This window comes from Bradyrhizobium sp. CCBAU 45394, assembly GCF_028128655.1.
Lineage (GTDB): Bacteria > Pseudomonadota > Alphaproteobacteria > Rhizobiales > Xanthobacteraceae > Bradyrhizobium > Bradyrhizobium diazoefficiens.
Genome location: NZ_LBIX01000172.1, coordinates 114,236 through 343,544, shown reverse-complemented (window position 1 = coordinate 343,544; position 229,309 = coordinate 114,236). Strand labels below are relative to the sequence as shown.

The following is a 229,309-nucleotide window of genomic DNA, read 5'->3' as shown; positions in this document are numbered from 1 at the left end:
TGGCTGCCTCATGCCAGCAACCCGGTCCTGATCGATCGCGCGAGTACGCGACCGGCCGGGAATTTCGTCACCATCAACGAAAGACTGTGGCGCCCGGTCCAGAATTGTGCCGACGGATACGGCGCGGCGCTCGCCCTGGCGGAGGTCATCGAACTGTCGCCCACGACATTCAAGCAGATCGTCCGCCACTCTCTGAAGCCGGGACCCGCATGGCCCGGCCGAAAGCTGCACACCCTGAACCGCTGCGGCCGGCTGGAGGTGATCGACGGATCGCGTGTTCAGCCGAAGACGAGCGCCTTTGCGCGTCAATTTCCGTCGCCGGCTTTGCCGCCCCGGACCCGTCCCTCCACAGCCAGTTGAAACAAGTTCCGCGAACGGCGCATCCCTCGTCTGAGCACGAGCGATCTGCAATTCGAGCGGGATTCGTGGCAGACAGGAGCGAGCGACGCCGGTCATTGCCACGACCGGCCGCTCGGAGACTCCATGGTCAACAACACAAGCTCGACACATCGGCCGTTCGATCCCCGCAGCAAATGGGCCGAACTGTCCCAGGCGGAACGCAGCGCCGCCTATGACAACAATGCGGCGGTCAAGAACAGCCCTGCCCTGATCGCGGAGCGCAACGAAGCTTCCAGCCGGCTGCGCGGTACGCTGAAGTCCCATCTCGATTTGCCTTACGGCGAGCGGGCGAACAACAAGCTCGATCTTTACCCCGCCGCAAAGCCCGATGCGCCCTGCCTGGTGTTCGTGCACGGCGGCTATTGGCAGCGCAATTCGCGCGAGCTTTTCGCCATGCTGGTCGAAGGCGTTGCCGCACATGGCTGGGCGGTTGCGATTCCCGGCTATTCGCTGGCGCCTGAAGTGTCCCTCACCGACATCGTCGCCGAAATCCCGCGCGCGCTCGACTGGCTCGCCGCGCATGGCGCATCCTATGGCATCGGCGGGCCGATCGTGCTGTCGGGCTGGTCCGCCGGCGCCCATCTCGTGGCGATGGCGCTGGACCATCCGCGCGTCCATGCGGGGCTTGCGATATCAGGCGTCTACGATCTGGCGCCGATCCGCGATACCGGCCTCAACAGCGCGCTGAAGCTGACGGACGAAGAAATCGCCAAGCTCTCGCCGCTTCGCCTCCCCGTGACACAGAAGCGGCTCGACATCGCCTATGGCAGCAACGAACTCCCCGCCCTGGTGCTGGATTCAATCAACCTTCATGAGAAGCGAGCGGCCGCGCAGGCGCCCGGCAAGCTCATTCCGGTCGCAGGCGCCGACCATTTCACCATCCTCGAGGCGCTGCGTCGGCCGGACGGCGCTCTGGTGGAGGCTGCACGCCGGTTGCTGGACTAAAAACGCGAAAACAACCCCATGCACAGTAGAACGCCGTTGTTTCCAAAGGCAAAATCTACGACGCGGATCGTTTTGACTCGTCGGGCAAAACAGGGGCATGATGCCATCATCGCCCCGATCGCCGCTCAGGCTCTTCAACCCAGATTTGCTCTCCCGTGACCTTGACCGGATAGAGCCGCAATGGCGGACTTGGCCAGCCCGCTGTAATCGCCCCGTCGCGCAAATCGAATGATGCGGCATGGCGCGGGCACTGCAGCCGCCCCGCTGTCACCTGTCCAAGACCAAGATCGGCCTGTTCGTGGGGGCAGGCACGGTCGCACGCGACGACATCGCCCTCGCTCCAGATCACAAGCATATCGCGCCCGGCAACGCGGACGATCGTCTCTGCCTTCAGGCGACCGAGGTCACAGACCGGAATCCATCCGGGCTCGTCCGAACGGACAACCGGATCAACCACCGAGATAGGCCTTCCGCACATGCTCGTTCTCGATCAGCTCGGTGCCGGCTCCGGACAGAACGATGCGGCCGTTCTCGAGCAGATAGGCGTGGTCGCACATCTCGAGCGCGGCGAACGCGTTCTGCTCGACCAGCAGTACCGTGGTGCCGGCATCGCGAATGCCACGGATGATCGCAAAGGTGCGCTCGACGATGTTGGGGGCAAGGCCGAGCGAAGGCTCGTCGAACATGATCAGCCGCGGCCGCGACATCAGCGCACGCCCGATCGCGAGCATCTGCTGCTCGCCACCGGACAGCGTGCCCGCCGCCTGCCGGCGCCGCTCGGCGAGCCGCGGAAATTCCGTATAGATGCGATCGCGATCGGCCGCGATCTCGCCTGAACCACGACGGAGGTAAGCCCCCATGTCGAGGTTTTCCTCGACGCTCATGTGCGGAAACACGCGCCGCCCTTCCGGACAATGCGCGATCCCGCTCGCCAGCACGCGCGGGGGCCTCGCCCCGGTGATGTCGATGCCCTCGAACCGCATTTGGCCTGCGCGCGGCGGCACGAGGCCGGAAATCGCGCGCAGCGTCGTGCTCTTGCCGGCGCCGTTGGCCCCGATCAGCGCCACCAGTTGCCCGGCCTTCACGTCGAGCGAAATGCCGCGCAGCGCGGTGACGCCGCCATAGCCGCACACCATGTCGCGGATCTCAAGCACGCGCCGCTCCATGTCCGAGATAGGCCTCGATCACGGCGGGATCGTTGCGGATCACGTCCGGCGTCCCCTCGGCGATGATGCGGCCGTAGTTGAGCACCACGATGCGGTCCGAGACGGTCATCACCATAGGCATGTCGTGCTCGACCAGAAGGATCGTGATGCCGCGACCGCGGATGTCGCGAATGAGCTCGACGAACCGGTGGGTTTCCGAGGCATTCATGCCCGAGACGGGTTCGTCGAGCAGCAGCATCGAGGGTTCCGCCGCGAGCGCCAGCGCAACGCCGACCAGGCGCTGCTCGCCGTAGGAGAGCGAGCCGGCCGCATCGTGGGCACGGCGTTCGAGACCGACCCATTCGATCAGCTCGCTTGCCCGCTGCCGCAGCCTGCGCTCCGAGGCGCGCGCGCCCGGCAGCCCGAGGATGGCGTCGAGCAGCCGGACCCGGCCCTGACGATGCAGGCCGATCAGGAGATTGTCGTAGACGGTGTCATTGGGAAACACGCTGGTGCGCTGGAAGGTGCGGATCAGGCCGAGATCGGCGATCTCGTGCGGCTTCAATCCGGTGAGCGTCGTGCCCTGATAGGTGACACGGCCCGCGCTCGGCGTCAGGAAACCGGTCATGACGTTGAAGGCGGTGGTCTTGCCGGCGCCGTTCGGCCCGATCAGGCTGACGATCTCGCCCTCGCCAACGGTGAAGCTCATGTCGGAGATCGCGACGAGCCCGCCGAAACGGACAGCGACCTGCTCGATCGTCATGGCAACGCTGCGTGCCGTCATCACGCCCGCTCCTTGACAGCTGTCTCGGCGAGGGCCACCGGCGCCAGTGCCGTCGTGCCGCTCCGTCTCCTGCGAAATCGCTGCGCGAGCGAGGGCACGATGCCGCGCGGCAGCACGAACAGGATGGCGATCAGCACGCCGCCATAGGCGATCCATTGCGCCTCCGGCGCCATGATCGGACGCAGCGCAACCGGCAACAGCCCGAAGATCAGGCCGCCGACGACGGGCCCCGCCAGCGAGCCCTTGCCGCCGCTGATGACCATGATCACCATGGTGACGGTGTTGATGAAGGCAAACACTTCAGGATCGATGATCCGGATATAGTGCGCATAGAGGCTGCCGGCGGCGCCAGCGATCGCGGCGGAAATCACCGCCGCCAGCGTCAGCGTCTTGGTCACGTCGATGCCGACGGAGACCGCCAGCGTCTCATTCTCCATCAATCCGCGCATGGCGCGGCCGAAATGGGAATGAACGAGACGCGTGATCAGAAGATAGGCGGTGAGAGCCACGACCAGCACGAGATAGTAGTTCTGCATCTTGGTGCGCAGCGTCAGCTCACCGAAGCCGGGCAACGGCAGTGCGATGGAGGGAATATTGGTCAGCGCCAGCGGGCCTTGCGTCAGTTCGACCCAGTTCAACGCGACCAGCCGGACGACTTCGGCGAAGGAGATCGTGACAATGACGAAATAGGCGCCGCGAACGCGGAACGAGAGCAGCCCGACGAAATAACCGCACAGCCCGGCGATGAGGATCGCGAGCACGAAGCCCACAATGGGCGGCCACGGCGTGTGAACAAGGCGCAGGTCTCCGGGCAGCCCGATGTCGAAACCGAGCGATGTCAGCGCGCTGACATAGGCGCCGATGCCGAAGAAGGCGATGTGGCCGAGGCTGAGCTGCCCGGTGAAGCCGAGCAGGAGATTGAGGCTCATCGCGCCGATGACGAAGATTCCGGTCGTGATCAGCGCGTTGAGGAGATAGGGATCGCGCAGCCAGAGCGGCACCGAGGCAAGGGCCGCGACGGCGAGAATGGTGAGGGCTATTCTCATCCGACGCGCTCCGCGCGCGCGAACAGGCCGGTCGGCTTGAAGATGAGAACCGCGATGATGATCACGAAGCCCATCGCGTCGCGATAGCCTGATGAGACGTAGCCCGCGCCGAGCTCCTCGGCGAGCGCCAGGATGAAGCCGCCGATCACCGCACCCGTGATGTTGCCGAGACCGCCGAGGATGACGATGGCGAAGGCCTTGACGGCGGCAAGATCCCCCATTTGCGGGAAGATCACGTAGACCGGGCCGAGCAGAGCCCCCGCCGCGGCGGCAAGGCTGGAGCCGATCGCGAAGGTCGAGGTGTAGATCATGTCGACATTGACGCCCATCAGCGAGGCCGTGTCGTGGTCCTGGAACGTCGCCCGCATCGCGCGGCCGAGGCTCGTCCTGTTGATCAGGAGATACGTCACCAGGATCAGCAGTGCCGCGGCGGCAAGCACGAACAGCCGCAGCCAGGACACGGAGACAGGTCCGAGCACCAGGGGCGCCTCGGGAAACGGCGTCGCCACCGATTTGGCGACCCCGCCCCAGATCCACAGCGTGCCCGACTGCATCGCGATCCAGGCTCCGATCATGACCAGCATCGTGGTGTCGATGTCGGAGCCGCGCAGGGGCCGCAGCAATGTCAGCTCGATAGCTGCCCCCAACAGCCATCCGGCCAGCACGGCGACGGGCAGCGCAAGGAAGAAGTTCAGCCCGAGCTGCTGCACCACGATAAACATGATGTAGGCGCCGAACGTGTAGAGCACGCCGTGCGTGAAATTCACGACGTTCATGATGCCGAAGATCAACGTCAGCCCGATCCCGAGCAGCGCATAGGTGCCGCCGAGCACAAGCATGTTGACCAGATGCTGGAGAAACTCGCTCAAAGCCGTTTCCGTATGACCCGCAATGCGGCGAGAGCGGCGGTGCGCCGCCCTCGCCCGCGAAGAAACGCGTTAGAGCGTCTTCATCCTGACCTTGCCGTCGTTGATCTCGATGAGATAGACGTTCGGCTGGCTCTGCCCGCTCTCCTTGCCCTCGGGGCCGGACTTGCGGAACACGATGTCGCCGTTCAGCCCCTTGATGTTGATATCCCAGAGCGCCGCCTTGATCGCGGCCGGCTCGGCCTTGCCCGCCTTCTCGATCGCGGCCGCCGCGGTGCGGATGCCGTCATAGCCGCGGAAGCTCTCGGTGCAGCCGGCGAACTCGAAGCCGCGCTTCTTCCATTCCGTGATGAAGTAGTTGGTCGCTTCCGGGTTCGGCGTCTTGTCCGGGAACCAGGGCAGGAAGGTGGTCAGATGCATGGTGCCGTTGGCGGCTGCCCCGGCTTGCGCGATGATCTGGTCCGGGTTCTGCGAGCCGCCGGTGGTGATGATGCGCTTCTTCAGGCCCAGCGCAGCAGCCTGCTTGAAGATCAGCGTCAACTGGTCGACGGCGGTCGTGACGATGACCGTCTCGGACTCCGAGCTCTTGATTTTGGACAGCTGCGCGCTCATGTCCTGCGCGCCCTGGTCCATCGTCTCGACGAGGCCGATGCTGATGCCCTTGTCCTTCATCATCTTGCTGAAGTCCTCGGCGGTGCCGCGGCCCCAGTCATTGTTGATGACGAGGAAGTCGACCTTCTTCAGGGCGAGCTTGTCGACGATGCCCTTGAACGCCGCGGCCTCGACCGCCGAGGGCGGCGAGATGCGGAAGATGAAGGGATTTCCGGTCGTCGTGATCTTGCCCGAGGACGAGGTCTCCACCACCATCGGCGTCTCGTATTCCATCAGCTTCGGCATCACCGCGAGCGTCAGGCTCGAGCCCCAGGCGCCCATCAGCACCGGCACCTTGTCGCTGGTGATGAGCTTCTCCGCGACGGCGGCGGCTTCCGTCGGGTTGCTCTTGTTGTCCTCGATCACCAGTTCGATCTTCTTGCCCAAAATGCCGCCCTTGGCGTTGATCTCGTCGGCGGCGATCTTGGCGCCGTTGACGACGTAGGTGCCGGAGGCCGCGAACGCGCCGGTGAGCGGTTCGTTGACGCCGATCTTGATGGTCTGCGCCTGTACGGCGCCGCCGACCAGGGCCGTCGCCAGCGCGATTGTCCCGACCAGTCCGAGTGCTCGTGTCATGTTGTCTCTCCAAATCCAACGCTGTTGATCGTTATGCCAGTCCAGGCTTCGTCACTCCGCGGCGCGAGCGCGCCGATCATTCCGCGCCACCTTTTCCGGTGAAGACGCGGCCAAACATGCGCGCGAGCCGAGCGCGCAAAACGTCTGATGCAAGCGACCAGAAGCTGAGCTCCGCGGGGGCGGCCTGCCCCGACGGCGCGCCCGACATGTGGCGGTCGAGATTTCCCGCGAACTCAGCGACCAGGCGTCTGGCGAGATCGCGCACGAGGCCCGGCCGGCCGACCTGCGCCAGCATGCCCGTGAGCGTGTAGCCGATCGACAGGTCGACGGAGGTCGCCGCGCCGCCATCGAGCGGGATCAGGCGATAGCGGATTTCGCCTTGCGTCGCCGAATGGCTGCGCTGGTCGGTGCCGATGCCGACAATGCGGCCGGAGAGCGTCGCGGGATCGCGTTCGACGCGCGCGGCCCCCTCGAAGCTTGCTGCGATCGGCCCGAGCCTGACGCGAATCACGCCTTCGACACGCTCGGGCCTTGGCGGCGCCGTGAGCGATACGCCGGGAAGGCAGGCTGCAATACCCGCGATATCATCGAACATCGCGAACACTTTCGCCGGTAGATACGGCAGCGAGAAGCGCTGATCGAGAACGGTCGCTGGCGTGAAGTCGGGAATTCTGCCCGGTGCAGCACTCTCTGACACCGGCGCTAACGCCTGTCGCGTAGGCTGCAGCGACTGCCGATCTTGATCGGGTGCGGCTCGCCCCGATCCGGCGGGGCCGAGACTGGTCCGGCCACCGTCGGCCTGCGGCGCAATGTTGCGCGCACGCCTCGCCCCGATCACGGACTGCACGGCGCGCACGATGCCGACATAGCCGGTGCAGCGGCAGAGATTGCCGCTGAGGCCGACGCGAATGCGCCGTTCGTCGGCGTCAGGCAGGCGCAACACCAGGTCGCGCGCGGAGACCAGCATGCCGGGCGTGCAATAGCCGCATTGCAGCGCGTGCTCCCGGGTGAAGGCGGCGCGCAACTCGGTCGTGACCTCGTCCTCGTCGAGGCCCTCGATCGTGGTGATGTCGGCGCCTTCGCAGGCCACCGCATAGGTGATGCAGGAGCGCGCCGGCACGCCGTCGAGCAGCACGGTGCAGGCGCCGCAGACGCCATGCTCGCAGCCGAGATGGGTGCCGGTGAGATCGAGCTTTTCGCGCACGAAATCGGCAAGGCTGGTGCGCGGCTCGGCCGAGACCTCCACCGCACGCCGGTTGACCTGAAGCGAGACCGTGTTCATGCCGCGGCCTCCAGGACGGCGCGCTTCAACACGCTGACATGGATATGGCGCTGCGCGGCATCGTCGATGCCGGCCTTCATCAGAAGAGCGTCGACGACGCGGATGTCGAAACGCTGCTTGTAGTCGGCCGCAATCCGGCCGCCGAACAACCCGGCGGCATCGGTCACGACGATCGGCGCCGTATCGATCGCACCGATCACGATGCGCGCGGTGGCGGTGGCCGGGTCGACCAGGACCGCACCAATGGCATGGGCGAACTCGCCGGTCTTGCGGCAGCTCTTGGCATAGCCCCAATGCGCGGAGGCCGCGCGGGCCGGCACGTGAATCGCCTCGACGATTTCGCCGGCGTGCAACGCCGATTCCAGCGCACCGACGACAAACGCCTCGATCGCCATCGTGCGCGCACCGGCAAGACTGCGCAGTGTCACCTGCGCACCTAGGGCCGCGAGCGCGGAAATCCAGTCCGCGGCGGGATCGGCATGGCTGAGCGAGCCGCCGATCGTGCCGCGGTTGCGCACGGCGCGATACGCGATGTTGGCCGCGACGCCGCGCATCGCGCCACGCGTCACGTCGGCGGTGCGGCCGTCCTCGATATCGGCATGGGTGACCAGGGCACCCAGCACGAGCTCGCCGCCGGACACCACCGCGCGCTTGAGCTCGGCAAGCCCGGAGATGTCGACGATCAGCTCCGGCTGCACCAACCGCAGATTGAGCATGGGCCCAAGCGACTGGCCGCCGGCGATGATCTTCGCCGATCCGCCTGCCGCTGCCAGCATCGACAGCGCCGAATTGAGATCGCGCGGGCGTTCGTAAGCGAAGGGCGCCGGTTTCATGCCGCGCTCCTCTCAGTCGCGCGAGCGGCCAGTACGGCCGCGACGACGCGATGCGGCGTGATCGGCGACTGCATCAGCTCGACACCGAGTGGCCGCAGCGCGTCGTTGACGGCATTGGCGATCGCGGCCGGCGGCGCGATGGCACCGCCCTCGCCGATGCCCTTCACGCCGAACTGCGTATAGGGCGACGGCGTCTCCATGTGATCGAGGCGCGCCGCCGGAACCTCGGTCGCGCCGGGAAGCAGATAGTCGGCCAGCGTCGTCGCTAGCGGCTGGCCGGAGGCGTCGAACGGCATCTCCTCGTAGAGCGCGGTGCCGATGCCCTGCGCGAGACCGCCATAGATCTGGCCGTCGACCACCAGCGGATTGACCAGCACGCCGCCGTCCTCGACGATCACGTAGTCGAGGATTTCCACCTCGCCCAGATCAGGATCGACCGCGACGACGGCCGCATGCGCGGCGTAGCTGAACGTCCCGCTGTCGCGCACGGGCTTGTAGCCCTGCGTCACCTCGAGCCCGCCGGGATCGACATCGGCCGGCAGATCCTGCGGGCGGCGATACCAGGTGTGGGCGATCGCCCGGAGGCTGACGCTGCCATTGACGCCGCGCACCTCGCCATTCTGCAACACGACCGATGCCGGATCATGCTGCAACAGTTTGGCACCGATGCGCCTCGCACGTTCGCCGAGCTCGCGGCAGGCGGTTGCCACCGCGCCGCCCGCCATCACCATCGAGCGCGAGCCCCAGGTGCCGGTCGAATAGGGCGTCATCGCGGTGTCGCCGAGGATGATGCGGATCTTTGCGACGTCTATTCCCAGCATTTCATGCGCGACCTGGGCGAGCGTCGTCTCCATGCCCTGCCCATGCGAATGCACGCCGACACGCAGCTCGAGACCGCCATCCGGCGTCAGCCGTGCCGATGCCTGCTCGTGGCCCGGCACCATCGGGATGCCCCAGCCGGAATAGACGGAGGTGCCGTGCGCCGCCTGCTCGCAATAGATGGAGACGCCGACGCCGATGCGGCGGCTATCTGCCCCGCCCTGCTTTTGCTTCGCGCGGATGGCGTCGACATCGATCGCGGCGAGCGCGCGGCGCATCGCTTCCGGATAATCGCCGCTGTCAAAATGCTTCCTGGTGATGTTGTCGAACGGCATCTGTTCGGGGCGCACCAGATTGCGCAGTCGCACCTCGCCGGGCTCGAGCCCGGCCTCCACCGCGACGAGGTCGAGCATCAATTCCAGCGCAAAGCAGACGCCGGTGCGCGCGACGCCCCGGTAGGGCAGGATCGGACATTTGTTGGTGGCAACCGAAAAGGTGCGGCAGCGATAGGCCGGCATCTTGTACGGACCGGGCAGGATACTCGCGACCTGCGCGGCCTCGAGACAGGCGGAGAACGGATAGGACGAGTAGGCGCCGGAATCGACCGTCGCCTCGCAATCGATGCCGCGCAAGGTCCCGTCGCTGTTAGCATAGACCGTGATCTTGTAATGATGCTCGCGGCAATTGGAGCTGGCGACGAGATGCTCGCGGCGATCCTCGGTCCAGCGCACGGGGTGGCCGCGTTGCATGGTCAGCCAGGACAGGCAGACCTCTTCAGGCAGCAGAATGCCCTTGTGGCCAAAACCGCCGCCGACATCGGGCGAGATGACGCGGATCTGGCCCTCCTCCATGCCCAAGCATTCGGCAAGGCCGCTGCGCGTGATGTGCGGCATCTGAGCCGCCGAATGCAGCGTGAGCTGGTCGAGCCGGCGGTCGAAGGTCGCGACCACGCCGCGGCCTTCCAGCGGCGACATGCATTGCCGCGCGGTCGAGATCTCGCGCGTCACCTTGATCGGCGCATCGAGCGCGGCGGAGATATCGACCTCAAAGTTGGTCTCGAGGAAAACGTTGTCGCCCCAATGCTCGTGCACCAGCCCCGAACCGGGCTCGCGCGCCTTCAGCATGTCATAGACCGCGGGCAGCTCCTCCAGATCCAGCGTCACGGAGGCCGCGATGTCCTCGGCCTCAGCCCGCGTCGGCGCAAGACACATGGCGACGAGCTCGCCGACCTGGCGCACCTTGCCGGTGGCGAGCACCGGCTGCTCCGAGATCTTGAAGCCCGGCAATCCAGATACCGCGCGGATTGGCTTGATGCCGACGAGGTCCGCCGCCGTGAAGACGCTGCCACGATGGCGCTCGGGCACGTGGATGGCGCGGATGCGTGCGTGCGCCAGCGGGCTGCGCACGAAGGCGACGTCCTGAAGGCCGCTAAGCCTGATGTCCGCGACGAACTGGCCGCGGCCGCGCATCAGGCGGTCGTCCTCCTTCCGCGGCAGGCGCACGCCGACGCCCTGCCCGGACCTTCCAGAAGGAAACTCTCGCTCGTTGCGCAACTCCGCGCCCTCCTTCACCGCCCGGCCTTACGCCGCGACGGCCTGCGGCAGGATCGGGGCGACCGCGTCGAAGCGCGTGCCGGCACGCAGGCAGAAGGCCGGCTGCAGCAGGCGCTCGGCGATCACCTCGTTGTTCTCGTTGTCCTTCAGGATGAAGCGCCCCTTCTTCTCCGAGAGCACGGAGACGTCGGCATCCATGCCGACCTTGAGCGCGCCGATCTCCGCGCTGCGGCCGAGCATCTTGGCCGGATTGGCGGTGACCATCGGCACCACCTGCTCGAGCGACAGGCCGAGCGCCATCATCGAGCTCATCGCCTGGACCAGGCTGAACTTGGCCTGCCCCGCGAAGGGATGGTTCTCCTCGTCCTCGTGCTCGTCGGGCGTTCCGGCCGGCGCGGGCACATGGGTGTTGTAGCCGTGGATGTCGGCGCCGAGCGTGGTCGGAATGATGCCGGCGGCGATCGCCTTCTTCGCAAGCCGGTACGAGAAATGGCTGCCGTGGCCGACATCGACCTTCAGGCCGCGATCGAGCGCCGCCTGGATCACCGGATGCACCTCGCCCTCGCGGTTGACGAAGCCGCCGGGGTGGCGCGTGAACGGATGAGCGAGAACGTCGCCTTCGCGCAAGAGCGGGATCACACGCGTGAGGATGGTGTCGGCATCTTCGCCATTGGCGCCGCTCTCGGGCAGGCCCCAGAGCTGGCCGAAATGGACATAGACAGGCAGATCGGCGCGCTTGCCGATCTCCGCCGCCATCTCGATGACGCGGATGCCCCAGCGCGCGAAGCCGCCGATCTCGGCATGGGCCTTGATGCCGCGCACGATGTCGAGATTGGCCGTCGCCGCCTTGACGGTCGCATCGATGTCGACGCCGTCGGGGCTATAGAGCTGCGGATAATAATGTCCTTCCAGTCCGCCGACGAGATAGGCCGACAAGAAGGCGTAGACGCGCGAGGCCGAGGGCTCGGCGATGAAATGACGAAAGCCGGGCAGCGTCATGCAGGACGGGCCGCCCTGATCGACCAACGTCGTCACGCCCGACTGCACGCCGACCATGTCGGGGTTCATGCCGAAGCGGCCGGAGACATATTGATAGACATGGGCGTGGGTGTCGATTAGCCCCGGCAGCACCAGCTTGCCGCCGACGTCGACGACCTCCTTGGCGCTGGTCGGCAGGATATCCGCCGCGACCGCTGCGATCTTGCCGCCCCGGATGGCGACGTCCTTGATGCCGTCCACGCCCGAGGCCGGACAGATCACGCGACCGCCTCGCAGCAGAAGGTCGAAGCTGGCAGTAACTGACATGACGCTCTCCTCGGTCCCGCGCAGGCGGTTGCTCCGCCCCGGATTACGAAGCATGCTTCGCATTTTAATACGAAGTATGCTTCGTATTTTGACAAAAGCAAGCATCATGCCATGATCAGGCGGTGGCAGCCGCGTTCGAATCGAGCTAAGCGCGAGGGAGTTTTTGGGTTGGGAGAGCGTGCATTGCGGCAAGCACAGAAGCGTCGCAGCGGGGGCAAGCACCGCCCCTGGCCATTGTCGCAACGTCCCGGCTATCTGATCCGGCGGCTGCACCAGATTCACGTCGCGCTGTTTCAGGAAGCGTGCGGCGCGTTCGAGGTCACGCCGCTGCAATACAGCCTGCTCTCGGCGCTAGCCGTGCGCGAAACCGCCGATCAGACCACTTTGGCGGCCGATATCGCCCTCGATCGGACCACGACGACCGGTGCGCTGAAGCGGCTCGCTGCACGGAACCTGGTCGAGCGCGCCATCAACAAGGACGATCGCCGCGCGCGCCTGTGCCGATTGACGCCTGAAGGCGCCGCGCTTCTGGTCAAGATCGAAGGCGCGGCGCGACGGGCGCACCGTGCGACGCTCGGCGATTTGAGCGAGCGGGAACAGGCGCTCTTCATCGAAATGATGCAGCGCATCGTGGCCGGCAACCCAAGTCGCGACAGCGCCGCTTCCCTATTCGATTAGAAGCGGCTGCTGCGCTTTTGGGTGGGGCTGCTTAATTTATCATCGTACCGCTGCACGACCGTGCAACGTCTTTTGCCTCCCGCCCGCAAGCGCGCGGAGGAGATCAGCGTCTCGCGGGCACGGTGGCGAACCCGCGCGTGAGTTCAGGGCACGCTTGAATTTCCAATGACAATCCGGCGCAAACCTCATTGCATCCGGCATCGGCGCACGCCCTGCTCCGGCGGTTGCGCAACCGATGGCACGATTTATGCTGCAACGATGCGAAGCGTGCTTCGTATTGGGGGATGTCATGACGGATTCCGAACTTCGCGCTGATATTCACAGCATCGAGCCAATTCCCGATGCGGACCGGGACTCGACCGGACCGCAGCAGATGTGGATCTGGGCCGGCGCCAACATCGCGCCGGTCAACTGGGCGCTCGGCGCGCTCGGGATCATCCTGAAGCTTGGGCTGATGGAGACGATCGCGGTCATCGTGCTCGGGAACATCGTCGGCTGCGCGATCTTCGCAACCTTCACCGTGATGGGGCACAAGACCGGCGTCAACCAGATGGTGCTGAGCCGGTCCGCGTTCGGCGTCCGCGGCGCCTACCTGCCCAGCATCCTGATGTTCGTGATGACGCTCGGCTGGATCGGCGTGAACACCTACTTCCCGGTGAAGGTTTCGATCGGAATCCTTGGCCAGTTCGGCGTGCCCGACACCTGGCTGATCGAGATCGTCATCATCACGCTGGTGATGGCGGCGCAGGTCCTGATCGGCGTGTACGGTTTCTACGCGATCCGCACCTTCGAGAAATACACGGTGCCGCCCACCATCGCCATCATGGTGCTGATGAGCGTGCTGGCCTGGACGCGCCCCGGCGTCGTCAACTGGAGCCTCACGACCTCGCTGCCGCCGGGCGCGCATCTGGCGATGCTGACGCTGCTGATGACCGCGATCGGCGTCGGCTGGGGCATTTCCTGGGTCACCTGGGCCTCCGACTATTCGCGCTTCGTGCCGAAAAGCGTGCCGTCGAAATCCGTCTTCTGGTACAGCTATGTCGGCATGTTCGTGCCGACGGTCTGGCTCGGCATCCTCGGCGCGACCATCGCCTCGACCACGCTGGACACCGATCCCGCAAAAATGGTCAGCGCGGTGTTCGGCGGGCCGGTCAGCATCCTCGTTTTGCTGATGGTGCTGCACGGCCCGATCGCGACCAACATCCTCAACGTCTACTCGGCGACGCTGGCGGCGCTGAGCGCGGGGCTGAAGTTCTCGCGCTTCTGGCTCACCGTCATCGTTGGCGTCGCCGGCTATCTGGTCACGCTGTACTTCATCTTCGCGCCGTCCTTCGCCAAGGCGTTCGACAACTGGATGATCAGCCTCTTGTTGTGGATGAGCCCGTGGGCCGGCGTGGTGCTCGCGGACTTCTTCCTCAAGCGGAAGGGCAAGATCGACGTCGCCGAGCTCTATCGCTCGCCGGAGACCAGCGCCTATGGCGACATCAACTGGGCCGGCATGATCGCGTTCTTCGCCGGCCTTGTCGCCGGATGGCTGGTGGAAGACGGCCTGGTCGGCGCGCTTCAGGGGCCGGTCTCGATCAACCTCCTGGGCGGAGCCGATCTGAGCTGGCTTTTCGGGATCGGGGTCTCGGGGCTGGTCTATCTGGCGCTGGGCAAGCACGTCACGTCGCCCTCCTCGATCGTTGCGAGCAGCGCAGGCCGGTGAAGGCATGGACCACATTCTGCGATCCACTCCTGGAAACGTCCAGTGGGGACTCTGGGACGGACGGCTGAAGCCGGTGCTCCGGATCGCATCCGGAGACCGCGTGACCATCGAGACGCTCTCGGGCGAGCCGGACGACCTGCCCGATCCGTCGCTCGGTTTTGATGTCGTGCCCGGACATGCGGAGGTGCTCGCAAGCGCCTTCCGCGGTCCGGGGCCGCACCTTCTCACCGGGCCTGTCTACATCGAGGGCGCCGAGCCCGGCGACGTCCTCGAAGTGCGCGTGCTGAGCATCGAGCTGCGCTGCAATTGGGGCTGGAATCTCCAGGTCCCGACGCTCGGCACTCTCCCTGAGGATTTCCCCGAGTTCCGCCGCATCCACATTCCGCTGGACCGCGCGCGCAACGTCGCAAAGCTCCCCTGGGGCCAGGAGCTGCCGCTCGCCCCCTTCTTCGGCAATTTCGGCGTCGCGCCGCCGCTCGCCTGGGGCCGGCTGTCCTCGAAGGAGCCGCGGGCCTTCGGCGGCAACATGGACAACAAGGAGTTAGGTGCCGGCAGCACGCTCTATTTTCCGGTCTTCGTGCCGGGCGCGCTGTTCTCCGCCGGCGACGGCCACGCGCTCCAGGGCGACGGCGAAGTCTGCCTGACCGCGATCGAGGCGGCGCTCACCGGCACCTTCGAATTCCACGTCCGCCGCGATCTCCGCCTCACCTCGCCCCGCGCCGAGACGGCGTCCGACTGGATCACCATGGGCTTTGACGAGGATCTCGACGACGCGGCCAAGGCCGCGCTGCGCGACATGATCGCGCTGATCCGCGAGCACAGCGGCCTCGGCGCACAGGATGCCTATACGCTCTGCTCGATCGCCGCGGACCTGCGGGTCACGCAGATGGTCGACGGCAACAAGGGCATTCACTGCGTGTTGGCGAAATCCCGCATGCCATGCCTCTAAACTTATGGTGCCTCTAGTGCCTCGTCGAGGTGGCACGCCACCCACTGCTCGGGTCCAGTCGTCCGAAGCACCGGCTCTTCCGTGCGACAACGGTCGAACACGTATGGACAACGGGTGTGGAAGCGGCATCCGCTCGGCGGATTGATCGGGCTCGGCACGTCGCCGCCGAGGATGATCGGGTTGCGCTGGGCGCCCGGCTCGGGCAGCGGCACCGCTGAGAGCAGCGCCTTGGTGTAGGGATGCCTCGGCGCGGCAAAGATCTCCCGGCGCGGCGCGACCTCGACGATCTTGCCGAGATACATCACCGCGACGCGATGGGTCATGTGCTCGACGATGGCGAGGTCATGGCTGATGAACAGCAGCGCGAGGCCGAATTTCTGCTGGAGGTCCTGGAGCAGATTGACGATCTGCGCCTTGACCGAGACGTCGAGCGCGGAGACCGCCTCGTCGCAGACGATCAGCTCTGGCTCGGCCGCCAGCGCCCGCGCGATCCCGATGCGCTGGCGCTGACCGCCGGAGAATTCGTGCGGCCGGCGGTTCAGCGCCTCGCGCGGCAGGCGCACGGTGTCCATCAGAGACGTGACGCGCACCTCGAGATCTTCCGCGGATTTGGCGAGGCCGAAATTGCGGATCGGCTCCGCGAGAATGTCGCGCACGCGCATGCGCGGATTGAGGCTGGAGAACGGATCCTGGAACACGACCTGCACGCGCCGGCGCATCTGGCGCATCGTGGCCGGCGCGGCATCGTCGATGCGCTGGCCGTCGAGGATCACCTGCCCCGAAGTGATGTCGAACAGCCGCAGGATGGCGCGGCCGACCGTCGATTTGCCGCAGCCGGACTCCCCGACCAGCGACAGCGTCTCGCCGCGCGCGATCTCGAATGACACGCCGTCGACCGCATACACCCATTCGGACTTGCGGACGAACAGGCCCTTGTTGACCGGAAAATGCTTCTTGAGGTCGTTGACCTGGAGCAGAGGAGGACTCATGCCGCGACCGCTCCCTTCGCCGCGTAGTGACAGGCCGCAACATGGCGCGGGCCCTTCTCCTCGAGCCCCGGCGCATATTGGCGGCAGAGATCGGTCGCGAGCGCGCAGCGTCCGGCGAAGACGCAGCCGGTGATCGGCTTGCGCAGGTCGGGGACCTGCCCGGGAATCTCGGCCAGCCGTCTCGCGGTGCCCGTCAGCGACGAACCAAGCCGCGGCACGGCGCCGAGCAAACCTTGCGTATAGGGATGCCGGGGCGAGCGAAACAGCTCGGCGACCGGCGCCTCCTCGACCTTGCGGCCAGCATACATGACCATGACGCGCTCGGCGATCTCGGCAACGACGCCAAGATCGTGCGTGATCAGGATGATCGCAGCACCGACCCGGCTCTTGAGGTCGAGCATCAGCTTGAGGATTTGCGCCTGGATGGTCACGTCGAGCGCCGTGGTCGGCTCGTCCGCGATCAGAAGTTTTGGATTGCACGCCAGCGCAACGGCGATCATCACGCGCTGGCGCATGCCGCCGGAGAGCTGGTGCGGATATTCGCGCACGCGCCGCTTCGGCTCGGGAATGCCGACCAGCGTCAGCATCTCGATCGCGTGCGCCTCGGCGGCCTGCTTGTCCAGGCCCTGGTGGATCATCAGCGTCTCGCGGATCTGGCGGCCGACGGTCAGGACCGGATTGAGGCTCGTCATCGGTTCCTGGAAGATCATCGAGATGTCGTTGCCGCGGATGGCGCGCATCTCGCGGTCGGACAGCTTGAGGAGGTCCCTGCCCGCAAAGCGGATGCTGCCTGCGATCTTGCCCGGCGGCTCCGGGATCAGCCGCATCAGCGACATCGAGGTCACCGACTTGCCGCAGCCGGATTCGCCGACGATGGCGAGCGTCTCGCCCTCGTTGACATGGAAGGACACGCCGTCGACCGCGCGGTTGATGCCGCTGGGCGTACGGAAGTGGGCCTGAAGGTCTTCGACTTCGAGCAGCGCCATCGTGATCAGCCTCGCAACATCAGAGGCTCTTGGCCATGCGCGGATCGAGCGCATCGCGAAGGCCGTCGCCGAGCAGATTCACGGCGAGCACGGTGACGGACAGGAAGGCCGCCGGAAAGAACACGATATAGGGCTTGACTTGCCACAGCGCGCGGCCCTCGGCCATGATGTTGCCCCAAGACGGAATGGTGGGCGGCGTACCCGCACCGATGAAGGACAGGATCGCCTCCGTGATCATGGCGCTGGCGCAAATGTAGGTCGCCTGGACCAGCATGGGCGCGAGCGTGTTGGGAAGGATATGGCGCAGGATGATCATCGGCGTGCGCGTGCCGCAGGCCACCGCCGCATCCACATAGGGCTGCTCGCGCAGCGACAGCACCACGCTGCGGACGAGGCGCGAGACGCGCGGGATCTCGGCGATGGTGATGGCCAGGATGACGTTGCCGACGCTGCCGCGGGTCAAGGCCATCAGCGCGATCGCCAGCAGGATCGGCGGGATCGACATCAAGCCGTCCATGAAGCGCATTAGGATGCCGTCGGCCCAGCGGATGAAGCCGGAGACGATGCCGATGGCAAGGCCCACCGCAGACGCGAACATCGCAACCGACAGGCCGACCGTGAGCGAGACCCGCGCGCCGAAGAGCACGCGCGAATAGATGTCGCGGCCGAGCACGTCGGTGCCGAACCAGTAGTCCGCCGACGGCGCGCGCGTGCGCTTGGCTGGCGCGAGCGCGGTCGGATCGACCGTTCCGAGATAAGGCGCGAAGATCGCGATCAGGACCAGCGTCAGCAGCAGCGCACCGCCGATGGCGACCGTCGGATGACCGCGCAGGAAGCCGATGAAGCCGCGCCGGATCTTGACCGGCCGAAGGATCTCCGGCAGTTGCGGCGCGAGGACTAGACCGGCCGGGAGCGATTGCGGGTTGACGGTGGTGTCGGTCAATAGCGAATCCTCGGGTCAACGAGCGTATAGATGACGTCGATCATCAAATTGACGAGGACGTAGACGAAGCTGAACAGCAGCACGATCCCCTGGATGACGGGATAGTCGCGGCGCAGGATCGCATCGATCGTGAGCCGGCCGAGGCCGGGAATCGCAAACACGCTTTCCGTGACGACGGCACCGCCGATCAGGAGCGCGATGCCGATCCCGATCACGGTGACGATCGGCACCGCCGCGTTCTTCAGCGCGTGAACAAACAGGATGCCGCCCTGCCCGAGGCCCTTGGCCCGCGCGGTGCGGATATAGTCCTGCTGCAGCACTTCGAGCATGGTGGCGCGGGTGATGCGCGCGATCAGCGCGATGTAGACACAGCCCAGCGCGACCGCCGGCAAGATCAAGTTCTCCAGCCAGGGCCAAAAGCCCTGGGCAAGCGGCGTGTAGCCCTGCACCGGCAGCCATTCCAGTTCGAGCGCGAAGATGTAGGCAAGCATGTAGCCGACCACGAAGACGGGCAGCGAGAAGCCGAACACGGCAAAGCCCATGATGACGCGGTCGATCAGGCTGCCGGCTTTCCACGCCGCCACCACGCCGAGCGGCACCGCGACCACGATGGTGAGCAGCAGCGTGACGATCATCAGCGACAGCGTCGGTCCGAGACGCTGCCCGATCATCGTCGAGACCGGCAGATTGGTGAAGATCGAGGTGCCGAGATCGCCGTGCAGGATGCGCCAGACCCAGCTTCCGAACTGGATCAGGAACGGCCGGTCGAGACCGAGGCTCTGGCGGATTCGCTCCACATCCTCCGGGCTCGCCTGATCGCCCGCGATCACCACGGCCGGATCACCCGGCGCGATGTAAAGCAGGCTGAACACGAACAGCGCGACGATTGCCATCACCGGCAAGGTCGCGACGATGCGACGGAGGATGTAGGAGAGCATCTGGCCTCAGCGCGCGATCATGCGGATTTCGACACGCCCCAGAAGAACGGCAGCGGCCCCTTGGTAATGCCGGAGACGTTCTTGCGCCACGCGGTGTAGCTCAGGAAGAAGCCGGTCGGCGCGTAGACGACGTCATCGAGCGCCGCCTTGTTGAGGCGGCCGATGGCGGCTTTCTCCTCATCGAGGTTCTTGGCCTCGAACCAGGACGCGACCTCCTTTTCGGTGCCGGGGCTGGTGGGCCAGCCGAACCAGGCCTTGTCGCCGTTGGCGCGAATGGCGGTGTACGGCGCAGGGTTGATGCAGTCCGCGCCCGCATGCCAGGTGTGGAACATGTTCCAGCCGCCCTGTCCCGGCGGCGTCTTCTGTGCACGGCGCGAGCCGACCGTGCCCCAGTCGGTCGCGACGAAATCGACATTCATGCCGAGCTTCTTCAGGAGGTCCGCGGTCACGTCGCCCTGCGCCTTGGTGATCGGCTGGTCCTGCGCCACGAGGCACGTCACGGGCTGGCCGGAATAACCGCTCTCGGCGAGCAGCTTCTTGGCTGCGTCGAGATCGCGCTTGCCCTTCAGGATCTCGCCGCCCGCCTCGGAATAGAGCGGCGTATCCGGCGTGAAATAGCCGGGCAGCGGCTTCCACAACGCGGTGTCGTCGCCGACGATCGCGCGCATGTAGTCTTCCTGACTCATTGCCATCAGCACCGCGCGCCGCGCCCGCACGTCGTTGAAGGGCGGATACAGGAAGTTCATGCGGAACGAGCCGACATTGCCGAGGGGATCGCCAATGTCGACGCTGATGTTCTTGTTCTTCTTCAGGACCGGAACGAGGTCGGCGATCGGGCTTTCCCACCAGTCGACCTCGCCGTTCTGCAAGGCGGCGGCCGCGGTCGCCGGATCCGGCATCACGATCCATTCGATGCGGTCAACCATGATCTGCTTGCCGCCGGCCAGCCACGACGCTTTCTCCTGCCGCGGCGCGTAGTCGGCGAACTTCTCGAACACCGCCTTCGCGCCGGGCACCCATTCGCCCTTGGCGAACTTCATCGGCCCGGAGCCGACATAGTCGGTGATCTGCTTGAACGGATCGGTCTGCGCGATGCGCTCCGGCATGATGAAGGCGCACGGCGAGTTGTTCTTGGCCAGCGCGTAGAGCAGCTTCGGGAAGGGCTGCTTGAGCACCCATTTGAAGGTGCGATCGTCGACGGCCGTCAGCTCCTGCTGAAGCGCCTTGATCATGAGCCCCATCGGATCTCGCGCCGACCAGCGCGTAAGGCTCGCGACGACGTCCTTGCTCAGCACCGGCTCGCCGTCATGGAACTTGAGCCCCGGCCGCAATTTGAACGTCCAGGTCGTACCGTCGTCGGTGACTTCCTCGGACTCCACCATCTGGCGTTGCGGCTGGAGCGAGGAATCGATGCCGTAAAGCGTGTCCCAGACCAGCGCCGCAGCGTTGCGCACGACATATTGCGTGCCCCAGATCGGATCGAAATTGGCGAGATTGGCCTGCGGCACGAAGCGCAGGGTGCGCGCCGCGGCACCCTGGGCGATCGCCGGGGCCGAAAGGCCGCCCGTCAATGCCAGGCCGCTTGCGCCAGCCAGTCCCTTCAATACGGTCCTGCGATCCATGAAGTCCTCCCAGTAATGCCGTGATGCCGGCCAATCATTGGCCAAGAGCAGTGAAACCGAAGCCCATTGGCGTGCAAATGGTATGCCAGTAACCAGGCCTTCGCCAGCGGGATCTCATCGTCACTTTTGGTCGATCGAGACCTCAAAGCGCCGCCGCCAGCGTCGGCCCGATCTCGATATGCGGGATCGCCTCGACCAGCTTGCGCGTGTAGTCGGTCTTCGGATTGTCGAACAGCGCCCGGCTCTCGCCCTGTTCGACGATGCCGCCATTGCGCAGCACGATGGTGCGATCACAGAGCATGCGCACCACGTTGAGATCGTGGCTGACGAACAGCAGCGCGATGTCGTTCTCGCGGCGCAAGCGATCGAGCAATTGCAGCACCACCGCCTGCACGGAGACGTCGAGTGCGGCGGTCGGCTCGTCCAGCACCAGAAGCCGGGGCCGGCAGGCGATGGCGCGGGCGATGCCGACGCGGGCCTTCTGGCCGCCGGAGAGCTGGTGCGGGAAGCGCGGCAAGAGATCGAGCGGCAGCCCCACGCGCTCCGCGCATTCCTCGACCCGCGCGCGTAGCGCGTCGCCCGCCCGCATGCCGTCGAGCCGCATCAGCGGATGGGCGATGCAGTCGAAGGCGGTGAAGCGCGGGTTGAGGCTCTCGTTCGGGTCCTGGAAGACCATCTGAATGTCTTTGCGCAAGGACGAGCGGTGAAAATCACGCGATGCCACATGACCGATCGACTGCCCGTCGAACACGATGTCGCCTTCGCTCGGATCGATCAGGCGGCAGATCATCCGCGACGTCGTGCTCTTGCCCGAGCCGGACTCGCCGACGAGACCGACGCTCTCGCCGCCGGCCATCGTCATCGAGAAATCCGCGACCGCCGCGGAGCCCTGATCGAAACGCTTGGCAAGCTTGCGCACTTCCAGCAGCGGCGGCGTACCGTGCGCGGGCTCCTGCCTCGGCATGTTGACAACCGCCGCGTAGCCTTCCCGCTCCTCCTCCGTCACGAGATCCTCGATCCGGGACGTCGCGGTCGGCGATGCCGCAACGAGGCGCCTGGTGTAGGCGTGCTGCGGCGTGGTGAAGAGAGTCCTGGGACTGGCCTCCTCGACGATGCGTCCGCGCTCCATCACCGCGATGCGACGGCAGTAGCGCGCCGCGAGCCCGAGATCGTGCGTGATCAGGATCGTCGCCATGCCGCGCGCGGCGGCGATGTCCGCCAGAAGATCCATCACCACCTTCTGCGTGGTGACGTCGAGGCCGGTGGTCGGCTCGTCGGCAATCAGCAGTGCGGGATTGCAGGAGATCGCGATCGCGATCATCACGCGCTGGCACATGCCGCCGGAGAGCTCGTGCGGATAGGCGTTCATCCGCACCTCGGGGTCGCGGATCTGGACCGCGCGCAGCAGCTCCAGCGCCTCGGCGCGCGCGGCGTCCTTCGAGATGCGCTTGTGGGTGAGGATCGCGTCTGCGATCTGCAAGCCGATCGCCCGGATCGGATTGAGCGCCGCACGCGGGTTCTGGAAGATCATGGACATCGCGGCGCCCTGGAGCTGACGGAGATCGTCGCCCCGGAGTTTTGTCACATCCTGCCCGCGAAACAGGATCTTGCCGCCGGTGACGCGGCCGGCGGCATCGAGCAGCCTTGTCGTTGCGAACCCCGTAACCGACTTGCCCGAGCCGCTCTCGCCGACGAGGCCGAGCATCTCGCCGGCTTCGACGGTGAGCGTGACCCCGCGCACGGCCTCGACCATGCCGCGCCGCGTCGAGAACGAGACGTGGAGGTCGTCGATCCTGAGCAGTTCCTTGCTCATGTGCGCATGCGGGGATCGAGAATGTCCCGCATCCCGTCACCGAGGAGATTGAAGCAGAGCACGGCCAGCATCAGCGCAAGGCCGGGGAAGGCCACCAGCCACCACCGTCCGGTCGAGATGAAGCGCGCGCCTTCCGCGACCATGATGCCCCATTCCGGCGTCGGCGGCTTGACACCAAGGCCGATGAAGGACAGGCCCGCCGCATTCAGAATGGCCCAGCCGAGATTGAGCGAGATCTGCACCGCCATCGCCGGCAGGATATTCGGCAACAAAAACCGCAGCACCACCGAAAAGTGGCTCTCGCCGCAGGCGCGCGCGGCCTCGACCCAGCCGACATTGCGCCGGACGTTGACCTCGGCCCGCGCGAAGCGAATGTAAAAGGGAAGATTGATGATCGCGGTTGCAATCACGATGTTCTCGATCCGGTTGCCGAGCGCCGCGACCATCGCCATCGCCAGCACGAACAGCGGAAAGGCCATCATCACGTCGACGAAGCGGCCGACGCCCCGGTCGAGCCTGCCGCCGGCATAACCGCAGAACGAGCCGACAACGGCACCGATCACGAAGGAGATGCCGACCGCGGAGACCGCGATAGCAAGGTCGAGCCGCGCCGCGATCACGAGGCGGCTGAACACGTCGCGCCCGAGCTGGTCGGTGCCGGCAATGTGCGCCGCGCTTGGCGGCAGCAGCGCTTCCGAGACATTGGAGACCACGGGATCATAGGGCACGATCCAGGGGCCGAAGATCGCGAGGAGGACGAACAGAAGGACGCCGGCCGCGGCGACGGCCGTAAGCGGATTGCCGCGCAGGATCCAGACCGAATGGCGGAGGGTTGCGCTGGTCATTCGATCGACACCCTGGGATCGGCGATGCCGTAGCAGACATCGACCACGAGATTGACCAGCACAAAGAGGCTGGCCATCAGGAGCACGAAGCCCTGCACCGGCGCATAGTCGGAGGACAAGAGCGCATCGAGCGCGTAGGAAGCAACGCCCGGCCAGGAGAACACCTTCTCCACCAGGACATTGGCGCCCAGCATGGTCGAGAATACGATGCCGGCGATGGTGATGACGGGGAGAATCGCATTGCGCAGCGCATAGGTGACGACCACCTTGCGCCACGACAGCCCGACAGAGCGCGCGGTGCGCACGAAATCGCTGCCGAGCGAAACCAGCATCGAGGCGCGCGTGATCCGCGCCAGCGGCGCGATCACGAACAGGGCCATGCTCACCGCCGGCAGGACCAGCTGCTTGCAAGCTGCCCACCAGCCTTCAAAATCTCCTGCGAGCAGGAAATCGATCGAGAGGAAGCCGGTGCGCTGCGGCGGCAGCGAGGTGAAGACGTCAATCCGGCCCGTGGGATCGGGCGCGAGCCCGAGCAGGTAGTAGAAGACGTAGATCAGCAGCAGGCCCGACACGAAGGTCGGCACGCAGACGCCGAGCGCGCAGAACAGCCGCACGCCGTGATCGACGATCGACCCCGGCCGCAGCGCCGCGACGACGCCGAGCGGCACCGCCGCGATCAGCGCGATCAGCAGCGCGGTGAAGGTGAGCTCGAGCGAGGCCGGCAGCCGCTCGCGCAGATCCTTCAGCACCGGCTGCCCCGTCATCATGGAGCGGCCGAGATTGCCGTGGCCGATGTCGGAGAGATAGAACACGAGCTGCTCCGGCACCGACCTGTTGAGCCCCATCTGCTTGCGGATCTGCTCGATCTCCTCCTTGCCGGCGTTGGGCCCCGAGGCAAAGAACACCGCGGGGTCGCCGGGCAGGACGCGCATTAGAAGAAAGGTGAAGACCAGCACGCCGAACAGCGCCGGCAGCGACGACAGAAGCCGCCTGCCCGCCCGGATCATCGTTGCGCCAAGACCGGTCATCACCTTTCAGAGCCTCCCTTGTTTGCCGATCTCACTTGCGGCTGACGTCGCGGTAATCCACCTGGCGGTGGAACTCGTAGGTATAGCCCTCGATCGACGACGCCATCACCGCGTCCTGGTTCGGCTGCCACAGCGGAATCTGCGGCATCTCGCTGAAATGGATCGCGTTGAGCTTGCGGCCGTCGTCGTCGTACTTGGCCTTGTCCGGCTCGAAGCGGGCTTCCTGCGCGATCGCGGCGAGCTCGGGATTGTTGATGGAGCTGTAGTTCCAGCGCTGATTGCCGGTATAGAAGTTGCGGTAGAAATAATCGGTCGACGGCAGCCAGGCGACGATGCCTTCGGTGAAGAACGGCAGCTTCTTCTCGTTGATCTGCGTCGACATCTGCGCATCCGGCAGCTTCTGAATGTCGACCTTGATCCCGATCTTCGCAAGCGATTCCTTCACCAGCGACGCCATCGGCTCGGCCGTCGAGGCCTGGCCGACATTGAAGCTGAAGGTGGTCGAAAAACCTTCGGGAAGGCCGGCGGCCTTGAGATACTCGCGGGCCTTGTCGAGATCGGTCTTCACCGGCGCCTGGAACGGATAGATGCCGTTCACAGGCTTGCCGTCCGGCCAGCTCGCGCCGAACAGCGGCGCGCCGCGGCCGAACAGCGCAGCCTTGAACATGTCGTCATAGGGCAGCGCGAAGGCAATGGCGCGGCGGACGTTGACGTTGTCGAAGGGCGGGATCTGGTTGTTCATCGAGACGAAGGTGATCGCATTGTACTGCGGCGTCGAGATCACCTTGAGCTTGCCCTTGGCCTCGAGCGACTGCACGTCGCTCGCCTGGAGATCGACGACGATGTCGGCATCGCCGCGCTCGACCAGGTTGGCGCGGGTCGCCGGCTCCGGCACCGACTGCACGATCACACGCTTGAAGAAGGCGGGCTTGTTGGCCGAGCCGCGGTTCCAGGACTCGTCACGCTTGAGGATCACCTGCTCACCCGGCTTGAAAGTCTCGACCACGTAGGCACCGCTGCCGGCGGTGTGCTCCTTCAGCCAGGCGGTGGCCCAGGGATCATCCGCGGTCGCGTGCTCCTTGGCGACCTTCGAGTTGATGATCATGGGATAGACGGTCGCCAAATTCGGCAGCGCGAGCTTGTCGGGCTTTGGCAGCGTCACCTCGATGGTGAGGGGATCGATCACCTTGAACTGATCGGCCGACGTCAAGGAGCCGGTCAGGAGCTGCGCCTTGCCGAGGATCGGCGCGGTGACGCAGCGATCGAGCGACCATTTCACATCGTCGGCCGTAACAGGCGAGCCGTCCTGGAACTTGGCGTCCTTGCGCAGGCGGAAGGTGAGCTTCAGCCCGTCGGGACTGACGTCGTAGGATTCGGCGAGCTCGCCGGTGATCGTGTCGAGATCGAACACCCATTTGCCGTTGAGCTGCTTGCGGCCGAACGCCACCAGCCGGTCGTAAGTGCTCATGCTCAGCGCGAAGGACTCGCGCGTCGAGCCGGGGATGTTGGGATCGAGCGTGTTGACGGATGCGCCGGTCACATAGCGCAGCGTTTCCGCCCTGGTTTGGGCCTGCGAGGGCGCGCTCGCGATGAGCAGAAGCGCGACAGTAGCAAGCATCGAGGACGCCGGCCTGAAAGACACAAAACGCATTCGTTTTTCCCTGAATTTCGACAAGAACGCCAGCAAGGCAGGTTAAGAAACAAGCAAGTTGCGCGCCAGTCTCACGGGTCGCGCGTGGGGACGCTTCGTCGCGGCGGCGCATGGATGATCATCGCGATTCCCCCGTCTTTCGCGCCGGCCGCGTGACCACGGCCTGCGGCACGTCATAGGCGCTGAGCGAAGCCCAGTGCCGCGCGATATCGGCACGAAACAGGCCGCGCGTCAGGCCGTGGACCAGCTTCGGGACGGCCGTCGTCATCGCGTTGATCGACGATCCCGACGGACCGAAGCTCATGGTGGAGGCGATGGCGAAGAGATGGATGTCGGAAATCCAGGGCGTCTCGCCTGCCACACGCTCGGTGAAGGCGTAATCGTCGGCGAGATAGGGAAAGCGGCCGAGCCGTTCGTTGCGCTCGCTCGAAGGCGGCTGATAGCGGTCGGCCCAGGTCGCGATGTTGCCGGCGAATGCAGCGAGCTCGCCGCGCCCGGCAAAGCTCATGTCGATGCCGGTGCCGCAGATGACGAAATCAGCACGGATGGCGCCGCGCGGCGTCTGCAATTCGATGCCTTTGCCCGTCTCCCGGGCCGCCTCGACCGGCGCGCCCTCGTGCAGTGTGAAATTGGCATGACGCGCGCAGCGATCATAGGTTGCTTGCGGAAAGCCTTCCCGCATTTCGAGGATGGTGCGCATGAAGCGCCAGCGCCAGGCATCGTCGAGATCGCTGAGATGACGCAGGAAGCCGCGAAAGGTCAGCCACCGATAGGGCTGGATCACCTGGATCTGCGTACGGCGGCACAGCAGATGCACCTCGGCGGCGCCAGCCTCCAGCGCGGTCGCCGCATTGTCGAAGGCGGACGCACCGGCGCCGATTACGGCGACGCGCTTGCCGCGCAGCTTTTCGAAGTCGATGTCGTCGGCGACGGTCGCGACCGAACCTGACGGCAGATGGCGGAGCGGTTCCGGGATCATCCAGCCGCCCATCCCCTCCTGCCCCGTCGCCAGCACGATCTTGCGGGCGTAGAGCGTCTCGACCTCTCCTGCCCGTTTTACTCGCGCGGTGAGCAAGCCGTCAGACGCAGGCGCGATCTCCAGGAGTTCGCAAGCGTTGCGCACCGGCAAGCCGACCGTGCGGCGCAGCCACAGCAGATACTCAGCCCAATGCCCGCGTTCGATCAGGCCGAGTTCTTGCCAGCTCTGCTTGCCGAAGCGGGCTTCGTGCCAGGACTGGTAGGTCAGGCTCGGAATGTCGAGGTCGGGACCGGTGTAGTCCTTGGGGCTGCGCAGCGTCGGCATGCGGGCGTAAGTGAGCCACGGACCCTCCTTCCCCTCCTCGGCCTTGTCGAGCAGCAGGATGTTGCTGACGCGGGAGCGCATGAGGCCGAAGCCGATGGCGATGCCGGATTGGCCGGCGCCGACGACGAGCACGTCCAGCGCCGGTTTGCCATCAGGCCCGATCTTCGGCTCAAGCCATGCCGCGCCCGGATGCGCGATCATGGCGAGATCAGCGCGAACGTCAGCTTCGAGCTCTCCCAGCGCGTCGGTCATGCCGCGAGCCAGCCTCCGTCAACCACCATTACGGTTCCGGTCGTGAAGGACGACGCGTCGCTGGCGAGATGCAGCGCGGTCTGCGCGATCTCTTCCGCCGTGCCAAACCGCTTCATGGCGTGGCGGTTGCGCGAAGCTTCGCGCACCTCGTCCGAATTGGCGTGACGGGCAAAGCTGCGGCGAAGCATCGGCGTGTCGATCGCGCCGGGCGCGATGGCGTTGACGCGAATGCCGTCGGTGGCGAAATCCACCGCCATCGTCCGCGTGAGACTCACGATCGCGCCCTTGGCGGCGATATAGGCGCTGTTGCCCTTGCCGCCGGCGATGGCGAGCTGCGATGCCAGCGTGATGATCGAGCCGCTCTGCTGCCGCTGCATGTGAGGCACCGCGGCTCGCGCCCACAGCCAGGTGCCGCCGACATTGGCGCGGAACACCGCGTCCCAGTCGTCCGGGCTCGTCGTCAGCACCGTGCCGCCGCAGGAGAAGCCGGCAGCGGTCATGAGGATATCGAGCCGGCCGTGGCGCGCCACGACATCGCCGGCAACAGTCTCGGCCAATGCGGCATCGCCGACGTCCCCGACATGCACCGTTGCCTCTCTCACGAGGCCCAGCGTTTCCTGAAGACCCGCGGCATCGCGATCGACCAGCGCGAGACGCGCGCCCTCCGCCGCGAACAGCTTTGCGCTGGCCCGGCCGATGCCCGAGCCCGCTCCGGTGATGATGGCCGTGCGCCCCTGCAGCCGCATGTCAGATCCCTTCCTTGTGCTGCATCCACCAGGCGCTCATCGCTGCGGCCGACTCCACGCAGCCGAACCGGGCGCGCCAGCCGAACTCATCGGCCATCCGCTTGACCGACATCGGCGCACGATCCCCGCCGTGGAGCTTGATGAAGGTCTTCTCTCCGGGTGACGCGAGCCGGCACTCCAGCCCGGGATGAAGGGCTGCGAACGCCTCACCCCATTGCAGCGCGGACCAGGCTGCGCCGCTTGAGATGTTGTAGAGCCGGTGGCGTGGCCGCTCGGCTTCGATCAGCACCGCCACCGCTTCGGCGGCGTCGGGCGCGTAGGTCCAATCCTTGATGCCTGGCGCAGGGAGAAGGGCCGGTTCGCCGCGGGCGAACGCAGCAAGGATCTGGAACTGGAGGCTGGGCGTATCGCGCACCTTCCCGATCTGCTCCCACGGACCGAACACGGCGCTTAACCGCACACTCAGAAAATCGCCTCCCCACAACTCGGCAAGCCGCGCCACGGATCTCTCTGACGTGAATTTGCTGATCGCGTAAAATGAGACGGGATCGCACGGCGTCTCCTCGTCCAGTACCGGATAGCGTTGCCCCGCGGCACCATAGGCCGACGCAGAGGAGAGATTGATCACGCGCCGAACGCCACGGCGGATCGCAACGCTCAGGATCGGCATCTGAGCCATCACATTGATCTCGAGGATGCTCGAGGTCGTGGTCCGCTCGAGCTGGTCCCCGGCGGTTATGGCAGCGCCAAGGATGATCGCATCAAAGCCTTGCTTTACCAGCGCGTCGATCCTCTCGATGTCCGTGATCTCGCCCTGAATAATCGAGAGCCGCTCCCGGTGGTCAGCAAAGAACCGCTCCGCGCCAGCCGGAAGTTGCTTACGATCATACAGCGTCACCTCATGGCCGCGCGCAAGCAGCACCTCGGCAACATTGAGGCCGACAAAGCCGGTGCCGCCGAAGATGACGATCTTCATCGCGCGCGATCCACCGTCACAGCAGTTTTGCTCCGAAATTCCGTTCCGGATCCATGTCCGCGACCAGCCGGCCCGTCGGCTTCGCTGCCTCGCCGCCGCTGCGCGCCAGGAACTTTCCGCTGCCGGCGCTTGCGAGGCACTTGTTGCCCTCGACGATCACGCGGCCGCGCGAGAGCACCGACACCGGCCAGCCCTTCAGCTTCCGCCCGGCAAACGGCGTGTAACCGGCGAGGTCGTGCATCATCTCGTCGGCGATCACGGTCTCGCGATTGGGATCCCAGATCGCGATATCGGCGTCAGCGCCGACCGCGATCGAGCCCTTGCGCGGATGCAGATTGTAGATCTTGGCCGGCGCCGTCGCAGTCAGCTCGACGAACTTTTCCAAGCCGAGCCGGCCCTTCGAGACCATCGCGTCGAACAAGAGCGGCAGCCGCAGCTCCAGCCCCGGCAGGCCGTTGGCGACCTGCTTGAAGTTTGGATTGGGGCCGGCGCGCAGCTTGCCGGTCTCGTCAAAGCGATACGGCGCGTGATCCGACGAGATGGTCTGGAGATCGCCGAGCGACAGCGCCTGCCACAGCGCCTCCTGGTCGGCATGCGTGCGCGGCGGCGGGCTGCACATCCATTTGGCGCCGTCCGCACCGGGCTTGTCGAGATCGGCAGCGGTGAGGAACAGATATTGCGGGCAAGTCTCGGCAAAGACCTTGAGCCCCTGCCCGCGCGAGTCGCGGATGACCTTGGCGCCTTCGGCGGTGGAGACATGGAAGATCATGATCGGCTGGTCGATCAGCGCCGCCATTCCGATCAGCCGGGTGAACGCCTCGGCCTCCGACACACGGGCGTGGCTGACGGCGTGGTATTTCGGCAGCGTGTAGCCGCGCGCGAGCAGGCGCTTCACCATCCAGGCGATGATGCCGTGGTTTTCGGCGTGCGCGCACAGCATCGCGCCGGACTGGCGCGCGGCAAGGAGGATGTCGAGCAGCGGCTCGTCGTCGACCTTGAGCCGGTCGTAGGTCATGAAGATCTTGATCGACGCATGCCCCTGCTTTACCAGCGCCGGGATGTGCTCCTCGACCGTCTCCCTGGTCGCGTCCGCAATGATCATGTGGAAGGCGTAGTCGATCACCGCGCCCTTCTTCGCCAGCGCGTGATAGTCCTCGACCACCTGCGGCAGCTTCATGCCGACATGCTGGGCGGCGAACGGGATCACCGTGGTGGTGCCGCCGAACGCCGCGGACACGGTCGCGCTCTCGAACGTATCGGCATTCATGATGCCGGCCGCGGACAATTGCTCGATATGGGCGTGGCTGTCGACGCCGCCGGGCAGCACCAGCTTGCCGCGCGCGTCGATCTCGCGCTTGGCGGCCGGAAGGCCGCGGCCGACGGCTGCGATGGTTTCGCCGGAGATGGCGACGTCGGCCTCGAAGACGTCAGTCGTGGTCGCGACGCGGCCGCCGCGAATGATCAGGTCGTAGGTGGGTTCAGTCATGAGGCACTCCGTGATAGGCTCAACGCACGTGATCGCAATTTCTTGGAAAGACCATCATGCCCCGGCCGCGCATTCTCGTCATCAATCCGAACTCCAACCCCACCGTCACGCAGGGGCTGGAGGACGCCTTGAAGCCGCTCGATTTCGAGGGCGGACCGGAAGTGGTTTGTCGGACGCTGGCCGAGGGTCCGTTCGGCATTGAAAGCCAGGCCGACGTCGACAGCGTCGCGATGCCGCTGCGCCGGCTGGTGGAAAGCGACAACAGTTTTGCCGCCTTCGTCATCGCCTGCTATAGCGATCCCGGGCTTCAGGTCTGCCGCGAGGGCACCGACCGGCCCGTGTTCGGGATCGCGGAGTGCGGCGTGCTGACGGCGCTGGCGCGCGCCGAAACCTTTGGCGTCATCGCCATCGCCCAGCGCTCGATCCCGCGGCACATGCGCTATCTCAGGCAGATCGGACTGACCGACCGCCTCGCCGGCGAGCGGCCGCTCAACATGAGTGTTGCAGAGACCGCGTCCGGCGAAGGCACGCTGGCCAAGATGATCGACATCGGCCGTGCGCTGCGCGACGAGGACGGCGCCCGCGCCATCGTGATGGGCTGCGCCGGCATGGCGCGCCATCGCCGCCCGCTGGAAGACGCGCTGCGTATTCCCGTGATCGACCCGACACAGGCGGCCGTCACCATGGCGCTCGGAGCGGTGCAGTTCTCGGCTCACTAGGCGTCCTTCAGCTCTTTGGCGTCCTGCCGCGCGCGCCATTGCGCGTGGCTCTCGCGGACCAGTGCGAACGTGTCCCGCTGCGTCGTGTAGAGATTGCCGAACATGCGGCCGATCGGCCGGTAGGCGTCGAGATCGACATACATGTTGGCCTCGTCGACGAGGCCCTCGCGGGCGTGAACCCTGAGCACCTCGCCGACCAGCAGCTCGCGATCGGGCGAGAACGTCATCACGACATGGCGCCGGCATTCCAGCGCAAAGGGTGCCGCAGCGAGACGCGGCACCTTCACGTCGACCGAGGGAAGCGTGGCGAGCCCGGTCGCAGCGACCTCGCTGTCGCCGGAAGGAAAATCGACCGCGCAGTCGTTCATCGCCACCGACAGCGCCTCGTCCACCATGTGAACCACGAACTCGCCGTCGCGATGGATGTTGCGGGTCGTGTCCTTCGGGCTGTGATCCGGCTTGTGCTGAAGCCCCAGCACGATCAGCGCGGGACTCTCGGAGAAGACGTTGAAGAAGCTGAACGGCGCGGCATTGACCGCCCCGTTCTCGTCCAGCGTCGTCACCAGCGCGATCGGCCGCGGCACCACCACGCCGCAGAGCAGCTTGTAGCGGTCGCGCGGATCGAGCTCGGCTAAGGGAATGCCTGATGTGCCCTTGTCGGCCATCGGCGTCACTTTTCCGGCGGCGGCACCGCGCCGGTTTGGCTGGTGATCAGGCCGTAATGCTCGATGCGGCGATGCCGCGCGAAATCGAAGATCGTGGTCTTGCCGAAGGTGGTGGCATCGAGGTCGCAGGCGTGAACCAGAACCTCGTCGTCCTCAGTCCTGGCCTCGGCGACGATCTCGCCGTTGGGGTCGACGATCAGGCTGCCGCCAAACAGCGGGTGGCCATCCTCATTGCCGGCCTTGGCCACTGCGACGACCCAGGTTGCATTCTGATAGGCGCCGGCCTGCACCGAAAGGCGATTGTGAAACAGGCGCTTCTCGACGCCCTCCTCGCTCTTCTCCGCATTGACGGACGGCGTGTTGTAGCCGATCAGCACCATCTCGACGCCCTGCAAGCCCATGACGCGATAGGTCTCGGGCCAGCGCCGGTCGTTGCAGATGGCCATGCCGATGATGCCGCCGAGCTCACGCCAGACCTTGAAGCCGAGATCACCCGGCTCGAAATAGCGCTTCTCCAGGTGCTGGTGCGAGCGCTTGGTGTCGTATTCCACATGGCCCGGCAGATGGATCTTGCGATATTTGCCGACGATCCTGCCGGACTTGTCGGTGAGGATGGCGGTATTGAAGTGATGGCCGTCCGGCGTCAGCTCCGCATAGCCGAAATTCATCGCCATCTGATGCTGCGCCGCGCGCTCGAACAGCGGTTTCGTCGCCACACTCGGCATCTCGCGCTCGAACCAGTTGTCGAACTCGGCCCGGTCCTCCACGTACCAGCGCGGAAAAAACGTCGTCAGCGCCAGCTCCGGATAGACGATCAGATCGGCGCCTTTTGCTTTCGCCTCGTCCATCAGCGCGATCATGCGCTTGACCACGGCCTCGCGGCTGTCGGCTTTCTGAATCGGGCCCATCTGGGCGGCGGCAACATTGACGATACGCATAAGCGGGTTCCTGGTGACCTCTTGGACGAAGCTGAACATCGCAGCCTCAACGATTTGCCGGCGCCGGCAGCATAGCGCAGCCGCGTCCGGAATTTCCAGCCGGGCGCCTTCTCATGCGGTCCGCCCCCATTCGGCGTCTTGCAGCAGTCGCCAGTTGATCTTGTTGCTCGCGGTCCGCGGCAAATGATCGACGAAGATAACGGCGCGCGGCGCCTTGTAGCTCGCCATGACGCCGCGCGCCCAGCCGATGATATCGTCCGCCGACGTCGTCGCGCGCATCGCCTCGTCCAGCACCACCAGCGCCTTGACGGTCTCGCCGCGATAATCGTCCGGCGCCGAGACGATACAACACTCCCGGATGGCGCGGTTCTGGTACATGGCCGCCTCCACCTCGGCCGGCCACACCTTGAAGCCGCTGACGTTGATCATCCGCTTGAGGCGGTCCACCGCAAAGAAATAGCCGTCGGCATCGCGATAACCGAGATCGCCCGTGCGCAGGAACCGTTTGCCTGAGAGTTCGATGAAGGATTCAGCATTGGCCTGGGCGCGGTTCCAGTAGCCTTGCAGCACCTGCGGCCCGTGCACGACGATCTCACCGACGACGTTGTCGTCCAACTCGATCAGGCTCTCGGGATCGACGATCCGCGCGTCGGTCTCCTGCACGGCGATGCCGAGACACTGCCGCTTCGGCGCCGCCATCGGATTGAGGTGCGTCGGCGACATGGTCTCGGTCATGCCGTAGCCCTCGACGAAATCGAGACCGAAGCGTCCCTTCAGCCGTTCGGCCACCGCCGTCGGCATCGCGGCGCCGCCGCCGGTCAGCACCTTCAGCTTCGCAAAACACCGGTCGCGGAACCGCGCGCTTGCGAGCACGTCCACGATCATGGTCGGGGCCGCGTTCCAGAACGTCACGCCATAGGTTTCGAACAGGTCCGGCAGCAGATCCTTGTCCCAGCGCGCCATCAACAGCAGCGTGGCGCCGGCGACGATCGCAGCATTCATCGAACCCTGCATGCCCGCGACGTGGAACAGCGGCATGAATCCAGTCATCACGTCGCCGCCGTTGATCCCGTACCAGCGCGCCTGCAAGGCCGCGGTGAACAGCGCGCTGCGATGACTGTGCATGCAGGCCTTGGGCTTGCCTGTCGTCCCCGACGTGTAGGGCAGGATCATGAGGTCGTCCGGCCCGGCGGCCATCGCACCCGGCCGCAAGTCTTGCGCGATCGCGGACGACCAAAAGTGCCAGCCCGGCGACGACGGCATCTCCGACGGCGCTTCGGTCACGCAGGACGGCAGCGTATAGGGCGTGGCGACCGGAACCTCGTCGCGATACTGCGCGACGATTGCATACGCAATGGCATCCCCGACCAGCGGAGCAAACACATCGCTCAGTTCGCTGCCGATGATCGCGACCTCCGCGCCGCTGTCCGCGGCGAGATACGCCATCTCGGCGGTCTTGTTCATGGGATTGACCGGCACGATCACGGCGTCCGCCCGCATCACCGCATAATAGGCGATGACATATTGCGGCGAGTTCTGCAGCGCGATCATGACGCGGTCGCCGCGCTTGATGCCGCAAGCACCTTGCAGGAAACCCGCCAACGCGTCGACACGCTCACGCAGCTCGGCGTAGCTCAGGCTCGCACCGTAGAACACCGTCGCCGGATGCGACGGCCGGTCGTTCGCCGCGCGTGCCAGCGCGTCGTACAGCGTCCCTTCCGGCATCGCGAGATGCCAGGGCTCATCCACCGGCCAGGCCGGCGAACGACGGGATGCTGCGTGATCTATACTCACCCGTGCTCCTCGTCCGCGACGTCGAGACCGTGGTCGAGCGCATCCAGAAGCTGCTCAGCTTCGCGCTCGGAGATCACGAGTGGCGGCGCCAGGAACAGCGAAGTCTGCTCGCCGCTGGTGCCGATCACCGCGCCGGCTTCCAGCGCCCGCTCCGCCACGCGCGAGGCGATCGGCACCTCCGTGGTGTCGGCATGCCAGGTGCGCCAGTCCGGGCCGTGCAGCTCCACCGTCCAGTGCAGTCCCTGCCCCGCCACGCGCTGCACGCTCGGATGTTTCTGCGCGATCGCGAGCAGGCGGCGGGTGAACAGCCTTTCGAGCTCTTGGACATGCTCCAGAATCTTGTCGTCGCTGACGACCTTCAGATAGGCGCTGACGGCCGCCATGCTGATCGGATGGCCGCGCAGCGTGCCATAGTTCTGCCAGCTCGTGCCCTTGAGCCGCTCGACGATGTCCTTGGACACCACGACCGCGGCCACCGCCGCCGCACCGCCGCCGAGCGACTTTCCGAGCGTCACGATATCGGGGCGGCTCTCCGCGCCCTGAAACGCGAACCAGCGGCCCGCGCGACCTGCGCCGGTGACGACCTCGTCCGCGATCCAGTACGATCCCACCTGCCGCGCGCGGCGCGCCACCTCGTCCTGATAGGCGCCGTCGTAGTAGATGCCGCCTTGGGTGTAGTCGATGATCGTCGCCGCCGTGTCGGAGAGCAGACGCGCGGCATCCGCCAGATATTCGCTCGGCGGCGTATTATTGGCCGGTGCGCCGTAGATCGCGCCATTCGGTGCCGGCAAAATCCGTACTGGCGCCATCGGTGCCGGCAGCTGCGAACCGCCTGAGTGCACCGCGAGCCCGCCATGCCATTGCGGCTGCACCGTCATGCTGCGCGACAGGCCGGTGATGCCATGATAGGCGCGCTCGCGCGTCGCCAATGCAGAGCGCTGCGTCAGCGCCTGGCAGAGCGAAAGTGCCATGTCGTTGGCCTCGCTGCCGCTGATGCAGAAGCGGACCGCACCGACCCAATCCTCTTCGCCCCCGAACGCGGTGGCCATCAGGTCGTCCGCGGCCTGCTCGCGACCGACCCAGGTCCACCCCTCATTCACGACCGGCGTATCGGCCGCACGGCGGATCGCCTCCACCATCGCGGGATGACGATGCCCGAGGCCGCCGCCGGTGTTGCTGCCGTCGATGAGGCGGCGGCCGTCGGACAGGTGGAAGTAGACGCCCTCGCCGCCGACGACGGCCATCGGCGCGGCCTCGCCCGCATTCAGTCCGGTTCGCAACAATCTGCTCATCGCGGGTCCCCTCACTCCGCAGCCGCGGCGCCGTAGCCACCGCCGCCGCACATCTCGATCGTGACGAGATCGTCTTGCTGCAGCACCAGATTTGATTTGCCGTCGATCGCAACATGCGCCCCCTGCCGGATCAGCGAGATACGGCAGGTCTTGCCGGCCTCGCCGCCCTGCATGCCGAATGGCGGAATCACCATGCGCTCGATGCAGGTGGTCAGGTGCATCGACGGCGCCAGGATGCGATAGGTGCGGACGGAGCCGTCACCGCCGCGATGAGCCCCCGCGCCGCCGGAATGCCGGCGAATGGCCTGCTGCTCCAGGCGGATCGCGTAGCTCGCCTCGATGACCTCGACCGGCGTGTTCGAGGTGTTGGAGAGATGCACCCGGGTTGCCGACATGCCGGCGCGATTGTGCCGGGCGCCCTCGCCGCCGCCATGGACCTCGTAGAGCATCTTCCATGAACCGTTCGGTCGCGGTTCGGCAAAGAACAGGACGCCCGCGGTGGTGGCGCCACCGGCCGACAGCCGCTCGGGAATGGTGTCCTGCATCGCACGGAAGATCGCATCGACGATGCGCATGGACGTCTCGTGGTTGCCGGCAGCGACCGAAGCCATCCAGCCCGGCTCCAGGATCGAGCCCGGGCGCGTGATGATGGTCAGGGGCCGGAGTGCACCCGCATTCTGGTTCATGTCGCGTCCGCTCATGATGCGCGCGGCATAGGCGACGGCCGAGCGGGCCATGAACGGCGTCGTGTTGCAGAAGTTCGAGACGCGGTCGCAGCTTCCGGAGAGGTCGAAGGTCGCCTCGTCGCCGCGAATAGTGATCTTGACGTGGATGCGCGCGGGCGCGTTGTTCGCGCTGCCGTCGTCGAGATAATCCTCGCCTTCGTAGACGCCATCCGGCAGCGCGCGCAGCGCCTCGCGCATCTCGATCTCGGAGAGATCGTGCAGGCGGGACTGCGTTGCCGTGAACACCGCCTTGCCGTGCTCGCGGCAGAGCTCGACGATGCGCTTCTCGCCGGCCTTGGTCGCCGCGATCTGGGCCAAAAGATCGCCCTCGCAGGACTCGGGGTCGCGGACGTTGGCCTTGAGCAGTTGCACGATCGGCGTATTGACGCCGGCTGAGGTTGCGATCAGCACCGGCGGAATCTGCATCGCCTCCTGGAAGGTGTCGATGGCCTTTGCGAAATAGCTGCCCGGCCAGGTGCCGCCGATGTCGGGCCAGTGCGCGAGGCTGACCGCGAAGGCGACGATCTCGCCCTCGACGAAGACGGGACGCACGACCTTCACGTCGTTGAGATGGTTGCCGCCGAGCGCGCCGACATTGTAGATCACCACGTCGCCGTCGTTCAGGCTGTCGCGCGGCATCACCTTCAGCAGCTCGGGAATCGTGTAGGCCATCGCGCCGAGATGGATCGGGATGTCGCGGCCCTGCCCGACCAGGCCGCCGCGACCGTCGGTGATCGCGGACGACAGGTCCCCGGCCTCGCGCAGCAGCGGCGAGCGCGCCGAGCGCGTCATCACCAGGCTCATCTCTTCGGCGGCGGCGGACAACCCGTGCCTGATGACTTCGACGACGAACGGATCGAGCTTCATGCCGCCCTCCGCGTCAGGAACAGATTGCCGGCGGCGTCTGGCCTCGCTTGCCAGCCGGGCGGAACCACCACTGTTGACCACGCGTCTTCGATGATGGCCGGACCGCTGACGATTTCGGTCAGTGCAGCGCGGTCGATGATCGCGGTTGCGATCTCGTGGAAGCCGTCGAACGAGCAGATGCGCGTACCTGAGGACACGGCCCTCACCGCTGTCGCCGGCCGACTGACGACGGTCGTCGACGGGCGGCGCGCCTGCACCCGCACGGATTCGATGACGCAGCTCTCCTTCGTCGCATAGCCGAAGAGCTCGTGATGCCGCGCCAGAAAATCCTTCTTGAGCCCAGCCACGTCGAGCGGCAGTGCGAACGGCACCGGAATGGCGTCGTTCTGCGCCGCATAGCGCATCAAGGCCACCAGCTCGACCTGGATCTCTGCCCTGGCGACACCGTTGGCAATCAGCGGCGCCGAGGCATCATCAATCAACGTCCCGATCCGCTCCGACACGCGCGCCAAGTCGATCCCTTCAAGCGCCGCGCGAAGAGTCTGCTGTTGGAGGAAGCTGAAATCGGCGGTGAGACAGCCCAGCGCTGAGAACGCACTCGATGCGCTCGGCACGACGACCGCTGCAATCCCGTAGAGATCGGCAAGACCCGCAGCATGCATCGGTCCGCCGCCGCCGAAGGCGAGCAGCGTGCAATCGCGCCCGTCGATGCCACGCTCGACCGTGACGCGGCGGAGCGCGCGCGCCATCGTCGCGTTCGCAACCTTGATGATGCCGAGCGCCGTTTCGGTCAGGCTCATCCCCAACGCACGCGCGATCGGCGCGATGACATCAGCGGCCGCCTTGATATCGATCCCGATGCGGTCGCCAAGCTTGGTCTCGGGATTGAGATAGCTGAGCACGGCGTTGGCGTCGGTGATGGTGGGCTCGGCTCCGCCGCGGCCGTAGCAGGCCGGCCCCGGCTCGGAGCCGGCGCTCTCCGGCCCGACCGTCAGGCCACCGGGACCGTTGCGCACGATCGATCCGCCGCCGGCACCGATGGAATGAACCGCGAGCATCGGCTGGCGCAGCGGCTTGTCGCCGAGCATGCGGCCGTCGGTCATCTCGGCCTGGCCATCCACGATCAGGCACACGTCGGTCGTGGTGCCGCCCATGTCGAAGGTCAGCATGCGCGACGTGCCAAGCTGGCGCGCGATACTGACCGAGGCCGAGACGCCGGCCGCAGGACCCGACATCGCCATCACCAGCGGCCGCCGCTTCACCGCCGAAATCGGGATCATGGCGCCGGCCGAATGAAACACCTGCAGGCCGGCTCCGATCGGCAGCCGCTGCTCCAGCTCGCTGAGATATTCCACCGCGATCGGCATCGCGGCCGCGTTGAACACGGTTGCCGAGGTCCGCTCATATTCGCGCGCCTCGGGATTGACCTCGTGCGACAGCGAGACGTGGGCGACGACGTCCTTGAGCCGCTCGCCGAGAATCTTTTCATGCACCGGATTGGCGTAGGCGTGCAGCAAGGCCACCGCGACGCTCTGAACGCCGGTCTGCTTGAGCCAGGCCACCAGACGCTCGATCTCGGCGTCCTCAAGCGCCTTCAGCACCCTGCCTTCGTGATCGAGGCGCTCGGCGAGTCCAAAGCATCGTTCGGGCGGCACCAGAGGCGGCGATTTCGGGGGAATGTCGAGCCGATAGAGATCGCGGCGGCGATAGCGCGCGATCTCGAGCACATCGGCAAAGCCTTCGGTCGCGACCAGCGCAACCTTCGGCAGCCGGCCCTCGACGATGGCGTTGGTCACGCGGGTGGTGCCGTGGACGAAGCGCTTGACCTCGCTCTTGCGCAGGCCGACGGCCTCGATGGCCTCAAGCATCGCCTGAACGGGCGCCTGCGGGCGCGACGGCACCTTCGCAATCCGCGCCTCCGCGGAGTCGCGCCGGATCGCGATGATATCGGTGAAGGTGCCGCCGATATCGGTGCCGACTTCCCAGTGATGTTCGGAAGAGCTCATGTGCAGGGATCAGCTACGCGTGACGTCCGAACCGGACGCCGGGTCCTTGCCGTTCATCGCAACGTCCAATGCCGAAACCAGAGCGCTCATCATGCATCCCTTGTCATGCCACCGACCGAGAGCGTGCGACAGAGCGATGGGCACGGGATAGGGCCAGAGTTGTCGCAAACCACTAGACCAGCGCGCGACCGGCGCCGTGCGCCGCGCCACCTGTTGCACGTTTTGGTGCAGTCGTGCCCGCAGAGAGTGCACGCGAACACGAGCGGGTTCACGCGAAAAACGTGCAGCGCACCACGGAATTCTCCGGGCAAATCGCAACTCCTGCTGCGCTGCAATCCGAACGTCTGAAATCGTCTGTCTAATTTGCAGGCGATCGAACGGCGCTGCGGGATCGTCGGGTGCCTATGAGCTATGCACCACGATCGGCTCTGCCTCTCTTTATTGTACGAACAGTACGAGACGATATTGCCGGATCGGATGATGCATTGCGGGAGCCGCTGCCGATGCAAGCCGCGATTCTCGCAAGCAGCGGAGATGCATCCTCGACGCGCAGCCGCCCGTATCCGAACACCAGGCCTTGCAACGTCGGCTGCTCCAGAAAATTCTGCGACAGCGGCTGCACATGGATGCCAGCCTGCTTCAGGCTTGCAGCCGCTTCGCGGTCGCTCATCCGCGCCCGCATCGCCTCGGTGAACAGCGCCACCAGATGCAGTCCCGTCACCGCCGCGGACACAGTCAGATCGTCAGGCATCAGCGTGGCGATCGCATCGATCAGCGCCTTGCGCCTGGTGGCATAGGCCCGGCGCATCCCGCGCAGGTGCCGCAGCAGATGCCCCTCCCGCATGAATTCGGCGAGCGCGAGCTGACCGACGCCGGAGGTGTGAACGTCGATCCGCGCGCGGCCCTTGGAGAAGCCCTCGATGAAACGCCTGTTGGCGACGATGTAGCCGAGCCGCAGGTTCGGCATCATGATCTTCGAGAAGGTGCCGAAATAGATCACCCGCCCCTCGCGATCGAGCGAACGCAAGGAGGCGATCATGCTGTCCTGGTGCCTGAACTCCGAATTGTAGTCGTCCTCGATCACCCAGACATCGTTCTTGTTGGCCCAGTCGAGCAGCTCGAGACGCCGCTCCAGGCCCATGCTGACGCCGAGGGGATATTGATGCGACGGCGTGACCACGATCAGTCGGGCACCCGGCGCGCGTCGAATCCCTTCCGAGACCACCAGCCCCTTGTCGTCGACCGGAACCGGAACGAGCTTTGCGCCGGCCGCCGTGAGCGCCCACCGGGCCTCGACAAAGCCGGGCTCCTCGACCCAGACCTCGTCGCCGGGATCGAGGATCATCCGGCTACAGAAATCGAGCGCCCCCGATGTGCCTGACGTGACGACGACCTCCTCCGGCGAGCAGACCAGCCCGCGCACCGAGCCGAGGAAATTTGCGATCTCGCTGCGCAGGCGCGGATGGCCTTCGGGAGGGAGATCGAGGCACTCCTGCTCCCTCGGATTTTGCCAGGTCTGGCGCAGCAGGCGCGACCAGTCCTTGAAGGGGAACGTCGAGATATCAGGTGCGCCGGGACTGAACTCCGACGGCCAGTTGGTCTCGTAATCGAACGCCAGCAGTGATTGCCAGCGCTTCGACATATGGGCGGGCACGGCCGCGGGCGACGCCACCGACGGCGGCTCCGCGTGCGGTGTTGCGACTGACGCCACCATGACGCTGCCGCGCGGGGTCGATTCAAGATAGCCCTCGGCGTAGAGCAGATCCCACGCGGTCAACACCACCGTGCGCGAGCAGCCCAGCTCCCGCGCGATCTCCCGCGAACCCAGAAATTGCGTTCCGGCCGGAAAGACGCCGCGCAGAATGCAGCCCCGGATGTGGGCCGCGATCTGCAAGTGCAGCGGCACAGCCGACGCCCGGTCGATGTGCATCCCGGCGAGAGATACGCGCTTGTTCGGTTGACGGCTCTTGTCCATCGCGCAGAGGTGATTGTTGGAACGGCCGGCGATCGCCAGCCTCACCTCAGGATGCGTCAAGAGCGGATTCGGGTCCAGCCTCGGCTGGATCGGTCACCCCGACCGTGTGGTAGGCGCGGCCGAAATAGATCAGATTGTCGGTGCAACCGAATCTCTGCAGGGCCACGACGCGGCAGAACAGCACGTCATGCGTACCGACATTGACGGTATCGGCAATCCGGCAGTCGAACGCGGCGGAACAGTCGGCCAGCACCGGCGCACCGGTTGCGAGTGTCGACCACGCGGCCGCGGCAAACCGTTCGTCGGCGGGCACCTTGCCGCCGAACAGCCGGGACAGCGGCTCATGCCGGGCCGAGAGCACGTTGACGCACACCACCTCGTTGCGCGTCACGCTGGAGTAGGCAGAGGAGCCGCGGTTGATGCAGACCAGAAGCGTCGGCGGATCGTCGGTAACGCTGCAAATGGCGGATGCGGTAAATCCGGCGCGCCCCGCGCTGCCGTCTGTGGTCACGATGTTGACGGCCGCGCCGAGACAGGCCATCGCATCGCGGTAGTCCTGTGGGGCCACATCCTGCATCCGCATCCTCACACCGCAATGCCAGGCGCAAACGCCAGCTCGCGCAGCACCTGGGCCAGCACGGAGGCGCCGGCGGCAACATGATCGGGCTCAGCCCATTCGTGCTCGACATGGCTTGCGCCGTCGCGGCACGGGATGAAGATCATCGCGGCGGGACAGATCTTGGCAAGATGGCGGGCGTCGTGACCGGCGGCGGAGAGGATCTCCATGGCGGAAAGCCCCTGCGCGCGCGCGGCTTCCGCAATGCTCGCCCGCAGGCACGGATCGAAGGCGTTTGACGGCGCATCGACGAGCGGTGTCACCGTGACCGCGCACGGTGCGGCGTTCTGCTGGCAAAGAGCCGCGATGCGCGCGCCCGCGGCATCGAGCACCGCATTATCAGGATGACGCAGATCGATGCTGAAGCTGACGCGCGAAGGCACCACCGACGGCGCGTTCGGAACCACGGCAACACGGCCGATGGTGAACTTGATGTCGGCATCGACCGCGCCGATCTCGCCATGGAGCGCCGACGCCATCCGGGCAAAGGCCGCGAGCGCATCCCGCCTCTCCTGCTGCGCCAGCGTGCCGGCGTGTCCTTCGGCGCCCTCGACCACCACCTGAAACGTCTTCTTGCCCTGGATGCCCGTGACGACCCCAATCGCGCAGTCGGCTGCCTCGAGCAATGGTCCCTGCTCGATGTGCAATTCGAGATACGCTCCGGCCGCGAAGCCGAGTGGCCTGCGCGGCACATCAGGGAAAGCCTGGTGGAGGCGGTCGAGCGCTTCGCCGACGCTGATGCCGTCGGCATCGCGCGCGGCGCGGATCGCATCCATGTTGCGTTCGCCGGTAAAGGCCTCCGAACCCATCATGCCCGGGGCGAAGCGCGAGCCTTCCTCGTTCATCCAGGCGACGACGATGACATCGCGTGCCAGCCTGTCACTTTGCTCGGCGAGCGAGACCGCCGCCTCTAACGCCGCCATGACACCGGCCGCGCCGTCGAATTTCCCGCCGGTCGGCTGGCTGTCGAGATGACTGCCGAGCAGAACCGGCGACGCGGCGCGATCGCGCCCGGCCAGCGTCAGGAACAGGTTTCCCGCGGCATCCGTCGACGGCGTCAAGCTCGCCTCGCGCGCCCAGCCGATAGCACGGCGCCAGGCGGCAATCTCGCCGTCACTCAGTGCCTGACGGTTCACCCCGCCGGCGGGCGTCGCGCCGATCTCGGCGAGCGCCATCAGGCGCGTCCAGAGCCGATCGGCGTTGATCAAGGTGCTCGATCCCATCGACCTACTTCGTGCGCATGATCTGGCCCGGCAGCGCGCGCGGATCGCGCGGCAGCCAGCGCCCGGCCTCGACCTGGGCGATGAACTCGGCAAGCAGCGCGTTGAACGCCGCCGGCTCCTCGAGATTGAGCGTGTGGCCGGTCTTGGGGAAGACCGAGAGACCGCAGGCCGGAATGGTCTTCTTCAGGAAGATGCCGGGCTGGAGACAATGATCGTCCTCGTCACCGACGACGACCAGCGTCGGCACCATCATCTTCTTCAGGCCGTCTTCGAGATCGTAGAAGGACGGCCGCCGTGCCTGGACCCCGCGCATGGTGTTGGCGGCGCCGCGGTCGGAATGGGTGGCAAGGCGATCGGCGAATTCCTTCCAGCCGCGCGGATCCTTGTTCTGGAACTGCACCCGGCTCGCGCCGAGCGCGTAGATCTTCGAAAATTCCTTGGCGCCCTGCTTCTCGAAATTGTCGGCAACTTCGAGCGAGACGCCGCGAAAATATTCTTCGAACTCCTTCTCGCAGCCATAGCCGGCGCCGGCCACCGTGAGCGACAAGGCACGCTCCGGCGTGCGCAGGCCGAAATGCACCGTACAGAAGCCGCCCATCGACAGGCCGACGATGTGCGCCTTCTCGATTCGGAGCGCGTCGAGCACGGCGACCGCATCGTCAGCGGCGATCGCCTGCGAATAGGCCTCCACGCTGTCGGGCACATCCGACGGCGGATAGCCACGTGCGGCGTAAGTGATGCAGCGATGGCGCCGGCTGAAATAGCGCAGCTGCGGCTCCCAGCTTTCGTGATTGCCGCCGAATTCATGGATGAAGAGGATCGGCGTGCCCGCGCCCGCCTCTTCCACATGGAGCTTCACACCGTCTTTGGTGGTGATCATCGTCATCGACATATTCCCTAGAATTGCGGCGGCAGGTCGTTGAGCGTGCGCGCCTGCGCAACCATGTCCGGCAGCAGCGTGCAGAGCTTTTCGACCCACGCCTGCGGCACGGAGGTGCTGATCTTGACGAAGCGGTCGCCGAAGCGCTGCGTATGATACGTGCCCTGGCGGATCATGATGCCCTGGCGGCGATAGCACTCGACCAGCGCCTCGGGACGGATGCCCGCTGCGATGGTCTCCAGCACCAGAAAGTTTCCGTGCGAGGGCATGATCGGCAGCGCCAGCCCTTCGATCGCGGCCGCCGCCTCCTGGATCATCGCCTTGTTGGCCCGGTCGGTGCTGCGGACCTTCTTCATCCATTCGGCCTTGACGGAAAGTCCCGCCTGCGCCGCACGCTGGGCGATGACGCTCGCACCAAGCACGCTCGTGGATGTCAGCGCCAGTTCCTCGAACAGGTCGGGCGCTGCGACCAGAGCGCCGATCCGCAGGCCGGCAAGCCCGAGCCATTTCGAAAAGCTGGTCGAGACCACCGAGCCTTGCGGCGCCACGTGGAGCGCCGGGGTGTGGCCGTCGGCGAAATCGCGGTAGGTGCAGTCGTGCACCAGCAGCGCGCCGCAATCGCGCGCAATCGCCGCGAAGCTCTCGATCTCCTCGCGGGTGTAGCGAATGCCGAGCGGATTGTTGGGATCGACGAGATAAATGATCGCCGTGCGCTCATCGACATTCGCCTTCAACGCCTCGGGCGTCAGGCGGTAGTTGCAGGCCGGATCGTAGATCGGAATCTCGATCACCTCGGCGCCCTGCTGGCGCGCGAACAGGCACGGCCATTTCCAGGTCGGATCGGTCGTCACCAGCGTCGTGCCGGGCTTGCAGCGCGCGCGACAGATCATCGCCAGCGCGTTGACGCCGCCCTCGGTCACCAGCGCTTCCGCGCCGGGCACACCGAGGTCGGCGACGATCGCGGCACGCAGCGCCTCGAAGCCGAGCGGCGGGGCATAGGCATTGAACTCGCCAGCCTCGATCGAGCGCAGCATCGCCTCGCGCACGGCGGGGTGGCTCTCGATATGGTTGGTGTTCTGCCCGAGCCAGTAGAGCCCGGGCGTCGCCGAGAGCTCATCGAAATAGCGGTTGCGGAGCAGTGCCGCGGATTGAGGCTTCGACATCGAGGCCTCAGATCACCGAGCCGCGTGCGGCGATGCCGCCGTCGATCGTCACCACGGTGCCAGTGATGTAGCCGGACCTTGGCGAGGACAGGAAGGCGACGAGATCGGCGACCTCCTCCGACGTCGCGGGGCGCTTGCCGGGATATTTGTCGAACAGCTCCTCCCAGCGGCTTTCGTCGCCTAGCATGTCGATCGCCTTGCGCTTCATGATCTTGAGCATGCGGTCGGTGGCAACCGGCCCCGGATTGACCGCGACGACGCGCACGCCGTGATCGAGGCTGCGGCCGCCGAGCGCCTTGGTGAAGGACATCAGCGCCGCGTTGCCGGTCGAGCCGGCGATGTAGCTCGCGTCCCAGTTCTCACCGGAATTGCCGATGATGTTGATGATGACGCCGTCCTTGCCCTTCATGCGCGGATAATAAAGACGCGACAGCGTGATGTAGCCGAACACCTTGAGATCGAAGCCGCGCCGCCAGGCGGCATCATCGAGGATTTCCAGCGAGCCGGCCGGGATGTCGCCGGCATTGTTGACGAGGATGTCGATGTCGCCGACCTCGGCCGCGAGCTTCTCCATCGCGGCCGTGCTCGACAGGTCGAGCGCGTGGATGGTGATCTTCACGCCAAAGCGGGCTTCCAGATCACGCTTGGCCTGGAGCATCGCCTCGCCATTGCGGGCGGCCAGATGCAGGTGACAGCCCTCCGCGGCGAAGAGCTCGGCCACCGCAAGTCCAATTCCTTTCGACGCGCCGGTGATCAGGGCGGTCTTGTTCGTCAGCTTCAGGTCCACTCCGGGTCTCCAGGATGCAAACTAGATATACAAGGTCTAGCAATTTGCATACCAAGCGACCCGAGGGGTCATTCGAAGGCGGCGAGGAAGTCCAGAAGGTTGTCGCCGAGCAGGTTGACGTGGTCCCGCATGGCGCTGTGCGCCCGCTCGGGATCGTGGGCCAGGATCGCCTGCATGATCGCCTCATGCTCGCGAACGGTGTCGGCAATCCGGTTCGGCATGCGCGTCACCCGGCGGCGATACGCCGCCACCTGGTTGCGCAGCTTGCGGGTCTGCTCGGCCAGGAAGGCGTTGCGCGAGGCCTCATAGATCGCCTCGTGAAATTCCTGGTTGATGTCGTAGAAGACATCGATGTCGCCGGTTTCACCTGCCGCCACAAGCCGCTGGTGAATCTCGCCAATTTCAGTCCCCCAGGCCTGGGAGACGCGCCGCGCGGCGAGCCGCGCGCAGAGCCCTTCCAGCTCCGCCATGACCTGGAACATCTCGATCAGCGCCTGCGCCTTGATGCTGCGGACCGTCGCCCCTTGCCGGCCGCGCAGTTCGACCAGATTGTTGGCGGCCATCAGACGGAATGCCTCCCGCACCGGCGTGCGCGAGACGCCGAAGCGCTGGGCGATCTCCTGCTCGTCGAGCCGGCTGCCCGGCTCGAGATGCCCCGCCGCGATCGCCCCTTCGAGCTTCTGGCGCAGGCTCTCGGCGAGCGTCATGCCGGGGCCTGCCGCCAGGGTTTCGTGCCCATTTTTCACGCGCCTGCCTCCGGCATGTGCACCAATATCCGCCATCATGTTTCTCCGATATCTATATACGTATACAAAATGGCACCAATCTTCCAGTGAACCGGCCGATTTTCTGGCGGAGACGCGCGCATCTCCGGGATATCCACCTGCCAACTCGCAAATCTTATGCCTGATTTGCCGCGAAATCGCACTGGCACACGAGTTGCTAAGAGATTTCGACGCGGTCCGCTTTCGTATGCGAATGGCCGCCGCCATTATACAAGGACATCCCGGTGCAGGCTGCCCGCCTCCCCGATCCCGGACCGACCATCGAGGCCCCTCAGGCTCACCCGAAGCCTGGGCCGCTGCTCGAGCTGCGCGCGATCGACAAGACCTTCGGCTCCGTTGCGGCACTGTCCGGACTTCAGGCGAGCGTCGCCCCCGGCGAGTTCGTCACCGTCGTTGGCCCAAGCGGCTGCGGCAAGAGCACCCTCTTTAATATTGTCGCCGGCCTGGAAGAGCCCGACGCCGGCGGCATCCTGCGCTTCGAGGGCAAGAGCTGCCACGCCGCCGACCTGCTCGGCCGCGTCTCCTTCATGCCGCAGCGCGATTTGCTGTTTCCCTGGCGCAATGTCGTCGACAACGCCATCCTCGCGCTCGAGGTCGAGGGCATGCCGCGCGAGCAGGCGCGCGCCAAGGCGCTGAAGATGCTGCCCGAGTTCGGGCTCGCCGGCTTCGAGAAGCAATATCCCAACCAATTGTCCGGCGGCATGCGCCAGCGCGTCGCCCTGATGCGCACCTTCCTGTTCGAACGCGACCTGATGCTGCTGGACGAGCCGTTCGGCGCGCTCGATGCGCTGACGCGGGCGATGATGCAGCGCTGGCTGCTCGACGTGTGGCAGAAATACCGCCGCACCATTCTCTTCATCACCCATGACGTCGACGAGGCGATCTTCCTCGGCGACCGCGTGCTGGTGATGACCGCGCGTCCCGGCTCGGTGAAGCTCGAACAGGTCGTCGACCTGCCCCGCCCGCGCCGGCCCGAAATCGTCACCTCCCCCGAATTCGTGCGCCTCAAGCGCACGCTGCTCGATGCGATCGAGGAGGAAAGCATGAAGTCGTTCCAATCCTCCATCGCGCAGGAGAAGACGCCGTGAACGCGATGTCAGCGAGAGAGCCCCAAGCCGCACCGCGCGGCATCGAACCGGCCGAGTGGGATGCCCGGGTCAAGCTCGCGGCCTGCTATCGCATGGTCGCCAAGCTCGAGATGGACGACCTGATCTACAACCACATCTCCTTGCGCGTGCCCGGCCACGAGGACCAGTTCCTCATCAATCCCTACGGCCTGCTGTTCGACGAGATCACGGCATCCAGCCTGGTGAAGATCGACACCAAGGGCAACAAGCTCGACGAAACGCCGCATGGCGTCAACGTCGCGGCCTTCGTCATCCATGCCGCGATCCACACCGCGAACCACGACGCGGCCTGCGTGCTGCACACCCATTCCGACGCGAGCGTCGCCGTCTCAGGACAAGAGAAAGGCCTGTTGCCGCTCAGCCAGTTCGCGATGCGCTTCTACGACCGCCAGGCCTTCCACGACTACGAAGGCGTCGCCATCGACCTCGACGAGCAGGTTCGCCTGGTGCGCGACCTCGGCCCGCACAAGGTGATGCTGATGCGCAACCACGGCATCCTCACCGTCGGCCGGACGCCCGGCGAGGCCTTCATGCTGCTGTATTATTTCGAACGCGCCGCGCGGATCCAGCTCCAGATGCAGGCGGCGGCCGCAGCCGGCGCTAAGCTGGTGATGCCGCCGCACGAGGTCTGCGAGAAAGCCGCGCGCCAGTTCTGGGAATTGCAGGGCGACATCCTCGTGCCCGGCGAACGCGAGTGGCCGGCGCTGATGCGCCAGCTCGACCGCACCGATCCGTCCTACCGCAATTGATTTCACCGCCTGGAGTTTGACCATGTTGAGCCGACGCCACGCCTTCTCCGCCCTCTCCGCCATCGCACTGGCGACCGGCTCGCTTGTCACGGCCGCGCCCGCAGCCGAATTGCAGAAGGCGAGCCTGCGCTTGAAATGGCTGCCGCAGGCGCAGTTCGCCGGCTTCTACGTTGCGGCGGCCAAGGGCTACTACAAGGCCGAGGGCATCGACCTCACCATCAATCCCGGCGGACCCAACCTGCTCACCGAGAACCTGGTCGCGACCGGCGCCGACACGTTCGGCCTCTCCGGCGGCACCGACAGCGTGTTCGCGGCGCGTGACAAGGGACTGCCGATCGTCTGCATCGGCGTGTCGCACCAGATCACGCCCTTCATCTTCGTCACCCGCAAGGACGGGCCGGTGAAGACGATCCAGGATTTCAAGGGCAAGACCGTCACCACCTGGTTTACCGGCGCCAACCATGTGCTGAACGGCATGCTGGCCAAGGAAGGCATCAAGCCGGATGAGCTGAAGATCCAGCCGCAGCAGGTTTCGGTGACACCCTTCGTCGACGGCAGCGTCGATGTGGTCACCGCGACCTATTACAACGAGTTCTACACCATCCAGTCGCGCATGCCGAAGGACAGCCTGAAGACCTTCGTCGCCGAGGACTACGGCATCACCTTCCCGCGCGACACGCTGATCGTGGCCGAGGCGACCGCCAAGGAGAAGCCTGAGCTGGTCAAGGCGTTCCTGCGCGCTTCTCTCAAAGGCTGGAAGGACGCCTTCGCAGATCCCAGGGGTGCCGTCGATACCGTGATGGCCGCGGCTCCGACGCTCGACCGCGCGCAGCAGGAGTTCATGCTCACCGAGGTAAAGCGCCTGATGACCGCTGGCGCCGCGGCGAAGAACGGCATGTTCTGGATCGATGCCGACGCGGTCAAGACCGCCCACGACTTCTTCCTGAAGTACGGCGTCATCTCCAAGCCGCTCGATCTTGCTACCGCGTATGATGCCAGCTTCATCCAGAGCATCCCGGCGACGGACCGGCTGCCGTGAGCAGCCCTTCGGCGGCATCGCTTGGCAAGAGCGGGGTTGCTGCGCAGCGCATCGCGATGCCGGCTTCGCTGCGCAAGCTGGTCCGGCTCCTGCTGGGCCTTGCGATTGCGGCGGTGATCTGGGAAGGCTCGGTGCAGCTGTTCGGCATCCGGCCTTATTACCTGCCGCGCCTCAGCACGATCCTGATGGCGATCGCGGCGACGCCTCGCGCCTATGTCGATGGCTTCCTGCGCACCCTGGCGGAGACGCTGATCGGCTTTGCCTCCGGCGGCGCGTTCGGCGTGCTCATGGGTGTCGTGTTCTTCCGCGTCCGCGCGCTGCGCGAGATGGTGTTTCCGATCTTCGTGGTGTCGCAGACCATTCCAGTCATCGCCTTCGGGGCGCTCGTGGTGCTGTGGTTCGGCAACACGCTGCTCGCCAAGGCGATCATTGCGTTCTATCTGACCTTCTTTCCGGTGACGGTGAACACGCTGCTGGGCCTCGAAACCGTCGATCCCAAGCAGATCGCCCTGATGCGCAGCTTTGGCGCCTCCAACCGCCAGCTGCTGCTCCGCTTGCAGCTTCCAACCGCACTGCCGCAGATCTTCGTCGCGCTGCGGCTCGCCGCATCGCTGAGCCTCGTCGGGGCCATCGTCGGCGAATGGTTCGGCGACACCACCGGGCTCGGCGTGCTGCTGCTCCAGGCCATGTTCACCGAGAATGTCGTCGCGATCTGGGCCGCCCTGCTCGCCGCCGCGCTGCTCGGCACCGGTTTCTATGCCGTGGTCGCGGCGGCCGAGCGACGGCTGGTGTTCTGGAGCGCCGAGCAATGAGCCGCGCGCTTGCCTCACCTTCGCTCGCCGTCCAGCGCGGCATCCTGGGCGCCGTCCTCCTGGTCGCGTGCTGGGAAGGCGCAGCGCGCGGACTGCATCTGCCGGCCTATGTCCTGCCCGCCGTCACCGACATCCTCGCCGGCCTCTGGTCCAAGCGCGCGACGCTCATCGACGCTGCCGGTTACACCCTGCTCGAAGCGCTGGTCGGCTACGGACTCGGATGCCTGATCGGTATCGGCCTCGCCGTCGCAATCGCATTAGTTCCGGCGCTTCGCAGTGCGATCCTGCCGCTGGCCACCGCGATCAATTCGGTGCCCGTGGTCGGCTATTCGCCGCTGATCCTGCTCTGGTTCGGCATCGGCGTCAGCTCGAAGATCGTGATGGTGGCGATGGCGGTGAGCTTCACCATCCTGCTCTCGATGCTGGCCGGGCTCGACCGTGTCGACCGCCGCGCCGTCGATCTCATGAAGAGTTTTGGCGCAAGCCGCTTCGGTGTGCTGTGGCGCCTGCGCCTGCCGACTGCCCTGCCACTGCTGCTCGCGGGCATGCGCGTCTCGACGGTGCGCAGCGTGATCGTCGCGATCGTCACCGAGATGCTCGGCGCACATGGCGGGCTCGGCTGGGTGATCTACCAGGCCGTGCTCCAGATCGACTTCGTCCAGGTCTGGGCGGCGATCTTCGTCGCATCGGCGGCGAGCCTCGCCTTCTTCGGCCTGATCGGTTTCCTCGAACGCAAGATCCTGTTCTGGACATGACGCCATGAAACGACAGATGCATCTCGGCCTGTTTATCCTGGGAACCGGCAGCCACGTCGCCGGCTGGCGCTATCCAGGCGCGGTCGACAGCTTCCAGGACTTTGCGGCGATCCAGCAGATCGGCCGCACCGCCGAGCGCGGCAAGTTCGACCTGATCTTCATGGGCGACAATCTCTATGCCGATGCCGCCGCCCATCCCTCCTACACGCTGCGGCTCGAGCCGCTGACGATGCTGGCTGCGCTCGCGACTTCGACCAGCCATATCGGGCTGGGCGCCACCGTCTCGACCACCTACAGTGATCCGTTCTCGGTCGCGCGCGTGTTCGCCTCGCTCGACCACATCTCCAGGGGCCGCGCGGCGTGGAATGCGGTGACGACGGCCAATCCGGCGACCGCTGCGAATTTCGGCACCACGCATCCCGACCACGCCCGCCGCTACGAGATGGCCGGCGAATTCCTCGACGTGGTCAAGGGCCTGTGGGACGGCTGGGCGGATGACGCCATCGTCGCCGACCGCGCCAGCGGCCTCTACATCGATCCGGCAAAACTCCGCCCGATCGACCATGACGGCGCGTTCTTCAAGGTGAAGGGCCCGCTCAACATCGGCCGCAGCCCGCAAGGTCGCCCCGTTGTGCTCCAGGCCGGCGGCTCCGAGGCCGGACAGGCGCTCGCCGCGCGCACCGCCGATATCGTGTTCTCGGTGGTGCAGGATATCGAGGAGGCCAAGGCCGGCTACACGTCGCTGAAGACGCGACTGCCGGCCTTCGGCCGCAAGGCCGACGACGTCACGGTGCTGCCGGGCGTGATGCCCGTCGTCGGCCGCACCGATAAGGAGGCGTTCGAGAAGCTCAACGTGCTCCAGAGCTTTGTCAGCGGCAGCAATGCGCTCGCGATCCTGTCCGATCGCTTCGGCCGGGACATGTCGGCCTACGATCTCGACGGGCCGATCCCGGACATCGCACCGTCCGACAGCTATCACAGTTTCGCCAGCGTCATGCTCGCCAAGGGCCGCCGCGAGAACATGACGCTGCGCGATCTCTACAACCTCACCGCCGCCGCCCGCGGCCATTGGGTGCTGTGCGGCTCGGCCGAGCGCATCGCCGACACGCTCGAGCAATGGTTCGAGCAGCACGCCGCCGACGGCTTCAACGTCATGCCGCCTTATTTCCACGAAGGGTTCGAGGATTTCGTCGAGCTCGTCGTACCCATCCTGCAGGAGCGCGGGCTGTTCCGCGCGGACTATGAGGGGACGACGCTGCGGGATCACCTCGGCCTTGCGCGGCCGGCCAATCCGTTCTTCGCGGCTTAGAAGATGATGAAGTCAAGTCTGACTGCGAGCCGCGAGGCAGGTACGCTCCCTCTCCCGTTTGCGGGAGAGGGTGTCTCCGCGGTAGGATTCCCCAAGAGGATAGAACCCTCACCCGGCGCAAGTGCGCCGACCTCTCCCGCAAGCGGGAGAGGTGACCGATCCCGCCGCGAGATCGAGTCAACCAAAAGCCATCAGGCTTCAGAGCGCGCCGGCGCTCCGCAGCGCTTGCTCGAGTGCCCGCAACTCATTTGAAGTTGCCCGCGGCTGCGGCGGCCGTGCCGCGTCGCATGCGAGACGCCCAAGCAATTTCAGGCAGGCCTTGAGCCGCACCGTCGCGCGTCCTCCCGGCGCATCGCGATAGATCGCGACCGCAAGCGGATAGAGCTTCTCGTGCGCGGCCCGCGCCTGCTCCCAATCACCGGCTTCAGCCGCATTCCAGAGGCTGACGACAAGCTCCGGCACGACGCAGGCAAGGCTGACCTGGCTGCCGGCCGAGCCGACGAGATAGCTCGTCAGCAGGTGCTCATCTCCCGAGCCGAGCACGACGAACTCCGCCCGCAGCTTGTGGATCAGTCGCAGATTCTGTTCGTAAGTCGCGACCTCCCAGCTGCCCTCCTTGATCGCAACGAAGCGAGGGTCGGCAACCAGTTGCTCCAGCAGCGGCGGTGCATAAGCCATGGCACCCGCACCGACCGGCGCGGCGTAGAGCATCAGCGGCACGGTGGTGGCATCGCGGATATGGCGGTGATGTGCGATGACACAATCATCGGCGTGTGCGAGCGCCCAGCTGTTGGGAGGAAACACCAGAAGCCCGTCCGCGCCCGCCCGCTCCAGCACAGCCGCCTCGCGCGCGGCCTCCAGGCTCGATTCGTGATTGGCGCCAGAGACGATCAGGCAGTCTTTCGGTGCGTACTCGCGCGCCAGCTCCACCACGCGCTGTTTTTCGGCGAGCGACAGCACAAAATTCTCACCGGCATGGCCGTTGACCAGGAGCCCATTGATGCCCGGCGTGGACGCGACCGCGGCGAGATGCGCCGCCAGACTTGTCTCATCGATCTCGAACTCAGGCGTCATCGGCACGATCGTGGCGGCATGAATGCCGCGAAGGCGATCGCTGAATGACCGCATCCCGCTCGACATCGGCTAGTGAATGATCTGGTCGAGGAACGTCCGCGCCCGTTCGGACTTCGGATGCTGGAAGAACTCTTCCGGTACGGCCTGCTCCACAACCTTGCCCTCGTTCATGAACACGATGCGGTCGGCGACCTCGCGGGCGAAGCCCATCTCGTGGGTCACGCACAGCATGGTCATGCCCTCCTCCGCGAGCTTCTTCATGGTCTCCAGCACCTCCTTGACCATCTCGGGGTCCAGCGCGGAGGTCGGCTCGTCGAACAGCATGATCTTCGGCCGCATGCACAGCGCGCGTGCGATCGCGACGCGCTGCTGCTGGCCGCCCGAGAGCTGCCCGGGAAATTTTTCGGCCTGGTCCGGAATCCGGACTTTTGTCAGGAAATGCATGGCGAGGTCCTTGGCTTCTGCCTCGCTCATGCTGTTCACGGTCATCGGGGCCAGGATGCAGTTCTCCAGCACGGTCATGTGCGGAAACAGATTAAAACTCTGGAACACCATGCCGGTGTCGCGCCTGACCGCGTCGATGTTCTTGCGCTGGCGATCGAGCTCGACGCCGTTGACGTAGATCAGGCCCTCGTCGTGCTTCTCGATGTGATTGATGCAGCGGATCAGCGTCGATTTGCCCGAGCCTGAGGGACCGCAGACCACGATCTTCTCGCCCTTGGCGACCTTGAGGTCGACCTGGTTCAACGCGGTGAAGTCGCCATAGTGCTTGTAGACGGCCTCCATGCGAACCGCAGGCACATCGCGGAGCTGCGTTGCACCTTCGACGCTGCTAGCCGCATTCATCGATATCTCGCTCATGCCCGGGCCTCCACGCTCGCCTGCGTAACCGGCGCCCTCGCCGCGACGCGCCTCGACTTCGCAGCGCTCGATCGACCAAAGTGCTTCTCCAGCCGGCGTTGAACCGCATCCCAGACCGAGGTGAGGATCAGGTAATAGGCCGTGGCCGCCGCATAGACTTCAAGGATCTGGAAATGCTCCTGCATCAGCATGTCGCTGCGGCGCATGAGCTCCTCGACCGAGATCACCGAGGCGAGCGAGGTCGCCTTCAAGAGCGAGTTGATGGAGTTGCCGAGCGGCGGGATCATCAGCCGGAACGCCTGCGGCAGGGTCACCCGGCGGAACGTCACCCAGGGCGACAGGCTGAGCGCCCAGGCGGCTTCGCGCTGTCCCGCCGAAACGGCCATGAAGCCGCTGCGCACGATCTCGGCGAGGTAGGCCGCCTCGTTGAGGATCAGGCCGACCAGCGCGCAGGTGATCACGGAGAACTTGATCCCGAGCTGCGGCAAGCCGCTGTAGATCACCACGAGCTGGATCAGCAGCGGCGTGCCGCGGAAGAACCAGATGTAGAAGCGCGACGCGCCCGACAGCACCGGGTTGGACGACATGCGCATCAACGCGATGCCCATGCCGAGGATCAATCCGCCGATGACCGCCGCCACCGTCAGGCCGATGGTGACGAGCACCCCCTTCATCAGGAAGTAGTTGAAGAAGTAGTTGACGGCGGCCGTCGGACTGAAATGGCTCATCGGCTCGTCTCCGTAGGTATCAGGCCGGACCCGGGCCGGCGATCGCAAGCGGCTGATCGGCCGGCATGCTGGTCAGGCCGAACTTGTCGAACAGCGCCTGGTAGCTGCCGTCGGCACGCATGGCGTTCAGCGCCTTGACGACGGCATCGACCACCGTCTTGTTGCGGAAACCGAGCGTGGTACGCGCCGTGCCGAGCCCGCTCAGCACTTCCTTGACGCGACCGCGGCCGGTGAGATCGCGCGCCACGCTATCGACGAGCAGCGCGTTGTCCACCTGGCCGGCCAGCAGCGCGCTGACGACGTTGGTGGCGGTGGGGAAGGTCCGCATCTCGACGGCTGCGCCGCCCTTCGCCACGCTCGCATCGCTGAGCTTCTTGAGCCAATTCATCTGGTAGGTGCTGACCTCGACGGCGGATGTTTTTCCGATCAGATCATTTTCGGTAGCAATTTTTGTGCCGCTGTCGGGCGCAACCACGACCGAAATCGCCTGAATGGCGTACGGCACCATGTACATCAGCTTCGAACGTTCCTCGGTCCAGAACATGCCGGTGTCGATGCCGTCGATGCGGCCCGCGGCCATGGCCGGTATCATCGCCGGAAAATCCATCCGGACGAGTTCGACCGGAAGACACAACCGCTTGCCGAGCTCGGCGGCGAGTTCCACGTTGAGGCCCTGCAACTGGCCGTCCTTGTCGACGAATTGCTGCGGCGGGTTTGTCGGATTGATCGAGAGCTGCAACTTCCCGGGCGCAATCAGATTGTCGTCGGTGATCCCAGGCGTACAGGCCGCATGCGCAGCCGTGGATGCGAAAGCTAGTGCGGCAGCCGCACTCAGGCGAAGCAGTGTCGAGAGCATGTGATACCTCCAGTAAGACGCCAATGACCGATGCAGTCCCTCGCCCGGGATTCCCCTCAATGTTTGTTGGATGCGGCCGGCCGGATCTCACGACACGACAGGCAGCATCGTCTTCGCCCCCTCAAGCCGGTCCCGACATCGGCTTGAGCTGGATTCGCATGAAGTTCTTCACCAGGGATTCGAACGGACCGAAGCCCTTCACCTTCAGGAACTCCGGCGTTTCGAACGCCCATCGTCCCGCGACTTCGTACATCGCCGCGTATTTCGGTCCGTCGCCGATCGAGACGAAGCGCTTTGCGGACAGCCAGCCGGGACAGGCGAGCAAATCGGGGAAATGCCTCTGCTCGTACCAGGCGTCGAACGCGGCCTCGTGCTCGGGATCGATGTCGACCCGCACGATGTGAATGAAGGCTTCGTCGGCCATGGGTTCGTCCCTCACCCCAGACGAATGTCGCCGGTCGCGCGCGCCGCACCGAGCGTCGTTGCGATGGCGTCGCACAACGCCGGAACGACCGGCAGCAGCGGCGGCCGCGGATCGGCGTTACCGATCAAGCCGAGCGCCTTGAGCCCGACTTTCATGCGCGTGTGCATGTCCATGATCGGCGCTGGGCCATAGATCGCGCGGACGATTGGATAGAGCCGCTCGTTGACCGCGCGCAGCGCGGCGAGATCGTCGGCGAGCGCCGCCTGCCAAAGCGCGACGAACAGATCCGGCGCGAGGCTGACGAGGCCCGAGAGAATGCCGTCGCCGCCGATGGCGAGCTGCGGCAGGAACCAGTTGAAGTTCGACGGCAGGATCGCGACGGAGGGATCGGCCTGCTTCACCGCCCGGCGGTTCTCGTCATAGGCGAAGATGCTGTCGCTGCCCTCCTTGATGGCGATGACGCCGTCGAGCGCTGCGATCTTCGCCAGCGTCTCCGGTGAGTAGCCAAATCCGGACGCCAGTGGATATTGGAAGATCGACACTGGAATGCCGATGGCGGAACTGACCGCCTGAACGAAGGCCACCGGTGCGCGCGAGGTCGCCGATGCACCGCCACCAAGCGGCGCCGGCGGGAACAACACGGCGCAATCGGCGCCGGCAGCTTCCGCGAGCTGCGCCTGATGGATCGCTTCCGCGGTGGAATGCGCGATGATGCCTGAAAGCAGCGGCTTGCCGCCGATGTGCTTGCGCGTCCGCTCGATCACCGCCTGCCGCTCGTCGTCCGAGAGCGACCCGCCCTCGCCGGCATGTCCGTTGACGAACACGGCCGCGATTCCGTCCGGACAGGCGCAATAGTCGAGCACGCGGGCGTAGCCGTCCCAGTCGATCGAGCTGTCGTCCTTGAAGGGCAGCACGGTCGCGACCGTGACGCCGCGCAGGTCAGGTTTCTTCATCGGCTTGCTCATGACGGTTTCCGCCGAGGAAATTTCAGGCTCGCGCGCGCCTTCAGCACTTCGAGGCCGCCCTCGTTGCGGGCGCTCGCCTCCCAGATGATGGTGCGGGTCTCGTCGTGCTGCTCGGCGATCCAGACGTCGAAGGTGAGCGTGTCGCCGTAGAACACCGGGCCGGTGAACCAGAACCGGTCCTCGACAGAGACGCCGATCGTGCCGACCAGCTCGCTGGTGAGGATGCTGGTGCAGAGCCCCGCGACCATGATCCCCGGCGCCAGCCTGCGGCCGAAGCGCGTTGCGCCCGCGTAGACCTCGTCGACATGAACAGGGCCGAAATCGCCGGTCGCAGCAATATAGAGCGCACCATCCGCCTCGGTGATGGTCTTGCTGAGGCTGACCCTGTCGTTCACCTTCAGATCGTCGAAGGATTTCGACTCGTACATGGCTCAGCCCTTCGCGAACGGAACCAGCGTCGCGGTGCCGTCCACCACGGTCGCCCCCGAGGGCGACAGCGTGCAGGTGACGCGGCAGACCGCGTCATCACCGGCAACCGAGACGATCTCGGCCTTGGCCTCGACGGACTCGCCGACAATCACCGGCGCAGCGAAGTTCAGCGCGATGCTGCCGATCCGCCGCGTCGGTCCGCCGAGCTGGCTGAGGCAGGTCGTGGCAAGGCCGCCGACCGCGAGCTCGAAGGCGACCATGTTGGAGGCGCCGGCCTTCCTGGCGCGGACGGCGTCCACATAGAGACCGCCGAGATTGCCGCTGATGCCGGTGAACATCGCCTGCTCCGCGACCGTCATGGTCTTGCGGAAGGCGAAGACGGCGCCGGGCTTGAGAGGTGCGTGAGACATCGGTCGTTTCCCTAGAGCTGCAAGCCATTCTTGATGGTGCTGCGCGCGACCAGCATGCGGTGGATTTCGGAGGTGCCGTCATAGATGCGGGTGACGCGCGCGTCGCGATACATGCGCTCCAGCGGCAGGTCCTTGCTGAAGCCCATGCCGCCGAACACCTGGATGGCGCGGTCCACGACGCGGCCCTGCATCTCGGAGGCCGCGACCTTGATCATCGAGACCTTGTCCCGCGCATCCTTGCCCTGATCGATGTCCCAGGCGGCGTTCATCACCATCATCTTGACGCCGAAGATCTCGGTGGCGGAATCGGCGATCAGTTTCTGCACCATCTGGAAGTCACCGATGAGCTGGCCGAACTGACGCCGCTCGCCGGCATGCTTGCGCATCATCTCGAGCGCACGCTGCGCCATGCCGACGGCACGCGCCCCGATATGGGCGAGACGGATCTGGAGCACGCTCTGCATGATCAGCTTGAACCCGCCGCCAACCTCGCCCAGCACGGCCGCTTTCGGAATGCGGCAGTCCTCGAAGGCCAGCTCAGCGTGGCCATAGCCGCGGTGGCCCATCATCGGCTGCGTGCGTGCGACCTTGAAGCCGGGTGTGGTACGATCGACCAGAAACAGCGTGATGCCGCCCCGCGCGCGCTTTTCCTTGTCGGTCAGCGCCATCAGGATCACGTAATCGGCGATGTCGCCGTCACTGATGAAATGCTTGGTGCCGTTGAGCACCCACTGGTCGCCGTCGAGATGAGCGGTCGTGCTGATCGAGGCGGCGTCGGAGCCGGCGCCCGGCTCGGTGATCGCCATGGCGCAGATCTTGTCGCCCTTCACCGTCGGCAGCAGATAACGCTCGACCTGATCGCCCTTGCAGGCCATCAGCATCGGATAGACCTGGCCGAACACGCGGCGGATCAACGCATCGGAGGTCTTGCCGAACTCCTCCTCGACGAGACAATGCTCGACGCAGGACAGCCCGCCACCACCGACATCGGCCGGCATGTTCATCGCATACAGGCCGAGCTTCTGGGCCTTGGCCTTGGTCACCGCCAGCGCATCGGGCGGCACCTTGGCCGTCTGCTCCACGACGTCTTCGAGCGGCTGCACCTCCGTCTCGACGAAGCGGCGGACGGTATCGACCAGCAGGCGCGTATCCTCAGGGATTGAAAAGTCGATCATCGCGCCACTCCCACCGCCTTGCCGGCGATCATCGCGTCGATGTCGGCAGCGCCGTAGCCGATCTCGCCGAGCACCTCGCGCGTCTGTGCACCTAGCCGCTGCGGCACCAGCCGCACCTCCGGCGTCCGGCCGTCATAGCGAGCGGGATGCGCCACCATCCGGATTTGCGCGCCGCCGGCACTCTCGGCGCTCTTGAACACGCCGAGATGCTTGAGCTGGGGATCGGCCTCGAGGTCGCGATAATCCTGTACCGGCGCGTGCCAGATCCGCGCCGCCTCGAGCGAGGGCAGCCAATCGGCCGTCGACTTCTGCTTCAGACGCGTCGCGACGATCCGCGTGATCTCCTCGCGCTTCGAGAAACTGTCGGCCTCGCCGAACCGCTTCAACTCTTCGCAGTCAAGCCCTGCCGCGAGCGCCTTGGGCGCCGCCATGGAGATCGCGAGATGGCCGTCGGCCGTCGCATGAATGCCGTAAGGCCCGGGGCTGAACCAGGCGGCAATTCCGGCCGGACCGCGTGGCGTCGGCGACGGCGCGCCATTGAGCCAGGCGGTCAGCGGCTCGACCTGGAGATCGAGGGCGGCCTGATAGAGGTTGACCTCGACGAGTTGCCCCGTCCCCGTCTTGGTCCTGGCAAACAGTGCGGCGAGAATGCTCATGGCATAGAGCGAGGCCGCATGCTGATCGACGATCACCGCACCGACAGCGGTCGGCTCGCCGTCGGCACGTCCGGTCCGCATCACAAGGCCCGACATCGCCTGAAGCAGCAGATCCTGGCCGGGACGATCCTTGTAGGGCCCTTCCGATCCGAACCCGGTCGCCACCGCATAGATCAGGCCGGGGTTGATCGCCTTGAGCGTGTCGTAGCCGAGGCCGAGCTTGGCCATGGTGCCCGGCCGGAAGTTTTCCATCACGACGTCGGCGGTCGCGACCAGCTTCTTCACCGCGGCGATGCCGTCGGGATGCTTGAGATCGACCGCGAGACTGCGCTTGTTGCGCCCGGTCGCCAGGTGATTGACGCTATCACCCGCGACGAAATGATTGGCCACCGCCCAGTTGCGCTGAAACGCGCCCTCGATCGGCTCGACCGCGATGACGTCGGCGCCGAGATCGGCGAGCGTCTGCGCGGCCAGCGGGCCAGCGAGGTAATGATTGAAGCTGAGGATTTTGACGCCATCGAGCAGGTTCATCGATCACACCAGGTCTAAGCGGCTGCAATGGACGCGCCGCGCCACGCGAGACCGAACGTCTTCACCAGCGCCAGCGCGGCCGCGTCCTGCGCGGCCGGCAACGGCAGTCGCGGCGGGCGCGGGCCGCCGACCGCAAGGCCCATATGGCCGAGCAGCGCCTTGCTGCCGGCGACATAGGCCTGGCCGCCGACGAACTCGATCACCGGCAGATATTTCAGATAGAGCTCGCGCGCCTCCTTGATGGCGCCCTCGTCTGCGACGAGGCTGAAGATGCGCGCCATCTCGGACGGCACCACATTGGAGGCCACCGCGACCCAGCCTTGCGCGCCCTCGACGAAGGATTCGAAGCCGAGGATGCCGCCGAACACGGTCATCCTGTCGCCGCAGAGCCGGATGATGTCGCGCACCCGCGTCACCTCCAGCGTCGACTCCTTGATATAGAGACAGTTGTCAATCTCGGCGATGCGCGCCACGAGCTGTGGCTTGAGATCGACATTGGCGGTCGCCGGGTTGTTGTAGACCATGATCGGCAGCGCGATCGCGTCGGCCACCGTCTTGTAGTGATGGACGAGCTCATCGTCGGTCGGCGTCGAATAGAACGGCGGAATGATCATGACGCCGTCGGCGCCCAGCTTTTCGGCACGGCGGCTGAGGCGCACGACCTCGCGGGTATCCTCAGCACCGGTGCCGATCAGCACGGGCACACGCCCCGCGGCCTGGCCGATGACGACCTCCGCCACCAGCGCCTTCTCGTCGTCGTCGAGAGACAGGAATTCGCCGGTCGAGCCGAGCGGGATCAGCCCATGAATGCCTTCCGCGATCTGCCAGTCGACGAAGGCGCGCAAGGCTGCGACATCGACCTCGCCCGCTGCCGTGAACGGGGTGATCATGACGGTGTAGGTGCCGCGGAACGTCTTCATCAGGGAACTGCCGGGTGCTCGGGTGAATTCAGGCGATGGGTGCCGCCTGCGGAATATCCGCACGCCTTATGCAATCGTTTGCATAAATGGCTCTGCATTGGGCAACACCATCCATTTTTTGAGCTTGATCCGCGTGGAATAAGCTCATAGCGTTTCTGCAATCGATTGCAGTCTATCGGCAGGTTTGATGACCGTCACGCTCAAAGATGTGGCACAGGCGGCCCGCGTTTCGGTCAGTACCGCCTCGCGCGCACTGACTGGAACCGGCTTGACCAGCGAGCGCACGCAGCAGCGCCTGACGCGCATCGCGCGTGAGCTAGGCTATCGGCCGAACCCCATCGCGCGCGGACTGAAGACCGGACAATCGCGGCTCGTCGCGCTTCTGGTTCACAACCTCACCAACGCCTCGTTCCAGGTGATGGCCGAAGTGGTGCAGGCGCGCCTGAAGGCGCTGGGTTATCAGATGCTTCTGTGCATCGGCGGCGACGATCCGCAGCAGGAGAGCGACACCCTCACCACGCTGGTCGACCATCGCATCGACGGGCTGATCGTGGTGCCCACCGGCAAGAACGGCCCGCAGCTCAAGGCGTTGGCGAAGGACGTCCCGATCGTCTGCCTGGTGCGGCGCGACGACGCAACCGATCTCGAGACCGTGCTCGCCGACGATCCGCAGGGCGCCTATCTCGGCACGCGCCACCTGATCGAGCTCGGCCACAAGCGCATCGGGTTGATCGTCGGCCGCCAGGACACGACGTCCGGCCGCGAGCGGCTGTCCGGCTATGTCCGCGCGCTACGCGAGGCCGGTATCGCCAGGGACGACACATTGATTCATGCCGGCCATTTCGTCCCCGAGACCGGTGCGACGGGCTGCCGCAAGCTGCTGGACCTCCCGCGCCCGCCGAGCGCGATCTTCGTGGCCAACCACGAGGCAACGCTCGGCGTGCTGCGCGTGACGGCGGAGCGGAACATCGCGATCCCCGACGACCTCTCGCTGCTCTGCTACGAGGACATGCCGTGGTTCGAATGGCATCGCCCCGCCATCAGCATCGTCGACAACGGCGCGCGCGATCTCGCCAATCTCGCCGTCGACCGGTTGCTGCAACGCATGGATGCGAAGGGCAACGGCAATAACGGCGTTCGCGAATATCGCGTCGGCGCCCGGCTGATCAAGCGCGACTCCTGCCGCCAGTTCGATGCCCCGCCCCCTGCGAGATCCGCGAAGTCCAAATCATCTTCATCCAAATCATCTGCGGCCAAATCCGCGAAGGTCTGATCGATGCCCTATGTCGAAGTGCTCGCCCCGCAAGCCCCAAACCAGCGCAAGGCCGCGCTGGCGAGGTCCGTGACCGACGGCCTGATGTCGGCATTCGGCGTCACCGCTGATACGGTCACGCTCTATTTCCTGAACATTGCGCCCGATGACTACGCCCATGCCGGCACGTTCGGCGCGCAGGCCACCGGCCAGCGCATCCTGCTCAAAGTGCACGCGTTCCGCCGCAGCGAGGCCGAGCGCCGCGCCGCCGCCATCGCGCTGACCCGCGGCGTATGCAGCGCCTATGGCGTGCCCGGCGATGACGTCGCGGTCTATTTCCTCGATCGCGACCGCAGCGAGGTCTCCCACGATTCCAAGCTCGCCAGCGACTGACGGGAGCACACCATGGACCGCTTTTACAGCCAAGACCAGAAAGCCCTGCGCGAGACCGCCCGTCGCTTCGCCGAAGCGGAGATTTTGCCGCGCGCCGCCACGATCGACCGCGAGGACCGCTTCGACCGCACGCTCTACAAGGGCATGGCCGATCTCGGCCTGTTCGGCATCTGCCTGCGCGAAGGCGCCGGAGGCGCCGGCCTGGATGCAGTCGCGGCCTGCATCGCGATGGAGGAGCTGGCGCGATGCTCCGGCGCAGTCGCCAATGCCTTCGCGATCCCCGTCGAGGCGGTGCTGTTCTTCGACCATCACGGCACCGACGCGCACAAGGCACTGATCCCGAAAATTCTCAGCGGCGACATTATTCCTGCGACCGCCGTCTCGGAGCCCGACCATGGCTCCGACGTCGCCGGCATCCGCACCCATGCGGTGCGCGAGAGCAACGGCTGGCGGCTCAACGGCACCAAGGCCTGGGTGACGCTCGGCGGTGTCGCCGACCGCATCATGGTGTTCGCGCGCACCGGCAGCGAGGCGGGCCACCGTTCCATCTCCTGCCTGCTGGTCGACGGCGCCCTGCCCGGCATCGCCCGCGGCAAGAACGAGGAGCTGCTCGGCATGCACGGCCTCGACGACTGCCAGATCACCTTCTCCGACGTGCGCCTGCCGGCCGACAGTGTGATGGGGCCGGAGAACCAGGCCTTCAAGATGGCCATGAGCAATTTCAACTTCAGCCGGCTGATGATGGCCTCGATGGCGCTCGGCATGGCGCAGGCCGCGTTCGAGGACGCCACCGCCTATGCCCGCGACCGCAAGCAGTTCGGCCAGGCCATCATCGGCTTCCAGGCGGTTCAGTTCATGCTCGCGGACATGTCGACCGACATCGCCGCCGCGCGGCTTCTGATCCACCACGCCGCGCGCCTGCACGATGCCGGCGAGCCAATCGCCAAGGAGGCGGCGCAGGCAAAGCTGTTCACCACCGACATGGCGATGAAGCACGTCTCCAACGCGCTGCAGATCCACGGCGGCAACGGCTATTCGCGCGAGTACCGCATCGAGCGGATCTTTCGCGACGTCCGCCTCGCCCAGATCTACGAGGGCACCAACCAGATCCAGCGGCTGATCATCGCCCGCCAGGTCGAGAAGGAGGCCGCGTGATGCGGGGCGTGCAATCATGCTGAGCATCATCACGGCGGCAGAGGCCGCCGGCCTCATCCGCGATGCCGATTCGCTGATCGTCGGCGGTAATGGCGGCACGGGCGCGGCCGAAGCCATTCTCGACGCGCTGGAGCGGCGTTTCCTCGGCGGCCAGGGCCCGCACAATCTGACGCTGATCAACATCACCGGCGTCGGCGCCGTGACCGAGAAAGGCCTCTGCCATCTCGCCCATGAGGGCCTGATCGCGCGCGTGATCGGCGGCAATTTCGGCTTGCAAGTGCCGTTCATGCGCCTCGTTCGCGACGAGCTGATCGACGCCTACAATTTCCCGCAAGGGGTGATGAGCCAGCTCTGCCGTGCCATGGCGGCGAAACATCCTGGCGTGCTCACCCATGTCGGCCTCAACACCTATATGGACCCGCGCCAGGACGGCGGCCGCATGAACAAGCGCACCACCGCGCCGCTGGTCGACCTGCTCGAACTGCACGGCCAGTCGTGGCTGCTCTACCGCGTCCCCGCCCCGCCCGATGTCGCCATCATCCGCGGCACCTCCGCCGACGAAGACGGCTATGTCAGCATGGAGCACGAGGGCACGACGCGCGAGGATCTCTCGATCGCGCAGGCCGTGCACAATGCCGGCGGCACCGTGATCTGCCAGGTCAAGCGCATCGTGAAGCGCGGCTCGATCCATCCGCAGATGGTCAAGATCCCCGGCTTCCTGATCGACCACATCGTGCTCGAGCCCGATCAGATGCAGACCTACGGCACCGCCTACGATCCGGCGCGCTGCGGTGAAACGCGTGTGCCCGAGGCGATGATCACGCCAGATCCGCTGACCGAGCGTCGCGTGATCGCCCGCCGCGCCGCCTTCGAGCTGCGCCCGCGCGACGTCGTCAATCTCGGGGTCGGCATCTCCGCGATGATCCCCAATGTCGCGGCTGAGGAAGGCATCTCCGACCTGATCACGCTGACGGTGGAATCCGGCGTGGTCGGCGGCGTGCCCGGGCACGCGCGCGAGTTCGGCACCGCGATCAATCCGCGTGTCATTCTCGACCAGGCCTATCAGTTCGACTTCTACGACGGCGGCGGGCTGTCTTGCGCCTTCCTCTCCTTCGCGGAGGTGGACGCGGCTGGCAACGTCAACGTCACCCGCTTCGGCGATCGCCGCGATGGCTCCGGCGGCTTCATCGACATCACGCAGAACGCCAAGCGATTGATCTTCAGCGGCACCATGACCGGTGGCAAGTTCGATATCGGCGTCGAGAACGGGCGCCTCGCGATCCGGCGCGACGGCGCCTTCCGCAAGTTTGTGCCGCAGGTTGGCCAGATCAGCTTCAGTGCCTCGCTCGCCGCGCAGCGCGGCCAGCACGTCAGCTATGTCACCGAGCGCGCCGTGTTCGAACTGGAGAACGGCAGCGTGACCTTGACCGAGATCGCGCCGGGCGCTCGCCTGGAGGAGGACATCCTCGCGCATATGGGCTTTCGGCCGCGCATCAGCCCGCAACTGAAGGACATGGATCCGCGCATCTTCCGCTCCGGGCCCATGGGCATCGCGCAGAGCTTCAAGGCCTTGCCGGCGCGGCCGCGCAAGGTCGCCTGAGGATTGGGCATGGACACCAGCGCCCCGATCAATCTCCGTTACGAGGACATCGCGCTCGGCACGGAGTTCGAGACCGCCGCGCACACCGTGACGGAGGCCGATATTGCTGTCTTCGCCGACGTCACGCGCGACCATCATCCGCTCCACCTCGATGCCGGCTATGCGAAGTCGCGCGGTTTTCCCGCGGTGATCGGCCACGGACTGTTCGGCCTGTCGCTGATGGAAGGGCTGAAGTCGGAGTTGAAGCTGTACGAAGAGACCTCGGTCGCCTCGCTTGGCTGGGACGAAGTCAAATTCAAAGGTCCTATCGTCGCCGGCGATAGCTTGCGCGTGCGTTTCCGTTTCGTCGAGAAGCGGCCGACCAAAAATCCCGCGCGCGGCATCGTCATCGAGACGCTCGACCTTCTCAACCAGCGCGATGAGGTGGTGACCACCGCCCGCCACACCTCGCTGATCCTGACCCGGCAGGCCGATCGCGACGCGACGGCGGCCATTTGACGAGACAATGAAGAAGACGTCGGACCGGAGAACGGCTCCTCTGCCACCCACGATTTGATCGGAGTATTCAGATGCGATTTCTCAAGATCTTCTCCGCCTTCGCCCTGCTGGTCGGCCTGTCCCAGGCCGCCGGCGCCCAGACCTGCACGCCGAAGGTGCCGGCCTCGAGCCTGATCGAAGCGCCGAAGTGGCAGATGTCGATCAACCCGACGCTGCCGCCGCAGCAATTCGTCGACGACAAGGGCGAGTTGCAGGGCCTCAATGTCGAGCTCGCCCGCGAGATCGCCAAGCGCATCTGCGTCGAGCCGGTGTTTCTGCGCATGGACTTCCCGCCGATGATCCCGGCGCTGCGCTCGGGCCGCTTCGATGCCATCAACACCGGCCTGTTCTGGACCGAGGAGCGGTCCAAGATGCTCTACCTCGTGCCCTACGCGCAGCAGGCGATCAGCATCTACACCGATCCCTCCTCCAGCCTGAAGCTGGAGAAGTTCGAGGATCTCGCCGGCCGCGTCGTGGGCGTGGAATCGGCGACCTACACCGAGCGCAAGGCGCGCGAGTTCAGCACCGCGATGGAGGCCAAGGGCCTGAAGCCGATCGAGCTGCGCACCTTCACCACTGTCACCGCCACCTCAGCGGCGCTGCGTGCCGGTCAGCTCGAGGCCGCGCTCAACATCAACGAGACCGCCAACTCGCTCGAACAGAAGGGCATCGCAAAGATCTGGGTCCGCGACATCGCCGGCACCGACATCACCCTCGCCTTCCGCGACAAGCTGCTGGCCCAGGCCGTTGCCGATGCGCTCACCGCGATCCGCGCTGACGGCACCTATGACAAGCTGTTCGACAAGTTCGGCATGACCAAGCTGAAAACCACGACATTCGCCATCCGCGGCGACGGACCGACGAACTGACGGCGGAGATCGCCGACCCGATGTGATCCTCACATCGTGTGAGGATCACACCAGGCTGGACTTGCCGCGGCTCAGCACCTCGCCCGCGCCCTTGTCGCCGACGATCCTGCCGTGCTCGTACACCACGCGGCCCCGGGCAACGGTCGTGACGGGCCAGCCGGTGACGTCAAAGCCCTCCCACGGCGTGTAGTCTGCGCCGTGATGCAGATCGGCCTGCTGGATCGGCTTCTTCAATTTGGGGTCCCACAGCACGATATCGGCATCGAAGCCGACACCGATCGAGCCCTTGCGCGGATAGAGGCCGTAGATGCGCGCATGGTTGGTCGCGGTCAGCTCGACGAATTTTTGTAGGCTGATCCTTCCCTTCGACACGCCCTCGGAGAACAGGATCGGCAGTCGCGTCTCGACACCGGGGATGCCGTTTGGCACCCAGCGGAACGAGGTGCGCGAATTCGGTGTCAGCTTGCCCTTCGGGTCGTCGTAGCGGAACGGGCAGTGGTCGGACGAGAAGGTCTGGAACACGCCTGATGTAATGCCCTCCCAGATCGCCTGCTGGCTTTCGGCATCGCGCGGCGGCGGCGAACAGACGTATTTCGCGCCCGTAATGTCCATGTTCAGGCCCTTCATGTCGTCGGCCGTCAGCGTGATGTATTGCGGACAGGTCTCCGCATGAACAGGCAATCCGCGCTGCTGAGCCCAACGCACCTGCTCCATCGCCTCGCGGCCGGAGACATGGACGATCATGATGGGGACGCCGACGATTTCGGCATGGCTGATGGCGCGATGGGTCGCCTCGCGCTCGACCGCCTGCGGCCGCGAGACGCCGTGATAATAGGGCGCGATATGGCCCTCGCGCTCCAGCTTGGTGGTCAGGAAGCGGATGGCGTCGTAGCCCTCGCAATGGACCATGACCAGCGCCTCCTCGCGGCGCGCGACGTCGAAGACCTCGAGCAACTGCTTGTCGCTGAGCACGAGGTCGTCATAGGTCATGAACACCTTGAACGAGGTGTAGCCGTCCTTGACGAGGGCCGGCAGTTCCTGCCCGAGCACGACCGCGGTCGGATCGGAGATAATGAGATGGAAGGCGGTGTCGATGTAGCACTCGCCCTCGGCGAGCTTGCGGTAGTTCTCGACGCAGGTCCGCAGCGAGGTGCCCTTCTCCTGAAGCGCAAAGGGCAGCACCATGGTGTTGCCGCCGGCGGCCGCCGCGCGCGTCGCCGAGGCGAAGTCGTCGGCCATCACCACGTCGGGGCCGGAAGCTTGCGAGATGTGCACGTGGCTGTCGATGCCGCCCGGCAGTGCCAGCAGGCCCGTCGCGTCGATCTCGCGCGCCGCACCCTCGAGATGATCGGCGATGCTGACGATGCGGCCGTCACGGATGCCGATATCCGCACGAAACTCGTCGCTGGCCGTCACGATGGTGCCGCCGCGAATGGCGAGATCGAGCTGCGTCACTGATGTCTCCGTCACTTGATGGCTGGCATTGTCTGGAATATCCGGCCCCATTCCGCAAGAGCCGCAATGTCGCCGCCGGCAAGGCTCAGGGTCCGCCACAGCGTGACCGCGACCGAATCGAGCACGGCGATATCCAGTTCCCGCTCCAGCGAGGCGGCCAGCGCGGCCCCGTCGAGATTGGTGCAGAGGATGACGATCGCATCCGATCCTTCCGCCGCCACCGCGCGGATCATACCCGCAATCGTCGCCGGCGCGACCTCGCCGAAGGAAAAATTGTCGCGCAGTCCAAGATGCCGCTCGGCACGCGGGGCGATCCCCTCCTCGGCCCAGACCTCTGCGATCCGCCGCTGCACGTCGTCCGTATAGGGCGAGACCAGGCCGACGCGTTTGGCACCGAGCGCCCGGGCGGCATCGATGCAGGCGAGCGTCGACGTCGTCGCGGGCACGCCTGTGCGCGCCGTGATCGCCTCACAAAGGTTCCTGTCGCGGCCGATGCCGAGCCAGCTTGCGGACGTGCCGTTCCAGGCGATCGCGTCGACTTTCGCATCCGCCAGCAGGTCCGCCGCCGGCAGCATCACCGAGGCGTCGAACTGGCTCAGCGCGGCGGCGTCCAGCGCAATCTCGGTGACGCGGAAGCGTGAGAAATGCGCGGTGACATCGGCCACGCCACGCAGCATGGCGCTGGTGACGGGCTCGAGCACCGAGTTGGACGATGGCGTGATCATGCCGAGACGCTTGCGCATGACCATACTCTACGACGCCTGCGCGAGGCGCGTCGACTCCTCCCGGATCAGAGCCAGGATGTGGCGCTTGGCGTCGTTGAATTCGGGGCTGGTGATGTCGCGCGGACGCGGCAGGTCGAAATTGACGGCCTCGCGGATCCGACCGGGCCGCTTGGTCATCACCACGATCTTGTTGCCGAGCACCAGCGCCTCGTCGACACTGTGGGTGACGAACACGATGGTGCAGCGGCGCTTCTGCCAGATCGCGACCAGTTCCTCCTGCATTTCGAGCTTGGTCTGGGCGTCGAGCGCCGCGAACGGCTCGTCCATCAGGATGACGCTCGGGTTCATCAGCAGCGCGCGGGCTATCCCGACCCGCTGGTTCATGCCGCCGGACATCTCGGACGGATGATGGTGCTCGAAGCCACGCAGGCCGACGAGATCGATGAACTCCATGGCGCGGTGATGCCGTTCGGCCTTGCCGACGCCCTTGAGCTTGAGATGGAACGCAATGTTGTCGATCGCCGTCAGCCACGGCATCAGGGTCGGCTGCTGGAACACCACGCCGCGGTCCGAGCCGGGCCGCTCCACCTGCTTGCCGCCGACCAGCGTGCGGCCGCTCGTCGCCTGCTCGAAGCCGGCGATGATGTTGAGCAAGGTTGACTTGCCGCAGCCGGACGGGCCGAGCAGGCAGACGAAGTCATTGGCCTCGATGTCGAGATTGATGTTGTCCAGCGTCAGGAGATCGCGGCCGCGCCGCTTGTCGGAGAATACCTTGACGATGTTGCGAAGCTCGATTGCCGCCATCAGCCTGCCCTGCCCTGCACGGTGGTCGTCTGCTGCCAGCGCAGCGTGCGCGCCATGATCGCCTTGAGGCCGAGGTCGGAGAGATAGCCTAGCAGCCCGATCGAGATCATCGCGGCAAGCACGATGTCGTAGCGCAGGAAGTAGTAGGAATCCCACAGGACGTAGCCGAGGCCGCTCTTCACCGCGACCATCTCGGCCGTGACCGTCAGCATCCAGGCCGATCCGACCGCGATGCGCAGGCCTGCGAAGATCGAGGGCAGCGCCGCCGGCAGCACGATATCGGTCAACATCTGCCGCTGGCTTGCGCCCATCATCGCGCCGGCACGCACGAGATTGTGGTCCACGGTCTTCACCCCGTGAATGCTGTTCATCAGCACGGGAAAGAAGGCGCCGAGGAAGACGAGGAAGATCGCGGGCTTGTCGGCGATGCCGAACCAGATGATCGCCAGCGGAATCCAGGACACCGGCGGGATCGGCCGCAGCATCTGCAGCGTCGGCTCCAGCGTCTTCTCGAACAGGCGCGACCAGCCGATGGCGACGCCGGCGAGAATGCCGAGCGCGCTTGCCAGCGCAAAGCCGCCGAAGACGCGAAGAGCGCTGGCGAGCGCATCGCGCAGCCAGTGCCCCGAATAGGTCTGCGTGGTCTCGTCGAAGCCGAACACCCAGTCGCCGAGCGCATGCAGCACCGCGCTCGGCGCCGGCAGCAGCGCCGGCGGCAGCATGCCGCTGCGGGCAAAGGCTTCCCAGCCCGCGATCAGCAGCGCGGGGACGACGACGCGTTCGAGCCCCTGAAACGCCCGTGTCAGCCGGAACGCCGGCTTGGCCGGCGCGGCATCAATAACCGAGGTCATTCTTGGCTTTTCCCGTGGCCTGCTCCAGGAACGAATAGTCCATGTTCTTCTCCGCTTCCGCGGAGACGTCCTTCGCAATGTATTTGAGGTCGCGCATCATCGCGGCGATCGCGAGCGTCTGCGAGCGATGGATCGCGGGATCCGGCGAAGCGTTCTTCAGCGCCTCGGTCGCCACCGTCTTGTCGAGGCCGGTGAGCTTGTTGATGACCTCGATCCATGGCCCCTTGTCGGCGATCAGCTTGTTGTCGAGCTCGACCACGGCGCTGACGACGCCCTGGACACCGGCGCGCTGGCTCGCGATCACGTCGGAACGGGTGACGATCAGGTTGGTGAGATTCCCCGCGGCCTGGTCGTAGGGCAGCACGAAGTGCTTGCCGGCGCCGGCGAGCCGGATCTGCGAGGCAAACGGCTCGACCGAGCAAATCATGTCGACCTCGCCGCGCTGGAGCGCCGCGAGATGGTCCGACGGATTCGGAATGTTGATGAACTGGATGTCCTTGTTCGGATCGACGCCCTGCTTGAGGAACGCGCCGCGCATGTGGATGTCCTGCGCATTGCCGCGGGACGCTGCGACCTTCAGCGGCTGGCCGTCGCTCTTCGCCTTCAGAGCGGTCGTCTTGAAAGTGGTCCAATCCTCAGGGGGAAGGTTCAGTTTCGCGGAGGAGAGACATTCCGAGCCGCCATTGATCTGGCCTGATACGGCGACGACGTCAAAGCCTTTGTCGAGCGCGGTGATGTAGTGGAGGTAAGTGACCTGCGCGACGTCGATGCTCTTCGACACCAGCGCGGTGAGCACGTCATTGCCCGAGTTGAAGCCGGTGGCCTCGACCTCGACACCCTTCGCCATGCCTGCAATCAGCGACATCGGCAGGCAGTGCGCGCATTTGGCGTAACCGAGCTTGATCTTGGCGGTCTGCGCGGAGGCGAGATCGCTGCCACCGAACATCGCCGCCATCACCACGAGGCCCCATCGCAAACTCGTCCGCATCGCTCACTCCGTTTCGAAGGCGCGAGGTCTCGCGCGTCACCAGAGATCATCGGCCGGCCTTTGCGGCAGCGCAACGGGGATTCTGCATGCTGCATACAATTTGCGCGTTGTGCCATTGTTTTCAGCGAGATGCGTCGGTATTTTGGGCAAGTCAAAGGGCTGGAAACGGCTAAGATGAGCGGAAGCAGTGAGGCACGCGTGCAGCAGAAATCGGAAGCGCCGAAGGGACGAAAGTCGCCCAAACTCAAGCGGATGGGCCTGCATGAGCGCGCCGCCGCGCGGATGCGGACGATGATCATCCGCGGCGAGCTGCCGCCGGGATCGCAGACCCAGGAGACCAGGCTGTCGAAAGAGCTGGGCGTGTCGCGCACGCCCTTGCGCGAGGCGATGAAGGTGCTCGCGGCCGAAGGGTTGATCGAGCTACGCCCCAATCGAAGCCCTCGCATCGCCGACATCGCGGTCGATGGCATCTCGGAGCTGTTCGAGGCACTGTCCGGGATCGAACGGCTGGCCGCCGAGCTTGCCGCGGAGCGCGCCACCGAGCGCGATCTCGCCCGCCTGCGCACGCTTCAGACCCGCATGGAGGGTCATCACCGCAACGGCAAGCTCGACGATTACTTCGCCATCAACGGCGAGATCCACAACACCATCGTCCGCATGGCGCGCAACACGCCGCTGCGCGAGGCGCACGAGACGCTGATCTCCCGCGCCGAACGCGCGCGTTACCTCGCGCTCGGCGCCGACCGCCGCTGGAGCAATTCGGTCGACGAGCACGCCGATATCCTGGCAGCGCTCGAGGCGCGCGACAGCGAAGCGGCCGGCCGCCTGCTCGGCGCCCATGTCCGGCGCACCGGCACTGCCCTGCTCGAAGTGATCGCCGCCTCTCAAGCCAAGCAGACGGCGGCGTGACCATGAAGCTGCTGCTGCTCAATCCGAACACCAGCACCGAAGTCACGCACCTGATGATGGGGGTCGGGCAGCGCGCGGCCTCATCAGGCACCGAGCTGATCCCATGCACCGCGACCCGCGGCGTGCCCTACATCGCGACGCGGACCGAGGCGCAGATCGGCGGCGCCATTGCGCTGGAGATGCTGGCCGAGCAGCACCGGAACGTCGATGCCGCGATCATCGCCGCCTTCGGCGATCCCGGCCTGTTCGCGGCGCGCGAAACCTTCGACATTCCCGTGGTCGGCATGGCGGAAGCCGCGATGCTGACGGCTTGCATGGCGGGCCGCCGCTTCGCCATCGTCACCTTCGCCCAGGCATTGGGCCCCTGGTACGAGGAATGCGTCCGCGCCCACGGGCTATGGGAGCGCTGCGCCGGCATCCGCATGCTCGACACGCCGTTCCAGGCGATCTCCGAGGTCGGCACCGAGAAGGAGGATGTGCTGGTCGATCTCGCCCGGCGCGCCATCGTCGAGGATGACGCCGACGTGCTGATCTTCGCCGGTGCGCCGCTCTCGGGCCTCGCCGAACGCGTGGCCGACCGGATTCCCGTCCCCGTCGTCGATCAAGTCGTCGCCTCGGTGAAGCAGGCCGAAGCGCTTCATGCGCTGCGCCTGCGCAAGGCAACGGCAGGCACGTTCCGCCGGCCCGCCGCCAAGCCGACCATCGGTCTTGCCGAGGCGCTCGCCGCCCGGCTCGAGCATCGCGACAGCTGATCAGAGAGGCGGCCGGCGATGCGAAAACCCCAATTCGTTCTCGATGGCACGGCCGAAGGCAAACAAGCGGGATTCGCCGCCGGGCGGCGCGATGATCTGGATGCCGAACGGCAGCTCGTTCACATCCCTGGGTGCCGGCAAGGTCAGGACCGGAAACCCGACCAGCGACACAATGAAGGTGACGGCGAGATAGTCGATCGGCGTCTCCAGCGCGGCGCCGTCGACTGCGGTGACGTCGCTGATCTCGTTCGGCCAGGGCAAGACCGATGCCGCCGGCGCGACCAGGAAGTCGGCGCGCGTGAACAGCTCGCGAAAGCTGCGGTAGATCGCCGTACGGCGCCGCTCGGCGGTGAGATAGTCCTCGGCGGAGAGTTTTGCGCCCGCCTCGATATTCCAGATCACGGTGGGCGTGAGCTCGGCGCGGCGGGTCCTCAGCAACTCGCCATAGCTGTTGGCAATGTGCGCCGCGCGCAAGGTGCGGAAGGTTTCGATCGCTCCGCCGCAATCGGGCGAGGACGGCACGACATCGACAACACGCGCGAGCGCCTCGCAAGCCGCTGCGAAACGCGCACGAACCTCGCGTGCAACCGGCGCGACGCCGAAGTCAAGCGTGACGGCGATCCGGGGACGTCCTGCGATCGCTCGATCGTCACTGACTACGCGGGCCGAGAGCGGATCGTGCGCGTCGCTTCCCCCGCATACCGACAGCGCAAGCGCGAGATCGTCGACGCCGCGGGCGAGGAAGCCGTGGCTGGCCAGCATATCCCAGCCGAGCGGACGGCGCGGCGACGGGATGCGGCCTGGCGTCGGTCGGATCGAGGCGACGTTACAGAAGCTGGCGGGCGTGCGCACCGAGCCGCCGAAATCGGTGCCGTGCGCCAGCGGCACCATGCCGGCCGCGACCGCAACGGCAGAGCCGCCGGACGATCCGCCGGAGGTCAGCGCGGGATCGAAGGGATTGCGCGTCGGCCCGCGCAACCGGTTGGTGCAGACCGCACCGAAGCCGAATTCCGGCGTGTTGGTCTTGCCCAGAATGATCGCGCCGGCGCGCCGCAGCCGCGCGACCACGAGATCGTCCTCGGCCGGGACGTGATCGCGGAACAGAGCCGATCCGTAGGTGGTGATCAGCCCGCCGGTATCGGTGAGGTCCTTGATCCCCATCGGCACGCCATGCAGCGGTCCGATCGGCGCGGGCGCCGCATCGCAGATTTCCGCCGCGCGGCGGGCGCCCTCCGCATCCACCGTGACGAACGCCGCCAATTGGGCGTCGAGGCTCTCAATCCGTGCGAGGTGCGCCTCGACGGCGTCACGCGAGGACAGCTCGCCCCTGGCGATAGCGCGCGCAAGCTCCGTAGCGGTGAGATCACAGATCGATGGCTCGGGTATCATCGGACCACCATGCCAAAACTCACGCTGAAATGCGACCGGCGCGGGCACGAGACTTGCTTTCTTTTCCGGGGCAACGGGAGGCAACACCATGGCTGATGCGCCAAGCGGACGTTCGCTCGTCGTCGATGCGGTCACGCACCGCTATCCGAGCGGCGCACTCGCGGTCGAGAACATCAATCTCGACATCAAGGGCGGCGAGATCATCGCCCTGCTCGGTCCGTCAGGCTGCGGCAAGACCACCCTGCTGCGGATCATCGCCGGCTTCATCGCGCAGACGCAGGGGCGCATCATCATCGGCGACGACATCGTCGATTCGCTGCCGCCGAACCGCCGCGCGGTCGGCATCGTGTTCCAGAACTACGCGCTGTTTCCGCACCTGTCGATCAGCGAGAACGTTGCCTACGGGCTCGCCGCGCGCGGCATCGACAAGGCGAGCCGCCAGCGCGAGGCGCAGCGCCTGCTGGAGCTGGTGCAACTACCGACCATGGCAGAACGATTGCCGCGGCAGCTCTCCGGCGGCCAGCAGCAGCGCGTTGCGCTCGCCCGCGCGCTCGCGATCAAGCCGTCGATCCTGCTGCTCGACGAGCCCTTTGCCGCGCTCGACAAGAATTTGCGGCTCGACATGCAGATCGAGGTCAAGCGGCTGCAACGCGTCTCCGGCATCACCACGCTGATCGTGACGCACGACCAGGAAGAGGCGCTGTCGATGGCCGACCGCGTCGCCGTGCTGAGCCATGGCAAGCTCGAGCAGTTCGGCTCGCCGTCCGACGTCTACGACCGTCCGCAGACGCTGTTCGTCAATACCTTTGTCGGCTCGACCAATCGCATGCCCGGTGTCGTGGTCTCGGCGGACCGCACCGCCGCAAAGGTCCGCCTCGATGCCGGCGCGGAGATCATCGCACGGCCCGCGGGCGGCGCGCTCGCCGAAGGTGGCCGCGTCACCGTGTGCATCCGGCCCGAGCATCTGCAATTCGTCGGCGACGAAACCGGCTTTGCCGGCGTCGTCGGCATGTCGCTGCCGCTTGGCGCCACCGTCGTGCACGAAGTCACGACCGCCGACGGCTCCGGCGTCAAGGTCTCGCAGGCGCGCATCGGCGAGACGCGCGCGCTGGAGAACGGCGCGGCGGTGCGCCTCGCACCGCTCGCCCCATCGCTCGCCAACGCCTTTCCCGCAACGCTTTAGATCCAGTTCTTGTCCAGAGGGAGTTCCACATGATCATGAACCGCCGAAGCCTGATGACGACCGCACTCACACTCGGCGCCATGAAGGCGTTTCCCGGCCTGAGCTTCGCCCAGGCCCGCCCGCTGGTGTTCGCGACCTTCACCGGAAGCTGGGAGGAGGCGCACAAGGCCGTGCTGGTTCCCGCGTTCCGCAAAGCCAACGCGGACGCCGCGATCGTGCTCGATCCCATGCTCTCGGTCGACCAGATCGCGAAGGTCAATGCCGCCAAGGCCAATCCGCCGATCGACGTCATGCTGCACGATCCCGGCCCCGCCCTCGTCGCGATCGGCCAGGACCTGGTCGAGCCCTATCCGGTCGAGAAGAGCGCCTCTTACAAGGACCTGATCGCCGAGGCGCAGGAGCCGATGGGCCCCGCCCCGTTCTTCCAGGTCGTCGGCCTCACCTACAATCCGGAAGCCGTCAAGACGCCGCCGACCTCCTGGGCCGATCTCTGGAAGCCGGAGTTCAAGGGGCGCGTCGGCATCACCAATCTCAACTCGACGCTCGGCACCGGCTGGCTGGTCGAGATCGCCAAGATGCGCGGCGGCTCGGAAGCCAATGTCGATCCCGGCTTCAAGGCGCTGGAGGAGTTGAAGCCCAATCTCGCCGCGGTCGCCGCCAATCCCGGCGCGCTCGCCACCCTGTTCCAGCAAGGCCAGATCGACATCTCGCCCGGCAATTTCAACGCCATCCAGATCCTGAAGGCGCGCGGCGTGCCGGTCGAGTTCGTGGCCCCGAAGGAAGGCGCCATCGCCTTCAAGACCACGATCCACATCGTCAAGAACTCGCCCAACCGCGAGCTCGCCTTCAAGCTGATCGAGGCGGCGCTGACGCCCGAGGTGCAGACCACACTGATGAACCCGCCCTACCTGATCGTGCCCACCAACACCAAGGTGACGATGGGCGGTGAGATCGCGCGCGTGCTCGCCAAGGACACGGCCGAGCTGAAGCAGAAGTTCGTGTTCCAGGACTGGAAGAAGATCAACGAGCAGCGCTCGGCCTGGATCGAGCGCTTCAACCGCGAGATCAAGATCTAAGAGCTCCAAGGACCTGACGATGGGCGCAGCACCGGCATCACGGGACGTGACCTCCTACGGGATGGGATTGGCAGTGCCGCTGGCGCTGTTCTTCCTGGTCTTCTTCGTGGCGCCGCTGCTGCAACTGCTCTGGCTCTCGCTGCACAACGACACGGCCGGGCTCCATTGGGGGCTCGGCCAGTACCTGCACTTCCTCACCGATCCCTTCAGCCTCGGGGTGCTCGGCTCGACGCTGCTGCTAGGCGCGGAGGTGACGGCCGTCTGCCTCGTGCTCGGCTTTCCCATCGCCTGGCTCTATCAGCGGGTCGGGCCAAAGCTCCAGACCATCATCATCCTGATCGTGCTGCTGCCGCTGCTGACCAGCGTCGTGGTCCGCACCTTCGCCTGGATTGTCATCCTTGGCCGCCAGGGCATCATCAACGCGACGCTGCAATCGCTCGGCATCATCAATACGCCCTTGAAGCTGCTCTACACCCAGTTCGGCGTCGTGATCGCGCTGGCGCAGGTGCAGATGCCGCTGATGACGTTGCCGCTGATCACCGCGCTCGGCCGCATCGATCCCAATCTCGACGATGCCTCCTGCTCCCTCGGCGCCGGGAGCTGGCGCACCTTCTTCAGGATCGTGCTGCCGCTGTCCTTGCCGGGCGTCATCGCCGGCTGCACGCTGACCTATGCCGCCGCGATCACGGCGTTCATCACCCAGTCGCTGATCGGCGGCGGACAGATGCTGTTCATGCCGATGTATCTTTATCAGCAGGCTTCCACGCTGCAGAACTGGCCCTTTGCATCCGCGATCTCGATCATCTTCCTGCTCGCCGTGCTCGCGGTCGTCTCCGTCTTCACCACGCTCGGCCGCCTGTCGCGCGGCTATGGAGGCGCGTGATGAGCGGTCGCAAGCGCACCCTGGAGGCGATCAGCTTCGAGTTGGCCATGACCGTGATCGCTGTCATCGCGCTGATCATCATCATCGCGCCGTCGCTGGTGGTGCTGATCGTCTCCTTCACCAGCGGCTTCTCGCTGCGCTTCCCGCCGCCGGGTTACTCGCTGCGCTGGTACGCCGAACTGTGGGAGGCCTGGCAGCTTCACTTCGCGGCGAAGAACAGCCTCATCGTCGCGCTGTGGGCGACGGGCCTGTCCGTCGTCCTCGGCGTTGCCGCCGCGCTTGCGATCTCGCGCTCGCGGACGCTGTCGGCACGACTGCTCGATTCCCTGTTCATGTCGCCGCTGGTGCTGCCGGCGCTTGCCTTCGGGCTTGCCGCCCTGATGCTGTTCTCACTGGTCGGCCTGCCGGTCTCGCCCCTGACGCTGGTGATCGGCCACACCGTGGTGTGCGTGCCCTACGTCGTGCGCAATACGGTCGCAGCGCTCGCCCAGCTCGAGCCGACCTTGCTGGAGAGCTCGGCGGTGCTGGGGGCGAGCCGGCTCTACACGTTCCGCCGGATCGTGCTGCCGCTGATCCGGCCGGGCATCATCGCGGGTGCCTTCATCGCCTTCATGTCGTCGTTCGACAATGTGCCGGTGTCGCTGTTCCTGCGCGACGCCGCCACCGACATGCTGCCGATCCGGATGTGGCAAGACCTCGAGGGCAAGCTGGATGTGACCATCGCTGCCCTGTCGGGCGTGCTGATCATTGCGACCGTCGCGCTGGTTGCCGTCATGGAGCGCGTCACGGGCCTGTCGCGGCGGCTGACGAATTGATCAGGCGCCGCGGAACAGCGAATACCCCCAGCGCGTGAATTTCAGCGGCAGGTGAAAATGCTCGTCAACGTTCTTGATGCGGAAGCGGAACGGCGTCACCGTGAGAAAACCGTCGCTGTCCGCAAAGAACTCGCCGAGATGAAACAGGACCTCGTACTCGCCGGCCGTCACACCGGCGCCTTGCACTATGGGGTGATCGAGCACGCCATTGGCGCCGAGCCGCCCGTCGGCGATGCGCGAGGAGTCGGGATCGATCCGCCAGATCTCGACGCGCAGCCCCTGCGCGGGCCGTCCGCTCGCCACATCGACCGCGTGAATGGAAATACCGCCTGCCATCATGTCCCTCCCCTGAGCGTGCCGCCATGGTAGACGGAAACGCCGCCGCTCGGCCAGCACTGCTGCCAGCCCTGGGCGCGATGACCTGGCTCCAGGCGCTGGTCGCGCTCGCCTTGTTCGCGCCCGGCGTGGTCGCGCCGCGCGCCCATATCGAGGTCTGGCAGCTCTCGATGTTCTCATGCGCGGTGTTCGCCGTCGGTATCCCCGCCTCGTTCTGGGGCGGCGGCTTCATCGCGCGGGTTGGCTCGCTGCGGATCGCGAGCCTGTGCGCGGCGGCCATCGTCGTCAGCATGGCACTGGCTTCGCTCGGATCGAGCGCCGCCCTGCTCGCCGCGGGCCTCTGCCTCGGCCTTGCCATGGGCCCCGAGACGCCGGCAAGCGCAGCGCTGCTGGCGCGGCTGGTGACCGCCGAGCGCCGCGCCTTCGTCTTCTCGGTGCGCCAGACCGGCAACCAGATCGGCGCGGTCTGCGGCTCGCTGGCCCTGCCCGCGATCGCCATCGCGTTCGGGCCGGCCTGGTGCTATGCGGCCGTTGCTGCCCTGGCGCTGTTCGCGATCGCGCTGTTCGAGTGGCTGCGGCCGGCCTACGCCGGCAAGCTCGTCCCGCCCCCAAAGCTCGATCTGCGCGCGCGGCTGGCACTGGTGACCGCGGACCGGCGGATCGCGATGCTGGCGCTGGCATCGATGCCGTTCAGCGCGATGCAGGTGTCGCTCAACACCGTCTTCGTCACGCTCGGCACCCGCGAGCTTGGTCTCAGCCATATCGAGGCCGGCATGGCGCTCGCCTGCGCGCAAGCCGGCGGCCTCGTCGGCCGGCTCGGCTGGGGCTACGTCGCCATGCGCCTCGACGCCCCCCGCGCCGTGCTCATCGTCATCGGCCTCGGCATGGCCTTCTGCGCCGCGCTGCTCGGCCTCGACGGCGGATCGCTCAGCCGCACCTGGCAGTTCGCAGTTGCGGCGCTGTTCGGCCTGACGGCGTCGGGCTGGAACGGCGTCTTCATCGCCGAGATCGCGCGCCTCGCCCCGCAGGACCGGATCGGCGAGACCACCGGCGCGGTGCTGACCGCGTCCTATGCGGGCCTACTGGCGGCGCCGGCCGTGGTGTCGATCCTGGACGGTGTGGCCGGCCTTGGCGCGGCGTTCTTCGCCTTGGCCTGTCTTGCCCTCTGCGGCACATTGGCGCTGATGTGGGGAGGCCATGACAAAACCGACGCATAGTGCGCGCGAGATCGCAGCCGCCGTCACCGCCGGGCGGATGACCGCCGTCGACACGGCGAAGGCCGCCCTTGGCCGCATAGACGCCGCCAAGGCCTTGAACGCAGTGGTCACGACCGATCCCGCACGCACGCTGGCCGACGCGGCGGCGGTCGACGATCGCCTGCGTGCCGGCAAGACAATGCCGCTGGCCGGCGTCCCCATCCTCGTCAAGGACAACATCTGGGCCAGCGGCTGGCGCATCACGCAGGGCTCGCGCCTGTTCGCCGATTTCATCGCGCCACAGGATGCAATTGCGATCGAGCGCCTGCGCAAGGCCGGCGCGGTCATCGTCGGCATTGGTGCAACCTCCGAATTCGCCAGCAAGGGCGTCACGACATCGCCGCTGTTCGGCCCGACGCGACATCCCCTCGATCCCGCGTTGACGCCGGGCGGCTCTTCGGGTGGACCCGCCACCGCCGTCGCAGCCGGCCTCGTGCCCCTCGCGATCGGCACCGATGCGGGCGGCTCCAGCCGCAGGCCGCCGGCCCATGTGGGCGTCGCCGGCTTCAAGCCGTCCTATGGCGCGATCCCCTACGGGCCCGGTTTCGCCGAGCCGTTCTTCGGCCTGTCGGTCATCGCGCCGATCGCCGCCGATGTTGCCGATATCGCGCTGGCGTTCGAAGCCATGGCCGGCGCCGATCCGCGCGATCCGGATGCAGCCGGCATTGCGCAAGAAGCCGAGGACATCGCCGGCCTTCGCATCGCCTTCTCACCGCGGCTCGGGCTCGACGTTGCGGTCGATGACGTTGTCGCCAACGGGCTCGTTTCCGCAGTCGCGCGTCTCTCCGCCGCAGGCCTCAGCATCGCGCTGCGCGATCCCACCTGGCCGGCGGGTGCGACGGAAGAGGCCCTCATGCCGCTTCAGCACGCTGGCCTTGCCGCGCTCCATGGAGACGCTTTTCGCAAGGACCCGACTGTCTTCGACCCTGACATCGCCAGGCAGATCGAGCGAGGGCTGTCCTGGTCAGGCGCGGACGTCGCGGGTGCGCTGGTCGCGAGCGCCGCGATCGCCAATGCATTCGCGGCCTTCTTCGCCGAGGTCGATCTGCTGCTGACGCCGACCGTCCCCTGTGTCGCCTGGCCGTTCACCCAGCTCGGACCCGACATGATCGGCGGCCGCGCGGCGAGCCCGCGCGCGCATGCGGTGTTCACGCCGTTCGTCAATCACGCCCGCCTGCCGGCGATTTCACTTCCCTGCGGCACCGACGCCCGCGGGCTTCCGTTCGGTCTCCAGATCATCGCCCGGCGCGGCCAGGACCGCACGCTGCTGCGCGCCGCGCGACATATCGAGGCGCAGTTGCAGGCGTAACTTTGCGAGATCGCGACGATTTCGGAATAGTCGCAATATACCCCTGTTTTGCCCGACGGGTCAAATCGCGCCGATGCCTGCGTAAGCCGTTGATTCCACTATCCCCGGGTACTGTGCATGGGGTTGTTTTCGCACTTTTTGTTTTATCGGGCGTCCTAGCTGGCGAAAGACAGACGCAACCGCCGCCAGCCGATGGCGATGCCGGTGATGGAGAACACCAGTCCGAGCGCGCATAGGCCCACGATCAGGACATCGCGCAAACGCGGATGCGCCAGCAGGACTGGAAAGTCGAGCGTGTGGAGCGCGCCGTAGAACCAGCGATAGGCTCGCCGCGACGCATCCAGCCTTTGCAGCACGCGGCCATCGGCGCTGTCGATGTCGAACCACAGGCCGCCGCAGCGGGAACGGTAGACGGGTCCACCGGGAACGACGGACTGCGCGGGATAATCGTCGCTATCCGCGAGAATGGACGGCGCATTGCAGGCCGTCGCAAGCCTCGTCACCATGCTCCCGATCACCCGCGCACTGACGACCGGCGCCTCCTCACTGTCGGGCCCAACCACAACCTGTTTCTCGAGACCAATCCGCTCGCGTCGATAGAGGCTGCCGTCAACGGCAAACCATTCGACCTCTCGGGCCGAGGGCGATATTCGCTTCCGTTCCGCCGATGGGGCGGTCGTCCAGTCCGGCGATGCATCGATCACGCCGGCTTCGGCCGGGGTCAGCAGCCCTCGCGAGAACAGCCGGCCGTGATCCATGGAGAGCCATCCACTGAAGATCCACGTCAGCACGAAGACGGTCGCCACGAGGCCGATGATATGATGAAGGGCGTGCCAGCCGCGATAAGGCGAGGAGATCCGGTATCCTCGCATCCTGGACCGCACGATTCCGAGCACTGCACCCAGCATGGCTGCAATCAGCGCCAACAGCGACAGCGTCCAGACCACGCCGTCCCACAGCGCCCAGTTGCTTCTCAGGACCGTCGGATAAATCCAGTGCAGGACGCTGCCGACGAGGTTCCAGCCGCGCTCGCTTCGCGTCGTATCCAGCACAACCTCGCCGGTGCGCGACGAGACGTAGAGCTCCGTTCCGGCCGCGTCGCCGAGCGTTGCGCGAAACAAGGGCCGGTGACGATCAAAGCCGTTCGGCACGCTCCACTGGTCGTAGTCCGCCTGCGCAACGACAGCCGCATGCGCGGCATCGAGCCCGCGTTGGCGCGCATGCACCTGCGCGATGGCGAGCGCGGCCTCGGGCGACCGCACCGATGCATCCTGCCCGTCTGTCGCGCGAACCGCGCGAAGGTGCGAGGACCCCGACACGACATAGACCGGCCCATCGCTCCGCTGAATCAGGCGCAGGCGCGTAGCATCGGCGATGCCGCTCGCGGCCACGGCATCGGCAACGCCGATCCTCACCTCCGTACGATCCATCGGCGCGAGACCGGCAATCCGCTCCGCTTCCGTCAGCGATGGAAACGGAACGAAGTGCATCACGATTCCCGTCGCGAACCACATCGCGAACAGCAGGCAGAACGCGATCCCGAGCCAGCGATGCAGCAGGACGATCGCACCCATCATGTGGTCAGCGCCCTACCATTTGAATGCGGCCGAGAGTTCATAGGTTCGCGGCGCGCCCAGCAGGATCTGGTCGGGATAGAACGGATCGCCCCATATCGCGTAGCGCTTGTCGGCGATGTTGCGCACGCGGAAGGTCAGGCGAGCCTGATCGACCGCGTTGAATACCGTCTTGGGAATGTCGACGAAGGCATAGACGTCGGCGACGGTATACGCCTTCATCGTCACCGTGTTGGCATCGGTATTGTAGCGGTCGCCGACATGACGGCCGGTGATGCCGACTTCAACCGGCCACGGCGTGAAGAAGCGGTACGAGGCGCCAGCATTGGCAACGATGCGCGGCACGTTCGGCGGCGTGTTGCCCGAGAACGATCCGCCGACGAAATTGTAGTCGGCATAGCGCGCATCGACATAAGCGATGTTGCCCCACAGTCGAAGGGGCTCGATCGGCCGCACCGAGGCGGCGAGCTCGACGCCCTTCGACTCCTGCCGTCCCGCAATATTGAGCGCCTGCCCGCCGGCCGCCGCATAGACGTTCTTGCGCAGGATGTCGTAGGCCGAGAACGACCACTCCGCCCGGTTGTCCCAGAACAGGTGCTTGACGCCGGTCTCGTAGGTCCGCGCGGTCGTGAGGTCCAGCGGCTGGGTCGGCAGCAGCAGGAAGATGTTGTTGGCGGAGATATCAGCGCCGGTCGCGTACTGGCTGAAGAAGGTGAGGCCCGGAACGGCCTCCCAGGTGTAGCCGATGCGTCCCGTCACCGGCGCCCAGTCCTTGGTGAACGGAAAGCCCGCGTTCACCAGACCGTTCTCGTCGGTCGAGTTGCGGTCGAGCCCGATATGCTCGACGCGCAGCCCGCCGATCAGCGCGAAGGTCCGCGTCAGCTTCAGCCGGTCCTCGAACGACAGCGCCTCGTTGTCGATGCGCGCGGTCTGCTGCTTGGTCGCGAGCAGTCCGTAATAGCCACGATCGAAATCGACCAGCGGAACATAGTCGTTCGGGAATTTCGCCGCGCCTGGCCTGACGAAGTCGAGATAGCTCGACGACAGCGTCGTGACCAGCCGGTTGTCGAAGCCTGCGATGTTCGTGTCCCAGATCAGGTCGGTGATATTGCCGACAAGGCGCTGGCTGTGCGCGACATAGAAGCGCTCGCGATACACTTGGTTTTTCGTGGAATCGAACGCCTCGATCTCGTTGTTGAACCACGACCGCTCCGCGCCGTAACCATAGGCCTGGCTCTTCAGCGTCAGGTCCGGCGCCAGTTTCAGCTCGAAGCCGCCGCGCAACCAGACCTCTTGCGCTACGTTTCGGTTGTCGAGAACGTTGTAGTTGGTGTTGAAGGTGCGGTCGTCGATCGTGACGGCCCCGAGGTCGGTCCTGTTGAAGTAGGTGCCGGAAACAATCCCCGTCGTCGCATGCGAGCCGCTGAAAGCGATCGGCACCAGCGGCGCGCCCCAATAGGCCTTCCCGCGATCCTCGCGGTACTCGATCGCACCCCAGACCTTGAGGCTGTCGGAGATGCGGTAGTTGAGCTGGCCGGACACGTCGAGCGTCTTGGTGTTGGTGTCGTCGACAAAGCCGTTGAGCGAGGAGCGGCTGATGTCGAAGCGGTAGTCGAGGCCCTGAACGTTGGTGCTGCCGCCCGAGCCGTAATGCGCGCGGAACGAGTTCAGGGAGTCGTACGAGAAGTCTGCCTCGTTGCGGATCGCTCCGGTGTGCGGCTGCTTGGTGACGAGGTTGATCGAGCCGCCGGCGGCGCCCTCGCCCGAGATCAGCGAGGCCGGGCCCTTCAGGAATTCGACGGCCTCCAGATTGGCGGTGTCCATGATCCGCGAGGTCATGTTCTGCGGGCCGATCTTGATGCCGTTGTAGAGCGTGTTGATCTGGCTGTTGGTGAAGCCGCGCATCGAGAAGCCCGCCGGCTCCCCCGGCGCGTCGCCGGAGGTGACGCCGACTGCGCCCTGCGCCACCTCGGACACGATGCGATAGCCCTGCTCGCGCATGGTCTCGGCCGAGATCACCTCGACGGTCGCGGGCGTCTCGCGCACGGTGAGGCCGAGACGCGAGGCGCTCTCGGCCACCGCATTGCTGTTGAGCGGCGTTGGCGCCGCTTCGCCTGGCACGGCGGGCTTGGGCGCCGCCGATGCGGCCGCTGGCCTCCGCGGCGTCGCGCGGCGCGCGCTCTGCGCGTCCCGGCCAGCCGGCTTGGCCTGCTTACGGGACTGGGCGGGCGACACCTCGACAGGCGGCAGCGGTTCGCGGACCTGCTGCGCCAGCGCGGCGGGCAGATCGGCGACTGTAAACGACGTGAGAGCAGCAGAGGCGAGCAGGAAACGCGACCGTACAATACGGATAGAAGACACAGCGGGACCTCGGTATGACGTCAGTGGCACGTCACAGCGAACGAGGTCTCACCTTTGGCCTTTCAGCCGTCCGATGAAGCCGAATGTCTGTACTCCCCGACCGACATCTTCGCGTGTGACCACGGCTGACGGCAGGTCTCCTGGCTCGCGGGTCGTCACCACTTCGTCGCCTTCCCGGGACCGAGGACCCAGTGGCTTCTGACGAAGGATTATCCGCTTACAGTTGCGGGGGCAGCCGCGGCATTGGGGAAACATCCCCGCACCGCATTCCCTTTTCATCCCCTCTCGGGGGAAACCGTCGCGAGCATCTAGGATTACGATCGAGACAGAGTCAATGTGGCAGTTGCGGCGTTATTGCCACAGCGACCAACTTCCTTGGAGATAAGCATGGAAGGCGAGACCTTCCTCTGGCTGATACGCCATGCACCCGTCGACGGCGTCGCGGGGACGATTCACGCGCCGGACGCGCCCGCCGATCTCGGCGATCGCGCGCAACTGCAGGCGTTGCGGCAGCGCCTGCCGCGGGACTCTGCGAGCTATGCCAGCCCGTCGCGGCGCACGGTCGAGACGGCGCGCGCGCTGGGGCTCGAACCGGATCTGGTGGGCAACTTCAGCGAACAGGATTTCGGCGACTGGACCGGCCGGCGACATGACGAACTCGCCGCGAGCGGCGGCGAAGCCTACGCGCAATTCTGGAGCGACCCTGCGCACCTGAGACCACCGGGCGGCGAAAGCTTCGAAGATCAGGTCGCGCGCGTCCACCTGGGCCTGTCACGGATCGGAGCCGGGCCAGCTACGCTCGTCGTGCATTCCGGCACAATCCGCGCCGCACTGTGCATCGCGCTGGATCTTGCGCCGCAAGCCGCCCTGCGCTTCGTGATCGATCCGCTGTCGCTCACCAGGATCGACCGGCTCGCGATCGGCTGGCGCGTCGTGTCGGTCAATCAGCGCGTGGTGTGAGCCCGATCAGGCCGGGCGATCCGGCACATTGGCCTGCGCGAACGTCGCCATGCCGTTGTGAAGCGCACAGGCCGATCGCACCAGCGGCAGCGCGATGGCGGCGCCCGATCCCTCGCCGAGCCTGAGATCGAGGCTGATCAGCGGCTGCACGTTCAGTGCCCGGAGCACCAGCCGATGCCCCTGCTCCGCCGATTGATGCGAGGGCAGCAGGAAAGGCTGGCACGACGGATTGAGGCGCACGGCCGCCAGCGCCGCGACCGACACGATGAAGCCGTCGATCAATACGGGAATGCGGCGCTGCGCGGCCGCGATGATGGCCCCGCAGATGGCCGCGATCTCGAGGCCGCCGACGGCGCACAGGATTTTTTCGGGCGATGCAGCCGCAACGCCATGACGCGCAATCGCGGCATCGATCACGCGCACCTTGTGCGCACGGCCGGCGGCATCGACGCCGGTGCCGCTGCCCGCGATCTCCTCGGCGCTCACGCCGAGCAGACTCGCCGCGATCGCCGCCGAGGTCGTGGTGTTGCCGATGCCCATCTCGCCGAAGATCAGAAGATCGGGCTGGCCGGCTGCCGCGCGCGCAACCGCACGCTCGCCGGCCTCGAAGGCGAAGGCCAGCTCTGCAGGCGTGAGCGCAGCCTCGACGCTGAAATCGCGCGTGCCGCTGCGCGGCTTGTCGGTGACGATGCCTATCATCTCGTCTTGCGCCAGCGTGCCGGCGTCAACGACTTCCAGGTGCGAACCCAACTCACGCGCCAGCACCGAGATCGCGGCGCCGCCCGAGGCGAAGTTCGCCATCATCGCGATGGTCACGGCTTGCGGATAGGCCGACACGCCTTGCGCAACGATGCCGTGGTCGCCCGCGAAGATGATGATCGGCACGCGTGCCGCGCGTGGCTGCTCGGTCGCTTGCAGGCCCGCGAGCTCGATCGCGAGCTGCTCGAGCCGGCCGAGCGCGCCGGTCGGCTTCGTCAGTTGCGCCTGCCGCACGATCGCCGCCTCGCGATGGACCGCGGAGATTTCGGGGCACTTATGGTAGACCCATTCGGGGAGCATGCTGCCTCGCTTACGGCCTGCGCTTGAGAATGTAGCAGTCCATGATCCAGCCGTGCCGCTCGCGCGCCTCCTGCCGCAGCGCGGCGATGCGCGGGCCCACCTCGGCCAGCGCGCCGGACATGATGATCTGATCGGGCATGCCGAGATAGGCACCCCACCAGATCTGGAGCCCGGCCGGATCGAGCGACTGAAACGCCGTGCCGCCATCGAGCATCACGACCACGGTGTCTGCGCTTACCGGCCAGCCGCCTTCACGCAAGCGGCGGCCTGTCGTGACCAGAAAGGGCTCGCCGATGTCGTTGAGCGGCAGCGCATGCGCCGCGCACAACGCCTGGATCGACGTGATACCGGGGATGACCTCGATTGTCGGCAAGGGATCGAGCCGGCGCGCAATACGCAGCGAGGAATCGTAGAGCGACGGATCGCCCCAGATTAGCAGCGCGACCCTGCCATCCCCTTCGAGATGGCTCGTGATGGTCTGCGACCATTTCGCGGCGACCGCATCGTGCCAATCGTCGACGCCCTTGCGGTAGTCCGCCTCGCCTGCGTCGCGCACGGGAAGATCGAACTCGGCGATGCGCGTCTTGTCGCTGGTCAGCACATCCGCGCAGATCGTCCGCCTGAGATCGGCGAGATCGGACTTTGCGCTCCCCTTGCGCGGGATCAGGACGAGATCGGCCGCGTTGATGGCGCGGGTCGCGGCGTGCGTGAGCTGCTCGGGATCGCCGCAACCGATGCCTATCAGGGAGAGCGTGAGCATCGCGTTCGCGAAGGGCGGCCATCACGGCCGCCCTTTCGCTTGTCTCTCAGGCCGCGTTGTGCAGGCGCGGGGTGACGAGGCCGGGCGCGGTGACGCCGCGCAGCGACTTCGCCAGCGCCAGCACGGCGAGATCGGCCAGCGGCTCGATCACGATGACGAGCGCATAGGAGGCCGCGAAGGTCGCGATGTTGACGAGGTTGGTCATAGCAAAACCGGAGCCATAGAGCGCCCAGAACGCCACCCAGCCGATGACGCCGGCCTGATAGGTCGTCGAAAGCGCCAGCGCCTGGCGATACCTGAGATCGACATAGGCGGTGTTGCGGGCAATGATCCGCGTGGCGATCGCCTGGATCGCGAACAGCGGCACCAGCAGCGTGGTGACGTTCATGCCGTATTGCGGCAGGTCGGCCGGCTCGAAGAGCACGCCCTGGAACAGCAGGCCGAGCGCGAGGCCGAAGGCCGCGGGGGCAGCACCGAACAGCAGGAACAAGGTCGAGCCGAGGATGAAGTGCACCTCGGACACGCCGACCGGGAAGTGCGGCAAGATCTCGAAGAAGGTGAAGACGAGGCCGGTGGTGGCGAGGGTCCGCGCCGCGAACGACGTGATGCCCTGTTCGCGCACGGTCTCGGCCGCGAGCTTCAGCGCAACGCCGCCTGCGGCGATGCCGGTTGCGTAACTCAACACGAGCTTGGCGCCCGTCACGATCCCGGGTTCGATATGCATGGCTCAGTCCTTTCCTGCCGTCACACCCGACGGCCTTGGCCTCAAAACATGCACGGCCGGTCTCCTGGCTCGCGGTTCACTGGGGATCTCCGGCCTTCCCGGACCTTGCGATCCAGTGGCGGTTCGGAGCCCCTCACCGCTTACAGTCGCGGGGGCGGCTGGGGTTTTGGGCGCCGCAACTGGGTCCGCCCATCCCCATTCCCGATTATGCTCCGGCGCTTTGCGCCACCTCGAGCACCATGCTTGTCCTGTGTGCCCCTTTCACGCAGCCTGCGTCAAGGGCCGAACGGCGGCGGTCGCCGTCATGACGGGTATTCTCCCGCCAGTGCGCCGAACAGGATCACGGCGGCCGTCGAGGCAGCCCCGCCCCGCGCAAGCTGCTCGGCAAGCTCGGCAATCGTGGTGCGGACCAGCCGCTCGTCGGGGCGGCCGAGGGATTCGGCGAACAGCGCCGGGGTGGTCGGCGCGAGGCCGTGCGCGATCAATTTTGCGGCAAGCGCCGGAAAGGTGCGGCGGCCCATATAGACCACGGTGGTCGCCTCCGGATCGGCCAGCGCCGCCCAGTTCAGGTTTTGCGGCAGCTCGCCGGTGACGTCGGCTCCGGTCACGAACTGCACCCGGCGCGAGGTGTGGCGCCGCGTCAGGGGCATGCCGGCTTGCGCAGCGGCCACGCAGGCCGAAGTGACGCCGGGAACGATCTCGTAGCCGATGCCGGCCGCGCGCAGCGTTTCGAGCTCCTCCTCGAGCCGTCCGAAGATGCCGGCGTCGCCCGACTTCAACCGCACCACGCGCGCGCCAGTCGCGGCATAATCGACCAGCAGGCGGTTGACGTGATGCTGCTTGGTCGAGGGCCGCCCGGCCCGTTTCCCGACCGCAACGAGATTGGCGCCGGGACGGGCGAGATCGAGAATCGCGCCGGACGCGAGGTCGTCATAAAGCACGACATCGGCCTCGCGCAGCCGCGCGGCACCCTTGAGCGTGAGAAGCTCGGGGTCGCCGGGACCGGCGGAGATGAAGGAGACAAAACCGCTCACCGGTCCTCCGCGATCAGATGGAAGAACGTGCCGGTGGCATTGCCTCGGCGCGAACCGGTCTCGGCGATGACCGCACCGGTCGCGTCGTGCACCACCGCGAGCGGCATGTCGGGCTGGGCGGCAATCGTCGAATAGTGGAATTCGTGGCCGCGCAGGCGCGCGCCGGGGCTATGTCCCGGCATCGGTGCGGCGAGTTCGGCGAGACGATAGCCCAGATGCATGCGGCGTTTGGCAAAGCTCGTCTCCAGGCCGAGCAGGCCCGCCATCTCATGGCGGACACCGTCGGCGTCGGTCAAAGCGGTTCCGAGCACCATATAGCCTCCGCATTCACCGTGCACCGGTCGTGTCTCGGCGAAGGCGCGCAAGCCGCTGCGAAAGCGCGCGTTGGCGGCGATCTTCCCGGCATGAAGCTCGGGATAGCCGCCGGGCAGCCAGCAGACATCGGCGCTCGCGTCGGGCGCCTCATCGGCAAGCGGCGAGAAGGTCGAGATGTCGGCACCAGCCGCGCGCCAGGCTTCCAGCATATGCGGATAGACGAATGAGAATGCCGCATCGCGGGCAAGCGCAATGCGCTGCCCGGGCGGCGTCACGTTCAGGCCGTTCGCAGCCGGTTGCAGCGCCCAGGCGGCCGCCGATTGCAGCACCGCATCGAGATCGACATGCTCGGCGACGAAACGCGCGGCCTCGTCGATCAGTTTTCCGATCTCCGCCTGCTCCTCGGCCTGCACCAGGCCGAGATGCCGCTTCGGCAGGCTGATCTCGGCATGGCGCGGCAGCGCGCCGAACACGGCGATGCCGGCGTCGTTAAGCGCGCGCCGTACGAGGTCTTCATGGCGCGGGCTGGCAACACGATTGAGCACGACACCGGCAAGGCGCACACCCGGTCGGTAGTCGCGAAGACCCGCAGCGATCGCCGCCGCCGTCTGCGCCTGTCCCGAGGGATCGATCACCAGCAGCACCGGCCAGCCCAGCATCTCCGCAATGTCGGCGGTGGCGCCTGTGCCGGAGACGCCACGCGCGGCGACGCCGTCGAACAGACCCATCGAGCCCTCGGCAAGCACGACATCGGCGTCGGCGCCGCGGCCGACGAGATGCGCGATTCCCCCGCGATCCATCGCCCAGCTATCGACGTTGACGGAAGCGCGGCCCGTCGCAGCGGCATGGAAGGCGGGATCAATATAGTCGGGCCCGCTCTTGAAGCACTGCACGTTCAGTCCGCGATTGCGCCAGGCGCGCGCGAGCGCCAGCGTCAGCGTCGTCTTGCCGACGCCGGAGGCGGGCGCGGAGATGACGAGCCCTGCCGGCATCAGGAGGCCTCCGGAAAGCGTGGCTCGGCGCCGACCGGCCGATAGCGGCGGTCGTAGTCGGCGGCATAGAGGCGGCTCTCGTCGAAATCCGCGGCGCCAAGCGTCTTGCCGACCAGAATGAGCGCGGTGCGTTCCATCTCGGCGCCGACGGCGGCATCGAGCGTCGCAAGCGTGGCGCGGACGATGCGCTGGTCCGGCCAGCTCGCGCGCCAGACGATGGCGACCGGGCAATCCGCGCCGTAGTGAGGCAGCAGCTCCGCAATCACCTGGTCGAGCAGATGGATCGACAGATGGATGGCGAGTGTCGCACCGGTCGCAGCGAAAGCGGCGAGCTTCTCCCCTTCGGGCATCGCACTGGCGCGGCCCGGCGTACGCGTCAGCACCACGGTCTGAGCGAGCCCCGGCAAAGTCAGCTCCACCTCGAGTGCCGCGGCGGCGGCCGAGAAAGACGGAACGCCGGGCGTCACGGTGAAGGGAATGTCAAGCGTACGGAGACGGCGGAGCTGCTCGCCCATCGCCGACCAGATCGAGAGATCGCCGGAATGCAGCCGCGCGATGTCCTTGCCGTCCGCATGCGCGGCGGCGATCTCCGCGATGATCTCGTCAAGCGACAACGGCGCGGTGTTGACGATCCGCGCGCCCGGCGGGCAATGCGCCAGCACGCCCTCAGGCACCAGCGAGCCGGCATAGAGGCAGACCGGACAGGCGGCGATCAGATTGCGCCCGCGCAAAGTCAGCAGATCGGGAGCGCCCGGCCCGGCACCGATGAAATGCACCGTCATGCGCCGTCTCCTTCCGCGATCGCGGCCGTCGCGGTGCGGTCCTGCGAGACCACCCGCGTCGCAATCAATCGCGCACGAGGGCCGGCCGCGGCGAGCGCCGCGGCCTCGGCGACCGATCCGGTCCCGAACTTTTCCGCGATGAGCCTGGACTGCGTCGGCGTGTCGATGCCGGCCAGCACCTCGGGCGATACCGCCTTGATCGGCACACCGCATTCGCGCGCGAGCTGCTGCAGCGCTTCTGCATCGGCCTTGTCGCTGACGGTCGCCACCGCCGCAAGGCCTTCTGCGCCGCCCGCTGCCAGCAGCGCCTCTCGCAACGAGGCCAGCGTGACATCCTCCCTGAATCCGAGCCCGGCGACCTTCATCGGACCGCACTCCACTGCAACACGGGACGCGCCGCCTCCCAGGACCGGTAGCGGCCGAGCGGGCCGGCATGGGCGATCTCGACCCGCATCAACTCGCCGCCGTGGCGTTGGTGCAGTTCGCCAAGCAGCGCTTCCGTCTCCAGCGTCACGGCATGTGCAACGAGCCGTGTGCCTGCCCCGATGCGCGACCAGATAGCGTCGAACATCGCGCTATCGAGACCACCGCCGATGAAGACAGCATTCGGCGCGTCCAGCCCGGCGAGAGCTTCGGGCGCACGGCCCGTGACAACAGCGATCCGATGCGCCAATCCGAACGCCGCCGCATTGCTGCGGATATTCGCGGCGCGAGCCTCGCGCATCTCGATTGCCGTCGCCGTCCCGCCGCAAAGCGCCCACTCGACCGAGATCGAACCCGATCCGGCGCCGATATCCCACAACCGTTCGCCCGGGCGTGGTGCCAGCGCCGAAATCGCGAGCGCACGCACCGGCCGCTTGGTGATCTGGCCGTCATGAGCGAAGAGATCGTCGGGAAGTCCCGCGCTGCGAGGAATGCCCTGAGCTCCCTTCGCCTCCACGGCCACCGCGACCAGGTTTCCGGCGAGATCGCCAGTAAAACCATCGGCACGATGTTCCGCAATGCTTTCGCGTGGCCCGCCGAGCGCGGCGAGAGTCCAGAATTCCGAGGCGCCCCATCCGCGCTCGCCCATCCACTTTGCAAGGTCGCCTGCGGCCTTGCCGTCGCGCACGAGGCAAATGATGCGCGCGCCAGGCGCAAGGTGTGGCACGAGGCGCTCGAAGGGCGCGGCGTGGAGACCGAGGCAGACGACGGATTCAAGACGCCAGCCGAGCCGCGCAGCGGCGAGCGAGAATGTCGACGGCGCCGAATGTGCGACCCACTCACCCGCCTCAAGCTTCTCGGCAAGGCTTGCGCCGGCGCCGTGCCAGAACGGATCGCCGGAGGCCAGCACCGCGGTCGGCCGGCCGCGGCGGCTGAGCACGACCTCCGCATCGAACGGCACCGGCCACGGGTGGCCGCGCCCGGTCACACCGGCAAGCGCGAGATGACGCTCGCCGCCGAAGACGGTTTCGGCCTCACGCAGCGCCTTTCGGCTTGCGTCCGACAGCCCGGCAAGGCCATCTTCGCCGATACCGATGATGGTCAGCCAGGGATCAGCCATGACACGCGCCCTCATTCTGGGCGGAACGAGCGATGCGAGCCAGCTCGCGGCGGAGATCGCGCGCACCGGCATGGATGCCGTCTATTCCTATGGCGGCCGCACCCGTGCGCCTGCCGACCAGCCGCTGCCGACCCGCATCGGCGGCTTCGGCGGCCTGAGCGGCCTTGCCGATTACATTCGCCGTGAAGGCATCACGCATGTGATCGACGCGACGCATCCTTTCGCTGCCGAGATGAGCCGCAACGCCGTCGCGGCATGCGCGGAAACCGGCACGCCGTTGATCGCGCTCGAACGCACCCCCTGGGCTAAAACACCCGGTGACAACTGGATCGAGGTCGGCGACGTCGATGCAGCGGTCGCCGCTCTGCCCGAGTCGCCGGCAAACGTGTTCCTCGCCATCGGCCGCCAGCACATCGCGCCGTTCGGGAATAAACCGCAGCACGCCTACACACTGCGCTTCGTCGATCCGCCCGAAGCGCCGCTGCCCTTCCCGGCTGACGTGATCGTGTCGCGCGGACCGTTCACGCTTGATGGCGAGCTGGAGATGCTGCGTACGCGCGGCGTCATATGGATCGTCGCCCGCAATTCCGGCGGCGATGGCGCGCGCGCCAAGATCGACGCGGCCCGCACGCTCGGCCTGCCCGTGATCATGATCGCGCGGCCGGAGTTGCCCGAGCGCCAGCGGGTCGAGAGCGTGGCCGAGATCATGCAGTGGCTTGGTCATCGCACCTGCCTCGGCGCATAGATCCAGCGGCCGACACGGCGCGTCTGCGAGTTGCCGACGATCACCAGCGTTCGCATGTCGGCCATCTCGGGCCGCGCCGCGTTGAGCGTGACGGTCTCGATCGTCTCGTCGGATGCGCTGATCGCGCGCGCGAAGATCACGAGCCGCTCGCCGCAGCCGGCGTCCTTCAGCACGGCCAGCGCGCGGCCAAATCCTTCCGGCCGGCTCGCCGAACGCGGATTGTACAGAGCGATCGCGAAATCCGCTTCCGCGGCCAGCCGCAGGCGCTTCTCGATCAGCGCCCATGGCTTGAGATTGTCGGAGAGATTGATCGCGCAGAAATCATGGCCGAGCGGCGCGCCGGCACGCGCGGCCGCCGCCAGCATCGCAGTGATGCCGGGCAGCACGCGGATCGGGAGCTCGCGATATTGCGGCGCCTGCTCGAGCGCCTCGAACACGGCCGATGCCATCGCGAAGACGCCAGGATCGCCGGAGGAGACGACGACGACCTGCCCGCCTTCGGCGGCCAGGCGCAGCGCCTCGCTCGCTCGCGCGAGCTCCTCGCGGTTGTCGGATGGATGCAGCGTGAGCCCCGGTCGCGGCGGCACGCGCGCGACATAGGGCGCATAGCCCAGAATATCGGTGGCGGAGCCCAGCGCGGCGGAGACCTCGGGCGTCACCAGCGCGTCACTGCCCGGGCCGAGGCCCGCGATGGTCAGCGTGCCCGTCATTCGGCGGCGTCCAGATGCCGGCCCTTGCCGTGCACGAGCACGATCGCAAAATAGGGACAGTCGGCGGCATCGATCTCGGCGAGCCGCGCGACGCGCTCGCCCGGCATGGTGCCGCGCTCGACCAGCCAGGCATCGTCCAGCCTTCCGGCGGCGGCAAGCGCGCGGCGCACTTTCGCAAGATTGCGGCCGGTCTTCATGACGACCAGCGCATCGGAGTCCCGCATGCGGCGCTCGAGCTCGTCCTCCGCGAGCGTGCCCATCAGCACCGTCGTCACGTCGTCGCCGAGCGCGATCGGCTGGCCGACGGCATGCCAGCAGCCGACCATGCCGGGAATGCCCGCGATCACCTCGATCTCGACGCGTCCCTGCAAGCGCGTGTGCAGATGCATGAAAGAGCCGTAGAAATAGGGGTCGCCCTCGCAGAGCACGACCACGTCGACCGCGCGCGCCAGCCGCGCCAGGCGCTCGGCCCATTCGTCGTAGAAGCCGGCGAGCAACTGGACGTATTCCGCGCTGTCGAAAGCGATCTCGGTCGTAACAGGGTATTCCATGGGATATTCGGTGACATCGCGGGCGAGCATGCCCTCGACGATACGACGCGCCTGGCCCGGCCTGCCCTTCTTGCGGAAATAGGCCACGTGCTGTGCGCCGCGCACGGTACGATCGGCGCGCACGCTCATCATGTCAGGATCACCCGGGCCGAGACCGCAGCAGATGATGCGTCCCATGACTATTCGCTCCGGCTCGCCAGCGCATTCACGGCCGCAACGGTGATCGCGGAACCGCCAAGGCGGCCCTCGACCGTCAACGCCGGCACCGGCGGATCGGCCATCAGCGCGGCCTTGGATTCGGCCGCGCCGACGAAGCCGACCGGACAACCGATGATCGCCGCCGGCCGCGGGCAGTCGCGGTCCTCCAGCATGTTGAGGAGATGAAACAGCGCGGTCGGCGCGTTGCCGATCGCGACGATCGCGCCGGCGAGATGCGGCCGCCACAGCTCCAGCGCCGCGGCCGAGCGGGTGTTGCGCATGGATTGCGCTAGCGCGGGAACGGCGGCGTCGCCGAGGGTGCAGATGACGGCATTGGCCGCCGGAAGTCTAGCGCGCGTAATGCCCTCGGAGACCATGCGCGCATCGCACAGGATCGGCGCCCCCTTCTGCAACGCTACGCGCGCGGCGGTCGCCATGCCTGATGTGAAGCGGATATGCGCTTCCAGGCCCACCATGCCGGCGGCATGGATCATCCGCACGACGACCGGTTCCTCATCGGGCGTGAAGCGGGCAAGATCGGCCTCGGCGCGGATGGTCGCAAAGGATTGCCGGTAGATCGCCGCGCCGTCGGTCTCGTAGGCATGCGGCATCAGTGCCCTCCCATCAGGATGGAGGGATTGCCGACGATGTCGTCGCGGTTCAAGCCGCGCAGGATGGGCTCGTCGCGCGTCGAACCGCCGCGCACGAGATCGAAGCCGGCGCCGGTCGCGACCAGCGTGATCGCGGCCGCACCAGAATGAGCGCAGCCCTTGGCGCAGCCGGAGACGTGAAGTCGCGCGGCCGCGCCGATGTTCGGCGCGAGCGCTGCCGCCAGCGCGCGGGTATCGGCATGCGCCTCGCGGCAACGCGGCGCGCCGCTGCAGGCGATGACACGCAGCGCCGGATCGTAGGCCTCGGTGATGAGACCGGCCGTGGACGGCATCGTCCGCTTGCCTTCGCTCAGAACCATCCGCCACGGCGTCATGCGCAGGGCATGTCCGCAGCCGGCGAACTGGCTGAGCGTCGCATGCGGCATTTGCCCGAAGGCGACGCCGACCATCGCGCCCTGCGGATAGAGACCGGGGCGCGCCGCAGCCATGATCGGCACCGGCTCGGCCTCGCCGCGCAACGCGCCAGGCAGGGCTGCGCCGGCGGCAAGATGCGCCGCCATCCGCCCTCGCCCGTCCCGGGCACCGCCTGATGTCACGAACCAGGTTGCGAGCGCGAGGGCGGCGGTCACAGCCTCGCCGCGTCCGACGGAACGGCCGAGGCTGGCGCCATTGGCCCGCACCAGCAGTCCGCCGGCGCCATCACGCTCGATCCGCACATCCGCGGAATCGCCGGCGAGCACGCGCGAAGTGCCGTCATCGATGGCAAAGCCGAATTTCGTCGGAAGCGCGAGCACGCTATTCTCGAGCGCCTCCTCGAGCTCGGCGGCAAGCGCCTGGGTCTCGTCGCCCGCGCGCCAGAACGGCGTCACCAGGATGTTGCGCCGGGATTCGGTGTCGGCGTCGGGATCGAGCAGCGCCAGTTGCGAAAGACCGTCGAGCAGCAGCCGGTGGCTGCCTTCGCTGACGCCTCTGATCTGGAGATTGGCGCGGCTGGTGACATCGATCAGGCCGTTGCCATGGCGTTCGGCCAGATGCGCCAGTCCCGAGATCTGCGCCGCATCGAGCCGGCCGCCGAACGGGCGCACGCGAACCACGAGCCCGTCACCCGATTGCATCGGCCGCAGCGCGCCGGGGCACCAGCCCTTGACCATGGCCGCGCTCATGACGCCTCCCGCAACGCTGCCGCGATCGAATTGCGACGCGTTCGCCAGAGTGAGGCCTCATGCAGACGGGTGAAGCACGTCTCCATCGCGGCGAGCGCCGCGGAATTCTCGCGGGCCATGAAGGCGCGGACGTCGTCGTTGCCGAGCGTCGCATCGTAGTAGAGATCGAACAGATGCGGCGGCACGGCGCCGGCCAGATGGGCGAAGGCGGCCATGTGCTCGAGTGTCGCGGTGATCTCGGCGGCGCCGCGAAAACCATGGCGCATCATGCCGGCGATCCAGGCCGGATTGGCCGCGCGCGCGCGGACCACGCGTGAGATCTCCTCCGTCAGCGTGCGCGCATGCGGCTGATCGGGACGCGTCGCGTCGAGATGATAGAGCGATGGTCCCGCCGCGCCGAGATGTGCTGCGGCCGCGGCAACGCCGGCTTCATGCGCGGCATAGTCGGCGGCGAGCAGAAGATCGGTTTCCGGCAAGTCTTGGACGTGAACGAAAGCATCGGCCGACGCGAGCCGTTTCTCGATGCCGGCGCGATCGGGCTTGATCTCGCCGTCGGCGGAGAACGCCCAGGACGACGCCGACAGCCAGGCCTCGCCGGCCGCATCGCGCGTCTCCGCCGTGAAGGCATCAGGGATCGCCGAGAGGCCGACGCCGTATTGCCCGGGACGCGGCGCGAACACGCGGGACGCACGGTGTCGGTACGGATTCTCGTCGCCCTCCTCCTCGCGCGCGGCGAGCGCCTCGGCCGCCGCCTCGAACAACTGGGCGAGGCCGGAGAAGACATCGCGGAACAGGCCCGACAGCCGCAGCGTGACGTCGATGCGGGGACGGCCGAGCTCGGCCGGCGCGATGATGTCATAGCCGGTGACGCGGCCGGAGGCGTGATCCCAGCGCGGCGCAAGTCCCGCCAGATGCAGCGCCATCGCGAATTCCTCGCCGGCGGTGCGCATCGTCGCCGAGCCCCAGAGATCAACCACGAGGCCTTTCGGCCAGTCGCCGTGATCCTGCAAGTGGCGGCGAAGCAGCTCTTCCGCGAGCTTGATGCCTTGCGCATGCGCCGACGGCGTCGGCACGGCGCGCGGATCGACGGCAAACAGATTGCGTCCCGTCGGCAGCACGTCCTGGCGCCCGCGATAGGGCGAGCCCGACGGCCCCGGCGCGATGCGCCGGCCCGCAAGTGCGGCACGCAGCGCGTCCCGCTCCGCTTCGCCGCAGGCGCCGCGGCCGAACACGTGCAGGCCGTCGCCGAACTGGCTTTCCTTGAGATCGCAGACGAAGCGGTCGATCCGCGGGATCGCTTCGGCTGGCGCTGCCGATGCATCGAGGCCGAGATCGTCCTCCAGTCCGGCCACGCGGGCTTCGTCCCGGATCGCGGCGATCAGCCGCTGGCGGCGGGCGGGATCGAGACCATCGGCCGTCGAATATTCGTCGAGGAGCTGTTCGAGCCTGCGCAGGCCATCCGGCACGGCGGACTTTTCGAGCGGCGGCGGCAGGTGGCCGATGGTGACGGCACCGATGCGCCGCTTGGCCTGCGCGGCCTCGCCGGGATCGTTGACGATGAAGGGATAGATGACAGGCAGATCACCGATCAGGGCTTCCGGCCAGCAGCTCGATGACAGCGCCACGGATTTTCCCGGCAGCCATTCCAGCGTGCCATGCGCGCCCATGTGCACGACAGCATCGCAGCCCTGCTCGCGGAGCCAGAGATAGAACGCGACATAGGCATGCCGCGGCGTGCGGGCGAGATCGTGATAGTCGGCGTCGCGCGTGGTTGCATCGCCGCGTTCCGGCTGAACCGCGATGATCGACTTGCCGCATTGGATCGCGGCGAAGTGGAACGCGCCGTCGCGGCAGCTCGGGTCGCTCTCCGGCGCGCCCCAGGCTTGCGCGAGATCATCCTGCAAGGATTGCGGAAGACGCGAGAGCGCCGCGCTGTATTCGGCGACGCTCCAGGTGAGTTGCCGCCTCAGCAGCGTCTCACCGAGAGCCTGGACCGGCACGACATCGAGGCCGGTCCCCGCAAGATCGGACATCAAGGCTTCGACCGAGGCCAACGCGTCAAGACCCACTGCGTGCGCGATCTGGTGCGGGCGGCCCGGATAGTTCGACAGCACGACCGCCAGCCGCTTCTCGCCGGCCGGCTTCACCGCGAGCTTCTGCCAGGCCGCGACGCGCGCGGCGATGGCCTTCACGCGCTCCGGATCCGGGCGATGGGCAAGATGCGAGAATTGCAGGTCGGGATCACGTTCCGCAGCCGACTTGAAACTCACCACGCCCGCAAACAGGCGGCCGTCGACTTCGGGCAGCACCACATGCATCGCGAGGTCGCCGGGCGACAGGCCGCGCAGCGATTCCGCCCAGTCCTCGCGCCGCGCGGTGGAAAGCGCGACCTGGAACACGGGACACGATGCCGCATCGAACGGTGTCGTGCCGTCGTCGCCGATCGCGGAGAACGCGGTCGCATTGACGATCGCGGCCGGAGGATTTTCCACGAGCTGGAGCCGCAGCCAGTCCGCGACGCCCGCGGCCTTCAGCGAGGTGACGAACACGCCATAGGCGTCAAATCCCTTCTCGCGCAGCGTCGCAATCAGCGCATCGACCGGACCGGTGTCCGCGGCGGTCAGGTACGACCGATAAAACGTCACCAGCGCGCGAGGCTTGCCCTCGCCGGCGGTCGGCACGGCGATGACACCGCGCGCGGGCTCGTAAAAGCCCATCTCGGGCACGGTCGTCTCGCCGACGACCGGACCGGCATAGAGTCCCGAGGCCAGCGCAAGTTGCGCAATCGCGGCCTGCGCTGCGACCGGACCGCCGGTGTCGCAGAGCACCTTGAGCCGGCGCAGCGTCGAGACAGGCAGCGTTGAGTATGCATCGAGCCGCGTGTCGTCGCGGCCGTCGGCCGGCAGCACGGCGAGCACGATACCGCGCGCCTGCGCGAGTTGCTGGAGAGCCGCGAGACCGTAGGGCCAATAGGACTCGCCGCCGATCAGGCGGACCAGAATGCCGCGTGCCTGGGCCAGCGTGCGCTCGATGTAGGTGTCGATCGAAAGCGGATGACGCAGTTCGGCGAGATTGGCGAGCCGCAGCGACGGCAGGCTGTCGCGGCCACGCCGCCAGCCGGCCGCGAACGCGGCAAGATCGGAATCCGAATACGAGAGCACCACGAGATCGGCCGGGTCCTGGCCGATGTCCCTTGGCGTCGCGGTCTCCTCGAGACCGCGGCTCTCGCGGAAGACGACGTGCATCAGATGCCAGATCCTGAAAGACCAAGTCCCGCTCTTATCGCGGCCTCGTCGATATCGCCGTGCTCGCCGATCACGACGAGCTTTGACTGCCGCGCGAGCGCGCCCCAGGGCTTGTCGAACTGGTGACGCACGCGCTCGCCGACGGCCTGGAGCAGCAGGCGCATCGGCTTGCCCGCGACCGCGATGTAACCCTTGGCACGCAGCACGTTCTGCTCGCGCGCCAGGCGCTGAACCGAGGCGACCAGCGCATCGACGTCGCCGACTTCCGGAAGATCGATCACGACGGACGCAAAATCGTCGTGCTCATGCTCCTCCTCGCCGTCGTGATGCGACGGGCGCGCGGCAAGATCATTCTCGGCGGCGGCACCGAGACCGAGGATGACGCGCGCATCGATCGCGCCGTCGGTAACGGCAAGCATCGGCACGCGGCGCGGCATCTCGGCGGTGATGGCAGCCTTGGCCGCTTCGAGTCCCGCCGGGCCGGCAAGATCGGCCTTGGTCAGCAGCACGATGTCGGCGCAGGCGATCTGGTCCTCGAACACTTCCGACAGCGGCGTCTCGTGATCGAGATTTTCGTCCGCCGCCCGCTGCGCTTCCACTGCGGCCGGGTCCGGCGCGAAACGGCCGGCGGCGACGGCCTCGGCATCGGCCAGCGCGATCACACCGTCAACGGTGATGCGCGAACGGATCTCCGGCCAGTCGAACGCCCTAAGCAAGGGCTTGGGCAGCGCCAGGCCCGAGGTCTCGATCAGGATGTGATCGGGCCTCACCGGCCGCGCCAGCAACAGCTCCATGGTCGGGATGAAATCGTCGGCAACGGTGCAGCAGATGCAGCCATTGGCGAGCTCGACGATGTTTTCCTCCGGGCAATTGGCATCGGCGCAGGACTTCAGAATCTGGCCGTCGACGCCCTCGCTGCCGAACTCGTTGACGAGCACCGCGAGCTTCTTGCCGTTGGGGTTGGCGAGCAAATGCTGGATCAGCGTCGTCTTGCCGGAGCCGAGAAAGCCGGTGACCACCGTGACCGGGACTTTTGCGAGCGAGTTCATTCGGCGGCCTCCGGCACGACGGCAATGGGGGGAATGCGCGCAAGCGACTGCTTGCGGAAGATCTCGGGACGGCTGCGCCAGGGCACAAGGCCGTCGGGCGCGGCCGCATAGGCGGCGGCGCCTGCGATCACGTCGCGCGCGTTGGCGTCCGACAGGCGGCCATAGACATAGGACCAGCGGCCGGGCGCACTGAGCGCCACCGAGCAGCCCTGGCTGCATGCCGACAGGCATTCGACCGGAACCACAGTGACACCATCGGGCACGCCGGCGTCGACAATCGCACCGTGAAGGCGCTTGCCCGGCGTGACTTCGCCCTCGCCAAGCGTCTCGCCGGCACGGCAGGTAATGCAGACGTGAAGTGTGACGCTCATCGCCTCTTCCAGAATAAACAGCGGGAGGCGAAGAGGCCCACGAACCGGTCTTGCGAGGGTCCGCTTCCCCGTCGCGGAACACCCCGTCCGCCGGTCCAAAATCGTCCGCGCTGGCAGGTCTCCCGGCTTGCGGAGCAGGGTTTTGCCCTTCGATCCCCGCCTTCCCGATCCCGTCAGGGATCAGTGGCCTCGGGCATCTCTCCGGTCACGGTCGCGGGGGCGGCTGCATTTTGGACCCAAATCTTGCCGATTCGGACCCTATCGCATTCCCTCTTCGCCTGTCATAGGACAGGAACCAACGCCGGGCCACCATTTGCCCCTGGCCGCCTCTTGTCAAGCCGAAGGACCCCGTCCGATGACGCCTGAACCGGATACCCAAACGGCCGAGGAAACCGATGCCCGCCACGCCGCGAAAATGGCGAAGAAGAAGGCCGCCCGCGACAAGATCATGGCGACCAAGAGCGGCGAGAAGGGCCTCATCATCGTCCATACCGGCGCCGGAAAGGGCAAGTCCTCCTCCGCCTTCGGCATGATCGTGCGCTGCGTCGCCCATGGCTTCCCCTGCGCGGTCGTGCAGTTCATCAAGGGCGCCTGGGATACAGGCGAGCGGCGCCTCCTCACCGGCCATTTCGGCGATCTCTGCCAGTTCCACGCGATGGGCGAAGGTTTCACCTGGGAGACGCAGGACCGCGCCCGCGACATCGCCGCTGCGCGCGCCGGCTGGGAGAAGGCCAAGGAGCTGATTCTCGATCCCAGCTTGCGCATGGTCGTGCTCGACGAGATCAACATCGCGCTGCGCTACGACTACCTCGATATCGCTGAGGTCGTCGAGTTCCTGACGACGCAAAAGCCTGCGATGACACATGTCGTGCTCACCGGGCGCAATGCCAAGGACGAGCTGATCGAGATCGCCGACCTCGTCACCGAGATGACGCTGGTCAAGCATCCGTTCCGCTCCGGCATCAAGGCGCAAGCCGGCGTCGAGTTCTGAAGACACACGCGATGGCGCGCGCATTGATGATCCAGGGGGCCGGCTCGGACGTGGGCAAGTCGCTCATCGTCGCCGGCCTTGCGCGCGCCTTCACGCGGCGTGGGCTGCGCGTGCTTCCCTTCAAGCCGCAGAACATGTCGAACAATGCCGCCGTGACCGTCGACGGCGGCGAGATCGGCCGCGCCCAAGCACTGCAAGCCCTCGCCGCCGGCGTCGAGCCGCACACCGACATGAACCCGGTGCTCCTGAAGCCCGAGACCGATGTCGGCGCGCAGGTCGTTGTCCACGGCAAACGCATCGCGACCGCGCGGGCGCGCGAATACGCGGCGATGAAACCGTCATTGATGGGCGCGGTGCTGGAGAGCTTTGAGCGGTTGAAGGCGCGCGCCGATCTCGTGCTGGTCGAAGGCGCCGGCAGCCCCGCCGAGGTCAATTTGCGCAAGGCCGACATCGCCAACATGGGTTTTGCGCGCAAGGCCGACGTGCCCGTCGTGCTGATCGGCGATATCGACCGTGGCGGCGTCATCGCCCAGCTCGTCGGCATCAAGACGGTGATCGACCCCGACGATGCCGCGATGATCCAGGGTTTTGTCATCAACAAATTTCGCGGCGATCCCACGCTGTTCGATGACGGCTACAAGCTGATCGAAGCAAAGACCGCCTGGCGCGGTTTTGGTGTGCTGCCCTGGTTTGCGCGCGCCGGCGAGCTGCCCGCCGAGGACGCGCTGGGCCTGAGTGATGCGCGAAAGCCGGGCCAATGCAAGATCGCTTGCCTTGCGCTGTCGCGGATCGCCAATTTCGACGATCTCGATCCGCTCAAGCTCGAGGCGGGCGTCGATCTCGTCATGGTGCGGCCGGGTGAAGCGATCCCCGGCGATGTGCGTCTCGTCATCATCCCCGGCTCCAAATCCACCCGCGGCGACCTCGCCTTCCTGCGCGCGCAGGGCTGGGACATTGATCTCCTGGCGCATTATCGCCGCGGCGGCCACGTGCTCGGCCTCTGCGGCGGCTATCAGATGCTCGGACGCAGCGTTGCCGACCCCGACGGGATCGAAGGCCCTGCCGGCGACACACCGGGCCTCGGGCTCTTGGATGTGCAAACGGTGATGAGCCCGCAGAAAACACTGACACGGGTCACGGCCGTGCATGCGGCAACCAACCAGCCGATCCAGGCTTACGAAATCCACAGCGGCCGCACCGACGGGCCCGATCGCGCCCGTCCGTTCGCCAAACTGAATGGCGAGCCTGAAGGCGCAATCTCCAGCGATGGCCGCGTACAGGGTAGCTATTTGCACGGCCTGTTCACGTCGGATGATTTCCGGAAAGCGTTTTTGACCAAGCTCGACATCCCGGCAGGCGACGAGCCCTATCACAGCAGGGTCGAGAGCGCGCTCGATGCGCTCGCCGATCACATCGAAAAGCATCTCGACGTCGAAGGCCTGCTTTCGCTAGCGCGCTAGGACCTCGGCGAGGCGCGTCCATTCGGGCTCGCTGCCCGGAAGTCCGAGCCGCAGCCATGTCGGCTTCTGCGCGAAGACGCGCGACCAGATCTGGCCGCGCGCGAGCTTCTCCTGCGCGGCCAGCGCATCCGGCGTCTCGTAGAGACGAAACAGCGGCGTGCCGCCAACGAACCGCCAGCCCTGCGCTCGCGCCATGTCGTCGAGACGGGCACAGTCGCGCACAAGCCGCGCTGACGTGGACTCCGCCCAGGCATCATCACGCAATGCGCGGCAGCCGATTGCGATCGCAGCCCCCGAGACCGGCCATGGCCCCGACATCGCCGCAATCCTGGCGATGTCCGCCGCGCTACCGAGTGCAAACCCAAGCCGCAGGCCGGCCAGACCATAAAACTTCCCGAAGGAGCGCAGGATCAGCAGCCCCGGATGATCCGCTTCCGGCGCAAGCGACAGCTGCGGAACGGCGTCGACAAAGCTCTCGTCGATGACGAGACGGCCGACGCGCGGCAGCAGTGCCAGCAAATCCTGCGGCGTATGGCACCGGCCATCGGGGTTGTTGGGGTTGACGACGATGGCGAGATCCGCGCCCACCAGTGCCTCGAGATCGCCGACCTCCAGGACATCCCAGCCCGCAGCCGACAGGACTCCGGCATATTCGTTATAGGTCGGCGCGAGGATGCGGGCGCGGCCGCGCGGCCCAAGCTGCGGCAGCAATTGAATTGCGGCTTGCGCGCCGCCCATCGCGACGAGCGCCGCGCTCGTGCGGTAGGCGTGCTGCGCCGCCTGATGCAAGGCATCGATCTCGGCACGCGACGGCAGCGCGCTCCACGCGCGCATGCTCACCTCGCCCGCCGGATAAGGCAGCCGGTTGATCCCCGTCGAGAGATCGATCCAGTCCTCCGCGCGTCCGCCAAAACGCTGCTGGGCCAGATCGAGATTTCCGCCGTGCTCACGCATGTCCCGTTCTTTCACGCGAAAGCCAGGATCGCAAGGACGCCGGCCAGCAGCAGCATGGCGCGGCGGTAGATCGTCAACCCCCGCGTGATATCGGCGGCGAGCGGATCGCGCGCACCTTCGTTCAGCCAGGGCTCGTTCGTGACGCTGCCGTGGTAGATCCGGGGACCGCTGAGCCGCACGCCGAGCGCGCCCGCCATCGCCGCTTCCGGCCAGCCGGCGTTGGGCGAGCGATGCCGGCGCGCATCGCGCGTCGTGCACGACAATGCTTCCGCCCTGTGCGGCGCCAGCAGCACGAACAGAAACCCGGTCAGCCGCGCCGGAATGAAATTGGCGACGTCGTCGATCCGCGCCGCCGCCCAGCCAAAGGCTTCGTGTCGCTCGCTGCGATGGCCGATCATGGAGTCCAGCGTGTTGATAGCCTTGTAACCCAAAATGCCGGGCAGGCCGAACAGCGCGCCCCAGAACACGGGCGCCACGATGCCGTCGGAGGCGTTTTCCGCAAGACTCTCGATCGCCGCGCGCGCGATGCCGGCTTCATCGAGCGCCGCAGGATCGCGGCCGACGATGCGCGAGACCGCGTCGCGCGCGCCGGCGATGTCGCCGGCCTGCAAAGGTGCGGCAACGGCGGCAACATGATCATGCAGCGAGCGCAGCGCGACCAGCGGCCAGGCCAGGACCCCCGCCAGCACGATCTGGATCCAGCCCGAGGGGAGCAACGACTGAAGCGCCCAGCCGAGTGCGGCCGAGACCGCGATCACAAGGAACGCTCCGGCAATGCCCGCGGCACGGCGCAGCGCCGGCGGATCGGACCCGCGATTCCAGGCGGTGTCGATGGCCGCGATCAGGCGGCCGAGCCAGGTCACGGGATGGCCGATCCGTGCGAACAGCGGGGCCGGCCAGCCCAACAGGGCATCCACCGCCATCGCCACCGCCATCGCACCCGCAAAGCCCACACAAATCTCCCGTCTCGCTCCGCCCCTGTTGCGCAAGACGGCGGCCGAGCGCAAGCCCCTGGCCGCCTGATTTCGGCTTTGTCTTTGGCCCCGTTTGGTGATTAGTGCTGGCCGACAGGAGACTTTTATGGCCGTCATCTTGATCACGGGCGGAGCGCGATCGGGCAAGAGCCGGCGTGCGGAGACGCGCACGCAGGCCTTTCCCGGGCGGCCTGTGTACATTGCCACAGCCGAGGCGCTCGACGCCGAAATGGAGGACCGCATCGCAAAGCACCGCGCGCGACGCGGAGCCGACTGGATCGAGCGCGAGGTGCCGCTCGACCTTGTGCAGGCCCTGGTCGAGACCGAGGGCGGCGGCGCGAGACTGGTCGATTGCCTGACGCTCTGGCTGTCCAACCTGCTGCATTCCGAGCGCGATTGGTCGCGCGAGGTCACGCATCTCGCTGAGGTTCTCCCTCGCTTGCGCAGTCCGGTCATCATGGTCACCAATGAGGTCGGCCTCGGAATCGTGCCCGACAACGCGCTGGCGCGCGCCTATCGCGATGCTGCCGGAATCATGAACCAGACGTTCGCCGGCGTTGCCGACGAGGTCGAGTTCGTGGTCGCCGGACTGCCGATGAAGCTGAAATGATCCCTCGCACCGAAACGATCCGGGACGTCATCGCCGATCTCAGGATGGCGGCGTCGTTCGTCACGCTCCTGCCGGTCGGATCGTCAAAGCCTGCGGCCGACGGCGCCATCGCGCGCGCGACCTGGGCGCTGCCCGTCGCGGGACTGCTGGTCGGACTTGCCGGCGCCTTGGTCTACAAGATCGCCAGCCGGCTCGGACTGACGCCGAACCTTGCCGCCCTGCTCGCACTGGCCACGACCGCCCTCATCACCGGCGCGCTGCACGAGGACGGGCTTGCCGATACCGCCGACGGGCTCGGCGGCGGCCGCACGCGCGAGCGCAAGCTCGAGATCATGCGCGACAGCCGCATCGGGACCTATGGCGCCTGCGCACTGATCCTGTCGTTCGGCCTGCGTTGGAGCGCGCTCGCGGCGATCGCCAATCCGTGGCTGGTGACGCTGGCGCTGTGCGCTGCGCATTGCGCAGCCCGCGCGGGCGTGCCGGCGTTGATGTCGCTGGTACCGCCGGCGCGGCCTGACGGACTGTCGGCAAGCGCCGGAGCGCCGCCGGGCCGCAGCGTCGCCATCGCCTTTGCCGTTGGAACTCTCGCTCTCACCCTCGCACTTGGACCGGGCAAGGCACTGGTCGGCCTGATCCTGCTGTCGCTCGCAGGCCTGATCCTGGCACGGCTTGCCATCCGCCAGATCGGCGGGCAGACCGGCGACCTTCTCGGCGCCTTCGAGCAGACCGGCGAAATCGTGATCCTGCTCGTTGCCGCGGCCTTCCAGATGGGACGATGACCTCATGGTCGAGTTCGACGACACCTTCCGCCAACACTTGCGCGAGCTGTTCGTATGGCGCCGTGACGTGCGCCGCTTTCGCACCGATCCCTTGCCGGACGGCGCGGTGGAACGCCTGATTGAGACGGCCTGTCTTTCCCCGTCGGTCGGCCTCAGCCAACCCTGGCGCTTCGTCATCGTCGACGATGCCGCACGGCGCACTGCCGTGATCGACGATTTCAGGACTTGCAACGGCGACGCGCTGAATGCGTATGCCGGTGAACGCGCCGCGCGCTATGCCACCCTAAAGCTGTCGGGCCTCGAACAGGCCCCCGGCCACCTCGCCGTGTTCGCGGACAAGGCCAGCGACACCGGGCACGGCCTCGGGCGCGCGACCATGCCGGAGACGACGGAGTATTCTGTCGTCGCGGCGATCACCGCAATGTGGCTCGCCGCGCGTGCGGAAGGCATCGGTCTCGGCTGGGTGTCGATCCTGCATCCCGATCGCATCCACACCATTCTCGACGTGCCTGATACCTGGAAATTCATCGCCTATCTCTGCATCGGCTATCCGGAAGTCGAATGCGACCAGCCCGAGCTGGAGCAGGCGAAATGGGAGCACCGGCGAAGCGCGAACGAATTCACGCTGCGGCGCTAGGGCCGCGCCCTCCTCCGTCATTGCGAGCGCAGCGAAGCAATCCAGAATCTTGCCGCGGAGGTAGTCTGGATTGCTTCGTCGCAAGAGCTTCTCGCAATGACGACTGAGAGAGGCAACCTGCCACTACGACTTGCTGCCAGCAACCGCCGCCACAGGCGCGACGCTTTCCTGTTTCTGGAACATCAACAGCGGCCGGAAGATGATGCGGCCATAGGCCTCGTAGTGGTTCTGGGTCGAGACCGCCATCTTCAGCGGCGTCGCGTAGTTTGCCTCAAAGGTCATGAACGGCGCGTAGGTCCAGGAGAAGCCGACGCCGACCGAGCCCAGTTCGGTGACGCCGGGGAATGTCGAATATACTGCACCCCAGTCGGTGAAGATGTAGGTGTCAAAGCCCTTGAGCCATGACGACCAATTGTAGTGCAGCTCGGCGTTGAAATAATAGCCGCTGTCGCCGGACGCCGAGTTGGAGGGATAACCACGCACGGTGGTCGGACCGCCGATCGAGAAGATCTGGTCGCCCGGCAGCAGCTTCTCCTGCGTGTACTGCCAGCTCGCAAGCACGTTGGCGCTGAAATTCGCCGGACCCGCCGCGCTGGTCGCGATCAACGAGCCGGTATAGGTGTTGAACGCGCGGTTGTTGCCGAGCACGTGGTCCTGCCACGCGATGTAGTTCACCGCCGGCGAGACCGTGATCGAATAGCTGTTGCCGGAATTGGTTACCGAAAATCCGGCCGTAGCCTTGTCGTAATGATCGTCGGTGACGGCGACCGTGGCGAAGCGGCTCACCGTCTTGCCCTCGGTCTCGGCGGCGTTGAACAGCACCAGCCAGTTCTGTGTCACCCAGATCGGCTGGCTGAAATTGATCGCGGCCTGGCTGGAGCGTCCGGTGACGTCGAGCGCGACGAACGGTCCCTGGATGATCTTGATCTTGCCTTCGGTGTAGCTGACGCCGACGCGGCCGCCCCAGGGATTGACCGGAATGCTGTAGGCGGCGTTGCCGTTGAGATTGCCGTCGGAGCGCACGCCATAGAAGGTCAGGCGGTCGTCGACGCCGAACAGGCCGTGGCGCTTGTAGAACGCCCCGCCCTCCCAGCGCCCGGTGTTCTCGACGCCCTGGTTGTCGGTGAAGAGCTGCAAGGTGTCGATCGGCGGCTCGATCACCGCGAATTGGAGGTCGGTCAGACCAAAACTCGTGCCGGGCTGGAGCAGCGCCTTGATCTGCACATCGTTGGTGCGGTTGAACCAGATCACGTCGCGATTGAGCTTTGGAACGTCGAGGACCTCGCCTTCCGGCTCCTTGACGCGCTGAAGGATGTAGTCGGTGCGAGTCTGCTTGTTGCCTTCGATGGTCGTCTTCTGGAGCCGGCCTTCGGTCAGCTTGATCTTGACCACCCCGCCCTTGGCATCCTGATCGGGCAGCGTCGCGATGCCGGTGACGATGCCGCGCGCGGTGTAGACGGCATTGATGTCGGCGACGAGCTGCAACAGCGAGGCGATGTCGACATCCTTGCCGACATATTTCTTCGCGATCTCGTCGAGCTCCGCGGGCGTGATGAACTTCGACGCGTCAAACTCCACCTTGCGCAGGCGGAATTTCGGCCCGCCCGGTTTCAACAGCTGGGACTTCTCCCGCTCGCCGCCAATCACCGCCGGCCCGTTGAGCTTGGGCGGCGCGCTCTGCTGTTCGAGCTGCCGGCGCTGCCGGTCGACGTCGTTCTGGATCACGCCGGGATTGATCGACTGGGAGCGCGCGGAGACAATGCAGCAAGCTGCCAGCCCGACCCCCAATGCTGCCCCCAGAATCCGCATCCCGCTACCACGCTTCCGCGAGGCGACCAATGGCCGGCTTCGCTGTTTCAATCGCGGCGTCCTTCCAGCCCTGACGTCCCGTACGCTGCCCCTGGCGGCGCAGCTTGCGCATGTCGCTCAGCCCCTCGATATTGACGGCGGGACCGGAACCGATGGTTTCGACCGGTCGCGGCGTCAGCAGCGCATCGAGACGCGCCTGGCCGGAGAGGCCGAGCAGGTAGAACGTTCCTCCGTCCTTCTTCGCGAGCCAGGTTTCGATGCTCTCGCTACCCTCGCCGTCGACGGAAATGTTGCGCACCATGCTAGCGCCGGTGAAGTTGCTGCAGCAGATGTGGTTCGGACCGTAATTGGTGACGGTTGCCGAGATGTCGCCGGTGTAGAACACCACATAGGCATTGCTGACATTGGCGTTGCCGACCTGGCTCATCGTGAACACGCCGTCCGGCTGGTACAGCTGGATCGTCGGCCCGTTGGACGGCGCCAGCGTGCGGTTGTTGAGCAACACCTGCTGCGTGGCGGTGGTGAGCAGGAGCTGGCCCGGGACATAGCCGTTCAGGATCGTCACGGCGTGCGCATCGGTGAAGAAGTTCGCGTCCACCACCTTGAACTGGTTGACGATGATGCTGTCCGGATCGATCGAGATGTTGGCGGACTTCGCAACGCCGCCGTTGTAGCCGGTGATGTTCATGATCAGCGGGACCGCTGGGTTCGAGCGGATCTGCTCGCCCCTGACGTTGATCGTGTCTGCCGCAAGATCGAGCTCCCTGACGACGCTGACCCAGCCGATCGTCAGGTCACCCGACGAGGTCATCTTGACGGTGTCGCCGCTGATCCGGTCGAACGAGACCGATCCGGCCACCTCGAAATGTGTATCGCCGTGCGCTGAGATTGATCCGCCGCGGAGCGAGCCCGTGTCGGACTTGACGTCGAGGTCACCGGCATCGCCCGGGATACCCGTCGTGGTAAGCTGGCTGAAGACAATGTCGTTCACGGCGTGCACGGTCTGCGTGCCGCCGCTGGTGGCGGTGCCAACAGTGATCCCTCCGGCGGTCGCGGTGATGCCGAGCGTGCCGCCCACGTTGAGATTATCCCAATGAACGACCGTTCCGCCCAGGACCGCGTTGCCGGTCGAGGCCGTGAGGTTATGACCGGTGTTGGTGCCCGCCGCGATCAGCCGCGCCGAGCCGTTGGCCGTGACCGAGCCCAGCGTCGGCATGCCACCGGCCATCACCGTCTGCGCCAGGATGAAGCCGTTGTCGGCGGTAACGTTGATGCTGCCGGCATCGCCGTTGATGCCCGTCGCCGTCAGCGCGTTAAACGTCACGCTGTCGTGGGCGCGGATAGTTTGCGTGCCGCCGCTCTGCGCGGTCTGGAGCGCAATGCTGCCCTGGCCTGCGGTCATGCCCAGCGTTGTGCCGACATTGAGGACGTTCCAGTTGATCGGGCCGCCGCCGGCCGTCAGCAGCCCCGAGCCGGTCGTGGCGGCGAACGTGTTGCCGGTGATGGTCGTGGCGGCAACCAGGCTCGCCGAGCCGTTGGCGGAGACCGAGCCCTGCGTTGTCACACCGCCCGAGGTCACCGTCTGGGCCAGGATGAAGCCGTTGTCGGCGGTGACATTGATATTGCCGGCATCGCCATTGATGCCCGTCGTGGTCAGCGCGTTAAAGGTCGCGTTATCGCGGGCATGGATGGTCTGGGTGCCGCCGCTCTGCGCGGTCTGGAGCGTGATGCTGCCCTGGCTCGCGGTCGCGCCCAGCGTCGTGCCGACATTGAGGGCGTTCCAGTTGATCGGGCCGCCGGTGGCCGTCAGCAGGCCCGATCCGGTCGTCGCAGCGAGCGTGTTGCCGGTGATGGTTGTGGCGGCAACCAGACTCGCCGAGCCGTGGGCGGAGACCGAGCCCTGCGTTGTCACACCGCCCGAGGTCACCGTCTGGGCCAGGATGAAGCCGTTGTCGGCGGTGACATTGATGTTGCCGACGTCACCGCTGTTGCCGGTGGTCGCGAGCGACTTGAACGTCACATTCTGGCCGGCATGGACCGTCTGCGAGCCGCTGCTGTCGGCGGTGCCGATGACGATGCTGCCGTTGTTGGCGACCGCGCTGAAGCTGCCGCTCGCGCCGGTCGCGGTGCCCGCCAGCACTTGGTCGAGCGTTAGCCCACCGGCGCCGATGATGTCCACGTTGCCTTTCACCGCGGAGAGCAGGCTCGCCTCGGTGTCGGTCAGCGCCTTCAGGTAGATGCCCCCGGCGCTCGCGCTCGCCGACAGCCGTACCGCGTTGAGCGTGAACCGACTCGTCGCGTTGCCGATGCCGTTCGACGCGTTCAGCGACACCCCGGCGCCCGCGCCGGATGCCACAAACTTGGTCTGGCCGTCGCCGTTGTCGATGATCGCTCCGAGCGAGGCGACGCCGCCTGCGGTAACGATGATCGAGGGCGCGTTCGAGGCCGCCGCGTAAGACAGCAACGAATTCAGCTGGCCGATCGTCGCATCCCCCGTGGTGGTCACCGAGATCACACCAGCCGCGTTGATGGCCGAATAGGCGCCCATCGACAGCGTCGCGGCGACCAGCGTCACGCCGCCCGAGCTGCTGGTCGCAACCACCGGCGCCGCGCTGGTGCCGGCCGCGAAGGTCATGCCGCGGTTGGCGAGCAGTTGCATCAGGCCAGCGCTGGTGATGCTGGTATTGATGGTGAGCGCGCCGCGCGGCACGTTCAGCGTCAGTACGCCGCCGGCCGTCAGCGCCCCATAGGCGCCGCTCGTGCCGACCATCAGATCGCCGGCGACCGCGAGGATGCTGAGGTCGCCGACCGCCGAGCCGGTCACCGCGCCCGAGATGTTCACCTGCAGCGGCTGGAAGGTCGAACCGTTGAAGCCAATGTTGCCGCCGGCGCGCAGATCGAGGTCGGTGCCAAGGATGTGGATCGCCGTGCGATCCGTGAAGTCGGATTCGGCGTAGATGCTGCCCGTCGCGGCGAGCTGGATCGCATTGCCGGCGGCGATATTGCCGAGGACGAGATCGCCGGTGGTCTGCTTCACGTAGATGCCCTGCGCCGACGAAACCTGGTCGAGCTGGTCGTTGCTCGGATCGGCGAACGCGATCTGAAGCGCGTTCGTGTTGGTCGCGGGATTGCTTCCGGCGGCCCCGGCTGCACCGACATTGCCGCGCTCCGCGATCAGGGTCAGGTTGCCGATATCACCTGATATGACCGGCCCGCTCACATTGGCGAAGATGCTGGTCACGGCGTCGAGCTTGACGTCGCCGCGGCCGGTCACCTGGATGCCGCCAGCCTGCGCGGCCGCGATCGGGCCGTAATTCGCGGTGACGCCGCCGAGCGCGAGGCTGTTCTTGCTGCCGAGGTAGATGTTGGTCAGCGCCTTGGCCGAGATCGCGATCGGGTTGTCGACCACGACGAGGTTCTGCTGCGACAGGCTGACCGTATAGGTCGTGACATGGGTCGTGGGATCGGTGACCGCACCGACGGTGAGCTGGCCCGGACCGGCGGTGGCCAGCAATCCCCTCTGCTCCGGCGTCAGCGAGGAGGCATCGACGCTGGTGAAGGTGAACGTCTGGGGCGCCGCCGAATTGCCGACCGAGCCGCGCGGCGCGTAGAGCATGATCTGGTTCGCACTGACATTGGCGACCACGTTGTCGTCGATCGGCGGCGGCGCCGCGCCGACGGCCGACGACGACACCGTGTAGGCGAGCTGGCTCTGCGTCCACTGCGAGCCCGCCGTGATGATGCCGTAGACCCGCTCGGTCGAGGCCAGCGTGTAGCTGTAGGTCGCATTATAGGCGTTCAGCGCCGTCTGCAGCGCCGTATTGGTCGGCATGCGCTGATTGGCCGTCGAGACGCCGTCGAACAACTTGGTGAACAGGGTCGACGACAGCGAGCTGCCGAACAACGTCGCCAGCGGATCCGCGGGTGCGGTGCCGAGCAATGTCGTCAGCGAGCTCTTGAGTTCGTCGGTGGTGATCTTGCCGAGCAGGAACTGATCCCTCAGGAACCGCGTCGTGGCCTCGTTCTTCATCTGCGTCGTCGAGACGTTGGCGGGATCGATGCCGAGCTTGGCAGCCACCTGCGCCCGCAGCACCGTCAGCCCCACCGAGGTCGGGTTGTAGGTGCTGCCGTTCGTGAACGCGATGTTCTTGAGCTGGAAGTAGTCGTTGTAGGCCGACGTCACCATCGACTGGTAGCTGTTGACGGCGTTGGTCGCCGCATTGCCGCTCAGCAGGTCGAGGCTGGCCCAGACGTCCTGCAGATGCTGGCTCTGCGCCTGCGTGAGACCAACCACCGCCCGGCCGTTCAGGATGTTGGCCGGATTGTTGTCGGAACCCGCTGCTTCCAGGAAGACCGGGCCGCCGCTCGACTGCACCGTGCCGAGGCGCAGATCGCCCTTGGACTGGACGATATAGGTGCCGGTCGCCGAAGAGCTGTCGAGCACGCCGCCATCGACGGCGCCGCTCGCCTGAACCGTCCCCGTCGCCTGGATCACCAGCGGATTGATATTGGTCAGGGTGGAGGCGTTGTTGACGACGGCGCTCGTCGCGCCGATCGCACCGGACGTGGAGTTGATCTCGATATTCTTGCCGATCACGACCGGGTTGGCGACGTTGTAGGCGGAAGCCGAGTTGATGTCGCCGGTCGCCGACAGGAAGACGTTGCCCTGCGGCGTGGCGCCCGCGGCATTCACCTTCACCTGGTTGATCGACAGCGCCCCGATGGCCGAGATCGCGATGTCGCGGTCGATCGAGCTCGCGGTCAGGCTGCCGCCATAGAGCTGCACCTGGACGGGCGCCTTGGTGGTGCCGAGCGTGCCGATACCGCCGTCACCCCGAAGCGTCACGCTCGTCCCCGAGATCACCGGGTTGTTGGCATTGGCGCCGACGGTGATCGACGAGTTGGTGCCGGTGGCGGCAAGCGTCGTCGTGCCCTGCTGGTTGTTGATCGACCCGTTGATGACGATGCCGGAGGTCGAATTGACCACGACGTCGCTGCTACTGCCGCCGATGAACTTGATGTTGATCGGGTTCGACGCCTTGACCGTGTTGGTCAGCGTGAGCGTCAGGTGATCATAGATCGCCTGGTACCAGTTGTACTGGGCGTCCGCGCCGCAGCACGCGTTGGAATGGGTGTTGAGTCCAACGGGGCTCCCATCCGGATTCACGCCTCCCGCCCAGTGATAGCTGCCTGTGGCGGTGGTGACTTTCTGATAGTTGCTGCTCTGCGTGCCTGAAACCAGGTTGGTCGAGCGGGTCCAGTTCTCGCCGGTGACCTGATTGGGCGTGAAGCTCCAGCCATAGTCGAACTGCGTGCTGGTGGGTAGACGATCCAGCGTCGCGGTGTCGACCCATTGATAGAGCATGTTCTCCTGCGTCGCGTACTGGACGCCCGCCGTACCGGTCCTGGCCGTAAGCATCGACGGGTCGATCGCGGCCGCAGTGACACTGTTGGTCTCGTACCGCGACACCTGCTGGCTGCTTGCAGCCTTGGGATCGTAAACCCACCACGTCGTCTTCCCCTTGAGCTGGTCGACGATCTCGACCACGCTCTGGGCAGTGACGCTGGTATTGATGGTGTTGGTGACGAGCTGGAGCCCGCTGGTGTTGTTGACGGTGACCGTGCCGGCGCCGCCTTTGATCTCGATGTTACCCTGGGTCTGGGTGTTGTCGGTCGAGGTCGAGATGATCTTGCCGTTGAGGTAGACGTAGCCGCCGGCGCCCTGCGCCACGCCATTCAGGATGAGCTGGTCGGTGAGAGCGTTGTACCTGACCCCGATCTTGGCGTCGCCGCTGGCCGACGCCGTCACGGAGCCCGAGATGTCGTAATAGACGCCGTTCCGCGCATTGGCCTGGGCCGCGGCAAAATCCGCGCCGCCGTTGCGATTCTTGAGGCCGTTGCTGCCATAGATGGCATCGTACGCAGCGGCGCCGATGTTGACCGAGTAGTTGCTGCTCGAGCCGGCCTGGATGATGCCGTTGATGTTGATCACCGACGCCGAGATGATGACCGCCTGGCCGCTGATGGTCCGGGTGGCTGTCGCGGTGGCCGGCGAATCCGCGGTCTTCGGCGTGATCGCATCCGGCTGGATGTTGATCACCTGGAAGAAGCCCGAGCTGTCGCAGGCTGACGCACAGTTGAACGGCGTCTTGTACGGACCGCTATCGGTGTAGACGTTGCGGCCGTCATAAGTCGTTTTCTTCCACTGCGCGAGCACGACATTGGCCGAGTCCTGCGACTGCCCCTCGATGATCTTGAGGGTCGCGATGTCAGGCACGCTGCCGGCATCGGGAGTGCTGGTGTTCCCAGGCGTACCCCTGCCCACCGGCAGGAAGATCGATGAATAGAGCGAGGTGCCGTCGTAATACGTCATCAGCATGCGCGCGGTGAAGATCGTGCTGGCGTCGGCGTTGCCGACGGGTTGATACACTCCGTGGCTGCCGTCGGTGCAGCAGTAATAGAAATAGGGGTGATCGGTTCCCGAAGCGATATGCGGAGCGGTATAGTAGTCGCCGTAGGCGCCGAGATAGGTCGCCGCCGTCATCACCGCGGTCAGCGTGTCTTCCGGCCTGTTTTCAGTGGTGGCCCATTGCGAGGTGACCGCGCTGCCGCTGTCGTAGAAGCTCCCGATACCGCCGAGGAAGGTGAAGGTGCCTTTGGGCACCACGATCTGGACGGTCGCGGCGCTGAGCGACTGCGATGCGACGACGCTGCCGAGATTGTTGATGATCTTGAGCAGGCCGTTCGCGTTGTTGACGGCGCCATTGAAATAGATGTCGGGCGTGCGGGTCAGCACGTTGCCGTTCTGGTCAATGCCCTGACCGGAGTCGGGATCCAGGCGGTTGTAGGTGGCGGAGACGTCGATGACCGGCGTCGCGCTCGGCATCGCGGTGAAGGTCACATTGGAATGCGAATCCGGGTCGACATGGTCGATCTGGCGATAGGTGATGTTACCTCCGGTCACATCGGTGACCGTGAGGTTGCCCAGGCTCATGAAGTCGAGGCCCTTGTTCTCGATCTTGATCAATGGCGAGCTGCGCGCGATGACCGCGGGCGCGGCAGGATTCGTGCCGCTGTTTCCGGTGAGCTTCTGCGCCAGGATCGAGACGTTGCCGGCGGACACCAGGATGTCACCGAACGCAAAGGCGTTGCCGGGCGCGTCGGAGGTGAACGGCGCCTGCTTGATCAGCGTGTCGATCTGCCGCTGGATGTCGCCGGTCGGATCGGTGCCGGACGGCGACATGATGGCGGGCGCCGTCGGAGTCGCCGCCGCGAGCTGCGCGCGGACCTGCGTCGCGGTCAGGCCGGTCAGCGTCGCCAGCTGGCTGACGACCAGATCGTAAGGATTGAAGTTGCCGACGATAGTGTACTGAACCGTCTGGTGGTTCCAGCTCATCACCGGACTGAAGTGGTTGACGTCGGAGACGGACTCGAGGACCGACGAGGAGCCGTTGGTCAGCGTCGAGTCCGGACTGGTCGTGCTCAATGTCGGCGTGGATGCGCCCAGATTGATCGTGATCGTCAAATCGTTGTTGACGCCAGCAACCACCCGGCCGTTGAGCGCGACGTCGCCGGTTCCACTGGTGTGGCTGTGGTTGTCGCTGTTCTTGGCGCTGAAGATGTCGAGATACGGATTGTAGTTGCTGCCGTTGCCGGTGGCCGTGACCTGCCCCTGCGTGGCGCCGAGATAGATGTCGCGCGCGCCGAGAATGCTCGAGGTCGGAGCGAGCGTCAGGCTCGTGGTGTCGTCGGCATTGGCCGTGCCGCGATAGAGCGCCGAGATCGGAATGGCGGTGTTGTTGTAGACCACCGTCGTCGCCGTCGCCTGCACGCTGCTGAAGACGGTGCCATCGCCGGACAGGCCGGCATACATGGTGATGTCACGCCAGGCCACGATCTTCGCGTTGTCGCCGACATTGACGGACTGGTTGGCATGGACCCAACTGTTGGTGCTGGCGCCGACGCCCGCGATCGCGCCGTAGAGGCTGGCATTGGCGTTGTTCGCCGCCGCCATCTTCGCGGCCGTGCCGACATAGATCTTGCCGGCGCTGAACAGCTCGCGGGCGTTGATCTTGACCGCGAGCGTGGCATTCGCCGTCATGTTGGATTCGGCGCCGCCGCCGGCGAAGAAGCTGGCGGTGGCGAGGCTCGCGGTATCGTTGGTGCTCAGCGTGTTGTAGGCCTCGATGTTGATCACCGCGGTCGAGGTCCTGGGATCGTCGTTGAGGCTCAGCACCGTGCCGGCGCCGATATTGGTATTGACGCGCTGGGTCACGAAGGACTCGCTCAGCGCCGCCGCTCCCGAGAATGAGCCGCCCGAGCCCGATCGCGCGCCGCCGCCGGCTTGGTTGACGATGTCGTTGGCGATGACGACCATGTCGCCGGCCGCCGAGTTGATGATCAGATGCGTCCCGATCTCGGCTGTCGTGGTGGAGTCGACGTCGTTCCTGGTCTTGCCGGCGGACACGCCCGCCGTGGACGCCTGATAGGCGTCGCCGCTCGCGGCGTAATTCGTGGTGTGCGTCGCCTTGATCGTGAGGCCGCCGAGATAGAGCGTGTCGTCCGTCGAGCCGCCGTCGAACCGCGCATTGGTTACGGCGGTCGAGCTGGTGGTGGCGACCGCCGCCGCACCGGCATAGGTACCGCCCGCGCCGACTATCGCGTTGGAGAAATTCGTGTCCCTGCCGTCCGCCTGGATCGTGAGCTTGCCGGTGTAGGCGGCGCGGTTCAGGGCGTCCATATCTGCGGGCGCGCCCAGATAGGCGTAGGTTTTCGCGTCCGACGACGTTTGGGCCACGGTGGCGCCGAGGGCCAGGAAGCCGCTCGAAAGACCGGTCCCCTCGGCATATTGCGAGCTGTCGTTTTCAGCCGTGATGGACACGTCGGCATTGGGGAGCCGGATTCCCGCCCCGCCATAGGCCTTGACCGTCGCGTTTTCGGAGGCCCTTGCGAAACTGCCCTGCGCGCCGATCAGCGAGCCGCCGCCGCCGGCGAGCGCCTTGGCCCAGGTCGTCGTGCCATAGATCGGCGTGGTCGTGGTTCCGTTCGTTTGCGTGCCGATGATGGGGACGAGCGCCATGGCGGTCACGGCGAGCTTGCCACCCGAGAAGCTGGTGTTGTCACCGACATCGGCCGTGACCGTGGCTCCGACGGTCGATTGGGCGATGGCGACGCCGACCGCGCCGCCGCCGACCGACACGCCGATCGCCTCGCTCAACAGATTCGGCTTGATCGCGGCTCCCACCAGCGTGCCGTCGCCGGTCGCAGACGTGGTGATGACTGCGCCGGATCCGATCTCGGCGAGCACGCCCGAGTTTTCGTGGGCCTCTGCATCCGCGCCGGCGCCGGCGACGATACCGCCCGAGAGCGCCGTTGCCGTCGTCGTCAAGGTGCCAGCGCCCGAGGCCCCGACACCCAATGTCGAAGTGTTGACGGTAGCGTCGTCCAGGACCCGCGCTGTGACGGAGCTGTTTCGGCTTGCCGTTGCGACCGAAGCGCCGGCGGCCACGGCGCCGGCACTTGCGCCGCCGGTGAAGACGACCTGGCTCGTTGAATCCTGCGCCAGGACGGCGACGCCGTTGCCCCCCGTGCCGGTGATCTGGCCGCCAAGCAAGGCCACCACGGTGTTGCTGACATTGCCGACCGCCACCGAGGCCTGAGCGCCGAAGTAAAGCGCCGCACCGCCGGCGATCGCCTCGGTATCGATGGTCTTGCCGGCATAAGGTCCGTCGGTCGCATCCTTGACGACCGCCAGGACGTTGACGGCGGGCGCCGCGACGGCCAAAGGCGTATCCGCGGCCACCAGCACGCCGGCGCCGTTGCGTCCGTAGTCGCTGAGGTTGGCGACCACGGTGCTGTTGACGCTGGTGTAGCCGATGCCGGCGCCAATGCCGAGATTCTTGGCAAAGCCCGCGCCGAGCAGATACATCTTGGCCGCGTTGGCGCTGGTGGCCGAGACGTTGACTTGCGTGCCCGTGACGTTGCCGCCCGCGATCTGGGCGATGACCGCGTCATTGCCGCCGCTCAGGATATTGCTGACGTCGTAGGTCGAGCTGACATTGGCACTGTTCGGATTGCCGGCCGTGCCGCTCGCGACGGCACCACTGCCATGCGTGTTGCTGGTGCCGCTGTTGACGGACGCGATGGTGCCGTTGCCACCTTGGTTGAGCTGGCCGGTCTGCTGGCCCTGCGTGTCGGCGTCCGCGGTGTTGGTGCCGATGATGATGACGCCGACGGTCGCGCCGATGCCGGCGCTGCCGCCGATGCCGGCGGTGACCGCGTAGGACAGCACCTCCTTGGTGCTGAGCGCGTTGACGTTGATCGCGCCTGACGAGTTCAGATTGCTGTTCCAGCTCTCGGCAACGGTCCGGCTCTTGAACACGATGACGTTGGCCGCAGCGCCGACGCCGACCCCTCCTCCGCTGGCGCCGACCGCGAGCGCGCCCGCGATCTCCTTGATCGCGACGTCCTCGTTGGCGTTAACCGTGACCGCGCCGGCCGCACCGCCCGTCACCCCCTGCAGCGTGGTGTCGTAGACGCCGGCGATGGTGGTGTTGTTGGCGACCTCGATGTTCGCCATGCCGGCGATCGCGGCGGTGCCCGTCGAGAGCGCGCCACCGATTGCATAGGCCTCGAAGCGGTTCTTGGTCTTGGCTTCGACGTCGAGCGCACCGCTCAAATTGAGCGCGGTGGTGTGCGCGGCGCCATTGCCCTGATAGCGGAACTCATCGCCGACATAGGCCAGCGTCCGGTTCGAGGAGACCTGGACCAGGAACGCCGCGCCGATCGCGGCCTGGCTGCCATAGGCACCAGAGCCGTTCGCGGAGAAGATGCCGGTGTTGTTGTTGGCGTTGACCGTCAGCGACGAAGCGGTCAGCGCGCCGCCGTCGACATAGGCTTCCGTGGTCGCCTGGAAGACGTTCAGGCCGACCGAGCCGCTGTTGAAGCCGATCGCAATCGAGGACGCATCCTGCTCCGCATTGGCCTTCACGGTCACGGCGCCCAACGTCGCGCTCGACGACTGGACGCCGCCGACCGTGGCATTGGTGATATAGGCGAAGGTCTCGCGCGACATCGTCGTCGAGACAATCGTCGCGCCACCGCCGCCGCTGCTGCCGTAGGCGATGCCTGCGCCGAATGCGCCGGAATAGGAGAAGCTCGATGCGGCCACCTCGATCTGCGGCTTGAGCGTCGACGAGGTCAGGCGCGTGTCGATGGACGCGCTGTCGATATAGGCTCGTGTCGCCCCGCTCATCACGTTAGTGATCGGGTTGATCATGATCGAGATGCCGCCACTCGCGGCGACCGACGCGACGTTGGTCACGACAGCCTGGTGCGAGCTCGCGACCACGGCGAGGCCGCGCAGGACGTCCTGGTTCTCGGTGAGGTCGGGCGTGGTGTCGGTCGGCGCGTGGGCCGTGCCGAGATCGAAGGCATGGACGAGGGTGCCGTTGTTGACCGACAGCGTATCGGTGGTGCTGGTTCCCAGCGCGTCGACCTTGGTGTTCACCCCGCGGATATAGGCGGCCGTGGTTCCGGTGATCTGGTTGGTCACCAGCGAACCAGCGCCGCCAGCCGCGCCCTTGCTGATCGACAGGGCGCCGGCGAACACGGCCGCCTTGTCGTTGTTGCCCGCGACCACGCCGACATTGTTGGTGGCCGTGACATCGGCCCCGTTGATGCCGTTGGTGCCGGCGGCAGTGATGTTGGCGGTGACGTTGGTCCCCATCAGATTGGTGGCGACCGAACCGGCGAGGCCAACCTGCGAGGACATCGCAACGCCAACGGCAACGGTCGAAATGGCGGCATTCGAATTCGCACCGACGGCGACACTGCCGGATGCGGTCAGCTTGGAGCCGGTGACGCCGGCGCTGACGTTGTTGGCGATGCTGCTGTAGACGAGCGCCAGACCCGCGGCGCTTCCTTGCGTCGACGCCCCCGCGATGGCGGCGGTTCCGGTGATGCTGGAATTGTCGGTCGCGTTGACGGAAATGTTCTTGGCCGTGACGCTCGATTGCGTCGTGCTGGACAAATTGTTGCCGATGGCCGCCGAGACGGTGTTGCCGATCGAGCTGATCGTCGTGCCGCCGACGCCCGCGAACTGTCCGGTCGCAAGGCCGAAGCCGATCGTGACAGCCTGGATCTTGGAGGAATCGATCGCGCTCACGCTGACATTGCCGTTGCTGCCGGCCGTCATCAGGACGTTGGCGATATAGGCCGAGTGCGTCGTCGCAACGGTGTTGTAGACGATCGAGGCGCCGACATTGTTCTTGCCGGCCTGGACGAGGCCGGCAACGGAGACGATGCTGGCGCCCGGACCGTTACCCGTGCCCCCGTTGAGCGCTGCCGCGCCGAAGTCGATGCAGTTCTGCCCGCCCGTGCCGCCGGCGACCGTGCAGGTGTCCTCGGCGAGATGATTATTGTTCGACTTCTTGACGAGGTTTCCGAGAGCCGTATCCAGCGCCGACACTGCGCCGCTGTCCGCCAGCACCGTTACGCGGCCAACGTCGATGTTCACCGTGGCGCCGCTGCTGATATAGGCCGTCGTGGTCGGCGAGATCTCGCTGACGACGATCGCGCCGGCAAGCCCGTTGGACCCTGCCCCGCCCGAGGCCGCACCGGCCGCGATCACGCTGGCGCTGTCGGCCATCACCAGCAGGGTGTCGTAGTTCGAGATCGAGGTGCTGCGGATATGCGCGTCGGTCGCGTTCCCACCCGTGGGATCGGCGATCGACGCGTAGGTCAGCCCGATGCCGACGCCGGCCTGGCCACCGGCTATATAGAGCGACCCGCCGCCGATCGCGATGTTCGTGGTCTGGTAGGCGTCGACCTCGAGCGCGCGATTGACGCCGGTCGCTTGCCCCGTGATCGTCGAGCTCTCGATATAGGCGTTGGCGCTGTCCGTGATGATGCCGACGGAGGCCGACAGCGACGCCGCATTGGATTTCGATCCCGCCACGCCGATGGCGACGACGGTCTCCGAGCCGCCGTTGAGCGCCTGCACCGTCACCGAACTCTGGTTGTTCACGGTGGTGCCGTAGATATAGGCGAGTGTCGCGTTGTTCGACATCGCCGCCGCGATCGCACCGCCGATCGCAGCCCCCGTGGCGGACCCGCCGGCCAGATTGAGCGCCGCCGAGCCCGAACCGTTGTTGAGCATGGTGTCGTTGAGCGCCTGAACGATCGTGTTGGTCAGCACGGCGCCGCTCGTGGTGTACTTGTTGACCGTCGTATTCCTGATGTAGGCGCTGGTGCCGAGCGAGACGTCGCTCACCGACGAGCTGCCGGCGAGATCGAGACTGAAGCCGCTGGTGCTCGATCCCGAGGTCGAACCGATCTTGCTTGCGGCCGTCGCGACGCCACCGGCCCCGCCGGTCGAGGCCGCGCCCGCGGCGTCCGCCTTGTCGGAGAAGCTGGACGACGCCGGATCGGAGACCGATGCCGCGACGGCGGCCGCGGTGATGCGCCCCGAGGTTGTCGCGCTGAGTGTCAGATTGTCGACATTGACCGCCCCGCTTCCGCCGCTGGTGCCAGCGAACGGATCGTTGGCGCTGAACACGCCGGGCCGGATGTCGGAATGGTTGTCGCCGATATAGGCGGAGGTGTCGGTATTTGCGCCGAGATAGGCGACCGACAAGCCGACCGCCGAACCGCCGCTCCCGTTATAGCTCATCGCGCCGGACAGCGTCACGACCGACAGATCCTGCTGCGCCAGGATGCCGACCGTCGGTGCATAGACGGTGGCCTGGCTCGATATCGACGCGTGCGTCGTGTTGTTCAGGAAACCGAGCGAAGTGATGCCATTCAGCGCCAGCGTGCCGGCAGCCTTGCCGGACGACGGTGCGACAGCGACGAACCGGTCTGAAGTGATCGCGTTGACGGCGATGTCGTCCGCCGCACGCAGCGTCGCGCGATCCGAAACGCCGGCGATGGTATTGGTGTTGAACTGGACGAGATTGAGCGCGCCGCCGACGGAGGAGCCGCCCGAGGTGTTGCCGAACAGGAAGCCGAGCGTGCCGACATTGCCGGCGGCGTCGATCGACGCCGTGGTCGTGGTGGCCGCGATTTGGATGCTGGCGTTGTAGGTATGGACGTCGCCATTGTCCATCCCGACCGACCAGCCGGTGCCACTGCCGCAGGCCGCGGTCGCGCAGGTCGCCGTCAGGCTCGCGCTTCCGGCCACCCACGCCGTCGTGTTGTTGTTCACAACGAAATGATTCAGCGAACCGGCGATGCCGATCGTGTCGCCGGCGTCCGCGGTGGCATTGGCGTAGCTGGTCAGGATGTTGCCGCCGACGCCGAGATTGCCGTTGAGGTGGCTCAGCACCGCGCCCAAACCATCCCACTTCAGCCAGGAATTGGTGATCGGCAGTTCGGTGGTGGCATCGACGGCGATGTTCGCTGCGTTGATCAGTGTGCCATTGCCGACATAGGCGTTCGAATTATGCGTGAAATTGCCCCAGGCGACGGCCGCGCTGATCGCGGTGCTCTCGCCGGACACCGGATCCTTCGTGATCGCGCTGGACGTCGCATTGCTGCGAACGCCGCGATCGATGACATTGCTGGCAACGGCAACGTTGCCGCTGGCATAGATGCTCGGCGCGCCGCCGCTCGGATTTTGCGCGATCGCAGCGGTCGCGCTCTGGCTGCTGTTGGCCAGCGACAGCGCGCCTGCGACCTTGAAATCGAAGCTCAACGGCATCAGCGAGCCCATATGGTCCCTGATGATCGACGTCGGCGAGGTGACGGCGCGCAGTCCTCGTTCGATCGCCGCGATCAGCGCCGGCAGGCCGGCGATGGACGAGGCCATCGTGGAATTGCTCGTCGTGTCCGACGTCGCTTCAACGAGAACGGAGCCGTTCATCCGGTTGGCGGTATCGGTTCCGAGCGATGCGCCGAGCGTCGCGGTCACGGACGTCGTGATGTCGCTGATGGCGAACGCCCCGCCGACGGCGCCGCTCGCCCCTAGTCCGGGTGCCGCAACCGACGTTGCGCTGGTCGAGAACGAATTGTTGTTGATCGCGCGCACCTTCAGCGTGCTGCCGCTCGTGTTCACCAGGCCCGCCGCAATATGCGCGCCGGTCGCGACGTTGGCGGTCGTCGACACTGATCCCTTGGAATAGGCCACCGTCGGGACGATCTGCGCGCTCGTCGATGCCGCGAGGGCAGAGACGGCGATGGTCGCATCGTTGAGCGCCTTGATCTCGAGGTTGCCGCCGGCGTTGACCGTCGCGCCCGAGGCCACGTTGGTCGTGGCAGTGCCGTCGATCTTGCCGACGACCACGCCCGCCGCGACCGGCGTGAGGCTGCCGAGCAAGGTGGAGGCGACCGCCGGATCCGAGGCGGTCTCCGTGGCATGCGCGGAAATGGTGACATCGCCGCGGCCGTTGATGTCGGCATGGCTGTTGATGTTGATGGTCGCCGTGGCGCTTGCCGCGACATAGCCGCCATTGAGCCCGAGCAGCGAGGCGGCCAGCGTCGAGCCGACAAGCGCGAAATCACCGGCCACAGAACCGTTCAGGAAACTTGACACGGCGGTCGAGGTTGCGGTGATCGAGATGATGCCGCCGGTGATCTTGCCGTCGACCGTGATCGCCGTCGCGGCGGTGGCCTGGCCGGACAGCTTGATGTCGCTCGCCGTCGCCCTCAGCGTCACGTTACCATCGGCGTAGGTGGTCCCGCCGAAATTGACCGACTGGGCCAGGATCTGCGCGCCATTCATGATCTCGATGTTGGGCGCGTCGATGATGACGTTGTTGGCGTTGCCGGTCGAATGGCCGGAGCCATCGAGACGGCGGGTATCGATCATCGCATGCGCGGCGAGCGTGATGGAATGATCCGCCTGGATGAGGTAGTCGGCACCCGCGCTGAGCCCGGCGAGCGCATTAGCGATGGAGCTGTTCGACAGCGTCACGCCGGAGTCGCCCTGGGCGGCATCGCCCACGACCACGTCGGTGGGGTCGATCAGCAGCGTGCCGGCCTTGCCGTTGTCCGCACTGAGATCGACCTTGATGCCTTTCCCGATGTCGATGATCCCGTTCGCGCTGAAGTCGACGAGACCGGCATTGCCCGTCTTCGCGCTGGCATCGAACCTGGCGCCGCCCGCGACGGTCAGGTTCTGCGCCGCCTTCAGGCGGATCTCTCCGGCATTGCCGTTTGCGCTTGCGATGTTGAGATTGGCGTTCTTGCCGACATCGATGTTGTTGCCGGCCTGAACGGTAATGTTGCTCGGCGTTGCGGTCTTGCTCTGCGCGGTCAGACGCCCGTTGACCCTGGCATTGTTGACGGCGCCGATATGGATCGAGCCGTTGCTGACGGTGATCGCGCTGGCGCTGCGCAGGCCCTTGGAGTTGACGGAGGCCGCGAATTTCGCGGCGTGATCGAGATTGGCGATATCGCGCTGGGTGGCGCCGCCGACATAGACGTTCTGCCCGGTCAGCCGCACGCCGTCCTGGGCATTGACCCGGCCGTAGATGCGGATGTTGCCGTCGGGCGAGACCGGGAACGAGCCGGCCATCAGGTTGCCGACCGCCGACTGGTTGATCGCCCCGCCCGCGCCGATCAGGCTGTCGGTGAACTCGCGCGTCGGCGTCGAGACGTTGAGGCTGCCGACATTCACCGTGCCGGAACGGCCGACCACGAACCCCTTGGGATCGGCGAAATAGACGTTACCGCCGATCGCACCGTTCATGTAGGAGTTCAGCGTGCCATTGACGTAGACCGGCGCGTCGCGAACGATGTTGACGAGGTTTTGCGTGCCGGTCGGCAGTTGCAGGTTGACGGTGTTGCCCTGCCCGACGCTGAACTGCGAGAACGAGTTGAAGGCGTTGTTGCCGGAGACCGTCGACGTCGTGATGTTGGTGACGCCGCCGGAGGTCTGCAAGGACGTCCCGGTGCGTCCGTCCGGAACGATGACGTTCGCCGTCTGCGCCTGAACGCGGACGCTGAACACCGGCAGGAAGACCATCTGCATCGCGCAGAGCAGCGACATCGAGCGGAAGCGCGCAAGCCCCCGCAGCGTCGTCAGCTCATCGTTGTTTCGCGTCGCAGATGGTCCGCGCATTTCATATCCTCTTCATCGGCATTGGCGCCGATCCACGACCGGGTGGGAGAATGTCGTCGAAGGCGTCCGGCATCAGAACTGGCCGGGCGGCAGCTTGAAGATGTCGGGGCTCTTGGCGTCGGCCACGTAGAACAGCAGCAGGCTGGTCGGGGTCAGCACACGCTGGTTGTTCTCCTTGTTCTCGAACGTGCCTTGGAGCAGCAGGATCACCGAGCGGTCCTTGGCGTCGCTGCCGCGGAACATCACGATGCCGCCGGCAACCGGCATGTTGACCGCGATGGAATCAGGCTTGAAGCCTTCGCCCATGAAATGGGCGCGCAGGATGTTGGCGTTGGAGAACAGCTTTTCCGGCGTTATCGCCGCGTCGGTCCCCTTCGACCAGACGGCGCCCACCTGGATCAGCGACTTGGACTTGTAGCCGAACACGTAGGAGAGCTCGGCGGTACCGCCGTTCGGCAGCAGCTCGGGAACCGACATGAGGATGCTATGCGTCAGCTCGGACGCGTTGTCCTGCGCCTTGATGGCGTCGGGCTTGGCGTTGAAGTCCTTGATCATCGCCGCGCGCACGTCGGCTTCGCCCATGCCGAACTTGGCGGAGCGGAAGCCGTCGATTGACTTTGCCTTGTCGTCCGCGCCGGCGCTCGGCGCCTCGGTCGTGGCCGCCGCCGGGGCGCCGGCCGCCGGAGCAGCCCCAGCCGCAGCAGCCTTCGGGGCTTGCGCCGCCTTCTGCTTTGGAACGGCGCCCTGAGCCGCCACCGGACCTGTAGCCACAAAGGTGAGAAGGCCGACGAGGGCCGGAACGAGATAGATTTTGCGCATCGAGAACCTTCGAAACAACTTGAAAGAACGCTTCAAAAATCGGCAGTCACGAAATCGGCTTCTCCGAACCGCCGTCGCAACCGAGACGGAAAATGTTGCAATGCCATAAGGCGCTACAAAACATCACGGAGCAGACAAGGCTCGAAACAGCGACTCCTCAGCGGCGTAGGAATACGGTATCGGGTTGCCAAACGCTGCGAATGAACATTCACAAGCGCATTTTTTCATCAATTGTGGATGCCGGCGGTTCGCGCTAAGCATCCGCCTTGGGGCAATCATCATGCAAAGAATTTCATGACCGAACGGCCTTCCGCTTTCGCGGTCGATCGCCGCGGGTTCATTCGCCTTGCGGGGACAAGCGCTGCGGGATGGCTCGCGCTCGGCGCAACATCTGATCGCATGCGGATCGTCGCCTCGCTGACGGGATTACCGCTCGACGACGAATTGACCAGAAGGAGCATGACCGACAGCCCGACCTCCCGCCTCGGCGGCCTCATCGTGGGTTTGAGGCAGCGAGGCTGGGTCGAAGGCGTCAACTTCCGCCTCGAACTCCGTTCGACTTTCGGCAGCTCCGATAGACTGAAGACCGCGGTCCAGGAATTGCTGGAGCTGAAGCCGGACGTGATCCTGACCGGCTCGACGATCGAAACCGCGGCAGTCCTGGCAGCCACCAAAACCATCCCGATCGTCTTCGCGACGGCCAACGATCCCGTCGGCAATGGCTTCGTCGAGAGCCTCGCGCATCCCGGCGGCAACGTCACCGGCTTCACCAACAGCTCCGCCGAGATGGGCGGCAAATGGCTTCAGCTCATCCGGGAGGCCGTGCCTGACGTTGCGCGCGTCGGTGTGCTGTTCAACCCGGCGACCACGCCGCGCGGCGGGCGCTTCTTCCTCGACTCCATCGAGCAAGAGGCCGCAGCATGCGGCGTCTCCGTGGTCCCCGCCCCCGTCAACGCGCCAACGGAAATTGACGAGGTCATCAGGCGCCTCTCCGAGCCGCCCAAAGCGGCGATGGTTGCGCTGGTCGACAGCTTCCTCGTGATCCACCGGCAGGCGGTCGTGGCGACAGCGGCCAAATATCGCGTCCCCACGATCTATCCGTTCCATTATTTCATGGATGCGGGCGGGCTGATGAGCTACGGGCCGACGCTCGAAGTGCGCTCGGCCGACTATGTCGATCTGATCCTGCGCGGCACCAAGGCTGGCGATCTCCCGGTGCAATCGCCACGCAAATACGAGCTGCTGATCAACCGCACGGTCGCCCGTACGCTGGATTTGACCATACCGTTCACGCTGCTGGCACGCGCCGACGAGATCCGCGAGTGAACGAGCAGGTCGACCAGGAACATTTGCGGACGCCTCCCGGCCGGCTGTTCCGCAAATATCTCTACTCGATCGTCGCCCTCGCCTTTGCCGCGCTCGCCATCAACACCGGCTTCGACGTCTGGTTCTCCTATCGCGAGCAGAAGCAGCTCCTCGCGGCAACCCAGCGCGAGCAGGCAGCGTCTGCGGCGATTCAGATCGGCCAGTTCATCGGCCAGATCGAAAACCAGATCAGATGGCTTTCCCGCCTGCCCCCGGAGCTGTCGACGAACGAGGACGAGCGCTTGAACGCGATCCGCCTCCTGCGCCTCTCGCCTGCGATCGCGGAGATTGCTGAGCTCGACGCGCAGGGCCGCGAGCAGGTGCGCGTGTCGCGCCGTGTCGCGGACAGGGTCGGCAGCAAGATCGACCTGTCCGCTTCGCCCGCCTTCCGCGGCGCCAACGAAAGCCGGACCTATTACGGGCCGGTCTACTTCATCGGCGACACCGAGCCGTTCATGACCCTCGCCGCGCGCGGGGTCGGCCGCGGTCCCAATGTGATCGTCGCCGAGGTCAATCTGCGCTTCATCTGGGACCTCGTCGCGGGGATCAGGGTCGGCAACACCGGCAAGGCCTATGTGGTCGACCGCATGGGGCTGTTGATCGCACATCCCGATTTGTGGCCGGCGCTACGCCGCAGCGATCTTTCGGGACATGCCGACGTTCGAGCCGCACTCGATGGCGTCGGGCCGCCGTCAGGCGGCCTGGTCAAGGAAGATCTGTCCGGTCAACGCGTGCTGTCGACCTATGCGACGGTGCCCTCGCTCGGCTGGTTGGTATTCGTCGAGCTTCCGCTCACCGAAGCCTATGCGCCGATCTACGCGTCGATCGGCCGCTCGACGTTTCTCCTGGTCGCTCTGCTCGCCTGCGCGGTGCTGGTCTCGCTCTTTCTCAGCCGGCGCATGACCGTGCCGATCCAGATCCTGACACAGGGTGCGCGCCGGATCGGCAGCGGCGATCTCGGCCTGCGGCTCGCGATCAAGACCGGCGACGAGCTGGAGGCGCTCGGCGACCAGTTCAACCGGATGGCCGCGCACTTGCGCGAATCCTACGCGACGCTCGAGCGCAAGGTCATCGAGCGGACCTCCGAGCTCGAGAAGGCGCGCGACCACGCCCTCGCCGAGCATGACGCGGCCGAACGTGCGCGCAGCATTGCCGTGCAGGCCAACGAGACCAAGTCGCGCTTCCTCGCCGTCGTCAGCCACGAGCTGCGCACGCCGCTGAACGGCGTCATGGGCGTGCTGCAACTGCTGGACGACGGCAGCCTCGGCGAAGCGCAGCGACGCCATCTCGCCACAGCCGCCGCATCGGGCGAGACGCTAATCGCGCTGGTCGATGCCATCCTGGAATATGCGCGTCTGGAGGCCAGCGCCGAAACGCTGGAGAGGCGCGACTTCCGTCTCGATCAGCTCATCGAGGCCGCCGCCGATCTGATGCGCCCACAGGCCTTCGGCAAGGGACTGACCTTCGATCTCGCCAGCGACGTGACGGTCAACACGTCCGTGCACGGCGATCCTGTCAGGCTCAATCGCATCCTGCTCAATTTGATCGGCAATGCCATCAAATTCACTCCGCGCGGCGGGATCGGCCTGAAGGCGTCAGCGGAGCAGCACGAGGATCACATCCTGCTGAGCATTACGGTTCGCGATACCGGCATCGGCATCGCGCCGGACATGCACGAGCGGATCTTCGAGGATTTCGTGCAGGCGGACGATAGCATCGCACGGCGGTTCGGCGGCACCGGCCTTGGCCTTGCGATCGCGCGGCGGCTGACGCGCCTGATGCGCGGCGAGCTGACGGTGGAGAGCACGCCGGGCGCAGGCAGCACGTTCGCGCTTGAAGTACCGCTCGGCCTTGCCGCGAGCGGCATCGCGCAAGGTGCGCTTCCGCCGCCGTCGCGGCGGCTTCGCGTGCTGCTGGTCGACGACGATCCGGTCAATTGCCAGGTCGGCGAAGCCATCCTGAACCGACTCGGCCATCATCCCACCATCGCCAGAAACGGCGCGTCGGCCGTCGCACTCGCCCGCGATCAGGCGTTCGACATCATCCTGATGGATCTGCACATGCCCGACATGGACGGCGTGGAGGCGGCCTCGCAGATCGGCAAGCTCGGTCTGCCGAGCATGCCGCGCATCATCGCCGTGACCGCCGACGTGTCGCGCAGCGCACGCGAGCGGCTCGCCAGTGCAGGGATCTCCAAGGTTGTCGGCAAGCCGATCCTGATCAATGCCCTGCGCGAGGCGATCGAGGACGATCCGCCGGACCAGCCGGCAGAAGTGCGGCTCGCCGCAGGCGCGTTGATCGACCGGCATTTCCTCGACGACCAGAAAGAACTGCTGGGAGCCACGCAGATCGCCAAGCTCCACCAGCTTTTGCGGCAAACGAGCCAACAACTGATCGAGGACATCGCCGAGGCTGCGGCGATCGGCGATCACCTGCAGCTGGCGCGATCCGCACACCAGCTTGGCAGCGCGGCGAGCGCGCTCGGCCTCGTTCGCCTGTTCGAACGCTGCCGCGAGGTTGAGCTGGCGGTAGCCACGATGTCCGCATCCGAATGCCACGGTGCCGCCCGCGAACTTGCCGCCCTTCAGAAAGCTTCGATGAGCGCGCTGGACGAATTGCTTCTGCCCGTCGAACAGCGTTCGGTCAGCTAGCCGCGGCGCGGCTGCGTACGCCCGCCTCATCCTCCCGTCCAAACCGCTCGACCAGAAAATCAATGAACAGCCGTACCTTCACCGACAAATGCCGCGTCGGCGGATAGACCGCATAGAGCGCGAGCGGCGGCGCCGAATAATCATCCAGCACCGTCAGCAACTCGCCCTTCCGCAAAGCGTCGGCGGCGATGAACTCCGGGAGCAGCGCGAGCCCCCTGCCCTTGATCGCGACGTCGCGCAGCACTTCGGCGTTGTTGACGCAGAGCGACCAGGTCGGCTGGATCCAGTGATCGCCATCCGCGCCGGTAAGCTTCCACTGATTGCCGGTGAGCAGGAAGCCGTAGGTCAGCGACGCATGCTCGCGCAGATCCTGCGGATGCTTTGGCGTGCCGTGCCGCGCGAGATAATCGGGCGAGGCGCAGATCATGCGCGCCACCGGCGTGATCTTGCGCGCGATCAGGCTGGAGGATTCCAGTTCGGCGATCCGCAGCGTCACGTCAAAGCCGTCCTGGACCGGATCGAGCAGATCGTCGCTCAGCACGATCTGGAGCTGAAGCTCGCCATAGCGCGCCATGAAATCGGCGAGCACCGGCCCGAGCCGCATGGTGCCGAACGACATCGGCGCGTTGACGCGCAGCAGCCCGCGCGGCGCGGACTGGGCTTGCGCCACCGCCTGGTCCGCGGCCTCGATCTCCGAGAGGATCACGACTGCGCGCTCGAAATAACGCTGGCCGTTCTCGGTCGGGCTCGCGTGGCGGGTGGTCCGGTTCAGGAGCTGGACGCCGAGGCTCTCCTCGAGGTCGGCGATGTATTTGCTGATCGCCGACCGCGACAGCCGTAGCTGACGGCCCGCCTCGGCAAAACTGCCGCTTTCGACCACCTTCACGAAGGCCCGGAGGCTAGCGACCTTATCCAAGCTGCCGCTCCAGCGATTGTTTCCAAATCGTAGACATAGACGTCATATTTGCATGGATTGTCTCCAATCCAAAGCGGAACGATATTTCCGGCCAGAGCAAGACTGCTCCCCGAATTTGGAGGACGACAATGTCTGGACTGCACCACGTCACCGCGATCGCCGGCGATCCCATCAGGAATTTCGGCTTTTACACCAGGGATCTCGGCCTGCGCTTCGTCAAGAAGACGGTCAATTTCGATGATCCCGGCACCTATCACTTCTATTATGGCGACGAGACCGGCCGCCCCGGCACCATCCTGACCTTCTTCCCCTGGGCCGGCGTGCCGGCTGGGCGCCGCGGCGTCGGCGAAACCCATCAGACCGCCTTCCGCGTGCCTCAGCGTTCGCTCGGCTACTGGACGCAGCGCTTCACCGAGAAGGGCATCGCCTATGAAGCCCTGGAGAAGCGCTTCGGCGAGTCCGTGCTGCCGTTCACCGACCCCGATGGCATGGCGCTCGCGCTCGTCGGCGTTCCCGGTGCCGAGAACGAGCCCGGCTGGAGCAATGGCGACGTGCCGGCCGAGCATGCGATCCGCGGCTTCCACGGCGTGACCTTGCTGCTCGACAGCGCGGCGAAGACGGCCGCCGTCCTCACCGACGTATTCGGCTTCAAGGAGACGGGACGCGAGGGCTCGGTGATCCGCTTCAAGGCGCCGGGCGATGCCGAGGGCAGCGTCGTCGACATCTACGAGGCCAAGGGCTTCTTGCGCGGCCATCAGGGCGGCGGCTCGGTGCACCACATCGCCTTCCGTGCGGCCGATGACGCCGAGCAGGGAGCGATGGCGCAAAAGCTCGTCAGCAATCACGGCCTGCACCCGACCGAGCAGAGGGACCGCAACTACTTCCGCTCGATCTACTTCCGCGAGCCCGGCGGCGTGCTGTTCGAGATCGCGACCGATATTCCCGGCTTCGCCGTCGACGAACCCGTTGCGACGCTGGGACGCGACCTGAAGCTGCCGGCCTTCCTCGAAGCGCATCGCAAGCAGATCGAGGGTGTGTTGCCGAGCCTGGAAGAGAGCGTGTCATGACCGAGAGTGCATTCATCCATCGTTTCGAGCCCGCGCGCGACGCGGGCTCGGCCCCGCTCCTGCTGCTGCACGGCACCGGTGGCGACGAGAACGACCTGCTCGGGCTCGGCAAGATGATCTCGCCCGGTGCCGCCCTGCTCTCGCCGCGCGGCCGCGTGCTCGAGCACGGCATGCCGCGCTTCTTCCGCCGCCTTGCCGAGGGCGTGTTCGACGAGGACGATGTGCGCCGGCGTGCGCGCGAGCTCGGCGATTTCGTTGGCGAGGCGCGGCAGCGCTACGGCATCGCCGCGCCGGTTGCTGTCGGCTTCTCCAACGGCGCCAACATCGCAGCCGCGCTGTTGCTGCTGCAGCCGGGCGTGCTGGCAGGCGCGATCCTGCTGCGCGCCATGGTGCCACTGTCAGATCCGCCCAAGGCCGAGCTCGGCGGCAAGCCCGTCCTGCTCCTGTCCGGACAGGCTGATCCGATCGTGCCGGCGAGCAACTCGGCCCGGCTCGCTACGCTGCTGTCGGAAGCGGGTGCGCGTGTCGATCACAGGGTCCTGCCAGCGGGCCATCAATTGTCGCAAGCCGACGTGACGCTCGCCCGCGACTGGATCGGCAACGTCGCCGTGGAGGCGGCCTGATCCCAAAGCGGCGTACCGCCTGACCGCGGTGCGCCGCTTCGTTATATCCGAGCGACCTTCCGCCGCATCTGCGCAATCGGGCACCACCCTGCCGGAAATTTCCGCTTGCTCGTTTACGCGCCAGGCTTAGAATTTGGGACAAGGTTCCGAAATATGGAACTACCTTGGACCGACCTGCATGAGCGCCCTCACCAACGCGATCGAGATCCTGCGCTGCTTTTCCAGCGCGCGGCCGGATCTGTCGTTCGCGGACGTGATGGCGCTGACGGGCAAACCGAAGAGCTCGACCTCGCGGCTGCTGCGCTCCTTGCGCGACTGCGGTCTGCTCGAGCAGGACCCGCACACCCGCCGCTACCGCCCCGGCCTCCTCACCTTCGAGCTCGGCCGGCTGCACCGCGCCCATGACGATCTCATCAGCATGGCCGAGCGCGAGCTGCGCGAGGTCTGCGCGCGCACCGGCCACACCGGCTACATCGCCGTGCTCGACGGCTACGAGCAGGTCGTGCTCCGGATCGTTCCGGGCTCGAATCCCCTGCGTGTCGTCAATCCGCCCGGCCAGCGCACGCCGGCGCTCGCCACCTCGAACGGCCGCGCCATGCTCGCCCGCCTCGCCGACGAGGACGTCCGCGCGCGGGTGCCTGCGACCTATCCAAAGCTGCCGCGCAACTCGCCGCAGAACTTCAAGCAGCTGATGGCCCGCCTCGACGAGATCCGCCGCACCGGCGTGTCCGAGGCAGCCGATGAATCGATCGAGGGCGTCGGCTCCCAAGGCTTTGCGCTGAAAAGCGGCGAGACCGGCGAGATGATCGGGATCGCGGTGTCCTATTCGGTGCAGGCGACCACTGCCGCCGAGCGCGCCAATGTCCGCCGCGAGCTGGCGGCGATGGCCGCAAAATTGCGGCGCATGACCGGCGATCCGCTCGACCAGGATACAGCGCGCGTTCAGACGGGGACGCGATGAGCAGCGCCACCACCCAGCGCCCCAACGGCCTTGCGCTCTTCATTCTGCCGAGCGCGCTGCTGTTCGCCCTCTTCTTCTTCCTGCCGATCGGGCTGATGGCGCTGATGAGCGTGCTCACCGGCAATCCGGTGGTGGCGCCGAAGGTCGCCTTCACCACGCGCCACTACGCCCGCATGATCGACGATCCCTTTTATCTCGAGGTGATCTGGACCACGATCCGGATCGGGCTCGTGACCACGCTGGTCGCGCTCGCGATCGGCTATCCGCTGGCGCACTGGATGGCGCGCATCAAGAGCCGCACCGGGCACGCGCTGCTGCTGATGGCGGTGCTGGCGCCGATGCTGACCGGCATCGTGGTGCGCACCTTCGCCTGGATGACGCTGCTCTCCGACAAGGGAGTCGTCAATCAGACCCTGATGTCGCTCGGCGTGATCAGCCAGCCGCTCAAGCTGATGTACACCGAGACTGGCATCGTGGTCGGTCTCGTCCACATCTACGTTCCGTTCATGGTGCTGACGCTGACCGGCGTGATCGGCCGCATCGACGAGCGGCTGGAGCAGGCCGCGGAAAACCTCGGCGCGAGCCCCTTGCGTGCGTTCCTCGAGGTGACGCTGCCGCTCAGCCTGCCCGGCATCCTCGCCGGCTCGCTGCTGGTGTTTGCGCTGGCGATCAGCGCCTATGTCACGCCGATCCTGCTCGGCGGCTTCCAGATCATGACGCTGCCGATCCTGATCTACCAGCAGATCTCGGCGAACTTCAACGTCGGCTTCGCCGCCGCGCTCGGTATCGTCCTGCTGATGATCTCGCTCGGGCTCGTCGTCGCCTATAACCGCGCGCTCGGCCTCGTTTCCGGCCAGCGCGAATTGCAGTGAGGCCGACGATGCAAACCACCGCCTCGCACAGCCCATCGCTCGCCGCGGCCCGGCAGGCAGCTCCCGCACGGACGACGGGAAGCGTCAGGCACTACGGCCGCTATCTCTATCTCGCCGTCAACATCGCGATCCTGATCTTCCTGCTGGCACCGATCGCGATCGTCGTCGTGTTCGCCCTGAACCCGACGCCGTTCATCCAGTTTCCGCCGGTCGGCGTGTCGCTGCGCTGGTTCGAGAAATTCTTCGCCTCGCGCGACTTCATGCATGCGCTCGGCTTCAGCCTCGAAGTCGCGGTCCTCACCACCATATCGGCAACGATCCTCGGCGCTTCCGCGGCGCTCGCGCTCGCGCGCGGCAATCTGCCGGGCACGCGTCTGATCGTCGCGACGATGCTCTCGCCGTTGATGCTGCCGGCGATCCTGACGGGCCTTGCACTGTTCCAGACCTATGTGCTGCTCGATGTCGGACGTCCGACCTGGGGCCTCGTTGCCGGCCACACGCTGGTGACGCTGCCTTACGTGGTGCGCACGACGCTTGCCGTGTTGCATAATTTCGACCTGCGCCTCGAGGAAGCCGCGCGCAATCTCGGCGCAAGTCCCTTGCGCACCTTCTTCGAGGTGACGCTGCCCCTGATCAAGCCGGGCGTGCTGGCGGGGGCGATCTTCGCCTTCATCGTCTCGTTCGACCAGTTTCCGGTGTCGCTATTCCTGGTCAGTCCGGGCAACGAGACGCTGCCGGTCACGCTGTTCAACTATCTCAAGTTCGATCTGGACGGCACCATCGGCGCCGCCTCGGTGGTCTCCATCGTCCTCGCCTTTGTCGTCGTCATCGGGCTCGACCGCACGGTTGGCCTGCGCTCCTACGTCAAATTGTAACCGCTCATTGCACCGAAGGAATCGAGACATGATGAAAGCTCTGGGATCCTCACGGCTCAGCCGCCGCCGCTTTCTGACCGCGAGCGCCTCGCTCGGCATCGGCACGATCGCCGCGCCCTATGTCGCGCGCGCCGACGATCCGACGCTGCGCATCACCGGCTGGGGCGGCAAGTGGGGCGAGATCATGAAGGCCGAGATCGGCCCCGCCTTCGAGAGCGAGTTCAAGTGCAAGCTCCAGACCGACTCCGCCTTCCCCTATCTGCCGAAGCTCCAGGCAAGCTCGCGCTCGGCGCCGATCTACGACGTGCTGCACACCAATTCCAACGAGCAGTGGGCGGCGGCCGAGATGGGCCTGGTCGAGCCGAAGATCGATCCCAAGCTCGTCCCGAACCTTGCCGACGTCTACCCCTACGCGATCAGCGACAAGATCGTCGGCGTCTCGATCTTCACCAGCGCCATCGGCCTTGGACTTCGCACCGACAAGGGCTACGGCAACATCACCTCGTGGAAGGAGCTGTGGGACGCGAAATACAACGGCGTCCGCGGCGGCTACGTCATTCCCGTCAACAGCCTCGGCCAGGCCTTCCTGATGATGTGCGGCACCCTGTTCGGCAAGGGCCAGACCGATCTCGACGCGGCCTATGCCGCGCTGGAGAAGCTCAAGCCGATCAAGATCGTCGATTTCACCGGCGCGATGGAGAAGATGCTGCTGTCCGGCGAAGTCGGCCTCTGCGTCATCCACGATTCCGGCATCTACCGCTATGACGGCCAGAACCAGCCGACCGATTTCGTCTCGCCGAGCGAAGGCGTCTTGTCGCTCGAGCAGGTCCTGACCATCACGCCCGGCAGCAAGATGAAGGAGCTTGCCAACGCCTACGTGAACTACATGCTGCGCCCGGAGGTGCAGAAGCGCCTTGCGGAGACCGTGTGGTATTCGCCGGCCAACAGGAAGGTGAAGCTCGACGCCAAGTATGATGCCAAGCTGCTCACCACGCCCGAGAAGGTCTCGAAGCTGATCCAGGTCGACTGGAAGTGGTACAACGAGCGCAAGGACGAGATCGACCAGCGCGTCAACCGGATCTTCCGCGCATGAGCGCGTCGATCGAGATCGCCAGCGTCAGCAAGGTCTATGACGGCGGCGTGCGCGCGGTGGACGCGGTCGCGATGGACATCAGGCAGGGCGAGTTCTTCTCCCTGCTCGGCCCGTCCGGCTGCGGCAAGACCACGACGCTGCGCATGATTGCCGGCTTCGAGACGCCGAGCGCCGGCGCGATCCGCGTCGACGGCGCCGACATCACCCATGTGCCCGCGCACAAGCGCGACATGGGCATGGTGTTCCAGAACTACGCACTGTTCCCGCATCGCACCGTCGCCGAGAACGTCGCCTTCGGCCTGCGCATGCGCGGGCTCGACAAGGCGAGCATCGCAGCCAAGGTGAAGGCGGCGCTCGCCATGGTCGAGCTGTCCGGCCTCGAGGACCGCCGCCCAGCCCAGCTCTCCGGCGGCCAGCAGCAGCGCGTCGCGCTTGCCCGCGCCATCGTGATCGCACCGCGCGTCCTGCTCTGCGACGAGCCGCTCGGCGCGCTGGACAAGAAACTGCGCCAGCAGATGCAATTCGAGCTCAAGCAGCTCCAGAAGAAGCTCGGCCTGACCCTGGTCTTCGTCACCCACGACCAGGAGGAGGCCCTCGCAATGTCCGACCGCATCGCCGTGATGAACGGCGGCCGCGTCGAACAGGTCGGCACGCCGACCGAGATCTACAACCAGCCCACGACGCGCTTCGTCGCCGACTTCATCGGCGATACCAACATCTTTCGTGGCGAGCGCACCACGACGAGCGCGGGCGGCCCGGCGCTCGACGTCGGCAGAGGCTTGATCCTGGCGCTGCCGTCCTCCGAAGCGCAGGGCACCGGCGTTCTCTCGGTCGCTCTGCGCCCCGAAAAGATTCGCCTCATCCCGCGCGCTGACGCCACCGCAGCCGGCAGCTCCGCCCACGGCATCGTCGAGAACACCAACTTCCTCGGCGGCGCGGTGCTCTACCGGATCACGCTCGAGGGCGGCCATCGTGTCCTCGTGCAACAGCCCAATGCAGGCACGAGCCGCCTGTTTGTTCCCGGCAACGGTGTCAAGCTCGACTGGACGCCGGCCGATCTCGTCGTCTTGAAGGACTAGACATGAACATGCCATTGAAGCACCAGCGCATCGGGGTGGTCGTGATCGGCCAGAGCCCGCGCCCCACCGTCGCCTCCGAGATCGCTGCCGTGCTGTCGCCGGGCATCGAGATCGAGCTGCGCGGCGCGCTCGACGGCATGAGCCGCGCGGAGATCGACGCCATTCCGCCGATGGACGGCTACGACACGCTGTTCACGCTGCTGCCGAACGGCGACGGCGTCACCATCAGCAAGAAGGAAGTCGAGCGCCGCGCAAGCCAGCAGATCACCCGCTTCAAGCACGAGGGCGTCGGCGTGACGCTGATGGCCTGCACCGGCAAGTTTCCCAACCTCGCGGCGGATGGCCTCGTCATCCTGCCCTCGGCCATCCTGCACAATCTCGTCGAGGCCGTGCTGCCGAAAGGCCGGCTCGGCGTGTTCTCGCCGCTGCCCGAGCAGACCGTACTGATCGACAAGAAATGGCAGCGCGACGGCGTCGAGGTCGTCGGCATCACGCTGCGTCCCGGTTCGAGCGACGCCGTCGTCGACGAAGCCGCACGCACGATGGCGGACCTCGAGCCCGATCTCGTGGTGATGGATTGCATCAGCTACACCAGCGCCAACAAGGCGCGCGTGCGCACGGCCTATCCGGGTCCCGTGATCCTCGGCATTGCCGCCGCGGCCCGCATCGTCGAGGAGCTGGTGTCGTGAGCAAGGTGGAATTGAAGACGATCAGCCTCGAGGAGATCGAGGCGCTCGCGGTCGGCGCCTGGATTCTCGGCACCGGCGGCGGCGGCAGTCCCTATCTCGGCCTGCTCAATCTGCGCCGGCTCTACGCCGAAGGGCACTGCGTGCAATTGATGTCGCCGCTCGACCTCGACGACGCGGACTGGGTCGCGGTGGTCTCCAACATGGGCGCGCCACTGGTCGGACAGGAGCGCCTCGCCGACAGCCGCAACATCGCGCGCGCCGTGCGGATGCAGGAGGAAATCAACGGCATCAAGTTCCGCGCCGTGATGTCGGTCGAGATCGGCGGCGGCAACGGCGTGCAGGCGCTGATGGCGGCCGCGCATCTCGGCATCCCCGTGGTCGACGCCGACTGCATGGGCCGCGCCTTCCCCGAAGCGCAGATGACCTCGGTCGCGATCGGGGACCTGCGTCCCTATCCCTGCACCCTCTACGATCCCCGCGGCATCGAGGCCGTCGTGACGAAGGTACCGAGCTGGAAGTGGATGGAGCGGGCGAGCCGCAAGATCTGCGTCGAGATGGGCTCGATCGCCTCCACCAGCAAGGCGCCGCGCACCGGACGCGAGGTGAAGGACTGGGGCATCCACTTCACGACCACCAAGGCGATTCGCATCGGCCGCGCCGTGCAGGAGGCAAATCGTCGTCACGAGGATCCGATCGCCGCGCTGCTTAAGACCGAAGGCGGCAAGAAGCTGTTCACCGGCAAGATCATCGACGTCGCCCGACGCACGACGGAAGGATTTTTGCGCGGCACGGCGATGGTCGACGGCAGCGATGCAGATCGCGGCGCGAAGCTCAAGCTCTCGTTCCAGAACGAATGGATCGTGGCCTGGCGTGACGAGCAAGCGATCGCGACCTCGCCCGATCTGATCTGCGTGCTCGACAGCGTCAACGGCCACGGCATCGGCACCGAGACTATCCGCTATGGCCAGCGCGTCACCGTCGTGGCCCTGCCCGCGCCGGCCGTGCTGACGAGTCCCCGGGGTCTCGAATTCGTCGGCCCCCGCGCCTTCGGCTACGACCTCGACTACCGTTCCCTCTTCGCGCCCGCTGAGGCAGGAGCTTAAGATCCCATGAAGCGTATTGGCATCGATGTCGGCGGCACCAACACGGACGCCGTGCTGATCGTCGACGAGAAGGTCGTCCATTCCGTCAAGCGTCCGACCACCGCCGACGTGACCTCGGGCATCCTCGACGCCCTCAAGGCGCTGCGCGCCGAGCCCGCCGCCGCGGTGAAGGTCGACGCGGTCGTGATCGGCACCACGCATTTCATCAATGCGGTGGTGCAGCGCCGCCATGTACAGAAGATCGGCGCGATCCGCATCGGCATGCCCGCAAGCGCCTCACTGCCGCCGTTCTGCGACTGGCCGGCGGATCTCGCGACACTCGTCAACGGCGAAATCTTCATGCTGGAAGGCGGCCACGATTACGACGGCCGTCCGTTCATGCCGCTCGACACCGCCGGGCTGAAGGAGGCCGCGCGAAAAATCAGGGACAAGGGCCTGCGCTCGGTCGCGGTGTGCTCGAGCTTCTCCCCGCTCGATCCCTCCTGCGAGACCACCGCGCGCGAAATCCTCGCGGATATCTGTCCCGATGTTGCGGTGACGCTGTCGCACGATCTCGGCCGCATCGGTCTTCTGGAGCGCGAGAATGCCGCGCTGCTCAATGCCTCCCTGCACGACCTCGCGGTCACCACCGTTGCGGCCTTCCGCAAGGCGATCGCCGACAGCGGGATCGATGCGCCGCTGTTCCTGACCCAGAACGACGGCACGGTGATGCAGGCCGAGATCGCCACCGCCTTCCCGGTGATGAGCTTTGCCTCCGGCGCCACCAATTCGATGCGCGGCGCCGCCCATCTGTCCGGCCTCGACGATGCCATGGTCGTGGATGTCGGCGGCACCACCTCCGACATCGGCCAGCTTCGTCACGGCTTCCCGCGCGAGGCCAATGCCGTGGTCGAGGTCGGCGGCGTGCGCACGCTGTTCCGGATGCCCGACCTGCTCTCGATCGGGCTCGGCGGCGGCAGCCATGTCGACGAGGACCCGGTTCGCGTCGGCCCGCTCAGCGTCGGCTACCGGCTGACGACGGATGCGCTGGTGTTCGGCGGATCGCGTCTGACCGCCACCGACATTGCGGTGGCCGCAGGCCTGATCGACATCGGCGACCGCTCGCGCGTCGCCAGGCTGCCGAAACGCCTGATCGATGCCGCGCTGCGCGACGCCTGGCGCAAGCTCGAGGAGGACATCGACCGCATGAAGACCGAAGCCGGCGACGTGCCGCTGCTCGCGGTCGGCGGCGGCGCCTTCCTGGTGCCGGATCGCCTGCCCGGCATCTCCGAGATCGTGCGCGTGCCGCATGGCGACTGCGCCAACGCGGTCGGTGCCGCGATCGCACAGGTCAGCGGCGAGGCCGACCAGGTGTTCCGCGATCTCACCCGCGAGGACGCGATCGCCGCCGCGCGCGATATCGCGGCCGACCGTGCGGTGCAGGCGGGAGCAGCGCGCGACAGCCTCAAGACCGTCGATGTCGAGGACATGCCGATCGCCTATCTGCCCGGCAACGCGCTGCGCGTGCGTGTCCGTGTCGCCGGCGCGATCGCCGATCCGGATCTGCCGGCGGCGGCGTAGCGGATGCGGGCCGGGAGCCCGGCACGACGACCTCGCGTGTCGGCCTCCACCCCTGTCAAAATAAAACTCGAAAACAACCCCATGCACAGTAGCCGGGGATAGCGAGATCAATGGCTTACGCGGATAGAGCTGCTTAGGACTGAGAGAGGTGCATCCGCGGAGACAGACCCCTCACCCAAGTGTCTACCGGAGTCGCGGCCCTCTCCCGCAAGGGGAAAGAGCACCGCAACGGTCATCGCCGCCGTTTGACCCGTCGGGCAAAACAGGGGTATCTTGCCAACATCGGAAAATCCGTAAATCCATGCTACCCCCGTCAATCCTGACAGGGACAGGCTGCTTCATTTGTCCCTGGGGCGCTGCGGCTTTTCCCTTCTCGCCGCCTGCGAGGTTCGGCTTGCGGGGACCTCAAAGACCGCAATACGGCGATCGAGTTGCCATAGCTCGACGTCGTTGACATCAACCAGTTGCGCAGCACGTTCTCGTGCTTCCTGCTCGTCGGCACACTGCAATTTGGCTACGCTTATCACGTGGCGGTGCTGATCCAAAAGGTAAGCCCTGTAGTGAGCCATCCCCACACCTCCCAACGCCCGCGTTTATCGGATCATCACCTCAATCCATCAATCAGCGTTCTCCAGCCGAACGCATCGTTCGCCGTCAGCAGCAAAGCGCCAAGCGTTGCCAAGTAGGATGGCAGTTCGCGATCAGGACGCGCGTTGATATTGGCGACAAACGAGGCGACCGCGTTCTTGAGATCGCGTCGGTCCAGATGATCGAAGGCCCGTTGCTTGCAACGCTCGACATATTTATCGCGCGCCAGCTCAATGAGCAGGGAACGTACCATTTCGTCTCCCCCAACCGATGACTGTTTTCAATCGTTGGGGAATTGGAACGGACCAGGCTTTTTCCGTCTGTTCGAAAAGCGACAAACGGATCTCTTTTGCTCGCAAGTGTGGGAATTGAGATACAGGCCGCTCGTTGATGGCAACGCAGCGGTGCGGCCTGAGCGGCCGGATCGGAGATGAAGCGGATCGTCACCTTCGACAGCTTGATCGCCGAGGCGTTGCGGTAGTCGGCCCATTGTTGAGCGTGATCGAGGAGCCCTTGGCCCAAGCGCCGAGCTGGTACGGCCCTGTCCCGACCGGCTGCGTGACGTTGGTCGCCGCGCCCCTCGCTCGCGACACACCCTCGCGGGACTATTTGCGCAACATTGACCCCGACGACATCGAGACAAACAGCGGGAAGCCGAGAACTTGAAATAAAAAGTGAAAAGAAGAGCGGGGATATTCCTCAAAGCTGACTTGATTTCTCTCTCCGCTCGCTTTCCTGGCGCAACTAATTGATGAGTAAGCAGTGATGACTGATCAGCAATTAGCCCTGGAAGCGATTAGCGACGCGCAACTCATACTGGAAGAATACCTTCAGCCCTGCCCCAAGGATAATGCGCTTATCCTTGAAAAGTTGGTGGAAGTCCTCGAACGGCCTGCCTTGATCGTTGCCGTAAGTCGATTGCAGCAACAGGGCAATTGAGCGCGTCCATGAGCAAACCCCTTCGATCGTTTGCTTTAACCGTTTGCATTGCTGCGCTCTCATTGCTCGAAATGACCAGCGTGCATGCCAAGCAACAATGCAGCACCGCAATGCCGCCAAATCCGCAAGGGCAATGGTGGTCTTATCGTCTCATTGACGGACGAAAATGCTGGTACGCGGGTAAGCCCATGCTGTCGAAAGCATTGCTGGAATGGCCTATGGAGCGGTCCCCCCAACTCGGTGCTCGCGGAGAAGCGACAGGCATTGTCATAGCTAGCAAGCCCGGCAATCCCCTGGATGCACGAGCGTTGGCACTGAAAGAGGGCCCTGACACTTTTGAAGAGCGATGGCGTGCCAGGATCATCTCCAGCTCAAACACAGGGCATGACTGACCGATACTAACGACCTAAGCGATCCTGCATACCGCTTATCGCGGGCGAGGACTTTCGACTGCCTGTTCGCGGCCGTGCGCTTGGTTACATCATGCAATCACGCGCCTGAGTTCGTCCAGAACAACGCCCCTCCGCAACTCGTGCGCAGCAGCCGTCAAATGAGAGCCTACGATCAGACCGAGCCGCCTTAAAGTCAGGAGAGCAACGGGGTCACACAGCTCGATAGAAAGTCCGGCTCCCAAGGTCGCAAGGGCGCGTTGCTCATCCGCGTCGAGATCAGTCCACAAGATGCCTTCCATCAAAGCACCTAAAAATTGTTCCCAAGGGTATCTCAAAACCCAAACGCGTGCCTGATCTGCCGCAGCATGGCCATGGCCGCGTCGGTGTACCGACCGTTGGTTAGGTATCGATCCACTTGCGCTGTGCTAATCAGCGCCACAACTGCCACCGTAAAGCCCTTAAACATTGGGCCTCTCCTGAAAGAGACCGCCAACCGGGCGTGTCGAAATATCCAACCGTTCTTAGAATACGCTGCCGCGCATGGCGACGAGCTATATGCAAATGGTGACAGTGACGGGTAACCAGTTCCTTAACGAGCGCGATGTCTGGATCGGCGCGCCGTGGGCTGAGGCCAGGGCTCTAGAGACCGCCACCGGATGGTCGGCTTAAAATCGCGCTCTCCGCGAATTCATCTCGCGAGATTCGTGTGCGGAGACAGACCCCTCACCTTGCGAGTCAGTGTCTACCGGCGTCGCCGCCCTCTCCCACAAGGGGAGAGGGCACAGCAACGGGCAGGGCGCGCCTCGAACGACGAGGGTGCCCCCTACTCCCAATACCAGGTCGAGAAATCGTTCTCGTATTGCGGGACGTCCTTCCAGACGCCTTTCAGCTTCTTGGCTGTGATGGTGATGAGCTGCGGCTGGTACATGTAGGCGGAGACGGCGTCGGTGGCCAGCATGCGCTGGGCGTCGCCGAGCAGCTTGGCGCGGGCGGCTTCATCCGGCGTGGACACGATCTGCTTGTAGAGCGCGTTGAACGCCTCGTTGTTGTAGCCGAGATAGTAGTCCGGCTCGGTGATCTTCACGAGGTCGAACGGCTCAACATGGCTGACGATGGTGAGGTCGAAATTGTGCGGACCATTGCCGGCGAATACCTGCGACAGCCATTGCGCCCATTCGACGTTCTCGATCTTGGCGATGATGCCGACCTTGGCGAGCTGGGCTGCGACGATCTCGCCGCCCTGCCGCGCATAGGACGGCGGCGGCAGCTTCAGCGACAATTCGAGCGGCGTGGTGACGCCGGCCTCGGCGAGCAGCTTCTTGGCCTTCTCGGGGTCGTAGGGGTTGATGCCTGTCGTGTCGACATAGCCGAGCGATCCCGGCACGTAGAAGCTGCCGATCGGCGTGCCGAAGCCGTCGACGGCACCGTCGATCATGGCCTTGCGGTCGATCGCGGCGAGGATGGCGCGGCGGACGCGGACGTCATCGAGCGGCTTCTTGCGCTCGTTGATCGCGACGATGGTCTTGGCCTTGGAGCCGCCGACCAGAACCGTGAAACGCGGATCGGCCTTGAACTGGGCAATGGTGCGCTGGGCCGCGACGCGCGGGAAGGCATCGACGTCGCCGGAGAGCAGCGCCGCGGTTTGCGCCGCCGGATCGGAGATGAAGCGGATCGTCACCTTCGACAGCTTGATCGCCGCGGCGTTGCGATAGTCGGCCCATTTGGTCAGGGTCATCGAGGAACCCTTGGCCCAGGCGCCGAGCTGATACGGCCCGGTGCCGACCGGCTGCGTGACATTGGTCGGCGCGCTCTTCGGCTCGACGATCGAGCCGCTCGCCTGCCCCAGCAGGAACGGCAGGTTCGGCTCGGAATTCTTCAGGGTGATCACGACCGTGTCGGCGTCGGGCGCGGCAACGGACTCGAAGCTCTGGAACAGGCTCTTGTCCTTGTTGGTGCTGGTCGGCACCGCGTTGCGCTCGAACGAGAACTTCACCGCGGCGGAGTCGAACGGCTCGCCGTTGTGGAACTTGACGCCCTTGCGCAGCTTGAAGGTGTAGGTCTTCAGGTCAGGCGAAGCGGTCCAGCTCTCCGCCAGCAGCGGCGAGGTGGTGCCGTCCTCGTTGATCTTGGTCAGGGTCTCGTAGATGTTGTAGAGCGCGACTTCGGCGATTGCGGCAGCGGCCGCGTTGGTGGGATCGAGACCCGGCGGCTCCAGCGCCATCGCCATGACGACGCTGTCCTTCTTGCTTTGTGCCAGCACCGGCAGCGGCGCCGCGACAAACGCGGCAGTGAGTGCGACGATGGATAGTTTCCTGAACATGCGTAACTCCCCTGCCTTCTCAATTCCCAGTCTACGCCAATCCTGCGCCCGAGACTAACCCTCCGCAGCGGGCGGCGGCAACGCCATCACGGCCTCCGCCTTGTGACAGGCGGCAAGGTGTCCCTCGCCCACCTTGCGTAGCTCAGGCAGGGCCTCGCGGCAATGCTGGTCGGCGAGCGCGCAACGCGCGACATAGGGACACCCCGTGGCGGCCGCCGATTGCGAGGCGATCGCCTGGGCCCCGCGCCGGCGCCGGCCGCCGCCCGCGCGCGCCCGCGGCACGGCATCCAGGAGCGCCCGCGTATAGGGATGGGCGCAGCGCTCGAACAGATCCTCCGGCCGCCCCTGCTCGACGATCCGGCCGAGATACATCACCGCGACCTCATCGCAGAGATAGTCGACGACGGCGAGGTCATGGCTGATCAGGACATAGCTCAGGCCGAACTGGTCCTGAAGGTCCTGCATCAGGTTCAGGACCTGGGCCTGCACGGAAACGTCAAGCGCCGAGACCGGCTCGTCGGCGACGATCAGCTTAGGCTGGGTGATCAGGGCGCGCGCGATCGCGATGCGCTGGCGCTGGCCGCCGGAGAATTCGTGCGGATATTTGTCCATGTCGGCATCGCGCAAGCCGACCTGGCGCAGCACCGCGGCGACGCGTTCCCGGAACGTGGTGCGATCAGCGCCGTCCAGCGCGGTCAATGGCTCGGCAACGATGCGCGCGATGGTCTGGCGCGGATCGAGCGAGCCGTAAGGGTCCTGGAACACCATCTGGAAATCGCGACGCGCACGGCGCAGCTCGTCGGCCGGGAGGCGGTTGAGGTCGCGGCCGAGCAGCGCGACCTGCCCCGACGTCGGCCGCTCCAGCGCCATCACGACGCGCGCGAAGGTCGACTTGCCCGAACCGGACTCGCCGACGATGCCGAGGCTCTTGCCGGGCAGGACCTGCACGCTCACGCCGTTGAGCGCGCGCACCTGCCCGGGCGGACGGAACAGGCTCTCGCGCGGCAGCATGTAGCGCTGCTCCAGATCCCTGACGTCGAGAAGAGGCGCGGTGCTCATGCGGACAGCGCTCCGACATTCTCGGCCATCGAGACATCGGTGCGCACGCAGCGCACGACATGACCGGGTCCGACCTCGACCATCGCCGGCAGCGCGGCGCGGCACCGATCGATCACGAGCGGACATCGCGCGGAGAAGGTGCAGCCGGCCGGAAGATCCGCGAGCTCCGGCACGGTGCCCGAGATCGTCTTCAGCCGCGTCCCCTTGCGCGCGCCGAGCTTCGGACGGGCGCGGAACAGGCCTTGCGTATAGGGATGGCCCATGCGGCGGAACACCTCGTCGGTCGGCCCGCTCTCGACCACGGTGCCGCCATACATCACCATCATGCGCTGCACGTTCTCGGCGATGACGCCAAGATCGTGCGAGATCAGGATCATCGACATGCCGCGCTCCTCGACGAGATCGGCGATGAGGTCGAGGATCTGGCCCTGGATGGTGACGTCGAGCGCCGTGGTCGGCTCGTCCGCGATCAACAGGTCGGGCTCGCAGGCGAGCGCCATCGCAATGGTGATGCGCTGGCGCTGGCCACCGGAGAACTGGTGCGGATAGGCATCGACGCGCCGCGCCGGATCGGGCAGCCCGACGCGGTCGAGCAAGGCGATCGTCTCCTTCCGCGCCTGCGACGCCGAGTAGTTCTTGTGACGCCGCAGCGGCTCGGCGACCTGGTGGCCGATCGTGTGCATCGGATTGAGCGCGGTCATCGGCTCCTGGAAGATCATGCTGATGCGGTTGCCGCGCAGGCGGCAGTAATCCGCGTCCGCAAGCCCGGCGAGCTCGCTGCCATCGAGCTTGATGCTGCCGGTGACGACGGCGCTGTCCGGCAACAGGCCCATCAGGGACATCGCGGTCACCGACTTGCCGCAGCCGGATTCGCCGACGAGCCCGAGCGTCTCGCCGCGCTTGAGCGAGAAGCTGACGCCGCGCACGGCCTGCGCAGGCCCGCGGCTGGTGTTGAGACGAACGCCGAGATTATCAACCTCGATCAGCGGCATGGTGGAGCGCTCAGCCATCCTCATCGCTCCCGCGCCAGTCGTGGATCGAGCAGATCGCGCAAGCCGTCGCCGAGGAGATTGAGGCCGAGCACGGCGACCGCGATGGCGGCCCCCGGATAGACCGCGAGCATCGGCGACTGGAACAGCAGGGTCTGCGCATCGTTCAGCATGCGGCCCCAGGATGGCTGCGGCGGCTGCGTGCCGAGGCCGAGATAGGATAGTGCGGCTTCCGCGAGAATCGCGAGCGCGAACTGGATCGTCGCCTGCACGATCAGGATCGACAGGATGTTGGGCAGCACGTGCTCGATGGTGATGCGGAATTTTCCCTTCCCCGACGCTCGCGCGGCCAGCACGAATTCGCGCGCCCAGATCGCGTTGGCCGAGCCGCGCGTCAGCCGGGTCAATGTCGGGATCTGGAAGATGCCGATCGCGACGATCGAGGTCACCATGCCCGGCCCCACGACCGCGGCGAGCATGATCGCGGAGAGCACGGCCGGAAAGGCGAAGGTGAAGTCGGAGAAGCGCATGATGATCTCTTCGGTCCAGCCGCGCCGCGCCGAGGCGATCAGGCCGAGACAAACGCCGAAGGTGAGACCTATGCTGACCGCGATGATGCCGACCATGATGGTGGAGCGGGCGCCGGCGAGCAGCAGCGAGACGATGTCGCGGCCGAAGGAATCGGTGCCGAGCCAGTGCGCCGCCGATGGCGGCCGGAGCTTCGAGGCGATGTCGATCTCGTAGGGCGACCAGGGCGTCCAGACCAGCGACAGCAGCGCCGAGGCGAGCACCAGCAGGCTCAGCGCGCCGCCGAGGACAAAGCTGCGATGGCGCAGCGCACGGCGCCAGAACGTGCGCGCGGGCAGCGGACGCGTGGCGACTGCTGCGTCAATCGGGGTGGTCAGCGGCGCGCTCACAGGTCGTGAACCTTGATGCGGGGATCGATGAAGGCATAGAGCACGTCGACCACGAAATTGACGATAACGACCATGGTTGCCAGCAGCATCACGCAATTGCGCACCACGATCAGGTCGCGGTTGGCGATCGACTGGAAGATCAGGCGGCCGAGGCCCGGCAGGTAGAACACGTTCTCGATCACGATTGTGCCGGCGAGCAGATTGGCGAATTGCAGGCCCATCACCGTCATCACGGGGATCATGGCGTTGCGCAGCACGTGGCGCCACAGCACCTCGCGTTTGCCGAGCCCCTTCGCCCGCGCCGTCCGCACGAAATCCTCGCGCAGCACTTCGAGCACGGCCGAGCGCGTGACGCGGGCGAGGATCGCGGCCTGCACCACCGCGAGCGAGATCGCCGGAAGCAGCAGCGACTTGACCCCCAGCCAGATGCCGTCCTCCCAGCCGGCGAAGCCGCCCGCCGAGAGCCATTGCAGCCGCACCGAGAACAACAGGACCAGCAGGATCGCGAACCAGAAGTTCGGCAGCGCGATGCCGACCTGAGTCAGCGACATCACGCCGACATCGCCGAGCTTGTTGTGGTTGGCGGCGGTGTAGATGCCGGCCGAGAGCGCCAGCGTCACCGTGATCGACATGGCCATGATCGCGAGCGGAATGGTCAGCACCAGCCGCTCCGCGATCAGGCTGGCGACCGGCGTGCCGTAGACATAGGAGTTGCCGAGATCGCCGACGAGCAGGCCCTTGATCCATTGCAGGTAGCGAACCGCCAGCGGCTGGTCGAGCCCGAGCTTGACGGTGAGCGCGCGGACCGCGTCGGCCGAGGCATCGGCGCCCATCAGCATCTGCGCGGCGTTGCCGGGAAGCGCATCCAGCACCAGGAAGATGATCAGCGACGCGCCGACCAGCGTCGCCAGCAAGGTCAAGACACGTCGGAGGACAAATACGCTCATGCGCGCCCGGTTTCGAAGCTCATCCGCGGCACGATCAACATGTCCGGACGGCGGACGCAAGTCCTTTGCGCGCAGTGCTTTGCTGCATGCGCATGTCGTTATTCCGGCCAGCGGGACAGAAGGTCGACGGAGGCCTCGAACAGCGTGCTGACGCGGAGCAATTCCGCATCAGCCCGGAAGCGGCCGACGAGCTGAAGCGCGATCGGCAGGCCGTCGCGGCCGAAGCCTGAGGGAAGGCTGACGGCGGGATGCCCGGTCATGTTGAACGGCATGGTCCAGGGGAACCAGTGCGGCCGGACGCTGTCGAAATGCCGACCGTCGATCTCGATGGTGCCGAACAGATCCTGCTTGATCGGCAGCGCGGAGCGCGTGAGCGTCGGCATCGCCAGGAAGTGGCCGCGCGCAAGCAGGGATTGCACGCGGCGGAACAGCGCGGTGCGCGCGAACATCGCCTCCTGGTAGTCAACGCCGCTGACCTCGGTGGCAAGCGCGAGCTGCTTGAGGAAGGCCTCGCTCAGCTCGTCCTTGTGCTCGGCCGCGAGTTTTGCAAAGCGCGTGCGCCAGACGGTGTGGTTGATGGCGCGCCAGATCGGCTCGATGTCGAAACCCTCGCCGGAGAATTCCTCGAGCTCGGCGCCGAGCCCGGCCAGCCGGTCGAGGCTCGCCCTGAAGCTGGCCGCGACCTCGGCGGACACCGGACGGCCCGGCGGCGTCAGGCAGTACAGGATCCTCAGCCCGCGCAGATCGCCGCGCGGGGCGGCGGTGCCGACGAAGTCGGATACGGGAACGCCGATCGACCAGGGATCGCAGGGGTCCTCGCCCGCCATCGCCTGCATCATCAGCGCGGTATCGGCGACGGTGCGCGTCGTCGGCGTGACATAGGTCTGGTTGCCGAACACATCCAGCGCCTGGCTGTGCGGGATGATTCCGTTGCTCTGCTTCAGGCCGACCACGCCGTTGCAGGCGGCGGGGATCCGCGTCGAGCCGCCACCGTCGGTCGCGACCGCGAGCGGCGCGATGCCGCTGGCCACAGCAACCGCCGCGCCGCCGCTGGAGCCGCCGGAGGAGCGGCAGGCATCCCACGCATTGCGGGTGCGGCCGAACAGCGGCGAATCCGTCAGGCACTTGCTCCCGAATTCCGGCGTCGTGGTCTTGCCGATCAGGATCGCACCCTCGCTGCGCAGCCGCGCGACCGCCACCGCGTCCTCAACAGGCACATTGTCCTTGTAGGGAACGGCGCCGAAGGTGGTCTTCACCCCCTTGGTGTTGACGATGTCCTTGACGGTGTAGGGGATGCCGTGCAGCAGGCCGAGCGGCTCGCCGGCCATGACCCTGCGCTCGGCGGCGCGCGCGGCCGCCATCGCCTCGTCGCCGCAGATCGTGATGAAGCAGTTCAACTGGGGCTGGAGCGCCTCGGCGCGCGCGAGCACGGCCCGGGTGATCTCGACGGGCGAGATCCGCTTGTCGGCGATGAGGCCGCGCAGTTCGGTTGCGGACAGCAGGCAGGGATCGCCGTTCATCGTCACATCACGCTCCGAAGCCGGCCACCGTTGGCCAAGGCATTAGACAAGCCATTGACAGCCAGAATGACAGTTTTGTTAACTCGCCGTCCAATACGATTTTGGTCGCCAACCCATACGTTTTCGGTATGCCAATGGATCTTCGTCGGCTCCGCTATTTCGTCGCCGTCGCCGAGGCACGCAGCGTCGGCAAGGCCGCCGAGCGGCTGCGCATGGCGCAGCCGCCGCTCTCGGTCCAGATCCGCAAGCTGGAGGCCGAGGTCGGCGCGCCGCTGTTCCGCCGCGGCACCCGCGGCATGGACCTGACCGAGGCGGGCCAGGCGCTGCTGGTGCGCGCCAGCGAGGCGCTGGCGCTGGCGTCCGACGGCATCGAGGCCGCCCGCGCGGTCGCATCCGGCAAGCGCGGGCGGCTGTCGGTCGGCTACATGTTCGTGCTGGCCAATGCGATCCTGCCGCGGCTGATCCCCGAGCTGCGCCGCTCGGTTCCCGGTGTCGACCTCGACTTCGCCGAGCTCAGCGCATCGACACGCGAGGCGCGGGTGCTCGATCGCAGCGTCACGGTCGCGCTGTGCATGCCGGCCATCAACCATCCCGAGATCCAGGTGGCGCGGATCGGTGCACAGCGCTTCATGCTGGCGATGCCGACCAGCTCGCCGCTCGCCCGCCTGGGCTCCGTGCCGATGGCCCGGTTGCACGGACGTCCGCTGATCGCGCTGCCGCATCCGGACCATGGTCCCGCATCGTCCGCCGTGGTCCCCCTGCTGCGCCGGCACCAGGTGGTGATGCCGATCGCGAGCCGCGTGGAGACGGTGCATTCGGCGATGAGCCTGGTGCTGGCGGGCGAAGGCCTCGCGATCCTGCCGGCCTGCGCGCAGCTCGGCGCCCCGCGCGGCATCGTGTTCAGGCCGCTCCGCGATGCCACCGACTCCCTCGACATCGCGGTGTGCTGGCGGCGGGATTCGCAGAGCCCGCTGATCGGAACCTTCATCAAATGCGCCGAGAAGGCCGTCGCGCGGATGTGACGCGGCGCTACGGGCTCCAGGTGATCTCGTGGCTCCAGGGCGGATCGGCGCCCGGGCGGGTGCAGGTCAGGCCGGCGCAATTGGCGGCAAAGGACAGCGCGCGGCGGAGCTCGTCGGCATTGATGACTTTCAGCTGCTGCCGCGCCAGACGTCCCTGCTTGTGCAGGGCGAACAGCAGCGCCGCCTGAAAACTATCGCCGGCGCCGATGGTGTCGGCGACCGCGACCTTGGGCGCGGTGACCTCGATCTGCCCTGCTCCCGCGTGCCACGCGATCGCGCCGTTGTTGCCACGGGTGATGACGACGAGGCTCGTGCCCTGCCCGAGCAGCGTGCTCGCGCGCTGTTGATAGGGCTCGTCGCCGAAGAGATAGGCGAAGTCGACGTCCGACATCTTGATGAGATCGGCGCTATGCGCGAACTCGGCCATGCGGGCGAGATAGGCCGGCTTGTCCTTGACGAGGTTGGGGCGGCAGTTCGGATCGAACGAGATGGTCGACGACATCCGCGCGTCCGCGATCAGGGCTTTCGTTTCGGCGGCGCCCGGGTCGTTGACCAGCGTGGTCGAGCCGACATGGAGGACTTCGACCGTATCGAAGGGAATGGACCCGCGCCGGTAGGTCCAGTTCCGTGTCGCCGTCTCGGCATCGTAGAAGGCGTAATGCGACTCGCCCGCGACGATGCGCACGAAAGCGAGCGTGGTCTGGTGATCGCTGCGGGTGGCAAGGCCGAGCTCGACATGCGAGGCGGTTGCGTGATCGGCGATCATGCGGCCGAACAGGTCGGTCGAGATGCCGCCGACGAAGCCGGTCGGTGCGCCCAGCCGCGCCATGCCGATCGCGACGTTGAGGCAGGAGCCGCCGACCGCGGGCATCACCGCCTCGCGTCCATCGGCGTTTCGCGTCGGCACGAAATCGATCAGCGCATCGCCGCTAGCAATCAGCATTCGTTTCAACCCCGAATTCAGTCCTTTGCGATGTCGCGCATCGCGGCACGGCTGCCGCGATCGACCTCGCGCAGCAACTTGTACACCTCGCGCTTGCGGGCGTGAAACGCGGCCATATCAGGCGCGGTCGGCTCGCTCTTGCGTCCCAGCGCCGACATCTTTGCCATGGTCTCGCCGATCGAGGCACAGGCGCCGCCGGCCACCGCCCCGAGCATCGCGGCGCCGAGCAGCACCGGCTCCCTGGTCTGCGGCAGCGCGACGGTGAGGCCTGTGGTGTCGGCCATGATCTGGCGCACCAGCGGACTGCGGCTGGCGCCGCCGCCCATGATCATGATGCTGGAGCGGACGCCATGCGCGGCAAAGGCCTCGATCACCTCGGCAAGCCCGTAAGCGAGCCCGCAAAGGCCGGCGACGAACAGCCGCTCCATAGAGGCGACATCGGTGTCGAGATCGAGGCCCGCGATCACCGCGCGCGTATCGGGGTCAGCGTAAGGCGAGCGGTTGCCGATGAATTCGGGCAGGACGTGGACATCGCGGGCGAGCAGCGCGGCGCGGCTGGCATCGCCGGCGCGCGCGATGATGCGGCGCTCGAGGAAGTCGATGAGGTCGAGGCCCTTGTTGCGCGCAGCCGCGCTCGCCTCGGCAAAGCCCGGATGCGATTTGAGGAGGTGGTCGATCGCCGCGCCCGCCGCCGACTGCCCGCCCTCGTTCAGCCAGAAGTCCGGCACCATGCCGGAATAATAAGGCCCCCACACGCCCGGCACGAAGCACGGCTCCTTCGTCGTCGCCATGATGCAGGCCGACGTTCCCATGATGTAGGCGAGGCGGTCGCTGACATCGGTCGTTCCGCCCGAGCCGTCGCGACCGCCGATCGCGCCGATGCCGCCGGCATGCGCGTCGATCAGGGATGCGCCGACCGGCGTTCCTGGCGACAGGCCGAGCTCAGCGGCGGCCGTGCGGGTGAGGCCTGCGCCGAGCCGGGTGCCCGGCGCGACGATCTCGGTGCCGATGCGGGCGTATTTCTCGCTGACGAAGTCGGACAGCCCGATGCGCTTGAAGAATTGCGCGCTCCAGCCGCCACCGTCATGGGCGAGATAGTTCCACTTGCAGGTGACGGTGCAGGTCGAGCGTTGCAGCGAGCCGGTCGCGCGCCAGGTCAGGTAGTCTGCCAGATCGAAGAAGTGGCCTGCGGCATCGAAGCTCGCGCGCAGATGGCGCTTCAGCCACAACAGTTTTGGCATCTCCATCTCGGGCGAGATCGAGCCGCCGACATAGCGCAGCACCGCATCCTCGGTCTCGTTGATCAGCCGCGCCTCGGCGGTGGCGCGATGGTCCATCCAGACGATGACGTTGCGCTGCGCCTCGCCTGAGGCGCTGACGGTGAGCGGCTCGCCCTGGCGGTCGAGCACCACGAGGGAACAGGTGGCGTCGAAGCCGATGCCGCCGACGCTGTCGGGCGCAATGGCAGCTTCCGCCATCGCCGCCCGCACGGATTTTGCGCAGGCCTCCCAGATGTCCCGGGATGACTGCTCGACGATATCGCCGGCCTCATGCCAGATCCTGATCGGGTGCCGCGCCGTCGCCAGCAGCGTGCCGGCCTCGTCGAACACCCCTGCCCGCGTGCTGGTGGTCCCCACGTCGACGCCGATATACGCTCGCGGCATTGTCGCTCCTGGTCGCTCTCGTCAGTTTTGACGGCAAGCCTACCAGCAAGTGTAGCCGCCATCCACCAGCACGATGCTGCCGGTCATCAGGCTCGCGGCTTCCGAGGAGAGGAACAGCACGACGGAGGCGATCTCCTCGACCTGCCCCATCCGCGCCATCGGGGTTCCGCCGATCCAGGCGTCGTACATTTTGGGATTGCTCTTCACGAAGGCGTTGAGCGGCGTCTCGATATAGGTCGGCGCCACCGCGTTGACGCGGATGCCGCGCGCGCCCCATTCGGCGGCGAGCGACTTGGTCAGATGGTGCACACCGGCCTTCGACGCATTGTAGAAGCACTGCTCCTGCGGCTTGTTGACGATGAAGCCTGACATCGAGCCGACATTGACGATGGCGCCGCTTTGCGCCTTCAGCATGTGCTTGCCGAACTCGCGGCAGCACCAGAAGGTGCCGTTGAGGTTGACGTCGATGACGTTGAGCCAATGCTCGTCGGTCACGGTCTCCGCCGGCGTCTCGCTGCGGGCGATGCCGGCATTGTTGACGAGGATGTCGACCCTGCCGTGGCGGGCGACGAGGTCATTAGCGACCTCGGCGACGCGCCTGGTATCGGTCACGTCCATGATCGCGGTCTCGGCGTCAAACCCCTTGGCTTTCAAGCTGGCCTTGGCGCTGTCGGCGACCTTGCTGTCGCGGTCGCCGATGACGACCCTGGCGCCGGCTTCGGCGAGCGCCTCGGCGCAGGCCAGCCCAATGCCCTGCCCGCCGCCGGTGATGAACGCGGTCTTGCCGTTCAGCTTGAATTTTTCCAGGTACATGTTGGTCTTTCCGTTCTTTGCCGTTTCTTGTCAGCCGCGAAGCGCGTTGCCGCTCGCATCGAAGCGGTGGATCCGCGCGGGGTCCGGCACCAGCGACACGTGATCGCCGGCATGCAGGCTCAATTCGCCGATGTAGCGCGCGGTCAGCATGCCGAGCGGACCGGCATCGACGTAGAGAAAGGTGTCGCTGCCGAGATGCTCGGCGACCGCGATCGTCCCCTGCCAGCCGCCGGCGCCGTCGCGCTCGATCCTGAGGTGCTCCGGCCGCACGCCGATCGTGGCCGCGCCCTGCTGCCTGGCGAGTTCGCCGGTGACGAAGTTCATCTTGGGCGAGCCGATGAAGCCGGCGACGAAGAGATTGGCAGGCTTCTCGTAAAGCTCCAGCGGCGAGCCGTATTGCTCGATCTTGCCGCCGTTGAGCACGACGATCTTGTCGGCCATGGTCATGGCCTCGACCTGGTCATGGGTGACGTAGATCGCGGTGGTGCCGAGCTGCTTCTGGAGCCGCGTCACCTCGATGCGCATCTGCACGCGGAGCGCGGCATCCAGGTTCGACAGCGGCTCGTCGAACAGGAACGCCTTGGGCTCGCGCACGATGGCGCGGCCGATCGCGACGCGCTGGCGCTGGCCGCCGGAAAGCTCGCGCGGCTTGCGGTCGAGGTAGGGCGTGAGGTTCAGCGTCGCGGCGGCGGCCTCGACCTTGCGGTTGATCTCGTCCTTGGGGAGCCCCGCCATCTTCAGGCCGAAGCCGATATTGCCGCGCACGCTCATGTGCGGATAGAGCGCGTAGGACTGGAACACCATGGATAACCCGCGCTTGGCGGGCGGCGTGTCGACGACGTTCTTGCCGTCGATCAGGATCTTGCCGCCGGAGACGTCCTCGAGGCCGGCGATCAGCCGCAACAGCGTGGTCTTGCCGCAGCCGGAGGGACCGACGAACACCACGAAGGAGCCGTCGGCAATGTCGAGATCTGCGCCCTTGATGATGTGCACGGGGCCGAAGGATTTCTGCACGTCCTGAAGTGTGATCTGACCCATGATCCGGCAGCCCCTCTACTTCACCGCGCCGAAGGTCAGCCCGCGCACGAGCTGCTTCTGGCTGAACCAACCGAGGACGAGAATGGGCGCGATCGCCAGCGTCGAGGCCGCCGACAGCTTTGCCCAGAACAGCCCTTCCGGGCTCGAATAGGAGGCGATGAACGTGGTGAGCGGCGCGGCGTTCGAGGTCGACAGGTTCAGCGTCCAGAACGCCTCGTTCCAGGCCAGAATCAGATTGAGCAGCAGGGTCGATGCCAGACCCGGGATCGCCATCGGCGTCAGCACGTAGACCAGCTCGCGGCCGATGGTGGCGCCATCCATGCGCGCGGCTTCGAGGATGTCGCGCGGGATCTCCTTGAAATAGGTGAACAGCATCCAGATCACGATCGGCAGATTGCCGAGGCACAGGATGAAGACGAGGCCGATGCGGGAATCGAGCAGGCCGAAGGTCTTGTAGATCAGGTAGATCGGCACCAGCACGCCGACCGGCGGCATCATCTTGGTCGAGAGCATCCAGAGCAGGATGTCCTTGGTGCGCTTGGTCGGCGCGAACGCCATCGACCAGGCCGCCGGGATGGCGATCAAGAGCGCAATGAGCGTCGAGCCGCCGGCGATGATGACCGAGTTCATGGCGTGGTGCAGATAGTCGCTCCGCTCCTGCACGGTCGCGTAATTTTCCGTGGTCCAGTGGAAGAACAGGAAGGACGGCGGAATGGCGAAGGCCTCGAGCTCGGTCTTGAAGCTTGCCAGCACCATCCAGAGGATCGGGAAGAAGATCAGGAAGCCGAAGAACCACGCCCCGATCGTCGAGATCACCACCCGCTGCGTCGTTGCCATCCGCGCCATGCTTCAAGCCTCCAAATTGCGGCCGACGATGCGGACGAGGAAGAAGGCGACGACATTGGCGATCACCACCGCGACGAGGCCGCCGGCGGAGGCGCTGCCGACGTCGAACTGGATCAGTGCCTGCGAGTAGATCAGGAAAGCGATGTTGGTGGTCTGCAGGCCCGGCCCGCCGCCGGTGGTGACGAAGATCTCGGCGAACACCGTGAGCAGGAAAATGGTCTCGATCAGGATCACCACGGTGATGGGACGCGCCAGATGCGGCAGCGTGATGTAGATGAAGGCCGAGACGGCGCTCGCGCCATCCATTTCGGCGGCCTCCTTCTGCTCCTCGTCGAGCGATTGCAGCGCGGTCAGCAGGATGAGCGTCGCGAACGGCAGCCATTGCCAGGCGACGATCAGGATCACCGCGAACAGCGGCACGTCGTTGAACCAGTCGATCGGCGTCAATCCGACCAGCTTGGCGAGCCAGGCGAACAGCCCGGAGACCGGGTGCATCAACAGGTTCTTCCAGACCAGCGCGCTCACCGTCGGCATCACGAAGAACGGCGCGATCACCATCAACCGCACGATGTTGCGGCCGATCACGGGCTGGTCCATCAGCAACGCCAGCGGAATGCCGAGCATAATGGTCATGGCCAGCACCGAGCCGACCAGCACCAGCGTGTTCTGGAGCGACGCGAGGAAAGCGGGATCGGTGAGGAAGTAGCGGAAGTTTTCCAGCCCGACAAACTCTTCCGAGCCGGGATCGAGCAGGCTGTAGTGCAGCGTCGAGAAATAGATCGTCAGCGCGAGCGGGACGATCATCCAGATGAAGAGCAGCCCGACGGCCGGGGTCAGGAGCGCGCGCGCCAGAAACTGCGTCTGCCGGGTTGCCATCCCTGACTTCTCCGCTTGCCGAAAGAAGGCGGCCATCCATCCGGGGCTGGACTGGAGGATGGCCGCCAGTTTGAGCTCAGGAGGGAGAGCTCGGGTTCACTTGATGTAACCGGCGCGCTTCATCTCGCGCTCGGTCACGGATTGCGCCGCGGTGAGCGCGGCATCGACCGTCATCGAGCCCGAAAGCGCCGCCGAGAACTGCTGGCCCACCTGGGTGCCGATGCCCTGGAACTCGGGGATCGCGGCATATTGCACGCCCACGTAAGGCACCGGCTTCACCGTCGGCTTGTTCGGATCGGCGGCGTCGATCGAGGCCAGCGTCAATTTGGCGAAGGGCGCGACCTTCAGGTATTCAGGGTTCTGGTAGAGCGAGGTGCGGGTGCCCGGCGGCACGTTCGCCCAGCCCTCCTTCGAGGCCACAAGTTTCGTGTAGTCCTTGCTCGTTGCCCAGGCGATGAACTTTTCGGCCGCTTCCGCCTTCTTCGAGCCGGCGGGGATCGCCAGATTCCAGGCCCACAGCCAGTTGGCGTTCTTGCCGAGCCCGGTGTTGGGCGCGAGCGCAAAGCCGACCTTGTCGGCGACCTTGGAGTCCTTGGGATTGGTGACGAAGGACGCCGCCACCGTCGCGTCGATCCACATCGCGCATTTGCCGGCGTTGAACAGTGCCAGGTTCTCGTTGAAGCCGTTGGAGCTCGCGCCGGGAGGGCCGGCGTCCTTCATCAGGTTCACATAGGTCGTGAGCGTCGTCTTCCATTCCGGCGTATTGAACTGCGGCACCCACTTCTCGTCGAACCAGCGCGCACCGTAGGAATTGGCCATCGCGGAGAGGAACGCCATGTTCTCGCCCCAGCCGGCTTTGCCGCGCAGGCAGATGCCATAGACGCCCGCGTTCTTGTCGGTCAGCTTCTTGGCGGCGTCGATCACGAAATCCCAGGTCGGCTTCTCCGGCATCTTCAGGCCGGCCTTGTCGAACAGGTCGGTGCGGTACATCACCATCGAGCTCTCGCCGTAGAACGGCGCGGCATAGAGCTTGCCGTCGGTGGAGACCGCGTCCTTGATCCTGGGCAGCAGGTCGGCGACGTCGTAATCGGCACCGAGATTGGCGAGCGGCACCAGCCAGCCCTTCTTGGCCCAGATCGGCACCTCATAGGTGCCGATGGTGAGCACGTCGAACTGACCGCCCTTGGTGGCGATGTCGGTGGTGACGCGCTGGCGCAGCACGTTCTCCTCCAGCGTCACCCATTTCACAGTGATATCGGGGTTCTTCTTGGTGAATTCACCGGTCAGCCCCTGCATGCGGATCATGTCGCCGTTGTTGACGGTGGCGATCGTCAGGGTGGTTTCGGCCATCGCGGGGATGGCCAGCAGGACGGACGCGCCGCAGACGGCGCCGAGGACGTGTTTCACGGTGACCTCCCTCAAACTCGCGTTTTGAGCATATGCCCACGCGTTGGGCGTATGTTCGGATGAGGGATACCGCTTGTCAAGCAGGCGCGCGGGTGTTTCGGCAACTTATGAGTGCTGCGATGCGGGAGGGCGGGCTGTTGCGCACCCTCCCCTGTCATGCCCCGCGCAGGCGGGGCATCCAGTACGCCGTGCTGTCTGTTGGTTTGCCCCAAGTGAGGCCGCGGCGTACTGGATCATCCGCCTCCGCGGATGATGACAGTGTTGTGCGGGGAAAGACCTTCCGCCTCGCAAGGATGCTGACGTGCTGGCTCGCCTCAGCGCTCCAGGATCGCCCTTGCCGTCGCCTCGTCGGTGATCAGGCCGTTGATCAGCCCTCCGCTCAAGGCCGCCGCGATCGCCGGGACCTTGGCGGCGCCGACCGCGGCGCCAATGGTCGTGGTCTTCGCCGGAACTTCCGGCGGAATGCTGGTGAGGCGCTTGTTGGTGCCGGCCTTGAGCAGGCGGCCCTTGGCGTCATAGGCCCAGCCGGTGATCTCGCCGATCGCCCCCTGCCGCATCATCTCGAACAGTTCGTCGCGGGTGACGAAGCCGTCGATATGGACCTGCGCCTTCTGGTCCATCTGACCGATGCCGACGAGGCGCAGATCCGCCTTGGCCGCGACCGCCTTCACCTTGGCGATCGGCTCGATGCGCACCATCCTGTTGCGCTCGTCCTCCGACGACATGAGGAACGGCAGCGGCATCGGGTAGTGCCGCGCCCCGGTGCGGTCGGCGAGCCGCCCGACGGTGTCGTAGAAGCTCGCCGAACCGTCGGCGGAGATGTTGCCGACCAGCGAAACGATCTGGTGATTGGGCCGGTCGATCGGCGTGACGCGCTCGACCGCGGCGCGCACCGCCCGCCCGGTGCCGAGCGCGACGATGACGGGCGTTTCGGAGCGCAGCGTGGAATCGAGCAGGTTGGCGCAGCGCTCGGCAATGCCGGCGGTCGCCTGCGGCGCGGCGGGATCTTCTGGCACCACCTCGCAATGGACGAGATCGAACCGCTCCTTCAGACGCGCCGCCAATTCCATGCAGGCGGCGATGGGATGTTCGAGCCGGAAGGTGATCAGCCGCTCGGCAAGGCAGAGCGAGACCAGCCGCTGCGCCGAGGCGCGCGAGACCTGGAGCATTTTTGCGATCTCGTCCTGGGTGTGGCCGGCAATGAAATAGAGCCAGCCGGCCCGCGCGGCGTCGTCGAGTCTCGACTTGTCGTTCTCGGCGGCCATGCGGGCTCACATCTCCCAGAAATCGCTCATGCGCGCGAAGACCCGATCGGCCCCGGCGGCGGACAATATAGCCCGGCCGTCGCGGGCGCGATAATGGCTGCCGCCGACAAATCCCCATACGGTCATGCCGGCCGCCCTGCCGGCCTGCACACCGCTGACGCTGTCCTCGATCACCAGCGTGCGCGCGGGCTCCGCGCCCATCTGCGCCGCCGCGTGAAGAAAGAGATCCGGCGCCGGCTTGCCGTGCCTGACCATCTGCGCTGTGTAGAGCCGCGCGCCGAAATGCGCCCGAAGGCCGGTGACATCGAGCGAGAGCGAGACACGGTCGATGTCGCTGGACGAGGCCACGCAGAACGGCGCGGCGAGCCCGGAGATCACCGCCCCTACCCCGGGGATCGGCTCGAGCGAAGCAGAGAACGTCTCCAGCACACGCGACTTCAATCGCGGCAGGAAGCCATCCGGCACGACCTGCCCGAGATCACGGTAGTGCTGCTCGATCGCCCTGGTGCTGCGCCCGAGAAACAGCTCGAGCGCCTGCTCCTCGCTGAGCGCGAGGCCGAATTCGGCCAGCACCTCCGACAAGCACCGGCAGCTCAAGAGCTCGCTATCGACGAGCACGCCGTCACAATCGAAGATGATGAGATCGGGTTTTGGCCGGCCTTGGTCCATTCGGACATTCGATCATATACTCACCGCATGAGCAATAGCTCAGGCAAGAACGCGGTGCCGCGGCGTTCCCGCCTCAATGCGCCACCTGCCGGTAGATCGCCGGCAGCGCCGCAGGCAATCGCTTGATGTTGCCGACGATCGCATAGCCGCCGCGCCCGAACAGCGTTGGAAAATAGGATTGCGCGGTCGCGTCGACCGTCACGCCGAAGACGGCGATGCCGAGCCGGCGCGCTTCCTGCACGGACTTCCTGGTGTCCTCGACCGCAAAGCGCCCCTCGTAGTGATCGACGTCGTTCGGCTTGCCGTCGGTGAGGACGAGCAGCAGCTTCTTGCGCTGCGGCTGGCGCGCCAGCTCGGCCGAGGCGTGGCGCACTGCGGCGCCGATCCGCGTATAATAACCGGGCTTGAGCGCGCCGATCCGGCGCTCGACCAGTCCGCTCATCGGCTCGCCGAACGCCTTGATCGTTTCGAGCCGCACCCAGGACCGCCGGCGCGAGGTGAAGGTCAGGATGCTGTGGTGGTCGCCGCAGGCCGACAGCCCGTGTGCGAGCACGAGCAACGCCTCCTTCTCGACGTCGAGCACGCGGTAGCCGTCAACCCAGGCATCCGTCGAGAGTGAGACGTCCGCGAGCAGCGTGACGGCGAGATCGTGCCCCTGCGGCCGCATTGCCATGTGGACGCGATCAAGACCCGCGCCATTGCCGCCGGCGCGAAGATCGCACCGCGCGCGCACGAGCGCATCAAGATCGAGATCGTGTCCGTCGGCCTGCGCACGCATCAATTCGTGGCGCGGCCGCAGGATCTCGAAGCGGCGGCGCACCTGGCGGATGTGGCGGCGCATGGTCTCGTCCGGCGTCCAGCTCTCACCTCGCTCGGAGGCCGCGCCGGCGAGCACGCGGCAATGATCGGACAGATAGGAGCTGCTGCGATAATCCCATTCGGGATAGGTCAAATCCGCGTTCAGGCGCGAGGCGTCGAGGGCTTCCGGCGGCAGGTCGAGATCGAATTTGAAGCGGCTCGCCGGCTTGCCGCTGCGGCGGCTGAGCGTGATCTCCTCGAGATCGTCGGCCGCCTTCTGTGCGTCTTCGTCATCGCTGTCGTCGGCCGGGCGATCGACATTGACCATTTCGGCCATCGCGAGGATCTTTTCGAAGCGGTTGAGCACGAAGGGATCGCTGCGATTGGCGCCGTCCTCGCGCTCGCGGACGGCGAAACGCTTGCGATTGTCCTGGGCTGCGGGCTCCGCGCCATCAGCGCACTCGTCCTCGCCGGCATGCGCGGGCGACAGCTCGCGCGTCCAGCAATCGCCCCAGAGCGGGCACGGCAGGTTCGAATGATAGCCCGGCGGCGCCTTGTCCGGCAGCGGCTCCGTTCCCATCATCGCCGGCCATAATTTGCCCGCGGGCGCAGGTCCCGCTCCGAGCAGGGCGAGAACGATCTGCTCGATCTCCTGCTCGATGCGCGGTAACGGACGCCGCGGCCGGGCCGCGGCGGTTGCCGCGGCAAGCTGCGCGTAATCGGCGACGAGCCCGGGAAACTGCGTGAGCACAAAGACCGCCGTTTCGGCGGCGCGGCGCAGCACCAGCAGATCGCGCCTAAGCGGATCGGCCTCCACAATCGTCTCGATCGGCGCGACCGCGAACCATGCCGCGAGCCAGCGATAGAGGCATGCGTTGAGCTCGCGGTCGGGAAAGATCGCGATGCGATCGGGCAGGAAGATGGTTGCGGCGTCGCGGCCCGGCTGCTCGAGACGCTCGTCGCCGAGGCCGATGCGTTGCCGCCAGCCGAGCCGGTGCCCGGACTTGCGGGCGCCGGCGCTTGCGATCTGCACGCCGGCCTCGCCGCCGAGCGCGCGGAACATCACCGCGATCCGGTCCCTCACCTCGGTGAGCGACACCGCGTGATCGGCGTGAACCGGATAGCTCGCGGTGCCGCCGACCATCCGGTGCCAGGCACGGCCGACCGTTTCCTCCAGTTCGAGGAAGTCGAGCATGGGCCCGTCCTCACCCGATCACGGCGCGCGCGACGTCGAGCAGCGCGGCCTTGACGTCGGAATCGTCGGTCAAGGGCTCGATCATGCCGGCCAGCACGGCGTCGGCGATCGGCGTGCCCGCGGCGATCAGGGTCGCGCAATAGACGACGAGGCGCGTCGAGACGCCCTCCTCCAGATCGTGCCCCCTAAGTGCGCGCAGCCGCCCGGCCAGCGCAACCAGCGGCCGCACGCGATCCGGCGGCAGCCCGCTCTCGGCGGACACCACCGCGACCTCCTGCTCTGGGGCTAAGAAGCCGAACTCGATGGCGACGAAGCGCTGCCGCGTCGAGGGCTTCAGTGCCTTGAGCAGCGTCTGGTAACCGGGATTGTAGGACACGACGAGCATGAAGCTCTTCGGTGCCGCCAGCTCCTCGCCGGTGCGCTCCAGCGGCAGGATGCGGCGATCGTCGGTGAGCGGATGCAGCACCACGGTGACGTCCTTGCGCGCTTCCACCACCTCGTCGAGATAGCAGATGCCGCCCTCGCGCACCGCGCGCGTCAGCGGACCGTCGGTCCATACGGTGTCGCCGCCCTTCAATAGATAGCGGCCGGTGAGATCGGCGGCGGTGAGATCGTCGTGGCAGGCCACGGTGTGGAGCGGCAGTCCGAGCCGTGCCGCCATATGCGCGACGAAGCGCGTCTTGCCGCAACCGGTCGGCCCCTTGAGCAGGACCGGAAGCTGATGACGCCAGGCGTGCTCGAACAGCGCGCATTCATTGCCGGTTGCGACATAGGCCGGCAACGCGGGCGCCGAGGTCACCGTGTGAAGGGCAGGTTTCATGATGTCTCTCCGGACTTTCCAGGAAGCAGGCGGCCGCGGCGAACCGCGGCCGCCATTTGCGTTTACTCAGCCGGCTGCAGCGCGGCGGGCACGGTCGCCTGCTTCTCGCGGCCCGGCACCAGCACCGCCCAGACGAACATCAGCGCGGAGATCGCGACGAACACGCCGGAACCGAGCCGGACCCAGTAGAACATCGCGAGCTGGTCCTGCACGTCCATGTAGCTCTGGCCGAGCACGCGCTGGAGGTGGACCTGGACCACGCCGGCGAAGGTCAGCGCAAAGGTCATGGTCATCATGGCCGTGCACATGATCCAGAAGCTCGTCATGCTGAGCCACTGGTTGTATGGCGCGCGTCCCTTCAGCTGCGGGATCGCATAGGCCATCACCGACAGGTTCAGCATCACATAGGCGCCGAAGAAGGCGAGATGGCCGTGCGCGGCGGTGACCTGGGTGCCGTGGGTGTAGTAGTTCACCGAGGACAGCGTGTGCAGGAAGCCCCAGACGCCGGCACCGAGGAACGCCATCACCGAGCAGCCGACCGACCACAGCAGCGCGGCGCGGTTCGGATGCTTGCGGCCGGCCTTCCAGGTCATCTGCACGGTGAAGATCACCATGGTGAAGAACGGCGCGACCTCGAGCGTCGAGAACAGCGAGCCGATCCACTGCCAGTAGCCGGGCGCGCCGATCCAGTAGAAGTGATGGCCGGTGCCGAGGATGCCCGAGAACAGGGCAAGGCCGATGATGACGTAGAGCCACTTCTCGACCACCTCGCGGTCGATGCCGTTGAGCTTGATCATCAGGTAGGCGAGCACGGAGGCCATGATCAGCTCCCAGACGCCTTCGACCCAGAGATGGACGACGTACCACCAGTACATCTTGTCGACGGCGAGGTTCGCCGGATTGTAGAACGCGAACAGGAAGAAGATCGCAACGCCCCACAGGCCGAACAGCAGGATGTTGGTCACCGTGGTCTTGCGGCCCTTGAGCGCCGTCATGGTCACGTTGAACAGGAACATCAGGCAGACCACGACGATGCCGACCTTGATGATGAAGGGTTGCTCGAGGAATTCGCGGCCCTCGTGGTAGTGGAAGAGATAGCCGACCACGGCGACGCCGGCCGCGCCGAAGAACATCCAGAACTGGATCTTCGCCAGCAGCGGGCTGTACAGCTCGGTCTCGGTCTCCTCCGGGAGCAGGAAGTAGGTCGCACCCATGAAGCCGATCAGCGACCATACGATCAGCGCGTTGGTATGGATCATCCTGACGATGTTGAACGGCAGGAGGGTCGACAGGGTGTTGGGCAGGACGTAGATGGTTCCGGCGAGCAGGCCGAACAGGACCTGGGCCAGGAACAGCGTCAGCGCGCCGTAGAAATACAGCATCGCGACTTTCTGGGTCTGATATTTCATCTCGGTTCTCTCTGTCTTGAAAGAGGATTAGCGGCGCTCAACCGGCCTTGTTCGGCGGCCAGTCCTGGCGCTTGATCGTGCTCACCCATTGCAGGAAGTCGGCAAGATCGTTGAGCTCCTGGTCGGTCAGGTTGAACTGCGGCATCTGCCGCCGGCCCTCGGCGCCCGACGGCTGCGACTGCATCCAGGCCTTCAGCGTCTCGCGCGCAGCGGCCGGATCTTCCTTGCCGCCCCAGCGATCCCAGACGTTGCCGACCTCGGGGGCGAAATAGGCGCCCTCACCGAGCAAGGTGTGGCAGTTGATGCAGGAGTTCTTCTCCCAGACATGCTTGCCGCGGGCGACCGACGACGTCAGCGTCGAAGCGTCGGTCGAGGTCGTGGCCATGTAGTAATGGCTGTGCGCCGTCAGCCCTATGAAGATGGCGAAGAAAAAAGCCGAGCCGCCGTAGAAGACGTTTCGAGCGGCCGACTTGGTCAGGCGTTCAGCCATTGCCAATCCTTTCCGGTTGATTCCTGTCGAGGTCCGATGCTGCGATTTATTGCCGCTTCGCGCGGCCGGTTCTTTGTCAGGGCGCAATGAGCGCGTCAGATCAGGGCGACGACGGCCGACACGGACCAGGCAAACAGCACGACGATGACGACCCAGGCGCTCACGAGGCCGCGCCAGAGCGCCGGCGCGGCGCGGAGATCGAGGAAATCGAGCACGATCCGGCGCCCCTTGAGCGCGGCGAAGGCCAGCAGCAGGGCGTTGCCGAGCAGCGGACGCGTCACAAGGGATGGCACCAGGACGGTCGCGAGCGCGAGGCCGATCAGCACGATCCATGTGAGGTCGAGACGATCCGGCATCATCAGCGCACCAGATACAGGATCGGAAACATGACGATCCAGAGCAGGTCGACCATGTGCCAGAAGGCGGCCCCCGTCTCGACGCCGATCACCTCTGCCCTCCGGGAAACCACGGCCAGGATCACGATGCCGAGGCCGACATGCAGGAGATGAAAGCCGGTGAGAAGGAAGTACAGCGTGAAGAACGGGCTGGTCTCCAGCCCGTTTCCCTGCGCGATCTCGCCGGCATATTCGAGCAGCTTGATCGCGATGAAGACGCCGCCAAGGGCCATGGCACCGAACAGCCAGCCGCGCGCGGCCTGCTTGCGTCGTGCCCGTGCGGCAGCCGTGCCGCGGGCCGCGGCCCAGCCGCTGGTCACCAGGACGATTGTGTTGAGCCCGGCGAGATGCGCATCGAGCGTGGCCTGTCCGGCCGCGAACATCGCGGGATGAATGGCGCGGGCGACGATGAAGGCGCCGAGGAACAGGCCGAACGCGGCCAGCTCGCTGAAGATCAGCACCCAGATCATGGGATCGCCGGGGAGATCCTCGAGGATGCCCCAGCCGGTTCCCTGTTGTTCGCAATCGGTTGCCGACATCTGCCTTCCGGATCAGGACACCGGACAGACTTAGCTGACCCGCCCCGATCCGAGTTTGTCGGCGGACAAACTGGTGGATTGCGCCGGCTTGTTTGCGCCGACGCAACGTCCACCCGCCCGGATCACGGTAGGAACCACCTCAGGATTTCAGGGAGCGGCGAGCAACGATATGAGCGACGCACAAATCGGGCTGATGACCGCGACCCCCATCATCATCGCGTTCGCCATCGCGCTCAGGCGCATGGGGGTACTGTCAACCGTGGCGACCGTCTCCGCGGTCAGCCTCTCCGTCGCCATCGCGGCGGTGCTGTTCACCACGCAGTAGCGGCTGCCGTAGGGTGGACGCGTGCCCACCACTTCTCGCGCGATCGTGGAAGGGTGGTAGGCACGGCGCTTACGCGCCTTTGCCGACCCTACAACAGTCCACTCACCGCCGCTGATTATACACGTCGATGCACACCGCTCCCAGCAGCACCAGGCCCTTGATGACCTGCTGATAGTCGATGCCGATGCCGAGGATGGACATGCCGTTGTTCATCACGCCCATGATCATGGCGCCGACCACGGCGCCGCCGACGCGGCCCACGCCGCCATAGGCCGAGGCGCCGCCGATGAAGCAGGCAGCGATGACGTCGAGCTCGAAGCCCAAGCCCGCCTTCGGCGTTGCGGTGTTGAGGCGCGCGGCGAAGACGAGGCCGGCGAGCGCGGCCAGCACGCCCATGTTGACGAAGGTGAGGAAGGTCAGCCGCTCGGTCTTGATGCCCGACAGGCTTGCCGCCTTGGCATTGCCGCCGACCGCGTAGATCTGCCGCCCGATCACGGTGCGACGGGTGACGAAGCCGTAGAGCGCGATCAGCGCGCCCATGATCACCAGCACGTTGGGCAGGCCACGATGCGAGGCGATCAGATAGGTGAAGTAGAGCACGGCGCAGGCCAGCAAAATGCTCTTGCCGAGAAAGAAGGCATAAGGCTCGACCTCGATGCCGTGCGACTGCTCGCGCGACCGGCCCTTGGCGCTGACATAGACGAGGCCGAGCGCGAGCACGGCGCCGATCAGCATGGAGGTCGGATGCAGCGTGCCGGCCTCGGGCAGTATCTCCGGAATGAAGCCCGAGGACAGTTTCTGGAAGGTCGCCGGGAACGGCCCGAGCGACTGGCCCTGCAACACCGCAAGCGCAAGACCCTTGAACACGAGCATGCCGGCCAGCGTCACGATGAAGGACGGGATCTTGAAATAGGCCACCCAATAGCCCTGCGCCGCGCCGATCGCGGCGCCCAGCAGCAGGCAGGCGATGAAGGCCAGCGTGTAGTCGACCTTGTACGTCACCATCAGCACGGCGGCCACCGCGCCGACGAAGCCCGCGACCGAACCGACCGAGAGGTCGATATGGCCGGTGACGATCACCAGCAGCATGCCGAGCGCCATGATGACGATGTAGCTGTTCTGGAGCACCAGGTTGGTCAAATTGAGCGGCTGGAGCAGCGTGCCGCCGGTCATGACCTGGAAGAACAGCATGATCGCGATCAGCGACATCAGCATGCCGTAATTGCGCAAATTATTCTTGATGAAGCTGCCGTGCCGGCGCTCCTCGGGCAGCGAAACCGTCTTGTCGGTCATGGCTGCAATCCTCCCATCTCCGCGGCCTCAGGCACGCCGTTTCCGTTGCTTCTCTGGTTGCGCATGATGGCGCGCATGATCTTCTCCTGCGTCGCTTCCGTGCCGGAGAACTCGCCGACGAAAGCGCCGTCGTTCATCACGCAGATGCGGTCGCAGATGCCAAGCAGCTCGGGCATCTCCGAGGAGATGACCACGACGCCGCGGCCGGCCTCCGCAAGCTCGTTGATGATACAGTAAATCTCGTATTTGGCACCGACGTCGATGCCCCTTGTCGGCTCGTCCAGGATCAGCACTTTGGGGTCGGTCATCAGCCATTTCGACAGCACCACCTTCTGCTGGTTGCCGCCGGAGAGCTGGCCGGTCTCCTGGTAGACGTCCGAGCAGCGGATGCGCATGCGGTTCCTGTAGTCGCTGGCAACCTTCAGCTCGGCGATGTCGTCGATCACCCTCCCCGGCGCGACCTGGTCGAGGCTGGCGAGCGTGATGTTCTTGCGGACGTCGTCGGCGAGGATCAGCCCGAGCTGCTTGCGGTCCTCGGTGACATAGGCAAGGCCGGCGTCGATCGCGGCGGCGACGCTCGGCAGCACGATCTCCCTGCCTTCGAGCCGGATCGAGCCGCTGATATTGGTGCCCCAGGAGCGGCCGAACAGGCTCATGGCGAATTCGGTGCGGCCGGCGCCCATCAGCCCGGCGATGCCGACGACCTCGCCGCGCTTGACGCCGAAATTGACGTTCTTGATGACCTGCCGCTCGGGATGAATGGGGTGATAGACCGACCAGTTCTCGATGGCGAGCACGGGCTCGCCGATCTTCACGCTGCGCTCGGGGAAGCGATGGGCGAGATCGCGGTTGACCATGCTGCGGATGATGCGGTCTTCCTGGATCGGCTCGGCACGGCAGTCGATGCTGTCGACGGTGCGGCCGTCGCGCAGCACGGTGATGTGGTCGGCGACCTTGGCCACCTCGTTGAGCTTGTGCGAGATCAGGATCGAGCCGATGCCCTGCTCGCGGAACGCCATCAGGCGTTCGAGCAATGCGGCACTATCGGCTTCGTTGAGGCTCGCGGTCGGCTCGTCCAGGATCAGCATCCGCACCCGCTTGGACAGCGCCTTGGCGATCTCGACCAGCTGCTGCTTGCCGACGCCGAGGTCGGTGATCAGCGTATCCGGCGATTCCCTCAGGCCGACCTGCGCCAGCAGCTCGCGGGTGCGCCGGTACACCTCGTCGCGGTCGATCACGCCGAATTTCGACGGCGGATGCGACAGGAAGATGTTTTCGGCGATCGACATCAACGGGATCAACGCCAGCTCCTGGTGGATGATGATGATGCCGAGCGCCTCGGAATCGTTGATGTCGCGGAAGCGGCGCTCCTCGCCCTCGAAGATGATGGTGCCTTCGTAGCTGCCGTGGGGATAGACGCCGCTCAAAACCTTCATCAGCGTGGACTTGCCGGCACCGTTCTCGCCGACAAGCGCGTGGATCTGCCCGGCGTGAACCGAGAAATTGACGTCGCGCAGCGCCTGGACGCCGGCAAAGCTCTTGCTGACGTTGCGCATCTCCAGCATGGCGGTCATGGCTTTGGTGTCCTAAATCGCGGTCGTTCCGGGGCGCCCGAAGGGCGAACCCGGAACCTCGAGATTCCGGGTTCGATGCTACGCATCGCCCCGGAATGACGGAACAAGAACGTCTACTGGAACTGCGATTTCTTGTAGTAGCCGCTGTCCACCAGAACCTTCTCCCAATTGTCCTTGTAGACCACGACCGGCTTGAGCAGATAGGACGGAACCTTCTTGACGCCGTTCTCATAGGTGTTGGTGTCGTTGACCGTGACCTGCTTGCCGGCGAGCGCGGCGTCGACCATGTCGGCGGTCACCTTGGCGAGATCGCGGGTGTCCTTGAAGATGGTCGAATACTGATCGCCGCGCAGCATCGCCTTGATCGAGGGCACCTCGGCATCCTGGCCCGAGATGACGGGCATCGGCTGGTCGGCGCTGCCATAGCCCACGCCCTTCAGCGAGGAGATGATGCCGATCGAGAGGCCGTCATAGGGCGACAGCACGGCGTTGACCTTCTTGTTGCCGTAGTAGGCGCTGAGCAGGTTGTCCATGCGGGCCTGCGCGGTGGCGCCGTCCCAGCGCAGGGTCGCGACCTTGTCCATGCCCATCTGGCCAGACACGACGACGAGCTTGCCGCTGTCGATGTAGGGCTTCAGCACGCTCATCGCGCCGTTGTAGAAGAAGTAGGCGTTGTTGTCGTCGGGCGAGCCGCCGAACAGCTCGATGTTGAACGGACCCTTGCCGTCCTTCAGGCCGAGACCCTGCACGAGCGACTCCGCCTGGAGCACGCCGACCTGGAAATTGTCGAAGGTCGCGTAGTAGTCGACGTTCGGCGTGCCGCGGATCAGGCGGTCATAGGCAATCACCGTGATGCCTTTTGCTTTCGCCTGCTTGAGCACGTCGGACAGCGTGGTGCCGTCGATCGCGGCGATCACCAGCGCCTTCGCGCCCTTGGTCACCATGTTCTCGACCTGCGAGAGCTGGTTCGGGATGTCGTCCTCGGCATATTGCAGGTCGGTGTTATAGCCGCGCTCCTTCAGCACCTTGACCATGTTGTTGCCGTCGTCGATCCAGCGCGCCGACGATTTGGTCGGCATGGCGATGCCGACGGTCGCCTTGTCCTGCGCGGAGGCGGTGACGCCCGCGGCCATCGTCGCAGCGCCGGCCAGCGCCAGCGCGAGGAATGTCGTCTTCAGTTTCAGCATGCTTCACTCCCTTGGGTGTCAGACTGTTTTTCGTGTCGTCGAGAACGTTCGTCGTGTGCGGCTCCGAGCCTCCTATGCGAGCTTGACGTCGGGCTCCGCGCGACCGCGCGCGGATGCCTCCAATAAAAACGTGCAGCCGGCTTGCGGATCGGCAGCGCGTGCCGCCGCGTCCATATCCTGCCAGGCCGAGGTGACGAGGAGACGCGACAGGTCAGGGCCGACGAAGGCCGGGCAGCTCGCCTGCCTGGCCGGCACACTCAGCGAGCGCAGGCGCTCGCCCTGCGGAGAGTAGACGTCGATCCGGCTCGCGCCCCAGCACGCATTCCAGATCTGCCCGTCGGCGTCGCACACCGAGCCGTCGAGGCCGCCGATGCCGGTGTGGCGGAGCAGCACCTCCGGCTCGCCGCGCGGCAATCCGGTCGCGGGATTGAGCGGGACGGCGTAGAGCATGGCGCGCGGGGTGTCGGTGAAATAGCCGGTCGCGCCATCCGGCGAGAAGCAGATCGAGTTGGGAATGCTGATGCCGGGAAACAGCGTCGAGATCTTGCCGCGATGGAGCGCGTAGATCGCGCCCGCCTTCGGCTCGGCCTTCTTGCCCATGGTGCCGATCCAGAACGTGCCGGACTGGTGCACGCGGCAATCATTGGAGCGCGTCGTGGGATTGTCGGCTTCGAGCGGGCAGAACAGCGTCATCGCGCCGTCGGCGAGACTGCGGATATAGAGGCCGTCTTCCGCGACGATCAACTGCCGATCGGCATCGATGCGTCCGAGCGCGCTCGCCATCCGGCCGAGCGCGTGGACGCGGATGCCCCCGCCGCCGAGATGCGCCTCGAACAGGCGTCCTTCGCGGATATCGAACCACCAGGCGGTATCGGTGGTGACGTCATAGGTCGGCCCTTCGCCGAGATGACATTGCTCGGCGGAGAGCACGGAGGTCGGCACTTCTTCCATCATGGCGCCCTCACTGCAAAGCGATAGACGGTGTGATGCCGGTAGATTCCGCCGGGATCGAGACGCGGGCTCGGAAAATCCGGCCGGTTCGGCGCGTCAGGCCAGATATGCGGCTCCAGGCACATGGCGTCCGATTGCCGGATCAGCTTGCCGCCCTTGCCCGAGATCGTGCCGTCGAGATAGTTGCCGGAATAGACCTGGATGCCGGGCTGATTGGTGAACAGCTCCATGATGCGTCCCGAACGCGGCGCCTCCAGCCGTGCCGCGAGCGCGAGCTTGCCGTCGCGGCCGAGGCAGTAGGTGTGGTCGTAACCCCTGCCGCTCTGCAATTGCCGATCGTTTTCGCGGATGCGCTCGCCTACGGCATGCGGGTTGCGGAAGTCGAACGGCGTGCCGACAACGCTGCGCGGCGGCTCCGGCAACGGAATGGCGGTGGGATCGATCGCGAGGAAATGCTCGGCTGCGACCGTCAGTCTGTGGTCGAGAATGGACGTGCCTGATGTCGCGCCTTCGAGATTGAAGAAGCTGTGGTTGGTCAAATTGACGATGGTCGGCCGGTCCGTCCGCGCCTCCATCATCAGCGACAGCTCGGCGGGGCCGGTGACGCGATAGGTCAGGCGCACATCGAGCCGGCCCGGATAATTCTCCTCGCCGTGCGGGCTCGTATAGGTGAGCGTCACCGCGGGCTCGGCGCCCTCTTCGATCCCGGCGATCGCCCAGAGCTTGCGGTCGAACCCGTCGAGGCCGCCATGCAGCGCATTCGGGCCATTGTTGACGGGAAGCTGCACCGTCTCGCCATCGAGCGAGAACTGTCCCCTGGCAATACGGTTGGCGTAGCGGCCGACGGTTGCGCCCAGGAATTTTCGTTCGGCGAGATAGCCGGCGAAGGCGTCGTGGCCGAGCACGACATCGTCGTAGCCGCCCTTGGCGTCCGGCGCGATCAGCGCCTGGATCACCGCGCCATGGGTGATGATACGGGCTTCAAAGCCGCCCTCGCCGCGCAGCACGATGCGCTCGACATTGCGGCCGTCCGGCAGCGTTCCGAAGACGTCTTTTGTTATTTTTGAGCCAGCCATATTCAGTCCACAAACGGTTCGACGATCGTGCGCCTGCCGAGCAGGAAAGAGTCGGCAACGAGACGCAACGGCGCCAGATCGACATCGCTTGCGCCGGTCGCCGCGAGTTCGACAAAGCGCCGGTACAGCTCGCGATATTCCTGATCGGGCGCCTCGGCAATGGCCTTGCCGTCGACAGCCATCCGACGCCCGCCGCCGGACAAATTCATCCGGCCCTGATCGGTTTCCACGAGGATATCCCAGCTCTGCGGCCCGGTCTGGCGGAAGTCGAATTCGGCGGTGACCGGCAGGCCGCCGATATCGGTCAGCGTCAGGTTCGCGGCAATCGGGGCCTGGCAGTTGGCCGGAAAGGCAAGCTCGGCCGCGGTGACGAACACCGGCTTGGGCAGGATGCGGGTCAGGATCGACAGCGCATTTATGCCGGGATCGAACACGCCGAGCCCGCCCGGCTCCCAGATCCAGGCCTGGCCGGGATGCCAGACGCGGACGTCTTCCTTCCAGTTGATGTGCACGGACTTGATCCGGCGTGTCGCCAGCCATTCGCGGGCCGGCTCGACCGCCGGCGCATAACGCGAATGCCAGGTCGCAAACAGCGTGCGCCTGGCATCGGCCGCCATCGCGATCAGCGGATCGAGCTCGGCAACGCCGGTGCCAGGCGGCTTCTCCAGCATGACGTGCTTGCCGGCGGCGAGCGCCGTGGCGGCCTGGGCGCGCCGCACCTGCGGCGGCGTGCAGAGCGAGACCGCGTCGATCGCCGGGCCCTTCTCCAGCAGCTCTTCGATGGTGGCAAAATGCGGCAGCTCCGGCAGCGAAGCATTGCGACTGGCAACAGCCGCGAGAGTCGCGCCCGGTACCGCCGCGATCGCACCGACATGCTGGTCGCGCGCGATCTTGCCGAATCCGACGATGGCAATGCGAAGGTCGGTCACGCTTATTCTCCAGTATCGGCTGACGGCAGCACCTCGGCCGGGGCGGTCTCGATCACCGTGTCCTCGTGGCGGCTCATGCCGTTGTGAATGACAAAGACCATGGCCTCCGATGCCGCCTCGGCATCGCCGGCCGCGATCGCGTCGACGATCTTCTGATGCCAGAGCAGCACGGCGTCGCGGTCCTCCGGCTCGACCGGGGCGCTGAGCAGGAACGAGGCGCGCAAGGCGGCTTCGATGACATGCCCGATCGAGCGCATGAACAGATTGCCGGAGGCCCGCGCCACGGCAACGTGAAGCGCGAGGTCGGCATCGGCAAAGCCCACCGAGTCGGAGGCTTCACGCCGCATGCGCTCCATGCTGCGCCGGAGCTCGGCGACGTCCTCCTCGGACCGCTGCTTCGCTGCGAGCTCGGCCGCGCGCGGCTCGACCGCCAGACGGATCTCGGCGAGGTCGTTGAGGAAGCGCTTGTCGATGCCGGCGTCGAGATGCCAGGCCAGGACGTCGGCATCGAACATGTTCCAGGCCGCACGCTCGCGCACGACGGTGCCGACCCGGGCCTTGGTGGTGAGCAGGCCCTTGGCCACCAGCGTCTTCACGCTCTCCCGCAGCACCGGCCGCGACACGCCGAACATCGCGATCATCTCGGCATCGCCAGGCAGGCGTGTCCCCTCCGCGTAACGGCCGGCGATGATGTCGACGCCGATCGAGCGGGCCACCTCCGCGTGATTGGAGTGGGCCCGGCGCGTCGGGATGACGACAATGCGCGAGGTCATGTGGCAGCTCCCGCACTCTTGGCCGCGGGCCGGCGCGCGAGCGCGACCAGCCCCTGCTGCAAGGCGATGAAGGCGAACAGTAGCACGCCGGTCGCGATCTTGGTCCACCAGCTCGACAGCGTGCCGTCGAAATTGATGTAGGTCTGGATCAGGCCCTGGATCAGCACGCCGAGGAAGGTGCCGATCACCGAGCCCTGCCCGCCCGTGAGCAGCGTGCCGCCGATCACGACGGCGGCGATGGTGTCGAGCTCGACGCCGACGGCGGACAGCGAGTAGCCGGCGCTGGTGTAGAAGGAGAAGACGATGCCGGCGATGCCTGCAAGCAGGCTCGACAGCATGTAGATCTTCACCGTCATCTTGCCGACCGCAACGCCCATCAGGCTTGCGGTGCTCCGGCTGCCGCCGAGCGCATAGACATTGGCGCCGAACCTCGTGAGATGCAGCAGCAAGGCGCCCCCGATCACGATCACGAGCATGATGATCGCAATCGCGGTCAGCCGCCCGCCGCCGGGCATACGCAGGGCGAAGTCCGACACGGTGGAATAGACCGGCGCGGTGATCGGGACCGACTCCGTCGAGAGCAGGAAGCTCGCGCCGCGGGCCAGGAACATCCCCGCCAGCGTCACGATGAAAGGCGGCAGATCGAAGACATGGATGACCGCGCCCATCGCCGTACCGAACGCCGCCGAGAGCGCGAGGATGGCGACGAAGGCGACCAGCGGCGGCACGCCCCAGCGCTCGATCGCGAGCGCGACGAAGACGGTGGTGAAGCCGATCACCGAGCCGACCGACAGATCGATGCCGCCGGAGATGATGACGAAGGTCATGCCGGTCGCGACGATGCCGAGAAAGGCGTTGTCGGTGAGGAGATTGCCGACCACGCGGGTGGAGGCGATGTTGGGGAATTGCATGGCGCAGAGCGCGAAGCCCGCGACGAGCACGATGGCCGTGATCAGGACGGGCGGCAGGCCTTTCATGCTTTCGCCCTCCGCAGCCGCGCCGCGATACCGGCAAGCCCCGAGAATTTCGGCGATTGCAGCAGCAGAACCGCGAGCACGACCACCGCCTTGACCAGCAGATTGAACTCCGGCGGATAGCCGGACAGCAGGATCCCGGTGTTCATGGTCTGGATGATCAGCGCGCCGAGTACGGCCAGAACGAGGCTGAAGCGGCCGCCGAACAGCGAGGTGCCGCCGATCACCACGGCCAGGATCGCGTCGAGCTCGAGCCAGAGGCCGGCATTGTTGGCATCCGCGCCCATGATGTCGGCGGCCGCAATCACGCCGGCCAGCGCGGCGCAGACGCCGCACCAGACATAGACCGAAAGAATCATCGCGCGGGTGCCGACGCCGGCAAGCTCGCTCGCCCGCGCATTGCCGCCGGTCGCCTCGATCAGGAGCCCGAGCGCCGAGCCGCGCACCACCGCGCCGGTGAGGATCAGCATGCCCAAGGCGATCGCGACAGGCACCGGCAGGCCGAGGATGGCACCATTGCCGAGCCAGACCAGGTCGGGCGAGGAAAACGTCACGATACGTCCCTCGGTGATGAGCTGGGCGATGCCCCGCCCCGCCACCATCAGGATTAGCGTCGCCACGATCGGCTGCATGCCGAGCACCGCGACGAGAAAGCCGTTCCACAATCCGCAGACGAGGCCGGCACCGAGCGCGGCCGCCAGCACGATCGGAAGCCCGTGGCTGTCAGCGAGGCTCGCCGCAATCGCGCCCGAGATCGCCATGATTGCGCCGACCGAGAGGTCGATGCCGCGCGTCGCGATCACCAGCACCATGCCGAGCGAGAGCAGCGCCACCGGCGTGCCGCGGTTGAGCACGTCGATCAGGCTGCCGAACAGACGGCCGTCCTGGAGGCGCAGGTCGAAGAATTGCGGCGACACCACGCGGTCGACCGCGAGGATGACGATCAGTGCGAGGATCTGGGCAAGGCCGCGGCGCGGCAACAGCGCTATCATGCCCGCCCCTCATGCGCTGTGGCGGCGCCGTCGGCCGCGATGGCCGCGAGAATGTTGCCGACGTCGATCGCCTCGCCCGCGAGCTGCTCGATATGGGCGCGGTCGCGCAGCACCACGACCCGATCCGAATAGGTCACGATCTCGTCCAGCTCCGAGGAGATCACGAGCAGAGAGAGCCCTTCGTCGCAGAGCTCGCGGATCAGGCGGATGATCTCGGCATGCGCGCCGACGTCGATGCCGCGGGTCGGCTCGTCCAGCACCAGCAGCCGCGGCGAGGTCGCGAGCCAGCGCGCCAGCAGCACTTTTTGCTGATTGCCGCCGGAGAGCAGGCCCACCGGGCGCTCCGGATCGGACGGACGGATGTCCAGCATCCTGACGTAGCGGCGCGCGATCTCGTCCTGCTCGCGGCGCGACAGCGGCCGATGCAGCCCGCGTTTGGCCTGGAGCGCCAGCACGATGTTCTCGCGCACGCTGAGCTCGGCGACGATGCCGTCGGTCTTGCGTTCCTCCGGGCAATAGCCAAAGCCGTGGCGCACGCCGTCGCGCGGCGAGTGCAGCCGCACGGGCGCGCCTTCAACCTTCGCCTGCCCGCGATCGGCGCGCTCGGCGCCGAACACCAGCCGCGCCGTCTCGGTGCGGCCCGAGCCGAGCAGGCCGGCGAGGCCGACGACCTCGCCATGGCGCAGCTCGAGATTGAACGGCGCGACATAGCCGGATTTGCCGTAATTCTCGAAGCTCGCGCAGATCTCGCGCGCCTGATGCTCGCGTGTCGCCGCCCGCGCGCCGGTGGTCTCGGCCAGTTCGCGGCCGAGCATCATGCGGATCAGCTCGATCCGCGGCAGCGAGGCGGTCTCGCGCTCACCGACCAGGCGGCCGTTGCGCAAGACGGTGATGCGGTCGGAGATCTCGTAGACCTGATCGAGAAAATGACTGACGAAGACGATGCCGATGCCCCGTTTCGCCAGCTGGCGCATGATGCCGAAGAGGATCTCGACCTCGTGACGGTCGAGACTCGCGGTCGGCTCGTCCAGGATCAGCACGCGCGCGGACAGATCCACGGCGCGCGCAATCGCGGTGACATGCTGCACGGCGACGGAATAGCTGCCGAGCGGCGCTGATACGTCGATGTCGAGGCCGAACTCCGCGAGCAGCGCTTTGGCGCGGCGGCGCATCTCGCCGTCGCGCACGATGCCGAAGCGCATCGGCTGACGGTCGAGAAACAGGTTCTGCGCCACCGAGAGATTCGGCAGCAGATTGACCTCCTGGTAGACCGTGGCGATGCCGGCCTGAAGCGCGGCCTTGGCCGAGCGCGGCGCGACCTCCTCGCCACCGAGCCTGACGATGCCGGCGTCGCGCGGGAATACGCCGGTGACGACCTTGATCAGCGTGGACTTGCCGGCGCCGTTCTCGCCGAGCAGCGCATGGATCTCGCCGGCGCGAAGCGTGAAGTCGACCTCCTGCAACGCACGCACAGCGCCGAAGCTCTTGCTGATCCCGCGCACCTCCAGAAGGGGCGGAGCAGGATCGGGGCTGTTCTCCATAACGACGTCACTCCCACCGGCGTCCGCTGATGCTGCGGACACCCAGCCTATTCGTTCGCGCAGCGGTGCCGAAGGGGGTGCCGGACCACAAATGGGCGGTCCGGCACGGCGCCCGCCTCAGTAACCGAGGCCCTTCTTGCTGTCGTAGATCTTCTGCGGATCATCGGCCGCGGTATAGAGCTTGGACTCGGTCTGGATCCACTTGGGCGGAACGGTGCCCTTGTCCTTGAAGGCCGCGATGGCATCGAGTGCGGGGCCCGCCATGTTCGGCGTCAGCTCGACCGTGGCATTGGCTTCGCCGGCGGCCATGGCCTTGAAGATATCGGGAACCGCGTCGATCGAGACGGTGAGGATCTCCTTGCCGGGCTTGAGGCCGGCTTCCTTCATCGCCTGGATCGCGCCGACCATCATATCGTCGTTGTGCGCGTAGACCGCGCAGATCGACTTGCCGCCGCCTTCGGCCTTGATGAAGCTCTCCATCACTTCCTTGCCCTTGGCGCGGGTGAAGTCGCCGGTCTGGCTGCGCACCACTTTCAGGTTCGCGTGCTTGGCGATGGCAGTGTCAAAACCCTTCTTGCGGTTGGCAGCGACGCTGGCGCCGACCGTGCCCTGCAATTCGACGATGTTGCAGGCCTTGCCGCCGACGGTCTTGGCCAGCCAGTCGCCGGCGACCTCGCCTTCGTGCACGCTGTCTGACGTGACGGCGGTCAGATAGAGTTCCTTGCCGGAGGGATCGATGTCGCGGTCGAGCAGCACGACCGGGATCTTGGCCTCCTTGGCCTCCTTCAGCACCGAATCCCAGCCGGTCGAGACGACGGGCGCGAGGAAGATCGCATCGACGTTCTGCGCGATGAAGGAGCGGATCGCCTTGATCTGGTTCTCCTGCTTCTGCTGGGCGTCGGCGATCTTGAGATTGACCTTGCGCTTGGCGGCCTCCTGCTTGGAGACCGAGGTCTCGGCCGCGCGCCAGCCGGATTCCGATCCGATCTGCGAGAAGCCGATGGTGAGCTCGGCGGCATTCGCCGGCAGCGCGAGCAGCAACGCGGCCGTGGCGCTGGCTGCAAAGAGGGCTTTGAGGATCATCAGGCGTGTCTCCCAAGAAGTGATCTTGTGTTTATCTCAGGCGCCGATTGGTAGCATGGCACCTGCGGACCGTCCTTTGCGGGCGGCGGGAGGCACTATTTCACGGAAGATCGGTTCCGACTAGTCATATTATCTGACTATTTGGAGGAAACCGCGCGTTGGCGGACTGGGTGGCTCTATGACACACCCAGCGCGTTTTTGTTCCAGCGATGCAACGAGGAGATGAAGGGGCGCTCCCTCGCCCCGCTTGCGGGGAGAGGGTTGGGGTGAGGGCGCTCGCAATGACGACGTGTGGAGCTCGGCATAGGTCGACCAAATCGACTCGCGGAGACTCCCCCTCACCCGGAATTCGCGCTTCGCGCAAATTCCGCCCTCTCCCCGCAAGCGTGGAGAGGCGAAAAAGAAGCTAGATCAGCTTCCGCTGCGCGAGGTTCTTCATCAGCGCACCGATGCCAAACGTCCACGGCTCGCACTCGTCGCTGGTGCGCATGCGGTTGACCAGCTTGCCGAGCTGGGGCGCGGCGATGGTGACGATGTCGTCGCGCTTGTGGGTGAAGCCCTGCCCCGGCGCATCGCGGTCCTTGACCGGCGCGAACATGGTGCCGAGGAACAGCACGAAGCCGTCAGGGTATTGATGGACCTTGCCGATGGTCTGTTCGACAAGGTCGGTCGGATCGCGGCTGATCTTGCTGATCGAGGAATGGCCGTCGAGCACGAAACCGTCGGTCCCCTTCACGTTCAGGCTGATGTCGAGCTTGCGCGCGTCGTCGAGCGTGAAGGTGTCGTCGAACAGGCGCAGCAGCGGGCCGATCGCGCAGGAGGCGTTGTTGTCCTTGGCTTTCGAGAGCAAGAGCGCCGAGCGTCCTTCGAAGTCGCGCAAATTGACGTCGTTGCCGAGCGAACCGCCGACGATCTTGCCGCGGCTCGAGACGAACAGCACGAGCTCCGGCTCGGGGTTGTTCCAGGTGGACTTCGGATGCAGGCCGGCGTCCATGCCGGTGCCGACCGAGGACAGGGTCGGTGCCTTGGTGAAGACCTCGGCATCGGGACCGATGCCGACCTCGAGGTACTGGCTCCAGGCGTTCTGATCGATCAGCACCTGCTTCAGGTGCATCGCCTGGTCGGAGCCCGGCTTGAGCTTTGACAGATCGTCGCCGATCAGCCGCGTCACCTCTTTCCGGATCGCTTCGGCCGAGGCCGGATTGCCCTTGGCGCGCTCCTCGATGACGCGCTCCAGCATCGAGATCGCGAAGGTGACGCCGGCCGCCTTCAGGGTCTGGAGATCGACCGGCGCGAGCAGCCACGGCTTCCTGGGGTCACGTCCATCGGGGGCCGTATTGGCCACGATGGCGTCGAGATCGCCGATGCGCTCACCCCCGGTCGCGGCGAGCGCCTTGGCCGGATTGTCCTCTTCGCAAAGCGCGCTGACGGTCGGAAATTTGGCGGTGACGTCGAAGACACCGTCGCCGCGCACGGCGACCACGGCCGGACCGTTCGCCTGCGGCAGCCAGACGCGGCCGACCAGCGTCCCCTTCGTTCCATCTTCGGGGAGAAGGTCTCTAACGGACAGTGTCGTCATGGCCGGCGTCCTCGCTGTTTTTCGGACCGGCCGCGTTCGAACGGCAGGCCGATCCCATTGGCGAAGACCAATAAACGTCTGGCAGGGGAAGTCCAGACCGGCAGCGAAGAGCCGCTATGCCCCTGCGCGCGCTTTGCGGGCCGCGATCTGCTGGAGTGCCCAGCGTGCGTTCTTGCGGACATCAGGGTCGGCATCGTCGGCGATGACGGCGAGGAACGCCTCGCCGTCGGGATGGGCGATCTCGCCGAGCGCGGCGGCCGCCTCCTTCCGCAAATTGGCCTGGTCATGGTTGATGCAATTGCCGATCGGGCGCACCGCGCGCTCGATCTTCATCCTGCCGAGGCTGCGGATCGCCTTCAGCCGCACCTGCCAGAATTCGTCGCCAAGCGAAGCCACGAGCTGGTCTGCGGCGAGCGAGCCGTTGACGTTGAGGCCCAGCGTTTCGGCCGCCATCTCGCGCACCATCCAATCGCTGTCCTTCAGCGCGCGCGTGATCGTCTCGGCGGCCGGCTTCATCTGCGAGAACGCCAGCGCACTCACGGCGGCGCGGCGCACATGCGCATCAGGGTCGTTGATCAGCGCGGTCAGCGCCGGGATGGATTCTTCCAGCTTGAGGAAGCCGATCACGCCGATCGCCTGCACGCGCACGGCGGCGTCCGTGTCCTGGAGCGCTTCCAGCGCCGGCTTCAGCGTATCCTTGGACCGCAATTCCTTCAGCGCGCGCAGCGCGCCCATGCGGACGAAGGCGTGGGCGTGCTTGACCAGCGGCAGGATGATTCCGGCACAGGCCGGATCCTTGAACTCGGCCATGCTGTCGGCAGCGGCCGACGCCACGATTCTCTCAGGGTCGACCAGCAGCTTGACCAGCGCGCTCGCGGCCTCCGGCCCGTCGAACTCGCCGAGCGCCATCGCGACCTGCTGGCGTACGCCGGCATCGGGATCTGCGACCATGTTGGCGAGATGCGCAACCGCCGCCGGATCGCCGGAATGGCCGAGCGCGATGATGGCGACGCGGCGCTCGGCGGGATCGGCGGCCTGAAGCCGCTCGTCGGCGTCTTCGAGATCGTCGTAGGATTCGAACGGGCTCGACATGATCACCTCAACAGATAGGGAATGTTGACGGTGACGGCGCCGGTCGGGCAATCCGCTTCGCAGGGCATGCAGTACCAGCACTCGTCATAGGCCATGTAGGCCTTGTTGGTCATCTCGCTGATGCGGAGCACGTCGAGCGGGCAGACGTCGACGCAGACGGTGCAGCCCTTGTCCGCGATGCATTTGGCGTCGTCGACGACCACCGGAACCGATGTCTGATAGGACGCGAGAGGCATTTTATGTCTCCTGTTGCTATGGTCTGGTGGATCAGGCGGAGGCGCGGATGCGCTGCTTGTCGTAGAGGTCCTTCTCGTCGTCGGCGATCGGCACGACATAGGGCTCCACCGCGCGCTTCTCGCTGGTCATCTTGCCGTTCTGCTTGGAGAGCAGCGTGTGGCAGAACCAGTTCTCGTTGTCCTTCTCCGGGAAATCGGTGCGCCAGTGATAGAGGCCCCAGCGGCTCTCCTCGCGGTAGAGCGAGGCATGCACCGCCATGTCGGCGCAGTCCATGATCGACTGCACTTCGAGCGCGCGCAGCAGCTCGTGCGCGTTGCGCGCGATCATGTGTTCCTGCATGTCCTGCCGCGCCTCGGCAAGGCGGCGCATGCCGAGCTCGTATTTGCGCGTGACTTTCGGCGGCTGGAGATAGTCGTTGACCAGGCGCCGGGTCTTGTATTCGACCTGGTTCGGCGGAATGCCGTCCTCGCGCTTGGTCGGCGCCATCACGCGGTCGCGCTCCAGCGCGACATCGGCGGCGTCGAACTCCGCAAAGTCGTGGCTGTCGGCGAACTCCATCGCGTCGATGCCGGCGACCGAGCCGTTGGTGAAGGCGCCGAGCATGTAGTTGTGCGGCACGCTCGCCATGTCGCCGGCGGCATAGAGGCCGGGCACGGTGGTGCGGGCATTGTCGTCGACGAACACGCCGGAGGCGCTGTGGCCGGAGCAGAAGCCGATCTCGGAGATGTGCATCTCGATCGAGTCGCTGCGGTAGTCGACGCCGCGTCCCTGCTGGAACAGGCCGCGCGTCGGACGCTCGACCTTGTGCAGCGTGGATTCGATCTCCGAGATGGTGTCGGGGTGAAGATGCTTGAGCTGGAGGAACACCGGCCCCTTGCCGGACAAGAGCTCATTGTAGAACTCCAGCATCATCTGGCCGGACCAGTAGTCGCATTCGATGAAACGCGAGCCTTCGTTGTTGGCGGTGAAGGCGCCGAAGGGACCGGCGACATAGGCGCAGGCCGGGCCGTTATAGTCCTTGATCAGCGGATTGATCTGGTAGCATTCGAGGTTCGCGAGCGCTGCGCCGGCGTGATAGGCCATGGAGTAGCCGTCGCCGGAATTGGCGGCGTTCTCATAGGTGCCGAACATGTAGCCGGAGGTCGGCAGACCGAGGCGGCCGGCGGCGCCCATGCACAGGATCACCGCCTTGGCCTTGATCACCAGCATCTCGGCCGTTCGCGTGTTGACGGAGATCGCGCCGGCGATGCGGCCATCAGACGATTTCAGCAGCCGCGTCGCCATGTAGCGGTTGGAGATCAGGATGCGGGCGCGGCGGAGCTGACGGTACAGCGCCTTCTTCACGGTCTCGCCGTTCGGCATCGGCAGCACATAGGTGCCGATGTGATGCACCTTCTTGACGGCATAGTCGCCGTTCTCGTTCTTCAGGAAGCGGATGCCGAAGCTGTCGAGCTCCTCGATGATCTTGTAGCAGTTCTGCGCGTATTTATAGACCGCCTTCTGGTCGACGATGCCGTCATTGGCGATGGTGATTTCCTTGGTGTACTGCTCGGGCGTCGCGTAACCGGGGATGACCGCGTTGTTGAGCCCGTCCATGCCCATGGAGATCGCGCCGGAGCGCTTGACGTTCGCCTTCTCGAGCAGGACGACATTGGCCTTCGGATTCTTCAGCTTCGCCTTGAGCGCCGCCATCGGGCCGGCCGTGCCGCCGCCGATGACCAGTACATCGCAGGAAACCTCCGAAAGTCCGTCGACGATCTGATCTAGTGCCATCGCTTGCTCCTGGTTCGCCGATAGCCGGCGCCTTTGCATCAGATTTGTTCAGGTGACGTTCCGGCGATAGCAATTAGTTGTCGCCGGGCCGCGATTTGCGCCTCAGCGCTCGACAAAGGCCTTTTCGATCACGAAATGGCCGGGCTGGCTGTGATTGCCCTCGACAAAGCCGCGCGCGGAAAACATCGCAGGGAGCTCCTCCAGCATCGCCGGGCTGCCGCACAGCATGATGCGGTCGGTCTCGATATCGAGGCCCGGCAGCCCGATGTCGTCGAACAGCTGGTTCGAGGCGATCAGATCGGTGATGCGGCCGCGGTTCCTGAATGGCTCGCGGGTCACGGTCGGGTAGTAGACGAGCTTGTCGCGGATCAGGGGACCGAAGAATTCGTGGCTGCGCAGGCCTTCGACGAGGTGCTCGCCATAGGCGAGCTCGGAGACCTGGCGGCAGCCATGGGCGAGCACGATGGTCTCGTAATTCTCGTAGACGTCAGGATCCTTGATCAGGCTGGCGAACGGCGCGAGTCCCGTGCCGGTCGAGAGCAGCAGCAGGCGTTTCCCCGGAATGAGGTTGCCGGTGATCAGCGTGCCCGTCGCCTTGCGGCCGACCAGGATGATGTCGCCTTCCCTGATCTTCTGGAGGCGCGAGGTCAGCGGGCCGTCCTGAACCTTGATCGAGAAGAACTCGAGCGCCTCCTCGTGATTGGCGCTCGCCATGCTGTAGGCCCGCATCAACGGCTTGCCCTCGACCTCGAGGCCGATCATGGCGAACTGGCCGTTCTGGAAGCGGAAGCCCGGATCGCGTGTCGCGGTGAAGCTGAACAGGGACTCGGTCCAGTGCCTGACCGACAAAACCGTTTCCCTCTGAAATGCGCTCATGGTCTCTCCTTGGCCATCGACGACGCCCAAGGTTTCGGAGCGAGGAGAGTCCGGCAATTCGTAAGTGAAATTTCCGGTCGATTAGTTTCACATTTCGCGGGCGGTGACTGAAGAGCAGGCAGCGAAGGTCAGGCGAGCGCACGCGCGCTGGCAATTAGTTGCTATCGCAGTGGCGTCACAACGACGTAGAGAGGAGTCGGAGGTTCGTCATGACCATGACTTTGGTGGCACCGACCGTAGCCGACTACGAAGCCAGCGCCGATCTCGCCGCGCTCCTCGTCCGCACCACGCAGGACGATGCGTTGAGCCTGCCCGCCGAACAGCTTCGCCTCTCCTGCAAGTGCGCCCATTGCACCCGCGCCCGCTTCGACGGCCGCTTCCCCGACCGCTTTCCGGGCATCGCCATCACCGAGATCGGCGATCTCGGCTATGGGCTGAACATCTCATTTTCGGATGGGCACAACCGGGGGATTTACCCCAAGCCGTATCTGCTGAGCCTGGCGGGGCGCTAACCCATCGATGTCGTCCTGGCGAAAGCCAGGACCCATTACCCCAAGAGCAAGTTGCAAAAGCGGGCTGTGGCAACATGGCCGCGCAACAACGCACACGTGTGGTAATGGGTCCTGGATCAGCGCTCCGCTTCGCTCGCTTGTCCAAGACGACGATGTTGGTGAGGCACGCTAGCCAAGCCACAAATTCCGCTGTCATTCCCAGCGAAGGCGGGGAATCCAGTACGCCGCGGCCTCTCGATAACCCATTGACGCCTCTGGAATACTGGATCGCCCGGTCAAGCCGGGCGATGACAGCGGAGTGAATCTGGCACGGACATTGCTCCTCATTAGAACGACTTGAACGTTCCGGAGGCAGGTGATGTTGCAGGCGGCCAATGTGGTTCGCGGGGCTGTTCCCCCGGCAGTCCGGCCTGCCGGAAGCTCCTCGCTGCTGCTCACCGAGAACCAGCAATGGATCGGCGGACCGCCGGCGCTGATGGACAAGCTGACGCCGCGCGAGCGGGAGCTGGTGCTGAAGCAGGGTCGCCGCAAGGTGCTCAACCGCGGCCAGACGCTGTTCAGCCAGGGCGGCAAGCATGACGGCATCTGGCTGATCGAGAGCGGCCGCATCCGCGTGTTCTACACCTCCCCGCTCGGACGCGAGATCACGCTGGCCTATTGGCATGTCGGCAATTTCGTCGGCGGGCCGGAGGTGTTCGAAGGCACCGTGCATCAATGGTCCGGCGTCGCATCCAGCAATTGCAGCGTGGTGCACCTTCCCGGAAAGGAACTGCGGTCCCTTGCCGCAGAGATCCCGAACCTTGCGATCGGCCTGATCGAAGGCCTCACCTTCAAGGGCAAATGCTATTCCGCGCTGGCGCAGATGCTGGGAACGCGCTCGATCACCCAGCGCCTTGCGCATCTCTTGCTGCATCTCGTCGAGCTCTACGGCGTCGATGATGCGGACGGCCGGGTGATCGCGGCCGCCTTCACCCATGCCGACATCGCCCACATGGTCGGCGCCACCAGGCAATGGGTCACGATCAGCCTGAAGCGCATGCAGGAGAAGGGAATCGTCGTGACCAAGCGCTCGCAGATCGTGGTGTGCCGGACCGACGTGCTGGAGGAGATGCGCGGCCAGGCGTCCGATTAAGGGAGCCCGCGACCACGGCCGCTGCACAGGCAAGCGGCTTTATAGTGCAGGACTGCCCAAGGAGTATGCAATTAGCTTTTCCCGGCAACTAATCGACTGCGGCGCTCATTCCGGATTTGCCCTGTCCAGGCCCTCACCCAATCATGGCAACCACAGCACATCCAACCGAATGAGGATGAGAATGGTCCGCCATCTTCCCACGCTCTCGATCGCGATGTCGGTGACGTCGCTGGCGCTGATCCTCGCGCAGCCGGCTTCGGCGGAAACCGTCACGCTCGGCATCGGAACGCAGGACACCACGACCAACACGGTGACCGCCGGCGTCGTGATCCGCCAGCTTCATCTCCTCGAAAAATATCTGCCGAAGGACGGCAAATACGCCAACATCAAGTTCGAGCTGGAGTGGCAGAACTTCACCTCCGGCCCGCCCGTCACCAACGCGATGATGGCGAACAAGCTGCAGATCGGCATGATGGGCGACTATCCGCTGATCGTGAACGGCTTCACCTTCGAGAGCAATCCGGAGAGCAAGAGCCGCCTGATCGGCATCGCCGCCTACAGCCTGTCCGGCTCCGGCAACGGCCTCGTCGTCCACAAGGACTCGCCCTACTACGACCTTGCCGATCTCAAGGGCAAGCTGGTCAGCGTGCCGTTCGGCTCCGCCGCGCACGGCATGGTGCTCAAGGCGATGCAGGACCGCGGCTACGCATCCGACTTCTTCCAACTCGTCAGCCAGAGCCCGGAGGTCGGCTCGACCAATCTCCAGGAAAAGAAGATCGACGCGCATGCCGACTTCGTCCCCTTCGCCGAGCTGCTGCCGTTCCGCGGCTTCGCGCGAAAGATCTTTGACGGCGTCGAGACCAATCTGCCGACCTTCCACGGCATCGTGGTCCGCACCGACTTCGCCGAGAAATATCCTGAAGTCGTCGTCGCCTACTTCAAGGCGCTGATCGCCGCCAACCAGTGGCTGCGCGACGATCCCAAGCTTGCCGCCGAGAAGATCCAGGAATGGACCGGGATCAACAAGGAGGTCGTCTATATCTTCCTCGGCCCCAGCGGCAACATGACCACAGACCCGACGATCAAGCCGGCGCTGATCGATGCCGCCACGACCGATGTCAAGGTGCTCCAGAACCTCGGCCGCATGAAGGAGTTCGATCCGAAGAAATGGGTCGACGACAGCTACATCCGCAAGGCCTATGCCGAGATGAAGCTCGACTATGACGCGCAGCTTGCGAGCACCAAGAACTACGAAATCACGGGCGAAGACAGCTTCTGCAAGAAGCCGATCACCGATCCGCGCAAGGCCGGCGAGGTCTGGGTGGATGAAGCCGGCATCCTGCCGTTCGCGTCCGCGGCCTGCACGTTAGGCGCCTATGCCGACTTCAAGGCCAAGGGCAAGAAGATCAACGTCGCCTACGTCTTCGACACCACGCGCGGCATCAAGCTGTTCGCCGACCAGGCCTTCTTCGCGGTCGGCAATGGCGACGTCGCGCCGTTCCTGCTGAAGAAGGATGCCGAAGCCCATGCCGCCAAGGTCGGCGGCAAGGTGCTCGGCTTCGACGACGCGGTGAAGGCGGCGGTCGGCGGAGGCAAGACGTGAGCAGTCCCGCCCTCGTCAGACAGTCCGAGGACAGCATGCCGGCAACAGCAGTCGCGGAGGCAGGCCCGGCGCCCGCCGCACCGCCCAAGACACCGCCCTCCTTCGGCACGCTCGCGCTGCGCTGGTATCGTCTCAACCAGGGCCGGCTGCGCGCGACCGCGATCGGCATCGCCTCGCTGATCGCGTTCCTGCTGGTCTGGCACCTGCTCACGACCTACCGCGTCGTGTTCTTCGTGCGCTTCACCAACGTGCCCTCGCCGCTCGCGGTCTATGCCAGCTTCACCAAGGCGATCCACGATCCCAAGTTCCTGATGCACATCGTGCTCAGCTGCCGGCGCATCTTCATCGGCTTCTCGCTCGCGGCCATCGTCGGCGTGCCGCTCGGCCTGATCATGGGCCGTTTCAAGCTGGTCCACGAGATCATCTTCCCGGTCGCCGAGGTGCTGCGGCCGATCCCGGCGATCGCCTGGGTGCCGATGGCGATCATGCTGTGGCCGACCAACGAGCAGAGCATCGTCTTCATCACCTTCCTCGGCTCGTTCTTCCCGATCCTGGTCAACACGCTGCACGGCATGTCGCTGGTCGATCCCGTTCTGGTGCGCGCCGCGCAGTGCCTCGGCGCGCGCGAACGCTCGATCTTCCGCGAGGTGTATTTCCCGGCCTCGCTGCCGCACATCTTCACCGGCCTCACAGTCGGCATGGGCGTCGCCTGGGTGTCGCTGATCGCCGCCGAGATGATCTCGGGCCAATACGGCATCGGCTACTTCACCTGGGAGGCCTATTCGCTGGTCCAGTATGCCGACATCGCGCTCGGCATGATCGCGATCGGCGTGCTCGGCCTCGGATCGAGCCTGCTCATCAGGGGCGCGGGACAATTGGTGATGCCGTGGAGGTCGACATGAGCGAGATGCTCGCGAACCCGTCGAAGGGCCATATCGAAGTCCGGAACTTCTCACTCAGCTATGACAGTATCGAGGGACCGGTGCAGGCCGTCACCGATACGCAGATCGATGTGAAGCCCGGCGAGTTCGTCTCGATCGTCGGTCCCTCCGGCTGCGGAAAGTCCACGCTGCTCAACGCGGTCGCGGGATTCCTCAAGCCCACCACAGGCATCGTCACCGTCGACGGCGAGCGCGTCAACGGCCCCAGCGCCGAGCGCGGCATGGTGTTCCAGCAATATTCGCTGTTTCCCTGGAAGACGGTGCGGGAGAACGTCGAGTTCGGCCTGAAGATGCGCGGCATGCCGCGTTCCCAGCGTGAGCGGGCCGCGCGCACGCTGCTCGGGCTTGCCGGGTTAGAGGCCTTCGAGAAGCATTATCCGGAAAAACTCTCCGGCGGCATGAAGCAGCGCGTCGGCATCGTCCGTGCGCTCGCGACGGGACCGAAGGTGCTGCTGCTGGACGAGCCGTTCGGCGCGCTCGACGCGCAGACCCGCGTCATCATGCAGCAGATCCTCACCAATATGTGGCAGCGGCTGAAGATCTCGGTGCTGTTCGTCACTCACGACATCGACGAGGCGATCTTCCTGTCCGACCGCGTCTACTGCATGACCGCCCGCCCCGGCTCGATCAAGGCGGAGATTCCGATCCCGCTGGAGCGGCCGCGGCAGCAAGCGATGATGATGTCGTCGGAGTTTTTGGGCCTGCGCCGGGGGCTGATGTCGCTGATCCGCGAGGAAAGCCTGAAGGCGATGGGCGGCGAGATCACCGACATGGGCATGCAGGGGCTGAACATCGAGCTGCACGGGCATTCGCTGGCAGATGTGATTTAGGCGCAGCTAGCGCTCTTACTTCCCTTCTCCCCTTGTGGGAGAAGGTGGCGCGAAGCGCCGGATGAGGGGTTCTATCCGCGAATGACACCGTGAGAGAAGTACTCGTGGAGACAACCCCTCACCCGTCTCGCCGCTTTCGCGGCGAGCCACCCTCTCCCACAAGGGGAGAGGGTCAGCACCGCCATCGCGGCAAGATCACTTAAACCAATGCACCAGCGCGATGCTGATGCCGAGCAGCAGCATCAGCGACAGCGTCACCGCAGCCGTCACCCGTCCGCCGACATTGGCGAGCACACGGACGTCGACGCCGAGGCCCAGCGCCGCCATCGACACCACCGTCAAAAAGCTGGTGATCTTGGTCACCGGTCCGACCACCGTGCTAGGGACGATCTCCAGCGAGCGCAGCGTCGCCAGCGCGAGGAAGCCGAGGATGAACCACGGGACCAGGCGGAAGAAGCCGACATTGGTCTTCTTGGCGTCGCTCTGCCAACGCGAGGCGACCAGGGACAGGCCGACGACGACCGGTCCGAGCATCAGCACACGCATCAATTTCACCAGCGTGCCGATCTGCGTCGAGACGAGGCCGGCCGGCACCGTCGCCGCGAGCACCTGCGGCACCGCGTAGACGGTGAGGCCCGCGAGAATGCCATATTGCGTGGCGGAGAGTTGCAGCAGCGGGATCAGCAACGGCAGGCCGAGCACCATCATCACGCCGAGGATCGCCGTGAAGGAGATCGAGGACGCGATCTCGTCGTTGTTGGCGCCGATGATCGGCGCCACGGCCGCGATCGCGGAATTGCCGCAGATCGAGTTGCCGCAGGCGATCAGGATCGACAGCCGCGTCGACAGGCCGAGCAGCCGGCTGAGGCCGAAGGAGACGCAGAGCGCGATGACGACGACCGCGGCGATCGATGCGAGCAGCGCGATGCCCGAGGCGGCGATGGCCGCGAAGCTGATCGAGGCTCCGAGCAGCATGACTGCGACTTCAAGCAGCTGTTTTGCGCTGAAGGCGATGCCGGCCTGCCAGCGCGGCGCGGGCTTCCAGAAGCTGCGCAAGGCCATGCCGAGCAGGATCGCCATCACCAGCGCCTCGACATAGGGATGCTCGAACACGCCCAGTTCCGCCCGCTCCAGCAGGGCGGAGACGCCGGCGACGGCAATGCAGAGGAGGATGCCCGGAATCAGCGCCGCAATGCGGCTTATGGCGGTGGCCGGCTTGGCATCGGCCGGGCTGGATGCTTGATTCTGCGACACAAATCTCTCCCAGAGGAGAAAGATTTATACGCAGCACGATCCAATTGGGAAATAAGTTTTCGACATATCAGGGCCGAGCGAAGTTCTGTCCTCGACCCGGAATAAACCGGCTCAGAAGATCAGGTTCTTGGCCAGCGAGGCGACGCGGCTGAAGCCGTCATAGATGCCCGGCTCAAAGAAGGCCGCGCGCGCCAGCACGATGCCCGCGACCAGCGACCAGAACAGCGTGGTACCGGCCCGCAACAGGAGCTTCGAGGCGCGCGACTTGGGCTGGGTGTCCGTCGCGGACACCAGCTGCTCGCCGAAGGGTTCAAATCGAGTGCGTTCCATAGCTTGCGCCAATCCATCAAATTCTGAACGGAATGTCGTCGTTTCGGCCCCAAACGGCAATGGAAGCGATTGGCGTTTTTGCGCCTCGACGGGGAAACTCCTTCCGTCGGACACCCCCGGGACAACAGTTTTCTTCTTCCGGCCTATTTGGACACCGGCGCCCAGGCTATAGGGCCAGATAACGCCGCCGGATCGCCTCGTTGGCCTTCAGCTCGTCGATTCCGGCGGCATAGACGATCTGGCCCTTGTCGATCACCGTGGCATGGCTCGCCAGGCCAAGGCAGAAATGCATGTTCTGCTCGGCGATCAGCACGGTCGAGCCGAGCTGACGGAGCTGGCGCAAAAGCTCACCGATCCGCTGCACGATGATCGGCGCGAGGCCCTCGCTCGGCTCATCGAGCAGCAACAGCGCCGGGTTGCCCATCAGCGTGCGCGCAATCGCCAACATCTGCTGCTCACCGCCCGACAGGCGTCCGGCGATACGATGGCGCAGCGGCTCCAGCAGCGGGAAGACTTCATAGATGCGCTTGATCGGCCACTCGTCCTGGCCTTCCGGCCCCTTCTTGCGACCGATGACGAGATTGTCCTCGACCGTGTGCTCCGGGAAGATCTGGCGGTCCTCCGGCACGAAGCCGAGCCCGGCGCGGGCGATATGGTGCGGCTTCCGGCCGGATATCACCGCGCCGCGCAGGCTGACCCTGCCCCGCCGCGGCGGTGCCAGGCCCATGATCGCCTTCATCGTCGTCGACTTGCCGGCGCCATTGCGGCCGAGCAGCGCCATGGTCTCGCCCTGCCGCACGGAAAGGCCGACGCCGAACAGGATCTGGCTGGTGCCGTAATAGACGTCGAGATCGGCGACTTCGATGATGGCTGCGCTCATTCGGCCGCTCCCGCATGTTCGGTGCCGAGATAGGCTTCGATCACCGCGCTGTTGTTGCGGATCTCGTCCGGCGTGCCGGTGGCGAGGATGCGGCCATAGCAAAGCACGACGATCTTCGGCGCGATCTTGAACACGATGTCCATGTCGTGCTCGATGAAGACGACGGTGATCTTTTGCGTCTCCCAGAGCTCGCGCACCTTGTCGATCATGCGCCAGCGCTCCTCCGGGCCCATGCCAGCGGTCGGCTCGTCCAGCAGCAGCACCTTTGGTTCGAGCACGAGCGCCAGCGCGATGTCGAGCAGCTTCTGATCGCCATGCGACAGCGTCGCCGCGGTGCGGTTGCGCTTGCCGGACAGGCCTAACAGCTCCATCACATGCTCGGCGCGATCGCGCGTCTCGGGCAAGGGAAAGCGCTTGTGCAGCACTGCGGAAGTGCGCTGATCGGCGCTGACCGCGGCGAGCATGGTTTCCTGCACCGTCAGCGATTTGAAGATGCTGGCGACCTGGAAAGCGCGGCCGATGCCGTGGCGCACGATCTCCGGCGGCGAACGCCCGGCGAGATCGACGCCGTCGAGCAGGACCTCGCCGGAATCCGGCCTCAAGGCGCCGGTGATCAGGTTGAAGAAGGTGCTCTTGCCGGCGCCGTTCGGGCCGATCACGGCGGTGAGCGAGCCATCGGGGAAGTCGAGCGTCACGTCGTTGGTCGCCTTCACGCCGCCAAAGGACTTTGCGAGGTTGCGGATCTCGAGCATCGCTAGCGCCCCTCGCCTGTCTCGCGCCGTTGTCTGGCATTGTCATTCCGGGATGGTCCGTCAGGACCAGACCCGGAATCTCGAAGTTCCGGGTTCGCACTTCGTGCGCCCCGGAATGACTGCCCGATGGATACACCTGACATCGCTAGCGTCCCTCGCCGGCGTCGCGCCGGTGTGCGAACCATTCGGCGACGAAATCGAGCAGGCCTTTGCGCAGGCCCAGTGCGAAGAACAGGATGACCACGCCGAGCACGATGCCGTGGTACTCGGTGTACCGCGTCACGGTGTCATTGAGCAGCAGCAGCAGCACGGTGCCGACCATCGGCCCGAGGAAGGTCGAGACGCCGCCGAGCATGTTGATGAAGATGGCTTCGCCCGAGATGGTCCAATAGGCGAATTCCGGATAGGCGCCGGAGACGAACAGCGCCATCACCATGCCGCCCATCGCCGCGAACAGCGCCGCCAGCACGAACACGGTGAGCTTTGCGCGCCAGACGTCGATGCCGAGGAAGCTTGCGCGCGCGGCGTTGTCGCGGATCATGCGCAGCGTGTAGCCGAACGGCGATTGCGCGATCTGGCGCATCGCGAGCAGGCCAAGGACGAGGAGCGCGCAGCTCGTGACATAGAGATGGACGTGGTTCGACAGATCGATGCCGAGGAACGCGGGACGCGGGATGCCGCCGCGCAGGCCCTGGTCACCACCGGTGAAGGACGCCCAGGACAGGATGGTCGAGTGGATCAGCATCTGGAACGCCAGCGTGACGAAGGCAAAGTAGATCTCCTTCAGCCGCACGCAGATCGCGCCGATCACGGCGGCGATGAGCGCCGTGATCGCCAGCGTCGCGACGAAGGCGACCGGAATGGGCAGGCCAAGCTTCTGCATGATCAGGCCGAAACTGTAGGCGCCAAGGCCGAAGAACATGCCGTGGCCGAACGAGGTCAGCCCGGTGTAGCCGACCAGGAGGTTGAGCGAGGTCGCGAACAGGCCGTAAGCCGAGCAGCGGATGACGAAGTCGAGCAGCGCCTTGCTGCCGGTGAAAAGCGGCAGGCTCGCCAGCACGGCGAAGGCGATCAGCGCGATCAGGACGTCGCGGTAGCGATGAAGTGCCGCGCCGCTGCGCACCGGCGCCAGCGTCTGCGCGCGTCCGGCCTCCAGCTCGGTCATGCCGCCTCCTTGCCGAACAGGCCGGTGGGCTTGGAGACCAGCACGATCACCATGAACAGGTACATCAGACCTTCCGTGAACAGGGGAAAGCCGAGCGAGCCGAACGAGCGGATCAGGCCGATCAGCAGCGCGCCGATCAGGGCGCCCAGGATCGAGCCCATGCCGCCGATCACGGTGACGATGAAGGATTCGATCAGCACCGAAAATCCCATGCCGGGGGTCAGCGACCGCACGGGAGCAGCGAGCGCACCCGCAAGCCCCGCCAGCATGCCGCCGAGCGCGAACACGCCGCCATAGATCAGGCCGGTGTTGATGCCGAGCGCCGACACCATGCCGGGATTGTGCGCGGCGGCGCGGATCACCTTGCCAATGCGGCTGCGCGACAGCCCGATGCCGAGCACGATGGCCGCGACGAGCGCGACGCCGATCAGCAGCAGGTAATAAGGCGGCACCACGCCGCCGGCGATGAACAGCGGCATCACCTGGAACGCCGCGGGCATGCCCATCGACTTGAACTCGGGGCCCCAGATGATGCGCACGACATCATCGAAGATCAGCACGAAGGCGTAGCAGACGAGGAGCTGCATCAAGACGTCGGCGCCATAGACGCGACTCATGAAGACGCGCTCGAAGATCAGGCCGAGGATGGCGGTGCCGCCCGCACCGGCCAGCATCGCCAGCGCAAAGCTGTCGGTGAGATGATAGGCCGTCATCGCAAAATAGGCGCCGAACATATAGAAGGCGCCGTGGCTGAAATTGACGACCTTGAGCACGCCGAAGATCAGCGTCAGCCCGACTGCGACCAGAAACAGCAGCATGCCGATGATGAGGCCGCTGGTGGTTTGCGTCACCAGGCAGGCGGAGCTGGAGAGGCAGCCGGCAAGCGCGTCGAGATCCACGGGATCACTTTCATTGCAGCGCGCCGGACCTGGCGCGGAGAATCAAACGAAACAGGCGGAGACGGTCACCCGTCTCCGCCGCGCATCGGATCAGGTGTAGCCCTTGCTCTTCTTCCACTCGGCCTCGAGCTCGAAGATCGTCTTCCAGTCGCCGGCCTTGACCTCGGGCACATAAGGCTCCTGCGGGATCGTGGTGCCCCAGCCGATGGCGTAGCCGACGAGGGTGTGATCATCGCCGCGCATCGTCACGGTGCCGTCGGCGCCGAACGGGCACTTGATGGTGAGGCCGGCCAGCACCTCGGCGATCTTCTTGCCGTCGGTGGAGTTCGCCTTCTTGGCGGCTTCGGCCAGGAACATCACCGCGGTCGCGTTCTGCCACGACCAGTTGGTCGGGTATTCGTTGTACTTGGACTTGTAGGCGTCACCCCAGGCAGCGTTCTCCGGCGTGGTCGGGAAGGTCTTGATGTAGCGGTTGCCGGAGTGGATGCCCTTGGGCAGGTTCTTCACCACCGTGAGCGCGGTGTAGTCGGCCATGTTGACCGCGAACACCTCCATCTGGCTGAACATCGCGTAGATGTTGGCCTGGTCGATGTAGGAGGTAAGATCCCCGCCCCACAGGCAGGAGTACAGCGCCTGCGGCTTGGCCTGGAGGATCTTGGTCACCACTTCGGTGTAGTCGGGCTGGAACAGCTTTGGCCAGGACTCGCTGATGACCTCGACGTCCGGCGCGAAGCGCTTCAGGTACAGCGTGAACTCGCCGGTGGTGTCGCGGCCATAGGCATAGTCGGGCGAGCAGGTCGCCCACTTCTTCAGGCCCTTGGCTTTGGAGATTGCGGCGGCGTAGCTGCCGCCGACGATGGAATCGTGGATGCCCTGGCGCACGCAGCGGAACGCGTTCGGAATGTGCTGCTTCGGATCGGCGGTGAGCGAGGATGCCTCCGAGCAGGTGTGGACGCAGAGCACGCCGAGATCGCGCGCCACCTCGTGCACCGCGAACGATCCGGACGAGGCCTCGCCGTCGATCAGCCATTCGCAGCCATCGGTGTTGACGAGCTCTCGCGCGACGCGCGCGGCTTCCTGCGGCTGGCCCTTGGAATCGCGGATCACCATCTCGATGGGACGCCCGGCAAGGCCGCCGGCGGCATTGACCTTGTCGACCTCGAGCATCACCGCGTTGCGCGAGGACGTGCCGAGCTGCGCCACGCGGCCCGACAGAATCGTCGGCATGCCGACCTTGATCGTCTTGGCCTGGGCGCGCGCCACCCAGGGCGCTGCAACACTCGTCGCACCGGCGCCCATCAGCGCCAGCGTTGAACGGCGGCTGATGCCCGGCGTGCGGGTTCTCGTCATTTTTCCCTCCCTCTGTCGGGTCGGCGTTTCCAAATCCCTGTCGGAGATCGTCTCGTCTCCGTGTTCCCAAGGATTTCAGAGGTAGGGGGGTGACGTCAAGCCAAAGATGAATTACGAGTCAGAATTCATCAAGGGAGGACATGAGGCCGCAACCGGCCCAAAATCCGCACAATGATCAACCTGTCGAGCTTCATCGCCTTTCATGCCCGGCGCACGCCGGAGCGGCCCGCGCTGAAATACCGCGGCGAGGAGATCTCCTACGCCGTCTTCGACGCGCGCATCCGGAAAGCGGCCGGCTGGCTGGCCGCGCAGGGCATTGGCGCCGGCGATGTCGTGGCCGTGCTGATGAAGAACAGCGCGGCGTTCCTGGAGCTGGTGTTCGCCACCAGCCATCTCGGCGCGGTTTTTCTGCCGATCAACTTCCGCCTCTCCCGTGACGAGGTCGGCTACATCGCCGGCAATGCCGGCGCGCGCCTTCTGATCGTCGATGAGGAATTGGCCGCGAACGCGGCGGGTGCGAGGATCGTCGTGCTGGACGAAGCCTCCCAGCAGAGCGTTACGCGTCTCGCGGGCGGCGCTGCGGCTGCGCCGATGCACGTCCGCGCGCCGTCCGACCTGATGCGGCTCATGTACACCTCGGGCACGACCGACCGCCCCAAGGGCGTGATGCTGTCTTACGATAATTTCTACTGGAAGTCCGCCGACCAGACCATCGCGCTGGGTCTCAGCGCCGAGACGCGCCTCCTCGTCGTCGGTCCGCTCTATCACGTCGGGGCACTCGACCTGCCTGGCATTGCCGTGCTCTGGCATGGCGGCTTCATCCGCATCGAGCGCTATTTCGAGCCTGAGGCCGCGCTTGCAGCGATTGCGGAGGACAAGCTCAACGCCGCATGGTTCGCGCCGGTCATGACCACGGCGATGCTCACCTGCCCCACCCGCGATCGCTACGACGTCTCCAGCCTGACATGGGCGATCGGCGGCGGCGAGAAGACGCCGGAGCTGCGCATCCGCGCCTTCTCGGAATATTTCCGCAATGCGCGCTACATCGACGCCTATGGCCTCACCGAGACCGTGGGCGGCGACACCTTCATGGAGGCCGGCCGCGAGATCGAGAAGATCGGCTCGACCGGGCGCGCCATCGCCCATGTCGAGATCGAGATCCGCGACGAGGACGGCAGGACGCTGCCGCCGAACGTCAACGGCGAGATCTGCCTGCGCGGGCCGAAGATCACCCGCGGCTACTGGAAGGACCCGGAGAAGACGGCTGCGGCTTTCTTCGACGACTGGTTCCGCAGCGGCGACGTCGGCTATCTCGACGACGAGGGCTTTCTGTATCTGACCGATCGCAAGAAGGACATGATCATCTCCGGCGGCGAGAACATCGCCTCCTCCGAGGTCGAACGCGTCATCTACGAGCTATCAGAGGTGCGCGAGGTCGCGGTGATCGGCCTGCGCGATGCGCGCTGGGGCGAGCGGCCGGTCGCCATCGTCGTGCTGGCGGAAGGTGCGAGCCTCGAGCTCCCTGCCCTTACCGAACATTGCCGCGCGCGGCTGGCGAGCTTCAAGGTGCCGAAGCAGCTCGTCGTCCGCGACAGCCTGCCGCGCAACCCGAGCGGAAAGATCCTCAAGCGCGTGCTGCGCGCCGAGCTGGAGACGTCTGAATGACGCAAGCGAATGCCAAGGTCACAAAGCTCAACCGCGTCGAGCGCAACGCCTGGACCAAGCAGAAGATCTTTGACGCCGCGACCAAGGTCGTCGGCAAGCATGGTTATGCCGAAGCCTCCGTCGCCCGCATCACCGAGCAGGCCGGCGTCGCGCAAGGCACCTTCTACAACCATTTCGAGAACCGCCAGGAGCTGCTCGACCAGCTGCTGCCCAAGATCGGCCTCGACATGGTCGGGTTCATCCGCGCCCGCACCGGCACGGCGGATGCGGCGCGGCAGGAGATCGAGCGCTTCTCCGCCTTCTTCGACTTCATCCGCGAGGTGCCGGAATTCCTGCGCATCCTCAACGAGGCCGAATTTTTTGCCCCGATCGGCTACCAAAAACATCTCGACAACATCTCGGTCGCCTATGTCCGCATCCTGCGCCGCGCCCGCCTTGCGGGTGCGATCGAGGATTACAGCGACGAGGAATTCGAGGCGATCGTCCACATGCTGATGGGCGCGCGCGGCTATCTCAGCCGCCGCTACTCCTATTCGGAAGGCGGCGTCACCGCCGTGCCCGACCACGTCATCTCCGCCTATCGCAAGCTGATGACGCGCGGCCTGTTCAGTTCATCGGGAGATCAGGAAACGCCATGAACATCGCATCTCCCCACCACCCGCTCGACATCGCCTCGGCGATCGCGGAAGGCGACATCCGCTGCCTCCTGATGGTGCTGGTGCACATGACCGGCGAGGCGCGCTGGCTCGAGCCGCCGTACTTGCCCAAGCGCGACATCCGCCTCATTCCCGATCCCGAAGCCGGCGTGCCGAAGGAGATCCAGGACGAAATCCGCGCCGCGGTGGTCAACCTCTTCGCCAATGGCTCACCGCAGCCGGTCATCACCGACCCCGGCGAAGAGCTGCTCTTGAAGATGATGCGCGCCTGCCTCGGCGAGAACGTCGCGCCGGAATATGCGCCCCTGATGCGCGAGGAGATGGGCTTTGTGCCGCGCGAGACACGATGGACGACGCGTCCTTCCGACGACAAGCTCGCGGAGCAGCACGTTCTGATCGTCGGCGCCGGCGTCTGCGCCATTGCGCTCGGCGTGGCGCTCGGTCATCTCGGCATCCCCTACACCATCGTCGAGAAGAACGACGAGCTCGGCGGCACCTGGTGGATCAACCGCTATCCCGGCTGCGGCGTCGATACACCGAACCATTCCTATTCGTATTCGTTCGGCTCGCGCAACGCATGGACGCGGTACTTCTGCCAGCGCGAGGAGCTGCTCGGCTATCTCCTGAAGGTCGCCGATGAATACGGCATCCGCAAGCATCTGCGCGTCAACACCGAGCTGACCTCGTCGCGCTGGGACGAAGGCAAGAGGCGCTGGATTTCCACGCTCAGGACCAAGGACGGAGAAGAGACCTTCGAATCCACCGCGCTGGTCAGCGCGATCGGCCAGCTCAACGATCCCTCCCGCGCCCGCTTCAAGGGCGAAGAAAGCTTCAAGGGCACGATCCTGCATTCGGCGTTATGGTCCGGCGATATCGATCTGGACGGCAAGCACGTCGCCGTGATCGGCACCGGCGCGACCGCGATGCAGCTGGTGCCGGCGATTGCCGGCCGTGTGGCCTCGGTCACCGTCTATCAGCGCAGCGCGCAATGGGCGCGGCCGGTGAAGGGCTATTCCGACCCGATCAGCGAGGGCGCGCGCTGGCTGCTGGCGCATCTGCCGTTCTATGTGCAGTGGTATCGCTTCAACATGTTCTGGCGCTATGGCGACGGCCTGCTGCCGTTCCTGCGCAAGGACCCGGCCTGGCCACATCCGGAGCGCGCCGTCAACAAGGGCAACGACCGCCACCGGCAGGAGCTGACCGACTTCATCCTCACCGAGCTGAAGGACCGCCCCGACCTGATCGAAAAATGCGTGCCGACCTATCCGCCTTACGGCAAGCGCATCCTGCTCGACAACAACTGGTTCAAGACGTTGACGCGACCGAACGTGGAGCTCGTCACCGACGCGATCGACCGTTTCGACCAGGGCGGCATCGTCACCGCGGACGGCAAGCACCGCCTCGCGGATATCATCGTGGTCGCGACCGGCTTCAAGGTCACGGAGATGGCGGCGCGCCTGAACATCAGCGGCCGCAACGGCAAGAATTTGCGCGAGGCCTGGGGCAACGACAATCCGACCGCGTTCCTCGGCCTTACCGTGCCTGATTTCCCCAACTTCTTCTGCATGCTCGGCCCGAACTCAGGTCCCGCGCATGGCGGCAGCGTCATCTTCCAGTCGGAGTGCCAGAGCCGCTACATCTCGGCGTGCCTGGCCGACATGATCGCGCGCGATGTCGCAGCGATCGACGTCCGTCCGGACGTGCTCGACGATTACGTCCGCAAGGTCGACGCCGAGCACGAGGGCATGATCTGGACCCATCCGGGCATGACGACTTACTATCGCAACTCAAGCGGCCGCGTGTTTTCCGCCATGCCCTGGCGCTTCGTGGATTACTGGCGCATGACGCATGATCCGGATCTTGGGCAGTACAGGCTGACGAAGGCGTAGAGTTGATGGCGCCCACAACGTCGGCGCACCCTCTCTCCACGTCGTCATTGCGAGCGCAGCGAAGCAATCCAGAATCTTTGCGTGGAGATACTCTGGATTGCTTCGCTACGCTCGCAATGACGGAACTGGCGGCCCGTCTACGCCGCGAGCCCGGTCTCCACCGGAGCGAACTCCAGCCCGAGGCTTTCCGCGACCGCCTTGTTGGTGATGCGGCCACGGTGGACATTCAGGCCGTTGCGCAAATGCGGGTTCTCCAGCACCGCCGCAAAACCCTTGTTCGCGAGCATCAGGCCGAACGGCAGCGTCGCGTTGTTCAGCGCCTGGCTCGACGTGACAGGCACCGCACCCGGCATGTTGGCGACGCAATAATGCACGATGCCGTCGACCTCGTAGGTCGGGTCCGTGTGCGTGGTCGCATGCGACGTCTCGAAGCAACCGCCCTGGTCGATAGCGACGTCGACCAGCACGGCGCCCGGCCGCATCGATTTCAGCATCGCGCGCGTGACGAGTTTGGGCGCGCTCGCGCCCGGCACCAGCACCGCACCGATCACGACGTCGGCGGCAAAGACCTCCTCCTCGACCGCCTCGATGGTTGAAAAGCGGGTGCGCACCCGTCCGAGAAAGACATCATCCAGCTCGCGCAGCCGGGGAATCGAGCGATCGATCACCGTGACCTCCGCGCCAAGGCCCGCGGCCATGCGCGCGGCCTGTGTTCCCACCACGCCGCCGCCGAGCACGACGAGCCGCGCCGGCTGCACGCCGGGCACGCCGCCCAGCAAAAGCCCGCGACCGCCGGCCGACCGCTTGAGCGCGGCGCCAGCGGCCTCGATGGCGAGGCGGCCGGCGACTTCGCTCATCGGCGCAAGCAGGGGGAGGTGACCGGCCGCGTCGGTGACGGTTTCATAGGCGATCGCCGTACAGCCGGAGGCGAGCAAGCCCTTGGCCTGTTCGGGATCCGGTGCAAGATGGAGGTAAGTAAACAGGATCTGGCTTTCGCGAAGCTGGGTCCATTCGCTCTTCTGCGGCTCCTTCACCTTCACGATCATGTCGGAGCTGGCGAAGACGTCGCGGGCGCTCCCGGCGATCTCCGCCCCTGCCCGCCGATAGACCTCGTCCGAAGCACCGATGCCGCTGCCAGCGCCTGTCTCGACCGTCACCTGATGCCCGGCCGCGACATATTCACGGACCGCGCCCGGGGTGAGCCCGACGCGATATTCCTGCACCTTGATCTCCTTGGGCACACCGACACGCATCCTAGGCTCCTTCCAACGTCTTGATTCACCTCGCCATGGTAGCGACGGGTCCAGTTTGGTTTCGTGCAAATATCAGCTAGTTTCGCGATCTCCGCGCCGGTTTCCGGCGCCGAAGTGCCCTTTCACGCTGGAAACGAAACATTGGCCCTCGACCGGAAAGACCTCGCCATCCTCGCGGAACTCACGACCAACGCGCGGGCCAGCCACACCGAGCTTGCCAACAAGGTCGGACTATCCAGCACGGCGCTGGCGCGGCGGCAGAAGGCGCTGGAGGACGACGGCTACATCCAGGCCTATCAGGCCGCGCTCGACCTGGCGCAGTTCGGCCTCACCACGACGGTACTGGTGCGCATTGCGCTGGAGAGCCAGAGCGACGAGGCGCTGAAAGCGTTCGAGGCGGAGGTGGTGAAATGCCCCTCCGTCGTGCGCTGCTTCCTGATGTCGGGCACCGACGACTACATCCTGATCGTGCTTGCGCGCGACATCCAGGATTTCGAGCGCATCCACCGCACCGAGCTGTCGCGATTGCCGCGCGTCGCGCGGGTGCAATCGAGCTTCGCGCTGCGCGAAGTCGTCAACCGCGCGGTGCCGACGGTGGTGTTCAGCGAGGCCAAGCGGTAGCGGACTTCTCCCTCTCCCCGTTCTTACGGGGCCGCGCCGAGCTTCGCTCGCGCTGAGAGCGTTGGGGTGAGGGGCTGCACCCACAAAGGCGGTGATAGTCGGACTCGCGGAAGCTCCCCTCACCCGGATTGCTGTGCAATCCGGCCTCTCCCGCAAGCGGGGAGAGGCGAAACGCCAGCCGCAGCTCCCGTCATCCAACTGTCATCGAATGTGCCGAGAGCTGTGTCTCCAGTACATTCGGGACAGACAATGGACTATTTCAAGCGCTTCAACTTCCTGTTCGCCGCACCCGTGTTCGACGCCGACGACCTCGAAGGCGTCCGCTTCAACCAGATCATCGAGGAGATCCAGCGCTCCGGCTTCGAGGTCGTCCGGGCCCGCAAGCTGGAGGACGCGGAGATCGCGGTGCAGACCGACGCCGCGATCGGCTGCATGGTGGTGGACTGGGGCAAGAAGGGCCTGGAGGGCAAGACCTCGGCGCTGATTAATTTGATGCGGCGCCGCGGCCTCGACTTCCCGATCATCCTCCTGATCCGGCGCAAGCGGTTCGAGGATCTGCCGGTCGAGGTGCTCGACTTCATCGACGGCTATGTCTTCCTCTCCGAGGAGACGCCGACCTTCATCGCCAAGAACCTGATCAGCCGGCTCAAGCAATATGCCGAGACGCTGAAGACGCCGTTCTTCGGCGCGTTGGTCGACTATGCCGAGGAAGGCAACCAGCTCTGGACCTGTCCGGGCCACAATGGCGGCGTGTTCTACAATCGCAGCCCCATCGGCCGGGTGTTCGTCGAGCATCTCGGCGAATCCGTGTTCCGCGACGACCTCGACAATTCCGTGCTCGACCTCGGCGACCTCCTCACCCATGAGGGCCCGGCGCTGAAGGCGCAGAAGGAAGCCGCCCAGATCTTCGGCGCGGAGAAGACCTATTTCGTGCTCAATGGCACCTCGACCTCGAACAAGGTCGCGCTCGGCGCGCTCGTCACCGACGGCGACCTCGTGCTGTTCGACCGCAACAACCACAAGGCCGCCCATCACGGCGCGCTGATGATCAATGGCGGCATCCCGGTCTACGTCCCGACCATCCGCAACGCCTGGGGCCTGATCGGCCCGATGCGCTGGGACATGCTCGACGAGAAGGCCCTGCGCGAGGCGATCCGCAGCCATCCGCTGGTCAGGGATCGCGACGCCTGGCGCAAGGAACGGCCGTTCCGCGTCGCCGTGGTCGAGCAGTGCACCTATGACGGCTCGATCCACAGCGCCGAGATGATCCTGAAGCGCATCGGCCATCTCTGCGAATACATCCTGTTCGACGAGGCCTGGGCCGGCTTCATGAAATTCCACCCCCTCTATGCCGGCCGCTTCGCCATGGGGCTGGCGAACCTTCCCCCGGAAGCGCCCGGCATCATCGCGACGCAGTCGACCCACAAGCAACTCGCGAGCTTCTCGCAGGCCTCGCAAATCCACATCAAGGACCGTCACATCCGCGGCCAGAAGCGGCGGGTCGAGCACCGCCGCTTCAACGAAAGCTTCATGCAGCACGCTTCCACGTCACCGTTCTACCCGCTGTTCGCATCCCTCGACGTCGGCGCGCAGATGATGAAGGGGCGCTCCGGCGAAGTGCTGTGGGACGACACGATCCGGCTCGGCATCGAGCTGCGCAAGAAGATCCGCGCGATGCGGCGTGAGTTCGAGGAGAAGGAGCAGAACCCCGATCGGCGCTGGTTCTTCGAGCCCTTCGTCCCGGATCGCGTCGCCATTCCCGACGTCAGCCGCCCCGGCGCCGCCCACAACGTCGCCTGGGAGACGCTGTCCACCGACGAGCTCGCCACCAATCCCGCGCTGTGGCAACTCTCTCCGGATACCAACTGGCACGGCTTTCCCGATCTCGCGGAAGGCTTTGCCATGACCGATCCGAACAAGCTGACGCTGCTCACGCCTGGCTTCGATCGCACCACCGGCGCCTATGCCGAGCACGGCATCCCCGCCCCCGTCGTCGCGCAATATCTGCGCGAGAACCGCATCGTGCCCGAGAAGAACGACCTCAACTCCCTGCTCTTCCTGCTCACTCCCGGCGTCGAGGCGAGCAAGGCCGGCACGCTGATCTCCGGCCTCGTCGCCTTCAAGAGGCTGCACGACGACAATGCGTTGCTGGCGGACGCAATCCCGGAATTCTACCAGCGGCGGCAGGCGCGCTATGCCGGCGTGCGGCTGCGCGATCTCTGCGGCGACATGCACCGTTTCTTCCGCGCCGCCGATGTCAGCGCGCTCCAGGCGCGGCAATTCATGCCCGAGCACATGCCCGAGATCGCGATGTCGCCCCGCGATGCCGCCCGCTATTTGTTCCGCAACGACGTCGACTATCTGCCGATCGAGGCGATCGCGGGCCGCATCGCCACCACGCCCTTCGTGGTCTATCCGCCCGGTATCGCCACCATCGTGCCCGGCGAGCGGCTGACGGAACGCGCCAAGCCCATGGTCGACTATCTCAAGATGTTCGAGACCTGCTTCAACACGTTCCCGGGCTTCGACGTCGAAATCCAGGGCGTCTACAAGGAGATCGATGCCCAGGGCCGTATCGGGCTCTATACTTACGTCGTTGCCGAGTAGGTGCCGATGAACGAGACAGCCGCTATACGAGCGGATGACGAGCCGGTCCAGGTCCGCCCCTCGCGCGAGAGCGATGTCGAGGCGATGCTGGCGATCTACCGCCATCATGTCCGCAACGGCGTGCCGCGCGATGTCGAGGGAACCGGCGCGCCGGAGCCGGACGATCTGCGCGACCGGCGCAAGAACCTGAAGCAGACCCGCCTGCCGCATCTGGTTGCGACCTATCGCGGCGAGGTGGTCGGCTACGCCTATGCGGTGCTGTTCCGCAAGCGCCCGGCCTATCGCTACACCGCCAAGCACTCGATCTACGTCCACCACGCGCATCTCGGCCGCGGCGTCGGACGGCTATTGCTCCAGGAGCTGGTCGATGTTTGTGCGGCGGCCGGCTTCCGCCAGATGATCGGCTATATCGACGCCGACAACGCGCCCTCGCTGGCGCTGCACGAAAAGTTCGGTTTCGCGCGCGCCGGCCTGCTCTGCGGCGTCGCCTACCGGCACGGCCGCTGGTCCGACACCGTCATGGTGCAACGCTCGCTCGGCGCGGGCGCAACCGCGCCGCCGCCGGCAACGGCACCCGGCCGGTAAGCCTTACGAGGGGAAGTCGGCCGGTCTGACGTGGATGCGATCGGCATGCAGCGACCAGTCACACAACGCCTGGTCCTTGCAAAACCGCGCCTTCGCCCGTTCCCTGGCCTCGTCCTCGTCGGCGGCGTCGATCTCGAGCGTGCCCTGGCAGACCTCGATCTGCCGGCCGTACTCCCCGAGCACGTCCTTCATGAACCTGACGACATAAGTGGACATGGGACCTCCTGCTGCCTCGGCAGCACTCTAATCCCATTTACCCGGTTTCGGGGAGGCAGATTTTGACCGGGATCAAGGCCGGCAACGGTTCCCGCCGCCGGTCCAGGCGTCGGTTCGATCCGTCAGCCGCCCCGCCCTGCCCAAAGCCTCGCGGAAGGCGCGCGCGACACGAGGCGCACGGGCCGACATCAATCATTACGTCGTGATATCGAGCAGCGACTCTGTCGTCTCGGCATAAGCTTGAATGACCTTCGCATTGGCAATGAAGCTGTACTTCGCGGTCGCCAGTTCAACGAATTCGCCGGCGAGATCGACATTCGGCGCTGCGACCAGGCCGTCCTCGTTTGCGAAGGGAGCGCTCGGATCCGACTGTGCGATATAGCTCGGCGAAACCGCCGACACGGTCGCGACCGTACCGCCCGGCGTCGAGCCGCTCGATTGGGAGACCTGATCGACGCGCAGCGGCACATAAGCCGCGGGAAAGGTCGGAGCTATGCCCGCACCGGCCGATGTGCTCGATCCGCCTGGTGCTGGCAGCGGGCCGGTCGTGCTGATATTGGCGATGTTGCTCGCGGCCACGCTCACGCGCAAACTCGCTGCAGAAAGTCCGGATGTGGCAATCGAAAATATGCTCATGGCCTTTCATCTACAGGACAAGCAATACGCGTTCCCTCACGCAATCGATAAGATGCGCCACTTTGTATTTTCATCGCGGTAACCAATGATTGGAACGCAATCGACCTTCGTGCGCGTCCCTACCCCGGCATCACGCCGAACGCCCGCTTGAAGCGCTCGGCGTAGCGCGGCCAGACCTCGGGATTGATGATGCGCGGCGGGCGCTTGCCGTCGAGCGTCTCCAGGACCTGCTCGGCGGCGATGCGGCCCATGTTCTGGCGCGCCTCGGTCGTCACGCCCGCGGTATGCGGGCTCGCCAGCACGTTGTCGAACTGGAGCAGCGGATGCTCGGGCGGCGGCGGCTCCTTGGACCAGACGTCGAGACCGGCCCCCGCAATGCGCTTGTCGCGCAGCGCCTGGAGCAGCGCGTCCTCGTCGTGGATGAAGCCGCGCGCGGTTGTAATGAAATAGGCATGCGGCTGCATCAGCGCGAATTCACGCACGCTGATCATGTTGCGGCTGCCCTTGTTGAGCGGGCAGGAGATCGAGACGAAGTCGGCGCGGCGCAGCAGCTCGTCGAGCTCGACCTTCTCGCCGCCGCGCTCGGCCATCACTTCGGCGGTTAGATACGGGTCATAGGCCAGCACCTTCATGCCGAGCAGGCCCTTGCACAGCGCGGCGATGCGGCGGCCGACATTGCCGAGGCCGATGATGCCGACGGTCTTGTGCTCGACCTCGTTGCCGACGAGGTCGTTGCGGTTGACGTCGCGCTCGCGGCGCAAGCGACGGTCGGACTGGATGATGCGCTTGGACAGCGTCAGCATCATCGCCAGCGCGTGCTCGGCGACCGAATGGGCGTTGCCGCCGGACTGGTTGACGACCAGCACGCCCGCATCCGTACAGGCTTCGACGTCAACGGGATCGAAGCCCGCGCCGTTGCTGGAGACGAGCAGCAAATTCGGCGTCCGTTTCAGGAAGGCGGCATCGACATGGAAGTGCGGGGCGAGCTCGTCGCGGGCCGCGCCGATCTGGTAGACATGGGCGGCCGAGAGGATCGGCGCATAGAAGTCTTCGGGGCTCTCGTTCTCGATGCGGTCGAGCCGGACGTCGGGCCGCGCCTTGAGGATGTCGATATAGATCGGATTGGCCAGATATTTGACGTAGAAGACGCGCTTGTTGTTGACGGACATCAGGACCCTTCCGGCTCTCTCGAGGAGGTCCACAAGGTCAGCGCGGCGCGCGCCCGTCCATGCCTTCCTCCCAATTTCTCATTGTCGCCGCTTATGACATGGCGGTGCCGGCCACGGCAGGCCGCCTGGCGCAGATCACGGTGCCGGCCCGGACATGTTGACAATCCCGCGGCCTGCGTCAAGTTCGGCGGATCGCCGCGACGGCCAGGGCAATGGCAAAGACCAAGAAGCATGCGCGGCCCAAGGAATACGCCAAGGGAGAGCGCAATGGCGATTGCGGAACAGCAGACCTCGACGCAGGGGTCCGGCGACGGGAGCTGGCACGGCATCGTCCTGCAGACCTTGAAGCGGAACGAGATCAGCCTGATCCCTTACGTGCCCGACCGCGTGCTGACGCCGCTGATCAAGAACCTGCATGCCGATCCCTTCTTCACCACCTTCGCCACCGCCCGCGAGGAGGAAGCCGTCGGCATCGTCTCGGGCGCCTGGATGGGCGGACGGCGCGGCGCGGTGCTGATGCAGACCTCGGGCTTTGCCACGCTCGCCAACGTGCTGGCCTCGCTCGCGGTGCCCTACCAGATCCCGCTGATCATGTTCGTGTCCGAGCGCGGCACGCTCGGCGAGTTCAACTACGGCCAGTCGCTGGTCTGCCGCACCATGCGCCCGGTGCTGGATTCGCTGGCGCTGGAGCATCACACCATCACCCGGCTCGACGAGCTTGAATTCATCGCCGACCGCTCGATCAAGCAGGCGATCACCACGCAAGCGCCGGTGGCCCTGATCCTCAACCCGCTGCTCACCGGCGGCAAGGTCTTCGACAAGTGAGGCCGGCCAAATGAGTTCAAACATGAACACGCGCAACACCAAGGTGATGAACCGCTTCGACGTGACTTCGCGCCTGATCGCAAAGCTCAAGCACGAGGAGGCCGTGATCGGCGGCATCGGCAATACCAATTTCGACCTCTGGGCCGCCGGCCACCGCCCGCAGAATTTCTACATGCTCGGCAGCATGGGGCTCGCCTTCCCGATCGCGCTCGGCGTTGCGCTGGCGCAGCCGGAGCGCCGCGTCCTCGCGCTCGAAGGCGACGGCTCGCTGCTGATGCAGCTCGGCGCACTCTCGACGATTGCGGCGTTGAAGCCGAAGAACCTGATCATGATCGTGATGGACAACGGCATCTACCAGATCACCGGCGCGCAGCCGACGCCGGCCGCTGACGTCGCCGATATCGTCGCCATCGCCGCCGGCTCGGGGCTCGCCAACAGCGCCTGGGCCGCCGACGAGGAGGATTTCGAGCGCCTAGTCGAGAAGGCCATGTCGGCTAACGAGCCCAGCCTGATCGCGGTCCGCATCGACGACAAGCCGGGCGTCGGCACCACCCGGCGCGATCCCGTGCAGATCCGGGAGCGTTTCATGCAGGGCCTCGGCGTGCGCGAGCCACTTTAACGTTTCGTCATTAACTACACGGCGATCTGATCCGCAGCCCGCGCAGGCCCTGCAAAACCATGCTAAGCGGTGCGGATGTCCATTTTGGTTCGTGCCTTTGCCTGGCTGCTCGCTGCGGCCGTTGCCTTTGCAACCCTCGGTCCGCCCGGCCTGCGCCCCCATTCCGACCTCGGCCAGGACGGCGAGCATGCGCTCGCCTTCATCCTGGTCGGGCTGGCCTTCGGCCTCGCCTATCGGAAGCGACGCCTGGCAGCGGCGGCCGTCTCGGTCATCCTGATCGGCCTGCTCGAGCTGATGCAGTTCTGGACACCGGGACGCCATGCACGGCTGGAGGATTTTCTGGTCGATGCCGCCACCGCCTGCGCCGGCTTCGCGCTCGCAGCCGCAGCCGATTGGGTCATGACACGCCTACGCCCCAGCGTATCCGTCACAAGCGAAGGCCCCGCGGAGTGACGCTCCGCAGGGCCCGTTTTCACTCAACGCTTATGCCGGTCAGTCGATGATCTTGACGACGCGGCGGGTCCGCGGCTCGACGATGACGCGGCGATCGTTCACGACCGCATAGCGATATTCGGTGTAGTTCGGCACGGGACGCAGCACCACGGTCGGGGGCAGCGGCTCGCCGACCACGACGCGCTCGTGGATCACGACAGAGTCATCGCGCGGGATTCCGCCCAGGATCGCATTCGGGATTTCGAGGCCGGCGCCGACGGCCGCACCGACGGTGCCGCCGACCATCGCTCCGACCGGGCCACCGATATCGCCGCCCGCGCGTGCGCCGTTCCTCGCGCCCTCTTCGGTCGTCGACTGAGCAAAGGCCGCACTCGACGCCAGCAGGGACGCGGCAGCCAACGAAATCGCAAGACGGGTTTTCATGCGCTTATCTCTCCAGTGATTGTCATGCACTCCCAACCCGCGGGAGCGGACCATTGTTCCGGTTCCCGCGCGACGAAAGACAGGTCAAATCTGGAGAGTGTTCCTGCGTAACACTTACGCAGCGGCGATCTCGTGCCCCGCCATCAGTTCCAGCGCGCGCACCATCGCCGAGTGATCCCAGCCCTTGCCGCCATGCGCGGTGCAGGACGAGAACAATTGTTGCGCCACCGCTGTGCTCGGCAGCGACAGTCCGAGCGAGCGAGCGCCTTCGAGCGCGAGATTGAGATCCTTCTGGTGCAGCTCGATGCGGAAGCCGGGATCGAAATTGCGCTTTACCATGCGCTCGCCATGCACTTCGAGAATCCGCGACGAGGCAAAGCCGCCCATCAGCGCCTTGCGCACCAGCGCCGGATCGGCCCCGGCCTTCGATGCGAACAGCAGCGCTTCACTCACCGCCTCGATCGTCAGCGCGACGATGATCTGATTGGCGACCTTCGTGGTCTGTCCGTCGCCATTGGCGCCGACATGCGTGATGTTCTTGCCCATCCTGTCGAAGATCGGCTTCATGGTGCCAAAGGCCCGCTCCGGCCCGCCGACCATGATGGTGAGGCTCGCAGCTTTCGCCCCGACCTCCCCGCCCGATACTGGCGCATCGAGATAGTCCGCACCCAGCGCCTCGATCTTCTTGGCAAACTCCTTCGTCACCAGCGGCGAGATCGAGCTCATGTCGACGACGATCTTGCCCTTGGAGATGCCGCTCGCGACGCCGTCCTTGCCGAATAGCACGGCCTCAACATGCGGCGTATCCGGCACCATGATGATGACGGCATCCGCCTCCTCCGCGACCTCCCTGCCCGACTTGCAGGCGATGCCGCCCGCCGCGATCAGCTCGGGCGGCACCGGCGCAACGTCGTGCAGGAGCACGCGATGGCCCGCGGCCAGAAGATGGCCGGCCATCGGCCGTCCCATGGTGCCAAGTCCGATAAAGCCGATGTCGATCATGTCAAATCATTCCTCTCTGTTCAGGCTAAGTCGATCCGCGGGCTCGGTGCACCTCTCCCGCTTGCGGGAGAGGTCGGCGCGAAGCGCCGGGTGAGGGTTCTGTCCGCATCGGGATTATCGACGCATCTCACGGGCCCCGTTGCGGAGGCACCCTCACCCCAGCCCTCCCCCGCAAGCGGGAGAGGGAGCGCACCGTGACCGTGGCTATGACTACGTCTCGAAGGTCTGCGCCGCGTGCCAGGACAGGCCTTCCAGCGTCGTGGTGCGCGGCTTGTATTCGCAGCCGATCCAGCCGCGATAGCCGATCGCGTCGAGGTGGCGGAACAGGAAGGGGTAGTTGATCTCGCCGGTGCCCGGCTCGTGACGGCCGGGATTGTCGGCGAGCTGGACGTGGGCGATCTGGGGGAGATATTCCTGCATGGTGCGGGCGAGATCGCCCTCCATGATCTGCATGTGGTAGATGTCGTACTGGATGAACAAATTGTTCGACCGCACCTCGGAGATGAGCTGCACCGCCTGCTCGGTGCCGTTGAGATGGAAGCCGGGAATGTCGAGCGTGTTGATCGGCTCGACCAGCAGCCTGATGTTCTCCCGCGCCAGCGTCGAGGCGGCAAAGCGCAAATTGCCGACGAGGGTCTCGTTGAGTTCGCGCGGATCGGCATCGGCGGGCGCGATGCCGACGAGACAGTTGAGCTGCTCGCAATCGAGCGCCTTGGCATAATCGATGGCGCGGAACACGCTGTCGCGGAATTCGGCGGTGCGGTCTGGCAGGATCGCGATGCCGCGCTCGCCCCCGGCCCAATTGCCGGCCGGTAGATTGTGCAGCACCTGCGTCAACCCGTGGGCCTCGAGCTGCTCTCGGAGCTGCGCCTTGTCGAAATCATAGGGGAAGAGATACTCGACCCCGGCAAAGCCCGCCGCTTTCGCCGCGGCGAAGCGGTCGAGGAACGGCATCTCGTTGAAGAGCATGGTGAGGTTGGCGGCAAACTTCGGCATGATGCTGTCCCCTATTCCGCCGGCTGAAGCACGCCGGGCCGCTTGGTCCCGACCTCGTCGAGGGCCAGGTCCAGCACCTCCTCGAACTCGACGATGTTGTCGATCTCCGTCCCCATCGCGATGTTGGTGACGCGTTCGAGGATGAACTCGACCACCACGGGCACGCGGTGCTTCGCCATCAGCTCGCGCGCCGTCGCAAACGCGGCCTGCGAGTCCTTGGGATCGGTGACGCGGATCGCCTTGCAGCCGAGGCCTTCGGCGACGGCGACATGGTCGACACCGTAGCCGCCGAGCTCGGGCGCGTTGATGTTCTCGAACGAGAGCTGGACGTGGTAGTCCATGTCGAAGCCGCGCTGGGCCTGGCGGATCAGGCCGAGATAGGAATTGTTCACGACGACGTGGATGTAGGGCAGGTTGAACTGCGCCCCGACCGCGAGCTCCTCGATCAGGAACTGGAAATCGTAATCGCCTGACAGCGCGACGATGTCGCGATCCGGGCAGGCCGCGCGCACGCCGAGCGCCGCGGGCAGCGTCCAGCCCAGCGGCCCCGCCTGCCCCGCATTGATCCAGTTGCGCGGCTTGTAGACGCCGAGGAACTGCGCACCCGCGATCTGCGACAGGCCGATCACGGTGACATAGGTGGTGTCGCGGCCGAACGCCTTGTTCATCTCCTCGTAGACGCGCTGCGGCTTGATCGGGACGTTGTCGAAATGGCTCTTGCGCAGCATCGAGCGCTTGCGATCGCGGCAGGCCGCGGGCCACGCCTGGCGCTCGCGAAGCCTGCCTGACCGACGCCACTCCCTGGCGACGGTGACGAAAAGCTCGAGCGCGGCCTTGGCGTCCGAGACGATGCCGAGATCGGGATTGAACACCCGCCCGATCTGCGTCGGCTCGATGTCGACATGCACGAAGGTGCGGCCCTTGGTGTAGGTCTCGACCGAGCCGGTGTGGCGGTTGGCCCAGCGGTTGCCGATGCCGAGCACGAAATCGGATTCGAGCATCGTGGCGTTGCCGTAGCGGTGACTGGTCTGAAGGCCGACCATGCCGGCCATCAGCACGTGATCGTCGGGGATCGCTCCCCACCCCATCAGCGTCGGCACGACCGGCACGTTGGCAATCTCGGCGAATTCGACCAGGAGGTCCGAGGCGTCCGCGTTGATGATGCCGCCGCCCGCCACGATCAGCGGCCGCTCGGCCGCATTGAGCATCTCCAGCGCCTTCTCGACCTGCTTGCGGGTCGCGGCCGGCTTGTAAACCGGCAGCGGCTCATAGGTCTCGTCGTCGAACTCGATCTCGGCGAGCTGCACGTCGAGCGGCATGTCGATCAGCACCGGCCCCGGCCGCCCTGAGCGCATGACGTGAAACGCCTGGCTGAACACCCGCGGCACCAGCGCCGGCTCGCGCACGGTGACCGCCCATTTGGTCACGGGCTTTGCGATCGACTCGATATCGACCGCCTGAAAATCCTCCTTGTAGAGCCGCGCCCGCGGCGCCTGCCCGGTGATGCAGAGGATCGGAATCGAATCGGCGATCGCCGAATAGAGCCCGGTGATCATGTCGGTGCCGGCCGGCCCCGACGTGCCGATGCAGACCCCGATATTGCCGGCCTTCGCCCGCGTATAGCCCTCGGCCATGTGCGAGGCGCCCTCGACATGACGCGCCAGGATATGGCGGATCGAGCCGCGCTTCTTCAACGCCGAGTAAAGCGGATTGATCGCGGCTCCTGGAACGCCGAAGGCTGTCGAGATGCCTTCCTTCTCCAGAATTCGCACGGCCGCATCGATAGCTCGCATCTTCGCCATATCGGACCTCGCTCGAGTTGCGTCAGCGAGCGAGATCATCGGGCGCGCAAGGTGCGATCTCAACGAGATCGATTTTATTTTCCACGATGCGGCAGCCGTGGAAAAATCGTGGGCGTGTCAATCAGTTAGATCGAGATATCCGTGAAAGCGCTTCACTCGAACAGCGGCGCCAGCTCCATCTGCGGCACCAGCACGAGGCCCTTGTCGGTGATGCGAATTTCCGGAATGACCGATAGCGGAATCAGATTGAAGCCCATGTAGGGGATGGTGCAACCGGCTTCCGCCCATTCCTTCTTCAGCACCTTGACCTCCTCGGCCACCTCCGTGACACGCTTGTCGGACAACAGCCCCGCGATCGGCAGCGGCACCAGCGCTCTCACCTTGCCGTCGGCGACGACGCAGACAGCGCCCTGGTGCTCCTTGATCGCCGCGATCGCGACCTGCATGTCGGGTTCGTTGGTTCCGGCAACGATGATGTTGTGGCTGTCGTGCCCGACGCTGGAGGCGACCGCACCACGCTTCAGGCCAAAATCCTTCAGCAGGCCATAGGCGACATTGCCGGCCGATTTGCCGTGGCGCTCGACGACGGTGACGAAGCACAGGCCGTAGCGTGCGAACAGCGTCGGCCAGTCCTTGGCCGGCTCGATTGCGACTTTCTCATGGACCAGCGTGATGCCGGGCAGCGCGGTCTTGATGGCGTTGACGGTGCAGGCCTTGGCCGGCAGCTCCGGCGTCAGCTTCATCTTCTCCGGCAGCTTCACCGTCGCATAGGCCGCCTTCGGGTATTGATAGCGCTGCGACAGCGCCTGATCTAGCCGCGGCGTGATCTTGCCATGCTCGACCACAAGCTCACCGCCATACCAAGTGCATTGCGGCTTGAGCTGATCGTCCATCAGCACGAGATCGGCGCGGCGGCCGCCGCCGAGCCCGCCGATATCGCCCTCCATGCCGAAGCGGGTGGCGCCGTGCAGCGAGCCCATCGACCAGGCCTGTTCGGGCGACATGCCCGCCTTCACCGTCTCGCGCACCACCCAGTCGAGGCCGAACAGCAGGAGATCGTCGGCGTCGCGGTCGTCGGTGCACACGGCGGTGCGCTTGTGCGAGGCCCCGAGCTCGGTGATCGTCCGGATCGCCTGCGGCAGCGAGTGCCAGGGCGTGGTCGGCGGGCCGCCGCGCAGGAACACCCAGACGCCGGCGTCGAGCAGATCGTCGGCGATATCGCGGTCGATCGCCTCATGGGTGTCGGTGACGCCGCTCGCCGCATAGGCCGCGACGAATTCACGGCCGTAGACGTGGCCGGACACCGGGCGTCCGCGCTTCAAGGCGGCGGCGAGGATGGCGTGGCTCCGCTCGTCGCCCATGGTCACCGGCACGAAATCCATCTTCTCGCCGAGCGCCACCGCCTCGGGCCAACGGTCGAACAGGCCAGCGATCTTGTCCGGCGTGAGGTCGCCACCCGCGGTCTCAAGCTCCGCCGACGTGGCCGGGACGGTCGACGGCACCGTCAAGAAGATCGAGAGCGGCGCCTCGCGCGCGTCCTCCAGCATCGCCTCGACGCCGGCGACGTCCATGACGTTGCCGATCTCGTGGCTGTCGCAGAAGATGGTGGTGGTACCGTTCAGCAGTGCGGCCTCGGCGTAGGCGCAGGCCGTCACCATCGAGGATTCGATGTGGATATGCGGATCGACCAGCCCCGGCGCGATGATGCCGCCGGCCGCGTCGTAGAGGGCAACGCCGCTCCACGCCTTCTTGGCCGTTCCAGCCGGCTTGACCGCGGCGACACGGCCGCCGGTGATCCAGACCTCGCGGTTCGCGTGGATGCGCTCCGAATAGGTCGAAAGCACCCGGCCCCCGGTGACCACGAGATCCGGCGCGACGCGCGCGGAGGCGACATCGGCCAGCCGCCGGGTCATCGAATGCAGCGGTGCGACGGCGAAGCGGGTAAGTCTGGTCATCGGGACCCTCGCGTGGCGTTACGGCCCACCGATGGTTACGCCCCGCGCCATAGCGGGCAAGCGCAAATATAACGGCAGGCCCTGCTTACGCCTTAGGCGCCGAGCCGCCCGTCGCCGCCCTTGCAGGCCTGCGCGGGTTCCGCCTTCTCGGCGGCGCTGCGGCAGCGGGCTTGACTCGAATCCGCATCGAGCGGCCCTTTGACTCGTCGATCTCGAACGAGTTCGTCTTGCGCACGAGGTCGCTCAGCTTGCGGAACCCGAACGTCCTCGGATCGAAATCGGACGCCAGATTGGCGAGCTGCCGCCCGACTTCCCCGAGCGCGACCCAGCCGTCCTCGCTCTCCATCTGGGTGATGACCTTCTTGATGATGGGGGTCGCTGCATCAAGCGGCTGAAGCGACGTCGATCTTGCGGCGGCGTCCTGGGTGGTCGCCGGGGCGGCAAGCAGGTTCTCGGTGTAGACGAACCTTCGGCAGGCCTGCCTGAAGCTTTCCGGCGTCTTCTGCTCGCCGAACCCGAAGACATCGACGCCCTGTTCCCGGATGCGGGCGGCCAGACGGGTAAAGTCGCTGTCGGACGACACCAGGCAGAAACCGTCGAACCGGCCGCTGTGCAGCAGATCCATGGCGTCGATGACCAGGGTGATGTCGGACGCGTTCTTTCCCGTCGTATAGGCGAATTGCTGCTGCGGGATGATGGCGTGCTTCGACAGAATATCAGCCCACCCCTTGGACCGCGAGCTGGAGAAGTCGCCATAGATGCGGCGAACGCTGGCCTCGCCGATCTTGGCAATCTCCTCGAACAGGCCATCCGCGATCTTTGCGGAGGCGTTGTCGGCATCGATCAGGACGGCGAGACGGGGCGAGCGAAGTTCCGACGGCATGGCGTTTCCTCAACGAGCTGGACGCAGCATTCAAGGACGCGCGCGCCGGGACGGCTAGTCCTCATTTGCCTTGAAGCGCCCCATCCCCTTCAGCACGAATGGGGCCAGCAGCGCAACCAGCGCGATGACGAGCAGCGTCGCCGAGATCGGACTCTGGAGCAGCGTCATGGGATCGCCGAGGCTGATCGCAAGCGCTCTGCGCAACTGGCTCTCGGCGATCGGCCGAGGATCAGGCCGACAACGACCGGCGCGATCGGAAAATCGAACCGGCGCATCAGGAAGCCGAGCACGCCGAAGCCGGCCAGCATCGACAATTCGACCACCGACGGCTTGGCCGCGATGGTGCCCATGGTCGCGAAGACGAGGATGCCGGCATAGAGCCACGGCTGCGGGATCGCGAGCAGCCGCACCCACAGCCCGACCAGCGGCAGATTGAGCACCAGCAGCATGCAATTGGCGATGAAGAGGCTCGCGATCAGGCCCCAGACGAGATCCGGCCGCTCGGCGAACAGCAGCGGCCCCGGATTGAGGCCGTATTGCTGGAAGCCCGCCAGCATCATCGCGGCCGTCGCCGAGGTCGGCAATCCCAGCGTCAAGAGCGGCACCAGCGTTCCGGCGGCGGAGGCATTGTTGGCGGCCTCCGGTCCCGCGACGCCCTCGATCGCGCCCTTGCCGAATTCTTCCGGGTGCTTGGTCAGCCGTTTCTCGGTCGAATAGGACAGGAAGGTCGGGATCTCCGCGCCGCCCGCCGGCAGCGCACCGATCGGGAAGCCGAACATGGTGCCGCGCAGCCACGGCTTCCATGACCGCTTCCAGTCTTCCTTCGTCATCCACAGCGAGCCGCGCACCGGCTCGAGCTTCTCCTCGGTGTGGTGGCGGCGCGATGCGACGTAGAGCGCCTCGCCCAGCGCGAACAGGCCGACCGCGAGCGTCGTCACCTCGACGCCGTCGAGCAGTTCGGGGACGCCGAACGCGAGCCGCGCCTGACCGGTCAGCTTGTCGATGCCGACGAGGCCGAGCGTCAGGCCGATGAACAGGCTGGTGAGGCCGCGGACCGGGGAATCGCCGAAGGTCGCCGACACCGTGACGAAGGCGACGCACATCAGCGCGAAATAGTCCTCGGGGCCGAAGCGCACGGCGAAATCGACCAGCCAGGGCGCGAGAAAGGCAAGCCCGATGGTGGCGATGGTGCCGGCGACGAAGGAGCCGATCGCGGAGGTCGCGAGCGCCGGCCCGCCGCGGCCGGCCTTGGCCATCTTGTTGCCTTCGAGCGCGGTCGCCATCGAGGCGCTCTCGCCCGGCGTGTTGATCAGGATCGCGGTGGTCGAACCGCCATACATGCCGCCATAATAGATGCCGGCAAACATGATCAGCGAGCCGCCGGGATCGAGCTTGTAGGTCACCGGCAACAGCAGCGCGACCGTCAATGCCGGGCCGATGCCGGGCAGCACGCCGACGGCGGTGCCCAGGAATACGCCGATCAGCGCATAGAGCAGATTCATCGGCTGGACGGCGACCGCCATGCCGTGCGCCAGCGCGGCGAAGGTGTCCATCACAGCAGTCGCTCCAGGGGGCCGGCGGGAAGGCTCAGCGTCAACAGCCGGTCGAACGCGAGATAGATGAGGGTCGACATCACGAGCGCGATGACGGAATCGACAAGGACGGCACGGCGTCCGAACGCCGCCGACGTCGTGACGAACAGCGCCGACGTCGCCAGGATGAAGCCGCCGCCGAAGCCGATGATGGCGATCAGCAGCGCAAGGCCGACGAGGATCAAGACCACAGGCACGGGATCGGCGCTCTCGCGCGCCGGCAGGTTCCCGCGCAGCGCGTCGACGAGATTGCCGATCGCGAGCAGCGCGAGGCCAGTGGCGATCACGACCGGCATCGCCTCCGGCCCCATCCCGTACATCGCGGTGGATTGCAGGCCGCGCGCGTCCCAGACCAGCACCCCGGCAAGACCTGCGAGCAATGCTGCGATGACGATGCCGGCGCGATCGACGCGCCGCGGCGGCTGGGCGGGATCGCCTGAGGTCATGACTTGACCAGGCCGACCGACCTCAGCACGTCGGTGACGCGCACCGTTTCCTTCTTCAGGAAGTCGGCGAAAGCGTCGCCGCCGAGATAGGCGTCCTCCCAGCCCTTCTGCTTGAGGATGTCCTTCCAGGCGTCCGACTTCACCATCTTCTCGACCGCATCGCTCAAGGTCTTGCGCTGCTCCGCGGTGATGCCGGGAGGCGCGACCACCGAGCGCCAGTTGGCGATCACGAGGTCGATGCCCTGCTCCTTGAAGGTCGGGATGTCGCTGCCCGCGATGCGCTTCTCCGAGGTCACACCGATTGCGCGCAGCTTGCCGGATTTGATCTGCCCTTCATATTCGCTCATCCCCGAAATGCCCGCGGTGACCTTGCCGCCGAGGATCGCCGCCAGAGACTCGCCGCCGCCGGAGAACGGGATGTAGTTGATCTTCTTTGCATCGGCGCCGACGGCGCCGGCGAACAGTGCCGCCATGACATGGTCGACGCCGCCGGCCGAGCCGCCGGCGAAGGTCACCTTGGCAATATCGGCCTTCACCGCGGCGGCCAGATCCTGCGCCGTCTTGATCGGCGAATTCGCGGGCACCACGATCACCTGGATTTCCTCGGTGAGGCGCGCGATCGGCGTCACCTGCTCGAGCGTCACCGGCGACTTGTTCATGGCGAGCGCGCCGACCATGACGAAGCCGTTGACCATCAGCTGGTTGCCGTCGCCCTTGGCGCCGTTGACGAACTGCGCGATGCCGACGCTGCCGCCGGCGCCGGGAACGTTGGTGACCTGCACGCTGCGCGCGACGCCCGCGGCGACAAGCGCCTGCTGCATCGAGCGCGCGGTCTGGTCCCAGCCCCCGCCCGGTGCCGCCGGCGCCATCAGCTTGAGCTCGAGCTGCTGGGCAAGGCTCGGCGTGGCTGCCGCCAGGGTCAGCGCAACGGCTGCGCCGACAAGGCGCGCGGGAAATCGAAACATGAGGGCATTCTCCAGGCTCGTGCGGACGTTGCTGATCAGCTGCCGCATTGTGTCGTTTGGTCGCATATCAGCCAAAACGGCCGATGCTGTCCAGCGACGGAGCCCGTGTTCCTTCAGCGGGAGTTCGGCATCACCCCGCCGAGCGCGACCGTCAGCTCACCGGCGACATCGCGCACAATTCGCCCGATTTCCGGCAGCCTGTCGTCGGTCAGACGGCTGGTCATGCCGGAGACGGAGATCGCCGCCAGCGGCTCGGCGCAGTCGTTGTAGACGACTGCGGCAATACAGCGCAGGCCCATGCAGGCCTCTTCGTCGTCGATCGCAAAGCCCTGCTTGCGGATCGTCGCGAGCTCCTTGAACAGGTCGCTCGGCCGCACGATCGATTTCTCGGTCAGGCGCGGCATGCCGTGATGGCGGATGACGGCGCCGACGTCCTCGTCGGAATAGGTTGCGAGCACCGCCTTGCCGACGCCCGACGTCACCATGGCGACGCGGCCGCCGACCTGGGTCAGCGAGCGCATGATCTCGCGGCTCTCCATGCGAGTCAGCACGATGATGAACTCGTCGTCGACGACGGCGAGATTGGCGGTCTCGCGGGTGAGATCGCGCAGCTTGCGCAAATAGGGAATCGCCTGCGTGGAGAAATTACGCCGCCGGGCAAAGCTCGCGCCCACCGTGAAGCCGCGCACGCCGACATGCCATTTGGATTCGGCGCGGTCGAACTGCACGAAGCGACGGCTTTCGAGCGTTGCCAGCAGGCGGTGGACGGTGGAGGCCGACAGGCCGGTGCGCACGGCGAGATCGCTGAGGCGATAGCCCTCGTCGTCTTCGGCCAGCGTCTCGAGGATCGACAGCGCGCGGTCGACGGACTGCACGCCGCCGTCGCGTGCGTCATGGTCGGCCTCCGAAGGCGACCTGGGCTCGAGCGATTTGCGCCGGATCACGTTCTTGCTCATCGCGACCTGCCGCTTGTGCATCCGTCATTCCGGGATGGTGCGCCGGGACTGCGCGCAGCGCGGGCCTGGCGTACCAGACCCGGAATCTCAAGATCCTCAGGTGCGCAAGTGCGCACCATAGTTCGACGCTTCGCGTCGCCCCGGGATGACGTCAGAGATGACGCTCAGAGCAGCCCTGCCCCGCGCGCCCACTTGTACTTGGCACCCAGGACCTCGACCGGCAGTTCGGTCGAATAGGCGTAGGCCGGGATGCCGTTCTGGTAGAGATATTCGGCGGCTTCCTCGACCTCGACGTCGCCGGCGAGCGAGGCCACAATCGGCTTCACGAAGCCCTTGGCCTCCATCTCCTTCTTCACCTCGACCATGTTGCGGGCGAACACCATCGGCGGGGTGACGATGGTGTGCCAGTATCCGAGGATCAGCGAATGAATGCGCTCGTCCGACAGGCCGAGCTTCACCGTGTTGACGTAGGTGATCGGCGGCTCGCCACCGGTGATATCCACAGGATTTCCGGCGGCTCCAAACGGCGGGATGAACTTGCGGAAGGCCGCATCCAGATCCGGCGGCATCGACATCAGCGACAGGCCGTTGTCGACGCAGGAGTCCGACAGCAGCACGCCCGAGCCGCCCGCACCGGTGATGATCAGCACGTTCTCGCCCTTCGGCGTCGGCAGCACCGGCACGCCGCGGGCGAATTCGAGCAGCTGGCGCAAGCTGCGGGCGCGGATCACGCCGGACTGCGCCAGGACGTCCTCGTAGATCTTGTCGTTACCGGCGAGCGCGCCGGTGTGCGAGGACGCCGCCTTGGCACCGGCCGAGGTGCGGCCGGCCTTGAGCACGACGACCGGCTTCTTCTTGGAGACGCGCTTGGCGGCTTCCGCGAAGGCGCGGCCGTCCTTGAGGTCCTCGCAGTGCTGCGCGATCAGGTTGGTGTTGGGATCCTGCTCGAAGAAGGCGAGCAGATCGTCCTCGTCGATGTCGGACTTGTTGCCGAGGCCCACGATCGCCGAAACGCCCATCTTGGCCGAGCGCGAGAAGCCGATGATGGCCATGCCGATGCCGCCCGACTGCGACGACAGCGCCGCGTGGCCCTTGACGTCGTAGGCGGTGCAGAAGGTCGCGCAGAGATTGGCGGGCGTATAGTAGAAGCCGTAGATGTTCGGCCCCATCAGGCGGATGTCGTACTTCTTGCCGACCTCGACGATCTCGGCCTGCAGCTCGGGCGCGCCGGCCTCGGCAAAACCCGACGGGATCAGCACCGCACCCGGGATCTTCTTCTCGCCGCATTCGGTCAGCGCCGCGGCCACGAACTTCGCGGGAATCGCGAACACCGCCGTGTCGATCACACCCGGCACGTCCTTGACACTCTTGTAGGCCTTGTAGCCGAGGATCTCGGTGGCCTTGGGATGGATCGGATAGATGTCGCCCTTGTAGCCGCCGTTGATGAGGTTCTTCATCACGGAGTTGCCGATCTTGCCGTCCTCGGCGGAGGCGCCGACCACGGCGACCGCCTTCGGCTGCATGATGCGGCTCATGGCAGCTACGATCTCTTCGGTCGGGCGCGGCTTCGGCTTGGGCACATAGGCGAAGTCGACGACGATACGCACGTCGGCGGCGATCGCGCTCTTCGCCGTCGCGAACACCGGATTGAGGTCGAGCTCGACGATTTCAGGGAAATCGGTGACGAGCTGCGAGACCTTGACGATGACGTCGGCGAGCGCCGTGCGGTTCACCGCCTCGCCGCCGCGCACGCCCTTCAGGATCTCATGGGCCTGGATGCCGTCGAGCATCGAGAGCGCGTCTTCCTTGGTCGCGGGCGCGAGGCGGAAGGTGATGTCCTTCAGCACTTCGACCAGCACGCCGCCGAGGCCGAAGGCGACCAGCTTGCCGAACGAGCCGTCGGTGATCGAGCCGACGATGACCTCGGTGCCGCCGGCCAGCATCTGCTGCACCTGGACGCCCTCGATCTTGGCATCGGCTTTGTACTTCTTGGCGTTGCCGAGAATGGTCTCGTAGGCCTTCTCGGCATCCTCCGCCGTCTTGAGGCCGACGATGACGCCGCCGGCTTCGGTCTTGTGGAGAATGTCCGGCGAGACGATCTTCATCACCACTGGGAAGCCCATCGAGGCGGCCATCTTGCCGGCCTCGCCTGCCGACCTTGCCACGCCCTCCTTCGGCACCGGAATGCCGTAGGCGTCGCAGACCAGCTTGCCTTCCGGCGCCGTCAGGCTGGTGCGGTTGTCCGCCTTGACCTGGTCGAGCACCTTGCGGACGGCATCTTTGGAATTGGACATGTGGCTTCTCCCTTGACCTAGTTCGTTCTTTGCAAAGCGCGCGTATTGCGGCTGCCCGTGATGCTTGCCATTCGCCGCGCTCTGTTCCATGCGGCGGAACGGAGTGGCATAAAGCCCGAGATTACTCCGCCCGCTTGGATCAAAAATGGCTGGCGATGGCATTTGGTATGCCAGAAGCCAATTTGTCAAGCTGCGGCGCCTCCTGGAACGCCGCAAAAAATAGGCAGCTTGACATTCTGGCATGTGGTATGCCAAAAACTTTCCCGTTAATAATCCTGTAAAAGACGACTCCCACTGGAGGAGATTCGTCGTGTCACTGCGGAAACCAACCAAGGCGTTGCCGAACATGGCCGAGGCAGATATCGCAATCGTTCGTATTGCCCCGGAGAGCAGCTTCAAGAACAAGGCGTATGACGCCTTGAAGGAAGCCATCCTCAAGATGGACATCTACTCGACGCCCGAGCCGGTGATGCTCGACGAGCGCGCGCTGTCCGAGCGCCTGGGTGTCAGCCGCACACCGATCCGCGAAGCGATCGCGATGCTCGAGCAGGACGGATTCGTGAAGACGGTTCCGCGCCGCGGCATCATGGTGGTGCGCCGGACCAAGAGCGAGATCGTCGACATGATCCGCGCCTGGGCGGCGCTGGAGAGCATGGCGGCCCGCCTCATCACCACCACCGCGCGCAAGAAAGACATCACGGCGCTGCGCGACTTCTTCAAGGACTTCGGCAAAGACCGCCTGCCCGAGGACCACGTCGAGGAATATTCGCGCGCCAACATCGCCTTCCACCAGGCGCTGATCTCGCTGTCGGAATCCCCCGTGCTGGTCGATCTCACCAACGACCTGCTGCTGCACGTGCGCGGCTACCGGCAGCTGACCATCGGACGCAAGGACCGCACCGCGACCTCGCTGCCCGAGCATCTCGGCATGATCGAAGCACTGGAAGCGCGCGACACCGAGCTCGCCGAGAAGCGCGCCCGCGACCACACCCTTGGCCTTGCCGCTTACGTCGAAGCGCACGGTCAGGAACTCTTTACCTAGCAACGTTCACCAGAAGGGCGAAACATTCGCCCCAGTATTGAGACCAGGGAGACAAGGCCCATGCTGAACACCGCGACCAAGTCCGAGGCACCGGGCACCGAGCAGGAATTGACGGATGGCTTCCATCTCGTCATCGACGCGCTCAAGCTGAACGGCATCAACACCATCTATAATGTGCCGGGCATCCCGATCACGGACTTGGGCCGCATGGCGCAGGCCGCCGGCATTCGCGTGATCTCCTTCCGCCACGAGCAGAACGCCGGCTATGCCGCGGGCATTGCCGGCTACCTCACCAAGAAGCCCGGCGTCTGCCTCACGGTCTCCGCGCCCGGCTTCCTCAACGGTCTCACCGCGCTCGCGCACGCGACCACCAACTGCTACCCGATGATCCTGGTCTCGGGCTCCTCGGAGCGCGAGATCGTCGACCTCCAGCAGGGCGACTACGAGGAAATGGACCAGCTCGCGATTGCGAAGCCGCTGTGCAAGGCGGCCTATCGCGTGCTGCACGCCCAGGACATCGGCATCGGCTTCGCCCGCGCCATCCGCGCCGCGGTCTCGGGCCGTCCGGGCGGCGTCTATCTCGACCTGCCGGCCAAGCTGTTCGGCCAGGTGATGAACGCCGAGGCCGGCCAGAAGTCGCTGGTCAAGGTGATCGACGCAGCACCCGCGCAGATCCCCTCGCCCGCGTCGGTCAAGCGCGCGCTCGACGTGCTCAAGAGCGCAAAGCGTCCGCTCATCATCCTCGGCAAGGGCGCGGCCTACGCGCAGGCCGATGAGGAGATCAAGAGCTTCGTCGAGAAGAGCGGCGTACCGTTCCTGCCGATGAGCATGGCCAAGGGCCTCCTTCCCGACACGCATCCGCAGTGCGCCGGCGCGGCTCGCTCGACGGTGCTGAAGGAATCCGACGTCGTCATGCTGATCGGCGCGCGGTTGAACTGGCTGCTCTCGCACGGCAAGGGCAAGAGCTGGGGCGAAGCGCCCAAGAAGTTCATCCAGGTCGATATCGAGCCCAGGGAAATGGACTCCAACGTCGAGATCGTCGCGCCCGTCGTCGGCGACATCGGCTCGGTCGTCTCCGCCTTCAACCAGGCGATGGCTTCGGGCTGGACCGCCCCGCCCGCCGACTGGACCAAGGCGATTTCATCCAAGCGCGAAGAGAACGTCGCCAAGATGGCGCCGAAGCTCATGAACAACAAGTCGCCGATGGACTATCACGGCGCGCTCGGCGTGCTGAAGAACGTCATCAAGGATCACCCCGAGGCGATCCTCGTCAACGAGGGCGCCAACACGCTCGACCTCGCCCGCGGCGTCATCGACATGTACAAGCCGCGCAAGCGTCTCGACGTCGGCACCTGGGGCGTGATGGGCATCGGCATGGGCCAGGCGATTGC

The 229,309-nt window shown here is 65.9% G+C and carries 202 protein-coding genes, 2 pseudogenes and 3 riboswitches (2 of these 207 cut by a window edge); of the genes and pseudogenes, 65 read left to right on the top strand and 139 right to left on the bottom strand.

Going from position 1 to position 229,309, the window contains the following annotated elements:
• Window positions 1-360, top strand: partial view of a glucosamine inositolphosphorylceramide transferase family protein gene (locus tag WN73_RS31180; RefSeq protein WP_028172049.1) — the final stretch only. Its footprint begins 1,176 nt before the window's first position; the window shows 360 of its 1,536 coding nt (coding positions 1,177-1,536); its start codon lies off the left edge, out of view; the stop codon is at window positions 358-360.
• Window positions 361-483: 123 nt separating this feature from the next.
• Window positions 484-1,344 carry an alpha/beta hydrolase gene (locus WN73_RS31175; protein ID WP_271556068.1) on the top strand — a complete coding sequence of 287 codons (861 nt, stop codon included), beginning with the start codon at window positions 484-486 and terminating at the stop codon, window positions 1,342-1,344.
• A gap of 106 nt (window positions 1,345-1,450) precedes the next feature.
• Here WN73_RS31175 and WN73_RS31170 read toward each other — a convergent pair whose 3' ends face one another.
• From WN73_RS31170 to WN73_RS31125, 10 genes are all read right to left on the bottom strand, one after another.
• Complete coding sequence (locus WN73_RS31170; RefSeq protein WP_231166675.1) at window positions 1,451-1,801, bottom strand: Rieske (2Fe-2S) protein; 351 nt, start codon at window positions 1,799-1,801, stop codon at window positions 1,451-1,453.
• Window positions 1,794-2,498 carry an ABC transporter ATP-binding protein gene (locus WN73_RS31165; protein ID WP_028172051.1) on the bottom strand — a complete coding sequence of 235 codons (705 nt, stop codon included), beginning with the start codon at window positions 2,496-2,498 and terminating at the stop codon, window positions 1,794-1,796. Before WN73_RS31165 ends, WN73_RS31170 begins: the two co-directional genes overlap by 8 nt.
• Window positions 2,491-3,273, bottom strand: a complete 783-nt coding sequence (locus WN73_RS31160; protein ID WP_161535597.1) for an ABC transporter ATP-binding protein — start codon at window positions 3,271-3,273, stop codon at window positions 2,491-2,493. Before WN73_RS31160 ends, WN73_RS31165 begins: the two co-directional genes overlap by 8 nt.
• Window positions 3,273-4,319 (bottom strand): branched-chain amino acid ABC transporter permease, encoded by a 1,047-nt coding sequence (locus WN73_RS31155; protein WP_271556066.1) that lies wholly within the window; start codon window positions 4,317-4,319, stop codon window positions 3,273-3,275. Before WN73_RS31155 ends, WN73_RS31160 begins: the two co-directional genes overlap by 1 nt.
• A complete protein-coding gene (locus tag WN73_RS31150; protein WP_028172054.1) occupies window positions 4,316-5,188 on the bottom strand; it encodes a branched-chain amino acid ABC transporter permease in 873 nt (290 codons plus the stop codon). The genes WN73_RS31155 and WN73_RS31150 overlap by 4 nt, the downstream gene beginning before the upstream one ends.
• A gap of 69 nt (window positions 5,189-5,257) precedes the next feature.
• On the bottom strand, window positions 5,258-6,412 hold the full coding sequence (locus WN73_RS31145; RefSeq protein ID WP_271556062.1) for an ABC transporter substrate-binding protein: 1,155 nt from the start codon (window positions 6,410-6,412) through the stop codon (window positions 5,258-5,260).
• A 76-nt stretch (window positions 6,413-6,488) separates the two neighbouring features.
• Complete coding sequence (locus tag WN73_RS31140) at window positions 6,489-7,694, bottom strand: xanthine dehydrogenase family Fe-S subunit (protein WP_028172056.1); 1,206 nt, start codon at window positions 7,692-7,694, stop codon at window positions 6,489-6,491.
• Window positions 7,691-8,527: an FAD binding domain-containing protein gene (locus tag WN73_RS31135; RefSeq protein WP_028172057.1), complete on the bottom strand. Its 837-nt coding sequence runs from the start codon at window positions 8,525-8,527 to the stop codon at window positions 7,691-7,693. Before WN73_RS31135 ends, WN73_RS31140 begins: the two co-directional genes overlap by 4 nt.
• Complete coding sequence (locus WN73_RS31130) at window positions 8,524-10,917, bottom strand: xanthine dehydrogenase family protein molybdopterin-binding subunit (RefSeq protein ID WP_039184158.1); 2,394 nt, start codon at window positions 10,915-10,917, stop codon at window positions 8,524-8,526. The genes WN73_RS31135 and WN73_RS31130 overlap by 4 nt, the downstream gene beginning before the upstream one ends.
• A gap of 9 nt (window positions 10,918-10,926) precedes the next feature.
• A complete protein-coding gene (locus WN73_RS31125; protein WP_028172059.1) occupies window positions 10,927-12,204 on the bottom strand; it encodes an amidohydrolase/deacetylase family metallohydrolase in 1,278 nt (425 codons plus the stop codon).
• A 183-nt stretch (window positions 12,205-12,387) separates the two neighbouring features.
• Between WN73_RS31125 and WN73_RS31120 the strand changes: the two genes are divergently transcribed.
• The 3 genes from WN73_RS31120 (at window position 12,388) to WN73_RS31110 (ending at window position 15,539) form a co-directional block, all read left to right on the top strand.
• Window positions 12,388-12,882, top strand: coding sequence for a MarR family winged helix-turn-helix transcriptional regulator (locus WN73_RS31120; protein WP_028172060.1), 495 nt, complete (start codon window positions 12,388-12,390; stop codon window positions 12,880-12,882).
• 289 nt (window positions 12,883-13,171) lie between these two features.
• Window positions 13,172-14,590, top strand: coding sequence for a cytosine permease (locus tag WN73_RS31115; protein ID WP_038966001.1), 1,419 nt, complete (start codon window positions 13,172-13,174; stop codon window positions 14,588-14,590).
• Between the two features lie 4 nt (window positions 14,591-14,594).
• A complete protein-coding gene (locus WN73_RS31110) occupies window positions 14,595-15,539 on the top strand; it encodes an acetamidase/formamidase family protein (protein ID WP_028172062.1) in 945 nt (314 codons plus the stop codon).
• 2 nt (window positions 15,540-15,541) lie between these two features.
• Here the strand turns inward: WN73_RS31110 and WN73_RS31105 are convergent, their stop codons facing one another.
• The 13 genes from WN73_RS31105 to hydA (WN73_RS31045) all read right to left on the bottom strand — a co-directional run bounded on the left by WN73_RS31105 (window position 15,542) and on the right by hydA (WN73_RS31045) (window position 31,117).
• Complete coding sequence (locus WN73_RS31105; protein ID WP_028172063.1) at window positions 15,542-16,528, bottom strand: ABC transporter ATP-binding protein; 987 nt, start codon at window positions 16,526-16,528, stop codon at window positions 15,542-15,544.
• Window positions 16,525-17,514 (bottom strand): ABC transporter ATP-binding protein, encoded by a 990-nt coding sequence (locus WN73_RS31100; RefSeq protein WP_028172064.1) that lies wholly within the window; start codon window positions 17,512-17,514, stop codon window positions 16,525-16,527. The genes WN73_RS31105 and WN73_RS31100 overlap by 4 nt, the downstream gene beginning before the upstream one ends.
• Window positions 17,515-17,533: 19 nt before the next feature.
• A complete protein-coding gene (locus WN73_RS31095) occupies window positions 17,534-18,457 on the bottom strand; it encodes an ABC transporter permease (protein ID WP_011086127.1) in 924 nt (307 codons plus the stop codon).
• Window positions 18,454-19,395, bottom strand: coding sequence for an ABC transporter permease (locus tag WN73_RS31090; RefSeq protein ID WP_027548944.1), 942 nt, complete (start codon window positions 19,393-19,395; stop codon window positions 18,454-18,456). Before WN73_RS31090 ends, WN73_RS31095 begins: the two co-directional genes overlap by 4 nt.
• A 17-nt stretch (window positions 19,396-19,412) precedes the next feature.
• Window positions 19,413-21,017, bottom strand: a complete 1,605-nt coding sequence (locus WN73_RS31085) for an ABC transporter substrate-binding protein (protein ID WP_011086125.1) — start codon at window positions 21,015-21,017, stop codon at window positions 19,413-19,415.
• Between the two features lie 142 nt (window positions 21,018-21,159).
• Window positions 21,160-22,830, bottom strand: coding sequence for a nickel ABC transporter ATP-binding protein NikE (gene nikE, locus WN73_RS31080; RefSeq protein WP_028172065.1), 1,671 nt, complete (start codon window positions 22,828-22,830; stop codon window positions 21,160-21,162).
• The gene (locus tag WN73_RS31075; RefSeq protein WP_028172066.1) at window positions 22,827-23,675 is read right to left on the bottom strand and encodes an ABC transporter permease; all 849 of its coding nucleotides are present in this window, start codon (window positions 23,673-23,675) and stop codon (window positions 22,827-22,829) included. Before WN73_RS31075 ends, nikE begins: the two co-directional genes overlap by 4 nt.
• Window positions 23,672-24,706 (bottom strand): ABC transporter permease, encoded by a 1,035-nt coding sequence (locus WN73_RS31070; protein WP_028172067.1) that lies wholly within the window; start codon window positions 24,704-24,706, stop codon window positions 23,672-23,674. The genes WN73_RS31075 and WN73_RS31070 overlap by 4 nt, the downstream gene beginning before the upstream one ends.
• A gap of 28 nt (window positions 24,707-24,734) precedes the next feature.
• Entirely contained in the window at window positions 24,735-26,354 is a 1,620-nt protein-coding gene (locus tag WN73_RS31065) for an ABC transporter substrate-binding protein (RefSeq protein ID WP_028172068.1), read from the bottom strand.
• A gap of 118 nt (window positions 26,355-26,472) precedes the next feature.
• Window positions 26,473-27,909, bottom strand: coding sequence for an NAD(P)-binding domain-containing protein (locus WN73_RS31060; RefSeq protein WP_028172069.1), 1,437 nt, complete (start codon window positions 27,907-27,909; stop codon window positions 26,473-26,475).
• The gene (locus WN73_RS31055; protein WP_011086119.1) at window positions 27,906-28,655 is read right to left on the bottom strand and encodes an SDR family oxidoreductase; all 750 of its coding nucleotides are present in this window, start codon (window positions 28,653-28,655) and stop codon (window positions 27,906-27,908) included. Before WN73_RS31055 ends, WN73_RS31060 begins: the two co-directional genes overlap by 4 nt.
• A 1-nt stretch (window position 28,656) precedes the next feature.
• Window positions 28,657-29,631, bottom strand: a complete 975-nt coding sequence (locus WN73_RS31050; protein WP_028172070.1) for an NAD-dependent epimerase/dehydratase family protein — start codon at window positions 29,629-29,631, stop codon at window positions 28,657-28,659.
• Window positions 29,632-29,647: 16 nt separating this feature from the next.
• A complete protein-coding gene (gene hydA, locus WN73_RS31045; protein ID WP_028172071.1) occupies window positions 29,648-31,117 on the bottom strand; it encodes a dihydropyrimidinase in 1,470 nt (489 codons plus the stop codon).
• Between the two features lie 56 nt (window positions 31,118-31,173).
• Between hydA (WN73_RS31045) and WN73_RS31040 the strand changes: the two genes are divergently transcribed.
• Window positions 31,174-31,836, top strand: coding sequence for an aspartate/glutamate racemase family protein (locus WN73_RS31040; RefSeq protein ID WP_028172072.1), 663 nt, complete (start codon window positions 31,174-31,176; stop codon window positions 31,834-31,836).
• Here WN73_RS31040 and WN73_RS31035 read toward each other — a convergent pair.
• From WN73_RS31035 to WN73_RS30975, 13 genes are all read right to left on the bottom strand, one after another.
• A complete protein-coding gene (locus tag WN73_RS31035; RefSeq protein ID WP_171463751.1) occupies window positions 31,833-32,501 on the bottom strand; it encodes a flavin reductase family protein in 669 nt (222 codons plus the stop codon). The genes WN73_RS31040 and WN73_RS31035 overlap by 4 nt on opposite strands.
• Window positions 32,502-32,506: 5 nt before the next feature.
• Window positions 32,507-33,439 carry an N-carbamoyl-D-amino-acid hydrolase gene (locus WN73_RS31030; protein WP_028172073.1) on the bottom strand — a complete coding sequence of 311 codons (933 nt, stop codon included), beginning with the start codon at window positions 33,437-33,439 and terminating at the stop codon, window positions 32,507-32,509.
• 111 nt (window positions 33,440-33,550) lie between these two features.
• Window positions 33,551-35,233, bottom strand: a complete 1,683-nt coding sequence (locus WN73_RS31025; RefSeq protein ID WP_028172074.1) for a long-chain-fatty-acid--CoA ligase — start codon at window positions 35,231-35,233, stop codon at window positions 33,551-33,553.
• Window positions 35,230-36,525 (bottom strand): class-III pyridoxal-phosphate-dependent aminotransferase, encoded by a 1,296-nt coding sequence (locus tag WN73_RS31020; protein WP_028172075.1) that lies wholly within the window; start codon window positions 36,523-36,525, stop codon window positions 35,230-35,232. The genes WN73_RS31025 and WN73_RS31020 overlap by 4 nt, the downstream gene beginning before the upstream one ends.
• An 11-nt stretch (window positions 36,526-36,536) precedes the next feature.
• The gene (locus tag WN73_RS31015; RefSeq protein WP_028172076.1) at window positions 36,537-38,117 is read right to left on the bottom strand and encodes a hydantoinase B/oxoprolinase family protein; all 1,581 of its coding nucleotides are present in this window, start codon (window positions 38,115-38,117) and stop codon (window positions 36,537-36,539) included.
• Entirely contained in the window at window positions 38,114-40,123 is a 2,010-nt protein-coding gene (locus tag WN73_RS31010) for a hydantoinase/oxoprolinase family protein (RefSeq protein ID WP_028172077.1), read from the bottom strand. The genes WN73_RS31015 and WN73_RS31010 overlap by 4 nt, the downstream gene beginning before the upstream one ends.
• Window positions 40,124-40,532: 409 nt before the next feature.
• Window positions 40,533-42,158: a MocR-like pyridoxine biosynthesis transcription factor PdxR gene (gene pdxR / locus WN73_RS31005; RefSeq protein WP_271556045.1), complete on the bottom strand. Its 1,626-nt coding sequence runs from the start codon at window positions 42,156-42,158 to the stop codon at window positions 40,533-40,535.
• Window positions 42,145-42,675: a flavin reductase gene (locus tag WN73_RS31000; protein WP_038966016.1), complete on the bottom strand. Its 531-nt coding sequence runs from the start codon at window positions 42,673-42,675 to the stop codon at window positions 42,145-42,147. The genes pdxR and WN73_RS31000 overlap by 14 nt, the downstream gene beginning before the upstream one ends.
• An 8-nt stretch (window positions 42,676-42,683) precedes the next feature.
• A complete protein-coding gene (locus WN73_RS30995) occupies window positions 42,684-43,937 on the bottom strand; it encodes a Zn-dependent hydrolase (protein ID WP_271556043.1) in 1,254 nt (417 codons plus the stop codon).
• Between the two features lie 4 nt (window positions 43,938-43,941).
• Window positions 43,942-44,823, bottom strand: coding sequence for an alpha/beta fold hydrolase (locus WN73_RS30990; RefSeq protein WP_028172080.1), 882 nt, complete (start codon window positions 44,821-44,823; stop codon window positions 43,942-43,944).
• Window positions 44,824-44,834: 11 nt separating this feature from the next.
• Window positions 44,835-45,980: a pyridoxal phosphate-dependent aminotransferase gene (locus WN73_RS30985; RefSeq protein ID WP_028172081.1), complete on the bottom strand. Its 1,146-nt coding sequence runs from the start codon at window positions 45,978-45,980 to the stop codon at window positions 44,835-44,837.
• A gap of 7 nt (window positions 45,981-45,987) precedes the next feature.
• On the bottom strand, window positions 45,988-46,767 hold the full coding sequence (locus WN73_RS30980) for an SDR family oxidoreductase (RefSeq protein WP_011086104.1): 780 nt from the start codon (window positions 46,765-46,767) through the stop codon (window positions 45,988-45,990).
• Between the two features lie 68 nt (window positions 46,768-46,835).
• Window positions 46,836-47,759, bottom strand: a complete 924-nt coding sequence (locus tag WN73_RS30975; RefSeq protein WP_028172082.1) for a GntR family transcriptional regulator — start codon at window positions 47,757-47,759, stop codon at window positions 46,836-46,838.
• A gap of 17 nt (window positions 47,760-47,776) precedes the next feature.
• On the opposite strand from WN73_RS30975, the gene WN73_RS30970 reads away from it, so the two are divergent.
• From WN73_RS30970 to WN73_RS30945, 6 genes are read left to right on the top strand one after another with little or no spacing between them, the layout of a single operon-like run.
• On the top strand, window positions 47,777-48,640 hold the full coding sequence (locus tag WN73_RS30970; RefSeq protein WP_028172083.1) for an ABC transporter ATP-binding protein: 864 nt from the start codon (window positions 47,777-47,779) through the stop codon (window positions 48,638-48,640).
• Complete coding sequence (locus tag WN73_RS30965) at window positions 48,637-49,428, top strand: class II aldolase/adducin family protein (protein ID WP_271556038.1); 792 nt, start codon at window positions 48,637-48,639, stop codon at window positions 49,426-49,428. Before WN73_RS30970 ends, WN73_RS30965 begins: the two co-directional genes overlap by 4 nt.
• Window positions 49,429-49,450: 22 nt before the next feature.
• Entirely contained in the window at window positions 49,451-50,467 is a 1,017-nt protein-coding gene (locus tag WN73_RS30960) for an ABC transporter substrate-binding protein (protein WP_271556036.1), read from the top strand.
• A complete protein-coding gene (locus WN73_RS30955) occupies window positions 50,464-51,279 on the top strand; it encodes an ABC transporter permease (RefSeq protein ID WP_271556034.1) in 816 nt (271 codons plus the stop codon). The genes WN73_RS30960 and WN73_RS30955 overlap by 4 nt, the downstream gene beginning before the upstream one ends.
• Window positions 51,276-52,034 (top strand): ABC transporter permease, encoded by a 759-nt coding sequence (locus tag WN73_RS30950; RefSeq protein ID WP_271556032.1) that lies wholly within the window; start codon window positions 51,276-51,278, stop codon window positions 52,032-52,034. The genes WN73_RS30955 and WN73_RS30950 overlap by 4 nt, the downstream gene beginning before the upstream one ends.
• A gap of 4 nt (window positions 52,035-52,038) precedes the next feature.
• Entirely contained in the window at window positions 52,039-53,343 is a 1,305-nt protein-coding gene (locus tag WN73_RS30945; RefSeq protein WP_271556031.1) for an LLM class flavin-dependent oxidoreductase, read from the top strand.
• A gap of 198 nt (window positions 53,344-53,541) precedes the next feature.
• Here the strand turns inward: WN73_RS30945 and WN73_RS30940 are convergent, their stop codons facing one another.
• The 11 genes from WN73_RS30940 to dapA form a co-directional block, all read right to left on the bottom strand.
• Window positions 53,542-54,471, bottom strand: coding sequence for a dihydrodipicolinate synthase family protein (locus WN73_RS30940; RefSeq protein ID WP_271556030.1), 930 nt, complete (start codon window positions 54,469-54,471; stop codon window positions 53,542-53,544).
• Window positions 54,472-54,486: 15 nt separating this feature from the next.
• Complete coding sequence (locus WN73_RS30935; protein WP_271556029.1) at window positions 54,487-55,278, bottom strand: amino acid ABC transporter ATP-binding protein; 792 nt, start codon at window positions 55,276-55,278, stop codon at window positions 54,487-54,489.
• Window positions 55,275-56,006 carry an amino acid ABC transporter permease gene (locus tag WN73_RS30930; protein WP_271556028.1) on the bottom strand — a complete coding sequence of 244 codons (732 nt, stop codon included), beginning with the start codon at window positions 56,004-56,006 and terminating at the stop codon, window positions 55,275-55,277. Before WN73_RS30930 ends, WN73_RS30935 begins: the two co-directional genes overlap by 4 nt.
• Before the next feature lie 19 nt (window positions 56,007-56,025).
• A complete protein-coding gene (locus WN73_RS30925) occupies window positions 56,026-56,862 on the bottom strand; it encodes an ABC transporter substrate-binding protein (protein ID WP_271556027.1) in 837 nt (278 codons plus the stop codon).
• Window positions 56,863-56,983: 121 nt separating this feature from the next.
• Entirely contained in the window at window positions 56,984-57,286 is a 303-nt protein-coding gene (locus WN73_RS30920) for a DUF4286 family protein (RefSeq protein ID WP_271556025.1), read from the bottom strand.
• 11 nt (window positions 57,287-57,297) lie between these two features.
• Window positions 57,298-58,251, bottom strand: coding sequence for a dihydrodipicolinate synthase family protein (locus tag WN73_RS30915; protein WP_271556023.1), 954 nt, complete (start codon window positions 58,249-58,251; stop codon window positions 57,298-57,300).
• Window positions 58,248-58,679 carry a MaoC family dehydratase gene (locus WN73_RS30910; RefSeq protein WP_130371403.1) on the bottom strand — a complete coding sequence of 144 codons (432 nt, stop codon included), beginning with the start codon at window positions 58,677-58,679 and terminating at the stop codon, window positions 58,248-58,250. The genes WN73_RS30915 and WN73_RS30910 overlap by 4 nt, the downstream gene beginning before the upstream one ends.
• 3 nt (window positions 58,680-58,682) lie before the next feature.
• Window positions 58,683-59,090 (bottom strand): MaoC/PaaZ C-terminal domain-containing protein, encoded by a 408-nt coding sequence (locus WN73_RS30905; protein WP_028172095.1) that lies wholly within the window; start codon window positions 59,088-59,090, stop codon window positions 58,683-58,685.
• 11 nt (window positions 59,091-59,101) lie between these two features.
• Complete coding sequence (locus WN73_RS30900) at window positions 59,102-60,265, bottom strand: acyl-CoA dehydrogenase family protein (protein ID WP_271556018.1); 1,164 nt, start codon at window positions 60,263-60,265, stop codon at window positions 59,102-59,104.
• Window positions 60,262-61,452 carry a CaiB/BaiF CoA transferase family protein gene (locus tag WN73_RS30895; protein ID WP_271556016.1) on the bottom strand — a complete coding sequence of 397 codons (1,191 nt, stop codon included), beginning with the start codon at window positions 61,450-61,452 and terminating at the stop codon, window positions 60,262-60,264. Before WN73_RS30895 ends, WN73_RS30900 begins: the two co-directional genes overlap by 4 nt.
• 14 nt (window positions 61,453-61,466) lie before the next feature.
• Window positions 61,467-62,375 (bottom strand): 4-hydroxy-tetrahydrodipicolinate synthase, encoded by a 909-nt coding sequence (gene dapA / locus WN73_RS30890; protein WP_271556134.1) that lies wholly within the window; start codon window positions 62,373-62,375, stop codon window positions 61,467-61,469.
• A 184-nt stretch (window positions 62,376-62,559) separates the two neighbouring features.
• Between dapA and WN73_RS30885 the strand changes: the two genes are divergently transcribed.
• The 6 genes from WN73_RS30885 (at window position 62,560) to WN73_RS30860 (ending at window position 68,178) form a co-directional block, all read left to right on the top strand.
• Window positions 62,560-63,645: a LacI family DNA-binding transcriptional regulator gene (locus WN73_RS30885; RefSeq protein WP_271556014.1), complete on the top strand. Its 1,086-nt coding sequence runs from the start codon at window positions 62,560-62,562 to the stop codon at window positions 63,643-63,645.
• Window positions 63,646-63,648: 3 nt separating this feature from the next.
• A complete protein-coding gene (locus tag WN73_RS30880; RefSeq protein WP_028172100.1) occupies window positions 63,649-64,017 on the top strand; it encodes a tautomerase family protein in 369 nt (122 codons plus the stop codon).
• 12 nt (window positions 64,018-64,029) lie between these two features.
• The gene (locus WN73_RS30875) at window positions 64,030-65,172 is read left to right on the top strand and encodes an acyl-CoA dehydrogenase family protein (RefSeq protein WP_028172101.1); all 1,143 of its coding nucleotides are present in this window, start codon (window positions 64,030-64,032) and stop codon (window positions 65,170-65,172) included.
• 16 nt (window positions 65,173-65,188) lie between these two features.
• Window positions 65,189-66,772 carry an acyl CoA:acetate/3-ketoacid CoA transferase gene (locus WN73_RS30870; RefSeq protein ID WP_028172102.1) on the top strand — a complete coding sequence of 528 codons (1,584 nt, stop codon included), beginning with the start codon at window positions 65,189-65,191 and terminating at the stop codon, window positions 66,770-66,772.
• A 9-nt stretch (window positions 66,773-66,781) separates the two neighbouring features.
• Window positions 66,782-67,270: a MaoC family dehydratase gene (locus tag WN73_RS30865; protein WP_028172103.1), complete on the top strand. Its 489-nt coding sequence runs from the start codon at window positions 66,782-66,784 to the stop codon at window positions 67,268-67,270.
• Window positions 67,271-67,341: 71 nt separating this feature from the next.
• Complete coding sequence (locus WN73_RS30860) at window positions 67,342-68,178, top strand: ABC transporter substrate-binding protein (protein ID WP_028172104.1); 837 nt, start codon at window positions 67,342-67,344, stop codon at window positions 68,176-68,178.
• A 45-nt stretch (window positions 68,179-68,223) separates the two neighbouring features.
• Here WN73_RS30860 and hydA (WN73_RS30855) read toward each other — a convergent pair whose 3' ends face one another.
• The 5 genes from hydA (WN73_RS30855) to WN73_RS30835 are packed head-to-tail and all read right to left on the bottom strand — an operon-like array spanning window position 68,224 to window position 73,001.
• Window positions 68,224-69,684: a dihydropyrimidinase gene (gene hydA, locus WN73_RS30855; RefSeq protein WP_074077099.1), complete on the bottom strand. Its 1,461-nt coding sequence runs from the start codon at window positions 69,682-69,684 to the stop codon at window positions 68,224-68,226.
• On the bottom strand, window positions 69,645-70,382 hold the full coding sequence (locus WN73_RS30850; RefSeq protein WP_028172106.1) for a maleate cis-trans isomerase family protein: 738 nt from the start codon (window positions 70,380-70,382) through the stop codon (window positions 69,645-69,647). Before WN73_RS30850 ends, hydA (WN73_RS30855) begins: the two co-directional genes overlap by 40 nt.
• A 3-nt stretch (window positions 70,383-70,385) precedes the next feature.
• Entirely contained in the window at window positions 70,386-71,162 is a 777-nt protein-coding gene (locus WN73_RS30845; RefSeq protein ID WP_011086077.1) for an ABC transporter ATP-binding protein, read from the bottom strand.
• Entirely contained in the window at window positions 71,162-72,013 is an 852-nt protein-coding gene (locus WN73_RS30840; RefSeq protein WP_039184144.1) for an ABC transporter permease, read from the bottom strand. The genes WN73_RS30845 and WN73_RS30840 overlap by 1 nt, the downstream gene beginning before the upstream one ends.
• Window positions 71,997-73,001: an ABC transporter substrate-binding protein gene (locus WN73_RS30835; RefSeq protein WP_011086075.1), complete on the bottom strand. Its 1,005-nt coding sequence runs from the start codon at window positions 72,999-73,001 to the stop codon at window positions 71,997-71,999. The genes WN73_RS30840 and WN73_RS30835 overlap by 17 nt, the downstream gene beginning before the upstream one ends.
• A 174-nt stretch (window positions 73,002-73,175) precedes the next feature.
• On the opposite strand from WN73_RS30835, the gene WN73_RS30830 reads away from it, so the two are divergent.
• Window positions 73,176-73,910: a GntR family transcriptional regulator gene (locus WN73_RS30830; RefSeq protein WP_231166670.1), complete on the top strand. Its 735-nt coding sequence runs from the start codon at window positions 73,176-73,178 to the stop codon at window positions 73,908-73,910.
• A 2-nt stretch (window positions 73,911-73,912) separates the two neighbouring features.
• Window positions 73,913-74,662 carry an aspartate/glutamate racemase family protein gene (locus WN73_RS30825; RefSeq protein ID WP_028172108.1) on the top strand — a complete coding sequence of 250 codons (750 nt, stop codon included), beginning with the start codon at window positions 73,913-73,915 and terminating at the stop codon, window positions 74,660-74,662.
• Here the strand turns inward: WN73_RS30825 and WN73_RS30820 are convergent, their stop codons facing one another.
• Window positions 74,663-76,051 carry an amidase gene (locus WN73_RS30820; RefSeq protein WP_028172109.1) on the bottom strand — a complete coding sequence of 463 codons (1,389 nt, stop codon included), beginning with the start codon at window positions 76,049-76,051 and terminating at the stop codon, window positions 74,663-74,665.
• An 88-nt stretch (window positions 76,052-76,139) separates the two neighbouring features.
• On the opposite strand from WN73_RS30820, the gene WN73_RS30815 reads away from it, so the two are divergent.
• Genes WN73_RS30815 through WN73_RS30800 form a run of 4 tightly spaced genes read left to right on the top strand, consistent with a single transcriptional unit; the run spans window position 76,140 to window position 80,008 of the window.
• Window positions 76,140-77,234 (top strand): ABC transporter ATP-binding protein, encoded by a 1,095-nt coding sequence (locus tag WN73_RS30815; protein WP_028172110.1) that lies wholly within the window; start codon window positions 76,140-76,142, stop codon window positions 77,232-77,234.
• A 29-nt stretch (window positions 77,235-77,263) separates the two neighbouring features.
• Window positions 77,264-78,310 (top strand): ABC transporter substrate-binding protein, encoded by a 1,047-nt coding sequence (locus WN73_RS30810; protein WP_028172111.1) that lies wholly within the window; start codon window positions 77,264-77,266, stop codon window positions 78,308-78,310.
• A 19-nt stretch (window positions 78,311-78,329) separates the two neighbouring features.
• Window positions 78,330-79,193: an ABC transporter permease gene (locus WN73_RS30805; RefSeq protein WP_011086069.1), complete on the top strand. Its 864-nt coding sequence runs from the start codon at window positions 78,330-78,332 to the stop codon at window positions 79,191-79,193.
• Complete coding sequence (locus WN73_RS30800; protein WP_028172112.1) at window positions 79,193-80,008, top strand: ABC transporter permease; 816 nt, start codon at window positions 79,193-79,195, stop codon at window positions 80,006-80,008. Before WN73_RS30805 ends, WN73_RS30800 begins: the two co-directional genes overlap by 1 nt.
• Here WN73_RS30800 and WN73_RS30795 read toward each other — a convergent pair whose 3' ends face one another.
• On the bottom strand, window positions 80,009-80,344 hold the full coding sequence (locus WN73_RS30795) for a hydroxyisourate hydrolase (RefSeq protein WP_028172113.1): 336 nt from the start codon (window positions 80,342-80,344) through the stop codon (window positions 80,009-80,011).
• 26 nt (window positions 80,345-80,370) lie between these two features.
• Here WN73_RS30795 and WN73_RS30790 point away from each other — a divergent pair, with 26 nt between their 5' ends.
• Both WN73_RS30790 and WN73_RS30785 read left to right on the top strand, forming a co-directional pair.
• Window positions 80,371-81,561 carry an MFS transporter gene (locus tag WN73_RS30790; protein WP_271556005.1) on the top strand — a complete coding sequence of 397 codons (1,191 nt, stop codon included), beginning with the start codon at window positions 80,371-80,373 and terminating at the stop codon, window positions 81,559-81,561.
• Window positions 81,542-82,909, top strand: a complete 1,368-nt coding sequence (locus WN73_RS30785) for an amidase (RefSeq protein ID WP_028172115.1) — start codon at window positions 81,542-81,544, stop codon at window positions 82,907-82,909. Before WN73_RS30790 ends, WN73_RS30785 begins: the two co-directional genes overlap by 20 nt.
• Window positions 82,910-83,064: 155 nt before the next feature.
• Here the strand turns inward: WN73_RS30785 and WN73_RS30780 are convergent, their stop codons facing one another.
• A complete protein-coding gene (locus tag WN73_RS30780) occupies window positions 83,065-84,486 on the bottom strand; it encodes a PepSY domain-containing protein (protein ID WP_271556002.1) in 1,422 nt (473 codons plus the stop codon).
• Window positions 84,487-84,498: 12 nt separating this feature from the next.
• Window positions 84,499-86,844, bottom strand: coding sequence for a TonB-dependent receptor (locus WN73_RS30775; protein WP_028172117.1), 2,346 nt, complete (start codon window positions 86,842-86,844; stop codon window positions 84,499-84,501).
• 113 nt (window positions 86,845-86,957) lie between these two features.
• A riboswitch (cobalamin riboswitch) is annotated at window positions 86,958-87,159 on the bottom strand.
• Between the two features lie 72 nt (window positions 87,160-87,231).
• Here WN73_RS30775 and WN73_RS30770 point away from each other — a divergent pair.
• Complete coding sequence (locus tag WN73_RS30770; RefSeq protein WP_028172118.1) at window positions 87,232-87,804, top strand: histidine phosphatase family protein; 573 nt, start codon at window positions 87,232-87,234, stop codon at window positions 87,802-87,804.
• 6 nt (window positions 87,805-87,810) lie between these two features.
• Here the strand turns inward: WN73_RS30770 and cobT are convergent, their stop codons facing one another.
• From cobT to cbiE, 8 genes are all read right to left on the bottom strand, one after another.
• Complete coding sequence (gene cobT / locus WN73_RS30765; RefSeq protein WP_028172119.1) at window positions 87,811-88,863, bottom strand: nicotinate-nucleotide--dimethylbenzimidazole phosphoribosyltransferase; 1,053 nt, start codon at window positions 88,861-88,863, stop codon at window positions 87,811-87,813.
• 10 nt (window positions 88,864-88,873) lie between these two features.
• A complete protein-coding gene (gene cobF / locus WN73_RS30760; RefSeq protein ID WP_028172120.1) occupies window positions 88,874-89,623 on the bottom strand; it encodes a precorrin-6A synthase (deacetylating) in 750 nt (249 codons plus the stop codon).
• 46 nt (window positions 89,624-89,669) lie between these two features.
• Window positions 89,670-90,347: an energy-coupling factor ABC transporter permease gene (locus WN73_RS30755; protein ID WP_028172121.1), complete on the bottom strand. Its 678-nt coding sequence runs from the start codon at window positions 90,345-90,347 to the stop codon at window positions 89,670-89,672.
• 37 nt (window positions 90,348-90,384) lie between these two features.
• Window positions 90,385-90,599: riboswitch (cobalamin riboswitch) on the bottom strand.
• A 50-nt stretch (window positions 90,600-90,649) separates the two neighbouring features.
• Entirely contained in the window at window positions 90,650-91,381 is a 732-nt protein-coding gene (gene cobA, locus WN73_RS30750) for a uroporphyrinogen-III C-methyltransferase (protein ID WP_028172122.1), read from the bottom strand.
• Complete coding sequence (locus tag WN73_RS30745; protein WP_271555997.1) at window positions 91,378-92,688, bottom strand: cobyrinate a,c-diamide synthase; 1,311 nt, start codon at window positions 92,686-92,688, stop codon at window positions 91,378-91,380. Before WN73_RS30745 ends, cobA begins: the two co-directional genes overlap by 4 nt.
• Window positions 92,688-93,470, bottom strand: coding sequence for a precorrin-4 C(11)-methyltransferase (cobM, locus tag WN73_RS30740; RefSeq protein ID WP_271555995.1), 783 nt, complete (start codon window positions 93,468-93,470; stop codon window positions 92,688-92,690). Before cobM ends, WN73_RS30745 begins: the two co-directional genes overlap by 1 nt.
• Window positions 93,467-93,835, bottom strand: a complete 369-nt coding sequence (locus tag WN73_RS30735; RefSeq protein WP_271555994.1) for a cobalamin biosynthesis protein — start codon at window positions 93,833-93,835, stop codon at window positions 93,467-93,469. Before WN73_RS30735 ends, cobM begins: the two co-directional genes overlap by 4 nt.
• The gene (cbiE, locus tag WN73_RS30730; RefSeq protein ID WP_271555993.1) at window positions 93,832-95,013 is read right to left on the bottom strand and encodes a precorrin-6y C5,15-methyltransferase (decarboxylating) subunit CbiE; all 1,182 of its coding nucleotides are present in this window, start codon (window positions 95,011-95,013) and stop codon (window positions 93,832-93,834) included. Before cbiE ends, WN73_RS30735 begins: the two co-directional genes overlap by 4 nt.
• Here cbiE and WN73_RS30725 point away from each other — a divergent pair.
• Complete coding sequence (locus WN73_RS30725; protein WP_271555991.1) at window positions 95,012-95,758, top strand: cobalt-precorrin-6A reductase; 747 nt, start codon at window positions 95,012-95,014, stop codon at window positions 95,756-95,758. The two genes, cbiE and WN73_RS30725, sit on opposite strands and share 2 nt — an antisense overlap.
• Here the strand turns inward: WN73_RS30725 and cobJ are convergent.
• From cobJ to WN73_RS30690, 7 genes are read right to left on the bottom strand one after another with little or no spacing between them, the layout of a single operon-like run.
• Window positions 95,734-96,468: a precorrin-3B C(17)-methyltransferase gene (cobJ, locus tag WN73_RS30720; protein WP_011086051.1), complete on the bottom strand. Its 735-nt coding sequence runs from the start codon at window positions 96,466-96,468 to the stop codon at window positions 95,734-95,736. The genes WN73_RS30725 and cobJ overlap by 25 nt on opposite strands.
• The gene (locus WN73_RS30715; RefSeq protein ID WP_271555989.1) at window positions 96,465-97,196 is read right to left on the bottom strand and encodes a precorrin-2 C(20)-methyltransferase; all 732 of its coding nucleotides are present in this window, start codon (window positions 97,194-97,196) and stop codon (window positions 96,465-96,467) included. Before WN73_RS30715 ends, cobJ begins: the two co-directional genes overlap by 4 nt.
• A gap of 2 nt (window positions 97,197-97,198) precedes the next feature.
• Window positions 97,199-97,828: a precorrin-8X methylmutase gene (locus WN73_RS30710; protein ID WP_060911291.1), complete on the bottom strand. Its 630-nt coding sequence runs from the start codon at window positions 97,826-97,828 to the stop codon at window positions 97,199-97,201.
• A complete protein-coding gene (gene cobG / locus WN73_RS30705) occupies window positions 97,828-98,991 on the bottom strand; it encodes a precorrin-3B synthase (RefSeq protein WP_271555988.1) in 1,164 nt (387 codons plus the stop codon). Before cobG ends, WN73_RS30710 begins: the two co-directional genes overlap by 1 nt.
• Window positions 98,988-102,236 (bottom strand): cobaltochelatase subunit CobN, encoded by a 3,249-nt coding sequence (gene cobN, locus WN73_RS30700; protein WP_271555987.1) that lies wholly within the window; start codon window positions 102,234-102,236, stop codon window positions 98,988-98,990. The genes cobG and cobN overlap by 4 nt, the downstream gene beginning before the upstream one ends.
• Window positions 102,236-103,285 (bottom strand): cobalamin biosynthesis protein CobW, encoded by a 1,050-nt coding sequence (gene cobW / locus WN73_RS30695; protein ID WP_011086046.1) that lies wholly within the window; start codon window positions 103,283-103,285, stop codon window positions 102,236-102,238. The genes cobN and cobW overlap by 1 nt, the downstream gene beginning before the upstream one ends.
• Entirely contained in the window at window positions 103,282-103,656 is a 375-nt protein-coding gene (locus WN73_RS30690; RefSeq protein WP_011086045.1) for a DUF1636 family protein, read from the bottom strand. The genes cobW and WN73_RS30690 overlap by 4 nt, the downstream gene beginning before the upstream one ends.
• A gap of 95 nt (window positions 103,657-103,751) precedes the next feature.
• A riboswitch (cobalamin riboswitch) is annotated at window positions 103,752-103,971 on the bottom strand.
• A 40-nt stretch (window positions 103,972-104,011) separates the two neighbouring features.
• On the opposite strand from WN73_RS30690, the gene cobO reads away from it, so the two are divergent.
• Together cobO and WN73_RS30680 are read left to right on the top strand one after the other, a co-directional pair.
• Entirely contained in the window at window positions 104,012-104,647 is a 636-nt protein-coding gene (gene cobO, locus WN73_RS30685) for a cob(I)yrinic acid a,c-diamide adenosyltransferase (protein ID WP_028172130.1), read from the top strand.
• A gap of 11 nt (window positions 104,648-104,658) precedes the next feature.
• Window positions 104,659-106,107, top strand: a complete 1,449-nt coding sequence (locus WN73_RS30680; protein ID WP_271555983.1) for a cobyric acid synthase — start codon at window positions 104,659-104,661, stop codon at window positions 106,105-106,107.
• On the opposite strand, the gene cobD is transcribed toward WN73_RS30680, so the two are convergent.
• Together cobD and cbiB are read right to left on the bottom strand one after the other, a co-directional pair.
• Window positions 106,096-107,061, bottom strand: a complete 966-nt coding sequence (cobD, locus tag WN73_RS30675) for a threonine-phosphate decarboxylase CobD (RefSeq protein WP_028172132.1) — start codon at window positions 107,059-107,061, stop codon at window positions 106,096-106,098. The genes WN73_RS30680 and cobD overlap by 12 nt on opposite strands.
• An 11-nt stretch (window positions 107,062-107,072) precedes the next feature.
• Window positions 107,073-108,014 (bottom strand): adenosylcobinamide-phosphate synthase CbiB, encoded by a 942-nt coding sequence (gene cbiB / locus WN73_RS30670; protein ID WP_028172133.1) that lies wholly within the window; start codon window positions 108,012-108,014, stop codon window positions 107,073-107,075.
• 127 nt (window positions 108,015-108,141) lie between these two features.
• Between cbiB and cobU the strand changes: the two genes are divergently transcribed.
• The 3 genes from cobU to bluB are packed head-to-tail and all read left to right on the top strand — an operon-like array spanning window position 108,142 to window position 110,061.
• Window positions 108,142-108,645 (top strand): bifunctional adenosylcobinamide kinase/adenosylcobinamide-phosphate guanylyltransferase, encoded by a 504-nt coding sequence (gene cobU / locus WN73_RS30665; protein WP_027549028.1) that lies wholly within the window; start codon window positions 108,142-108,144, stop codon window positions 108,643-108,645.
• A complete protein-coding gene (gene cobS / locus WN73_RS30660) occupies window positions 108,642-109,424 on the top strand; it encodes an adenosylcobinamide-GDP ribazoletransferase (RefSeq protein ID WP_028172134.1) in 783 nt (260 codons plus the stop codon). The genes cobU and cobS overlap by 4 nt, the downstream gene beginning before the upstream one ends.
• 4 nt (window positions 109,425-109,428) lie before the next feature.
• Complete coding sequence (gene bluB / locus WN73_RS30655) at window positions 109,429-110,061, top strand: 5,6-dimethylbenzimidazole synthase (protein WP_011086038.1); 633 nt, start codon at window positions 109,429-109,431, stop codon at window positions 110,059-110,061.
• 123 nt (window positions 110,062-110,184) lie between these two features.
• Here the strand turns inward: bluB and WN73_RS30650 are convergent, their stop codons facing one another.
• From WN73_RS30650 to WN73_RS30640, 3 genes are all read right to left on the bottom strand, one after another.
• A complete protein-coding gene (locus WN73_RS30650; RefSeq protein WP_028172135.1) occupies window positions 110,185-111,870 on the bottom strand; it encodes a ShlB/FhaC/HecB family hemolysin secretion/activation protein in 1,686 nt (561 codons plus the stop codon).
• Window positions 111,871-111,874: 4 nt separating this feature from the next.
• On the bottom strand, window positions 111,875-128,932 hold the full coding sequence (locus WN73_RS30645; RefSeq protein ID WP_271555981.1) for a leukotoxin LktA family filamentous adhesin: 17,058 nt from the start codon (window positions 128,930-128,932) through the stop codon (window positions 111,875-111,877).
• A 72-nt stretch (window positions 128,933-129,004) separates the two neighbouring features.
• The gene (locus WN73_RS30640) at window positions 129,005-129,751 is read right to left on the bottom strand and encodes a hypothetical protein (protein WP_028172137.1); all 747 of its coding nucleotides are present in this window, start codon (window positions 129,749-129,751) and stop codon (window positions 129,005-129,007) included.
• A gap of 294 nt (window positions 129,752-130,045) precedes the next feature.
• Here WN73_RS30640 and WN73_RS30635 point away from each other — a divergent pair, with 294 nt between their 5' ends.
• Window positions 130,046-131,077, top strand: a complete 1,032-nt coding sequence (locus WN73_RS30635; protein WP_028172138.1) for an ABC transporter substrate-binding protein — start codon at window positions 130,046-130,048, stop codon at window positions 131,075-131,077.
• Window positions 131,074-133,767 carry a hybrid sensor histidine kinase/response regulator gene (locus WN73_RS30630; protein WP_271555978.1) on the top strand — a complete coding sequence of 898 codons (2,694 nt, stop codon included), beginning with the start codon at window positions 131,074-131,076 and terminating at the stop codon, window positions 133,765-133,767. The genes WN73_RS30635 and WN73_RS30630 overlap by 4 nt, the downstream gene beginning before the upstream one ends.
• On the opposite strand, the gene WN73_RS30625 is transcribed toward WN73_RS30630, so the two are convergent.
• A complete protein-coding gene (locus WN73_RS30625; RefSeq protein ID WP_028172140.1) occupies window positions 133,760-134,683 on the bottom strand; it encodes a LysR family transcriptional regulator in 924 nt (307 codons plus the stop codon). The genes WN73_RS30630 and WN73_RS30625 overlap by 8 nt on opposite strands.
• A 128-nt stretch (window positions 134,684-134,811) precedes the next feature.
• Here WN73_RS30625 and WN73_RS30620 point away from each other — a divergent pair, with 128 nt between their 5' ends.
• The 10 genes from WN73_RS30620 (at window position 134,812) to WN73_RS30575 (ending at window position 144,605) form a co-directional block, all read left to right on the top strand.
• On the top strand, window positions 134,812-135,750 hold the full coding sequence (locus WN73_RS30620) for a ring-cleaving dioxygenase (RefSeq protein WP_011086031.1): 939 nt from the start codon (window positions 134,812-134,814) through the stop codon (window positions 135,748-135,750).
• Window positions 135,747-136,373: an alpha/beta hydrolase gene (locus tag WN73_RS30615; protein WP_011086030.1), complete on the top strand. Its 627-nt coding sequence runs from the start codon at window positions 135,747-135,749 to the stop codon at window positions 136,371-136,373. Before WN73_RS30620 ends, WN73_RS30615 begins: the two co-directional genes overlap by 4 nt.
• 178 nt (window positions 136,374-136,551) lie before the next feature.
• Window positions 136,552-137,334, top strand: a complete 783-nt coding sequence (locus WN73_RS30610; RefSeq protein ID WP_011086029.1) for an IclR family transcriptional regulator — start codon at window positions 136,552-136,554, stop codon at window positions 137,332-137,334.
• Window positions 137,331-138,206, top strand: coding sequence for an ABC transporter permease (locus tag WN73_RS30605; RefSeq protein WP_011086028.1), 876 nt, complete (start codon window positions 137,331-137,333; stop codon window positions 138,204-138,206). Before WN73_RS30610 ends, WN73_RS30605 begins: the two co-directional genes overlap by 4 nt.
• Before the next feature lie 8 nt (window positions 138,207-138,214).
• Window positions 138,215-139,081: an ABC transporter permease gene (locus WN73_RS30600; RefSeq protein ID WP_028172142.1), complete on the top strand. Its 867-nt coding sequence runs from the start codon at window positions 138,215-138,217 to the stop codon at window positions 139,079-139,081.
• Between the two features lie 28 nt (window positions 139,082-139,109).
• Window positions 139,110-140,174, top strand: a complete 1,065-nt coding sequence (locus tag WN73_RS30595; protein ID WP_271555976.1) for an ABC transporter substrate-binding protein — start codon at window positions 139,110-139,112, stop codon at window positions 140,172-140,174.
• Window positions 140,171-141,253, top strand: coding sequence for an ABC transporter ATP-binding protein (locus WN73_RS30590; protein WP_271555975.1), 1,083 nt, complete (start codon window positions 140,171-140,173; stop codon window positions 141,251-141,253). The genes WN73_RS30595 and WN73_RS30590 overlap by 4 nt, the downstream gene beginning before the upstream one ends.
• A 2-nt stretch (window positions 141,254-141,255) precedes the next feature.
• A complete protein-coding gene (locus tag WN73_RS30585) occupies window positions 141,256-141,942 on the top strand; it encodes an AroM family protein (protein ID WP_028172145.1) in 687 nt (228 codons plus the stop codon).
• The gene (locus WN73_RS30580; protein ID WP_271555974.1) at window positions 141,939-143,045 is read left to right on the top strand and encodes a DUF917 domain-containing protein; all 1,107 of its coding nucleotides are present in this window, start codon (window positions 141,939-141,941) and stop codon (window positions 143,043-143,045) included. Before WN73_RS30585 ends, WN73_RS30580 begins: the two co-directional genes overlap by 4 nt.
• A 6-nt stretch (window positions 143,046-143,051) precedes the next feature.
• Window positions 143,052-144,605: a hydantoinase/oxoprolinase family protein gene (locus WN73_RS30575; RefSeq protein ID WP_271555972.1), complete on the top strand. Its 1,554-nt coding sequence runs from the start codon at window positions 143,052-143,054 to the stop codon at window positions 144,603-144,605.
• A 338-nt stretch (window positions 144,606-144,943) separates the two neighbouring features.
• On the opposite strand, the gene WN73_RS30570 is transcribed toward WN73_RS30575, so the two are convergent.
• From WN73_RS30570 to WN73_RS30560, 3 genes and pseudogenes are all read right to left on the bottom strand, one after another.
• On the bottom strand, window positions 144,944-145,174 hold the full coding sequence (locus tag WN73_RS30570) for a hypothetical protein (protein ID WP_039184132.1): 231 nt from the start codon (window positions 145,172-145,174) through the stop codon (window positions 144,944-144,946).
• 35 nt (window positions 145,175-145,209) lie between these two features.
• The gene (locus WN73_RS30565; RefSeq protein ID WP_039184130.1) at window positions 145,210-145,446 is read right to left on the bottom strand and encodes a hypothetical protein; all 237 of its coding nucleotides are present in this window, start codon (window positions 145,444-145,446) and stop codon (window positions 145,210-145,212) included.
• A 146-nt stretch (window positions 145,447-145,592) separates the two neighbouring features.
• Window positions 145,593-145,774, bottom strand: a pseudogene (locus WN73_RS30560) (ABC transporter substrate-binding protein); the annotation flags it as partial.
• A 184-nt stretch (window positions 145,775-145,958) separates the two neighbouring features.
• Here WN73_RS30560 and WN73_RS30555 point away from each other — a divergent pair.
• Window positions 145,959-146,132 (top strand): hypothetical protein, encoded by a 174-nt coding sequence (locus tag WN73_RS30555; RefSeq protein WP_165448148.1) that lies wholly within the window; start codon window positions 145,959-145,961, stop codon window positions 146,130-146,132.
• An 8-nt stretch (window positions 146,133-146,140) separates the two neighbouring features.
• Window positions 146,141-146,524 carry a hypothetical protein gene (locus WN73_RS30550; RefSeq protein ID WP_231166669.1) on the top strand — a complete coding sequence of 128 codons (384 nt, stop codon included), beginning with the start codon at window positions 146,141-146,143 and terminating at the stop codon, window positions 146,522-146,524.
• An 823-nt stretch (window positions 146,525-147,347) separates the two neighbouring features.
• On the opposite strand, the gene WN73_RS30545 is transcribed toward WN73_RS30550, so the two are convergent.
• From WN73_RS30545 to WN73_RS30520, 6 genes are all read right to left on the bottom strand, one after another.
• Window positions 147,348-148,844 carry an ABC transporter substrate-binding protein gene (locus tag WN73_RS30545; RefSeq protein ID WP_028172151.1) on the bottom strand — a complete coding sequence of 499 codons (1,497 nt, stop codon included), beginning with the start codon at window positions 148,842-148,844 and terminating at the stop codon, window positions 147,348-147,350.
• A 54-nt stretch (window positions 148,845-148,898) separates the two neighbouring features.
• Window positions 148,899-149,903 carry an ABC transporter ATP-binding protein gene (locus WN73_RS30540; RefSeq protein WP_028172152.1) on the bottom strand — a complete coding sequence of 335 codons (1,005 nt, stop codon included), beginning with the start codon at window positions 149,901-149,903 and terminating at the stop codon, window positions 148,899-148,901.
• Complete coding sequence (locus WN73_RS30535) at window positions 149,900-150,913, bottom strand: ABC transporter ATP-binding protein (protein ID WP_028172153.1); 1,014 nt, start codon at window positions 150,911-150,913, stop codon at window positions 149,900-149,902. The genes WN73_RS30540 and WN73_RS30535 overlap by 4 nt, the downstream gene beginning before the upstream one ends.
• A 2-nt stretch (window positions 150,914-150,915) precedes the next feature.
• Window positions 150,916-151,809 carry an ABC transporter permease gene (locus tag WN73_RS30530; protein ID WP_011086015.1) on the bottom strand — a complete coding sequence of 298 codons (894 nt, stop codon included), beginning with the start codon at window positions 151,807-151,809 and terminating at the stop codon, window positions 150,916-150,918.
• A complete protein-coding gene (locus WN73_RS30525) occupies window positions 151,806-152,756 on the bottom strand; it encodes an ABC transporter permease (protein WP_028172154.1) in 951 nt (316 codons plus the stop codon). Before WN73_RS30525 ends, WN73_RS30530 begins: the two co-directional genes overlap by 4 nt.
• A 98-nt stretch (window positions 152,757-152,854) precedes the next feature.
• A complete protein-coding gene (locus tag WN73_RS30520; RefSeq protein WP_028172155.1) occupies window positions 152,855-154,276 on the bottom strand; it encodes an amidase in 1,422 nt (473 codons plus the stop codon).
• Window positions 154,277-154,410: 134 nt separating this feature from the next.
• Between WN73_RS30520 and WN73_RS30515 the strand changes: the two genes are divergently transcribed.
• On the top strand, window positions 154,411-155,298 hold the full coding sequence (locus tag WN73_RS30515; protein ID WP_028172156.1) for a LysR family transcriptional regulator: 888 nt from the start codon (window positions 154,411-154,413) through the stop codon (window positions 155,296-155,298).
• Window positions 155,299-155,305: 7 nt separating this feature from the next.
• Here the strand turns inward: WN73_RS30515 and WN73_RS30510 are convergent, their stop codons facing one another.
• The 15 genes from WN73_RS30510 to WN73_RS30440 form a co-directional block, all read right to left on the bottom strand.
• Window positions 155,306-156,241: a carbohydrate kinase family protein gene (locus tag WN73_RS30510; RefSeq protein WP_161535689.1), complete on the bottom strand. Its 936-nt coding sequence runs from the start codon at window positions 156,239-156,241 to the stop codon at window positions 155,306-155,308.
• 17 nt (window positions 156,242-156,258) lie between these two features.
• The gene (locus tag WN73_RS30505) at window positions 156,259-157,905 is read right to left on the bottom strand and encodes an FGGY-family carbohydrate kinase (RefSeq protein ID WP_028172158.1); all 1,647 of its coding nucleotides are present in this window, start codon (window positions 157,903-157,905) and stop codon (window positions 156,259-156,261) included.
• A gap of 39 nt (window positions 157,906-157,944) precedes the next feature.
• Complete coding sequence (locus WN73_RS30500; protein ID WP_028172159.1) at window positions 157,945-158,718, bottom strand: SDR family NAD(P)-dependent oxidoreductase; 774 nt, start codon at window positions 158,716-158,718, stop codon at window positions 157,945-157,947.
• 30 nt (window positions 158,719-158,748) lie between these two features.
• Entirely contained in the window at window positions 158,749-159,756 is a 1,008-nt protein-coding gene (locus WN73_RS30495; RefSeq protein ID WP_011086008.1) for an ABC transporter ATP-binding protein, read from the bottom strand.
• Between the two features lie 15 nt (window positions 159,757-159,771).
• On the bottom strand, window positions 159,772-160,602 hold the full coding sequence (locus tag WN73_RS30490; protein ID WP_038966046.1) for a carbohydrate ABC transporter permease: 831 nt from the start codon (window positions 160,600-160,602) through the stop codon (window positions 159,772-159,774).
• Window positions 160,603-160,605: 3 nt separating this feature from the next.
• Window positions 160,606-161,478 (bottom strand): carbohydrate ABC transporter permease, encoded by an 873-nt coding sequence (locus WN73_RS30485; protein ID WP_271555963.1) that lies wholly within the window; start codon window positions 161,476-161,478, stop codon window positions 160,606-160,608.
• Window positions 161,479-161,574: 96 nt separating this feature from the next.
• On the bottom strand, window positions 161,575-162,885 hold the full coding sequence (locus tag WN73_RS30480; RefSeq protein ID WP_049832420.1) for an ABC transporter substrate-binding protein: 1,311 nt from the start codon (window positions 162,883-162,885) through the stop codon (window positions 161,575-161,577).
• A gap of 314 nt (window positions 162,886-163,199) precedes the next feature.
• Window positions 163,200-164,150 carry a sugar-binding transcriptional regulator gene (locus WN73_RS30475; RefSeq protein ID WP_011086003.1) on the bottom strand — a complete coding sequence of 317 codons (951 nt, stop codon included), beginning with the start codon at window positions 164,148-164,150 and terminating at the stop codon, window positions 163,200-163,202.
• Between the two features lie 6 nt (window positions 164,151-164,156).
• A complete protein-coding gene (locus WN73_RS30470; protein ID WP_028172164.1) occupies window positions 164,157-164,819 on the bottom strand; it encodes an HAD family hydrolase in 663 nt (220 codons plus the stop codon).
• A 73-nt stretch (window positions 164,820-164,892) separates the two neighbouring features.
• Window positions 164,893-166,812 (bottom strand): nitric oxide reductase activation protein NorD, encoded by a 1,920-nt coding sequence (locus WN73_RS30465; protein ID WP_271555962.1) that lies wholly within the window; start codon window positions 166,810-166,812, stop codon window positions 164,893-164,895.
• 10 nt (window positions 166,813-166,822) lie between these two features.
• Window positions 166,823-167,632, bottom strand: coding sequence for a CbbQ/NirQ/NorQ/GpvN family protein (locus WN73_RS30460; protein ID WP_028172166.1), 810 nt, complete (start codon window positions 167,630-167,632; stop codon window positions 166,823-166,825).
• A gap of 62 nt (window positions 167,633-167,694) precedes the next feature.
• Window positions 167,695-169,041, bottom strand: a complete 1,347-nt coding sequence (locus WN73_RS30455) for a cbb3-type cytochrome c oxidase subunit I (protein WP_028172167.1) — start codon at window positions 169,039-169,041, stop codon at window positions 167,695-167,697.
• Between the two features lie 37 nt (window positions 169,042-169,078).
• Window positions 169,079-169,531 carry a c-type cytochrome gene (locus tag WN73_RS30450; protein ID WP_027546282.1) on the bottom strand — a complete coding sequence of 151 codons (453 nt, stop codon included), beginning with the start codon at window positions 169,529-169,531 and terminating at the stop codon, window positions 169,079-169,081.
• 95 nt (window positions 169,532-169,626) lie between these two features.
• Window positions 169,627-169,887, bottom strand: coding sequence for a cytochrome C oxidase subunit IV family protein (locus WN73_RS30445; protein WP_049832431.1), 261 nt, complete (start codon window positions 169,885-169,887; stop codon window positions 169,627-169,629).
• A gap of 2 nt (window positions 169,888-169,889) precedes the next feature.
• Window positions 169,890-170,465, bottom strand: coding sequence for a cytochrome c oxidase subunit 3 family protein (locus tag WN73_RS30440; RefSeq protein ID WP_011085996.1), 576 nt, complete (start codon window positions 170,463-170,465; stop codon window positions 169,890-169,892).
• A 169-nt stretch (window positions 170,466-170,634) separates the two neighbouring features.
• On the opposite strand from WN73_RS30440, the gene WN73_RS30435 reads away from it, so the two are divergent.
• Window positions 170,635-170,790: a hypothetical protein gene (locus WN73_RS30435; RefSeq protein WP_091892367.1), complete on the top strand. Its 156-nt coding sequence runs from the start codon at window positions 170,635-170,637 to the stop codon at window positions 170,788-170,790.
• A 102-nt stretch (window positions 170,791-170,892) separates the two neighbouring features.
• Here WN73_RS30435 and mmsB read toward each other — a convergent pair whose 3' ends face one another.
• From mmsB to WN73_RS30355, 16 genes are all read right to left on the bottom strand, one after another.
• Window positions 170,893-172,083, bottom strand: coding sequence for a multiple monosaccharide ABC transporter permease (mmsB, locus tag WN73_RS30430; protein ID WP_011085994.1), 1,191 nt, complete (start codon window positions 172,081-172,083; stop codon window positions 170,893-170,895).
• On the bottom strand, window positions 172,080-173,657 hold the full coding sequence (mmsA, locus tag WN73_RS30425) for a multiple monosaccharide ABC transporter ATP-binding protein (protein WP_038966050.1): 1,578 nt from the start codon (window positions 173,655-173,657) through the stop codon (window positions 172,080-172,082). The genes mmsB and mmsA overlap by 4 nt, the downstream gene beginning before the upstream one ends.
• Before the next feature lie 113 nt (window positions 173,658-173,770).
• Window positions 173,771-174,844: a multiple monosaccharide ABC transporter substrate-binding protein gene (gene chvE / locus WN73_RS30420; protein ID WP_011085992.1), complete on the bottom strand. Its 1,074-nt coding sequence runs from the start codon at window positions 174,842-174,844 to the stop codon at window positions 173,771-173,773.
• A gap of 72 nt (window positions 174,845-174,916) precedes the next feature.
• Window positions 174,917-175,795, bottom strand: a complete 879-nt coding sequence (locus tag WN73_RS30415; protein ID WP_211433965.1) for an SMP-30/gluconolactonase/LRE family protein — start codon at window positions 175,793-175,795, stop codon at window positions 174,917-174,919.
• A complete protein-coding gene (locus tag WN73_RS30410) occupies window positions 175,795-176,871 on the bottom strand; it encodes an aldose epimerase family protein (RefSeq protein ID WP_060911257.1) in 1,077 nt (358 codons plus the stop codon). Before WN73_RS30410 ends, WN73_RS30415 begins: the two co-directional genes overlap by 1 nt.
• Before the next feature lie 2 nt (window positions 176,872-176,873).
• Window positions 176,874-177,800, bottom strand: a complete 927-nt coding sequence (locus WN73_RS30405; RefSeq protein WP_060911256.1) for a Gfo/Idh/MocA family protein — start codon at window positions 177,798-177,800, stop codon at window positions 176,874-176,876.
• A gap of 2 nt (window positions 177,801-177,802) precedes the next feature.
• Window positions 177,803-178,573 (bottom strand): FadR/GntR family transcriptional regulator, encoded by a 771-nt coding sequence (locus WN73_RS30400; protein WP_011085988.1) that lies wholly within the window; start codon window positions 178,571-178,573, stop codon window positions 177,803-177,805.
• Entirely contained in the window at window positions 178,570-179,550 is a 981-nt protein-coding gene (gene yjfF / locus WN73_RS30395; protein WP_271555950.1) for a galactofuranose ABC transporter, permease protein YjfF, read from the bottom strand. The genes WN73_RS30400 and yjfF overlap by 4 nt, the downstream gene beginning before the upstream one ends.
• Window positions 179,547-180,539, bottom strand: a complete 993-nt coding sequence (locus tag WN73_RS30390) for an ABC transporter permease (protein ID WP_028172174.1) — start codon at window positions 180,537-180,539, stop codon at window positions 179,547-179,549. Before WN73_RS30390 ends, yjfF begins: the two co-directional genes overlap by 4 nt.
• Window positions 180,536-182,080: a sugar ABC transporter ATP-binding protein gene (locus tag WN73_RS30385; protein WP_271555948.1), complete on the bottom strand. Its 1,545-nt coding sequence runs from the start codon at window positions 182,078-182,080 to the stop codon at window positions 180,536-180,538. The genes WN73_RS30390 and WN73_RS30385 overlap by 4 nt, the downstream gene beginning before the upstream one ends.
• 117 nt (window positions 182,081-182,197) lie before the next feature.
• The gene (gene ytfQ / locus WN73_RS30380) at window positions 182,198-183,163 is read right to left on the bottom strand and encodes a galactofuranose ABC transporter, galactofuranose-binding protein YtfQ (protein WP_011085984.1); all 966 of its coding nucleotides are present in this window, start codon (window positions 183,161-183,163) and stop codon (window positions 182,198-182,200) included.
• A gap of 406 nt (window positions 183,164-183,569) precedes the next feature.
• Window positions 183,570-184,742: a fumarylacetoacetate hydrolase family protein gene (locus tag WN73_RS30375; protein WP_271555946.1), complete on the bottom strand. Its 1,173-nt coding sequence runs from the start codon at window positions 184,740-184,742 to the stop codon at window positions 183,570-183,572.
• Window positions 184,743-184,856: 114 nt separating this feature from the next.
• Entirely contained in the window at window positions 184,857-185,834 is a 978-nt protein-coding gene (locus tag WN73_RS30370) for a HEAT repeat domain-containing protein (RefSeq protein WP_271555944.1), read from the bottom strand.
• Between the two features lie 2 nt (window positions 185,835-185,836).
• Window positions 185,837-186,070, bottom strand: a complete 234-nt coding sequence (locus tag WN73_RS30365) for a 4Fe-4S dicluster domain-containing protein (RefSeq protein WP_011085981.1) — start codon at window positions 186,068-186,070, stop codon at window positions 185,837-185,839.
• A 31-nt stretch (window positions 186,071-186,101) separates the two neighbouring features.
• Window positions 186,102-187,844 (bottom strand): fumarate reductase/succinate dehydrogenase flavoprotein subunit, encoded by a 1,743-nt coding sequence (locus WN73_RS30360; RefSeq protein WP_271555941.1) that lies wholly within the window; start codon window positions 187,842-187,844, stop codon window positions 186,102-186,104.
• A 102-nt stretch (window positions 187,845-187,946) separates the two neighbouring features.
• The gene (locus WN73_RS30355; protein WP_028172180.1) at window positions 187,947-188,720 is read right to left on the bottom strand and encodes a ferredoxin--NADP reductase; all 774 of its coding nucleotides are present in this window, start codon (window positions 188,718-188,720) and stop codon (window positions 187,947-187,949) included.
• 215 nt (window positions 188,721-188,935) lie between these two features.
• Between WN73_RS30355 and WN73_RS30350 the strand changes: the two genes are divergently transcribed.
• The 5 genes from WN73_RS30350 to WN73_RS30330 all read left to right on the top strand — a co-directional run bounded on the left by WN73_RS30350 (window position 188,936) and on the right by WN73_RS30330 (window position 193,738).
• Complete coding sequence (locus WN73_RS30350) at window positions 188,936-189,232, top strand: gamma-butyrobetaine hydroxylase-like domain-containing protein (protein ID WP_028172181.1); 297 nt, start codon at window positions 188,936-188,938, stop codon at window positions 189,230-189,232.
• Between the two features lie 358 nt (window positions 189,233-189,590).
• The gene (locus WN73_RS30345) at window positions 189,591-190,364 is read left to right on the top strand and encodes a Crp/Fnr family transcriptional regulator (protein WP_171463750.1); all 774 of its coding nucleotides are present in this window, start codon (window positions 189,591-189,593) and stop codon (window positions 190,362-190,364) included.
• A gap of 181 nt (window positions 190,365-190,545) precedes the next feature.
• Complete coding sequence (locus WN73_RS30340) at window positions 190,546-191,967, top strand: ABC transporter substrate-binding protein (protein WP_271555938.1); 1,422 nt, start codon at window positions 190,546-190,548, stop codon at window positions 191,965-191,967.
• Window positions 191,964-192,869, top strand: coding sequence for an ABC transporter permease (locus WN73_RS30335; RefSeq protein ID WP_271555936.1), 906 nt, complete (start codon window positions 191,964-191,966; stop codon window positions 192,867-192,869). The genes WN73_RS30340 and WN73_RS30335 overlap by 4 nt, the downstream gene beginning before the upstream one ends.
• Window positions 192,866-193,738 carry an ABC transporter ATP-binding protein gene (locus tag WN73_RS30330; RefSeq protein WP_271555934.1) on the top strand — a complete coding sequence of 291 codons (873 nt, stop codon included), beginning with the start codon at window positions 192,866-192,868 and terminating at the stop codon, window positions 193,736-193,738. Before WN73_RS30335 ends, WN73_RS30330 begins: the two co-directional genes overlap by 4 nt.
• A gap of 195 nt (window positions 193,739-193,933) precedes the next feature.
• Here WN73_RS30330 and WN73_RS30325 read toward each other — a convergent pair whose 3' ends face one another.
• From WN73_RS30325 to WN73_RS30295, 7 genes are all read right to left on the bottom strand, one after another.
• Window positions 193,934-194,992, bottom strand: coding sequence for a YeiH family protein (locus tag WN73_RS30325; RefSeq protein WP_011085973.1), 1,059 nt, complete (start codon window positions 194,990-194,992; stop codon window positions 193,934-193,936).
• 111 nt (window positions 194,993-195,103) lie between these two features.
• On the bottom strand, window positions 195,104-195,283 hold the full coding sequence (locus tag WN73_RS30320; RefSeq protein WP_232585903.1) for a hypothetical protein: 180 nt from the start codon (window positions 195,281-195,283) through the stop codon (window positions 195,104-195,106).
• Window positions 195,284-195,488: 205 nt separating this feature from the next.
• A complete protein-coding gene (locus WN73_RS30315) occupies window positions 195,489-196,202 on the bottom strand; it encodes an ABC transporter ATP-binding protein (RefSeq protein WP_011085971.1) in 714 nt (237 codons plus the stop codon).
• Window positions 196,199-196,954 (bottom strand): ABC transporter ATP-binding protein, encoded by a 756-nt coding sequence (locus WN73_RS30310; RefSeq protein WP_028172187.1) that lies wholly within the window; start codon window positions 196,952-196,954, stop codon window positions 196,199-196,201. The genes WN73_RS30315 and WN73_RS30310 overlap by 4 nt, the downstream gene beginning before the upstream one ends.
• Window positions 196,955-197,099: 145 nt before the next feature.
• A complete protein-coding gene (locus WN73_RS30305; protein WP_028172188.1) occupies window positions 197,100-198,119 on the bottom strand; it encodes a branched-chain amino acid ABC transporter permease in 1,020 nt (339 codons plus the stop codon).
• Entirely contained in the window at window positions 198,116-199,018 is a 903-nt protein-coding gene (locus tag WN73_RS30300) for a branched-chain amino acid ABC transporter permease (RefSeq protein ID WP_011085968.1), read from the bottom strand. The genes WN73_RS30305 and WN73_RS30300 overlap by 4 nt, the downstream gene beginning before the upstream one ends.
• Before the next feature lie 90 nt (window positions 199,019-199,108).
• Window positions 199,109-200,368 (bottom strand): ABC transporter substrate-binding protein, encoded by a 1,260-nt coding sequence (locus WN73_RS30295; protein WP_271555928.1) that lies wholly within the window; start codon window positions 200,366-200,368, stop codon window positions 199,109-199,111.
• Between the two features lie 171 nt (window positions 200,369-200,539).
• On the opposite strand from WN73_RS30295, the gene WN73_RS30290 reads away from it, so the two are divergent.
• From WN73_RS30290 to WN73_RS30280, 3 genes are read left to right on the top strand one after another with little or no spacing between them, the layout of a single operon-like run.
• Window positions 200,540-202,033: an AMP-binding protein gene (locus WN73_RS30290; protein ID WP_028172190.1), complete on the top strand. Its 1,494-nt coding sequence runs from the start codon at window positions 200,540-200,542 to the stop codon at window positions 202,031-202,033.
• Complete coding sequence (locus tag WN73_RS30285; protein WP_028172191.1) at window positions 202,030-202,671, top strand: TetR/AcrR family transcriptional regulator; 642 nt, start codon at window positions 202,030-202,032, stop codon at window positions 202,669-202,671. Before WN73_RS30290 ends, WN73_RS30285 begins: the two co-directional genes overlap by 4 nt.
• Entirely contained in the window at window positions 202,668-204,578 is a 1,911-nt protein-coding gene (locus WN73_RS30280; protein ID WP_028172192.1) for a flavin-containing monooxygenase, read from the top strand. The genes WN73_RS30285 and WN73_RS30280 overlap by 4 nt, the downstream gene beginning before the upstream one ends.
• A gap of 137 nt (window positions 204,579-204,715) precedes the next feature.
• On the opposite strand, the gene ald is transcribed toward WN73_RS30280, so the two are convergent.
• Window positions 204,716-205,831 (bottom strand): alanine dehydrogenase, encoded by a 1,116-nt coding sequence (gene ald / locus WN73_RS30275; RefSeq protein WP_028172193.1) that lies wholly within the window; start codon window positions 205,829-205,831, stop codon window positions 204,716-204,718.
• Window positions 205,832-205,972: 141 nt separating this feature from the next.
• On the opposite strand from ald, the gene WN73_RS30270 reads away from it, so the two are divergent.
• The 3 genes from WN73_RS30270 to WN73_RS30260 all read left to right on the top strand — a co-directional run bounded on the left by WN73_RS30270 (window position 205,973) and on the right by WN73_RS30260 (window position 209,644).
• Complete coding sequence (locus WN73_RS30270) at window positions 205,973-206,452, top strand: Lrp/AsnC family transcriptional regulator (RefSeq protein WP_028172194.1); 480 nt, start codon at window positions 205,973-205,975, stop codon at window positions 206,450-206,452.
• 249 nt (window positions 206,453-206,701) lie between these two features.
• Window positions 206,702-209,059 (top strand): Orn/Lys/Arg decarboxylase N-terminal domain-containing protein, encoded by a 2,358-nt coding sequence (locus WN73_RS30265; RefSeq protein WP_271555925.1) that lies wholly within the window; start codon window positions 206,702-206,704, stop codon window positions 209,057-209,059.
• Between the two features lie 6 nt (window positions 209,060-209,065).
• Window positions 209,066-209,644, top strand: a complete 579-nt coding sequence (locus WN73_RS30260) for a GNAT family N-acetyltransferase (RefSeq protein WP_028172196.1) — start codon at window positions 209,066-209,068, stop codon at window positions 209,642-209,644.
• 3 nt (window positions 209,645-209,647) lie between these two features.
• Here WN73_RS30260 and WN73_RS30255 read toward each other — a convergent pair whose 3' ends face one another.
• The 3 genes from WN73_RS30255 to WN73_RS30245 form a co-directional block, all read right to left on the bottom strand.
• Window positions 209,648-209,860: a hypothetical protein gene (locus WN73_RS30255; RefSeq protein WP_028172197.1), complete on the bottom strand. Its 213-nt coding sequence runs from the start codon at window positions 209,858-209,860 to the stop codon at window positions 209,648-209,650.
• A gap of 195 nt (window positions 209,861-210,055) precedes the next feature.
• Window positions 210,056-210,496 (bottom strand): flagellar basal body rod protein FlgC, encoded by a 441-nt coding sequence (locus tag WN73_RS30250; protein ID WP_028172198.1) that lies wholly within the window; start codon window positions 210,494-210,496, stop codon window positions 210,056-210,058.
• Between the two features lie 119 nt (window positions 210,497-210,615).
• Complete coding sequence (locus WN73_RS30245; RefSeq protein WP_028172199.1) at window positions 210,616-211,665, bottom strand: hydroxyacid dehydrogenase; 1,050 nt, start codon at window positions 211,663-211,665, stop codon at window positions 210,616-210,618.
• A 267-nt stretch (window positions 211,666-211,932) separates the two neighbouring features.
• Between WN73_RS30245 and WN73_RS30240 the strand changes: the two genes are divergently transcribed.
• The 3 genes from WN73_RS30240 to WN73_RS30230 all read left to right on the top strand — a co-directional run bounded on the left by WN73_RS30240 (window position 211,933) and on the right by WN73_RS30230 (window position 213,562).
• Window positions 211,933-212,490: a thiamine pyrophosphate-binding protein gene (locus tag WN73_RS30240; RefSeq protein WP_028172200.1), complete on the top strand. Its 558-nt coding sequence runs from the start codon at window positions 211,933-211,935 to the stop codon at window positions 212,488-212,490.
• Window positions 212,491-212,500: 10 nt separating this feature from the next.
• Window positions 212,501-213,109 (top strand): thiamine pyrophosphate-dependent enzyme, encoded by a 609-nt coding sequence (locus WN73_RS30235; protein ID WP_028172201.1) that lies wholly within the window; start codon window positions 212,501-212,503, stop codon window positions 213,107-213,109.
• 75 nt (window positions 213,110-213,184) lie between these two features.
• Window positions 213,185-213,562 (top strand): VanZ family protein, encoded by a 378-nt coding sequence (locus tag WN73_RS30230; protein ID WP_028172202.1) that lies wholly within the window; start codon window positions 213,185-213,187, stop codon window positions 213,560-213,562.
• Between the two features lie 39 nt (window positions 213,563-213,601).
• Here WN73_RS30230 and WN73_RS30225 read toward each other — a convergent pair whose 3' ends face one another.
• From WN73_RS30225 to WN73_RS30175, 11 genes and pseudogenes are all read right to left on the bottom strand, one after another.
• Entirely contained in the window at window positions 213,602-213,985 is a 384-nt protein-coding gene (locus tag WN73_RS30225) for a DUF1236 domain-containing protein (RefSeq protein ID WP_028172203.1), read from the bottom strand.
• 114 nt (window positions 213,986-214,099) lie between these two features.
• The gene (locus tag WN73_RS30220; RefSeq protein ID WP_271555919.1) at window positions 214,100-214,987 is read right to left on the bottom strand and encodes a 2-hydroxy-3-oxopropionate reductase; all 888 of its coding nucleotides are present in this window, start codon (window positions 214,985-214,987) and stop codon (window positions 214,100-214,102) included.
• A gap of 210 nt (window positions 214,988-215,197) precedes the next feature.
• A complete protein-coding gene (hyi, locus tag WN73_RS30215) occupies window positions 215,198-215,983 on the bottom strand; it encodes a hydroxypyruvate isomerase (RefSeq protein WP_060911234.1) in 786 nt (261 codons plus the stop codon).
• 11 nt (window positions 215,984-215,994) lie between these two features.
• Window positions 215,995-217,785, bottom strand: coding sequence for a glyoxylate carboligase (gene gcl / locus WN73_RS30210; RefSeq protein ID WP_161535720.1), 1,791 nt, complete (start codon window positions 217,783-217,785; stop codon window positions 215,995-215,997).
• Window positions 217,786-217,937: 152 nt separating this feature from the next.
• Complete coding sequence (locus tag WN73_RS30205; protein WP_028172207.1) at window positions 217,938-219,740, bottom strand: adenine deaminase C-terminal domain-containing protein; 1,803 nt, start codon at window positions 219,738-219,740, stop codon at window positions 217,938-217,940.
• Between the two features lie 85 nt (window positions 219,741-219,825).
• Complete coding sequence (locus WN73_RS30200; protein WP_028172208.1) at window positions 219,826-220,623, bottom strand: NYN domain-containing protein; 798 nt, start codon at window positions 220,621-220,623, stop codon at window positions 219,826-219,828.
• A 54-nt stretch (window positions 220,624-220,677) separates the two neighbouring features.
• A pseudogene (locus tag WN73_RS30195) lies at window positions 220,678-222,176 on the bottom strand (tripartite tricarboxylate transporter permease).
• Complete coding sequence (locus WN73_RS30190) at window positions 222,176-222,661, bottom strand: tripartite tricarboxylate transporter TctB family protein (protein WP_028172210.1); 486 nt, start codon at window positions 222,659-222,661, stop codon at window positions 222,176-222,178. Before WN73_RS30190 ends, WN73_RS30195 begins: the two are co-directional and overlap by 1 nt.
• Window positions 222,658-223,626, bottom strand: coding sequence for a Bug family tripartite tricarboxylate transporter substrate binding protein (locus tag WN73_RS30185; protein WP_028172211.1), 969 nt, complete (start codon window positions 223,624-223,626; stop codon window positions 222,658-222,660). The genes WN73_RS30190 and WN73_RS30185 overlap by 4 nt, the downstream gene beginning before the upstream one ends.
• Before the next feature lie 113 nt (window positions 223,627-223,739).
• A complete protein-coding gene (locus tag WN73_RS30180) occupies window positions 223,740-224,582 on the bottom strand; it encodes an IclR family transcriptional regulator (protein WP_028172212.1) in 843 nt (280 codons plus the stop codon).
• A gap of 164 nt (window positions 224,583-224,746) precedes the next feature.
• Window positions 224,747-226,876: an acetate--CoA ligase family protein gene (locus WN73_RS30175; RefSeq protein ID WP_161535726.1), complete on the bottom strand. Its 2,130-nt coding sequence runs from the start codon at window positions 226,874-226,876 to the stop codon at window positions 224,747-224,749.
• A gap of 346 nt (window positions 226,877-227,222) precedes the next feature.
• On the opposite strand from WN73_RS30175, the gene WN73_RS30170 reads away from it, so the two are divergent.
• Both WN73_RS30170 and oxc read left to right on the top strand, forming a co-directional pair.
• Window positions 227,223-227,918: a GntR family transcriptional regulator gene (locus tag WN73_RS30170; RefSeq protein ID WP_161537124.1), complete on the top strand. Its 696-nt coding sequence runs from the start codon at window positions 227,223-227,225 to the stop codon at window positions 227,916-227,918.
• Window positions 227,919-227,978: 60 nt separating this feature from the next.
• Window positions 227,979-229,309: the 5' portion of an oxalyl-CoA decarboxylase gene (gene oxc / locus WN73_RS30165; protein WP_271555907.1), read on the top strand. Its footprint extends 400 nt past the window's final position; 1,331 of the gene's 1,731 nt are visible here — the first part of the coding sequence; it begins with the start codon at window positions 227,979-227,981; the stop codon falls past the right edge of the window.

What these genes read in the sequence shown, in the direction of transcription:
- WN73_RS31175 (WP_271556068.1), top strand. Translation starts at nt 484, where the DNA reads ATGGTCAACAACACAAGCTCGACACATCGGCCGTTCGATCCCCGCAGC.
- WN73_RS31160 (WP_161535597.1), bottom strand. Translation starts at nt 3,273, where the DNA reads ATGACGGCACGCAGCGTTGCCATGACGATCGAGCAGGTCGCTGTCCGT.
- WN73_RS31155 (WP_271556066.1), bottom strand. Translation starts at nt 4,319, where the DNA reads ATGAGAATAGCCCTCACCATTCTCGCCGTCGCGGCCCTTGCCTCGGTG.
- WN73_RS31145 (WP_271556062.1), bottom strand. Translation starts at nt 6,412, where the DNA reads ATGACACGAGCACTCGGACTGGTCGGGACAATCGCGCTGGCGACGGCC.
- WN73_RS31140 (WP_028172056.1), bottom strand. Translation starts at nt 7,694, where the DNA reads ATGAACACGGTCTCGCTTCAGGTCAACCGGCGTGCGGTGGAGGTCTCG.
- WN73_RS31135 (WP_028172057.1), bottom strand. Translation starts at nt 8,527, where the DNA reads ATGAAACCGGCGCCCTTCGCTTACGAACGCCCGCGCGATCTCAATTCG.
- WN73_RS31125 (WP_028172059.1), bottom strand. Translation starts at nt 12,204, where the DNA reads ATGTCAGTTACTGCCAGCTTCGACCTTCTGCTGCGAGGCGGTCGCGTG.
- WN73_RS31115 (WP_038966001.1), top strand. Translation starts at nt 13,172, where the DNA reads ATGACGGATTCCGAACTTCGCGCTGATATTCACAGCATCGAGCCAATT.
- WN73_RS31110 (WP_028172062.1), top strand. Translation starts at nt 14,595, where the DNA reads ATGGACCACATTCTGCGATCCACTCCTGGAAACGTCCAGTGGGGACTC.
- WN73_RS31105 (WP_028172063.1), bottom strand. Translation starts at nt 16,528, where the DNA reads ATGAGTCCTCCTCTGCTCCAGGTCAACGACCTCAAGAAGCATTTTCCG.
- WN73_RS31100 (WP_028172064.1), bottom strand. Translation starts at nt 17,514, where the DNA reads ATGGCGCTGCTCGAAGTCGAAGACCTTCAGGCCCACTTCCGTACGCCC.
- WN73_RS31090 (WP_027548944.1), bottom strand. Translation starts at nt 19,395, where the DNA reads ATGCTCTCCTACATCCTCCGTCGCATCGTCGCGACCTTGCCGGTGATG.
- WN73_RS31085 (WP_011086125.1), bottom strand. Translation starts at nt 21,017, where the DNA reads ATGGATCGCAGGACCGTATTGAAGGGACTGGCTGGCGCAAGCGGCCTG.
- nikE (WP_028172065.1), bottom strand. Translation starts at nt 22,830, where the DNA reads ATGAGCAAGGAACTGCTCAGGATCGACGACCTCCACGTCTCGTTCTCG.
- WN73_RS31075 (WP_028172066.1), bottom strand. Translation starts at nt 23,675, where the DNA reads ATGACCAGCGCAACCCTCCGCCATTCGGTCTGGATCCTGCGCGGCAAT.
- WN73_RS31065 (WP_028172068.1), bottom strand. Translation starts at nt 26,354, where the DNA reads ATGCGTTTTGTGTCTTTCAGGCCGGCGTCCTCGATGCTTGCTACTGTC.
- WN73_RS31060 (WP_028172069.1), bottom strand. Translation starts at nt 27,909, where the DNA reads ATGACCGACGCGCTGGGAGAGCTCGAAGCTGACGTTCGCGCTGATCTC.
- WN73_RS31055 (WP_011086119.1), bottom strand. Translation starts at nt 28,655, where the DNA reads ATGCGGCTGCAGGGGCGCACGGCCATCATCACCGGAGCGGGCTCGGGC.
- WN73_RS31050 (WP_028172070.1), bottom strand. Translation starts at nt 29,631, where the DNA reads ATGAAGATCGTCATCTTCGGCGGCACCGGCTTTGTCGGCCTCAATGTT.
- hydA (WP_028172071.1), bottom strand. Translation starts at nt 31,117, where the DNA reads ATGACTGAACCCACCTACGACCTGATCATTCGCGGCGGCCGCGTCGCG.
- WN73_RS31040 (WP_028172072.1), top strand. Translation starts at nt 31,174, where the DNA reads ATGCCCCGGCCGCGCATTCTCGTCATCAATCCGAACTCCAACCCCACC.
- WN73_RS31035 (WP_171463751.1), bottom strand. Translation starts at nt 32,501, where the DNA reads ATGGCCGACAAGGGCACATCAGGCATTCCCTTAGCCGAGCTCGATCCG.
- WN73_RS31030 (WP_028172073.1), bottom strand. Translation starts at nt 33,439, where the DNA reads ATGCGTATCGTCAATGTTGCCGCCGCCCAGATGGGCCCGATTCAGAAA.
- WN73_RS31020 (WP_028172075.1), bottom strand. Translation starts at nt 36,525, where the DNA reads ATGAGCAGATTGTTGCGAACCGGACTGAATGCGGGCGAGGCCGCGCCG.
- WN73_RS31015 (WP_028172076.1), bottom strand. Translation starts at nt 38,117, where the DNA reads ATGAAGCTCGATCCGTTCGTCGTCGAAGTCATCAGGCACGGGTTGTCC.
- WN73_RS31010 (WP_028172077.1), bottom strand. Translation starts at nt 40,123, where the DNA reads ATGAGCTCTTCCGAACATCACTGGGAAGTCGGCACCGATATCGGCGGC.
- WN73_RS31000 (WP_038966016.1), bottom strand. Translation starts at nt 42,675, where the DNA reads ATGCAGGATGTGGCCCCACAGGACTACCGCGATGCGATGGCCTGTCTC.
- WN73_RS30995 (WP_271556043.1), bottom strand. Translation starts at nt 43,937, where the DNA reads ATGGGATCGAGCACCTTGATCAACGCCGATCGGCTCTGGACGCGCCTG.
- WN73_RS30990 (WP_028172080.1), bottom strand. Translation starts at nt 44,823, where the DNA reads ATGACGATGATCACCACCAAAGACGGTGTGAAGCTCCATGTGGAAGAG.
- WN73_RS30985 (WP_028172081.1), bottom strand. Translation starts at nt 45,980, where the DNA reads ATGTCGAAGCCTCAATCCGCGGCACTGCTCCGCAACCGCTATTTCGAT.
- WN73_RS30975 (WP_028172082.1), bottom strand. Translation starts at nt 47,759, where the DNA reads ATGGCGGCGGCCATTCGCATACGAAAGCGGACCGCGTCGAAATCTCTT.
- WN73_RS30960 (WP_271556036.1), top strand. Translation starts at nt 49,451, where the DNA reads ATGTTGAGCCGACGCCACGCCTTCTCCGCCCTCTCCGCCATCGCACTG.
- WN73_RS30950 (WP_271556032.1), top strand. Translation starts at nt 51,276, where the DNA reads ATGAGCCGCGCGCTTGCCTCACCTTCGCTCGCCGTCCAGCGCGGCATC.
- WN73_RS30945 (WP_271556031.1), top strand. Translation starts at nt 52,039, where the DNA reads ATGAAACGACAGATGCATCTCGGCCTGTTTATCCTGGGAACCGGCAGC.
- WN73_RS30940 (WP_271556030.1), bottom strand. Translation starts at nt 54,471, where the DNA reads ATGCGGTCATTCAGCGATCGCCTTCGCGGCATTCATGCCGCCACGATC.
- WN73_RS30935 (WP_271556029.1), bottom strand. Translation starts at nt 55,278, where the DNA reads ATGAGCGAGATATCGATGAATGCGGCTAGCAGCGTCGAAGGTGCAACG.
- WN73_RS30930 (WP_271556028.1), bottom strand. Translation starts at nt 56,006, where the DNA reads ATGAGCCATTTCAGTCCGACGGCCGCCGTCAACTACTTCTTCAACTAC.
- WN73_RS30925 (WP_271556027.1), bottom strand. Translation starts at nt 56,862, where the DNA reads ATGCTCTCGACACTGCTTCGCCTGAGTGCGGCTGCCGCACTAGCTTTC.
- WN73_RS30920 (WP_271556025.1), bottom strand. Translation starts at nt 57,286, where the DNA reads ATGGCCGACGAAGCCTTCATTCACATCGTGCGGGTCGACATCGATCCC.
- WN73_RS30915 (WP_271556023.1), bottom strand. Translation starts at nt 58,251, where the DNA reads ATGAGCAAGCCGATGAAGAAACCTGACCTGCGCGGCGTCACGGTCGCG.
- WN73_RS30910 (WP_130371403.1), bottom strand. Translation starts at nt 58,679, where the DNA reads ATGTACGAGTCGAAATCCTTCGACGATCTGAAGGTGAACGACAGGGTC.
- WN73_RS30905 (WP_028172095.1), bottom strand. Translation starts at nt 59,090, where the DNA reads ATGTCTCACGCACCTCTCAAGCCCGGCGCCGTCTTCGCCTTCCGCAAG.
- WN73_RS30900 (WP_271556018.1), bottom strand. Translation starts at nt 60,265, where the DNA reads ATGATCGACTTTTCAATCCCTGAGGATACGCGCCTGCTGGTCGATACC.
- WN73_RS30895 (WP_271556016.1), bottom strand. Translation starts at nt 61,452, where the DNA reads ATGAACCTGCTCGATGGCGTCAAAATCCTCAGCTTCAATCATTACCTC.
- WN73_RS30885 (WP_271556014.1), top strand. Translation starts at nt 62,560, where the DNA reads ATGACCGTCACGCTCAAAGATGTGGCACAGGCGGCCCGCGTTTCGGTC.
- WN73_RS30880 (WP_028172100.1), top strand. Translation starts at nt 63,649, where the DNA reads ATGCCCTATGTCGAAGTGCTCGCCCCGCAAGCCCCAAACCAGCGCAAG.
- WN73_RS30875 (WP_028172101.1), top strand. Translation starts at nt 64,030, where the DNA reads ATGGACCGCTTTTACAGCCAAGACCAGAAAGCCCTGCGCGAGACCGCC.
- WN73_RS30870 (WP_028172102.1), top strand. Translation starts at nt 65,189, where the DNA reads ATGCTGAGCATCATCACGGCGGCAGAGGCCGCCGGCCTCATCCGCGAT.
- WN73_RS30865 (WP_028172103.1), top strand. Translation starts at nt 66,782, where the DNA reads ATGGACACCAGCGCCCCGATCAATCTCCGTTACGAGGACATCGCGCTC.
- WN73_RS30860 (WP_028172104.1), top strand. Translation starts at nt 67,342, where the DNA reads ATGCGATTTCTCAAGATCTTCTCCGCCTTCGCCCTGCTGGTCGGCCTG.
- hydA (WP_074077099.1), bottom strand. Translation starts at nt 69,684, where the DNA reads ATGGGGCCGGATATTCCAGACAATGCCAGCCATCAAGTGACGGAGACA.
- WN73_RS30850 (WP_028172106.1), bottom strand. Translation starts at nt 70,382, where the DNA reads ATGGTCATGCGCAAGCGTCTCGGCATGATCACGCCATCGTCCAACTCG.
- WN73_RS30845 (WP_011086077.1), bottom strand. Translation starts at nt 71,162, where the DNA reads ATGGCGGCAATCGAGCTTCGCAACATCGTCAAGGTATTCTCCGACAAG.
- WN73_RS30840 (WP_039184144.1), bottom strand. Translation starts at nt 72,013, where the DNA reads ATGACCTCGGTTATTGATGCCGCGCCGGCCAAGCCGGCGTTCCGGCTG.
- WN73_RS30835 (WP_011086075.1), bottom strand. Translation starts at nt 73,001, where the DNA reads ATGCGGACGAGTTTGCGATGGGGCCTCGTGGTGATGGCGGCGATGTTC.
- WN73_RS30830 (WP_231166670.1), top strand. Translation starts at nt 73,176, where the DNA reads ATGAGCGGAAGCAGTGAGGCACGCGTGCAGCAGAAATCGGAAGCGCCG.
- WN73_RS30825 (WP_028172108.1), top strand. Translation starts at nt 73,913, where the DNA reads ATGAAGCTGCTGCTGCTCAATCCGAACACCAGCACCGAAGTCACGCAC.
- WN73_RS30820 (WP_028172109.1), bottom strand. Translation starts at nt 76,051, where the DNA reads ATGATACCCGAGCCATCGATCTGTGATCTCACCGCTACGGAGCTTGCG.
- WN73_RS30815 (WP_028172110.1), top strand. Translation starts at nt 76,140, where the DNA reads ATGGCTGATGCGCCAAGCGGACGTTCGCTCGTCGTCGATGCGGTCACG.
- WN73_RS30810 (WP_028172111.1), top strand. Translation starts at nt 77,264, where the DNA reads ATGATCATGAACCGCCGAAGCCTGATGACGACCGCACTCACACTCGGC.
- WN73_RS30805 (WP_011086069.1), top strand. Translation starts at nt 78,330, where the DNA reads ATGGGCGCAGCACCGGCATCACGGGACGTGACCTCCTACGGGATGGGA.
- WN73_RS30800 (WP_028172112.1), top strand. Translation starts at nt 79,193, where the DNA reads ATGAGCGGTCGCAAGCGCACCCTGGAGGCGATCAGCTTCGAGTTGGCC.
- WN73_RS30795 (WP_028172113.1), bottom strand. Translation starts at nt 80,344, where the DNA reads ATGGCAGGCGGTATTTCCATTCACGCGGTCGATGTGGCGAGCGGACGG.
- WN73_RS30790 (WP_271556005.1), top strand. Translation starts at nt 80,371, where the DNA reads ATGGTAGACGGAAACGCCGCCGCTCGGCCAGCACTGCTGCCAGCCCTG.
- WN73_RS30785 (WP_028172115.1), top strand. Translation starts at nt 81,542, where the DNA reads ATGACAAAACCGACGCATAGTGCGCGCGAGATCGCAGCCGCCGTCACC.
- WN73_RS30780 (WP_271556002.1), bottom strand. Translation starts at nt 84,486, where the DNA reads ATGATGGGTGCGATCGTCCTGCTGCATCGCTGGCTCGGGATCGCGTTC.
- WN73_RS30770 (WP_028172118.1), top strand. Translation starts at nt 87,232, where the DNA reads ATGGAAGGCGAGACCTTCCTCTGGCTGATACGCCATGCACCCGTCGAC.
- cobT (WP_028172119.1), bottom strand. Translation starts at nt 88,863, where the DNA reads ATGCTCCCCGAATGGGTCTACCATAAGTGCCCCGAAATCTCCGCGGTC.
- cobF (WP_028172120.1), bottom strand. Translation starts at nt 89,623, where the DNA reads ATGCTCACGCTCTCCCTGATAGGCATCGGTTGCGGCGATCCCGAGCAG.
- WN73_RS30755 (WP_028172121.1), bottom strand. Translation starts at nt 90,347, where the DNA reads ATGCATATCGAACCCGGGATCGTGACGGGCGCCAAGCTCGTGTTGAGT.
- WN73_RS30745 (WP_271555997.1), bottom strand. Translation starts at nt 92,688, where the DNA reads ATGCCGGCAGGGCTCGTCATCTCCGCGCCCGCCTCCGGCGTCGGCAAG.
- cobM (WP_271555995.1), bottom strand. Translation starts at nt 93,470, where the DNA reads ATGACGGTGCATTTCATCGGTGCCGGGCCGGGCGCTCCCGATCTGCTG.
- WN73_RS30735 (WP_271555994.1), bottom strand. Translation starts at nt 93,835, where the DNA reads ATGAAGGTCGCCGGGCTCGGATTCAGGGAGGATGTCACGCTGGCCTCG.
- WN73_RS30725 (WP_271555991.1), top strand. Translation starts at nt 95,012, where the DNA reads ATGACACGCGCCCTCATTCTGGGCGGAACGAGCGATGCGAGCCAGCTC.
- cbiE (WP_271555993.1), bottom strand. Translation starts at nt 95,013, where the DNA reads ATGGCTGATCCCTGGCTGACCATCATCGGTATCGGCGAAGATGGCCTT.
- cobJ (WP_011086051.1), bottom strand. Translation starts at nt 96,468, where the DNA reads ATGACGGGCACGCTGACCATCGCGGGCCTCGGCCCGGGCAGTGACGCG.
- WN73_RS30715 (WP_271555989.1), bottom strand. Translation starts at nt 97,196, where the DNA reads ATGGGACGCATCATCTGCTGCGGTCTCGGCCCGGGTGATCCTGACATG.
- WN73_RS30710 (WP_060911291.1), bottom strand. Translation starts at nt 97,828, where the DNA reads ATGCCGCATGCCTACGAGACCGACGGCGCGGCGATCTACCGGCAATCC.
- cobG (WP_271555988.1), bottom strand. Translation starts at nt 98,991, where the DNA reads ATGAGCGCGGCCATGGTCAAGGGCTGGTGCCCCGGCGCGCTGCGGCCG.
- cobN (WP_271555987.1), bottom strand. Translation starts at nt 102,236, where the DNA reads ATGCACGTCGTCTTCCGCGAGAGCCGCGGTCTCGAGGAGACCGCGACG.
- cobW (WP_011086046.1), bottom strand. Translation starts at nt 103,285, where the DNA reads ATGAACTCGCTCGCAAAAGTCCCGGTCACGGTGGTCACCGGCTTTCTC.
- WN73_RS30690 (WP_011086045.1), bottom strand. Translation starts at nt 103,656, where the DNA reads ATGAGCGTCACACTTCACGTCTGCATTACCTGCCGTGCCGGCGAGACG.
- cobO (WP_028172130.1), top strand. Translation starts at nt 104,012, where the DNA reads ATGACGCCTGAACCGGATACCCAAACGGCCGAGGAAACCGATGCCCGC.
- WN73_RS30680 (WP_271555983.1), top strand. Translation starts at nt 104,659, where the DNA reads ATGGCGCGCGCATTGATGATCCAGGGGGCCGGCTCGGACGTGGGCAAG.
- cobD (WP_028172132.1), bottom strand. Translation starts at nt 107,061, where the DNA reads ATGCGTGAGCACGGCGGAAATCTCGATCTGGCCCAGCAGCGTTTTGGC.
- cobU (WP_027549028.1), top strand. Translation starts at nt 108,142, where the DNA reads ATGGCCGTCATCTTGATCACGGGCGGAGCGCGATCGGGCAAGAGCCGG.
- cobS (WP_028172134.1), top strand. Translation starts at nt 108,642, where the DNA reads ATGATCCCTCGCACCGAAACGATCCGGGACGTCATCGCCGATCTCAGG.
- bluB (WP_011086038.1), top strand. Translation starts at nt 109,429, where the DNA reads ATGGTCGAGTTCGACGACACCTTCCGCCAACACTTGCGCGAGCTGTTC.
- WN73_RS30650 (WP_028172135.1), bottom strand. Translation starts at nt 111,870, where the DNA reads ATGCGGATTCTGGGGGCAGCATTGGGGGTCGGGCTGGCAGCTTGCTGC.
- WN73_RS30645 (WP_271555981.1), bottom strand. Translation starts at nt 128,932, where the DNA reads ATGCGCGGACCATCTGCGACGCGAAACAACGATGAGCTGACGACGCTG.
- WN73_RS30640 (WP_028172137.1), bottom strand. Translation starts at nt 129,751, where the DNA reads ATGCGCAAAATCTATCTCGTTCCGGCCCTCGTCGGCCTTCTCACCTTT.
- WN73_RS30635 (WP_028172138.1), top strand. Translation starts at nt 130,046, where the DNA reads ATGACCGAACGGCCTTCCGCTTTCGCGGTCGATCGCCGCGGGTTCATT.
- WN73_RS30620 (WP_011086031.1), top strand. Translation starts at nt 134,812, where the DNA reads ATGTCTGGACTGCACCACGTCACCGCGATCGCCGGCGATCCCATCAGG.
- WN73_RS30615 (WP_011086030.1), top strand. Translation starts at nt 135,747, where the DNA reads ATGACCGAGAGTGCATTCATCCATCGTTTCGAGCCCGCGCGCGACGCG.
- WN73_RS30610 (WP_011086029.1), top strand. Translation starts at nt 136,552, where the DNA reads ATGAGCGCCCTCACCAACGCGATCGAGATCCTGCGCTGCTTTTCCAGC.
- WN73_RS30605 (WP_011086028.1), top strand. Translation starts at nt 137,331, where the DNA reads ATGAGCAGCGCCACCACCCAGCGCCCCAACGGCCTTGCGCTCTTCATT.
- WN73_RS30600 (WP_028172142.1), top strand. Translation starts at nt 138,215, where the DNA reads ATGCAAACCACCGCCTCGCACAGCCCATCGCTCGCCGCGGCCCGGCAG.
- WN73_RS30595 (WP_271555976.1), top strand. Translation starts at nt 139,110, where the DNA reads ATGATGAAAGCTCTGGGATCCTCACGGCTCAGCCGCCGCCGCTTTCTG.
- WN73_RS30590 (WP_271555975.1), top strand. Translation starts at nt 140,171, where the DNA reads ATGAGCGCGTCGATCGAGATCGCCAGCGTCAGCAAGGTCTATGACGGC.
- WN73_RS30585 (WP_028172145.1), top strand. Translation starts at nt 141,256, where the DNA reads ATGAACATGCCATTGAAGCACCAGCGCATCGGGGTGGTCGTGATCGGC.
- WN73_RS30575 (WP_271555972.1), top strand. Translation starts at nt 143,052, where the DNA reads ATGAAGCGTATTGGCATCGATGTCGGCGGCACCAACACGGACGCCGTG.
- WN73_RS30570 (WP_039184132.1), bottom strand. Translation starts at nt 145,174, where the DNA reads ATGGCTCACTACAGGGCTTACCTTTTGGATCAGCACCGCCACGTGATA.
- WN73_RS30565 (WP_039184130.1), bottom strand. Translation starts at nt 145,446, where the DNA reads ATGGTACGTTCCCTGCTCATTGAGCTGGCGCGCGATAAATATGTCGAG.
- WN73_RS30555 (WP_165448148.1), top strand. Translation starts at nt 145,959, where the DNA reads ATGACTGATCAGCAATTAGCCCTGGAAGCGATTAGCGACGCGCAACTC.
- WN73_RS30550 (WP_231166669.1), top strand. Translation starts at nt 146,141, where the DNA reads ATGAGCAAACCCCTTCGATCGTTTGCTTTAACCGTTTGCATTGCTGCG.
- WN73_RS30545 (WP_028172151.1), bottom strand. Translation starts at nt 148,844, where the DNA reads ATGTTCAGGAAACTATCCATCGTCGCACTCACTGCCGCGTTTGTCGCG.
- WN73_RS30540 (WP_028172152.1), bottom strand. Translation starts at nt 149,903, where the DNA reads ATGAGCACCGCGCCTCTTCTCGACGTCAGGGATCTGGAGCAGCGCTAC.
- WN73_RS30535 (WP_028172153.1), bottom strand. Translation starts at nt 150,913, where the DNA reads ATGGCTGAGCGCTCCACCATGCCGCTGATCGAGGTTGATAATCTCGGC.
- WN73_RS30525 (WP_028172154.1), bottom strand. Translation starts at nt 152,756, where the DNA reads ATGAGCGTATTTGTCCTCCGACGTGTCTTGACCTTGCTGGCGACGCTG.
- WN73_RS30520 (WP_028172155.1), bottom strand. Translation starts at nt 154,276, where the DNA reads ATGAACGGCGATCCCTGCCTGCTGTCCGCAACCGAACTGCGCGGCCTC.
- WN73_RS30515 (WP_028172156.1), top strand. Translation starts at nt 154,411, where the DNA reads ATGGATCTTCGTCGGCTCCGCTATTTCGTCGCCGTCGCCGAGGCACGC.
- WN73_RS30510 (WP_161535689.1), bottom strand. Translation starts at nt 156,241, where the DNA reads ATGCTGATTGCTAGCGGCGATGCGCTGATCGATTTCGTGCCGACGCGA.
- WN73_RS30505 (WP_028172158.1), bottom strand. Translation starts at nt 157,905, where the DNA reads ATGCCGCGAGCGTATATCGGCGTCGACGTGGGGACCACCAGCACGCGG.
- WN73_RS30500 (WP_028172159.1), bottom strand. Translation starts at nt 158,718, where the DNA reads ATGTACCTGGAAAAATTCAAGCTGAACGGCAAGACCGCGTTCATCACC.
- WN73_RS30495 (WP_011086008.1), bottom strand. Translation starts at nt 159,756, where the DNA reads ATGGGTCAGATCACACTTCAGGACGTGCAGAAATCCTTCGGCCCCGTG.
- WN73_RS30490 (WP_038966046.1), bottom strand. Translation starts at nt 160,602, where the DNA reads ATGGCGCGGATGGCAACGACGCAGCGGGTGGTGATCTCGACGATCGGG.
- WN73_RS30485 (WP_271555963.1), bottom strand. Translation starts at nt 161,478, where the DNA reads ATGGCAACCCGGCAGACGCAGTTTCTGGCGCGCGCGCTCCTGACCCCG.
- WN73_RS30475 (WP_011086003.1), bottom strand. Translation starts at nt 164,150, where the DNA reads ATGGCCGCCGAGAACGACAAGTCGAGACTCGACGACGCCGCGCGGGCC.
- WN73_RS30470 (WP_028172164.1), bottom strand. Translation starts at nt 164,819, where the DNA reads ATGGACCAAGGCCGGCCAAAACCCGATCTCATCATCTTCGATTGTGAC.
- WN73_RS30465 (WP_271555962.1), bottom strand. Translation starts at nt 166,812, where the DNA reads ATGCTCGACTTCCTCGAACTGGAGGAAACGGTCGGCCGTGCCTGGCAC.
- WN73_RS30460 (WP_028172166.1), bottom strand. Translation starts at nt 167,632, where the DNA reads ATGAAACCTGCCCTTCACACGGTGACCTCGGCGCCCGCGTTGCCGGCC.
- WN73_RS30455 (WP_028172167.1), bottom strand. Translation starts at nt 169,041, where the DNA reads ATGAAATATCAGACCCAGAAAGTCGCGATGCTGTATTTCTACGGCGCG.
- WN73_RS30450 (WP_027546282.1), bottom strand. Translation starts at nt 169,531, where the DNA reads ATGGCTGAACGCCTGACCAAGTCGGCCGCTCGAAACGTCTTCTACGGC.
- WN73_RS30445 (WP_049832431.1), bottom strand. Translation starts at nt 169,887, where the DNA reads ATGCCGGATCGTCTCGACCTCACATGGATCGTGCTGATCGGCCTCGCG.
- WN73_RS30440 (WP_011085996.1), bottom strand. Translation starts at nt 170,465, where the DNA reads ATGTCGGCAACCGATTGCGAACAACAGGGAACCGGCTGGGGCATCCTC.
- WN73_RS30435 (WP_091892367.1), top strand. Translation starts at nt 170,635, where the DNA reads ATGAGCGACGCACAAATCGGGCTGATGACCGCGACCCCCATCATCATC.
- mmsB (WP_011085994.1), bottom strand. Translation starts at nt 172,083, where the DNA reads ATGACCGACAAGACGGTTTCGCTGCCCGAGGAGCGCCGGCACGGCAGC.
- mmsA (WP_038966050.1), bottom strand. Translation starts at nt 173,657, where the DNA reads ATGACCGCCATGCTGGAGATGCGCAACGTCAGCAAGAGCTTTGCCGGC.
- chvE (WP_011085992.1), bottom strand. Translation starts at nt 174,844, where the DNA reads ATGCTGAAACTGAAGACGACATTCCTCGCGCTGGCGCTGGCCGGCGCT.
- WN73_RS30415 (WP_211433965.1), bottom strand. Translation starts at nt 175,795, where the DNA reads ATGGAAGAAGTGCCGACCTCCGTGCTCTCCGCCGAGCAATGTCATCTC.
- WN73_RS30410 (WP_060911257.1), bottom strand. Translation starts at nt 176,871, where the DNA reads ATGGCTGGCTCAAAAATAACAAAAGACGTCTTCGGAACGCTGCCGGAC.
- WN73_RS30400 (WP_011085988.1), bottom strand. Translation starts at nt 178,573, where the DNA reads ATGACCTCGCGCATTGTCGTCATCCCGACGCGCCGGGCCCACTCCAAT.
- yjfF (WP_271555950.1), bottom strand. Translation starts at nt 179,550, where the DNA reads ATGAAAGGCCTGCCGCCCGTCCTGATCACGGCCATCGTGCTCGTCGCG.
- WN73_RS30390 (WP_028172174.1), bottom strand. Translation starts at nt 180,539, where the DNA reads ATGATAGCGCTGTTGCCGCGCCGCGGCCTTGCCCAGATCCTCGCACTG.
- WN73_RS30385 (WP_271555948.1), bottom strand. Translation starts at nt 182,080, where the DNA reads ATGGAGAACAGCCCCGATCCTGCTCCGCCCCTTCTGGAGGTGCGCGGG.
- ytfQ (WP_011085984.1), bottom strand. Translation starts at nt 183,163, where the DNA reads ATGATCCTCAAAGCCCTCTTTGCAGCCAGCGCCACGGCCGCGTTGCTG.
- WN73_RS30375 (WP_271555946.1), bottom strand. Translation starts at nt 184,742, where the DNA reads ATGACGACACTGTCCGTTAGAGACCTTCTCCCCGAAGATGGAACGAAG.
- WN73_RS30370 (WP_271555944.1), bottom strand. Translation starts at nt 185,834, where the DNA reads ATGTCGAGCCCGTTCGAATCCTACGACGATCTCGAAGACGCCGACGAG.
- WN73_RS30365 (WP_011085981.1), bottom strand. Translation starts at nt 186,070, where the DNA reads ATGCCTCTCGCGTCCTATCAGACATCGGTTCCGGTGGTCGTCGACGAC.
- WN73_RS30360 (WP_271555941.1), bottom strand. Translation starts at nt 187,844, where the DNA reads ATGGCACTAGATCAGATCGTCGACGGACTTTCGGAGGTTTCCTGCGAT.
- WN73_RS30355 (WP_028172180.1), bottom strand. Translation starts at nt 188,720, where the DNA reads ATGAGCGCATTTCAGAGGGAAACGGTTTTGTCGGTCAGGCACTGGACC.
- WN73_RS30350 (WP_028172181.1), top strand. Translation starts at nt 188,936, where the DNA reads ATGACTTTGGTGGCACCGACCGTAGCCGACTACGAAGCCAGCGCCGAT.
- WN73_RS30345 (WP_171463750.1), top strand. Translation starts at nt 189,591, where the DNA reads ATGTTGCAGGCGGCCAATGTGGTTCGCGGGGCTGTTCCCCCGGCAGTC.
- WN73_RS30340 (WP_271555938.1), top strand. Translation starts at nt 190,546, where the DNA reads ATGGTCCGCCATCTTCCCACGCTCTCGATCGCGATGTCGGTGACGTCG.
- WN73_RS30330 (WP_271555934.1), top strand. Translation starts at nt 192,866, where the DNA reads ATGAGCGAGATGCTCGCGAACCCGTCGAAGGGCCATATCGAAGTCCGG.
- WN73_RS30315 (WP_011085971.1), bottom strand. Translation starts at nt 196,202, where the DNA reads ATGAGCGCAGCCATCATCGAAGTCGCCGATCTCGACGTCTATTACGGC.
- WN73_RS30310 (WP_028172187.1), bottom strand. Translation starts at nt 196,954, where the DNA reads ATGCTCGAGATCCGCAACCTCGCAAAGTCCTTTGGCGGCGTGAAGGCG.
- WN73_RS30305 (WP_028172188.1), bottom strand. Translation starts at nt 198,119, where the DNA reads ATGACCGAGCTGGAGGCCGGACGCGCGCAGACGCTGGCGCCGGTGCGC.
- WN73_RS30295 (WP_271555928.1), bottom strand. Translation starts at nt 200,368, where the DNA reads ATGACGAGAACCCGCACGCCGGGCATCAGCCGCCGTTCAACGCTGGCG.
- WN73_RS30290 (WP_028172190.1), top strand. Translation starts at nt 200,540, where the DNA reads ATGATCAACCTGTCGAGCTTCATCGCCTTTCATGCCCGGCGCACGCCG.
- WN73_RS30285 (WP_028172191.1), top strand. Translation starts at nt 202,030, where the DNA reads ATGACGCAAGCGAATGCCAAGGTCACAAAGCTCAACCGCGTCGAGCGC.
- WN73_RS30280 (WP_028172192.1), top strand. Translation starts at nt 202,668, where the DNA reads ATGAACATCGCATCTCCCCACCACCCGCTCGACATCGCCTCGGCGATC.
- ald (WP_028172193.1), bottom strand. Translation starts at nt 205,831, where the DNA reads ATGCGTGTCGGTGTGCCCAAGGAGATCAAGGTGCAGGAATATCGCGTC.
- WN73_RS30265 (WP_271555925.1), top strand. Translation starts at nt 206,702, where the DNA reads ATGGACTATTTCAAGCGCTTCAACTTCCTGTTCGCCGCACCCGTGTTC.
- WN73_RS30260 (WP_028172196.1), top strand. Translation starts at nt 209,066, where the DNA reads ATGAACGAGACAGCCGCTATACGAGCGGATGACGAGCCGGTCCAGGTC.
- WN73_RS30255 (WP_028172197.1), bottom strand. Translation starts at nt 209,860, where the DNA reads ATGTCCACTTATGTCGTCAGGTTCATGAAGGACGTGCTCGGGGAGTAC.
- WN73_RS30250 (WP_028172198.1), bottom strand. Translation starts at nt 210,496, where the DNA reads ATGAGCATATTTTCGATTGCCACATCCGGACTTTCTGCAGCGAGTTTG.
- WN73_RS30245 (WP_028172199.1), bottom strand. Translation starts at nt 211,665, where the DNA reads ATGTCCGTCAACAACAAGCGCGTCTTCTACGTCAAATATCTGGCCAAT.
- WN73_RS30240 (WP_028172200.1), top strand. Translation starts at nt 211,933, where the DNA reads ATGGCGATTGCGGAACAGCAGACCTCGACGCAGGGGTCCGGCGACGGG.
- WN73_RS30235 (WP_028172201.1), top strand. Translation starts at nt 212,501, where the DNA reads ATGAGTTCAAACATGAACACGCGCAACACCAAGGTGATGAACCGCTTC.
- WN73_RS30230 (WP_028172202.1), top strand. Translation starts at nt 213,185, where the DNA reads ATGTCCATTTTGGTTCGTGCCTTTGCCTGGCTGCTCGCTGCGGCCGTT.
- WN73_RS30225 (WP_028172203.1), bottom strand. Translation starts at nt 213,985, where the DNA reads ATGAAAACCCGTCTTGCGATTTCGTTGGCTGCCGCGTCCCTGCTGGCG.
- WN73_RS30220 (WP_271555919.1), bottom strand. Translation starts at nt 214,987, where the DNA reads ATGATCGACATCGGCTTTATCGGACTTGGCACCATGGGACGGCCGATG.
- hyi (WP_060911234.1), bottom strand. Translation starts at nt 215,983, where the DNA reads ATGCCGAAGTTTGCCGCCAACCTCACCATGCTCTTCAACGAGATGCCG.
- gcl (WP_161535720.1), bottom strand. Translation starts at nt 217,785, where the DNA reads ATGGCGAAGATGCGAGCTATCGATGCGGCCGTGCGAATTCTGGAGAAG.
- WN73_RS30205 (WP_028172207.1), bottom strand. Translation starts at nt 219,740, where the DNA reads ATGACCAGACTTACCCGCTTCGCCGTCGCACCGCTGCATTCGATGACC.
- WN73_RS30200 (WP_028172208.1), bottom strand. Translation starts at nt 220,623, where the DNA reads ATGCCGTCGGAACTTCGCTCGCCCCGTCTCGCCGTCCTGATCGATGCC.
- WN73_RS30190 (WP_028172210.1), bottom strand. Translation starts at nt 222,661, where the DNA reads ATGACCTCAGGCGATCCCGCCCAGCCGCCGCGGCGCGTCGATCGCGCC.
- WN73_RS30185 (WP_028172211.1), bottom strand. Translation starts at nt 223,626, where the DNA reads ATGTTTCGATTTCCCGCGCGCCTTGTCGGCGCAGCCGTTGCGCTGACC.
- WN73_RS30180 (WP_028172212.1), bottom strand. Translation starts at nt 224,582, where the DNA reads ATGAGCAAGAACGTGATCCGGCGCAAATCGCTCGAGCCCAGGTCGCCT.
- WN73_RS30175 (WP_161535726.1), bottom strand. Translation starts at nt 226,876, where the DNA reads ATGTCCAATTCCAAAGATGCCGTCCGCAAGGTGCTCGACCAGGTCAAG.
- WN73_RS30170 (WP_161537124.1), top strand. Translation starts at nt 227,223, where the DNA reads ATGGCCGAGGCAGATATCGCAATCGTTCGTATTGCCCCGGAGAGCAGC.